The organism is Sphingobium sp. B12D2B (genome assembly GCF_025961775.1).
In the GTDB taxonomy this organism is placed as follows: Bacteria; Pseudomonadota; Alphaproteobacteria; order Sphingomonadales; family Sphingomonadaceae; genus Sphingobium.
In genome coordinates this window covers 1252217-1482902 of record NZ_JAOQOH010000001.1, presented here as the reverse complement: position 1 = coordinate 1482902, position 230686 = coordinate 1252217, and the positions used below count along the sequence as shown (strand labels likewise).

209 protein-coding genes, 3 tRNA genes, 2 other RNA genes, 2 pseudogenes and 1 riboswitch (1 of these 217 only partly in view) are annotated in these 230686 nt (G+C 64.4%); of the genes and pseudogenes, 97 read left to right on the top strand and 119 right to left on the bottom strand.

Annotated elements, in window-relative coordinates; all coding sequences use genetic code 11:
- The first annotated feature begins 176 nt into the window (after positions 1 to 176).
- The 9 genes from M2335_RS07040 to M2335_RS07000 all read left to right on the top strand — a co-directional run bounded on the left by M2335_RS07040 (position 177) and on the right by M2335_RS07000 (position 8600).
- On the top strand, positions 177 to 1412 hold the full coding sequence (locus M2335_RS07040) for an acyl-CoA dehydrogenase family protein (RefSeq protein ID WP_264594226.1): 1236 nt from the start codon (positions 177 to 179) through the stop codon (positions 1410 to 1412).
- A gap of 37 nt (positions 1413 to 1449) precedes the next feature.
- Positions 1450 to 1899 (top strand): hypothetical protein, encoded by a 450-nt coding sequence (locus tag M2335_RS07035; protein ID WP_264594225.1) that lies wholly within the window; start codon positions 1450 to 1452, stop codon positions 1897 to 1899.
- Positions 1900 to 1917: 18 nt separating this feature from the next.
- The gene (locus tag M2335_RS07030; RefSeq protein WP_181560124.1) at positions 1918 to 2121 is read left to right on the top strand and encodes a hypothetical protein; all 204 of its coding nucleotides are present in this window, start codon (positions 1918 to 1920) and stop codon (positions 2119 to 2121) included.
- Positions 2122 to 2151: 30 nt separating this feature from the next.
- Positions 2152 to 3558, top strand: a complete 1407-nt coding sequence (locus M2335_RS07025; protein ID WP_264594224.1) for an MFS transporter — start codon at positions 2152 to 2154, stop codon at positions 3556 to 3558.
- An 80-nt stretch (positions 3559 to 3638) separates the two neighbouring features.
- A complete protein-coding gene (locus tag M2335_RS07020; protein ID WP_264570793.1) occupies positions 3639 to 4445 on the top strand; it encodes an amidohydrolase family protein in 807 nt (268 codons plus the stop codon).
- A 55-nt stretch (positions 4446 to 4500) separates the two neighbouring features.
- Entirely contained in the window at positions 4501 to 5670 is a 1170-nt protein-coding gene (locus tag M2335_RS07015; protein WP_264570794.1) for a WD40/YVTN/BNR-like repeat-containing protein, read from the top strand.
- A 183-nt stretch (positions 5671 to 5853) separates the two neighbouring features.
- Positions 5854 to 6714: an amidohydrolase family protein gene (locus tag M2335_RS07010; RefSeq protein ID WP_264570795.1), complete on the top strand. Its 861-nt coding sequence runs from the start codon at positions 5854 to 5856 to the stop codon at positions 6712 to 6714.
- A 38-nt stretch (positions 6715 to 6752) separates the two neighbouring features.
- Positions 6753 to 7859 (top strand): zinc-dependent alcohol dehydrogenase, encoded by a 1107-nt coding sequence (locus tag M2335_RS07005; protein WP_264594223.1) that lies wholly within the window; start codon positions 6753 to 6755, stop codon positions 7857 to 7859.
- A gap of 96 nt (positions 7860 to 7955) precedes the next feature.
- The gene (locus M2335_RS07000) at positions 7956 to 8600 is read left to right on the top strand and encodes a GntR family transcriptional regulator (RefSeq protein WP_264594222.1); all 645 of its coding nucleotides are present in this window, start codon (positions 7956 to 7958) and stop codon (positions 8598 to 8600) included.
- Between the two features lie 15 nt (positions 8601 to 8615).
- On the opposite strand, the gene M2335_RS06995 is transcribed toward M2335_RS07000, so the two are convergent.
- The 3 genes from M2335_RS06995 to M2335_RS06985 are packed head-to-tail and all read right to left on the bottom strand — an operon-like array spanning position 8616 to position 10953.
- Positions 8616 to 9275: an RraA family protein gene (locus M2335_RS06995; RefSeq protein WP_264594221.1), complete on the bottom strand. Its 660-nt coding sequence runs from the start codon at positions 9273 to 9275 to the stop codon at positions 8616 to 8618.
- Positions 9272 to 9946 (bottom strand): RraA family protein, encoded by a 675-nt coding sequence (locus tag M2335_RS06990; RefSeq protein WP_264594220.1) that lies wholly within the window; start codon positions 9944 to 9946, stop codon positions 9272 to 9274. Before M2335_RS06990 ends, M2335_RS06995 begins: the two co-directional genes overlap by 4 nt.
- On the bottom strand, positions 9943 to 10953 hold the full coding sequence (locus tag M2335_RS06985) for an amidohydrolase family protein (RefSeq protein ID WP_264578541.1): 1011 nt from the start codon (positions 10951 to 10953) through the stop codon (positions 9943 to 9945). Before M2335_RS06985 ends, M2335_RS06990 begins: the two co-directional genes overlap by 4 nt.
- A gap of 234 nt (positions 10954 to 11187) precedes the next feature.
- Between M2335_RS06985 and M2335_RS06980 the strand changes: the two genes are divergently transcribed.
- Entirely contained in the window at positions 11188 to 11856 is a 669-nt protein-coding gene (locus M2335_RS06980; RefSeq protein ID WP_181560131.1) for a GntR family transcriptional regulator, read from the top strand.
- A gap of 39 nt (positions 11857 to 11895) precedes the next feature.
- Here the strand turns inward: M2335_RS06980 and M2335_RS06975 are convergent, their stop codons facing one another.
- From M2335_RS06975 to M2335_RS06965, 3 genes are read right to left on the bottom strand one after another with little or no spacing between them, the layout of a single operon-like run.
- Positions 11896 to 12795, bottom strand: a complete 900-nt coding sequence (locus tag M2335_RS06975; protein WP_181561456.1) for a formylglycine-generating enzyme family protein — start codon at positions 12793 to 12795, stop codon at positions 11896 to 11898.
- A gap of 50 nt (positions 12796 to 12845) precedes the next feature.
- The gene (locus M2335_RS06970) at positions 12846 to 14969 is read right to left on the bottom strand and encodes a PQQ-dependent dehydrogenase, methanol/ethanol family (RefSeq protein ID WP_264594219.1); all 2124 of its coding nucleotides are present in this window, start codon (positions 14967 to 14969) and stop codon (positions 12846 to 12848) included.
- Positions 14970 to 14996: 27 nt separating this feature from the next.
- Positions 14997 to 15698 (bottom strand): nuclear transport factor 2 family protein, encoded by a 702-nt coding sequence (locus tag M2335_RS06965; RefSeq protein ID WP_264594218.1) that lies wholly within the window; start codon positions 15696 to 15698, stop codon positions 14997 to 14999.
- Between the two features lie 142 nt (positions 15699 to 15840).
- Here M2335_RS06965 and M2335_RS06960 point away from each other — a divergent pair, with 142 nt between their 5' ends.
- Both M2335_RS06960 and M2335_RS06955 read left to right on the top strand, forming a co-directional pair.
- The gene (locus M2335_RS06960; RefSeq protein WP_264594217.1) at positions 15841 to 16743 is read left to right on the top strand and encodes a LysR family transcriptional regulator; all 903 of its coding nucleotides are present in this window, start codon (positions 15841 to 15843) and stop codon (positions 16741 to 16743) included.
- A gap of 105 nt (positions 16744 to 16848) precedes the next feature.
- Positions 16849 to 17034, top strand: coding sequence for a hypothetical protein (locus tag M2335_RS06955; RefSeq protein WP_181560134.1), 186 nt, complete (start codon positions 16849 to 16851; stop codon positions 17032 to 17034).
- Between the two features lie 105 nt (positions 17035 to 17139).
- Here M2335_RS06955 and M2335_RS06950 read toward each other — a convergent pair whose 3' ends face one another.
- The 5 genes from M2335_RS06950 to M2335_RS06930 form a co-directional block, all read right to left on the bottom strand.
- Complete coding sequence (locus M2335_RS06950; protein WP_264594216.1) at positions 17140 to 22638, bottom strand: autotransporter domain-containing protein; 5499 nt, start codon at positions 22636 to 22638, stop codon at positions 17140 to 17142.
- A gap of 258 nt (positions 22639 to 22896) precedes the next feature.
- Positions 22897 to 28953, bottom strand: a complete 6057-nt coding sequence (locus tag M2335_RS06945; RefSeq protein WP_264594215.1) for an autotransporter domain-containing protein — start codon at positions 28951 to 28953, stop codon at positions 22897 to 22899.
- Positions 28954 to 29144: 191 nt separating this feature from the next.
- A riboswitch (cyclic di-GMP riboswitch) is annotated at positions 29145 to 29219 on the bottom strand.
- A 279-nt stretch (positions 29220 to 29498) separates the two neighbouring features.
- Entirely contained in the window at positions 29499 to 30641 is a 1143-nt protein-coding gene (locus M2335_RS06940) for a pyridoxal phosphate-dependent aminotransferase (protein WP_264595376.1), read from the bottom strand.
- Between the two features lie 261 nt (positions 30642 to 30902).
- Complete coding sequence (locus M2335_RS06935) at positions 30903 to 32291, bottom strand: MFS transporter (protein WP_264594214.1); 1389 nt, start codon at positions 32289 to 32291, stop codon at positions 30903 to 30905.
- On the bottom strand, positions 32288 to 35107 hold the full coding sequence (locus M2335_RS06930; protein ID WP_264594213.1) for a TonB-dependent receptor plug domain-containing protein: 2820 nt from the start codon (positions 35105 to 35107) through the stop codon (positions 32288 to 32290). Before M2335_RS06930 ends, M2335_RS06935 begins: the two co-directional genes overlap by 4 nt.
- A 217-nt stretch (positions 35108 to 35324) precedes the next feature.
- Between M2335_RS06930 and M2335_RS06925 the strand changes: the two genes are divergently transcribed.
- Entirely contained in the window at positions 35325 to 35885 is a 561-nt protein-coding gene (locus M2335_RS06925) for a MarR family winged helix-turn-helix transcriptional regulator (protein ID WP_264594212.1), read from the top strand.
- A gap of 519 nt (positions 35886 to 36404) precedes the next feature.
- Here the strand turns inward: M2335_RS06925 and M2335_RS06920 are convergent.
- Genes M2335_RS06920 through M2335_RS06870 form a run of 11 tightly spaced genes read right to left on the bottom strand, consistent with a single transcriptional unit; the run spans position 36405 to position 51126 of the window.
- Positions 36405 to 37568 carry a CaiB/BaiF CoA transferase family protein gene (locus M2335_RS06920; protein ID WP_264594211.1) on the bottom strand — a complete coding sequence of 388 codons (1164 nt, stop codon included), beginning with the start codon at positions 37566 to 37568 and terminating at the stop codon, positions 36405 to 36407.
- Positions 37565 to 38488: an alpha/beta hydrolase family protein gene (locus M2335_RS06915; protein WP_264594210.1), complete on the bottom strand. Its 924-nt coding sequence runs from the start codon at positions 38486 to 38488 to the stop codon at positions 37565 to 37567. Before M2335_RS06915 ends, M2335_RS06920 begins: the two co-directional genes overlap by 4 nt.
- Positions 38485 to 39522, bottom strand: a complete 1038-nt coding sequence (gene dctP, locus M2335_RS06910; RefSeq protein ID WP_264594209.1) for a TRAP transporter substrate-binding protein DctP — start codon at positions 39520 to 39522, stop codon at positions 38485 to 38487. Before dctP ends, M2335_RS06915 begins: the two co-directional genes overlap by 4 nt.
- On the bottom strand, positions 39519 to 40820 hold the full coding sequence (locus M2335_RS06905) for a 2-hydroxyacyl-CoA dehydratase subunit D (RefSeq protein WP_264594208.1): 1302 nt from the start codon (positions 40818 to 40820) through the stop codon (positions 39519 to 39521). Before M2335_RS06905 ends, dctP begins: the two co-directional genes overlap by 4 nt.
- On the bottom strand, positions 40817 to 42901 hold the full coding sequence (locus tag M2335_RS06900) for a CaiB/BaiF CoA-transferase family protein (protein WP_264594207.1): 2085 nt from the start codon (positions 42899 to 42901) through the stop codon (positions 40817 to 40819). The genes M2335_RS06905 and M2335_RS06900 overlap by 4 nt, the downstream gene beginning before the upstream one ends.
- Positions 42898 to 43782 (bottom strand): hypothetical protein, encoded by an 885-nt coding sequence (locus M2335_RS06895; RefSeq protein ID WP_264594206.1) that lies wholly within the window; start codon positions 43780 to 43782, stop codon positions 42898 to 42900. The genes M2335_RS06900 and M2335_RS06895 overlap by 4 nt, the downstream gene beginning before the upstream one ends.
- 2 nt (positions 43783 to 43784) lie before the next feature.
- Positions 43785 to 45095, bottom strand: coding sequence for a TRAP transporter large permease (locus M2335_RS06890; RefSeq protein WP_264594205.1), 1311 nt, complete (start codon positions 45093 to 45095; stop codon positions 43785 to 43787).
- Positions 45092 to 45544, bottom strand: a complete 453-nt coding sequence (locus M2335_RS06885) for a TRAP transporter small permease subunit (RefSeq protein WP_181560754.1) — start codon at positions 45542 to 45544, stop codon at positions 45092 to 45094. The genes M2335_RS06890 and M2335_RS06885 overlap by 4 nt, the downstream gene beginning before the upstream one ends.
- Positions 45541 to 46656 carry a CapA family protein gene (locus tag M2335_RS06880; protein ID WP_264594204.1) on the bottom strand — a complete coding sequence of 372 codons (1116 nt, stop codon included), beginning with the start codon at positions 46654 to 46656 and terminating at the stop codon, positions 45541 to 45543. Before M2335_RS06880 ends, M2335_RS06885 begins: the two co-directional genes overlap by 4 nt.
- A 13-nt stretch (positions 46657 to 46669) precedes the next feature.
- Positions 46670 to 49354 (bottom strand): TonB-dependent receptor plug domain-containing protein, encoded by a 2685-nt coding sequence (locus M2335_RS06875; RefSeq protein ID WP_264594203.1) that lies wholly within the window; start codon positions 49352 to 49354, stop codon positions 46670 to 46672.
- A gap of 47 nt (positions 49355 to 49401) precedes the next feature.
- A complete protein-coding gene (locus M2335_RS06870) occupies positions 49402 to 51126 on the bottom strand; it encodes a CocE/NonD family hydrolase (RefSeq protein WP_264594202.1) in 1725 nt (574 codons plus the stop codon).
- 111 nt (positions 51127 to 51237) lie between these two features.
- Here M2335_RS06870 and M2335_RS06865 point away from each other — a divergent pair, with 111 nt between their 5' ends.
- A complete protein-coding gene (locus M2335_RS06865) occupies positions 51238 to 51903 on the top strand; it encodes a GntR family transcriptional regulator (protein WP_181560757.1) in 666 nt (221 codons plus the stop codon).
- Between the two features lie 94 nt (positions 51904 to 51997).
- Here M2335_RS06865 and M2335_RS06860 read toward each other — a convergent pair whose 3' ends face one another.
- The 7 genes from M2335_RS06860 to glmU all read right to left on the bottom strand — a co-directional run bounded on the left by M2335_RS06860 (position 51998) and on the right by glmU (position 58881).
- Positions 51998 to 53029: a tetratricopeptide repeat protein gene (locus tag M2335_RS06860; RefSeq protein WP_264594201.1), complete on the bottom strand. Its 1032-nt coding sequence runs from the start codon at positions 53027 to 53029 to the stop codon at positions 51998 to 52000.
- A complete protein-coding gene (locus M2335_RS06855; protein WP_264594200.1) occupies positions 53026 to 53919 on the bottom strand; it encodes a hypothetical protein in 894 nt (297 codons plus the stop codon). The genes M2335_RS06860 and M2335_RS06855 overlap by 4 nt, the downstream gene beginning before the upstream one ends.
- Positions 53920 to 53939: 20 nt before the next feature.
- A complete protein-coding gene (locus tag M2335_RS06850) occupies positions 53940 to 54281 on the bottom strand; it encodes a hypothetical protein (protein ID WP_264594199.1) in 342 nt (113 codons plus the stop codon).
- 470 nt (positions 54282 to 54751) lie between these two features.
- A complete protein-coding gene (gene glmS / locus M2335_RS06845; protein WP_264570816.1) occupies positions 54752 to 56575 on the bottom strand; it encodes a glutamine--fructose-6-phosphate transaminase (isomerizing) in 1824 nt (607 codons plus the stop codon).
- A gap of 20 nt (positions 56576 to 56595) precedes the next feature.
- Positions 56596 to 56964 (bottom strand): type II toxin-antitoxin system VapC family toxin, encoded by a 369-nt coding sequence (locus tag M2335_RS06840; protein WP_264594198.1) that lies wholly within the window; start codon positions 56962 to 56964, stop codon positions 56596 to 56598.
- Positions 56961 to 57221, bottom strand: a complete 261-nt coding sequence (locus M2335_RS06835; protein ID WP_181560140.1) for a ribbon-helix-helix protein, CopG family — start codon at positions 57219 to 57221, stop codon at positions 56961 to 56963. The genes M2335_RS06840 and M2335_RS06835 overlap by 4 nt, the downstream gene beginning before the upstream one ends.
- A 343-nt stretch (positions 57222 to 57564) precedes the next feature.
- Complete coding sequence (glmU, locus tag M2335_RS06830) at positions 57565 to 58881, bottom strand: bifunctional UDP-N-acetylglucosamine diphosphorylase/glucosamine-1-phosphate N-acetyltransferase GlmU (protein WP_264595375.1); 1317 nt, start codon at positions 58879 to 58881, stop codon at positions 57565 to 57567.
- Between the two features lie 167 nt (positions 58882 to 59048).
- Here glmU and M2335_RS06825 point away from each other — a divergent pair, with 167 nt between their 5' ends.
- The 8 genes from M2335_RS06825 to phoB all read left to right on the top strand — a co-directional run bounded on the left by M2335_RS06825 (position 59049) and on the right by phoB (position 67154).
- The gene (locus tag M2335_RS06825) at positions 59049 to 59723 is read left to right on the top strand and encodes an HAD-IA family hydrolase (RefSeq protein ID WP_264594197.1); all 675 of its coding nucleotides are present in this window, start codon (positions 59049 to 59051) and stop codon (positions 59721 to 59723) included.
- A gap of 72 nt (positions 59724 to 59795) precedes the next feature.
- On the top strand, positions 59796 to 61085 hold the full coding sequence (locus tag M2335_RS06820) for a sensor histidine kinase (RefSeq protein WP_264594196.1): 1290 nt from the start codon (positions 59796 to 59798) through the stop codon (positions 61083 to 61085).
- Between the two features lie 80 nt (positions 61086 to 61165).
- Positions 61166 to 62200, top strand: a complete 1035-nt coding sequence (locus M2335_RS06815; protein ID WP_264594195.1) for a substrate-binding domain-containing protein — start codon at positions 61166 to 61168, stop codon at positions 62198 to 62200.
- A 77-nt stretch (positions 62201 to 62277) separates the two neighbouring features.
- A complete protein-coding gene (gene pstC, locus M2335_RS06810; RefSeq protein WP_264594194.1) occupies positions 62278 to 63660 on the top strand; it encodes a phosphate ABC transporter permease subunit PstC in 1383 nt (460 codons plus the stop codon).
- Positions 63657 to 64949, top strand: coding sequence for a phosphate ABC transporter permease PstA (pstA, locus tag M2335_RS06805; protein ID WP_264594193.1), 1293 nt, complete (start codon positions 63657 to 63659; stop codon positions 64947 to 64949). Before pstC ends, pstA begins: the two co-directional genes overlap by 4 nt.
- Positions 64943 to 65725 carry a phosphate ABC transporter ATP-binding protein PstB gene (pstB, locus tag M2335_RS06800; RefSeq protein ID WP_264573226.1) on the top strand — a complete coding sequence of 261 codons (783 nt, stop codon included), beginning with the start codon at positions 64943 to 64945 and terminating at the stop codon, positions 65723 to 65725. Before pstA ends, pstB begins: the two co-directional genes overlap by 7 nt.
- Before the next feature lie 31 nt (positions 65726 to 65756).
- On the top strand, positions 65757 to 66455 hold the full coding sequence (gene phoU, locus M2335_RS06795; RefSeq protein ID WP_181560146.1) for a phosphate signaling complex protein PhoU: 699 nt from the start codon (positions 65757 to 65759) through the stop codon (positions 66453 to 66455).
- 3 nt (positions 66456 to 66458) lie between these two features.
- Positions 66459 to 67154, top strand: a complete 696-nt coding sequence (gene phoB, locus M2335_RS06790; protein ID WP_181560147.1) for a phosphate regulon transcriptional regulator PhoB — start codon at positions 66459 to 66461, stop codon at positions 67152 to 67154.
- Between the two features lie 36 nt (positions 67155 to 67190).
- Here the strand turns inward: phoB and M2335_RS06785 are convergent, their stop codons facing one another.
- The 3 genes from M2335_RS06785 to epsC form a co-directional block, all read right to left on the bottom strand.
- Positions 67191 to 68585, bottom strand: coding sequence for an OprO/OprP family phosphate-selective porin (locus tag M2335_RS06785; RefSeq protein ID WP_264594192.1), 1395 nt, complete (start codon positions 68583 to 68585; stop codon positions 67191 to 67193).
- A gap of 111 nt (positions 68586 to 68696) precedes the next feature.
- Positions 68697 to 69053: a DUF2794 domain-containing protein gene (locus tag M2335_RS06780; protein ID WP_264594191.1), complete on the bottom strand. Its 357-nt coding sequence runs from the start codon at positions 69051 to 69053 to the stop codon at positions 68697 to 68699.
- Entirely contained in the window at positions 69053 to 69754 is a 702-nt protein-coding gene (gene epsC, locus M2335_RS06775; RefSeq protein ID WP_181560150.1) for a serine O-acetyltransferase EpsC, read from the bottom strand. The genes M2335_RS06780 and epsC overlap by 1 nt, the downstream gene beginning before the upstream one ends.
- 172 nt (positions 69755 to 69926) lie before the next feature.
- On the opposite strand from epsC, the gene M2335_RS06770 reads away from it, so the two are divergent.
- Both M2335_RS06770 and M2335_RS06765 read left to right on the top strand, forming a co-directional pair.
- Positions 69927 to 70688 carry a sulfite exporter TauE/SafE family protein gene (locus M2335_RS06770; protein ID WP_181561460.1) on the top strand — a complete coding sequence of 254 codons (762 nt, stop codon included), beginning with the start codon at positions 69927 to 69929 and terminating at the stop codon, positions 70686 to 70688.
- Positions 70689 to 70727: 39 nt separating this feature from the next.
- Entirely contained in the window at positions 70728 to 71657 is a 930-nt protein-coding gene (locus M2335_RS06765) for a hydrogen peroxide-inducible genes activator (protein WP_264594190.1), read from the top strand.
- A gap of 14 nt (positions 71658 to 71671) precedes the next feature.
- Here M2335_RS06765 and M2335_RS06760 read toward each other — a convergent pair whose 3' ends face one another.
- The 3 genes from M2335_RS06760 to pgsA are packed head-to-tail and all read right to left on the bottom strand — an operon-like array spanning position 71672 to position 72973.
- Positions 71672 to 72151 (bottom strand): molybdenum cofactor biosynthesis protein MoaE, encoded by a 480-nt coding sequence (locus M2335_RS06760; RefSeq protein WP_264570828.1) that lies wholly within the window; start codon positions 72149 to 72151, stop codon positions 71672 to 71674.
- Entirely contained in the window at positions 72144 to 72404 is a 261-nt protein-coding gene (gene moaD, locus M2335_RS06755; RefSeq protein ID WP_264594189.1) for a molybdopterin converting factor subunit 1, read from the bottom strand. The genes M2335_RS06760 and moaD overlap by 8 nt, the downstream gene beginning before the upstream one ends.
- Before the next feature lie 2 nt (positions 72405 to 72406).
- Entirely contained in the window at positions 72407 to 72973 is a 567-nt protein-coding gene (gene pgsA / locus M2335_RS06750) for a CDP-diacylglycerol--glycerol-3-phosphate 3-phosphatidyltransferase (RefSeq protein WP_181560153.1), read from the bottom strand.
- A 140-nt stretch (positions 72974 to 73113) separates the two neighbouring features.
- Between pgsA and M2335_RS06745 the strand changes: the two genes are divergently transcribed.
- Entirely contained in the window at positions 73114 to 74436 is a 1323-nt protein-coding gene (locus M2335_RS06745; RefSeq protein WP_181560154.1) for an MFS transporter, read from the top strand.
- 4 nt (positions 74437 to 74440) lie between these two features.
- Here the strand turns inward: M2335_RS06745 and M2335_RS06740 are convergent, their stop codons facing one another.
- Entirely contained in the window at positions 74441 to 74635 is a 195-nt protein-coding gene (locus M2335_RS06740) for a hypothetical protein (RefSeq protein ID WP_181560155.1), read from the bottom strand.
- A gap of 235 nt (positions 74636 to 74870) precedes the next feature.
- Between M2335_RS06740 and M2335_RS06735 the strand changes: the two genes are divergently transcribed.
- The 6 genes from M2335_RS06735 to M2335_RS06710 all read left to right on the top strand — a co-directional run bounded on the left by M2335_RS06735 (position 74871) and on the right by M2335_RS06710 (position 82317).
- Positions 74871 to 76754, top strand: coding sequence for a transferrin-binding protein-like solute binding protein (locus M2335_RS06735; protein ID WP_264594188.1), 1884 nt, complete (start codon positions 74871 to 74873; stop codon positions 76752 to 76754).
- 31 nt (positions 76755 to 76785) lie between these two features.
- Positions 76786 to 78153 carry a surface lipoprotein assembly modifier gene (locus tag M2335_RS06730; protein WP_264594187.1) on the top strand — a complete coding sequence of 456 codons (1368 nt, stop codon included), beginning with the start codon at positions 76786 to 76788 and terminating at the stop codon, positions 78151 to 78153.
- 57 nt (positions 78154 to 78210) lie between these two features.
- Positions 78211 to 78933, top strand: a complete 723-nt coding sequence (locus M2335_RS06725; RefSeq protein ID WP_264594186.1) for a DUF2334 domain-containing protein — start codon at positions 78211 to 78213, stop codon at positions 78931 to 78933.
- Positions 78933 to 80057 (top strand): glycosyltransferase, encoded by a 1125-nt coding sequence (locus M2335_RS06720; RefSeq protein WP_264594185.1) that lies wholly within the window; start codon positions 78933 to 78935, stop codon positions 80055 to 80057. Before M2335_RS06725 ends, M2335_RS06720 begins: the two co-directional genes overlap by 1 nt.
- Before the next feature lie 73 nt (positions 80058 to 80130).
- On the top strand, positions 80131 to 81069 hold the full coding sequence (locus tag M2335_RS06715) for a hypothetical protein (RefSeq protein WP_264594184.1): 939 nt from the start codon (positions 80131 to 80133) through the stop codon (positions 81067 to 81069).
- A gap of 54 nt (positions 81070 to 81123) precedes the next feature.
- On the top strand, positions 81124 to 82317 hold the full coding sequence (locus M2335_RS06710) for a glycosyltransferase (RefSeq protein WP_181560161.1): 1194 nt from the start codon (positions 81124 to 81126) through the stop codon (positions 82315 to 82317).
- Positions 82318 to 82353: 36 nt separating this feature from the next.
- Here the strand turns inward: M2335_RS06710 and M2335_RS06705 are convergent, their stop codons facing one another.
- From M2335_RS06705 to M2335_RS06655, 11 genes are all read right to left on the bottom strand, one after another.
- Complete coding sequence (locus M2335_RS06705; protein ID WP_181560162.1) at positions 82354 to 82878, bottom strand: DUF2141 domain-containing protein; 525 nt, start codon at positions 82876 to 82878, stop codon at positions 82354 to 82356.
- A gap of 300 nt (positions 82879 to 83178) precedes the next feature.
- Positions 83179 to 85083 carry a TonB-dependent receptor gene (locus tag M2335_RS06700; protein WP_264594183.1) on the bottom strand — a complete coding sequence of 635 codons (1905 nt, stop codon included), beginning with the start codon at positions 85081 to 85083 and terminating at the stop codon, positions 83179 to 83181.
- Positions 85084 to 85418: 335 nt separating this feature from the next.
- Positions 85419 to 86210, bottom strand: coding sequence for a glutathione S-transferase family protein (locus M2335_RS06695; protein ID WP_264593194.1), 792 nt, complete (start codon positions 86208 to 86210; stop codon positions 85419 to 85421).
- 45 nt (positions 86211 to 86255) lie between these two features.
- On the bottom strand, positions 86256 to 87029 hold the full coding sequence (locus tag M2335_RS06690; protein ID WP_264573239.1) for a glutathione S-transferase family protein: 774 nt from the start codon (positions 87027 to 87029) through the stop codon (positions 86256 to 86258).
- 74 nt (positions 87030 to 87103) lie between these two features.
- Entirely contained in the window at positions 87104 to 88018 is a 915-nt protein-coding gene (locus M2335_RS06685; protein ID WP_264575394.1) for an SDR family NAD(P)-dependent oxidoreductase, read from the bottom strand.
- Between the two features lie 136 nt (positions 88019 to 88154).
- Entirely contained in the window at positions 88155 to 89954 is a 1800-nt protein-coding gene (gene glgX / locus M2335_RS06680; RefSeq protein ID WP_264594182.1) for a glycogen debranching protein GlgX, read from the bottom strand.
- A 38-nt stretch (positions 89955 to 89992) separates the two neighbouring features.
- Positions 89993 to 91624: an alpha-D-glucose phosphate-specific phosphoglucomutase gene (locus M2335_RS06675; protein WP_264594181.1), complete on the bottom strand. Its 1632-nt coding sequence runs from the start codon at positions 91622 to 91624 to the stop codon at positions 89993 to 89995.
- The gene (gene glgA / locus M2335_RS06670; protein WP_264594180.1) at positions 91621 to 93075 is read right to left on the bottom strand and encodes a glycogen synthase GlgA; all 1455 of its coding nucleotides are present in this window, start codon (positions 93073 to 93075) and stop codon (positions 91621 to 91623) included. Before glgA ends, M2335_RS06675 begins: the two co-directional genes overlap by 4 nt.
- A gap of 93 nt (positions 93076 to 93168) precedes the next feature.
- The gene (glgC, locus tag M2335_RS06665) at positions 93169 to 94434 is read right to left on the bottom strand and encodes a glucose-1-phosphate adenylyltransferase (RefSeq protein ID WP_264570843.1); all 1266 of its coding nucleotides are present in this window, start codon (positions 94432 to 94434) and stop codon (positions 93169 to 93171) included.
- A 46-nt stretch (positions 94435 to 94480) separates the two neighbouring features.
- Positions 94481 to 96634: a 1,4-alpha-glucan branching protein GlgB gene (gene glgB / locus M2335_RS06660; protein ID WP_264594179.1), complete on the bottom strand. Its 2154-nt coding sequence runs from the start codon at positions 96632 to 96634 to the stop codon at positions 94481 to 94483.
- The gene (locus M2335_RS06655) at positions 96631 to 99051 is read right to left on the bottom strand and encodes a glycogen/starch/alpha-glucan phosphorylase (protein WP_264594178.1); all 2421 of its coding nucleotides are present in this window, start codon (positions 99049 to 99051) and stop codon (positions 96631 to 96633) included. The genes glgB and M2335_RS06655 overlap by 4 nt, the downstream gene beginning before the upstream one ends.
- Positions 99052 to 99418: 367 nt before the next feature.
- Here M2335_RS06655 and M2335_RS06650 point away from each other — a divergent pair, with 367 nt between their 5' ends.
- Both M2335_RS06650 and M2335_RS06645 read left to right on the top strand, forming a co-directional pair.
- Positions 99419 to 102640 (top strand): TonB-dependent receptor domain-containing protein, encoded by a 3222-nt coding sequence (locus M2335_RS06650; RefSeq protein WP_264594177.1) that lies wholly within the window; start codon positions 99419 to 99421, stop codon positions 102638 to 102640.
- Between the two features lie 199 nt (positions 102641 to 102839).
- Positions 102840 to 103415, top strand: a complete 576-nt coding sequence (locus M2335_RS06645; RefSeq protein ID WP_264594176.1) for a MarR family winged helix-turn-helix transcriptional regulator — start codon at positions 102840 to 102842, stop codon at positions 103413 to 103415.
- Positions 103416 to 103536: 121 nt separating this feature from the next.
- Here M2335_RS06645 and M2335_RS06640 read toward each other — a convergent pair.
- Positions 103537 to 103622, bottom strand: a tRNA-Tyr gene (locus M2335_RS06640).
- Between the two features lie 103 nt (positions 103623 to 103725).
- On the opposite strand from M2335_RS06640, the gene M2335_RS06635 reads away from it, so the two are divergent.
- The 3 genes from M2335_RS06635 to M2335_RS06625 are packed head-to-tail and all read left to right on the top strand — an operon-like array spanning position 103726 to position 105700.
- The gene (locus tag M2335_RS06635) at positions 103726 to 104478 is read left to right on the top strand and encodes a TrmH family RNA methyltransferase (protein ID WP_181560175.1); all 753 of its coding nucleotides are present in this window, start codon (positions 103726 to 103728) and stop codon (positions 104476 to 104478) included.
- 38 nt (positions 104479 to 104516) lie between these two features.
- Positions 104517 to 105290, top strand: coding sequence for a hypothetical protein (locus M2335_RS06630; protein WP_319801190.1), 774 nt, complete (start codon positions 104517 to 104519; stop codon positions 105288 to 105290).
- Positions 105287 to 105700, top strand: coding sequence for a DUF2147 domain-containing protein (locus M2335_RS06625; protein WP_264594175.1), 414 nt, complete (start codon positions 105287 to 105289; stop codon positions 105698 to 105700). The genes M2335_RS06630 and M2335_RS06625 overlap by 4 nt, the downstream gene beginning before the upstream one ends.
- 40 nt (positions 105701 to 105740) lie before the next feature.
- Here M2335_RS06625 and M2335_RS06620 read toward each other — a convergent pair whose 3' ends face one another.
- Positions 105741 to 106058 carry a 2Fe-2S iron-sulfur cluster-binding protein gene (locus M2335_RS06620; protein ID WP_264594174.1) on the bottom strand — a complete coding sequence of 106 codons (318 nt, stop codon included), beginning with the start codon at positions 106056 to 106058 and terminating at the stop codon, positions 105741 to 105743.
- 94 nt (positions 106059 to 106152) lie between these two features.
- On the opposite strand from M2335_RS06620, the gene M2335_RS06615 reads away from it, so the two are divergent.
- Positions 106153 to 106767 carry a DNA-3-methyladenine glycosylase family protein gene (locus tag M2335_RS06615; RefSeq protein ID WP_181560178.1) on the top strand — a complete coding sequence of 205 codons (615 nt, stop codon included), beginning with the start codon at positions 106153 to 106155 and terminating at the stop codon, positions 106765 to 106767.
- A gap of 27 nt (positions 106768 to 106794) precedes the next feature.
- Here the strand turns inward: M2335_RS06615 and M2335_RS06610 are convergent, their stop codons facing one another.
- Entirely contained in the window at positions 106795 to 107088 is a 294-nt protein-coding gene (locus tag M2335_RS06610) for a 4a-hydroxytetrahydrobiopterin dehydratase (protein WP_264570852.1), read from the bottom strand.
- A gap of 57 nt (positions 107089 to 107145) precedes the next feature.
- Between M2335_RS06610 and ccmA the strand changes: the two genes are divergently transcribed.
- Complete coding sequence (gene ccmA, locus M2335_RS06605) at positions 107146 to 107760, top strand: heme ABC exporter ATP-binding protein CcmA (RefSeq protein WP_264595373.1); 615 nt, start codon at positions 107146 to 107148, stop codon at positions 107758 to 107760.
- Positions 107757 to 108398: a heme exporter protein CcmB gene (locus M2335_RS06600; protein WP_264570854.1), complete on the top strand. Its 642-nt coding sequence runs from the start codon at positions 107757 to 107759 to the stop codon at positions 108396 to 108398. The genes ccmA and M2335_RS06600 overlap by 4 nt, the downstream gene beginning before the upstream one ends.
- Before the next feature lie 192 nt (positions 108399 to 108590).
- Here the strand turns inward: M2335_RS06600 and M2335_RS06595 are convergent, their stop codons facing one another.
- The 10 genes from M2335_RS06595 to coxB form a co-directional block, all read right to left on the bottom strand.
- The gene (locus M2335_RS06595) at positions 108591 to 109487 is read right to left on the bottom strand and encodes a class I SAM-dependent methyltransferase (RefSeq protein WP_264594173.1); all 897 of its coding nucleotides are present in this window, start codon (positions 109485 to 109487) and stop codon (positions 108591 to 108593) included.
- Between the two features lie 154 nt (positions 109488 to 109641).
- Positions 109642 to 111045: a threonine synthase gene (thrC, locus tag M2335_RS06590; protein ID WP_264594172.1), complete on the bottom strand. Its 1404-nt coding sequence runs from the start codon at positions 111043 to 111045 to the stop codon at positions 109642 to 109644.
- Positions 111046 to 111089: 44 nt separating this feature from the next.
- Positions 111090 to 111728, bottom strand: coding sequence for an SURF1 family protein (locus tag M2335_RS06585; protein ID WP_264570857.1), 639 nt, complete (start codon positions 111726 to 111728; stop codon positions 111090 to 111092).
- Positions 111725 to 112153 carry a DUF983 domain-containing protein gene (locus M2335_RS06580; protein WP_264570858.1) on the bottom strand — a complete coding sequence of 143 codons (429 nt, stop codon included), beginning with the start codon at positions 112151 to 112153 and terminating at the stop codon, positions 111725 to 111727. Before M2335_RS06580 ends, M2335_RS06585 begins: the two co-directional genes overlap by 4 nt.
- A gap of 137 nt (positions 112154 to 112290) precedes the next feature.
- On the bottom strand, positions 112291 to 113121 hold the full coding sequence (locus M2335_RS06575; protein WP_181560186.1) for a cytochrome c oxidase subunit 3: 831 nt from the start codon (positions 113119 to 113121) through the stop codon (positions 112291 to 112293).
- 53 nt (positions 113122 to 113174) lie between these two features.
- Entirely contained in the window at positions 113175 to 113750 is a 576-nt protein-coding gene (locus tag M2335_RS06570; protein WP_264594171.1) for a cytochrome c oxidase assembly protein, read from the bottom strand.
- An 11-nt stretch (positions 113751 to 113761) separates the two neighbouring features.
- Positions 113762 to 113884 (bottom strand): hypothetical protein, encoded by a 123-nt coding sequence (locus M2335_RS06565; RefSeq protein WP_264570860.1) that lies wholly within the window; start codon positions 113882 to 113884, stop codon positions 113762 to 113764.
- Entirely contained in the window at positions 113881 to 114810 is a 930-nt protein-coding gene (locus M2335_RS06560) for a heme o synthase (protein WP_264577470.1), read from the bottom strand. The genes M2335_RS06565 and M2335_RS06560 overlap by 4 nt, the downstream gene beginning before the upstream one ends.
- 157 nt (positions 114811 to 114967) lie before the next feature.
- Positions 114968 to 116638 carry a cytochrome c oxidase subunit I gene (ctaD, locus tag M2335_RS06555; RefSeq protein WP_181560188.1) on the bottom strand — a complete coding sequence of 557 codons (1671 nt, stop codon included), beginning with the start codon at positions 116636 to 116638 and terminating at the stop codon, positions 114968 to 114970.
- 11 nt (positions 116639 to 116649) lie between these two features.
- Positions 116650 to 117669 carry a cytochrome c oxidase subunit II gene (gene coxB / locus M2335_RS06550; RefSeq protein ID WP_264594170.1) on the bottom strand — a complete coding sequence of 340 codons (1020 nt, stop codon included), beginning with the start codon at positions 117667 to 117669 and terminating at the stop codon, positions 116650 to 116652.
- Between the two features lie 189 nt (positions 117670 to 117858).
- Here coxB and pyrE point away from each other — a divergent pair, with 189 nt between their 5' ends.
- From pyrE to lepB, 4 genes are read left to right on the top strand one after another with little or no spacing between them, the layout of a single operon-like run.
- Entirely contained in the window at positions 117859 to 118437 is a 579-nt protein-coding gene (pyrE, locus tag M2335_RS06545) for an orotate phosphoribosyltransferase (RefSeq protein WP_264573260.1), read from the top strand.
- Positions 118434 to 119192: a pyridoxine 5'-phosphate synthase gene (locus tag M2335_RS06540; protein ID WP_413716106.1), complete on the top strand. Its 759-nt coding sequence runs from the start codon at positions 118434 to 118436 to the stop codon at positions 119190 to 119192. The genes pyrE and M2335_RS06540 overlap by 4 nt, the downstream gene beginning before the upstream one ends.
- Positions 119189 to 119590: a holo-ACP synthase gene (acpS, locus tag M2335_RS06535; protein WP_264594169.1), complete on the top strand. Its 402-nt coding sequence runs from the start codon at positions 119189 to 119191 to the stop codon at positions 119588 to 119590. The genes M2335_RS06540 and acpS overlap by 4 nt, the downstream gene beginning before the upstream one ends.
- A 14-nt stretch (positions 119591 to 119604) precedes the next feature.
- Positions 119605 to 120522, top strand: a complete 918-nt coding sequence (gene lepB, locus M2335_RS06530; RefSeq protein WP_264595371.1) for a signal peptidase I — start codon at positions 119605 to 119607, stop codon at positions 120520 to 120522.
- A 25-nt stretch (positions 120523 to 120547) separates the two neighbouring features.
- Here lepB and M2335_RS06525 read toward each other — a convergent pair whose 3' ends face one another.
- Positions 120548 to 121159: a TetR/AcrR family transcriptional regulator gene (locus tag M2335_RS06525; protein WP_264593202.1), complete on the bottom strand. Its 612-nt coding sequence runs from the start codon at positions 121157 to 121159 to the stop codon at positions 120548 to 120550.
- Between the two features lie 77 nt (positions 121160 to 121236).
- Between M2335_RS06525 and M2335_RS06520 the strand changes: the two genes are divergently transcribed.
- Positions 121237 to 121599, top strand: a complete 363-nt coding sequence (locus M2335_RS06520; RefSeq protein WP_264573264.1) for a darcynin family protein — start codon at positions 121237 to 121239, stop codon at positions 121597 to 121599.
- A gap of 82 nt (positions 121600 to 121681) precedes the next feature.
- On the opposite strand, the gene M2335_RS06515 is transcribed toward M2335_RS06520, so the two are convergent.
- From M2335_RS06515 to M2335_RS06505, 3 genes are all read right to left on the bottom strand, one after another.
- Positions 121682 to 122248, bottom strand: coding sequence for an FKBP-type peptidyl-prolyl cis-trans isomerase (locus tag M2335_RS06515; RefSeq protein WP_264594168.1), 567 nt, complete (start codon positions 122246 to 122248; stop codon positions 121682 to 121684).
- 67 nt (positions 122249 to 122315) lie between these two features.
- Positions 122316 to 122522 (bottom strand): 30S ribosomal protein S21, encoded by a 207-nt coding sequence (rpsU, locus tag M2335_RS06510; protein ID WP_181560196.1) that lies wholly within the window; start codon positions 122520 to 122522, stop codon positions 122316 to 122318.
- Positions 122523 to 122698: 176 nt separating this feature from the next.
- Positions 122699 to 124432 carry a bifunctional metallophosphatase/5'-nucleotidase gene (locus M2335_RS06505; RefSeq protein WP_264594167.1) on the bottom strand — a complete coding sequence of 578 codons (1734 nt, stop codon included), beginning with the start codon at positions 124430 to 124432 and terminating at the stop codon, positions 122699 to 122701.
- 174 nt (positions 124433 to 124606) lie between these two features.
- On the opposite strand from M2335_RS06505, the gene M2335_RS06500 reads away from it, so the two are divergent.
- The 8 genes from M2335_RS06500 to M2335_RS06465 all read left to right on the top strand — a co-directional run bounded on the left by M2335_RS06500 (position 124607) and on the right by M2335_RS06465 (position 133193).
- A complete protein-coding gene (locus M2335_RS06500; protein ID WP_264594166.1) occupies positions 124607 to 125365 on the top strand; it encodes a class II aldolase/adducin family protein in 759 nt (252 codons plus the stop codon).
- Between the two features lie 58 nt (positions 125366 to 125423).
- Entirely contained in the window at positions 125424 to 127526 is a 2103-nt protein-coding gene (locus tag M2335_RS06495; RefSeq protein ID WP_264594165.1) for a prolyl oligopeptidase family serine peptidase, read from the top strand.
- A gap of 10 nt (positions 127527 to 127536) precedes the next feature.
- Entirely contained in the window at positions 127537 to 128097 is a 561-nt protein-coding gene (locus tag M2335_RS06490) for a (2Fe-2S)-binding protein (protein ID WP_264594164.1), read from the top strand.
- Positions 128098 to 128218: 121 nt separating this feature from the next.
- Positions 128219 to 129160, top strand: coding sequence for an RcnB family protein (locus M2335_RS06485; protein ID WP_264594163.1), 942 nt, complete (start codon positions 128219 to 128221; stop codon positions 129158 to 129160).
- 148 nt (positions 129161 to 129308) lie between these two features.
- The gene (locus M2335_RS06480) at positions 129309 to 129998 is read left to right on the top strand and encodes a prolyl hydroxylase family protein (RefSeq protein ID WP_264594162.1); all 690 of its coding nucleotides are present in this window, start codon (positions 129309 to 129311) and stop codon (positions 129996 to 129998) included.
- A gap of 160 nt (positions 129999 to 130158) precedes the next feature.
- A complete protein-coding gene (locus M2335_RS06475) occupies positions 130159 to 130599 on the top strand; it encodes an RcnB family protein (RefSeq protein ID WP_264594161.1) in 441 nt (146 codons plus the stop codon).
- 185 nt (positions 130600 to 130784) lie between these two features.
- Positions 130785 to 132617 carry a DUF885 domain-containing protein gene (locus M2335_RS06470; RefSeq protein WP_264594160.1) on the top strand — a complete coding sequence of 611 codons (1833 nt, stop codon included), beginning with the start codon at positions 130785 to 130787 and terminating at the stop codon, positions 132615 to 132617.
- Between the two features lie 141 nt (positions 132618 to 132758).
- On the top strand, positions 132759 to 133193 hold the full coding sequence (locus M2335_RS06465) for a hypothetical protein (protein ID WP_264594159.1): 435 nt from the start codon (positions 132759 to 132761) through the stop codon (positions 133191 to 133193).
- A gap of 54 nt (positions 133194 to 133247) precedes the next feature.
- On the opposite strand, the gene M2335_RS06460 is transcribed toward M2335_RS06465, so the two are convergent.
- On the bottom strand, positions 133248 to 134849 hold the full coding sequence (locus M2335_RS06460) for a lysine--tRNA ligase (RefSeq protein ID WP_264594158.1): 1602 nt from the start codon (positions 134847 to 134849) through the stop codon (positions 133248 to 133250).
- A 179-nt stretch (positions 134850 to 135028) separates the two neighbouring features.
- Here M2335_RS06460 and M2335_RS06455 point away from each other — a divergent pair, with 179 nt between their 5' ends.
- Positions 135029 to 135388 (top strand): PilZ domain-containing protein, encoded by a 360-nt coding sequence (locus M2335_RS06455; protein ID WP_181560205.1) that lies wholly within the window; start codon positions 135029 to 135031, stop codon positions 135386 to 135388.
- A gap of 14 nt (positions 135389 to 135402) precedes the next feature.
- Here M2335_RS06455 and M2335_RS06450 read toward each other — a convergent pair whose 3' ends face one another.
- Positions 135403 to 135615 carry a hypothetical protein gene (locus M2335_RS06450; RefSeq protein ID WP_264594157.1) on the bottom strand — a complete coding sequence of 71 codons (213 nt, stop codon included), beginning with the start codon at positions 135613 to 135615 and terminating at the stop codon, positions 135403 to 135405.
- The gene (locus M2335_RS06445) at positions 135612 to 136061 is read right to left on the bottom strand and encodes a DUF983 domain-containing protein (protein ID WP_181560207.1); all 450 of its coding nucleotides are present in this window, start codon (positions 136059 to 136061) and stop codon (positions 135612 to 135614) included. Before M2335_RS06445 ends, M2335_RS06450 begins: the two co-directional genes overlap by 4 nt.
- 80 nt (positions 136062 to 136141) lie before the next feature.
- On the opposite strand from M2335_RS06445, the gene M2335_RS06440 reads away from it, so the two are divergent.
- The 3 genes from M2335_RS06440 to M2335_RS06430 all read left to right on the top strand — a co-directional run bounded on the left by M2335_RS06440 (position 136142) and on the right by M2335_RS06430 (position 140918).
- Positions 136142 to 137515, top strand: a complete 1374-nt coding sequence (locus M2335_RS06440; RefSeq protein WP_264594156.1) for a PLP-dependent aminotransferase family protein — start codon at positions 136142 to 136144, stop codon at positions 137513 to 137515.
- Positions 137516 to 137598: 83 nt separating this feature from the next.
- Positions 137599 to 140370, top strand: a complete 2772-nt coding sequence (locus M2335_RS06435) for an ATP-dependent DNA helicase (RefSeq protein WP_264594155.1) — start codon at positions 137599 to 137601, stop codon at positions 140368 to 140370.
- On the top strand, positions 140367 to 140918 hold the full coding sequence (locus M2335_RS06430) for a SixA phosphatase family protein (protein WP_264594154.1): 552 nt from the start codon (positions 140367 to 140369) through the stop codon (positions 140916 to 140918). The genes M2335_RS06435 and M2335_RS06430 overlap by 4 nt, the downstream gene beginning before the upstream one ends.
- Before the next feature lie 286 nt (positions 140919 to 141204).
- On the opposite strand, the pseudogene M2335_RS06425 reads toward M2335_RS06430, so the two are convergent.
- The 7 genes and pseudogenes from M2335_RS06425 to M2335_RS06395 form a co-directional block, all read right to left on the bottom strand.
- Positions 141205 to 141435, bottom strand: a pseudogene (locus M2335_RS06425) (MerR family transcriptional regulator); the annotation flags it as partial.
- An 85-nt stretch (positions 141436 to 141520) separates the two neighbouring features.
- The gene (locus M2335_RS06420) at positions 141521 to 141817 is read right to left on the bottom strand and encodes an integration host factor subunit alpha (protein ID WP_264570883.1); all 297 of its coding nucleotides are present in this window, start codon (positions 141815 to 141817) and stop codon (positions 141521 to 141523) included.
- A gap of 156 nt (positions 141818 to 141973) precedes the next feature.
- Positions 141974 to 142945 carry a beta-ketoacyl-ACP synthase III gene (locus M2335_RS06415; RefSeq protein ID WP_319801055.1) on the bottom strand — a complete coding sequence of 324 codons (972 nt, stop codon included), beginning with the start codon at positions 142943 to 142945 and terminating at the stop codon, positions 141974 to 141976.
- Positions 142942 to 143988, bottom strand: coding sequence for a phosphate acyltransferase PlsX (gene plsX, locus M2335_RS06410; RefSeq protein ID WP_264570884.1), 1047 nt, complete (start codon positions 143986 to 143988; stop codon positions 142942 to 142944). The genes M2335_RS06415 and plsX overlap by 4 nt, the downstream gene beginning before the upstream one ends.
- A 22-nt stretch (positions 143989 to 144010) precedes the next feature.
- Entirely contained in the window at positions 144011 to 144190 is a 180-nt protein-coding gene (rpmF, locus tag M2335_RS06405; RefSeq protein ID WP_181560213.1) for a 50S ribosomal protein L32, read from the bottom strand.
- 229 nt (positions 144191 to 144419) lie between these two features.
- Positions 144420 to 145097, bottom strand: a complete 678-nt coding sequence (locus tag M2335_RS06400; RefSeq protein WP_264594153.1) for an MBL fold metallo-hydrolase — start codon at positions 145095 to 145097, stop codon at positions 144420 to 144422.
- 58 nt (positions 145098 to 145155) lie between these two features.
- Entirely contained in the window at positions 145156 to 145857 is a 702-nt protein-coding gene (locus tag M2335_RS06395) for an NAD-dependent deacylase (RefSeq protein WP_264594152.1), read from the bottom strand.
- A gap of 41 nt (positions 145858 to 145898) precedes the next feature.
- On the opposite strand from M2335_RS06395, the gene dapB reads away from it, so the two are divergent.
- From dapB to M2335_RS06345, 11 genes are all read left to right on the top strand, one after another.
- Complete coding sequence (gene dapB / locus M2335_RS06390) at positions 145899 to 146666, top strand: 4-hydroxy-tetrahydrodipicolinate reductase (RefSeq protein WP_264594151.1); 768 nt, start codon at positions 145899 to 145901, stop codon at positions 146664 to 146666.
- Positions 146667 to 146669: 3 nt separating this feature from the next.
- Positions 146670 to 147326 (top strand): endonuclease III, encoded by a 657-nt coding sequence (gene nth, locus M2335_RS06385; RefSeq protein WP_264594150.1) that lies wholly within the window; start codon positions 146670 to 146672, stop codon positions 147324 to 147326.
- Between the two features lie 103 nt (positions 147327 to 147429).
- Complete coding sequence (locus M2335_RS06380; protein ID WP_264594149.1) at positions 147430 to 147696, top strand: spike base protein, RCAP_Rcc01079 family; 267 nt, start codon at positions 147430 to 147432, stop codon at positions 147694 to 147696.
- A 128-nt stretch (positions 147697 to 147824) separates the two neighbouring features.
- Positions 147825 to 150218: a sialate O-acetylesterase gene (locus M2335_RS06375; protein ID WP_264594148.1), complete on the top strand. Its 2394-nt coding sequence runs from the start codon at positions 147825 to 147827 to the stop codon at positions 150216 to 150218.
- A complete protein-coding gene (locus M2335_RS06370) occupies positions 150215 to 150478 on the top strand; it encodes a hypothetical protein (protein WP_264573287.1) in 264 nt (87 codons plus the stop codon). The genes M2335_RS06375 and M2335_RS06370 overlap by 4 nt, the downstream gene beginning before the upstream one ends.
- A complete protein-coding gene (locus M2335_RS06365; protein ID WP_264570891.1) occupies positions 150475 to 150957 on the top strand; it encodes a lysozyme in 483 nt (160 codons plus the stop codon). Before M2335_RS06370 ends, M2335_RS06365 begins: the two co-directional genes overlap by 4 nt.
- Positions 150954 to 151418: a hypothetical protein gene (locus tag M2335_RS06360; RefSeq protein WP_264594147.1), complete on the top strand. Its 465-nt coding sequence runs from the start codon at positions 150954 to 150956 to the stop codon at positions 151416 to 151418. Before M2335_RS06365 ends, M2335_RS06360 begins: the two co-directional genes overlap by 4 nt.
- 65 nt (positions 151419 to 151483) lie before the next feature.
- Positions 151484 to 151555 (top strand) — tRNA-Thr (locus M2335_RS06355).
- A gap of 96 nt (positions 151556 to 151651) precedes the next feature.
- A complete protein-coding gene (locus M2335_RS06350; RefSeq protein WP_264594146.1) occupies positions 151652 to 153253 on the top strand; it encodes a tyrosine-type recombinase/integrase in 1602 nt (533 codons plus the stop codon).
- Between the two features lie 64 nt (positions 153254 to 153317).
- Positions 153318 to 153842: an SH3 domain-containing protein gene (locus M2335_RS16550; protein ID WP_413716105.1), complete on the top strand. Its 525-nt coding sequence runs from the start codon at positions 153318 to 153320 to the stop codon at positions 153840 to 153842.
- Between the two features lie 194 nt (positions 153843 to 154036).
- On the top strand, positions 154037 to 154318 hold the full coding sequence (locus M2335_RS06345; RefSeq protein WP_264595370.1) for a thermonuclease family protein: 282 nt from the start codon (positions 154037 to 154039) through the stop codon (positions 154316 to 154318).
- A gap of 468 nt (positions 154319 to 154786) precedes the next feature.
- On the opposite strand, the gene M2335_RS06340 is transcribed toward M2335_RS06345, so the two are convergent.
- Together M2335_RS06340 and M2335_RS06335 are read right to left on the bottom strand one after the other, a co-directional pair.
- The gene (locus tag M2335_RS06340) at positions 154787 to 155221 is read right to left on the bottom strand and encodes a hypothetical protein (RefSeq protein ID WP_264594145.1); all 435 of its coding nucleotides are present in this window, start codon (positions 155219 to 155221) and stop codon (positions 154787 to 154789) included.
- A 132-nt stretch (positions 155222 to 155353) separates the two neighbouring features.
- A complete protein-coding gene (locus tag M2335_RS06335; RefSeq protein ID WP_264594144.1) occupies positions 155354 to 156235 on the bottom strand; it encodes a hypothetical protein in 882 nt (293 codons plus the stop codon).
- Positions 156236 to 156405: 170 nt separating this feature from the next.
- On the opposite strand from M2335_RS06335, the gene M2335_RS06330 reads away from it, so the two are divergent.
- From M2335_RS06330 to M2335_RS06320, 3 genes are all read left to right on the top strand, one after another.
- The gene (locus M2335_RS06330; RefSeq protein ID WP_264594143.1) at positions 156406 to 156999 is read left to right on the top strand and encodes an SOS response-associated peptidase; all 594 of its coding nucleotides are present in this window, start codon (positions 156406 to 156408) and stop codon (positions 156997 to 156999) included.
- A 64-nt stretch (positions 157000 to 157063) separates the two neighbouring features.
- Positions 157064 to 157378, top strand: a complete 315-nt coding sequence (locus tag M2335_RS06325; RefSeq protein ID WP_264594142.1) for a hypothetical protein — start codon at positions 157064 to 157066, stop codon at positions 157376 to 157378.
- Positions 157379 to 157449: 71 nt separating this feature from the next.
- Positions 157450 to 157677, top strand: coding sequence for a hypothetical protein (locus M2335_RS06320; protein ID WP_264594141.1), 228 nt, complete (start codon positions 157450 to 157452; stop codon positions 157675 to 157677).
- Here M2335_RS06320 and M2335_RS06315 read toward each other — a convergent pair.
- Complete coding sequence (locus M2335_RS06315; protein WP_264594140.1) at positions 157660 to 158328, bottom strand: hypothetical protein; 669 nt, start codon at positions 158326 to 158328, stop codon at positions 157660 to 157662. The two genes, M2335_RS06320 and M2335_RS06315, sit on opposite strands and share 18 nt — an antisense overlap.
- 55 nt (positions 158329 to 158383) lie before the next feature.
- On the opposite strand from M2335_RS06315, the gene M2335_RS06310 reads away from it, so the two are divergent.
- Positions 158384 to 158515 (top strand): hypothetical protein, encoded by a 132-nt coding sequence (locus tag M2335_RS06310; protein WP_264594139.1) that lies wholly within the window; start codon positions 158384 to 158386, stop codon positions 158513 to 158515.
- A gap of 882 nt (positions 158516 to 159397) precedes the next feature.
- Positions 159398 to 160627: a hypothetical protein gene (locus tag M2335_RS06305; protein WP_264594138.1), complete on the top strand. Its 1230-nt coding sequence runs from the start codon at positions 159398 to 159400 to the stop codon at positions 160625 to 160627.
- A gap of 647 nt (positions 160628 to 161274) precedes the next feature.
- Here M2335_RS06305 and M2335_RS06300 read toward each other — a convergent pair.
- On the bottom strand, positions 161275 to 161835 hold the full coding sequence (locus M2335_RS06300) for a recombinase family protein (RefSeq protein WP_264594137.1): 561 nt from the start codon (positions 161833 to 161835) through the stop codon (positions 161275 to 161277).
- 603 nt (positions 161836 to 162438) lie between these two features.
- On the opposite strand from M2335_RS06300, the gene M2335_RS06295 reads away from it, so the two are divergent.
- Positions 162439 to 163020: a hypothetical protein gene (locus tag M2335_RS06295; RefSeq protein WP_264594136.1), complete on the top strand. Its 582-nt coding sequence runs from the start codon at positions 162439 to 162441 to the stop codon at positions 163018 to 163020.
- The gene (locus M2335_RS06290) at positions 163017 to 165134 is read left to right on the top strand and encodes a hypothetical protein (protein WP_264594135.1); all 2118 of its coding nucleotides are present in this window, start codon (positions 163017 to 163019) and stop codon (positions 165132 to 165134) included. The genes M2335_RS06295 and M2335_RS06290 overlap by 4 nt, the downstream gene beginning before the upstream one ends.
- Before the next feature lie 241 nt (positions 165135 to 165375).
- On the opposite strand, the gene M2335_RS06285 is transcribed toward M2335_RS06290, so the two are convergent.
- Together M2335_RS06285 and M2335_RS06280 are read right to left on the bottom strand one after the other, a co-directional pair.
- Positions 165376 to 165786: a hypothetical protein gene (locus tag M2335_RS06285; protein ID WP_264594134.1), complete on the bottom strand. Its 411-nt coding sequence runs from the start codon at positions 165784 to 165786 to the stop codon at positions 165376 to 165378.
- A gap of 231 nt (positions 165787 to 166017) precedes the next feature.
- Positions 166018 to 166350 (bottom strand): hypothetical protein, encoded by a 333-nt coding sequence (locus tag M2335_RS06280; RefSeq protein ID WP_264594133.1) that lies wholly within the window; start codon positions 166348 to 166350, stop codon positions 166018 to 166020.
- Positions 166351 to 166816: 466 nt separating this feature from the next.
- Here M2335_RS06280 and M2335_RS06275 point away from each other — a divergent pair, with 466 nt between their 5' ends.
- Positions 166817 to 169435, top strand: a complete 2619-nt coding sequence (locus M2335_RS06275) for a glycosyl hydrolase 115 family protein (RefSeq protein WP_264594132.1) — start codon at positions 166817 to 166819, stop codon at positions 169433 to 169435.
- Between the two features lie 57 nt (positions 169436 to 169492).
- Here the strand turns inward: M2335_RS06275 and M2335_RS16545 are convergent.
- Positions 169493 to 169588, bottom strand: a pseudogene (locus M2335_RS16545) (PEPxxWA-CTERM sorting domain-containing protein); the annotation flags it as partial.
- Between the two features lie 692 nt (positions 169589 to 170280).
- Between M2335_RS16545 and M2335_RS06265 the strand changes: the two are divergent.
- Genes M2335_RS06265 through M2335_RS06250 form a run of 4 tightly spaced genes read left to right on the top strand, consistent with a single transcriptional unit; the run spans position 170281 to position 174995 of the window.
- Entirely contained in the window at positions 170281 to 171723 is a 1443-nt protein-coding gene (locus M2335_RS06265) for an efflux transporter outer membrane subunit (RefSeq protein ID WP_264594131.1), read from the top strand.
- Between the two features lie 14 nt (positions 171724 to 171737).
- The gene (locus tag M2335_RS06260) at positions 171738 to 173084 is read left to right on the top strand and encodes an efflux RND transporter periplasmic adaptor subunit (RefSeq protein WP_264594130.1); all 1347 of its coding nucleotides are present in this window, start codon (positions 171738 to 171740) and stop codon (positions 173082 to 173084) included.
- The gene (locus tag M2335_RS06255; RefSeq protein ID WP_264575342.1) at positions 173074 to 173787 is read left to right on the top strand and encodes an ABC transporter ATP-binding protein; all 714 of its coding nucleotides are present in this window, start codon (positions 173074 to 173076) and stop codon (positions 173785 to 173787) included. The genes M2335_RS06260 and M2335_RS06255 overlap by 11 nt, the downstream gene beginning before the upstream one ends.
- Complete coding sequence (locus M2335_RS06250; protein ID WP_181560226.1) at positions 173787 to 174995, top strand: ABC transporter permease; 1209 nt, start codon at positions 173787 to 173789, stop codon at positions 174993 to 174995. Before M2335_RS06255 ends, M2335_RS06250 begins: the two co-directional genes overlap by 1 nt.
- A 161-nt stretch (positions 174996 to 175156) precedes the next feature.
- Here the strand turns inward: M2335_RS06250 and ligD are convergent, their stop codons facing one another.
- The 16 genes from ligD to M2335_RS06170 form a co-directional block, all read right to left on the bottom strand.
- The gene (ligD, locus tag M2335_RS06245) at positions 175157 to 177682 is read right to left on the bottom strand and encodes a DNA ligase D (protein ID WP_264594129.1); all 2526 of its coding nucleotides are present in this window, start codon (positions 177680 to 177682) and stop codon (positions 175157 to 175159) included.
- On the bottom strand, positions 177682 to 178185 hold the full coding sequence (locus M2335_RS06240) for an MgtC/SapB family protein (RefSeq protein WP_264594128.1): 504 nt from the start codon (positions 178183 to 178185) through the stop codon (positions 177682 to 177684). Before M2335_RS06240 ends, ligD begins: the two co-directional genes overlap by 1 nt.
- A 1-nt stretch (position 178186) precedes the next feature.
- Positions 178187 to 179122: a Ku protein gene (locus tag M2335_RS06235; protein WP_264594127.1), complete on the bottom strand. Its 936-nt coding sequence runs from the start codon at positions 179120 to 179122 to the stop codon at positions 178187 to 178189.
- A gap of 315 nt (positions 179123 to 179437) precedes the next feature.
- Positions 179438 to 180196 carry a prepilin peptidase gene (locus M2335_RS06230; protein WP_264594126.1) on the bottom strand — a complete coding sequence of 253 codons (759 nt, stop codon included), beginning with the start codon at positions 180194 to 180196 and terminating at the stop codon, positions 179438 to 179440.
- 7 nt (positions 180197 to 180203) lie between these two features.
- Positions 180204 to 180926, bottom strand: a complete 723-nt coding sequence (gene gspN, locus M2335_RS06225; protein WP_264594125.1) for a type II secretion system protein N — start codon at positions 180924 to 180926, stop codon at positions 180204 to 180206.
- On the bottom strand, positions 180923 to 181402 hold the full coding sequence (locus tag M2335_RS06220; RefSeq protein WP_264594124.1) for a type II secretion system protein M: 480 nt from the start codon (positions 181400 to 181402) through the stop codon (positions 180923 to 180925). The genes gspN and M2335_RS06220 overlap by 4 nt, the downstream gene beginning before the upstream one ends.
- Positions 181402 to 182517, bottom strand: coding sequence for a type II secretion system protein GspL (gene gspL / locus M2335_RS06215; RefSeq protein WP_264570905.1), 1116 nt, complete (start codon positions 182515 to 182517; stop codon positions 181402 to 181404). Before gspL ends, M2335_RS06220 begins: the two co-directional genes overlap by 1 nt.
- Positions 182514 to 183554, bottom strand: a complete 1041-nt coding sequence (gene gspK, locus M2335_RS06210; RefSeq protein ID WP_264570906.1) for a type II secretion system minor pseudopilin GspK — start codon at positions 183552 to 183554, stop codon at positions 182514 to 182516. Before gspK ends, gspL begins: the two co-directional genes overlap by 4 nt.
- Positions 183544 to 184209 (bottom strand): type II secretion system minor pseudopilin GspJ, encoded by a 666-nt coding sequence (gspJ, locus tag M2335_RS06205; RefSeq protein WP_264594123.1) that lies wholly within the window; start codon positions 184207 to 184209, stop codon positions 183544 to 183546. The genes gspK and gspJ overlap by 11 nt, the downstream gene beginning before the upstream one ends.
- Entirely contained in the window at positions 184202 to 184648 is a 447-nt protein-coding gene (locus M2335_RS06200; RefSeq protein ID WP_264594122.1) for a GspH/FimT family pseudopilin, read from the bottom strand. The genes gspJ and M2335_RS06200 overlap by 8 nt, the downstream gene beginning before the upstream one ends.
- Positions 184649 to 184671: 23 nt before the next feature.
- Entirely contained in the window at positions 184672 to 185043 is a 372-nt protein-coding gene (gene gspI / locus M2335_RS06195; RefSeq protein WP_264594121.1) for a type II secretion system minor pseudopilin GspI, read from the bottom strand.
- Between the two features lie 79 nt (positions 185044 to 185122).
- Positions 185123 to 185632, bottom strand: coding sequence for a type II secretion system major pseudopilin GspG (gspG, locus tag M2335_RS06190; protein WP_264570909.1), 510 nt, complete (start codon positions 185630 to 185632; stop codon positions 185123 to 185125).
- A 3-nt stretch (positions 185633 to 185635) separates the two neighbouring features.
- Positions 185636 to 186883, bottom strand: coding sequence for a type II secretion system inner membrane protein GspF (gene gspF, locus M2335_RS06185; protein ID WP_264594120.1), 1248 nt, complete (start codon positions 186881 to 186883; stop codon positions 185636 to 185638).
- A gap of 23 nt (positions 186884 to 186906) precedes the next feature.
- Entirely contained in the window at positions 186907 to 188451 is a 1545-nt protein-coding gene (gene gspE, locus M2335_RS06180) for a type II secretion system ATPase GspE (RefSeq protein ID WP_264595369.1), read from the bottom strand.
- Positions 188452 to 188510: 59 nt separating this feature from the next.
- Positions 188511 to 190688, bottom strand: coding sequence for a type II secretion system secretin GspD (gspD, locus tag M2335_RS06175; RefSeq protein WP_264594119.1), 2178 nt, complete (start codon positions 190686 to 190688; stop codon positions 188511 to 188513).
- On the bottom strand, positions 190685 to 191551 hold the full coding sequence (locus M2335_RS06170) for a type II secretion system protein N (protein WP_264587593.1): 867 nt from the start codon (positions 191549 to 191551) through the stop codon (positions 190685 to 190687). Before M2335_RS06170 ends, gspD begins: the two co-directional genes overlap by 4 nt.
- A 201-nt stretch (positions 191552 to 191752) precedes the next feature.
- Between M2335_RS06170 and M2335_RS06165 the strand changes: the two genes are divergently transcribed.
- Complete coding sequence (locus tag M2335_RS06165; RefSeq protein ID WP_264594118.1) at positions 191753 to 192379, top strand: prolyl hydroxylase family protein; 627 nt, start codon at positions 191753 to 191755, stop codon at positions 192377 to 192379.
- A 103-nt stretch (positions 192380 to 192482) separates the two neighbouring features.
- Here the strand turns inward: M2335_RS06165 and M2335_RS06160 are convergent, their stop codons facing one another.
- From M2335_RS06160 to mscL, 6 genes are all read right to left on the bottom strand, one after another.
- A complete protein-coding gene (locus M2335_RS06160; RefSeq protein ID WP_264594117.1) occupies positions 192483 to 195173 on the bottom strand; it encodes a TonB-dependent receptor domain-containing protein in 2691 nt (896 codons plus the stop codon).
- 88 nt (positions 195174 to 195261) lie between these two features.
- A complete protein-coding gene (locus tag M2335_RS06155; protein ID WP_264594116.1) occupies positions 195262 to 196980 on the bottom strand; it encodes a hypothetical protein in 1719 nt (572 codons plus the stop codon).
- Positions 196981 to 197341: 361 nt separating this feature from the next.
- The gene (locus M2335_RS06150) at positions 197342 to 197698 is read right to left on the bottom strand and encodes a tetratricopeptide repeat protein (protein WP_181560245.1); all 357 of its coding nucleotides are present in this window, start codon (positions 197696 to 197698) and stop codon (positions 197342 to 197344) included.
- Positions 197699 to 197968: 270 nt separating this feature from the next.
- Positions 197969 to 198359, bottom strand: a transfer-messenger RNA (tmRNA) gene (gene ssrA, locus M2335_RS06145).
- 89 nt (positions 198360 to 198448) lie between these two features.
- Positions 198449 to 198709: a hypothetical protein gene (locus M2335_RS06140; RefSeq protein ID WP_264595368.1), complete on the bottom strand. Its 261-nt coding sequence runs from the start codon at positions 198707 to 198709 to the stop codon at positions 198449 to 198451.
- A 123-nt stretch (positions 198710 to 198832) separates the two neighbouring features.
- On the bottom strand, positions 198833 to 199261 hold the full coding sequence (mscL, locus tag M2335_RS06135) for a large conductance mechanosensitive channel protein MscL (protein ID WP_264573312.1): 429 nt from the start codon (positions 199259 to 199261) through the stop codon (positions 198833 to 198835).
- A 143-nt stretch (positions 199262 to 199404) separates the two neighbouring features.
- On the opposite strand from mscL, the gene M2335_RS06130 reads away from it, so the two are divergent.
- From M2335_RS06130 to M2335_RS06080, 11 genes are all read left to right on the top strand, one after another.
- A complete protein-coding gene (locus M2335_RS06130; protein ID WP_181560247.1) occupies positions 199405 to 200022 on the top strand; it encodes a LemA family protein in 618 nt (205 codons plus the stop codon).
- 44 nt (positions 200023 to 200066) lie between these two features.
- Positions 200067 to 200870, top strand: a complete 804-nt coding sequence (locus M2335_RS06125) for a TPM domain-containing protein (RefSeq protein ID WP_264574903.1) — start codon at positions 200067 to 200069, stop codon at positions 200868 to 200870.
- A 17-nt stretch (positions 200871 to 200887) separates the two neighbouring features.
- Positions 200888 to 201553, top strand: coding sequence for a TPM domain-containing protein (locus M2335_RS06120; protein ID WP_264594115.1), 666 nt, complete (start codon positions 200888 to 200890; stop codon positions 201551 to 201553).
- A 44-nt stretch (positions 201554 to 201597) separates the two neighbouring features.
- Positions 201598 to 202113: an NUDIX hydrolase gene (locus tag M2335_RS06115; RefSeq protein WP_264595367.1), complete on the top strand. Its 516-nt coding sequence runs from the start codon at positions 201598 to 201600 to the stop codon at positions 202111 to 202113.
- 5 nt (positions 202114 to 202118) lie between these two features.
- Entirely contained in the window at positions 202119 to 202853 is a 735-nt protein-coding gene (locus M2335_RS06110) for an NYN domain-containing protein (RefSeq protein WP_264594114.1), read from the top strand.
- 38 nt (positions 202854 to 202891) lie between these two features.
- Complete coding sequence (locus tag M2335_RS06105; protein ID WP_264594113.1) at positions 202892 to 203536, top strand: phosphoribosylanthranilate isomerase; 645 nt, start codon at positions 202892 to 202894, stop codon at positions 203534 to 203536.
- A gap of 68 nt (positions 203537 to 203604) precedes the next feature.
- Positions 203605 to 204216, top strand: a complete 612-nt coding sequence (locus M2335_RS06100) for a TIGR02281 family clan AA aspartic protease (RefSeq protein ID WP_264594112.1) — start codon at positions 203605 to 203607, stop codon at positions 204214 to 204216.
- Positions 204217 to 204432: 216 nt separating this feature from the next.
- Complete coding sequence (gene trpB, locus M2335_RS06095; RefSeq protein WP_264585490.1) at positions 204433 to 205689, top strand: tryptophan synthase subunit beta; 1257 nt, start codon at positions 204433 to 204435, stop codon at positions 205687 to 205689.
- Positions 205686 to 206495, top strand: coding sequence for a tryptophan synthase subunit alpha (trpA, locus tag M2335_RS06090; RefSeq protein WP_264594111.1), 810 nt, complete (start codon positions 205686 to 205688; stop codon positions 206493 to 206495). Before trpB ends, trpA begins: the two co-directional genes overlap by 4 nt.
- A complete protein-coding gene (gene accD, locus M2335_RS06085) occupies positions 206492 to 207346 on the top strand; it encodes an acetyl-CoA carboxylase, carboxyltransferase subunit beta (RefSeq protein WP_264585492.1) in 855 nt (284 codons plus the stop codon). Before trpA ends, accD begins: the two co-directional genes overlap by 4 nt.
- A 109-nt stretch (positions 207347 to 207455) precedes the next feature.
- Positions 207456 to 208793: a bifunctional folylpolyglutamate synthase/dihydrofolate synthase gene (locus M2335_RS06080; protein WP_264594110.1), complete on the top strand. Its 1338-nt coding sequence runs from the start codon at positions 207456 to 207458 to the stop codon at positions 208791 to 208793.
- Between the two features lie 9 nt (positions 208794 to 208802).
- Here the strand turns inward: M2335_RS06080 and M2335_RS06075 are convergent, their stop codons facing one another.
- Together M2335_RS06075 and M2335_RS06070 are read right to left on the bottom strand one after the other, a co-directional pair.
- Complete coding sequence (locus tag M2335_RS06075; RefSeq protein WP_264570926.1) at positions 208803 to 210161, bottom strand: AmpG family muropeptide MFS transporter; 1359 nt, start codon at positions 210159 to 210161, stop codon at positions 208803 to 208805.
- A gap of 94 nt (positions 210162 to 210255) precedes the next feature.
- On the bottom strand, positions 210256 to 210693 hold the full coding sequence (locus M2335_RS06070; protein ID WP_264594109.1) for a response regulator: 438 nt from the start codon (positions 210691 to 210693) through the stop codon (positions 210256 to 210258).
- A gap of 100 nt (positions 210694 to 210793) precedes the next feature.
- Between M2335_RS06070 and M2335_RS06065 the strand changes: the two genes are divergently transcribed.
- Positions 210794 to 211696: a pseudouridine synthase gene (locus tag M2335_RS06065; protein WP_264594108.1), complete on the top strand. Its 903-nt coding sequence runs from the start codon at positions 210794 to 210796 to the stop codon at positions 211694 to 211696.
- On the top strand, positions 211693 to 212235 hold the full coding sequence (rsmD, locus tag M2335_RS06060) for a 16S rRNA (guanine(966)-N(2))-methyltransferase RsmD (RefSeq protein WP_264594107.1): 543 nt from the start codon (positions 211693 to 211695) through the stop codon (positions 212233 to 212235). The genes M2335_RS06065 and rsmD overlap by 4 nt, the downstream gene beginning before the upstream one ends.
- 32 nt (positions 212236 to 212267) lie before the next feature.
- Here rsmD and M2335_RS06055 read toward each other — a convergent pair whose 3' ends face one another.
- A complete protein-coding gene (locus M2335_RS06055) occupies positions 212268 to 212684 on the bottom strand; it encodes a hypothetical protein (protein WP_264594106.1) in 417 nt (138 codons plus the stop codon).
- 106 nt (positions 212685 to 212790) lie between these two features.
- On the opposite strand from M2335_RS06055, the gene M2335_RS06050 reads away from it, so the two are divergent.
- The 4 genes from M2335_RS06050 to M2335_RS06035 all read left to right on the top strand — a co-directional run bounded on the left by M2335_RS06050 (position 212791) and on the right by M2335_RS06035 (position 219353).
- Positions 212791 to 215133 carry an ATP-dependent helicase gene (locus M2335_RS06050; protein ID WP_264594105.1) on the top strand — a complete coding sequence of 781 codons (2343 nt, stop codon included), beginning with the start codon at positions 212791 to 212793 and terminating at the stop codon, positions 215131 to 215133.
- 289 nt (positions 215134 to 215422) lie between these two features.
- Positions 215423 to 216772 (top strand): MFS transporter, encoded by a 1350-nt coding sequence (locus tag M2335_RS06045; RefSeq protein WP_264594104.1) that lies wholly within the window; start codon positions 215423 to 215425, stop codon positions 216770 to 216772.
- Positions 216773 to 216839: 67 nt separating this feature from the next.
- Positions 216840 to 217763 (top strand): cysteine synthase A, encoded by a 924-nt coding sequence (gene cysK / locus M2335_RS06040; RefSeq protein ID WP_181560261.1) that lies wholly within the window; start codon positions 216840 to 216842, stop codon positions 217761 to 217763.
- 177 nt (positions 217764 to 217940) lie between these two features.
- Positions 217941 to 219353 carry a cell wall hydrolase gene (locus M2335_RS06035; RefSeq protein WP_264594103.1) on the top strand — a complete coding sequence of 471 codons (1413 nt, stop codon included), beginning with the start codon at positions 217941 to 217943 and terminating at the stop codon, positions 219351 to 219353.
- A 76-nt stretch (positions 219354 to 219429) separates the two neighbouring features.
- On the opposite strand, the gene M2335_RS06030 is transcribed toward M2335_RS06035, so the two are convergent.
- The 13 genes from M2335_RS06030 to M2335_RS05970 form a co-directional block, all read right to left on the bottom strand.
- Positions 219430 to 221235 carry an acyl-CoA dehydrogenase C-terminal domain-containing protein gene (locus M2335_RS06030; RefSeq protein ID WP_264594102.1) on the bottom strand — a complete coding sequence of 602 codons (1806 nt, stop codon included), beginning with the start codon at positions 221233 to 221235 and terminating at the stop codon, positions 219430 to 219432.
- Positions 221236 to 221258: 23 nt separating this feature from the next.
- A complete protein-coding gene (locus M2335_RS06025) occupies positions 221259 to 221693 on the bottom strand; it encodes a MerR family transcriptional regulator (RefSeq protein WP_181560264.1) in 435 nt (144 codons plus the stop codon).
- Between the two features lie 111 nt (positions 221694 to 221804).
- Positions 221805 to 222194, bottom strand: coding sequence for a phosphoribosyl-AMP cyclohydrolase (gene hisI / locus M2335_RS06020; protein ID WP_264594101.1), 390 nt, complete (start codon positions 222192 to 222194; stop codon positions 221805 to 221807).
- A gap of 84 nt (positions 222195 to 222278) precedes the next feature.
- A tRNA-His gene (locus tag M2335_RS06015) sits at positions 222279 to 222355 on the bottom strand.
- 257 nt (positions 222356 to 222612) lie between these two features.
- Positions 222613 to 222885, bottom strand: a complete 273-nt coding sequence (locus M2335_RS06010; protein ID WP_181560266.1) for an HU family DNA-binding protein — start codon at positions 222883 to 222885, stop codon at positions 222613 to 222615.
- Between the two features lie 253 nt (positions 222886 to 223138).
- Complete coding sequence (gene lon / locus M2335_RS06005; RefSeq protein WP_264570936.1) at positions 223139 to 225535, bottom strand: endopeptidase La; 2397 nt, start codon at positions 225533 to 225535, stop codon at positions 223139 to 223141.
- Between the two features lie 216 nt (positions 225536 to 225751).
- Positions 225752 to 226075, bottom strand: coding sequence for a YbaB/EbfC family nucleoid-associated protein (locus tag M2335_RS06000; RefSeq protein ID WP_264570937.1), 324 nt, complete (start codon positions 226073 to 226075; stop codon positions 225752 to 225754).
- Positions 226075 to 227838: a DNA polymerase III subunit gamma/tau gene (locus tag M2335_RS05995; protein WP_264594100.1), complete on the bottom strand. Its 1764-nt coding sequence runs from the start codon at positions 227836 to 227838 to the stop codon at positions 226075 to 226077. Before M2335_RS05995 ends, M2335_RS06000 begins: the two co-directional genes overlap by 1 nt.
- Positions 227839 to 227870: 32 nt before the next feature.
- Positions 227871 to 228779 carry a DMT family transporter gene (locus M2335_RS05990; protein WP_264594099.1) on the bottom strand — a complete coding sequence of 303 codons (909 nt, stop codon included), beginning with the start codon at positions 228777 to 228779 and terminating at the stop codon, positions 227871 to 227873.
- 150 nt (positions 228780 to 228929) lie between these two features.
- An RNA gene (gene ffs / locus M2335_RS05985) (signal recognition particle sRNA small type) lies at positions 228930 to 229027 on the bottom strand.
- Between the two features lie 177 nt (positions 229028 to 229204).
- A complete protein-coding gene (locus tag M2335_RS05980) occupies positions 229205 to 229540 on the bottom strand; it encodes a 2Fe-2S iron-sulfur cluster-binding protein (RefSeq protein ID WP_264594098.1) in 336 nt (111 codons plus the stop codon).
- Positions 229537 to 230643: a cysteine desulfurase family protein gene (locus M2335_RS05975; RefSeq protein WP_264594097.1), complete on the bottom strand. Its 1107-nt coding sequence runs from the start codon at positions 230641 to 230643 to the stop codon at positions 229537 to 229539. The genes M2335_RS05980 and M2335_RS05975 overlap by 4 nt, the downstream gene beginning before the upstream one ends.
- A protein-coding gene (locus M2335_RS05970; RefSeq protein ID WP_264594096.1) for a cysteine desulfurase family protein crosses the window boundary here: on the bottom strand, positions 230640 to 230686 show its end. It continues 1006 nt past the right edge of the window; only the last 47 of its 1053 coding nucleotides appear in the window; its start codon lies beyond the right edge, outside the window — the gene reads right to left on this strand; the stop codon is at positions 230640 to 230642. Before M2335_RS05970 ends, M2335_RS05975 begins: the two co-directional genes overlap by 4 nt.

The window sequence follows — 230686 nt, the reverse complement described above, 5'->3', positions numbered from 1 at the left end:
CTTTTGTGGTCGTTACACGGACGGGCAACGTGAGGTGTTGATGTCCGCTTCATTATCGGATACCTGTTTGTATAACAATCCTGCATCGCGGGTCAATCGCGGGCAGAAGGGGCTGCGGCGCTCAATGAGCCGACGGACGCCCCGAAGATGAACGCAATGGAGGAAGGATGACGAACATGGCGAGCCAAGCAAGCGCGGACGTTGCGACGTTGGATATTGCGGGCCGTTACCCGGTCCTCGAATCCAGTGCGGATGCGATTGCGCGCATTCGGGCGCTGCTCCCGCAGATCGCGGCGGCGGATGCCGAGTCGGAGAGCGCCCGACGCCTCTCCCCGCATGTGGTCGATGCCATCCGCCAGACGGGCCTGTTCGGCATCGTCATGCCGCGCAACCTTGGCGGATCGGAGCTGGGCTTTGCCGATCTCGTGCGTGTCACGGCAGAGATCGGCACTATGTCTGGCTCGGCGGCCTGGATTTTCGGCGTACTGGCCGGGCATAGCTGGCTCATCAACCTCTTCCCCGAGCAGGCGCAGCGCGAGGTGATGGACGATCCCACCACACTCATCGGCACCGTCTTCCGCCTCGGTGGCGAGGTCGTGGAGGAAAATGGCGGCTACCGGCTGACAGGCGGCGCCGGGCGCTTCTGCTCCGGCATCGATTATGCGAGCTGGGTGATCATCGGCAATGCCGTGAAGAAGGCGGATGGCCGCATGGAGCCGCGCTTCTTCGTCCTGCCCAAGTCCGAGATCGAAATCGTCGACGACTGGTTCACCATGGGTATGCGCGCGACGGGCAGCCGCTCGATCAAGATCGACAGCGCCTTCATCCCCGCCCATCGCAGTTGCAGCCTGGCCGACATGCTGGCCGGTTCCACCCCAGGTGCGCGCGTGCATGAGGGTGCGGTCTACCGCATGCCCTTCTCCAACATCGCGCCCTTCTCCATCGTGGGCGCGCCGCTCGGCATGGCGCGGGGCATGGTGCAGCGCTTTGCGGCAGATATCGGCAAGCGCCTGGACGGTGCCGATCCGCTGGAAGTCGCCGAGCAATCCGCCACCTTCGCCCGCATCGCGGAGATTGGCGCCGAGGTCGACGCTGCCCTGGCGCTGATCCTGGAGGATGCCCGCATGGTGGATGAGGCCCGCGACCCCGCGGAAATCACGCCGCTTCTGGGCGCGCAAATCTCGCGCAACTGGGCGTGGGGCGTGCAGCGCGCGCGCCATGCCGCGAACCGGATCTTCGAGGCATCGGGCGGCAGCGCCATCTATGATGGCAGCGCCATGCAACGGCTGTTCCGCGACATGAACTCCGGCGCGCAGCACTTCGCCTTCACTTGGGACCGGGCCATGACCGGCTATGGCCGCGCCGCCGCCGGACTCAAGGCGGGGGCCTTCGCCATTCCCAAGGGGAAGTGAGACACGAGGGGCGGACGGAAGTCAGGGGAGGACGCGCATGAGGAGCGTGATCGAAAAATACGGTGTCGTCTTCTGCCGCTATTATCTCGGCGGCTTCAACCTCGTTTCCGGCCTCAACTACTTCATCCTCTTCTGGCCCCAGCCCAAGATGGGCGCGGCGGCCGGCAATGAGTTCGTGCTCGCCGCCACCGATCTCAACCTGTTCACCTATGCCAAGATCATCGAGCTGACCGCCGGCGCCTGCCTGCTGCTCAATCGCTTCGTGCCGCTTGCGCTGACGCTTCTGATGCCGGTGACGCTGATGATCTTCCTGACCAATGTGCCGTGGGTGCCCCTGCCCCACGTCCAGCTCTCGGTGACGCGCAATCTGGTCATGCACCTCATTCTGCTCGCGGCTTATGCCAACTACTTCCTGCCGCTGCTCAAGGCGAAGACTGCGCCGCAGCCGATTTGGAAGCGGCCGTCCCGGCTGATGCGGGCACTTTAAGCAGGGATCGACAGACGAATGGCGAACTTCAGCTTCAAACTCGACGGCCAGGTCGACATGATGAGTCTCAATCCGCTCGAAATGACGAATTTTGAGATGGTCGGCGCGCTCTTCGGCATTATGGGCATATTGATCACCCTGTTCCTCAGCCGAAAGGCCGCCGCACGGCAACGCCCCCATGAGTTCATTCCGCAAGAAACAGACGAAGACGCCATCGGCTAGCCGGCCACTGCGCGAGCGGACAGACCTGGCTTGAAGCGGTTTCTGTCCCTGAAGAGTGGCGGCGCGATCCTCATTGCGTCGACCGCCATGTTCATGGTCCAGCTCGATGCGTCCGTGCTGGCGGTGGCGATCCCGCAGATTTCAACCGACTTTGGCCTGCCCGCCATCGAGCTCAGCCTCGCCATCACCATCTACCTCACCATGCAGATCGCGCTGCTGCCGATCAGCGGATGGGCGGCCGAGCGCTTTGGCCCGAAGACCGTGTTCATGATCGCGACGGCAGGCTTTGCCTTCTTCTCGATCTGCTGTGCCGCCGCGCCCTCCTTCTGGCCGTTCATTGCCGCGCGCGCCCTCCAAGGAGCCACGGCCTCGCTGATGACCCCGGTGGCCCGGCTGCTGCTGTTACGGCAGACCAGCAAGGAGGAACTGGTCGATGCGATGGCGATCGTGGCGATGCCCATGCTCATCGCGCCGACGCTCGGTCCCTCGATTGGCGGATTCATCGTGCAATATGCGCGCTGGGAATTCATCTTCCTGCTGAACATCCCCGTCACCATTGCTCTGCTGCTCGCAGCATGGCGCACCATTCCGGCCAGCCCGCCCGATGCCTCTAGACGACTGGACATGGTCGGCGCCGCGCTGCTGGGCGGATCGCTCGTCTGCCTGCTCACCGGCTTCGACCGGCTGGCCAGCGGCGTCGGTCGCCCCTTGCCCTGGATGTTGCTCGCGGTCGGCACGGTCCTGTGCCTTGCCGGACTGAAGCATATTCGCACCCATCCGGACCCGGTGCTGAAGCTCGATGCCCTCAAGGATCCGAGCTTCCGGACGACGGTGATCGGCGCGGGCGCCATCGTCCGCATCCCGGCGCGCGCGATGCTCTTCGGCCTGCCGCTCATGTTCCAGATGGCCTATGGCTTCACGCCCATTCTGGCCGGCGTCATGCTCATGGCGCTCAATGGCGGCGATCTGCTTGCCAAGCTGTTCATTCGCCCCCTGTTCGACCGCTTCGGCTTCTCGGGACCGGTGATGCTTTCGAGCTTCGCAGGGCTGGCCGCGATCGCCGTGGTCGCCCTGGCCGATCAAGGCCCCTGGCTCGCTGCCCTGATCTTCGTGGCGCTGCTCGTCGCCGGACTGGCCCGCTCCGTGCTGTTTACCGGCATGACCTCGCTGACCTATGTCAGTCTGGACAAGGACACGATGACGCAGGGCAATGTGCTCGCCAGCATTTCCATGCAATTGTTCGCAGCGCTGGCGGTCTCGCTCACGGCGCTGCTGCTTGGCCTCCTGACGCAATTTACCGGCCATGCGGAGCCGGGGCTGATGGAGTATCGCGGCGCCATGCTGGCCGTCGCGCTGATCGGGTTCGTCGCGACCCTCCTCATGCGTCGGCGCATCCCGCGCCATTTGAGCCAGCTCGCCGTGCGCGACGAGGACTAAGCCGACGGCTAGAATCGCCTAACATTTTACGCTAACGATATCGGCCCACCCCCGGCGATGACAGCCTGTGAGGATATGCCGTGCTCCTGATCGATGCCCATTGCCACGTCTCGCCCCTGTGGTTCGAGCCGGTCGAAACCCTGCTCTTCCAGATGGACCGCCACAATGTCGCGCAGGCGGTGCTGACGCAGATCCTTGGGCAGTTTGACAATCGCTATCAGCGCGATTGCGTTGCGCGCTATCCGGATCGCTTCGTCAGCGTCGGCGCCATCGATCCCGCGGCGCCCGATGCGGTGCACCAACTTGGGATGCTGGCGGATGACGGTGCGGCCGGCCTACGCCTGCGGCCCGATGCCCGCAGCCCCGGTGACGACCCGCTCGCCATCTGGCGGGCTGCGGAGCGGCACGGCCTTGTCATCAGTTGCGGCGGGCCGAGCGCGCAGTTTGTATCGCCCGCGTTCGCCGATCTCATCGGCAGCGTCCCGAATTTGCCGATCATGCTGGAGCATCTGGCCGGCTGGGTCAGACCCGATTGCGACCGAAAGCCCGAAACCTGGACGGCACTGCTCGCGCTCGCGCGCTTCCCCAATATCACGGTCAAGATTCCCGCGCTGGGGCAGTTGATTGCCCGACCCGTCGGTCAGCCTCTGCCTGCATCCGGGCCTGTGCTCGACCCGGCGGGCGGCGCACCGCTGATCGAGCTGCTGGACGCCTTCGGGCCAGACCGGCTGATGTGGGGCAGCGACTTCCCCGTCGTCTCCTCGCGCGAGGGCTATGCCAATGCGCTCGGCTGGACGCGCGATGTGTTCGAGCAGCACCGCCCCGCCAGTGTCGCGGCAATCTTCGGTGGCAATGCCGGTAGAATATTCTTCCAGCGCAAGGCTTGAAGACTGGAATAGATTGTTATACAAAACGATATATTCTATTGCTGGAGCACATCCCATGGCAGAGGCTGCCAAATCCACGATCATCTGCATTTCCGCGAACGGAAAGACGAGCTCCGCCAGCCAAAGCGCCGCAAACCGGATGCTGATCGCCACCGCGGACGGCGTGGTGGATTTTCGCCGGGACAATCTTGATGCGCCTTGGACCCGGCAGCCCGATATGCTGCTCCCCGGCCATCATGTCAGCGCGCTCGTCTATGACGAGGTGACGGACATGCTGTTCGCCGGCCTGCATTATGAGGGCGGCCTGATGGTCAGTTCTGACCATGGCAAGAGCTGGGAAGCGCGCAATAACGGCCTGCAATCCGGCCATGTCTACAGCCTGCTCGTGCAGCATGATGGCGACCGGACGATCCTCAATGTCGGCACCGAGCCGGTGATGTTCTACCGCAGCTTCGATCTGGGGCAGAGCTGGACGGCTTATCCCGGCTGCACGCAGGTCGAGGGCACCGAGCACTGGTTTTTCCCTCGCTCCCAGCCCCATGTGAAGCATATCGCTGCGCATCCGTCCGAGCCGGAGACGATCTACATCTGCGTGGAGCAGGGCGACCTGCTGCGCACCGAAGATGGCGGGGAAAGCTGGACGTCGCTCAACTCCATGGAGCGCCCGGACGACAAGTTCCGCCGCGACCAGCACCGGGTGACCTTCTATCGCGACAACGCCGCCGAGATTTTCCTCACCACCGGCATCGGCCTGTATCATACGGCGGACCGTGGCGAGACCTGGGAGCGCCTGACCGACACCAGCCACCCCTGCGCCTATCCGGACCCGCTGTTCGTGCATCCCCGCAAGGAGCTGATGTTCATGGTCGGCGCCGGCATGAACCCCAATCCCAATTGGGGCGCGGAAGGCACGGCTTATCCCAAGTTCATGATCAGCACGGACCATGGCAAGACCTGGCGGACTAGCATGGTCGGCATGGCCGATCCGATCGCCGGCAATCTGGAAGTCGCGGCGATGCACGATTCTGCCGAGGGCGGCGTGGAGCTCTTCGCCGGCTCCGCCTGCGGGGAACTCTACGCAAGCCGGGACGAGGCGCAGAGCTGGCAGCGCATTGCCGACGGGCTTCCGGCGATGTCCAAGGGGCCGCACTTCCGCCACTTCCTGCCGCCGGATGAACGCGCGGCTTATGAAGAAAAGCTGCGCGCGCTCAACGCGTTCGCCTGAGCAAGAACGGTCGATCGTCAGCGGGCGACAGACCCGCTGGCGGCTTTCAAGGGGGGAATGGTCTTGGACAGGCTTCAATCGTCGGCTTCGCGCATTGAATGCGCTCGGATGTGGCGGCCTGATCAAGATGCGGCGGCGCGCAGCGCCGGTCCCTCGTCTCACTGACGGGTGCAATTTTCGCTCATGATCGACTGCCACGCCCATCTTGTCTCCGACGACAAGGTCACCTACCCGCCGGCACCGCCGGGCGGTCTGCTGCCCCCGATGGCGTTCGACAATCTCATGACGGCCGAGACGCTGCTGGAGGAGATGGACAAGTCCGGCGTCGAGCGGGCCGTGCTCGTGCAGCGCGGATCAATCTACGGGTTCGACAGTCGCTATGTTTGCGACAGCGCCGCGCGCTATCCGCAACGCTTCGCCGCCGTCTGCTCCATTGATGCCACGCAGGCGGATTGTGGGGAGGCCGTGCGATATTGGGTCGGCGAGCATGGCGCCGTCGGCATTCGGCTGATGGAACTCATCAAGGGCTCGGACATCGGTTGGCTCGACTCCCCGGTGGCACGCAATGCCTGGCAAGCCGCCGCCACGCTCGACGTGCCGGTCTGCGTCCATTTCTTCCCGTGGAACCGCGACATCGGGCTGGCGCATCTGGAGCGGATATTGCGCGAAGTGCCGGGCCTGACGGTGGTCATCGACCATCTCAGCTCCATTCAGAGCGATGCCGGCGGCCCGGACCATGGCATCGATGATCGGCTGCGGTCGATCGCGCAGTTCGGCAATGTCGTCGTCAAGTTCACGACCATTCCGCTGGGGCGGCTGGACAAGGCGGGGATCGACCCCTGCCCCGTCATCGAGCGCGTGTGCGATCTGTTCAGCGCGGAGCGGATGATCTGGGGATCGGACATCACCCAATCGCCCGGCAGCTATGATTATATGGCCGCACTTGGTCGCGCAGCGGTACGCAATCTCACAGCCGCGCAACAGGAGATGATCCTGGGCGGGACGGCGATGCGTGTTTACGGCAAGAGCTGGGGCCGGGCCTGAGCGCAACGGGCCTTCGCGACGAGAATTGGAGGGGAATGATGGAGTCCGTGTCTCGTGCTGCCGTGAAGGTCGATATCGAACGATCTGAAATCAGAGAATTTCCGTTCCCGCCCCTCGGCGACAATGATGGCCTGCTGAAAGTCGAGGCCTCGGGCGTCGGCGGCAGTGACCCCGAAATGTATCGGCGGGAAAACACGGCGCCCTGCATCATGGGCCATGAGAATGTCGGCACCGTCGCCCGCATCGGCGGCGCTGCGGCACAGCGCTGGGGCCTGCGCGCCGGCGACCGCATCGCCCTGCACGAGTATCTCCCCTGCTGGCATTGCCACTGGTGTCGCCAGGGCGATTTCCGCCTGTGCATGGAGGCCGACTTCTTCAACGTGAAGGATCGGTTCAACACCCTGCGCTACGGCACGTGCAATGCGGACATTCCGCCGCATCTGTGGGGTGGTTTCTCGGAATATATGTATCTTGCGCCCAATGCCGTCATCCACAAGATTCCGGCGGACATGGACGCCCGGCTGGCGACCCTCGCGGTGCCGCTCGGCAATGGCGTGCAATGGGCGGTGCTGGATGGCGGCGCGGGACTGGGCAAGACCGTGCTGGTCTTCGGCCCCGGCCAGCAGGGCCTGAGTTGCGCATTGGCCGCCAAGCAGGCGGGCGCGCTCACCGTCATCATCGCCGGCATGACGCGCGACCGCGCCCGGCTGGATCTCTCGCTCAGCCTCGGTGCCGACATCGCCGTGGACGTGCAGCAGGAGGATCTTGCAGCCGTGGTCATGCGGGCGACCGGCGGCATGGGCGTGGATGTGGTGGTGGATACCACCGGCGATCCCGATGGCAAGATCGCCGAGCAGGCGGTAGCGCTGTCGGCGAAGGGCGCCTGGCTCAGCCTCAATGGCCTTAGCGCTTCGGTGCCGCTGGGCGAGATCAAGAAGCGCTATCTCACCGTGCGCGCACCACGGGGCCACAGCTATCGCGCGGTACAGATGGCCCTCGATATCCTCGCCAGCGGCAAGTGGCCGGCCGAAAAGCTGTGCAGCCACGATTTCCCGCTGGAGCAGGTGCATGAAGCGATCCTCGCCACCGCCGGGCGCGGGATCGAGGGCGCCATTCACGTCACCGTCTCCCCGCACAAGAGTTGATCGCAGCCACCTCCCCGCCTCCCGCCCCTGCCTATTGCCTCGCCCGCCAAAATCCTCTTCCATGGCGCACTGCCACCAGCCGCAAGGAGCACATATTTGGCCACGCAGATCGACATGGGGGACTCCCTGCCCAATGTGGTGGCAGATGAACTGCGGGCGCTGATCGTGCGGGGCACGTTGCTGCCGGGCGAACATCTCGGGCAGACCCAGCTTGCCGACCGGTTCGGGCGCAGCAAGGTGCCCATTCGCGAGGCGCTCAAGCTGCTGGCGGCAGAAGGCTTCCTGCGCCATGACCATAACAGGGGCTATTTCGTGGCGCCGCTGGAACTGGAGGAAGCCCGCCAGCTCTACAAGCTGCGCCGCTGGCTGGAAGCGGAACTGCTCGCCACGGCGGTCTGGCCGACCGACGCGCAAATCGGCGAATTCCGCCGCCAGTTCGATGCGCTGGATGCCATGGATCAGGTGAGCGATTTCACCAATTGGGCTCTGGCGCTGGAAAATCTGCGCCTCGCCCTCTTCGCTTTATCGCCCGAGCGCATCCTGCTACGCGAAGCGACCCGGCTCTGGCGGCTGACCGACCGCTATCGCTCGCTCATGCCGCGCACGATGGGCGAGAGCCCAGAGCGCAAGCTGATCGACGCCCTGGCCGCGCGGGACCGTGACGCGCTGCTCGCCGATTATATGCAGGCCCGCGCCAAGATCGAAGGTGCGCTGGAGCAGGTCTTCCAGCACGGTCGCTAGGCGGAGCGATCCTGTTCAGCCCTGCACGCGTGTTTGAAGGCTGTGATATTTGAACTGGGCGCGGGCCTCATCGAGGCGCATGCCGGTGCGGCAGGCGGCGCGGATGCTTTCCTCGGCGGCGTGGATCTCCTCGGCGGCGGCGAGGACGGCGGCTTCATGCGCCTGCGGGATAACGATCACGCCATCCGGGTCGCCGCGCAAGATATCGCCGGGGGCGACGCGGGCGCCGCCGATGTTAACCGGGCAATTGGTGACCTCGACCTGCACCCGATCCTTGCCGGTGCGCATCCAGTGACCCTTGCTGAAGACAGGATAACCGAGCGCGCGGCAGAGCGAGACATCGCGGCTGATGCCGTCGATGACGGTGCCGGCAAGACCGCGGCGGTGGGCGATCTCGGTGAGGATATCGCCCCAGATGGTGGCATCCTCGCGGCCGCCATTGTCGATGACCACGACATGGCCCGGCGGGACATCGTCGATGTAATCACCCACCGTGCCGGGCGGATTGGAGGCCGGGCCGCAGAGCATGGTGTAGGCGCGGCCGGCCATGCGGAAATCAGGATCGCGGCCGGCGATCTTATAGCACTGGCCGACGATGCCGAGCCGGTCGAGCGCATCGCTGAGGGTTGCGGTATCGAGCGCGGCGGCGCGGGTGACGTTGCTGTCGTCGGTCATTGGGGATCGCCCTTGAGCATATATTCGTAATTGGCGCCAAGCACGGCGCTGGCGCTCTCGCCGGTGGCGAGGCGGCGGGTCATCTCGCCCTCGCGGCGGACGATGTCCTCGGCGGCATCGAGCACGCGGGCGATGTCGGCTGGCGCGATGAACACCGCCGCGCTGGAATCGCAGATGACATAGAAACCGGGTTCGATGGTGAAATCGCCGACCGTGACGGGGACGTCCGTCGCATCCTCATAGACGCGGTTGCGGGCCGTGCGGGCCGTGTAGCCTCGGCAGAAGACCGGGAAGCCGATCTCGCGGGCTTCATCGACATCGCGGGCCAGACCCTCGCAGATCACGCCGGCCACGCCCTTATGCTGCGCGCCGCGCGACAGGATGCCGCCCCAGCAGCCGGCGTCGATGCCGGTGCGCTGCTCGACCACGATCACATCGTCCGGTCCGCTGGCGTCGATGGCGGCGGCACCCAGATGCACCGGCGGGCGATCAGCGGGCGCGTTGCCGGCCTTGAGCTTCACGGTGTGGACGCGCCCGGCGATGCGGCGGCCCGGCGAGGCCGAGCGCAGCCCGGTCACGCAGCCGGCGAGGCCCAGCTTGTCCAGCGTGTCCGATACCGCGCAGGCATCCAGCTGGCGCAGCCGCGCGACATAAGGATCGCCCGCGCTCATGCTGGCGGCAGGTCCAGCTTGAAGAGGCGCGCGGCGTTGCCGAACATGATCTGGTCCTTCTCCGCCTGGCTCAGCCAGTCGAAGCCGGTGATGAACGGGGCAATGTCATCCAGCGTCTTGCCAGTCGCGGGGTCGACGGCAGAGCCGACGCCGGGGCATTCCGCGCCGAACAGGCAATTGTCGGCGCCGACGGTCTTGATCAACAGCCGCAGCGCTTCCTCGGAATAGAGCACGGTATCATAATAGATGTGCCGCATCTTATCGAGGAACTCCTCGCCCTTGCGCAGGCCGGACGCCCGGAAGCGACCGACATGATAGGGGATCGCGCCGCCGCCATGGCTGCACACGATCTTGAGGCTGGGGAAGTCCTTGAAGACGTCGCTCTCCAACAGGCCATAGACGGCCATCGTCTCTTCCAGCAGGAAGTTGAGCGTGTACGGCGCGCGGCGGCTGCGCGATCCGGCGGAGTGGATGTGCGCCGGCACGTCCAGCTCGCACAGCTTCTCGTACAGCGGGTACCAATAGCGGTCGCCCATCGCCGGCGGCTCGGTGCCGCTGTTCTCATAGGGATCGGGATTGAGCAGGCAGCCCTTGAAGCCCAGCGTTTTCACACAGCGCTCAAGTTCAGGCAGGACATTCTCGATCGGCTCGCCAGCGACTTGCGGCAGACCGCAGATGGGCGCGAAGCGGTCCGGCAGAAGCTGGCACTGCCGCGCGATGATGTTGTTGGTGGCTTCGGTAAACCAATGGACCAGAAAACCCGGCTTTTCCGAATGCATCATCTGGAACGGGCGGGGGCTGAGCAGCTGATAATTGGTGCCGACCCGGTCAAGCATGTCGAGATGGCCACAGGGCGCCATCTCCTTCTTGTTGGTATAGGCGAGAATTTCCTCATCCGTGAGGTCCGGGAACTTCTTGCCGTGCTCGCCGCGATGCGAGAGCAGCATCGACTTGTAAATCCACAGTTCCGCTGGCGCACTCACATGGCCATGACAATCGACAATCATCGCAAAATCCCCACCCGCAGCTGGTTATCAGATCATAGGTATACATTTTTGTATACCTATCCTGAATTTGCGGTCAAGCGGGTGGAGGGTGTTTGTCTGCCAAAACCCCCGCGCGACCGGCCCGGGATTCCTAGCGCGTGAAAATGTCTACATTTTTGTGAGACACCACGCTAGGGATGCCCGGAACGACCATAATCTCAAGGCCGCTGGCTCTTCGGCCAACCAGGAATGCCCATGATGCAGGAAACAGTGAAATCCGAACGCGGAGTTCCCGCCAAGATCGCCAATGAGCTGCGGCTGCTCATCGCCCGCGGCACGTTGGCGCCCGGGATGCGGCTGGGGCAGACCGAGCTGGCCGAGCAATTCAATGCCAGCCGCGTGCCGGTGCGCGAGGCGCTCAAGCTGCTGAGCTCGGAAGGCATCATCGAGCACGACCCCAACCGGGGCTTCTTCGTCACCCGGCTTTCCCGCGATGAGGCCGAGCAACTGTTTGCCCTGCGCCATCTGGTCGAGGACGAATTGCTCAAATCCGTCGACTGGCCGGACGCCGAAGAGCTTGCCGAACTCGAACGTCGCGAACAGCGCCTCGAAGAGCTGCTCGACGAAGGCGACCGCACGAGTTGGTGGAACGAGCATCGCGAATTCCACACGATGATCTTCAACCTCTCCCCCAAGAAGACCATCGTGCGCGAGGCCATCCGCCTGTGGGCATTGACCGATCGCTACCGCGCCCTCCTGCCGCTGCCGCGCCGGAACAGTGAGGAGCGCAAGGTGGTGGACAAGCGCGAGTTGCTGAACGCTATCCGCCAGCAGGACAGCAAGAAGCTGCTCGCCGCCCGCCGCACCCGCCGCGAATCCTTTGAGCGGATGTTGCTGGAAACGCTGGAAGCACGCGGGCTCTAAAGCCAGCCACCTGCCACGCTCAGCTCTAGCGGGCGATCCTCACGCGTCGCGAGCGCAGCGAAACCCGATATGCGATGTGGAGGTATCCACCGTCTGCGGATAGCGCGCGGCGGGGCGATAGCGCTGGCAATAATTGGGCGCGCACAGATGCGATCCGCCCTTGAGCACGCGGCGGGGAAAGCCGCTATAGGGATCACGGCTGGCATCCTCGCTGGCGCCGCGCGGGTTATGCGGCGCGCAACAGGGCTTGGTCGGCGCGTCGTGTCGATCGACATACCAGTCGCTTGTCCACTCCCACACATTGCCGATCATGTCCCAAAGGCCATAGCCATTGGCCGCATAGCTGCGCACCGGCGAGGTGCGCAGATAGCCGTCCGAGAGATCATTCTGGTGCGGGAAATCGCCCTGCCAGGTGTTGGCCAGCATGGCACCGCCGGGATGCAGTTCGTCCCCCCAGGCGAAGGCCTTACGATCCAGCCCGCCGCGCGCGGCGAATTCCCATTCCGCTTCCGTCGGCAGGCGCTTCCCCGCCCAAGCCGCATAGGCCTCCGCATCGGCACAGGCGATGTGGACGACGGGATGATCCGCCAGCCCGTCGATGGAACTCTCCGGCCCCCAGGGGTGGCGCCAGTCGGTCCCGAAGGAGAATGTCCACCACCCCATTGGATCGTGCAGCGGCACGGGGGTCGGCGGCGGCGTAAACAGGGAGGAGCCGGCCTTCAGCATCGCGGGATCGGCACCCGGATAGTCGGCAGCGTCAGGCACCGTTTCGGCCACCGTCACATGGCCCGTCGCTTCCACAAACCGCGCGAACTGCGCATTGGTGACCGGCGTTTCATCGATCCAGAAAGCATCGACCGAGGCCGGATGCGCGGGGCCCTCATCGGGATAATGGTCGTCCGACCCCATCCAGAACGTCCCGCCCGCCACACGGATCATGCCGTCTTTCATCTCTGGCGTACTCATCATGCCACCCTGCGCCTGATCGGTCATTGCGTTTGCTTGCGTCCTTCCTGAGTCTCGATCCGCCGGTCCTCAAGACTGCGGCGGACGAGATAAGCATCAATGGCATCGACCTGTGCCGGCGTCAGCTGGCCTGCGAAGCTGGGCATGCCCATCTCCGCCAGCGCGCCGCCCAGAACGACCTGCGAAAAACCCTTCGTGCCGAGCAATCCCGTCCGGCGCAAGTCCGGATAGGCGCCGGCGCTCACCGCCCCGCTGCCATGACAGCGCAGGCAGAAGCGGCCGAACAGCCCGTCGCCCTGCGCGATTTGGGCCGGCGTCCCCTTGTCCACCACATCGGGGAACGGCAGCGGCTCGGCCGGTGTGAAGGCAGGCAGCTTCGCCGCCCCATCCAGTTTGAACACCAGCAGCCGGTTGGGGCCGATGGTCTTGCCGGCCTTGAGCGCCATCACCCCGCCGGTGAGTGGCCAGCCGCCGCCCCAGCCGGCCATGACCGCGATATATTGCACCCCGTCCAGCCGATAGCTGATCGGCGGGGCGACGATGCCGGTCTGCGCCTCGAACGACCAGAGCCGCTTGCCGCTCTCGTCATCATAGGCGACCAGCCGCCCCTGCGCGTTGCCGGCAAAGACGAGGCCGCCCGCCGTGGCGAGCACGCCGCCATTGAAGGGTGCCGCTTCCTCGCTTGTCCAGCGCGGTTTGCGGGCAATCGGGTCCCAGGCGATCAGCCGCGCCTTCATGCTGTCGTACAGCGCCTTGCGGTCCGCCGCGCTCATGGCGCCGCCGCCGCTCATCGCCACGCCGGACGTGTAGGCGCCGATCACCTGCGCCTCCTGCGGATTGGGGCCGAACGGCATGCCCACATCCTGCGCCGGAATGTAGACAAGCCCCGTGCGGGGACTGAAGGCCATGGGCGGCCAGTTATGCCCACCCCCTGAGCTTGGAAACTGGAAGTGCGGCTTGCCGGTGCGGTAATAGCGTGCTTCCGGCACGATGTCCGGACGGCCGGTCTTGGGATCGATGCTCTTCGCCCAATTCTGCGGCACATAAGCGGTGGCATTCAGGAACTCGCCGGTCGCGCGGTCGAGAATGTAGAAGAAGCCGTTCTTGGGCGCCTGCATCAGCACCTTGCGCGGCTTGCCGTCGATCTCCATGTCCGCCAGCACGATGTTCTGGGTTGCGGTATAATCCCAGGCATCGCCCGGAACCTGCTGGAAATGCCAGACATAGTCGCCCGTCGAGGCGCGCAGCGCGACGATGGAGGACAAGAAGAGATTATCCCCCTTCCCGTCCGAGCGCATCTGATGATTCCACGGCGAGCCATTGCCGGTGCCGATGTAGATGAGGTCCAGCGCGGGATCATATTCGATCGCATCCCACACCGTGCCGCCACCGCCATAGCGCCACCATTGCCCTGCCCAGCTTCCCTGCGCCTTGGCCAGCACCGCGTCGGACGCGGCGTTGTCCTTCGTACCGGGTTTGCCGGGGACGGTGTAGAAGCGCCAGGCCAGCTTGCCGGTCGCGGCATCATAGGCACTCACATAGCCGCGCACGCCAAACTCGGCGCCGCCATTGCCGATGACGACATTGCCCTTGATGAAGCGCGGCGCCCCGGTGATCGTGTAATTCACGGCGAAGGGACCGGACTGGTCGATCGTCTGCGTTTCCCAGACCGGCTTGCCGCTTTTGGCATCCAGGGCGATCAGGCGCCCGTCAAGCGCGCCGACATAAACCCGGCCCTGCGCCACCGCGACACCGCGCGAGACCGGCCCGCAGCAGGAGCGCGCAGATGCCGCGCGGACTTCTGGATCGTAGGTCCACAGGCCCTTGCCGGTGCGGGCATCGATGGCGGAGACGACATCATAAGCGCTGACCACATAGAGCACGCCATCAACCATGATCGGCGTCGCTTCCTGCCCGCGATCCGTCTCCAGATCGAAGGACCAGGCCAGGTCAAGCCGTGACACGGTCTCGCGGTCGATCTGGTCCAGATCGGCAAAGCGCTGCGCCGTCTCGGTGTGGCCATGCAGCGGCCACTCGACATCGGCGGCGGCCTGACCACCGTCTGCGGCATCGCGGCAGGCGGAAGGGAGGACAAGCAGCAGCGCGGTCAGCGCCATCATGCGCCTGAACATCAAACCCACGATCACATGCCCTCTCCCTCGACCCACTGCCCGCTATGCGGTCCGTTCCGCGTCCGCCAGCGCCCGGCCGAGCACCGGATGCGCGAAGTGCATCGCCAGTTCCTGCCGATAAGGCCATGTCTGCCGCTGATTGTCGACCAGTTCATCCGGGCCGAGCGGGTCTTCCGGGAAGGTCTTCGTCAGCGGCTGGAGATGCGCGATGGTCTTGTACCAGCCGGCATCATAATCCGCCTGCCATTGCACGACATAATCGAGCCGCTTGATCTTCCAGACCCCGTCCTCGCGCACATAATCATTCTCGTACATGCCGGCTTCGTAGAACTGGTCGGGCAGGCCTTCCGGGCGGTAGTCGCGGCTCTCATGATTGCCGCCGAGCAGCAGTGCGCGAAACCGGCCCTTGGCGGTGCGGCGATCCGGCGCGACGGTGATGATGTCCTGCATCTGGAAATGATCGAGCAGGAAGCCATAGACCGGGCCGGGGCGCCCTTGCGTGAAGAACTGGCGAAACCAGTCGCCATAGAGCCGCCGCGCGCCCACCTTGCCGCGATAGATGCCGGAGAGAAAGATGATCTCGGCATCTTCGGAGAACAGCTCGGCCAGTTCGTCCGAACGGTTATAATCGGTATAATAGCCATAGGCATTATGAAGCCGGCGGATTGCATTGAGATCTTCCAGCATCCCGATCCGCTCGGTCAGGGCCTTTACATCGCTGCGCAGCGCTTCGATCTCGCTCATAATCCTGCTCCTGATTGCTCTTTTGCTCTGTGCGGGCCGCCCAGATCATCGCTGGACGCCTCATTCGCCAAGGCATCGGTTGCTCCCGATTGCAAAGCAACGGCCCGGTCCGCTATCAGTTATAAGGGAGGGGCTATCGCTTATGGCATTCACGATCCGGCAATTGGAGATTTTCGTCGAAGCAGCGAAAGACGAGAATTTCCGTATCACGGCCGATCGGCTCGGGATCAGCCAGCCCTCAATCAGCAATCATATCAAGGCGCTGGAGCAGAAAGCCGGCGCTCGCCTGTTCGATCGTCAGCGCGGATCGACCGCGCGCCTCTCCGCTTTGGGCCGCGATTTGCTGGATCAGGCACGATTGCTGCTGCGTGAGGCGAACAAGGTTCAGTTGGGCGCCACGGCCGGCAGTGCGCAGAGCTATGTGCTGCGGGTCGCCGCCGGCCCTTATCTTATCGATCAATGGATCAGGCCGTGCCTGCCGGATTATTATGCGCGCGGCCAGGTGCCGAATGTGGAGCTGATCCTCTCCGCGCCGGGCGAAGAAATGCTCTCCATGCTCCGCAGCGGCAAGGTGGACGTCGCCTTCTTCACCGGCCGGCCACCGGTCGCCCCGGATCTCACCATCGAGACACTCCGGCGCGTGACCAGCAGCCTCTTCGGAACGTCCGCGCTGGTCGAGGCGGTGGGGAGCGATCCTGTCAGGATCAGCGCCGCCCCGATGATCATGATGCCGGACAACACACCGCATAACGACTGGCTGATCAACGCGCTGGCCGATGCGTGCATCTACCCTTCCAATGTCGTCGCGCGACCGCAATTCACCGATGTCGCGATGGGGCTGGCGCTCAATGGGACGGGCCTTGCCATGCTGTTCGATGAGGAAGCCGCACCTGCCACCACGCGCGGGCAACTCCATCGCGTCCCGGTCGATTTCGAGCCGGGCTATCGCCTGATGCTCTCGCGCAAGGGGTTCGACGATGCCCGCGGGCGTCTGGCCATCGATCATCTCCGGCGCACGCTGCAGGCCGGACGCGCCGCCAACTGAGGGTCCCGGCAGACGCCTGTCCTCTTCACTCCGGCGCATCTCAATGGCGCGGCACGGAACGCTCCGCGCTCTTGCTCATTGTGCTAGCGATCAAGGAGACCGCACATGATGAAAACTTTGCTCGCCGGCGCGGCGATTGGTTATTTCGGCAAGAAGCTCTACGATGAAGGCAAGCTCGATCCCTATATCGCGCGCGCCAAAAGCACGCTCGCCGAGCTTTCCCCAGAACAGGCGGACACGCGCGCCCCGCGCGGCGTGGGTCAGGACGAACAGCCCAATATGGCATTCTGAACGGGGTCGCGGGCGCGAGCTGGCTACCACCTTCGAATGAGAGGCACGAAAAAAGGGGCGCGGTCATTCCGCGCCCCTTTCCGTTCTCGCTCGCAGCGTCTGAGATCAGAAGCTGTAGCTAAAGCCGATCTTGACGCCGTGGTCCTTCCACTGGTCGCCGATGTTGCCCACGTAGGTAGCGCCGATGGAGCCGCCGGGCATGATGTTGGCCTGAACGCCGCCCTCAAGGCGCAGGGTATCGCGCGTCGTGGGCAGGCCCGCGACCGAGAAGGCCTCGCCGGTCGAGAGGATGTTGCGGCTGGTCGCATCGACATCGCCGAAGCTGCGCAGCCAGGCTGCCGAGACGCGCGGGCTGAGCACCGTGGTGGCGCTGACCGGCACTGCCCCGCCCAGACGCAGACCCAAGGTGGTGTAGGTCACGTCGCGGGTATTGCCGGTGACGCCCAGCGCGGTCAGGGCGCTGCCCGTCTCGGTGAAGGCATCGCTCTTGAGATGGACATAGGTCACGCCGGCAAAGGGCTCGGCGGTCACCGCGCCCAGCGGGAGAGCATAGCTCACCTCACCGAAGGCAGAGGCGCTCTTGGCATCATAACCGCCTGCCAGCGCATCATTGACGCCCAGGAACGCCACCTTGCGCGTCCCGTTCACGTCGAGCCAGCTATAGGAGGCACCGATCCGGGCGCGCAGGGCGCCCCAGCCACCGCCGGCATAGACCAGCGCGCTGTTGCCGTTGACGGTCGCCTCACTGCTGCGCCCGTCGACCCGCACCTTGTTCTGCTCATGCGCGAAGGCCACGCCCAGACGCCAGCCACCCAGGCCCGTATCGATACCGGTGATGAAGCCGAAGGTGCTCTGCGTCGCCTTGATCGCATTGCCATTGCTCTTGAGCGTGCTCCACGCACCAATGCCCTGGCCCCAGACCGCCGTGCTGCCATCACGCAGCGTGCGGGCCGAGGAGCCGGCACCGGCCAGCGTGCGGCTGACGACATCGGCCTGCTCCATGCGGCCGATCACCATGTCGCCGAGACGGCGAGTGCCGTCCACCATCAGCGTGCCCGCGGTCGCCCACAGCTCGCCCGAGAGCGCATCGAACGCGCGGACGGCGCCGGCTTCCTCGAGCTGCCCCGCCACCGCGCGGGACAGGCTGGCATTGTCATCGCTGGCATCCAGCGCGAGCGCCACGGCCAACTGGTTGGGCGTCACCGCCACGCTCTCGAAGCTGCGATTGTTGCGCGTCAGCACCAGCCTGACATTATTGGCGTCATAGCTCAGCTCCGGCGTCAGGAACGGCAGATCGACATCGGTGGCCGCAAACTGGCCGGTCACCCCGCCCGCGGCCGTGATGATCGTGTACTCATTGCTGAAGCGATAATTGCCTGCAGCCGCCAGCACCGAGACCGTGCCGCCCTGGATGGTCGCCGTCCCGCCGACAATCAGCTTGTCGCTCTCGCCCTCGGCATTGACCTCCACCTCATAGGTCGAGCCTGCCTGGAACACGACATTGCCCGCTGCGGTGAGCGTGCCGATCGAGTTGCCCGGCAGCAGCGTGCCGCCATTGCCGACCACGATATTGTTCACCTGCCCGCGACCGCCCAGGGCCGCATCGCTGCCGACCGTGATCGTGCCGCCCATCGAGCCGTTCACCCGCGTCACGATGCCCTCAAGGTTGAGCGCACCGGTGAACGAGCCAAAGCTCTCCCCGGTCAGGTTGATGCTGACGGGCGCGCTGGACGGACCATTGAGAGCAATCGTTCCGCTGCCGCTGAAGCTGCCGCCGAACAGCGTGTTGCTGCTCTGGTTGACGGTCAGCGTGCTCGTGCCCAGGCTCACCGTCCCGCCCGCGCCACTCAGGCCCGCAACGGTCTGGTCGGTGCCGCTCAGGTCAAACTCGCCATCATCCACGACCAGATCGGTCGCGCTGTCGAGCTGCGCCAACAGCCGCACCCGGCCCGCCTGCACCACCGTCGACCCGGTATAACCATAGTCGCCCGAGAGCAGCAGCGTGCCCTCGCCCTGCTTGATCAGGCCACCATTGCCCGACAGCGCGCCGGTATAGTCATAGTCGCCAATCTGGTTGAAGATCAGCGTGCCATTGTTGGTGGCATCGGCAAGCAGATCGCCATTCTTCAAGCCATTGCCCACCTGCAGCGTGCCTGCGGTGTCGATCAGCAAAGTGCCGCCCAGCTTGCCCGTCAGCAGCACCGTCCCGCCATCAATGGTCGCATCGCCTGCAAAACCACTGCTGTCGCCCGAGAAGGTGATGGTGCCCGTGCCCGTTTTCAGCACTGTGCCCGTGCCGCTCAGCCTGCCCTTGTAGCTCGTGGTCGCGGGGTTGGCGAACACCAGCTCGCCCTGTTCGGCAACATTGACATTGTTGCTGATCGTCCCAACAAACAAGGCCGTACCCTGCTGCACGTCAAGCTGGACGCCGCTCATCGAGCCGCCGAAGGTCACTATATTATCGCCGGTCTTGATCACCGTGCCCTGACCGGAAATCTGGCCGAGATAGCTCACATCGTCCGCACGATCGAACAGCAGCGTGCCGTAATTGGTGACATTGGCAGTGATCGAGCCGGTCGTGCCGCCGTTGCCGAGGTTGACCGTGGCGCCGTTGCTGATCCCCAGACCGCCTTCGAAATCGCTGGCGTTGGTCAGGGTGAGCGTGCCGGCAGACACGTTCAAACCGCCCGTTCCAGTGATCCGTCCGGAAAAGACCTGCGAGGCATTGGCCAGCATCAACCCCGCATCACCGACAATCACCGTTCCGCTACCGCCAAGATCGTTGATCTGTGCGCTGGCTGCACTGGTCAGGTCGAAGGTACCATTGACCGTTACGGAACTCGATTGGTTCACCCGGCCCTGATTGGAGAGGGCCAGTGTGGCACCGGCATCAATCGTCGTGGCGCCCGTGAAGGTATTCATCCCGCTCAAGGTGATCACCCCGCCCGCCACGGTCAGATCGCCCGTGCCGGAAATAACCCGGTTGTGATGAAGCGCATCGGAGCGATCGAACACCAGCAGACCGTTGTTCACAAGGTCGCCGTCGAAGGAGCCACTGGTGCCGCCATTGCCGATCTGCAGCGTGCCGTCCTGCCCTATGATCGTGCTTGCGGCACTCGTCGTGTTGGCCAGCACCAGCAGGCCGCTGTCCACATTTAACGAGCCAGAATAATTGCTGCTGTCACCAGACAGGATCGTCGTACCGGCAAGCACATCGACCACGCCGCTGCCCGACAGGCCTGCAGCCAGCACATAATCCGTGCCGGTGTGGTTCAGAACCAGCTTGCCCGCCCCGGCACCGAACTGAATGCCGTTGGCGGCATCGATCACGCCGGCCGCCTGGGCCGCACTGCCTGCCGCCGCGCCAATGTTCAGCGTGCCCGTCGAACCGGCCTCATAAGCCAGCGTGATGCCGCGATTGCCGTCAGACTTGAGGGTCGCGCCATCGGAGACGGTGACGACGCCGCTGCTCCCGGCATATGTGCCCACCATGACGTAAGACGTGCCTCGCGCGAGCGTGCCTTCACCGCTGATGTTCAAAGTGCCCTGGCTGCCATCCACGAAGCCGACAATCAGCTTGTCACCGCCCAGCAGCGCCTCGTCCGTCACGGTGGCCGTGCCTGATCCATAGCTGCCGATGGTCATGTTCCGGTCGGTCGTTACGCTGGACCCGCTGCCTGAGACTGTCATCTGACCGTTGCCGTTGGCGCTTGCGCCAAGTCTCACATCCGCGTCACTGCCGGAGGCGGCAATCGTCGCGCCATCCGTCACGGTGAGAATGCCTTCGCCGCTGGTGCCGATCCCCAAGCCGCTTGCGCCGATGTCCCAGCGCGTTCCCGCGCCGCTGAGGGTGCCGGTGCCGAGCGATCCGGCATTTACGCCGAAACTCCCGCTGGTGGATTGCAGCGTCGCGCCGCCGGACAGGATGAGCGTGCCCTGGCCGCTCCCGCCGAACTGCAGGGACCCGCTCTGGAGATGGCTATTTTCGCCCGAAACGGTGATGGAGCCGACACTGCCCTCGACCGCACCGACGGACGTGGAGGTGTTGACCACGACGGTACCGCCATTCTCGATCGCCACGCTGCCGTCGCCATAATAGCCGACCGTCAGGAATTCGGTCGTGACCGTCGACCCCGTTCCCGTGACGAGCAGCGAACCGCTCTCATCTTCCATGCCCGGCATTGCCGAATTCGTGCTGTTGCTGACGATGATGTTGGGGGCGTTGAAGGTGCCGCCATTCACCACGGTCAGCGACGCCCCGTCGAGCCCGCCCAGGAAGACGATGTTCCCGCTCGTCGTACTGCCATCGATGACCGTCGCGCCGCCGGTGAGCATCATGTTGCCAGCAAAAGCGCTATTGTCGCCCGTGAGGGTCAACGCTCCGCTGCCGGTCTTGATCACAGAGCCCGAGCCTGAAATCGCACTGGAGAGCGTGTAATTCTCAGACTGGGCGAATTCGAGTTTCGTGGCACTGGTCGCAACGACGATACCACCGTTCAGCGTGGCGCCGCTGGCGAGTGTCAGCCTGTTGGTACCGCCCGTGAAATTCAGGGCCGCGGCCCGCTCGCCATTGCCACCAAGGCCGCCGGATACGGAACCGCCAGTCCCGATGGAAAGAGCAAGGTTCTCGCCTTGAATGCCTGCGCCGCCCGCACCGTTGGTGAACATCCCGGCCCCACCGGCGCCGCCTGTCACCGCTGTGTCGATCGTGAGGGTGGTAAGGCCGCTCATGTTCTCGATCAGGATGCCAAAGCCCCCGGCCCCGCCGAAGTTGCCGCCTTGGGCATCACCGCCCGTGATGCTACCCCCGGAGATCGAAACAGTGCTGCTCCCGGTACCGCCGGTGAGCACAAGGGCAGAGCCGCCATTACCGCCAAAGGACTGACCTTCGCGGCTCCCGCCGCCCGCGCCGCCGGTCAATATGCTGTCTGTAATGCTGATGGCCGTATTGCCGGCCGGCTGATCGATAACCAGACCGCTGCCACCATTGCCGCCGACGCCAGCCCAGCCATAGGCGCCGCCTGCGCCGCCGGTGGCACTGACGGTGATTGCGTCGTAAGAGTCGTTAAGACCGGTGACGACCGCGCCGAAGCCGCCGCCCCCACCGCCGCCACCATATCCAGCAAAACCTGCGAGGCCGCCATTACCCCCGTTGCCGCCCGTGAGCGTACCCGAGCTGGGCAGATCGGTAATAAGCCCGACATAGCCATGCGCGCCGCCACCGCCGCCGCCACCCGAACTGTTGTCGCCACCGTTGGAGCCGTCCGTGCCCGCCTCACCGGCGAGAGTTCCACCCGCACCGCCAACGCCTGCATTCTCGCCCGAGCCAGCCCCGCCATCGCCGCCCGTCAGGCCGCTACCGCCACCGGCACCGCCGGAGAGATAGCTCGATTCAGAACCGACCCCGTCCGTCCCGCTGTTCCCCGTTGACGTAGTGCTTGCGCTCCCGCCTGCGCTCGTGAAAGTACTATCCCCCGCCATACCACCCGCGCCGTCCGACGCATGTGCAGGCAGGCTGCCCACCGCGACCAAGAACGTCGTCGCCACCGAGCAGCGCAGAATGGATTTGAAGGACGTCCGGCGATTCCCGACGGGATGAAACATGCAATAACCCCACGTTCAAATTAACAACTATAAATATTCAATATATCTCAACGAGATAATCATACCAACGGATGGGCATTAATTATAAATAATTAGTTAAAATAATTTATTTATTTCGATATATTTGGCTGAAATATTGAATTACGACGACACGTCATTTCGGAAAAGGAGAGGTGCAACTTAGGCCGCACCTCTCAATTCATCTCGATTCAAAGGACGCAACTGCTCGCGCCCTTCGTTTTAACGGTCGGAATGGCCTCAGAAGCTGTAGCTAAAGCCGATCTTGACGCCGTGGTCCTTCCACTGGTCGCCGATGTTGCCCACGTAGGTGGCGCCGATGGAGCCGCCGGGCATGATGTTGGCCTGCACGCCGCCCTCGAGCCGCAGGGTATCGCGCGTCGTGGGCAGGCCCGCGACCGAGAAGGCCTCGCCGGTCGAGAGGATGTTGCGGCTGGTCGCCTCGACATCGCCGAAGCTGCGCAGCCACGCGGCCGAGACGCGCGGGCTGAGCACCGTGGTGGCGCTGACCGGCACTGCCCCGCCCAGACGCAGACCCAGGGTGGTGTAGGTCACATCGCGGGTGCTGTCCGTGACGCCCAGCGCGGTCAGGGCGCTGCCCGTCTCGGTGAAGGCATCGCTCTTGAGATGGACATGGGTCACGCCCGCAAAGGGCTCGGCGGTCACCGCGCCCAGCGGGAGAGCATAGCTCACCTCACCGAAGGCAGAAGCGCTCTTGGCATCATAATTGCCCGCCAGCGCATCGTTGACGCCCAGGAACGCCACCTTGCGCGTCCCGTTCACGTCGAGCCAGCTATAGGAGGCGCCGATCCGGGCGCGCAGGGCGCCCCAGCCACCGCCGGCATAGACCAGCGCGCTGTTGCCGTTGACGGTCGCCTCACTGCTGCGCCCGTCGACCCGCACCTTGTTCTGCTCATGCGCGAAGGCCACGCCCAGACGCCAGCCACCCAGGCCCGTATCGATACCGGTGATGAAGCCGAAGGTGCTCTGCGTCGCCTTGATCGCATTGCCATTGCTCTTGAGCGTGCTCCACGCACCAATGCCCTGGCCCCAGACCGCCGTGCTGCCATCACGCAGCGTGCGGGCCGAGGAGCCGGCACCGGCCAGCGTGCGGCTGACGACATCGGCCTGCTCCATGCGGCCGATCACCATGTCGCCGAGACGGCGAGTGCCGTCCACCATCAGCGTGCCCGCGGTCGCCCACAGCTCGCCCGAGAGCGCATCGAACGCGCGGACGGCGCCGGCTTCCTCGAGCTGCCCCGCCACCGCGCGGGACAGGCTGGCATTGTCATCGCTGGCATCCAGCGCGAGCGCCACGGCCAACTGGTTGGGCGTCACCGCCACGCTCTCGAAGCTGCGATTGTTGCGCGTCAGCACCAGCCTGACATTATTGGCGTCATAGCTCAGCTCCGGCGTCAGGAACGGCAGATCGACATCGGTGGCCGCAAACTGGCCGGTCACCCCGCCCGCGGCCGTGATGATCGTGTACTCATTGCTGAAGCGATAATTGCCTGCAGCCGCCAGCACCGAGACCGTGCCGCCCTGGATGGTCGCCGTCCCGCCGACAATCAGCTTGTCGCTCTCGCCCTCGGCATTGACCTCCACCTCATAGGTCGAGCCTGCCTGGAACACGACATTGCCCGCTGCGGTGAGCGTGCCGATCGAGTTGCCCGGCAGCAGCGTGCCGCCATTGCCGACCACGATATTGTTCACCTGCCCGCGACCGCCCAGGGCCGCATCGCTGCCGACCGTGATCGTGCCGCCCATCGAGCCGTTCACCCGCGTCACGATGCCCTCAAGGTTGAGCGCACCGGTGAACGAGCCAAAGCTCTCCCCGGTCAGGTTGATGCTGACGGGCGCGCTGGACGGACCATTGAGAGCAATCGTTCCGCTGCCGCTGAAGCTGCCGCCGAACAGCGTGTTGCTGCTCTGGTTGACGGTCAGCGTGCTCGTGCCCAGGCTCACCGTCCCGCCCGCGCCACTCAGGCCCGCAACGGTCTGGTCGGTGCCGCTCAGGTCAAACTCGCCATCATCCACGACCAGATCGGTCGCGCTGTCGAGCTGCGCCAACAGCCGCACCCGGCCCGCCTGCACCACCGTCGACCCGGTATAACCATAGTCGCCCGAGAGCAGCAGCGTGCCTTCACCCTGCTTGATCAGGCTGCCGTTGCCCGAAAGAGCGCCCGTGTAATCATAGTCTGCGACCTGATTGAAGATCAGCGTGCCGTCGTTGGTCGTGCTGGCGGTCAGCTCGCCATTGTGGATGCCATCGCCAACCTGCAATGTGCCATTGGCGTTGACGGTCACGGCACCATTGAGCTTGCCCGTGATCAGCAGCGTCCCGGCATCAACCTTGGTCTGACCAGCGAACGTGCTGCTATCGCCGGCCAGCACCAACCGGCCCGACCCGGCGTTCACGATCGTGCCGTGCCCAGTGATGCTGCCGCCATAGCTGGAGACATCGCTGCGGTTGAACACCAGCGTGCCGTTGGCGTGGACGTCGCCAACCAGCGTACCGGCCGTTCCGCCGTTACCGATCTGCAGGGTGCCATCCGCCGCGATCGCGGTCGAGTTGGCATTCATCACGTTGGCCAGCACCAGCTTGCCGCTGTTCACGTTCAACGCGCCAGTATAGGCGCTGCCATCGCCGGTCAGCACCGTCTTGCCCGCAAGAACATCGACCACGCCATTGCCCGACAGACTGGCGGCAAGTGCATAATCGATCCCGCTGTGGTTCAGGACCAGCTTGCCAGCCCCGGCACCGAACTGAATGCCCTGCACGGCGTTGATCACACCAGCCGCCTGGGCCGCACTGCCTGCCGCCGCGCCGATGCTCAGCGTGCCGGTGGAGCCGGCGCGATTGCCGATCTTGATCACCTGGGCGCTGAGTTCTGCGCCATCGGCCAGTGTCAGGACACCGGCCCCCTCGGCACCGATATAGAGGCCTTCCTCCGTCCGGATCGCCGAAGACGCGCCGCTCACCGTCACGCTGCCGCTCGAGGCGACATCATTGCCGATGTAGACGCGCACCGCCTCCACCTTGCCGCCGTCCGAGACCTCCAGCGTGCCGCTGCCAAACAGGCCGACATTGATGTAACCCGCCCAGTTCGTCAGGCCATCATTATAGGCGCTCCAAGTCGAGCCAGCGCCGGTCACGATCATGCTCGCCTGCGATCCCGTGAGATTGCCGAGCGTGCCCTGCACCGCGCGCAATGTGCCGCCATTGGAGATCGAAATCGTCGACTGTGCGCCCGCCTCGTTGCCGGCAATGAATAGCCCGCTCATGTCCCAGACCGAGTTGGCACCGCTGATGTTCACAGCGCCTCTCGAGCCGCTGACCGTGCCCACATAGCCATCCGTGCTGGTGACCCGGCCGCCCTGCGCGACGTTGAGCGTTCCTTCGCCGACATTGCCGACGTAGAGAATACCGTCATTGGTCCAGGTGCTGCCCGCGCCATTCACCGTTGCCGTGCCTTTGCCGGTAGCCTCCCAGCCAAGGATGGCGCCCTGCGAACTCGCCGAGGCGCCATTGCTGACCGTCAGCATGCCCTCGCCAGAGATGCCGACACCGATGCGACCGCTGCCGATTTCGAGCGTGGAGCCTGCTCCATCGACGCTGACGCTGCCGACAGCGGACTGAGCCCCACCGATTCGCAGGGATTCGCCGGTGGCGCGGCCGCCCGCCTCGATGGTCAGCGTACCGCTGCTGCCCTCCTGGCTCGCCACATCGATCAGCGCCGCTGCCGACAGCAGGGCGCCGTTGGAAACCGTGGCGGTGCCCGTGCCGCTGTAGCCGACCCGCATGTTCCCGGCGTAGCCGTTACGGGCGAGAACACTGTAGGTCGTGCCTTCGCCGGTAAGGGTCAGCGTTCCGCTCGAGCCAGTGTCCACGCCAAGTGCGCTGGTGTAGGACGTGACTTCTGCGCCGCCAGACACCGTCACATTGCCCTGCCCGATGGTGTCGTTGCCGGTGCCGCCGATGTACAGGCTGAGGCCGTTGCGCCAGACCGTGTTGGCACCGTCGACGGTCATCGTCGCCGTGCCTGAGCCGCTTCCACCGATATAGCTGCCGTCAGCCTCCAGCAAACCACCGTCGGTCACCGAGATGCTGCCCTCATCCGCACTGAACCAGCCATCGGCCGAAACCCAGTCGGCCGGCAGTTCGGAATGCAGCGTACCGACACGGAGCGCCGACCCTTCACCGCTGACGCTGATCGAGCCGCCCGCGCCCATGTAGATGCTGCCATTCACCGTCTCGACCGAGCCGCCATTCATGATGGTCAGCGAACCGGAGGAGTTGGGGTCACGGCTGATCTGTATGGAGCTGGAACTGCTCCAGCTCCCCTCGCCAGAGACAGTGACGGCCCCGGTCGTTCCTCCCATGCCGATCAAGCCCTCGGTGGAATTGAGCGTACCGCCGCTCACGATGTTGAGCGAAGCAATTTCGGCGCCGCCCACGGAGACCGAAGTCGTGACGAGGCTGCCAGTCAGGTTAAATGAACCGCCGGTAACATCCAGCGCGCCATTGAAGGGCGAGCCGTTACCGGTGAACGCGAGCACGCCTTCGCCCGCCTTGACGAACGTCCCTCCGCCGATCAACTCGCCAGCGAACACGGTGTCGCTGCTCTGATCGAGCACGAGCACGCCCCCGTCGGTGCCGACGAGGCCTGCTTGCGCGACAGTGAGCGAGCCCAAGGTCACCTCATTCTGCGAACCACCCACGCCCAGCACGCCACCTTCGACGACATAGTCCTGGCCAACGCCGAATGCGCCATTGCTGCCTGCGTTCAGCGTCCCTTCCTTGACTGTCCAGCCGGTCGTTCCTGTCCCCGTGAGCGTCCAGGTGCCGTCCCCTACCTTCACGAATTCATCGAAATCATTATACTGCACGCCAATCAGGCCGGCATCGAATGACGAGTCGACGATGCCGCCCAGGGCCAGGGTGTTGGTGCCGCTCGCGATATCCGCATCCGCGACGAGACCGGTGATGCTGGAGCCGGCACGCAGTTCCAGTGTCACGTCGCCGGCGCCCATCAGAATGGCGTGGCCGGAGGAAGGCGAGACCTCGATGGTGCCCGAGTTGATGATGGTGGTCGCCGCGCTGTTGGTGACAATGCCGGTTTCACCCAGGATCGACCCGGAATTGATGATCTGGACCGTACCGCTGAGCGTGTCTGCATCGACAGCCGCGATCCCGCTCAGCGATTGCAGCGTGCCGGTGTTGCTGATGACCACATCGCCAAGCGGCGTGCGCGCCTGAACCGCGCTTCCGGTTCTGCCGGTGACAGTGCCGCTGTTGGTGATGGTGATCTTGCCTGAGCCTGCTTCATCCGGATCGAAACCGGCGATGGCGAGAATGCCGGACTCGCCTTCCGCGATCCCCGCATTGGTGATGGTGATGTCACCCACCTGCGAAGCGCCCTGAATCGCTGGTCCGGCGTCCGATGTCGCGGTGCCCTGCGCCTGATTGTCGATCACCACTTGGCCATTCGGCGTCCAGCCGACCAGCGCCTGATTGTTCACCGACGAGACCGACGCATTGTTCGTGATCTTTGCGAGACCGTTGTAATTGACGACACGGATGCCGGCTGCCTGTGCCTCCACCTGGCCAGTGTTCGTCACGGTCACCTCGACCGGCTCGGCATCGTTGAAACCGCCGTCGGCGTAAATTCCCCGCTGGGTGAAGTCTGCGGCCCCGTTGGTTTGCTGGACCGTGATGGCCCCGCTATTGGTGATGTTCACCGATCCTGCGTTGGTGGTGGCAGAGATGCCATTGGTTTCCACGCCTGAGACCGTCAGCGCGGCGCCATTCTCGATCGCGATGTCGCCCGCGATCTGGTTGCGAACCCAAATGCCACCGCTGCCCCCCACGCTGTTGACCGTGACGTCCGGGCCCACGGTGACCGAAATGTCGTTCCGACCCTGGATATTGGAACTGACGTTTACGCCGCCATTATCAGTGGTGCTGATCGTGGAATTGGTGATGAGGAGGGTCGACGTAATATCGCCAGGGCTTGTGTTATCCCACGTATAATAGCTGACGCCATCGGCCGTAATACTCCACTCGTCCTGTGCGCCGTTCACGGTGAGGCTGGTATCACCTCCTTCAATACGAGCCTTCACCGACGAAGGTTCGCAGAAAAAGAGCGTTACATTACCCTCAGCTTGGCAAATGCCAGGCTCGGCATGCGCGACCGAGGCGCCTGCCAGCAGCCCCGCGATACCGACACTGCTGAACAGACCTGCCTTGAGAGCCTGCCGAACGGCGCTGCGCGTTTTGATTGCCTTACCCTGCATTACGAAATCCCCTCGTGTGGGCCCACCGCCCAGATGATGTGAAGGGCAAACCGCCATGCAGGTGCGGTTCAACGGGATTTGAGACAGGGATCGAAGCGCGACGACAGGGAGCGCAGCCTGAGGTTCAAACGAACCCCATGACCTTCTCACAGCAGGCTACACACGATATCCGAAAATGCTCTGTTTCATCCCCCGGTAGCCCCGCTACCCCATTGGGGCCGGAGGCTTTGCGTCCCGCCGTTACCGACAGTTTGCCCTTGTCGAAGGCAACGAACGCCCATCGGGCGGAGCCGTCATCTTCAGGAGGAATATTAACGTTAGCTGAGCGGCAGCGCAACAAAAAAGCCCGGCCTTGTCGAGATGGCGCGCATGCAGATCGGAGCCATGCAGCTGATTTGTCGTGTGAAAATTATCGCCCTCGGTCTGGAGCGGGGTCATAACCGGCCGTGTTAAGCCGATAACTATAGTTAACTTCAACGCAAGCACGACGTCGATTGCGCTGCATCCGTCGCTCTAAAATATGGTTGCCCCCCGCGACGTGATCGTTACAGCCGTCGCTGGTCGGGCAACCACGCCGAAAGGCGCCGCACTGCCTCTTGCACTTCGGCTTCCGTGATCGCAAAGCTCAGCCGGATGAACCGATGGCCATTGACCGGATCGTGGTCGACCCCCGGTCCCGTGGCGAGCCCGGTCTCAAGGAGCAGCTTCTTGCAGAACGCAGGGCTATCATCCGTCAATTCGCTGACATCCGCATAGATGTAGAAGGCGCCATCCGGCGGCGCGATGCGTCGCAGACCAAGGGCTGGCAAGGCGTCCAGCAGAATCTCCCGGTTACGGGCATAAGTGGCCCGATGCGCTTCCAGCTCTGACGTGCAGTCCAGCGCCGCCAAAGCGGCATGCTGGCTGATCGATGGCGCGGTCAGGAACAGGCTGCCCATATAGGCGCGTGCCCGCTCGACCATGGCGCGCGGCACGTAGAGCCAGCCGAGCCGCCAGCCGGGCATGCAGTAATATTTGGAAAAGCTGCTGACGATCATCGCGTCGGCTGCGAATTCTCCCATCGAGCGGCAAGGCGCGCCATAGCTCAGGCCATGGTAGATTTCGTCCGAGATGATCGCGATGCCGCGCTCTGCGCACAGCCGCGCAATCGCCTCCAGTTCGGCAGGCGCGATGATCGTTCCGGTGGGGTTGGCCGGGCTGGCGACGATCACGCCCTGCGGCGCTGGATCGAGCGCTGCCAACGCGTATGCGGTCAACTGGAAGCGATCCTGCTCGCCGCATTCGATCTCGACCGGCGTCATGTTGAGCGCGCGCACGGTGTTGCGGTAGGCCACATAGCCCGGTCGCGCCATGGCAATACGGTCGCCCGCCTTAAACCGGGCGCTCAGCGCAAGGACCAATGCCGGCGAGGCCCCGCAGGTAAGCAGGAATTGATCAGGCTCGGCTGCCATGCGGTACCGCTCCCGATACAGCTGGACGAGCCGCGCCTGCAGCGCAGGACTCTCCCAATAGCCCATCGGATCGATGCCAAGCGCGTCGCGCGCAGCGTCCAATGCGGCCTGCGGTGCCCCCGTCGAGGGCTGACCAAACTCCATATGGAGAACCGAGCGCCCCTCCGCGCCCAGGCGATAGGCCAACTTGCTCAATTCTATGGCCTGAAACGGCTCGACTTCCATCAGATGATCCATCGCTCGGTACAGCGCCGATAGCCGGCGGCGGCGCAGATGCCAACGATGCAACCCCACCCCGGCCGTCGTTCGTCCTCGCGGCGCATCTGCCGTGAAATCAAAAAATTGCGCCAGCGTCGTCGGGCGCTTCGAAGACTGCTTTCGGCAGAAAGAAAACGGCAGGTCGTATTTTCGGCCTGCGCGTGACGCGCATTTTCAGGCAGTCTGTCAAGTGGCAGCTCGCAGAAACCTGCATCACGGAAGTAGGGCCTCCGACCCCCTTCAGCGGCAAGCCTCCCCGAAACCAGACCTCCTTACAGCCTGAGCATAAGGTTTGATCGCCAGATACATGAGCGCCGCGCCGCCGGGGGCCATTACGGCGGCGAAGAACGCCATCGAATAGCGCAGCATGCTCTCGTCCTTCAGCAGGAAATCGGTCACGAGCGCGATGAGCAGCGGCCCGAGGCCATTGCCGATGACACTGATGGTGAAGAGATACACCGCGCTGATCTGAGCCCGCATCTCGCTTGGCGTCACCATCTGGATCGCGGCATTCTGCGCAGGCGCGCTGGCGAGGCCGATGATCGAGGAGATCATGCCGCAGAAGAAGGCGAGCCAGGGGCTGGGCATGAGCGAGGTGGCGATCGCGAAGGGAGCGGACAGTGCTTGCGAATAGAAGCAGACCCGCGCCATCGCATCGGGATTGCCGCGCTTGCCCATATATTCCGCAAACCAGGTGCCCAGCGTCAACGCAATCGGCGTGGAGATGAGGAGCGACAGCGCCAGCAGCGGCCCGATCTGCGCCGGTCCCCAGCCATAGGTGCGCTCATAAAAGGCCGCGCGCCACGTCATGAGGCCCGTCGTCTCGATCGCGCCGATGCCGATGCTGAGGAACAGGGGAAGGAACAATATGCGGTTTGACAAGAGATACGCCCCGACCTCGCGCAGCGGTACGCTGCCCTTGCCGCGGCGATTGCGGCGCACCGGCTCCCGCACGGTGAAGAGAAAGAGCAAGGCGGTTGCCAGCCCTGGCAGAGCGCAGACGAGGAAGACGAGCTGCCACTCGCGCATCTCGCCCAGAACCGGGATGTGGACCGGTCCCATCCCGGCAAAGAACGCCACCAGCAGGCCACCAGCCAACAACGCCGTGGCCTGACCGGCGCTGATGCCGAGCTGATAGACCGCGAAGGCACGCGGCAGCTTTGACCTTGGCACCATGTCCGAGATCATCGACATGGACGAGGGGCCGGCGACGGACTCCGCGCCCCCGACGACGCCGCGCGCGAAAAACAGTCCGCCAAAGCTCCTGGCCATGCCACAGAGCGCAGTGGCCAGGCTCCACACCGTCAGGCCGGCCGTCAGGATCATCTTGCGGCTGCGCTGATCCGCGACGCGAGCCATCGGCAAGCCGACGACCATATAGGCCGACGAAAAGGCGAAGCCGATGATGAGGCTGATCTGGGTGTCGCTCAGCGCCAGGTCGCGCTTGATCGGCTGGACCAGCAGATTGATGATGTTCCGGTCGACATTGGAGAGCATGGTCACGAAGGCGATCAGCCAGATCGTGTACCAAGCGCGGGCCGGCGACGGCCAATCGTCGCCGGCTCCAGACGCGCCGGCCGATGCCGGCTGCGTCTGACCCGTGGCTTGCGTGCCGACCGGCTCGCTCATCGCTTGAGACGCACCCCGACGCGGAACGCGCGCCCGACCTGATCGAATAGCACCTGATTGGTGATACCCACCGCGCTGGGCGCAATCGGCGGATCCTTGTCGAACAGGTTACGGATCGCGATGAAATATTCGAAATCGCTGCGGCCGGCCTTCACGTTCCAGCCCAGCGTGAGGTCCGCATAGAAGCGGGCGGCGACGCGATTGGTGCTGATGCTGTTCGCGAGACCGACACTGTAGCCTGCATCCTCGGGGCCGACGAACTCGACGAGGAACTTGCCCTCGGGAATGTAGCGGCCATGCGCACTCACGCTGAAAGGCCCGGCCTTGAGGGTCGCCATGCCGTCCAGCACATAGTCCGGCACGCCGGGGGTGTTGCTGGCGCGGAAGCCGGTCTGGCCGGCGCGGTCGACCGAACCGGCGCTGTCGATGATCATGAGATCGAACGTCTTGGTCGCCAGCAGCCGCAGGTCGAGCGATGCGGCGGCACCGATGCGGGTGCGATAGCTCGCCTCGATGTCCAAGCCCCGGGTCTTGAAGCCATTCACATTCTGCAGACGGTCGTTGATCAGGGTGACTTCGCCTGCCCCGTTCCGCGTGATCAGCGGGCAGAACTCGGTCGCGTTGTTCACCAGACAGCGCGTCGCGATGGTCGATGAGCCGATCTGCGCGATAGCGTCGTTCACGCGGATATTGTAATAATCGACCGAGAGATTGAAGCCCCGCAGAAACGACAGGTTGCTCAGCACCACGCCGGCCGTGAAGGTATCGGCCTTTTCCGGGCGCAGCGTATTATTCGAGCCCGAGACGATTTCGATCAGGCCCTGCTTGCTCGTCACCGGATCGGTGAAGGACGAGAAGCTGCGCGTGACCGAGCCGAACAGCTCGTTCACATTGGGCGCCCGGATATCGCGCGAGAGCGTGCCACGCAGGCGCAGGAAATCGACCGGCTCATAGACGCCGCCGAGCTTCCAGGTGGTGACCGCGCCGCTCGTGCTGTAGTCGGTGCGGCGCGCGGCGCCGTTCAGCTCCAGGCTCTTGCCCAGCGCACTGTCCTTGAGCAACGGCAGGACCGCCTCAACGAATGCTTCCTTGACCTCGACCTTGCCGTTGGAAGCAGCGAAGTTGGAGACGTAGAAGGCGCCGGTGGGCGAGAGCGGGTCGGTCGAGCCATTCACCTCGTCGCGGCGATATTCGGCGCCGGCCGCCAGCGAGAGCGGGCCGGCCCACAAGTCGATGAGATCGCCCTGCACGTCTAGCGCGGCAACCTGTTGGGTGATCTTCAGGTCGAGCATCGATGTGCCGGTGACATAGGCGAGCGCCTCCTGGCTGAAGCGGCCCGCGCCGATCAGGTTGAGCGGCTGGCAGCCATTGGTCGGGTTGGTGAGCGTCGAGCGGCAGATTGGCGTGCCGCCGGGGCCGGAGGTAACATCGGCCGCGAGCAGCAGGCGCGAGCGGATGAGGTTGTTGGTCGCTTCCTGATGATAGGTGCTGCGGCCATATTGATAGTAGGCGTTCCACGTCCAGCGATCGGTGATGGCGCCGGAGAGGCCACCGATGATGCGGAAGGCAGTGCTCTTGGTCGCGCCGCGGGCATTGCCGAGGTCGAGCCCGGCGCGGCCCATGTTGAACTGGGTGATGCCGTTGGCATCCATGACGTCCGTGACCGACCGGGGGAGATACGGATTGTCGCGGCGGACCGGACCGATCAGCGAGCCTGTGCTGTCGCGCAGCTGCGCACTCACCGAGAACGCGCGGACTTCGCCATAGGATGCTTCCAGCGTGGCCTTGAGCGCGTCGCTGAATTCATATTCGGCATGGCCATAGGTGCTGAAGCGCTCGACCGGCACCTTGAGAAGCAGGCCAGCGAGGAAGGCGTTCTGGCCCTTCCCACTGCCGCCCTGCTGAAACAGCGAACCCGCGAGCCTGCCGACCTCATAGGGCGCTGTCGTCCCATCCGGCAGGAACTGCAGGCCCTTGAGGGGGCCATTGCTGAGGATAAGGCCGCCCGGGGCTATGGTGGCGGTGTGGACGTTGTTGAGAATGCTCAGCGCCGGGGCGCCCGCACCGGCCGCGCCAGCCGGGCGGCCGACGAGCGTCCACTCCTGCGCGCACAGCGAGCGGGCCTGATAGCAGTCCGCCAGGCCATCATTGTCTTCATACTCCCCGCCGAACACGACGTGGCCCCGGCCACCGGCGAAGGATGTGCCGCCGGCCGCCGAGAGGAAGATCGTGCGGTCGTCGCCGCGCTGCGAGATGCCCGACTGGGCCTCGGCGCGAAGGCCATCGAGCTTGTTGTTGAGGATGAAGTTCACGACGCCCGCAACCGCGTCCGAACCATAGGCCGCCGATGCACCGCCGGTCACGACGTCGACGCGATCGATGAGGATGCCGGGAATATAGTTGGTGTCGACCGTCCCGCGCGCTGTCGTCGGCACGAACCGACGGCCATTGACCAGCACCAGGGTGCGCTCGCTGCCAAGGCTGCGCAGTTCCAGCACGCGGGAGCCGACGGCATTGCCGGGCGTCGTCTGTGTGGCGGAAGGGCTGGAGGTGGCCCGAAAGCTGGGCAACTGGCTCAGCACGTCGCCAATATTCGTCGCGGCAGTCGTCTCCAGTCGGTCGCGACCGATCGCGGTGACGGGGGTCGGCGCGGTGAAGCCGCCGCGCGTAATGCGCGAGCCGGTCACGACGATCTCCTGCGAACCGGATGCGGCCTGATCCTCGGCCTGCGGTGCTGGACCGCCTTGATCCTGCGCGTGCGCAGCAGAGGCCACGCCGATCGCAGCCATCGCCAGAATGGCCGCAGAATTTCTCAAAACCCGAACTCGTTGACGAAGCGCCAGCATTGCAATCCTCTCCCCAGTCTCTGCCCATATCGTTCGCTCGACCGCTTCCGTGTGGCACGGCGTAGAGCACGTATGGACATGAATTTACCGCCCTAATGTTTAGGGCGACTAGTAATTCATATCCTATCTTTTAAAGTGAAGGCAATGGGTGTTGAAGCATCAAGACTAACAAGGCAGGAGGGCGATGATGGGAAGGTCGAAAGACGCAAAGGATTTGCCGAAAATCACGCCCTTTTCCGCGAAGGATGCGAAGGCGCGGTTCGTGCCAGGACCGCCGCCCGCCCGTGGTCAGGAATCCGGCTCGGATGCCGATTTGCGGGTGCAGATGTCGTGGTGGCTGGTCGGCACCGGCCGCGCGTGGCGCAATCTGCTGGATGAACATCTACGCTTCGCGGGCCAGACACAGCCCCGCTGGCGCGTGCTCGCCTGGGCGCGACTGCAGCCGGGGATTACCCAGACCGAACTGGCGGAACATATGTCCGTCACCAGCGCCACTTTGGTGGCCATCGTGGACGAGCTCGTCCGTCAGGGGCTGCTTGAGCGGCGCGAGAGCAGCACGGATCGCCGGGTCAAGAACCTGCACCTTACGCCAGCGGCGCATCCGATCATCGAGGCGATCTCGCAGGAGGTCAGCGACATAAGGGACGCACTGCTCAGCGACGTCTCCCGCTCTGAGCTTGAGACCTGTCTCTCCGTCCTCCAGCGGGTTAGCCAGGCGATCGAGAATTATGGGCGGGGCAAGGGATAGAGCTCACATCGCTCCGTCGAAGACGGTCCCGGCATAGCGCCTCTGGCGAACGTCCCAACCTCTCCCCTGAACCGCAACCGCGATGCGATCAACCGCTGCCTGCTACCCATCCGCGAGGTGCGACACGACTTTGCCGTCCGATATCCATCTCGTGCGCCGATCCCCGCAGCGCCAGAACGAGATATGCACGGCTGGAACCAGCGCAGCGAGCCCGATCAGAAATGATGTGTCTAAAGCAATTTAAGCGACACTTTTCTTGCCTTTGGCCCGGCGCATTGCGAACTTCATCCTCACGTGCCGCACGGTCACGCATCTGCACACGCAACCGGACATCTTCTCTATCAATCGCTTCGTCTTCGGTCTGCAATGGCGCTCTTCTTGCGATCGGACAATCGAGCGCGTCGAGACACCGAGCGATATTGTTCTGCAAGTGCTCCATCCGCCAAGCGACCTTTGCGGCGGTGTCGCTCTTGTCGCGGTTGCTGACAGCCTTCGTGACAAGCGTGTGTCCATGGCAGCCTAGTGGCCTGGCTCCGTCCGGTGGAGCCAATCAAGAATCTCGGCCCGATTTTCATCGAGGCGAGGCGGGACTTCGCCGACTTGAAGACCGGGTGTAAGGCGGAAGCCGGCACCGGGGTAGCGCACTGGTCCCGTAAGAGGTCCCTCGGGGATATCGAAGGATACAAGCGCATCCGGACGCGCCAGTTCGGCCGCTTCATCGACCCGGCGCACCATCCCGCAAGGGATGCCAGCTTCGCTCAATCCTGCTTCCCAGGCGGCCGCATCCCTTGTGGCGAACACCCTCTCCAGTTCCGCCTTCATGGCGTCGAAATTGGCCCGCCGTGCTTCTGGCGTGGCGAACAGCGGATCAGTCAGCCAGTCCTCTCGTCCGGTGAACCGGGCAAGCGCGGCAAACTGGTTGGGCTGCACGACGCCGAGCGAAATCTGCCGCCCGTCCCTGGCTGTGAACAACGAAGCGGTGGGCAGGCCGCTATAGCCGGTATTGCCCATGCGGGACATCGCTTGCCCGGTCAGCAGATAGGGCGTCACGGCCGACGTCATGAAGGCCAGGCTGGCATCGAACATCGACACATCGATATAACTGCCGCCGCCACCCTGCAGTCGCCGCACCAGTGCGGACAGGATGGCAAGTGCCGCGGTCTGGCCGGTCAGCGTATCGACAATGGGAAAACCGACGCGCACCGGCGGGTCACCCTCTTCGCCGCTCAGCATCATCATCCCGCTGGTCGCCTGCACGATATTGTCGATGGCCGGCCAGTCGCGTTGAGGACTGTCCTGCCCATAGCCGGACACCGAGCAGAAGATGATATCCGGCCGCAGTTCTCGAACTGCCTCGTAGCCAAGGCCGAGACGTGTGATGACGCCGGGCCGGAAGTTCTCCAGCATCACGTCACACCGCGCCACGATCGCGTGGGCGATGTCGAGGTCGGCGGGATCCTTGAGATCCAGCATGATCGACTTCTTCCCTGCATTGGCCGCAATGAATGCAGGTGAGAGACCTTCAAAGCGCGGATCCGATCCGTAACTGCGGAAATTGTCGCCCTTGGGCGACTCGATCTTGATGACGTCGGCCCCCATCAGCCGCAACAGGTGCGACGCATAAGGCCCGGCCATCACATGGCTGAAATCGGCGATGCGGATGCCCGCAAGCGGTTGGGTCATGGTTTTTCCGGAAATTGTTTGCGAACGATCGTCCATGCGGGGTCTTTGCAAAGGCCGCAGGACGCCCCCGTGAAGAGTTGACCCGCCTTCGCGTCACGCTTGAGTTGCCAATCGAGCCACGCCACCGCGATCCGGCCATAGTCCCCGCCGTTCACCGCGCCGAACGTTCCGCCATGGCCCGTGTTCTTGTTGGCGTAGAAAACGGGCACATGAGCAATGCGGCCCACATCGTCATTCCCGTTGGGATAGGCGATGTCGGTCGGCCCGCCCAAGATGTATGCGACCGGTGTATGCAGCTTGCGCAGATCGTCCTTGGCGATCGAGACGCGGCTAAGGCCATTGCCTGGCCGGTTGTACACACCGCTGTTGAAGATGACGGCCGTGCGAATGCGCGGATCGGCAGCGGCGGCAAGCGCCTGCAGGCCACCGCAACTATGTCCCATCACGGCAACCTGCTTGGTATCGACGTCGCGTTCGTAGGGGCTACCCTTCACCCAGTCGATTGCAGCGAGGAGCTGGTCCACTGAGGTTTCGTCCGCGGTTGTGGGTGGCGGCATGGGCGGCTCGGGTCCCCGCTGGTTTCCAGCAGCCGGTTCCGTCGAGGGCCTCTCCCCTTTCGGAGCCCCATTGGCGATGACGATGTAGCCATGGCTGGCGATCTCGCGCAGGAAGCCACTGGCCGACAGCCCGTCATTGCGGCAGCCACCATTACCCCACAGCACCAACGGCAGGCGTCTTTGTGGCAGCTTCGCCGGGCGATAGATGGTGTAGCCGGGCGCGTCCGCTCGCCCTTCCGCAATCGCGGGCAGATCGCCTGTTCCGCCGGGCGCTCCGATGATGCCAGAAGGTATCTGGGCCGATGCGGACGGGGCCTGCAGGATGGCAGTCAAAGCACAGAGCAGCGGCGCGACGTGCTTCATTGATTTCCTCCACACTGGATTTTGTCGCGACCCTGCACGGAAGCGCGTGCGGTGCGGAACGCCCTGAGACCATCAATGCCGAAGCGGGACAGCTCGCGGGCATTGCCCTCCGAGTCGCGCAGATAGAGCGCATCAAACCGCGCCTGCTCCTGACGCGACACGCCATTGATCGTCACATGCTGGGCGCGCGCTTCTTCCAGTCCCTTTTCAAGCGCAGCATAGATCTCGCGCGCGAGCGCTGCTTCCCAGACCGCTTGCGACTCCTCGAGGATAGCCCGATCCTGCGCACTCAGCCGATTCCAGCGCTCCATCCCCATCGCCCGAGCAGGATAGGCGCCGCGTGGAATAGCGAGGTTGTTATAGTGGCGGGCGACCTCGGCGAAATGTAGCGACTTGAACGTGTCGCCAGGTGCGATGACGCCATCGATCACACCCTTCGCCATGGCCGAATAGACGTCAGCCATCGGCATGTTCACCGGATCGGCGCCGAGGGACTCGAGCACGCTCAGCAGCTCCGTCGGCGCGCGCAGACGCAGGCCGCGCAGATCGGCCAAGGAGTTCACCTGCCTGCTGGTGGTGACGACGCCGGCGAGCGATCCGCCCTGCACCGCCAGCACCTTGAGCCCTTCCAGCTCGTGGCCGATCTCGGGGTTCGCCGCCGCGATGCAACGATAGAGCGCAAGTTGGGATTCAATACTGTCCGCACCGCTGTAGAAACCCGTCTGGATGCGGATGAGATGGGCGCCGCCGCGCGCGTAGATGGGCGTGATGAGCCCCACATCCGCGACACCGTGGCGCAGTTCCTCCATCGACATGTCGGACGAAAGCAGCGCCCCGGACCAGCTCGGCCGGATGCGGATGCGGCCGTGCGAGCGCTGCTCGACAAACGCCATCCACGCCTGATCCGCTTTGCTGAACGGATGATTGGGGCTGTAGGGCGTTGCATAAGTGAGTTCCGTCACATCCTGCGCCACGGGCTGGGCGCAGGACGCCAGCAGCAGTAGTAGCGAAGGCAGGAACACCCGCAGCCTCATGCAAGCCCCCGCTCGGCAAGGAAGTTGGCCACCGTCGCCACCATCCTGTCATGGTCCCAGTTCTTGGCGTCCACCATGTCGGCATCAATGGTCAGCACCGGCACGCCTGCCGCCTCCAGAGACAGCGCGGTCAGCTTTGTACCCGATTGCGAGAGGCGGTTGTCCGGCGGGAGCAACACAACGCAGGCGTCGATGCCGCAGCGCTCCGCCTCGCTGGTCATCCAGCCGTTCATCCACGGCGGCAGGTGCAGCACTTCGTTCATGGAGCAGATACGGCTGGCCAGCGCATCCATCGGCTCGCCCTGCAGCTCACGGATATATTGCGGCCCGGCGAACGGCATATACATCGACCAGACGAAGACCGCGCCGAGCCGTTCCTCCAGGGCCTGATAGAAGCCGGGGTCGTGCCACACACCCGCGCCGATCCACATGAGGCGGACCTTCTCGTTGCTGGCAGAGCCGGTGCCATTTGCGATGCGCTCCATCACCTCATCGCGGAAACGTTTGGCATGGGCGACCGCCCAATCCGATCCGCGATGCCATTGCGGGATCATCGTGTTGGGCATCTGCTCGGCGATCGACACGGGGCAAGGCCGCGCCCGGCCGATGGCCTGCGCCGCCTCCCAGATATAGCCCTCCTGCTCGTTGATCCGTTCCATCAGATAGTGGAGCTTCGCCTCGTCGAACTTTCGCCCGGTGCGGTTCTCCAGCAGGGCGATAAGATCACGCATCTCCGCGACCATCAGCGCGATACGATCGGCATCGTAGACTTGGCGCCAATCGCCCCGGCTGTGCTCGAACCAGCGCGGGTCCTTGTGCTCCCATGCCGGCGCCTCCATCGCAAAAAATTCGCTGCCCAGCGCCTGCGCCCATTGGCCGAAGACATGCTGGATGCAGTCGCAGGTCAGCCGCGCCACCAGCACAGTCGGCGTGGGCAGGCCTCCCCAAGGGGCGGTCTTAGGATCGTTCGCGAGCGTGCAGGCGAGGCCCAGCGAGCAATATTTGCAGCTATTCTCGGGATAGCCATGCCGGGCCATTACCTCAAAATACTGGTTCGAGAGCTGCTTTGCCGAAATATAGGCCGACCACCACTGGTTGGTGATGATCGGAATATCCATCACGTGGAAGATTTCGTGCGGCGTGTCGGCCTGCACGATAGCAAAAGGCTCGCCCTCATCCACGACCCGTCGCCGCAGATCCGCACCGAACTGCTTCTGATAGGCGCTGGCTGCTGCCGTGCAGGCCAGATCCTTGCGGCTGCGCTGCCCTGTTGCCCGCGTCGTGACATCCTGGCTCATTCAAAAACTCCTGCAGCGTCGAGCTCTGCGATGCGGGCCTCCGAGAGGCCGCAGGTGTCGCGGGCGATGGTGTGAGCATGCTCGCCCATGCGCGGCGCGCGGAACGGCTCCAAGCGATCATGCGAAAACTTGATGGGGGTTGCGATGTGGCCGAACGGCCCGAGCAGCGGATGGTCAAGCGTCACCAACGCGCCGCGCCCGGCAAGTTGCGGATCGTGATCGATCATGTCTTCACAATCCTGCACCACACCGCAGGCGATGCCGGCGGCCTGAAGCTCGGCCATAATGGCATGGTCAGCGCGTTGCGCGACCCACGCCGCGACGTCGCCGCCGGCAATGGCGTGGAGTCTGGCAAGCTCTGCTTCGTCCCTCAGGCTGATCGCCACCCATCGATCCTCGCCCTGCGCCTGGAAGACATCCTGAAAGAAGACAGCGGGATCCGCATTGCCCGAGCGCTGCGGGCGCTCGCCGCGCCGCGCCGCCGCCAGATAGTCCCGCATCTGTTGCACGCAGATCTCGTACATCGAGGCATCGATATGACAACCAAGCCCGGTTTCGCGGCGATGCTGCAGCGCCGCCGCCACTGATCCTGCCATGACGAAAGGCACGATGACGTCGCCATAGGGCACCGCGCCGGGGATGACGGGATCGCGGTCCGGATAGCCGGTGAGGAAGGTCCGTCCCGAGAGTGCGCCACCGGTCCCGTCGACACCCCATTCCTGCGCCAGCGGACCGGTCTGGCCGAACACGCTGCCCGACACCATGACGATGCCCGGGTTGCGCGCTGCCAGTGCATCATAATCGAGGCCAAGCTTCTTCATCGTGCCGGGGGAGAAATTCTCGACCACCACATCGGCCCAGTCGATCAGCGGATCGATGAGTTCACGCGCCTCCGGTTTCTTCATGTTCAGCGAGAGGCTGCGTTTGGAGCTGTTGAGATGCGCGAACCAGGGCTTGTCGTCCCAATTGCCTGGGCTGGACGCGGAAACCTGCACGTCGAGACGGGCAAGATCAGGCCGCGTGCGGCTCTCGATCTTCACGATCTCCGCGCCAAGATCGCCGAGCGTCTTGGTCGTGATCGATCCGACCAGAGCCCAGGCGAAATCCAGCACCCGAACGCCCGCCAGCGGCCCCGGCCGCTCGCCGGTGTGGATTGCGGGCGCGGCAATGGCAGCGCCCTTGCGGATCGTCGCGAAGCGCTCCGGCAGGCCCGAAGGCGTATCGAAGAAGTGGCGCGCCGCCAGATGCGGATCGGCCAGCACATCGCCCGGCTCGTTCGCCACGCAGGCATTGATGCCGCGCCTCAGCCCTTCGGTCGCGATCTCATGCTTGGTGCGCGAGAGGAAGAAGGCGGCGATCGCTGCCTCCCACAGCGCCCGCGTGTCGGCCGGCAGCGTAGAGCGATTGTAGCTCAGCCAGTCCGTGCCGTGCAGCGGATTGGGGACACCGACTTCATCCATCCAGTCCGAGAGGGCCTGATTGGCGGGCGCGCCGAGCCGCCCGGTCATCAGCGAGTGGAAGCACCAGCCGTCCGCCAGCCGCCAGATGGCCCGCACGGTCGCTTTGCCATAAGCGAGCGCACCGCCCACACGCGTGAGCTTGCGCCGGTCGAACTGCCAGCACAGCACGCCGTTGAAATTGCGACTAAAGGCCACCTGCTGGATCGAGACATCGACATGTTGCCCCTTTCCGTGCGTGCCGCGCGAATAATGAGCGGCCATTGCCCCGGCCCCAGCCACCATATCCGCGTGGAAGGTGCAGGCATCCCCCGCTTCCTTCACCGGTGCCAGATCCGGCTCGCCGGTCACGCGGAGGGCACCTCCCATGGCAGAGGCCACCAGCTCGCCGCCTTTCCATTGCGACCGTGGACCACCCGAGCCGAAGCTGGTGACTGACACGTGCACGGCAGTTTCCGGGATGGCAATGCCCCCCAACCCCTCCAGCCCAATATCGTCGATGACGAACGATGCGCCCTCCACCGGACCGCCCAGCTCCGCCCCAATCGAAGCCAGGAAGCGGGCCAGTGGCCGATCCGCCATGCCGCCCAGAATGGCGACGCGATGACCGGATAACGGCATCATGCAGAAAGCTCCTTCAGAAATTGCGTAATCTCGCCGGCCGCGCGGTCAGTTCCGCGCCAGTCGCGCCGCGTCATGATGAGGTGGGGAATGCCGGCCTGTGACAAGGCCTCACGCTGCACGGGCAGATGCCAGATGCGCGCCTCATCCTCCTCCGCAAACCAGAGCACGACCGCCGAGGCGCCGAGTGTCCGCGCCCTGTCGACCAGATCCGATGCGCGATCGAAAAAGGCGCGGCCGCTCTGCGAGGCGGCATGGAGCTGGCGCGCGATAGCAGTTATCGGATCGCCGCTCGCCTCCTCAATCGCCACGCCCGGATCTTGCCAGGCGTCCGCCAGCGTCGGTCCGCATGCGGACCAGCGGGCCGCCTCGATGACGGCATGGAGACGGCGATCAGGCGGCGGCGTGCCAGCCAGCAGGCAACAAGGCGCAGCCATGCCCGCCATCCCGCTGGCCGATGCGCGACGCCGGTTCGTTTCGGCGATGCCACGCTCCAGTGCGGGGGCATCCAGTCCCAGCCGATCGGCAAGCTGGCGGACAGCGGCCACCATATGCGCCGCGCTGCTCGAGCGGGCGATCCGCGCCACGTCGAAGATCAGCGGCTCGGGGCCCCTGACCTCTCCCTGTCTGCGTAGCTCGCAGATATAGTAATAGAGCCGCTGCGCAGCGTCGTCCGCCCGGGAGAAGATGACGGCGTCGAGACTGTCCAGAGCCCCGTCCGCCCAGTCCTGCACGATAGATCGCGCCCAGAGCGGGAATTTGCTTTCCAGCCAGCGGTCGGCAGTCGGCATGGCGCGATCGACATTCCAGGCCACCGGGCCGGAACAGGCGCCCGTCGCGGCGAGCAAATCTTGCGGCAGATCGGGGCCGACATAAGCGATCATGGTCATTGTCCAAATACGGTGGGCAGCCACAGCACCATGGCCGGGAAGAGAATGATGAGCAGCAGGTGGATCAGATCGCTGGCAAGGAAGGGCATCACGCCCCGGAAGATGCGGCCGAGCGGCACATCCTTCGCCACGCCTTGAATCACGTAGAGGTTCATGCCGAGCGGTGGGTGGACGAAGCCGATCTCCATCGCGCGGGTGATGAAGATGCCGAACCAGATGGGCGACATGCCCACGCTCTCGACGATCGGGAGCAGGATCGGCGTGGTGAGCAGCATCAGCGCAAGGCCATCCAGCACCGATCCGAGCAGCAGCAGCAGAACCGCCACGACGAGGAGCGTGGGGATGGTGCCGAGGCCCATCTGCGTCACGCTGCTGCCCACTGCCTCGGTGAGACCGGTGACGCTGATGAAGACCGAGAAGGTGATCGCCCCGATGATGACGAGGAAGATAAGCCCCGCCGTGCGCAACGTTTCCGAGAAGGCGCGGAACAGCACGTCACGGTTCAGGCGGCCACGCCAGGCCGTGATGACCAGCGCGCCAGCCGTGCCGATGGATGAGGCCTCCGAGGGACTGAACCAGCCCAGCACGATGCCGCCCAGCACCACGGCGACCAGCAGCAGCATGTCTGCGATCTTGAGCATCGCCCGTCCACGCTCGGGCCAGCTCGCGCGAGCGCTGGCTGGGGCGATCGAGGGCTTCCAGCGGCAAAGCAGCCAGATGACCAGGCAGTAAAAGAGCATCTGCGAGATGCCCGGGATCAGCGTCGCAGTGAACAGCTTGCCGATCGATTGCTCGGCGATGATGCCATAAACGATCAACGCACCGGACGGCGGCAGCATCTGGCCCAGCGTGCCGCCCGCCGCGACCGTGCCGGTCGCTAGGGCGTCGGAATAGCCGCGCTGGCGCATTTCCGGCAGGGCGACGAGGCCGATGGTCGCCGCCGTCGCCAGGCTCGATCCGTTGATCGATCCGAAGCCGGCGCACCCGCCCACCGACGCATAAGCGAGGCCGCCGCGCCGGTGACCGATCATCTTGGCCGCGGCATCGAACAGGTCGCCGCTGGCATTGGCGGAAAAGAAGAGATGCGCCATCAGCATGAAGAGCGGCAGCGTGCCCAGTTCGTAGCGGGTCAGCGTCTCGACCACGACGACGCCCGCCTTGATGAGCGCCGCTTCCGGCCCCAGCACGATCATCAAGCCGCCTACGCCGACAAGGCCGAGCGACACGCCTATCGGCAAGCCGGCCATGAGAATGGTCAACAGGATCAGCAGGCCGATAAAACCTGTCTCGGGTGTAGCGAACATCATGAGCGGGGCCGCTCGGCGAGCTGGCGGACCAGCAGGACAATGACGACGACAAGCGAGGCATTGAGGAAGGCGCGCATCCAGCGCCATGGCACGCCGACCAGTTCGCTCACTTCTTGGCTGTTCCAGAGATCGGACGCGAGCCAGCAGGAGCCGGCGAGCAACCCTGCATAGAAGACGATCGAGAGCGCCGTGCAGGTGCGCTCGGCAATGTCGCGCCGAACGCCCGTCAGCCGATCGAGGATCAGATGCACGCGGGCATGGTTCCGGGCGATCGTCGCCGCCACGAGCGCCAGCGCTCCGGCGACCAGAACCGCGACCTGAACCAGCTCGATCGCGCCCTTGAGCGGCAGGCCGGTGTGCCGCCCGATCACGGCGAGCAGGTTCAACAGCGCGGCCGCGATCAGGGCGCCCCCCCCGATCCAGACCATGGCAACCCTGGCAGAATTCATGCGCCAACCTCTTCGACGTGACCATCGGCCGCTATTGTGATGGCAGGCAGCCCCGCCTTTTGCGTGATCCGCTCGACATAGGACCGGATGTCCGCCGCGCGGGCTGGCGAAGCAAGCACGGGCCGCCCCGGCGCCTCGACATCGACGGGGATAATGCCCACGTCCATCGCGCCGCCACCATGGAGACGGATGGTGCCGAGAAAGGCGTTCACCGCTTCAGGATGAAAGGGCGCGAGCGTGTAGGCCGGGTCCGGCTCGAAACCGAAAAGCTTGCGCCGCCGATCCGCCCATTCCGCGCGTGCCGGATTATCCTGCGCCGGACTGAGCGCACTGGTGACGACGCAGCCATTGCCAAGTCCATGGAAGATCGGTTTCCCGCGATAAAATTCGATGCCGCGCACGATATGCGCATGATGACCAATCACGACGTCCGCCCCCGCATCGATCGCGGCATGAGCAACCGCGCGTTCGTAAGGCGCGAGTTGCGCGGGTGTGTGGACGATACCCTTGTGGAGCGCCACGAGCACGATGTCCGCTTGCTGGCGCGCGACCGCGATATCCTCCCGCAAGGTCGCGACGGCCTCTTCGGTTAGCGCGGTGAGCGCAGCCGCCGGCGCAATCGGCGCGCCGTCTGCCGTATCGACCCGCAGAAAGGCGCAGCCGGCAGTATCCTCACCGGCCCAACTGTTTTCCGGGCCAACACAATTATAGCTCAGCAGCGCGATCCGATGGCCACCGCGCGTCACGATCGCTGGCGCGCGAGCGGCTGCAAGCGTCAGCGCAGCGCCGGTGTGATGCACGCCGTGCGCATCGAGACCGGCCAGTGTGTCGGCAATGCCCTGCGGGCCGCAATCGGCGATGTGATTGCCGGCAAGACTGAGCATCCCGAACCCTGCCTGCGCGATGGCGGCAAGATTTTCGGGCGGCGCACCGGGCGCCGGCACATCTCCCTTCAGTTCGACGACACTCGCCGTGTGGGGCACTTCCAGATGCCCCACTGCGAGGTCGGCAGCGCGCAGGGCGGGGGCGATCCCAGCCAGCCAATAGGCGCCATCCGGCTCATCCAGAACCAGATCGCCTGCCAGCACAATCGAGATCGCCTCCTTCCCCACGCACTCCGCTCCCTTAGAAGGACTTGCGCACGCTGACGGCGAAGAGCCTCCCAATGGGATCGCTCGCCGTCGCGTCGTAGCCACCGCCGCCGTTGCCGTTGGGCGCCAGATTGACATAGGGGGGCGCAATATCGAAGACGTTGCGCACTTCCATCGCGAGCGTGAGCCCCTTCTCGAAGAAGCCGGTAGCCTGCGGATCCCCGATCCGCCACGTCAGCGTCAAATCGACAGGGGTGTAGCTCTTCACGGACTGCACCGGGTTGGAAAGGTTGTTGGTGTATCCACCAACATGCGTGGCCAGAACACGCGCGCTCAGCGGCCCGTGATCCCAGGTGATGCTGGCCCGCGCCTTGAACTTGAGCGGATTGAAGATGACGTTGCGCCGGTCGACCAGCGGCGCGGCGGGCGTCACGGCGATGTTATATTTGGTGAGGTAGGTACCCGACACGTTGAAGAGCAGATGGTCGTCCGCACCGATGTCGGCTTTCCAGGTTCCGCTAAAGTCGATCCCGCGCGTGATCGACACGCCCAGATTCTGGCTGCGTCCGTCCACGAACAGTGTCACATTGGCCGGATCGCCGCCGGGGAAGGAACCTCCGGCCAGCGCGACGCCCTGGCTCAGCAACTGCTGCACCCGCGCCGCCGCCGCCGATCCGCGCAGGATGATGCCCGTGCCGGCATACTGCGCCTCGTTGCCCAGGATGGTGAGGTTGGAGAGGTTGGCCAGCACCTGATTCTGATATTTGACATCCCAATAGGTGACGCCGAAACTCAGATTGGATGTCGGCTCGAAGTCCAAGCCGACCGACCAGGTGGTCGCCGTCTCCGGCTTCAGGTCCAGATTGGGACCGGAAAGCGCATAGCCCTGCAGCGGCGCACCGCCCGCCGGGTTCTGGTAGCTCTGGCCGAATATGTTGTTCGAGTTGCCGTAAATCTCCGGGATAGTCGGCGCACGGAACGACGTGCCGTAGCTGCCGCGCAGCTTGACGCCGCGCACCGGCTGCCAGTTCAGGCCGAACTTGGGGTTGGTGGTGCTGCCCACGTCATTATACTTGTCGTGGCGCACGGCGGCGTTGAGTTCCAGCCGCTCGAAACCGGGAGCCGCGTTGTTCGCCCCGAAGATCGGGATGTAGAGTTCGCCATAGAAGGAGTCCACCTCGCGGCCGAAATGGCGGTAGGTAATCGGCGTCGTCGGCCCGCCGCGCGCGGAGCCGAGCGCGACGTTGAAATCCTGCCGCTCATAACCCGCCGCCAGCTTCACGTCGCCGCCGGGCAGCGCGAAGAGCGAGCCGTTGAGGCGACCTTCATAGGTCTTCAGGTGGCCATTGGTTGGAGCCAGGAAGATCTGGTCGGAAATCCCGGCCAGCACTGCGGCGCTTGTGCGACCACGGCTGTACGGGTCAAACGCCGTCGCGGGGTTGCTACTGGCGAGCGCAGCGTTCAGCGCGGCGTTATTGATGCCGTGATAAGAGCCTGAGAAATCATTGGTCTTGCCATAGCCGAACAGCACTTCGGCTTCCCAGTCATGGGGCAGCTTGGCACGAAGGCCGGGCGTGATTTGCCAGCTTTCCGCAGAACCGAACGAGTCATTGATCGGCACGCTGCTGCCGAAGTTATAGTCGAGTGTATAGCTGGTCCCGCTAAAGCCAGCGGGCCGCACGAAGAAGGCGTTCGTCTGCGGCACCGTCAGGCGCGCGTTGGAATAGGCGGAATTCCGGTAAAAATTACGCTTTGAATAGAAGCCGTCATAGAAGACGCTCAGCCAGTCGGTCAGGTCGAAGCGACCCGTGCTATTGAATGAGTCGTAGCGCTGCTCCGGAATGAGATCCTGATTGTCCAGCTCGTCGCACCTGTTGAGCGTGCCTGCCGCCAGCGATCCTGCCGTCGCTTGGGTCACGCCCCCCGCCGGGATGGCGTAGGTCGTACCGTTCGCATTGATGTTACCCGGGGCGCACCGCACGATCCGGTAATCCCCGCCGCCGAAGCCAGTCTGGTTACTGGTAAAGAAGCCGCGATCATCGCCACTCAGGTTCGAGCGCTCGACATGCTCGTAGGCGACCATGATCTGCCCGCGTTCAAACACCTTGCCGAGGGCGGCGCCCAGCGTCGTCTCATGGAAGTCGCCCCGCGACGATATGCCCGAGCGCGCGAACACCTCGCCGCCGTCGAGTGACCGACGGGGAATAAGATTCACCACGCCCGCGACCGCATCCGAACCGTAGATGGCGGATGCGCCGTCGGCGACCACCTCGACCCGCTCGACACCCAGCGACGGCAGGACCGACGGATCAATCGAACGGCTGTTGTTGGTCACGCGGTGCCCGTCGATCATCACCAGCGTCGCATAAGGCCCGATGCCGCGCAGGTTCACCGAGTTGCCATAGGTGATGTTGCCGCTTCCGCCCGACTGGCCACGCGAATTTTCCGAGACGCCGAGGTCGAAGACCTGCGGGATTTCCTTAATCATGCGATCGACGGTGACCGCGCTCGAAGCCTCCATCTCGGCCCGGCCAAGTGTTGTGACCGTCGACCCGACCGGCGCTTCCCCGCGCACGCGGCTGCCGGTGATGACGATGTCCGGCGCTGCCGCCTCTTCGTTCTGCGCCACCGCCATCGCGGGCAGAGCCAGTGCCATCAGGCTGCTGCCCAGCTTCAGTGCCGTTCCTAGAGTGATCCCGCCTTTATAATCCTTGCTCATCCCAACCTCCCTCGCCGCCCCTGCGGCTTTTATGTTTAATCGACGTCTCAGTTCGCGACCGGCAATTTGACCCAGGAGCCGCCCGCGCTGCCCCGCTCGACCGTGAAAACCGGGGCGGGAGTCTGTTGTATTTCCTTGAGATTGCGCTGGCGGGGGTCCGCACCGGCGATGGTGACGCGCAAACGCGCGCCAGCCGGCACGATCCGCGACACCGGCGTCAGATCGATCGCCAGATTGGCCTGCTGGCCGATCGGGAGAGGTGCTACATCCGCCTTGCGCCCTGAGTGCCAGGGCAGACCCATGACGTCATAGGGTGCCTTGCCATTCTTGCGATGCGCTAGTGCCAGCCGGCCGAAGGCCACGACCTCCGCCTGTCCGTCGGCCGCCACTTGATCCAGATAGACGAAGACATCGGCATCGGGCTTGTCCGCCGAGACGCGCAGGTTCACGACCGGATAGCCGATCAGCTTGAGCGGCTTGTCCAGCGGGGCGCTGGTATAGCTCAGCCCCTTGTCGTCCATGGGCTTGGCCCAGAAGGCAAAATAGTCTGCGCCCGGCAAGTCGTAGCGCACCGTGAACTTGTCCGCGCCCGCGCGATCCGGCTTTGCACCGAGCGTTCCGTCATTCACCGATCGCGCGGTGCCACTGCGACCGCCGTTCAGGAACCACTGCATTGGCGTGACCTTGGCACCCGGCAACGCGTCGGAGCGGGCATAGCCACCTTTCCCGTCCAATCCCTCGACCCAATAAGTCGCACGCGGCTCTTTCTCGATGCCGTTGTCCGCGCCTTTGAGATAATGATCGAAATAGCGCACGACTTCGCCAGTGAAGTCGAATCCAGGCGGCGGCACGCAGTGGCTGCCAGGCCCCGCGAGAAACTTCGATCCCTTGAGGTTCGCCGCGCTTAAGATGGACTGGGCCGTTGGCTCGTCATGCCAGTTGCTCCAGAAATAAGTGGCGATGCCCGCCCGCTGGATCGCGTCGAGATAATTATAGACGCCGACTTCCTCCCAGAAGCGATTTCCAGTCAAGGAGGAAACGCTGTCGCGATAGGGCATTCCATACCAGAGCGCGGCCATCGGCGTGTTCTGGGCATGCTGGGCAACGGCTGATTTAAGCTGCTGCCCGTCCGCGTCGCCATCGACAGGGACGCTCGCCAGATCGTCGCTCAACGGCTCGTCCGGTCGAGTGTTGAACTGTGCGGTGATACCGCCGCGCCGTACGAAAGCATATTTGTCGAGGTCCGACGCGCCGATGAAAACCGCCTTGAGCGCCGGGGGCGCAGTGGTCGCGGTGTGAAATGTTGTGCCGCCCAGATAGGAGCATCCGATCATGCCGACTTTGCCGCTGGCAAAGGGCTGGCGCGCCAGCCACTCGACCAGATCATGGCCGTCTTTCGCCTCGGTGCGGTCCTGAAAACCCCGGCGCGCGCCAAAGGACGCGCCCTTGCCGCGAATATCGGCGACTGCGACCACGTAACCGGCCGAAATCAGCGAGCGGAGCGCCAGGCCGTCCTCCAGCGCGACTTCCCTGATCGCGCCGTCCTTATCCTTGAAACGAGCGCGATAGGGCGTGAACACGAAGATGACCGGAAGGCGCTTTTCTTCCACCTTGCCGTCACTAGCCGGTCGATAGATGTTGACGGCCAGCTTCGTCCCGTCCCGCACAGGCACGTAGAGCGAGCTACGCTGCACGTCTGCATAGTCTCTAGCCGGACCCGGCACGGCTGCCGTAACAGCAGCCAGCGCGCCGATCCATCCAACCGCCCGCATCCTTGCTCTCCTATTGTTGACAATTTCATCAGCGATCAACCCGCCGGATGCAATCAAAAAACAGATGACAATATTGTTGACAATATTGTCAGGAGATTAGACGCTGTTCACATGAACGAGCAGTTGGACAAGCGGGCACCCTCGGCCGTCGAGGTCGCCGACTGGGTGCGTGACCGCATTCGCACGGGCCGTTTTGTGCCCGGCCAGCGGTTGGTCGAAGTGGACATCATCCGACAAACGGGGGCCAGTCGGTCGAAGGTGCGCGAAGCGTTGCAGCGGCTGGAAGGCGAAGGCCTGGTGCTGATCGAAGAATTCCGCGGGGCATCCGTCCGAAGCACTAGCCTTGAGGAAGCTGCGCAAATTTATCGGGCGCGTCTCGCCCTAGAAGGTATCTGCGCCGCCGACTTCACACGAAACGCCTCGGAGGAACAGAAGCATCAGTTGTGCATCGTCCAGGAGCAACTCGACAAATGCGTGAACGATCGGGCGCCGGATAAGTTTGGGCGGCTGAATATCGAGTGGCATCGACTCATCGTGGAAGGCTCCGGCAACACGGTTATTGCCGAGTTGCTCAAACGCCTGAATGTTCCCATTCACCGGATGTTGTTCGAGAGTTTCTACGACGAGGAGCGCCTGCGTACCGCGAACGCGGACCACCAGAACATGCTGCGCCTCATTTTGGCCGGAGAGGCCGATGCGGCCGAAACGGCCATGCGCAGCCACATCGGTGACGGGTTCAAAACACTGTCAAAAATCGAGAGTGAATTTTATCGGTGAGGTTCGTGAGAGCGGTGCTCATCGATTGTCAGGAACGGTGGCCACTGACGGAATCGGCCTAACCCGCGATAAATCCGGGGCGCGAACCTCAGCGCTATTCCTCTCCGCCATCCTCGGCCGCGCTTGAAGCGCTCGCGGCAGCGCGTGCGTCGGCAAGCGCCTTCCGCGCCTTGCCGGCAAAGGAGGCCTTCGGGTCCAGCTTTAGGGATCGTTCCAGCAAGGCAATCGCTCGCGCATGATTGCGATCTCGACCTTGCTTGCTCTCCATATTGGCTTTCCCAAGCATGAAGCAGCTTTCCGCCTCCCCGAGCCCGCACGCCTTGTCGAACATGTCGAAAGCGCCGCTACGGTCTTTACGGACACCCTGCCCCCGGTGGATCATCATTGCGAGATTGCCGCAGGCGCTCGCGTCGCCAGCCTGACACGTCTTCTCGAACAATGCTTCGGCTCGCGCGTAGTCACGAGACACGCCCTGGCCGTCCCGATAGAGAACGCCGAGATTATAGCATGATTTGTCATCGCCCGCGTCGCAGCCCTGCCCGAAAAGGCGCGCGGCTTCTGCATGATTCCGGCGCAATCCCTTGCCCAGCGAATAGGCAGCGCCGAGGTTCATGCATCCGTCGGACGATCCCTTGTCGCAGGCTTCCCTGAAGAGAGCAGCGGCGCGGACGTCGTCCTTCGCAACGCCATCCCCGCGAATATAAGCGAGACCCAGATTCGAGCATCCGGTGGCATCGCCGCCCCGGCAGGCATAGCCGTAATAAGCAGCGGCTCGGTCCATCGACAAGGCGATGCCCTGCCCCTGCCCATAAGCGTAGCCGGCCATGGAGCAGCTTGCCATGTCACCAAGATTGCACGCCTTGCCGGCAAAATAGGTCGCCCGCACCAGATCGCGGCCGACACCCCGGCCTTCACGGTAACGCTCGCCCAGTTCGGCGCAACTGTCCGCATCCTCTCCGTCGCAGCGCGTGACAAGGTCCGGCACGGAGGTCGGCGCGTCCTCCTGCGACGGCTCCATTTCCGGTGGCGTTTGCGTCGCTGTCGCCGCCTCCTGCGCCTGCGCAGGAGGCACTGCGGAGGCGATTGCCAGCGCGAGGACGACCATGGGCCGCAAGGTCGGCGTCATCCGCCTTGTCCCTCGGCGCCCTCCCGGACGAGCTGTGCGCGAAAGCGCAGCGATCGCGGCGTAGCTTCAAGCACGTCGATCATGAAATCGCCGATGTGAACCGTCTTTTGCGTTTGCGGAACGCGCATGGGTTGGCCGGAACCGGCATGCGCGAGGTCGTCAATGCTGTAGCCGCGCTTCTCGAACACCAAATCGCCATTCTGCACGCCCAGATAGGCAATGTCGTAAATCTGCCCGACCACATCTGTGTCATAATCACTGGCGATGGGGATCTGCACACCCTTGGCATAATCCCGTGGTGGAACGACGGCATGTCCCGCCCGCGTGGTCTGCGGCGTGCCGAAGGTTTCAACGCCGGGCGCCTTCGAGCGAATGACCGGCACCTTGGGATCAAGGCGCATGCGTTCGTGGATTGCCGCCGGGCTTTCCGACGCCTGGGTGTCAGCGATCAGGGCCTCGGCAAAAGCGACTTCGTCGATCTGCAGGGGGAAGCCGTCACTCTGCGCGCGATCCGCGGCGCAGACGAACTGCAATTGCGCATCGCCGATCGTGTCGGGCAGGACGGCTTCGGTGGGAAAGCGCACCGCGGTCTCGTCGAGCCGTTGATCCTCAGCGTCATAGCGCATCGCCATATCCCAGCTTTCGGTGCGTTTCTTGCAGTCGGTCACCATATAGGCGCGGATGAGGGCCGCTGGATCATTGGGATCGCGGATCACCTGGCTGGCCTGATACCGGACGATATCGCCCTCACGCTTGATGGAGCCCACATCAACGAAAAGAACCCGGTCTGCACCCTGTGCCACGAACCACCATTGCGAAGAGCGCGCCTGTGCCGCCATCGGCGCCAGCGCGAGCAGGCCGCATAGCAACGTAGCAATTTTGCCGTTCAACAGCTGTCCTTTCCTCATGGTCATTTGCCGGGCGATTCCGCCTCTGGCGCGCCTAGCGGCTCAATGGATTTCCCATCCCTGGTACAGGTGAACCGCGACGCACGCAGTGGCGGTCGCACGCTCACCGCATTTGCCCGCCAGATTTGCCCTTGCCCCGGGCTGGACGTCATCGCACTGCGGTCGATACGCATGCCCGCCTCCGGCGCCAGCTCTTCTTCGAAAAACCGAACGCACTTCTGAACGGCGCTATCCGTGATCCCGGCAATCGCGACCTCATCTTCGCCGATACCGGCGGGCAGCATGCCGGCGACAGGATCTGCCCTCACCACATCTTGCGGTGGGGCCGCGGCAGCGACGAGCATTGTTATCATGAGCATAGGATGAGACCTCTACAAGCGGAAACAGGCTCTTGTGGCCACCTATGCGCAGGATATGAAACTGTTTTTCCCAATCGATCGTCCAGCCGTGCGACGCTGCCGTTGGCACGACGGTCGACGGAAACACGCACACCCTACTTCGGCCGCCAGTAAGATGCCGTGGTTGCGTGGGCACGCATGAGCAGCAGCCACCCTGCGCAACTAGCGGATCGGCGTTAAGACCGGAGGTCCGGTGCATGGCCGATCTGTACTATCATTCTTGCTCAGATGCTGACCACCCGGCCACTGGCATGCCCTTTCGCCAAGATGCACTATTGAAGGTACCGATGACTAAATACGTATTTTATTTAGGAATAATCTGACAATTTTAATTGTCGCAAATTCAAAATCGGCGAATTTTAATCGCCATCTGAGAAACTATATGCGCCGCAAGGGGCCACACACAGAGGTCGAACCTACTCCACCGTCACGCTCTTCGCCAAATTCCGGGGTTGATCGACATCCGTGCCCTTGAGCACCGCGACGTGGTAGGCGAGCAGTTGCACGGGCACGGCATAGACCATCGGCGCGATGAGGGGGTGGACCTTGGGGAGCGCGAGTGTGGCAAGGCAGCCTTCACCGGCGGCGGCGATGCCCTCCTCGTCCGAGATCAGCACGACCTTGCCGCCGCGGGCCTGCACTTCCTGCATGTTGGAGACGGTCTTCTCGAACAGCGGGCCTGAGGGCGCGATGACGATGACCGGCACTGCCTCGTCGATCAGCGCGATGGGGCCATGCTTCATTTCACCCGCCGCATAACCTTCGGCATGGATGTAGCTGATTTCCTTGAGCTTCAGCGCACCTTCGAGGGCGAGCGGATAATCGGTGCCGCGCCCCAGATAGAGCACGTCCCGCGCGGGCGCGATGTGCGGCGCGAGGGCCTGGATCGCCTCGTCCTGCATCAGCGCCTGATTGATCGCGGCGGGGGCCTCGGCGAGGTGGCCGACGATCCGCTGCTCTTCCGCGCGCGTCAGCCGCCCTTTCGCGCGGGCGAGATTGGCCGCGAGCGCCGCGAGCACGGCGAGCTGGCAAGTGAAGGCCTTGGTCGAGGCGACGCCGATCTCCGGCCCGGCATGGGTCGGCAGCAGCAAATCCGCCTCGCGCGCCATCGAGCTGGTCGGCACGTTGACGACGACGGCGATCTTCTGCCCTTCCGCCTTGGCATGGCGCAACGCCGCGAGCGTATCGGCCGTCTCGCCGGATTGGGAGATGAAGAGGGCAAGGCCGCCCGCCTCCATCACCGGCTCGCGATAGCGAAACTCCGATGCGAAATCGAGATCGACCGGCACGCGGGCGAACTGCTCGAACCAGTATTTGGCGACCATGCCGGCATAGAAACTGGTGCCGCACGCCACAATGGTGACCCGGCCGATGGCGGACAGGTCGAAGTCCGGGATGGGCAGCGAGAGCGTGTCGTCGATCCGCCTCAGATAGCTGCGCAGCGTCTGCGCCACCACCACGGGCTGCTCGTAAATCTCCTTGAGCATGAAGTGGCGGTGATTGCCCTTGTCGATCATCGCGCCGGACACGCCGGAAATGGTGACCGCTCGCTCGACCGGATTGTTGGCACGGTCGAACACCTGCGCGCCCTCGCGCGTCACCACAACCCAGTCACCCTCGTCCAGATAGGCGATGCGCTGGGTGAGCGGGGCCAGCGCCAGCGCGTCCGACCCTAGGTAGGTCTCTCCATCGCCATGGCCGACCACCAGCGGCGATCCGAGGCGCGCGCCGATCAACAGATCGGGATGGCGACGGAATAGGATGGCGAGCGCAAAGGCGCCATGCAGGCGGGGCAGCACCTGCTTCACGGCGTCCTGTGGCGAAGCGCCCTGCTCGACCAGCTCGCTCACCAGATGCGCGACCACCTCGGTATCGGTCTCGCTGGCGAACACCCGCCCGCGCCCGATCAGCTCATCACGCAGCGCCTTGAAATTTTCGATGATGCCATTGTGGACCACCGCGACTTCGTCCGTCGCATGGGGATGCGCGTTGCTCGTGGTCGGCGCGCCATGGGTGGCCCAGCGGGTGTGGGCGATGCCGGTCGCGCCCGCCAGCGGCTCGGCGGCCAGCACGCGGGCAAGATTGACGAGCTTGCCCTCGGCCCGCCGCCGCTCGATCCGGCCATCCACGATTGTAGCGACGCCGGCGGAATCATAGCCGCGATATTCGAGCCGCCGCAGCCCGTCGAGCAGTCGCTCCGCGACATCCTGCGTGCCGACGATGCCGATGATTCCGCACATGGGGTGAGCCTTCCTTGAATTCAGATCGTGTAGGGGATGCGGATGCCCGGCATATTGGCCGGGAAATCCCTGCTGTTGCGCGTCACCAATATGCGCCCGCTCAACTGGGCCGACGCCAGAATGATGGCATCAGGCAATTTCAGCGAGCGGCGCTGCTGCCGAAGCGATGCGGCCCGCCGCCCCACTTCCTCGCTCACTTCCGCGATCGCGAAAAGGTCCAGAAAGCGCTCGGTCTCGGAATGGAGCCCGTCCGGGGCGCTGGCCATGATCTCGATCCAGCTGATCCGGCTGATCCACGGCCGACGGGCGCGCTGCAGCTCCGCCCAGGCCTGCGGGCGTTCATGAAGCGCATCGATGAGAATATTGGTGTCGAAGTAGAACTCGCTCACGGCTGAGGTGCGCCCTCGGCGCTCTCCCAGTCCCGATCCCACTCGCCACGGGCGTGACGTTCATAGGCTAGCCCATCCACTGACGAGCCATGCTGCGCCCAGAGGCCGAAAAAACGCTCCACTCCCTGCATTGACTGGGCGGCACGATAGCTGCTGACGGCCTCGCGGAGGATGGCCGCGCGGGATGTCCCCTGCTGCGCGGCCTGCTCCTCAAGCCACTTCACATCGTCGTCGGAAAGGTCAGCCAGGAAGCGCATGATATATTGATATCATATCGTGATATCATGTCAATGCGCGCCTCGGCCACGCAAGAAAAGAGGGCGAACCACATAGCTGGCCGCCCTCTTTCCTATCCCAACTGCCCAAATGCACCGGGCGGCGCATTTCCCACGGACAGGTTCGGCTCGCACCGATAAGGATCGATGATCAGCGCTGCACTCCCCACAACCGGGCAAAGCCGATTGTGTCCCACGAAGGATCGCTGCTCATCTGCTGGGCTCGACCCTCTCAAAAATGCTGCCAGGGCGATTGGACATTTTCGACAATCCCGCAGAAATTTTCCTCGGTTCGTCGATAAAATGCCACCGGATGGCAAGTGCCTCAGCTGTCTTTCTTGTGCGCCGCACTTTTCTTTTTGCGCATCGCGTCATGGAAGCGATCGGCCCAGCCCGGCTTCACGAACTGTTCCGCGCGGACCAAGCGTAGCTCTCCGTCCCCGACATCGCGCGAGACGGCGCTGCCTGCCGCGACGATGGCATCCCGGCCGATCCGCACCGGCGCGATCAGCGCGCTGTTGGAGCCGATAAAGGCGCGGTCGCCGATCACTGTTTCGTGCTTGAAATAGCCGTCATAGTTGCAAGTGATCGTGCCGGCACCGATGTTCACCGCCTCGCCCACCTGCGCGTCGCCGACATAGGAGAGATGGTTCACCTTGCTCCCCGCGCCCAGCACGGCCTTCTTGATCTCGACGAAATTGCCGACCTTGGTCTTTTCGCCCAGCCGCGCGCCGGGCCGCAGACGCGCGAACGGCCCGACCGAGGCATCGCGGCCCACATGCGCGCCCTCCAAATGGCTGAAGGCATGGATCGTCGCGCCCTCCTCCACCACCACGCCGGGGGCGAAGATCACATTCGGCTCGACGGTCACGTCGCGGCCCAGAACCGTATCGTAGGCGAAAAACACCGTCTCCGGCGCAACCAGCGTCACACCGTCGCGCATCGCTTCCGCGCGCCGCGCCTGCTGCCAGCTCGCCTCGACCGCCGCCAGTTCGGCCCGGCTGTTCACGCCGGCGACCTCATCCGCGCTCGTCTCGATGACCGCGCTCGCCCGCCCGTCGACGGCGGCGAGCATCACGATATCCGGCAGATAATATTCGCCCGCCGCATTGTCATTGCTGACCCGGTCGAGCAGCGCGAACAGATCCTCGGCGCGCACGGCCATCAGGCCGGAATTGCACAGATCCTCGGCGCGCTCGGCCTCGGTCGCGTCCTTATACTCGACCATCTTGCCGATGCGGCCATCGGCGGTGGCGATGATGCGGCCATAGGCGGCGGGATCGCGCGGGCGGAAGCCGAGCACGACGCAGGCCGGCGCATCATCCTCATGCAGGCGCGCGATCATCGCCCGCATGGTCTCGGCGCGGACCAGCGGCACATCGCCGTAGAGAATGAGCACATCGCCCGCAAAGCCCTGTAACGCCGCCGCGCTCTGCGCCACGGCGTGGCCCGTGCCGAGCTGTTTGGTCTGCACCGCGATGTCGATCCCGCGACCGGCCACGGCGGCCTCCACCTGCTCACGCCCGGCGCCGACCACGACGATCTGCCGCGCCGGATCGAGCGCGCCGGCGCTTGCCAGCAGATGCAGCAGCATCGGGCGACCAGCGAGCGGATGCAGCACCTTGTGCCTGGCCGACTTCATGCGCGTCCCCTGGCCGGCAGCAAGAATGATAACGGCAAGCGGGCGGTTGATCGGATCGGGCACGGGCACTCTCTTGTTGGCGAGATCGAGGGGCGATCAGGACAGGGCAGGCAAGCCTTGCCATGTTTGACTTGATCGCGCCACTGCCCAGAAGGCATGGGGCAGCGATGACCAACTTTGCTTTCGACCTCGTCGGCTTCGATCTTGACGGCACGCTGCTGGATACCGGCGCGGACCTGACCGCCGCCGTCAATCATGCGCTCGCCACGCGCGGTTACGGCCCCTTTCCGGTCGAGACCATCCGCCCGTTCATCGGCAAGGGCGCGCGGCGCATGCTGGCGCGGGCACTACAGGAATCGGGTGAGCAGGACGAGGCGATGGTCGATGCGCTGCTGCCGATCCTGCTGGACCATTATGCCGCCAACATCGCGGTACATACCCAGCCCTATCCGGGCCTGATCGATGCCATGGACGCACTTTCCGCGCGCGGGGTGCGACTGGCCGTCTGCACCAACAAGCGCGAGGCGCTGGCGCGCAGCCTTCTCGATCAGCTCGGCCTTACGCCCCGTTTCGCGGCTATCGTCGGCGGCGACACGCTCGGCCCCAACCGGATGAAGCCGCTGCCCGATCTGCTGCTCGACATGGTCGAGAAGGCGGGCGGCGGGCGCACCATCTTCCTGGGCGATACCGACAATGACACGCTGGCCGCCCGTGCTGCTGCCATCCCCTCGATTGCGGTCAGCTTCGGCTTCGTGCCCTGCACGGCGGAAGAGATTGGCGCGGATGCCGGTATCGACCATTATGACGAGCTGATACCGCTGCTGGAGCGCTGGACGGTCTGAGCCCCTCCTCGCTTTCCGAGCGCCGCGATCTTTGGAATCGCGCTGGCAGTGCGAATCATCTACGGGGTGGCCATGGCCCGCGTCGATCGCTCGATCTGGATTTTGCTGCTGACGGGGGCGCTCGCGACCGTCATCGTCTACGCCCTGACCGGCAGCGCGGAAGCCACGTTGACCTCGGCGGTGGCCTGCCTGTTCGGCGTCGCGCTGCTCTTCGATGCGCTGGAGCGCCGCGCAACGCCGTCCCTGATCTCGGCACCTGCGCCTGACGCAAATGGCGCGAGCCTCAGCCAGATCGACACCCTGCTCCAGGCCCTGCCGCATCCGAGCCTGATCGTGGAGCGCGGGCGGATCGAGCGCTGCAATGACGCCGCGCTGGCGCTGCTCGGCCGCCACATCATCGGGCAGGACGTGCGGCTGGCGCTGCGCCACCCGGCCGCGATCGATCTGCTCACCGGCCCCAATCAGGCGCAGGCCCCCGCCCGCGTTGACATCATCGGCCTGGGCGCCGCCGGCCAAAGCTGGGCGCTCGACATTCAACCGATTGCCAATGGCCGCCTGCTCGCCTTGCTTTTCGACCAGAGCGACAAGCAGGCCGCCGAGCGGATGCGCGTGGATTTCGTCGCCAATGCCAGCCACGAGCTGCGCACGCCGCTGGCCGGCATCCTCGGCTTCATCGAAACCCTGCGCGACCCCGTCGCGGGCGCCGATGCGGCCACCCGCGAGCGCTTCCTCACCATCATGGATGGCGAGGCGCGGCGGATGCAGCGGCTGGTGGACGATCTCATGTCCCTCTCCCGCATCGAGGCGGACAAATATCGCTCGCCCGACCAGCCGGTGGCCTTCGCCCCGCTGGTGGAGGAAGTGGTGCAGGTCTTCCGCCAGGGGCAGAACAAGCGCGGGCAGGATATCGTGACGCAGGTCGATCCGGACTTGCCCCCGGTGCGCGGCGACCGTGCGCAGTTGAGCCAGCTGCTTCACAACCTCATCAGCAATGCGCTCAAATATGGCGCGGCCGGCACGGCGGTGACGGTTCGGGCCGAGCCGCATGAGCGCAACATGGTGCTCCTGGCGGTGAGCGATCAGGGCGAGGGCATACCGCCCGAACACCTCCCCCGCCTCACCGAGCGCTTCTACCGAATCGACTCAAGCCGCAGCCGCGCGATGGGCGGAACCGGCCTTGGTCTCGCCATCGTGAAGCACATCGTGCAGCGCCATGGCGGAATTCTTCAGTTCGACAGCAAGGTCGGGGTCGGCACCACCGTGCGGGTGGAACTGCCGGTCTTCCGCGCTCTTGCGGGCGAGGACGCCGCTGCCGGCACCGCGCGGGCGGCGTCTGCCGGGGTGACCGAGTCACAAAAGTGAAACAGAAACGTCACAGAGGCGCGAGGAACCCGGTTCTAAGGCGACGCCGGGCAACACAAGCGCCTCCCGGAGACCAGTCCATGCGTCACGCATTTTTCGCCGCGTCCCTGCTCATGCTCGCGGCCTGCCAGAACCAGCCCGGTGGCGGCGCGCGCGATCAGATCCGCGCTGTCGGCTCGTCCACAGTCTATCCCTTCGCGCAGGAGGCGGTGCGCCTCTTCCAGAATGACAATCCCGGCATGAAGGCGCCGATCATCGAATCCACCGGCACCGGTGCCGGCATCAGCCTGTTCTGCAAGGGCGTCGGCGCCCAGAACCCGGATATTGCCAACGCCTCTCGCCGGATGAAGAAATCCGAGTTCGAGGCGTGCAAGGCGAACGGCGTCAACGAGATCATCGAAATCCAGATCGGCCTCGATGGCCTGGCGCTGGCGGAATCCGTGAAGGGTCCCAAGATCGCGCTGACCACCAAGCAGGTCTATGAAGCGCTGGCCGCCAATCCCTATGGCAAGGGCCCGAACAAGGCCAAGACCTGGCAGGATATCGACCCCTCGCTGCCTGCCATTGCCATCTCCGTCTTCGGCCCGCCCTCGACCTCCGGCACGCGCGATTCGCTGGCTGAGCTGATCCTGACCCCGGGCTGCGACACCGACCCGGCCATGAAGGAACTCAAGGCCAAGGATGAAGACAAGCACAAGCAGCTCTGCACGCAGATCCGCGAGGACGGCGCCTATGTCGATGCCGGCGAGAATGACAATCTGATCGTGCAGAAGCTCAATGCCAATCCCGATGCGGTCGGCATCTTCGGCTTCTCCTTCCTCGAGGCCAATCGCGACACGGTGCGCGATATCGCCATCAATGGGCAGGAAGCGACTTATGAAACCGTCGCCAGCGGCACCTATCCCGGCGCGCGTCCGCTCTACATCTATGTGAAGAAGGCCCATCTCGCGGCCATTCCGGGCCTCAAAGCCTATATGGAAGCCTTCGCCAAGAACTGGGCACCCGATGGCGCGCTGGCCCGCCGTGGCATGGTCGCCGCGCCCGAGGATGTGCGCACGGCCAATGCCGAGCGCATCGCAAACCTCACCGTGCTGAACGGCGACGAACTGCACTGATCGGACAATCCAACCGGTGACGGCGCGCTGCCGCCACCGGTTCCTGCCAGGTTGAATGGCCAAGGGGGTATGAGCGAATGACCGGCGTAATGATCGTCCTGATCATAGGCGCGCTTGGGGTGATCGGCTGGATCATCGCCCGGGCACGCGCCACCCGGCTGCAGGCGGAAGTCGGTCGTCTCGCGACCAACAGCCGCCCCACCCAGCATGGCTGGTATGTGGCGCTGTGGACCATGCTGCCCGCCTTCGCCTTCCTCGCGGTCTGGGCGAATGTGATGCCGGCGCTGATCGCGGACTCGGTGCTGGCCACGCCCGCAGCGCAGACCCTGCCCACCGATGATTTTTCGCGCAACGCGATCCTTGCCGAAGCACAATCCATTGCCAGCGGGTCGCAGGCCGCAGCCTTCAATCCCCAGGCCACGGATCTGGTCGAGCCTTACCGCATCGCGACGATGCGCTATTCGACCATGGGCGCGATCCTCGCCGCGATCCTGGCCTTCGCCTGCGGCGCCTATGCCCTCTCGCGCGTGCGCCCCGCCTTCACCGCCCGCCACCGCGTCGAGAAGGTGGTGATGTGGTCGCTGCTCGGCGCCTCGTTGATCGCCATCGTCACCACCGCCGGCATCGTCGCCTCGCTGGTGTTTGAATCGATGCGCTTCTTCTCGATGGTCAACCCGCTCAACTTCCTGTTCGGCCTCAACTGGAGCCCGCAATCGGCCGCGATGGGCTATGGCAATGAGGACGCCTTCGGCGCTGTGCCGCTGTTCTGGGGCACGATCTTCATCGGCGCCATCATTGCCATGATCGTCGCCATTCCGCTCGGGCTGATGAGCGCCATCTACCTCACCCAATATGCCCGCCCGACGACCCGCAAGTGGATGAAGCCGATCCTTGAGGTGCTCGCAGGCGTGCCCACGGTGGTCTACGGCTATTTCGCCGCGCTGACCGTCGCGCCGGCACTGCGCAGCCTCGCGGTTTCGCTCGGCATTTCCAACGCCTCCTCCGAGAGCGCGTTGGCCGCGGGTCTCGTCATGGGCATCATGATCATCCCCTTCGTCTCCTCCATGGCGGACGACAGCATTGCCGCCGTGCCGCAATCGATGCGCGATGGCAGTCTGGCCATGGGCGCAACGACCAGCGAGACGATCCGCAAGGTGCTGATCCCCGCCGCGCTGCCCGGCGTCGTTGGCGGCGTGCTGCTCGCCGTGAGCCGCGCCATCGGCGAGACGATGATCGTGGTGATGGCGGCCGGCCTTGCCGCCAACCTCACCCTCAATCCTTTCTCCAGCGTGACGACCGTGACCACGCAGATGGTCCAGCTCCTGACCGGTGACCAGGAATTCGACAGTGCCAAGACGCTCGCCGCCTTCGCGCTCGGGCTGGTGCTGTTCGTGGTCACATTGCTGCTCAACATCGTCGCCCTGCGGGTCGTGAAGAAATATCGGGAGGCTTACGAATGAGCGGCGAGACTGTTCTCGACCGGGCTGCGGCCAGCGACCGCGCCGAACGGGCGCCGACCGACTGGCGCGGCGACGCGATGAAGCGCCGCATTGCGCGCCGCTACGCCGCTGAGCGCCGGTTCCGCCTGTGGGGCATGGCCGCCGTGCTGGTTTCGGCAGGCTTCCTCGCCTTCCTGCTCATCTCGATGATGGGCAATGGCCTGCGCGGCTTTACGCAGACGGAAGTCGCCGTGCCCATCGATTTCCCGCGCTCACCCGCGCTGATCGATCCGGCGGTGCTTGCGACCAATCCCGAGCAGGCACTGGCCAATGCCAATCTGCCGGCGGTGCTGGAGCAGGCCACGAGGGAGGCGTTCGGCCTCCCCGAAACCCAGATCCTCTCGCCCAACGCCGTGCTCACCCTGCGCAAGGCGATCATCAGCGATCCGACGATTCTCCAGCGCAAGGCCACGGTGAGCCTGCCCGCCTCGACCGGCCTGGACGTCGCGATGAAGAGCGACGGCACGCCTGCCGATGAGGCATTGGTCGCCAAGCTCGGCGATGCCGGCGCGCTCTCGACCGCCTTCAACATCGGCTTCCTCACCGGCAGCGATGGCACGGACCCGACCATGGTCGGCATCTGGGGCGCGCTCAAGGGCTCGCTGATCACGATGGTGATCACGCTCGCGCTGAGCTTCCCCATCGGCGTGTTCGCCGCGCTCTATCTGGAGGAATATGCGCCGCGCAATCGCTGGACCGACCTCATCGAGGTGTCGATCAACAATCTGGCGGCGGTGCCCTCGATCATCTTCGGCCTGCTCGGCCTCGCCATCTTCCTCAACGTCATGCACCTGCCCCGCTCTGCGCCTCTCGTCGGCGGCATGACGCTGGCGCTGATGACCATGCCGGTCATCGTCATCGCCGGGCGCAATGCGATCAAGGCTGTGCCACCCTCCATCCGCGATGCGGCGCTGGGCATCGGCGCATCGCCAGTGCAGGTGGTGTTCCACCATGTGCTGCCGCTGGCCCTGCCCGGCATTCTCACCGGCACCATCATCGGCATGGCCCGCGCCTTGGGCGAGACCGCGCCGCTGCTGATGATCGGCATGCGTGCCTTCGTCTCGCAGCCGCCGGGCGGCTTCATCGATCCCGCCACCGTGCTGCCAGTCCAGATCTTCCTGTGGTCGGACGAAGTGGGCCGTGGCTTTATTGAAAAGACCTCCGCCGCGATCATCGTGCTGCTGGCGTTCCTGCTCACGATGAACAGCATCGCGATCTTCCTGCGCAACAAATTCGAGAAGAAATGGTAATGGCCGATATTCAGACCAGCGCACCCAAGATGTCCGCTCGCGGCGTCAAGGTCTTCTATGGCGAGAAGCAGGCGATCGACAATGTCTCGATCGACGTGGACCTGGATCATGTGACCGCCTTCATCGGCCCCTCGGGTTGCGGTAAGTCCACCTTTCTGCGCACGCTCAACCGCATGAACGACACGGTGGCGAGCGCACGGGTAGAAGGCGAGATCACACTCGATGGCGAGGATATCTACGCCTCTGGCATGGACGTCGTGCAGCTGCGCGCGCGGGTGGGCATGGTGTTCCAGAAACCCAATCCCTTCCCCAAGTCGATCTATGAGAACATCGCCTATGGACCGCGCATCCACGGCCTTGCCGCCAGCAAGAGCGACCTCGATCAGGTCGTGGAGAAGTCGCTGCGCCGTGCGGGCCTTTGGGAGGAAGTGAAGGACCGCCTCAACGAGAGCGGCACCGCCCTTTCCGGCGGCCAGCAGCAGCGCCTGTGCATTGCGCGCGCGATTGCCGTAGACCCCGAAGTGATCCTGATGGACGAACCCTGCTCGGCGCTCGACCCGATCGCCACCGCCAAGATCGAGGAGCTGATCCTGGAGCTGCGCGGCAACTATGCCATCGTGATCGTGACCCACAATATGCAGCAGGCGGCGCGCGTCTCGCAGCGGACGGCCTTCTTCCACCTGGGCAAGCTTGTCGAACAGGGGCCGACGACCGAGATCTTCACCAACCCGCGAGAAGAGCGCACCAAGGATTACATCACCGGACGCTACGGCTGACATCGGCCGATTGGATGGACAGGAACGAGCTATGACGGAACACACGCTCAAGGCCTTCGACGACGACATCAACGCCCTGCGGGCGCTGATCGCCGAGATGGGCGGCCTCACCGAGGATGCCATCGACAATGCCATCAAGGCGCTGACGACGCGCGATGTGGCGCTCGCCAAGAGCGTCGTTGCCGGCGACGCGCGGATCGACGAGTTGGACGCGCATATCGAGCGGCTGGTGGTGCAGACCATCGCCCTGCGCGCGCCGATGGCGGACGACCTGCGCGAGATCATCGCGGTGCTCAAGATCGCCGGCATCGTCGAGCGCATGGCCGACTATGCCAAGAACATCGCCAAGCGCGTGGAGACGGTGACGGCCTCCAGCCGCATGGAACCGCTCTCGCTACTGCCCTCCATGGCGCAGATCGCCCGCGAGATGGTTAAGTCCGCGCTCGATGCCTTCGCCGCGCGCGATGCGCAGCAGGCGCTGGCCGTGATCGAGCGGGACCGGGCGGTGGACGATTTCTACAATTCCATCTTCCGCACCATGGTGACGTTCATGATGGAGAACCAGAAGATGATCTCCGAGAGCGCGCATGTGCTCTTCATCGCCAAGAATCTGGAGCGCATCGGCGACCATGCCACCAACATCGCCGAGATGGTCCATTATGTCGCGACCGGCGCCAAGCCGCCGGAGCGGGAGAAGGGAACGTCAGTCGACCTGCTGGCGGAGGACTGAGTGGTGGTCCGCGCGAAGATGTTGCTCGTCGAGGACGATGCGGCGCTGGCGGAACTGCTCATCTGGCACTTCCAGCGCGAAGACTTTGACGTCACGCAGACGCCCGACGGCGAGGAAGCGCTCATTCTGGCGCAGGAGAGCACGCCGGACATCGTGCTGCTCGACTGGATGGTGGAGAATCTCTCCGGCATCGAGGTCTGCCGGCGACTGCGGCGGATGCCGGAGACCGCCAATGTGCCGATCATCATGCTCACTGCGCGCGGGGAGGAGGAAGACCGCGTGCGGGGCCTCGAAACCGGCGCTGACGATTATGTCACCAAGCCGTTCAGCCCGCGGGAGTTGATCGCCCGCGTCAACGCTGTGCTGCGCCGCGTCCGCCCTGCCCTCGCCGGCGAGGTTCTGACCTTTGCCGATCTGGAAATGGATACGGTGGCCCACAAGGTGCGGCGCGCGGGGCAACTCGTGGCCCTCGGCCCCACCGAGTTCCGCCTGCTGCGCCATCTGCTCGAACATCCCGGCTGGGTGTTCTCCCGCGAGCGCCTGCTCGACAGCGTGTGGGGGCAGGACAGCGAGATCGAGCTGCGTACGGTCGATGTGCATATTCGCCGGCTGCGCAAGGCAGTGAATGCCGGCGGCCTGCCGGACATCATCCGCACCGTCCGCTCGGCCGGCTACTCGCTGGATGCCGACGCCGCCTGACCGCGCGCCTTTAGAAACGCGCGGTCGCGCCGCTCGTCAGAACTCGTACTGCGCGCGCAGACCGAAGACGTCACTACCATAATCGTCGCGCGATCCGGCGAGCACCGGCGTGTCACTGACCTCGACGCGCAGATAATTGGCCAGGAACTTCACCCGCTCGATGGGCACCCAGATGAGCGACACGCCATAGGTCTGCTCGCGGCCGCCATTAATCAGGCCATCGTCGAGATCCAGCCAGTCATAGCGCAGGTTGAGCTGCCAGGCGCCCGAGCCCCCCTTGTCCAGCCCGCGTGTGGGCTTGATCGAGCCGAAGGTGCCATTGCGATAGCCCCGGCTGGAGGCGCCAGCGAGAATGTAGCCGACTTCCCCATATCCGCCGAAGAAAGTCGGATCGGCAAGGCCCGGCCGGGCCACCTGCTGCCAGAAGCCTTCCGCCGCCACATGCCACCGCCCCCGCAAGGCCGCGAATTCCAGGCCATAGCCCGTCTCCGCGCTGGCGCTGAACAGACCGGTGTCGACAAAGCGGACATCGGTCGTCCGCGCGCCTGGCCGGGCGCGATATTGGAGGACGTCGGTCAGATCGTTCAGCTCCCGGTGATGCAGCGAGCCGCCGAGATGAAGCTGCGTGTCGCCAAGCTTGGGCATGAACACCAGCCGGCCATCCAGCGCATAGCTGTTGCTGGTGACGCCGGACGTGCCCAGCGCCGCGAGATCATCCGCAAAGGCGCCGGCGGAAAGCAGCACGTCGCCGATGCGGTAGGTGGCCGAAAGCCCCAGCCGCCGCTCCAGACCGAAGGCCTGCGTATAGGCCGCGCGCTCGAGGAAGCTGGTTTCCAGATCGCTGGTCAGATCTTCCAGCGTGGTGATGCGGTGATGCCCGACCGTCAGCGTAAGCGGCCCTCGCTCATAAGTGAGCCAGGCGTCGGTGAACTGCGCGCTGCCGGACGCGAAATCCAGCTCCAGCCGATAGCCAAAGCCACCACCCAGCGTGCCGTCCGCACCCAGATAGGCGCGGCGCACGTCGGCGGACCACCCCAAAGTGGGCGCATTGATGCCATCCGGGCGGGAGACGACGTTGGTATCGAGTTGCAGCCGACCACGTGGCTTGAAGGAAAGGCCCCCCTCGCCGGTGAATTGCGGCGCGCCACGCCAGCTCAGCTGCGCATCCGGCTTGGCGCTCGCTGCGGGCGCGGGAGTGGCAGTCTGCGCGGACGCAACCGCCGTCTGGGGGACCGCGGAAGGCGCCGAGGACGCCCCTTGCGTGCCCTCGACCTTGTCGAGGCGGGCCTCCATGCTCTCAAGCTGCGCTCTTAGCCGCGTAATTTCTGCCCGCAGCGCGGCGACGTCATCCGGGGCGGAGGCTTGCGAGGACGCCTGGGCCAGCACGGGCGCGGGTATCGTCAGCGCGCTCGCAGCGAGAAGCGCCGCCATCAGGGGAAATCGCAAAATCCATGCTCCGTTCAAATGTCGGACGCCGGTATGACAGTTTGATGACAGTTTTGCGACAGTCGGGTGAGAGACCTCGCGGCGACGCGCCTGCCCCTAATCCTCGATCAGCTTCATCAGCCGGCGTTCGACAGGCGCCAGAATTCCGGCCAGTTCCTGCCCCCGGCGCAGGATCACGCCATTCTCGCCGATCAGCGCCCACATGCCCTGACGGTTGCGCAGAGACGGGCGCTTCTCGATGCGCACCTCCGGGCGTTCCGCCGTGCGGCGGAAGGCGGAAAAGATCGCGACGTCCCGATTGAGATCAATGGCGTAATCGCGCCACTGCCCGGCCGCGACCATGCGTCCGTACAGATCCATGATGCGCGAGAGTTCCAGTCGGTCGAAACTCGTCTGCGTGGGCGGGCTGTTGGCCGGTGCGGGCCGGGGAGGAAATGGTGTGACGTTGCTCATCAAGCCGAGGTGCGGGACTGGCCGTCAGCGCCGTCCGCGCGCCGGGCTTCCTGCTCGGCGACCAAATCCGCCAACCGCTTGCGCAGCACTTCGACTTCGCACTGGAGGATTTCCAGCTTCTGCGTCGCCGGATCGTAGGTCTCGCTGCAGGGCGTACCATAAGGCGTGAACGGCTTTTGATATTCCTTGGCATCGACCAGCGTCGCGCGGGCTGGAATGCCGATCATCACCGCGCCCGCCGGCACGTCCTTGGTCACCACAGCATTGGCCCCCACCCGCGCGCGCTCACCCACGGTGATCGGGCCGAGCACCTGCGAGCCCGATCCGATGATCGCGCCGTCGCAGATCGTCGGGTGGCGCTTGCCGGCGATTCCATTCGCCGGATCGGTGCCGCCCAGCGTCACGCACTGGTAGATGGTCACATTGTCGCCAATCAGCGCAGTCTCGCCGATGACCGTGAAGCCGTGATCGATAAAGAAATTCTTTCCGATCGTCGCACCCGGGTGAATGTCGATGGCGGTCAGGAAACGGGAAAAATGATTGACCAGACGCGCAAGGAAGAAGAGCCGCCAGCGAAACAGCTGATGCGCGACCCGATGCAGGCCGAGGGCCCAGACTCCTGGATAAATAAGGATTTCCAGCCGCGAACGCGGCGCGGGATCGCGCTCTTTCACGGAATCGAGGTAGGACAAAAGCCCCATGGCAAAGCGTCCCTTGCTGGCCGACAAGAGCAGCTATCTAGTCGCGATGCGTTGAAATTTCTAGAGCGTTGCCAGGATTAGGCCCAAGGACAATTTCCTTGCCAAGCCAGAAACGGCGGGCCTATTGTCCAGTGAGTTAATTGAGAAAGGCTTGCCCTTGCCCGACGCCTGGATGGATTTTGCGCTGATGCTGTTGCCCTTCGTGGCCGTCGGCTTCGGTGCGCAGATAATCGATGGCGCGCTCGGCATGGCCTATGGCGTCATTTCCAGCAGCCTCCTGCTCGCGCTCGGTGTTCCGCCCAAGGCAGCCTCCGCCAGCGTTCATGCCGCAGAGACCTGCACCACCGCCGTCTCCGCGATCAGCCATGTGCTGCATGGCAATGTCGACTGGAAGCTGTTCTGGAAGCTGGTGGTTCCCGGCATGATCGGCGGCGTTGCGGGCGCCTATTTCCTTTCGAATATCGATGGCGAGCTGATCCGGCCCTATATCCTCTCCTACCTTGCCTTTATCGGCCTCTGGCTGCTTTGGCGCGGCCTGCGCCATACCGAGGCGCATGTGCGCGATCCCCGGTTCGTGTCGCCGCTCGGTCTCCTTGGCGGCTTCCTCGATGCATCCGGCGGCGGCGGATGGGGTCCGGTCGTGACCTCGAACCTGCTGATCCAGGGCACGAGCCCGCGCCACACCATCGGTACCGTCAACACGGTTGAGTTCTTCCTGACACTGTCGATCAGCATCACCTTCCTTGTCCATCTCGGCTGGGAGACGTTCACCACCGCCACGACCGGGCTGTTGATTGGCGGCGTGCTGGCCGCGCCGCTCGGCGCCTGGATCGCCAAGCATGTTCCGGCCCGGCCTTTGCTCATCATGGTCGGTTGCGTGCTGACCCTGACGACCGGTTACGGCATCCTGCGCTCGCTTGAACTGATCGGCTAGATCGATTAAATTGCCACTTTCCAGCGGAAAGGGCGATCAATGTCGATCTACATGCCGACCCTCAAGCAGCTCCAATATCTGGTTGCGCTGAAGGAACATGGTCATTTCGGGCGTGCGGCGGATGCGTGCTTCGTCACCCAGTCGACGCTCTCCGCCGGCATTCGCGAACTTGAATCGCTGATCGGCGTGACATTGGTGGAGCGGACCCGCCGTATCGTGCGCTTCACGGCGCTGGGCGACCGCATCGTCACCAAGGCCCACCGCGTGCTGCGCGAGGCCGAAGAACTTGCCGCCATTGCGCAGGCCTCCGGCACGCCGCTGGTCGGCGAATTGCGGATGAGCGTCATCCCCACCATCGCGCCCTTCCTCCTCCCCCGGTTGCTGCCCAGGCTGCGTGAGGAGCGCCCGGCGCTGCAGCTCTATCTCCGCGAGGAAACCAGCCACGCGGCGCTCGACTCGTTGCGCCACGGCCATGCCGATTGCGTGCTGCTCGCCCTGCCCTTTCCCTGCGGCGATGCGGAAATCGAGGTGCTGTTCGATGATGCACTGTTCGTCGCCTTCCCCAAGGACGATCCACGCGATCCGCCGGCCCTGATCACGCCCGAGATGATCGACGGCAACCGCCTGCTGCTGCTGGAGGATGGCCACTGCCTGAAGGAACATGCGCTGGCCGCCTGTAACCGCGCGGAATTGCGTACCGAGGCGACCATCACCGGCACGTCGCTGCATACGCTGGTGCAGATGGTGGATAATGGCCTGGGCCTGACCTTGCTGCCGGACATGGCGATAAGGGGCGGCATTCTTGCCAACACCAAGATCACGGCGCGGCCGATCCAGTCGCCGAGCGCCCATCGCGAGATTGCCCTGGTCTGGCGGCGCAACTCACCACGGGAAGCCGACTTCCGATTGATGGCGGACATTTTGCGCAACGCCGCGACCAGCCAGCAGGAGGCAGCCGAGGCCGCCTGAGCGCCGGCTGGCCGTCAGATCGGGTCCAGCCGCCCCTGCCGCCAGATCGCGGCGCGCGCGTCGTCGGCGCCTTTCGCTTCGACCCAGCCCGCCGAGCCGTCATGCCGGATTTCCTGCTTCCAGAAAGGCGCTGAGACTTTCAGCCAGTCGATGAGAAACGCACAGGATTCGAGCGCGGCGACGCGGTGGGCCGAGGCGGTGCCGACGAAGACGATCCGCGCGCAGACCGGCAGTTCACCGAACCGGTGGATGACCGTCACGCCGAGCAACGGCCAGCGGGCGCAGGCTTCTTCGACCACCGCAGCGATCTGCGCCTGTGTCATCGCGGGATAATGCTCCAGCCGGAGCGCGCGCAGCCCGCCATCATCGCGCACCAGCCCCGTAAAGCTCGCGATCCCGCCGCCATCCAGCCCTTCCAGCCGGGCCAGCTCGCGGCCGGGATCGAAATCCTCCGCCGTGACGCGCAGCGAAATCGAGGGCGTGGCGTCAGCCACCGGTCACGGGGGGAAAGATCGCCAGCTCGCGCGCCTGGCCGACGGCAGTGTCCAAGGGCACAAACTTCTGGTCCAGCGCCGCGCGCAGACGCGCCCTGTCCGCAAAGGCCGCCGCATGGCCGGCGCTGCCGGCTGACAGGGCATCGAGAAGCTGCGCCACGGTCGTATCGGGCGAGGGCACGGGCTGCTGCTCTTCGTCCAGACCGATCCGCTCGCGCACCCAGGCGAAATAGAGAATCGTGATGTCGGCCATGATCAGACCGTCATGTGCTTGAGGCCGGCGCGCAGATAATCCCAGCCGGTAAGCAGGGTGAGCAGAGCGGCCGCCCACAAGGTGACGAGGCCGGCAAGCTGGATGAACGCGATATGCGGCAATCCGCCCGCCAGAATGAGCGCGCCCAGCGAGACAAGCTGAAACGCCGTCTTCCACTTGGCGAGCCGCGAGACCGGCACGGAAATCCGCAGGCCCGCGAGAAACTCCCGCAGGCCGGAGACCGCAATCTCCCGCAGCAGGATCACCAGCGCCGCGATGATATGGACGCCGTTGATGTTCTGGTTGGCACACAGGATGAGAATCACCGCGCCGATCATGATCTTGTCCGCGATCGGATCGAGAAACACGCCCAGCTTGGAGACCGTGCCCTGCGCGCGGGCGAGATAGCCGTCGAAATAATCGGTGATGCCCATCAGGCAGTAGAGCCCGAACGCCGCGAGATAGCCGAGGCGCCAGGCGTGGACAGACTCGGCCGGCCACAAAAGGGCGACGAGCAGGGGCACCGCGAGAATCCGCGAGAGGGTCAGAATGTTTGGCAAGAACTTCACGACAATGCGGGTGCCACAGCCGTTCAGCGCAGACAAGGGGCTGCACGATGCGGCATCCAATGTCTTTTCACCTGCCCATTTCGTCGCTAGAAGCCCGGCGACGGCGCGAGTCCGGCCGGATCACAAGAGTTCACGCACTTATGCAGGCATCCCTGCGGCTGCTCGGCCACCGGAAGTTTCTGCCCCTGTTCGTCACTCAGTTCCTCGGGGCCTTCAACGATAATCTCTTCAAGACTGCGATGATCCTGTTCGCGACCTATGGCGTGTTTCAGGACCCGCAGCAGGAATCGGCGTTCAATGCGGTCGCGACCGGGCTTTTCGTGCTGCCCTTCTTCCTGCTCTCGGCGCTCTCCGGCCAGCTTGCGGACAATATCGACAAGTCCAGGATCATCCGCACGGTCAAGCTCGCGGAAATCCTGATCATGACGGTCGGTGCGGCCGGCCTGCTGGTGAGCGCGCGACACCCGATGACCGGCGTTGGCCTCATGCTGACCGCATTGCTGGCGATGGGCGTTCACTCGACCTTCTTCGGGCCGATCAAATATGCGATTCTCCCTCAGCATCTGGAGCAGGATCAGGTGCTCGGCGGGACGGGGCTCGTCGAAGCCGGCACCTATATCGCCATTCTCACCGGGACGATCGTCGCGGGCTGGATCAGCCCGACCGCCGCGGCGTGCGGCGTCCTCATCATCGCGATGATCGGCTACCTCTCGGGCCGCATGGTGCCGCCCGCCCCGCGCGTCGGGCCGCCGATCGACATGGATTACAATATCTTCCGGGCCTCCTGGCGCCTGATCTCGGCAACCATGCACATCCGCCGCCTGTTCCTGGCGATCATGTCGATCAGCTTCTTCTGGATGATCGCCACGGTGCTGGTCATCATCTTCCCGCCGCTGGTGAAAAATGAGTTCACCGCGACCAAGGAAGTCGCGAGCATGTTCCTCGCGATCTTCTCGATCGGCGTGGCGGTAGGATCGGTGGCGGTCAACCGCCTGCTCGGTGGCGTCGTCTCCGCCCGTTACTCCCCCATCTCGGTGCTGATGATGGCCGGCTTCATCTGGTTCTTCTCCTATGCCTCCGGCGACTGGGTCCGCGCGCCCGCCGATACGCTCTATACGGTCCGCGATTTTCTCGCCGCACCACATAGCTGGCGCATCGTGATCGCTTTGTTCGGCATCGCGACGTTCGGCGGCATGTTCGTTGTGCCGCTCTACGCCTTCCTCACCACCACGGTGAGCAAGGACCAGACCGCGCGGACAGTCGCCGCCAACAATGTCGTCAACTCAGGCGCGATGGTCTTCGGTGCGCTCGTCATCATGGCCGCGACCAGCGCGGGCCTGAGCAACCGGGAAGCACTGCTTATTATGTGCGGCATGTGCGGCATCTGCGCCCTGCTGGCGCTGAAGCTTCACCGGGCGTGTGAAGCGGACCTGGCAGCCGCGCGGGAAGCCGGCAGCCGCTAAGTCCTCACACGATGAACGTGTAGGCGACCGTAAAGAACGCCGCGAAGCTCAGCACAAACAACTTCCAGTCCTTGTCTTCGTCCGGCGCGGGGCGGGCTTGCGACGTCGCGTCCGGCGCAGGCCGGAACACATGGCGGGGAAGCGACTGGCGAAACGGATGTCTCGCCTCTTCGTGAGTCAGAACGGGGGCGCGTCTCATAGTTAAGAACTGTTAACCATTCTGACCCGACAGGGAAGCCCGGAAGATGGTTAACGCGCCATGCGGCACCCGCAAGTGCAGTTTTGCGGCGAAATTTTACCGACTTCACCTCCAACCGTCTCAAAAACGGACCCAGTTCCAAGATGATAAACTTTTCGTCAATTATATTTGGCCAACGTCCGGACACGAACCCTCGAACCGTCTCGCGCTCATTAATCCGGAGTTTCGCCCCGTCATGGTCAAGCAGAGCAAGTGGGCCACGCCCCTCCTCCTCACTCTTCTGACCACCGCCTGCGGAGGCGGTGGAGCGGGTGGCGTCAATTCCACGCCGACGCCGACCCCGACACCGACGCCGACTCCCACGGCCACCCCGACACCAACGCCGGCCCCGACGCCGCCCCCCACACCTACGCCGACGCCGACGCCCACGCCGACCCCCACCCCGACGCCGGCGCCCGCCCCCAGCCCGAACCCGATTGCCGGGCCGAATACGAGCCTGATGGGGCCGCTGCAGAGCCAGACCTTCACCAGCAATGGCGGCAATCTCTCCGGGCGCTTCTATGCCGATGAGCGACCGGTCGAGAACGGTCAGTCGGCCCGGGGCACGCTCTCGATCTCCTATAACGCCAGCACGCAGAGCTATTCCATCGCCACGGCCAACCGCAGCGCCACCTTCGCCCCAGCCGATCTGGTCGCGTCCGGATCCCCGGCGTTTATCAGCTTCCAGAAGCTCGGCACGACCAGCGAGGCGCTGACGCTGACACGGCCCGGCACATCGGGAGAACTGACCTATCGCTATGTCGGCGGCGGCGCATGGGAGCGCGCCACGGTCTCCGGTAACACCCTCGACTTCACCTATGATCCGTTCACTTATGGCATCCAGACGCCTGCCGGCCAGCTCCAGCCATCCGGCACCGGGCGTTATGCCGTGAGCCTCGTCGGTGCGCGGGCGATCGATTCTCCCTTTGCGGTCGCGGGGAGCGGCGCCCTGCAGATCGACTTCCAGAGCGGCGCCCTGACCAGCAGCGGCGTGCTGACCACGATCGACGTGGACACCGGCCTCATCAAGGGCATCGGCGCCTATTTCGGTGAGGCAGCGCTGACCAGTGGCACCACCGCCTTTTCCGGCAACTTCTTCATGGATGACGGCAAGCGCTTCAACGGCGGTTGGGACGGTCGCTTCTACGGGCCCAATGGCGAGGAAGTCGGCGCGACCTGGTATCTCTATAGCGCCGACGGCGAGGTGACCGCCGGCTATATGCTGGGCCGGCAGGACAGCACAGTGGCCGGGCTGAACATGTCGCTCACCGCCCTGCAGTTCGACGACAGCTTCGAGCACCGGTTCAGCCAGCTCAGCCTGACCGATACGGGCAGCGGAAACAGCGCGAACAATGCAGCACTGCTCCGCTCCAACGGGCTGTTCACCTACGACGCCGCGCAGGGCAGCTACCGCTATCAGGATAGCGACCGGGGCATCGACACGACATTCGGCTCTGCCAGCCTGGACTCGGCGGCCTCCTCGAATGCGCTCGCGGTCTACAAGATCACCGGCGGGGATGGCCTGTCCTATACGCTCTCGCTCAACAAGGCCGGCGCGGGCAACACCGCCATTGCGCTCAGCTATGCGAGTTTCGGGCGCTGGGAGCGCGCGCAGGCGCCGGGCAGCGACCGGCTCGACCGCTGGTTCGCTTGGGGAATCCGCACCAACGGCTTCCAGATCCCGACCGGATCGGGCAGCTTCACCGGCATCATTCGCGGCACGGCGGCGCAGTTCGGCGGCGGCGCGACCTATGCGCTGAGCGGAACGAGCAACTTCGCCGTCAATTTCAGCGCCGGCACATTTACCGGCTCGCTCAACCCGATCGGCAAGAGCAATTTCGACGGCAGCACCCGCAATTTCGGCACGTTTACCTTCGACCGCGGGGTCATGGACATCGACGCCGGCCTGACGGCGGACGTCGTGAACGGCAGCAATGCCTATCTCGGCTTCTTCGAGGGGGCTCTCTACGGCCCGACGGCGACGGAGATCGGCGGCACCTTCGGCTTCCAGACCGCGCCGGGCGACAATAGCAGCACCTATTATCTGAGCGGCGCGACGGTGGGCAAACGCACCAATTGATTTGTCCATAGCGCAACGGCAAGGGCCTGCCATGACATTGCGACGACTGAGCTGGCTGGGGCTAATTCCAGGCCTGTGCCTGCATGCCCCACTGGAAGCGCAGGCTCAGGCCCAACCGCCCGCTGGCAGCACGCCGACCGTTTCCGAAGACGCCCGGTCCATCTCCGGCCTCAATGCCGCGCAGCTGTTCGACCTCGCCGATCAGGCGCGCGTCGCGGGGCGGCTGGAGGATGCCGAGACCATCTATCGTGCGCTTGCCCGCGATCCCGATCTCAAGGTCCGCTCCGAAGCGCGCTTTCGCCTCGGCATGATGCTCGATGAGCAGGGCCGGCAGACCGATGCCGCCATCGCCTTCCGAGCCATCTTGGATGAGGAGCCGGGCGCAACCCGCGTGCGGCTGGAACTCGCGCGCGTGCTGGCGGCCATGGGCGATGAAAGCCGCGCCCGCCAGCAATTGCGACAGGCACAGGCCAATGGCTTGCCGCCGGACGTGCAGCAAGTGGTGGATCGCTTCGCCGCCGCGTTGCGCTCCAACCGGCGCTTCGGCGGCAATTTCGAGCTGGCCATGGCGCCGGACAGCAATATCAACCGCGCCACCGACGCCAAGGAACTGGATACGGTGATCGCCCCGCTCACGCTGGACGAGGATGCGCGCGAGCAATCAGGCATTGGCCTGCGCCTCTCCGGTCAGGTCTATGCCCGTGTCGGGTTGGGCAAAGGATTGACGCTGGTGCCGCGCCTCTCGGGCGATGGCACCTTCTATCGCGCCAGCCAGTTCAACGACCTCTCCGGCAGCGCGCTGCTGGGGCTGGAGTGGCAGCACGGCCGCAGCCGCCTCATGCCCTCTGCCGGCGTCACCTGGCGCACTTATGGCGGCAAGGCCTATGCCCGCACTGAGACGGCCGATCTGCGCTGGACGCAGCGGATAGGGCGGCGGGCGCAAAGCGATGTCGGCTTTTCCTACGGCCAGTCGCATTACTACCGCAACGCTCTGCAAGATGGCGCGCTCTACAATCTGAGCGCCGGCATCGAGCGCGCGCTGTCTGCCCGCAGCGGCGTCGGCATTCAGCTGAGCGGCACGCGCCAGACCGCGCGCGATCCCGGCTATGCGACCGCCTCGGGCGGGGCGACCCTGCTCGGCTGGCGGGACATGGGCCGCACGACCCTGTTCGCCAATGCCACGGTGCGGCGGCTCGAAGCCGATGCCCGGCTGGCCCTGTTCCCGGAGCGCCGCAAGGAGTGGTTCCTGCGCGGATCGGTCGGCGCGACCTTCCGCCAGATCGAGGTGGCAGGCTTCTCGCCGGTCGTGCGGCTGGCCTATGAGCGCAATATCTCGACGGTCGGCATCTACGATTACCGGCGCACGACCGTGGATCTGGGCATCACCCGCGCCTTCTGACCCTGCCCCTTGCGGTGGGGCGTGACGGCGCGCGGGAAAGGGTGTAACGGCTCGCCCATGCCTCGTTTGCTCGCCTCGATCCATGATGTGACGCCGCATTTTGAAAGCGAAGTCGACGCGCTGTTCGACCGTCTGAGCGGCCTGCTCGGTGGTCCGCGCCTCGCCATGCTGGTGGTGCCCGATTTCGAAGACAAGGCGCCCCTCTCCGGTAATGCCGCCTTTGCCGGCAAACTGCGTCGCTGGGCCGATGCCGGGGTGGAAATGTTCCTCCACGGCTGGTGCCACCGCGACGATGCCCGCGAAAAGGGCTTCATGCAGAAGCACATGACGGCCGGCGCCGGTGAGTTCGCGCAGCTCTCGCGGGAGGAAGCGCGTCGCCGGCTGGAGCGTGGTCGCCCGATCGTCGAGGACGCCATCGGCCGGCCCGTCACCGGGTTCATCGCCCCGGCCTGGCTCTACTCGCAGGATAGCCTGCAGGCGCTCGCCGATTGCGGCTTTCCGCTCGCCGAGGATCATCTCAAGGTCTGGCAGCCGGAAACGGGCCGAGTTGTGGCCAAGGGGCCGGTCATCACCTGGGCCAGCCGCACGAAGGGACGGATCGCCAGTTCGCTGATGGTCGCCGCCGCCGCCCGCGCCACGCCCTGGGCACTGCCCAATGCTCGCATCGCGGTGCATCCGCCGGACACGACCGTACCCGCTTTGCTCGACAGCATCGACGCGACGTACAGCAAGTTCATGCGCACCCACACGCCCGCGCGCTATGCGGATCTTGCCGCCTGATGACTGACGAGAGGCCGTTGTTCGTCCTGAGCGTGCTCCACAGCCTCGAACCGGGCGGGGTCGAGCGCGATCTGCTGCGCTTTACCAAGGCCTGGCGAGAGGCTGGGCTCGATGCCCGCATCGCGCTTGGCCGCTGGGAAGGCCGGCTGCAGGAAGAGGCGCCGGACGTCCCCTATATCATCCCGCCCCCGGGCCGGCTCGCGCGGATCGAGACCGAGAGCCTGTGGATGATGATCAAGCTGCCGGGCATTGTGCGGCGGTTGAAGCCCGATGTGCTGTTCTTCCCCAGCAACGGGCTGATGGCAGTGGCTGCGGTCACCCGGCTTGTCCTCGGCAAGAGCTGCCCGCCAATTGTGCTGCGTCCGAGCAACAGCCTCGATGAGCGCCACAGCAGCCCACTGCGGCGGCGGCTGAGCAGGTTCATCATGCACAGCCACAGCCATATCTATGCGGCTGTCGTCGCAATGGCGCCGCCGGTCCGCGACGAAATCGAAACCGAGATGGGCGTCCCGCCCGAGCGGATCGCCATCATTCACAATGCCTCGATGACGGCGGCGGTGGCGCAGCGTCTGGCCAGTCTGCGCGACAGCACGCCGCGCAATAACCCGGGCCGGCATTTCCTGGGCGTGGGGCGGCTGTTTCCGCAAAAGAACTTCGAGCTGCTGCTGGATGCGTTCGCGCGGATCGCGCGACCGGACGACCGGCTGACGATTGTGGGCGAAGGCCCGCTCCGCGCCGCGCTGGAAGCCAAGGCGCAAGCGCTCGGCGTCGCCACGCAGCTTAGCCTTCCCGGCCATCACAACCCTGTCGCCCCCTGGTTTGCGCAAGCCGATGCCTTCATCCTCTCCTCGGACTTCGAAGGCGTGCCCGCAGTGGTCGCGGAAGCGCTGGCCGCCGCGATCCCCATCGTCGCGACGGATTGCACCATCGCCATGCCGATGATGATGGAGGATGTGGGCACGCTGGTTCCGATCAAGGATGTCTCGGCTCTCGCCGCCGCCATGGATCGCGTGTGCGACCAGAAGCCGCAGATATCCGCCATGCGCGCGCGTGCATCGCTGTTCACGATGGAGGCGACGCTAGAGAAGTGGATCGCCCTCTTCCGCCGTGTCGCGGGGAAATAGACTTTGACCCCGGCCAGATTGTTGCTATCCGCAGCGCGGACGCGATCGGGCCTTATCAAGTAAGCAAACACACATGCAGACACCAGCCCCTGCTCCGTCGAGCGACGATCCTTCCAAAGACCCGATCCCGCTTCCTGTCCGCCAGACCTCGTGGTGGGTGTGGATCACCCCGGCGCTGTCCATTGCCATTCTTGCGGTTGTCATCTGGCAGTTCCGCTCGTTCCGCCTTGACGATCTGTTGCAGACCATCCCGGCCAATCCTTTGTTCTGGGTCGCCTTTTTCGGCTATTATTTCACGGGCCTGGCCTTTGATTTCATCATCTTCCGCTGGCTTTGGCATATTCCGGGCGAAGGCCTCATCGCCCTTGCGCGCAAGAACGTCACCAACGAGCTGATCGTCGATTATCTCGGCGAGGCCTATTTCTACAGTTGGGCACGCAAGAAGATCAAAATGGAGGGTTCGCCCTTCGGCGCCGTCAAGGACGTCGCGATCCTCTCCGCCGTGGTGTCCAACATCTTCACGCTCGCGATGATGGCCTTGGTCTATCCTTATGCGAAGAGCCTGAACCTCGGCATCACCAGTTCCGCCCTGGCCGCATCGGTCGGCGTCATCATGGTCGTCTCCCTGCTGGTTTTCGTGTTCAGCAAGCGCATTTTCAGCCTCACCCGCACGCAACTCTGGGCCATTTCCGGCCTGCATTTCGCGCGACTGCTGGTCGGCAACGTCCTGCTCGCGGTGGTGTGGAGCTTGGCCCTGCCGGACGTGGCGCTGGGCTGGTGGCTGGTGCTGGCGACGGTGCGAATGCTGCTCTCGCGCCTGCCGCTCATCAGCAACAAGGATATCATCTTCGCGGCGGTCGCCGTGTTCGCGGTGGGTCAGGATAGCGAAATCCACATTCTCATCGCGCTCATCACCACCCTTATCCTGCTGACCCATCTCGTCATCGGTGCGGTGCTGGCCATCGGCGATCTCGCCACGATCAGGGTTGGCAGAAAAGAAAAGCCGGCCTGATGGCAGGATCGCGCGACAAGGTGGACGCCATGTGCGCCCGCGCCGGGTGACAGCATGCGCATTGTGGATGTCGCCGCCTTTTACACGCCCTATGGCGGCGGCGTAAAAACCTACATCGATCGCAAGCTTCTCGCCGGACCTGCGGCGGGGCATGAAGTGGTGGTGATCGCCCCAGGGCCGGGTTTCCGCGTTGAGGATTATGGCCCCAATGCGCGGATCATCTACCTGGAGAACCCTCAATTTCCACTGGACCGGCGTTACCATTATTTCCGCGACGTCGACACGTTGCACGATACGTTAAGCCAACTCGAGCCCGACGTCGTCGAATGCTCCTCGCCCTGGCGCAGCGCCCGCTTTGTTGGCGAGTGGCCAGGCAAAGCACCGCGGGCGCTGGTGATGCATGCCGATCCCATGTCGGCTTATGCCTATCGCTGGTTCGATCCTTTCCTGCCTCGTCCGGCCATTGACCGCGCTTTCGGCATGTTCTGGCGTCACCTCAAGCGGATGGACCAGCTGTTCGACGGCTCGATCACGACTGGCGAAGACCAGACCAATCGCCTGCTGGCGGGTGGGATGAAACGGGTCGTGACCAATCCCATGGGCGTCCAGCCAGGCATTTTCTCTCCGGACTTTCGAGATGAAGAGTTGCGCGCGCGCCTCCTTGCGCGCTGCGACCTGCCGCCCGAAGCAACGCTGCTGCTGGGGGCTGGGCGGCACGGCCCGGAGAAGCGCTGGCCTATGGTGATCCAGGCCGTGACCATGGCGGGGAACAAGGCGCCGGTCGGCCTCGTGATTGCCGGCGATGGGCGCGATCGCGCGCGTGTGGCCCGCGCCGCCGCGCAAATCCCGCACGTCCATCTGCTCTCACCAATCTCGGACAGGCAGGCAGTCGCGCGTCTTTTCGCCAGCTGCGATGCTCTGATCCATGGCTGCGAGGCGGAGGTGTTCTGCACCGTCGGCGGTGAGGCGCGTGCGGCCGGCCTGCCACTCATCATGCCGGATCGTGGCGGCGCTGCGGATCACGCCCGCTTGTGCGAAGGGTGGCTGTACAAATCAGCCGATCCCACAGCCGCAGCCAAGGCGATCCTGGACTTCATTGCCACGCCCAAGGAAGAGGTGCGCGCCAAAGCCCTCCATTATGCGCAACATGTGCGCACCATCGACGAGCATTTCGCCGATCTATTCGCTTATTATCAGCAGCTCGTCGACAATCCCGTCGTGCGACGCACAGGCACGCTGGCAGCCTGACACGCGAGGGCGGCTAGGCCAGCCCTCCCCTTTCCGCTACTTCTTGAGCGGGCCAAAGCAGACCAGACTGCGGCGATACTGCATAGTGACGTTGATCGTGGTCGGGCCATTGCCCACGGTCGCCCGTGCATCGCGGCCCTTGGGCTGGCCCCAGCACAGTTTGGGATCACCCGGAAAAGCGACGCCATCCACCGACAGGCCGAGCTTGCGGTTGGAATCGCGGTCATGCAGCAGGCTCAGCGTGTAGGTGCCCGCGCTCGGCGCGCGGATGCAGAGCACGACCGGGCCGCTGGCCGGCACCTTCATCTCGGCGCGACGAAAGGGTTTGCCCGCCATGAGCAGGACATTATCGTCGGCGAGGAAATCCTCGTCGCTATTGGGATAGAGCTCGACGCGAACCAGACCCTGACGGTCCTTCAACCCGTTGATGTTGATCATATAGGCCGGGCCGCTTTCATTCGCGCGGCAGCGCCCTTCGGCCATCCCCAGCGTGGGGCTGGACGGGATATATTGCGGCGATCCTGCGGCCGCCGCCGCGGCAAGCAACACACTCAGTGTCATCAGCACTCATTCTCCTGCACCGGGCAGACCCCGCACCGCATGGCGCGCGATCCGCACTGGTCAAACTACCATAAGCCCGGCTCAAAGCCGGCACCGACAAGGGCGCGAAGGCCCGTTGCGACAAGCTGAAAGCCTATCTGCATGACATCATCCGGCTCGGCAATGCCTGACTGGCACGGACAGTTACAGCGTCAGCGCGTCCGTGAACCGTTACAATGCCGCGCCGACCTGAAAGATCCATGGCATGATGCGCCTGAACACAGGATGGATCGGCCGTTGCGTGCCCCTTGAGGGGAGCGGCTACCGGATGCTGCGCTTGATGGTCAGATATGCGACCAGGTGGCTCTCGCGATGACGCAGTTCGCGCTCATAGGGCATCAGCGAGCGCCGGTCCGGATCGTAGAAGTCGCGCACGCGCCGCTTGCCGCCATCCAGCAGGTTTTCGCTGCCGAGCGTCACCGTCCAACGGGAATTCGGGCGATATTCGACAAAGGCGGCGACATTGGGCGCGATTCCTCGGTTGAAGTCCACCTCGTCGATCCGATAGCTGTCCGACCCGCTATTGCCGGTCATGCTCGTGCCCCAGGCGAAGCGGCCCAGATCCTGCCGGAAGCGCGCCTCGTAGTAGAAGGGCGCATAGCCGGAAAAGGGGCGATAGCGCAGCGTGTACGGATCCCGCACGGACGTATCGATGTAGGAGCCATAAAGGGTGAGCCGCCCGCCTTTGACGCCCAGCCGGGAGAGCGGCAGATCGATATTGGCCGCCGCGCTGAACTGGGTGCCGTCCCCCAGATTGCCCGGCGCATCGAACCCCTCCGGCGTCGGCACGCGGTCCTGAACCTTTGCGATGAAATCATAGCCCAGATCGAGCGTGATGCGCCCGTCACCCGGCAAGGCGCGATCAACGCTCAGCTTGAACTCCCAGGCCCGTTGCGGGAGGAGATCGGGATTGCCACCGTTCACCCGGTCCGCCGAAAGCTCCGCGGCGCTGACGAAATCCTCGAAATCGAGCTGCGCCACGGTCCGTTCGGCGCTGATCTGGCTGTGCCAGGCGCCGTCACGCCAATCCAGCGCGACCTTGGGCTTGACGAAGTCGAGGGTCCGACGGGCGCTGACATCGCCCCTTACGCTGAGGCGCGAGCGTTCATAGGCAAGGCCCAAATCGATCCGCAGCCGGGATGACAGCGGCCGGCCCGCATTGGCGAAGGCCTCGCCGCGATCCTCGGTCACCACCGCGTTGCTGACAGGCAGATCATAAACCGTGACCGCTCCATCGGGATCGACGGAAAACAGATCCACTTGGCCATCCAGCCGGGTGCGGACGCCCTCCACGCCTGTCTCGACCGTCCAGCCGGAGAATGCCGTGCCGCTCCAGCTCACGCGCGCCAGCGTCTCGTCCCGCCAGTCATGCTGGTTCTGAAAGAGGCCGCCCAGATCGTCTCCTGCCAGACTGGCCTCGGTCGCCTGATCGCGCAGGCTGCGATATCGCCGGGAGGCCAGACCGAGCAGCTTGATGCCACCAGAACCGAGAGGCCGGGTGATGTCGCCGCTCACTTCCATGGTGCGGGTAAACCAACGCTGCACAAGGGCGTCGTTGCGCTCGGATCCGTCAGCAGATTGCACAAAGCTGCTTTGCGTCAGGTCATCATAATTGAGGTTGAGACTGGCGCTGAGATTGACCGTGCGATGCTCCCCCTCGTTCAGCGTCCACCGCACAGAGCCGGAGGGCTGGGGATTGCGGAAGCGGCTGAACTTCTCGCGATATTCCTGCTCGGTGCCGCCGGGCAGCGTGACCAGCTGGTCGAACCCCTCCTCCGATGTCGCAGCATTTTTTACGGCGAGTGCGACGTTGAAGGTCGATGCGCCCCGATTCCACAGCGCGGAGATGCTTCCTTCCGGAAGGATCGCGCCGCGATATTCCCGGCGCAAGGTCGTCTCGACAGTCGCCGCAAGCCCGCCCTCCTGCGACAGCACAACATTGGCTACCAGCGCGCGGCCGGCATAGTCCGTCCCGAACCGATCGCCCGAGGCAAGTTCGATGCGGACGACGCGGGCAGCGGGAATGCGCGAGAGCAGCGTGCCGAGCGTCTCGCTCTTGGCATTGGGCCGTCGGCCATTGATCACGACATTGCCTGCCGCCTGCCGAAAACCGCGAATCTCGGCATCGCCCTCGTCCAGCGTGAAGCCGGGCACCAGGGAGATCATCTCCAGCGCATTGCTGGGTGCGGAGGGGCTAAAAAAAGCGGCCTCGTAAACGGAGCCGCGCGATTGGTCTGCAGGCTGCCCCTGTGCCGGCGCTGGCAAGGCTGCACCGGCCAGACACGCATATCCAAAGATCAGCCACTTGCGGCGTGACAAACCAGATCCCCCAAGGCGATACCCACACCGGCTCTCGGGAAGCCGACCGGCCTGCTCGCTCCCACAGGCCAAGTCCCTCATTATGGTTAACAATTCCTCATGTCATGGCCCGAAGATGCATCTTGCCAAGAAAGCATGAAGGATGTGGCAATCAGATCATAGCATGCTAAGCAATTTGCGGGTTAAGCGGCAAGGCCCAGTTCTTTATCGGTCGCGGGGCGGCCCCATTTGTCTCGGGGAGGCATGGGGCGGTTGCGCCAGTCGAAATCCGGGGAGAAGCTGGAAATGGCGCGCCCTTCGGGTATGCGACCGTTGCCGCCGCCCTGGCTATAATCATAATAGAGCTTGATCAGCTCTTCATGACTGCGGTGCTGGGCGGCCGGATGCGCGACGCAGGCCGCGCGCCAGCGCAACACCCGGTCGAACTGGGCGGGCACCTCATAATCTTCGTAATATTCGAGGAACCACAGCCGTTTGAACATCGGCGTGAAGGCGACCTCCGCCCAGCCGAAGCGATCCTCGAACAGAAAGTCGACGCCCGTGGCGTAGCGGCGCAGGAACGCATCCACCTTGCCAAACTCCGCGTCCACAGCCGCGCGCATTTCCTCACGCTTGTCGGCATCGCGGTTGAGGATCATGCGGTAACCCGCGCCCGAGAACGGGCCGGACAGCTCCGCCAGCATTCCCTCGACGGCGTGGTGGAACGGATCGGGATGCGCGACGGCAGGCTGCGGGTATCGCTGCTCAAGATAGCGCAAGATGACCATGCTCTCCTTGAGGCTCTCGCCATTCTCTACATCGAGCAGCGGCAGCGCCGTGGTGCCGCCGCTCTTGGCCAGCAGCCAGTCCGGGCGCGGCTTGGAGATGTCGATCTCGACATCCTTCAGCGCCACGCCCTTGAGCGCCATCATGATCTCGATGCGCTCCGAGAAGGGGCAACCGGGAATGTGGTAGATGGTGAGATCCTGCGTCATTGCCCAGTCCGCCTTCTTATCCTTGATGTATGACCGCCGCCCGGTTCAGGCGGCGGGCTGCGGCTTGGCCTTGAGCAGATCCTCGCTCTTGGCCTTCTCGAACATCGCCTTGATCGCCGGACGCTCGTTGATGCGCGCTAGCCAGGCGCACAGGCCGGGCGTCTTCTGCTCGTTCACATAGTCGCCGAAGAAGCCACCGGGACGCTGGAGGCCATTGGCAATGGCGAAGTTGCAGATGTCTGCGAGGCTAAAGCCGCTGTCGACCAGATAGTCCTGCTTGGAGAGCGTCTCCTCCAGCCGCTGGACCGACACGCCGACCTTGCGGAACTCCTCGTCCAGCATCTCCTGCGGGAAGCCGTTCCGGGCGCGGCGCCACTTCACCTGCTGCTCGGGAATGGTCACCTTGTTGGTGACGTGGTCCTCGAACTCTTCGTCAGTCATCTTCTGAGCGATCGCCTTGATGCCGAATGCCCAGCCGATGGTGGAAACGCACCAGCAGAAATACTCGTCCACCCACTTGGTCCACACGCGCATTTCCGCGCGCTTGAACGGATCGGCGGGGCGCAATGACGTGCCGGCATCCGGAAACACGTCTTCGAGATATTCGCAGATCACGGTGGATTCGGTGACGACCTGGCCATCATGCCAGAGCGCCGGCACCTGGCCGCGCGGATTGATCTTCTTGAACCAGTCCGAATGCTGCTCGAACTTGGCCGGGTCCACGAAGACCGGCTCGAATTCGAGGCCCTTCTCATAGAGCGTCGCGAGCGGCTTGAGCGAATTGGCGCCGGGGCCAAAGCTGTACAATTTGAGGGTCATGTCTCTCTCCGATAGTTCTTAGCGCGACCATGGCTCCGCATGGCGCCCCAGCGCAATTCGATCGCGCAATGCGATTATTCGCCCTTCTTGCCGTCGGCGAAGACGCGCGTGCGGTCGCGACCCCAGTTGATCAACGCCTCGGTGCGCAGACGCGCGCCCTCCGGGTCGCTCTCGATCGGCGCGACGGACTCGATGATCGCCTGGAAATGCTTCTCCAGCCCTTCGCGCACTTCCGGATAGGGGATGATGTAGAGCGCGTTTTCCTGAATGCCCTTCATGATCGCCTCACCCAGCTTCTCGGGATCAAGCCCGTGCTGGTGGATCGAGTGCAGGGAGGCGATGGAATCGTCATTCTCGACATAGCCGCTCGACCCGAACTTCTCAGGACGGAGGCGGCTCGCCTCGGCGATGTTGGAGCGGATATTGGCCGGCGTGCAGACCGAGACGCCAATATCATACTGCGCCAGACCCTGCCGGTAGCCTTCCATCAGGTTGATGCTGGCCGCCTTCGCCGCCGAATATGGGCCGGCCAGCGCGCTGCCCATGAACCCGCCGAGCGAGGACACTGTCACGATATGCCCCGGCACACCCGCCGCGATCATGCGCGGGACGAAGGTGACCATGCCATTGATGACGCCGCCCAGGTTGACGCCGACAATCCAGTCAAAGTCATCATAGGTCGTCTTCTCGATCGGCCCGAAGCTGTTGACGCCAGCGGTGTTCGACAGGATCGTCGGCGCGCGGCCGAAAACGGATTCGACCTCGTCCGCAGCCTTCGCATAGGCGTCGCGGTCCATGATATCGAGCTTGATGCCGTGGGCGCGGACGCCCTCTGCCCGCAGCTTCTCAAGGGCGGCGTCGATGGCTTCCGCGCGCACATCCGCAATGACAATCTCAGCGCCCGCCCGTCCGAACACGGTTGCCTGACCGAAGCCGGCACCCGAAGCGCCACCGGTGATGAAAGCCAGTTGGCCCTTTAAATCCTTCATGCAATCCACTCCTCGCTCCGGTCATCCGACGGGAGACTGACCTGTTATGCCCCTCAGGGTGTTCCGTGCTGCTGCGCCAGGCCGCTGGCCCTTCGCTTTGCGCGGAATGATTCCCCATTCCCCGCCCGGTTTTCACTCAATGCCGGACAATGTCAACAATGAGTCGGCGCTGCGCGCGGTCGACGAGGAGCGTGAAGCGGCGACCGTTCGGCAAGTCCGCCTCGTAGCGGACAAAGCCGGTCTCGGCCGATTCCCAGCCGGAAACGCTCATATCCGCCCCATCCGCCCGGAACCAGCGGCCGGGCTCAGGAAATGTCGCGAACGCATCGAGATCCGCCGCGCGCGCGGCGGAGAGCGCACAGGCAAAGGCCTCCAGTGAGGTATCGCGATCATGCCAGGCAACCCAGGAGAGCGGATTATCCTGCGCATAAGCGTTGTTGTTGCCCTGCTGGGTGCGGCCAAATTCATCGCCGGCCGTCAGCATGATCGTCCCGGACGAGGCAAAGAGCGTCGCGAGCAAGGCCCGCAGATCGTCCCCGCGCGCCGCGATCACGTCCGGGTCGTCGCTCGGTCCCTCGACACCGTGGTTCCAGCTGAAATTCTCGCCATGTCCGTCGCGATTATGCTCACCATTGGCGAGATTGTGACGATGGACATAGGCCACGGTATCGGCGAGCGTGAAGCCGTCATGAGACGCCAAAAAATTGACGCTCCGGCTCGGCTTGCCGAAGATGTCCGCCGATCCGGCGAGACGCGTGACGAAGGCGCCGATCCCGCCATCGCCGCGCCAGAAGCGGCGCACATCGTCGCGATAGCGGTCGTTCCATTCCAGCCAACTCTCAGGAAAGCGGCCGAGTTGATAACCGTCCGCGCCAATATCCCATGGCTCTGCGATCAGGACCCGATCCGCCAGCCAGGGATCGCGCGCGATCTCATCGAAGATTGGCGCCTGCGGATCGAACGCCGGGCCGCGCGCCAGAATCGGCGCGAGATCGAAGCGGAAGCCATCCACGCCCGCCTCACGCACGAAGCGTCGGAGCGTCTCCAGCGTGAGCGCCCGCACGGCAGGCTGGGTAAAATCAAGCGTGTTACCGGTGCCGGCGACATTGACGAGGTCGCCATCGGCCTCCAGCGCATAATAGCTCCGCTCGCCCAGCCCGCGCATCGACAGGGTCGGCCCGATCCGGTCGCTCTCGCCGGTGTGGTTGAACACAAGGTCGAGAATGACGCCGATGCCGGCCTCGTGCAGGCACGCCACCGTTTCGCGCAGTTCCGCCATGCCACCGGGGCACAGTCGGGGATCGAGGGCCATGGGCGCGATCGGGTTGTAACCCCAGGCATTGGCCAACCCACGTGCGACCAGATGCCTCTCATCGATCCAGGCGACGATCGGCATCAGTTCGACCGCCCCGACATGCAGCTTCTGGAGATGTGCGATGACCGCCGGGTGTGCGAGCGCCGCCACCGTGCCCCGCAGCGCCGGCGGTACGTCCGGATGCAGCATGGTGAAACCGCGTACGTTCAACTCGTAGATCAGGGCGCCCTGGCGGATGTGCGGCGGCGCCGGCGGGAGATCGGCCAGCGGCGCAGTGACGATGCTGCGCGGTACGAGTGGCGCCGTCTCTACGCCGCGCTCGGCAAGCTGGGGATCAAAGACAAAAGGCCGATCGATCGCGCTCGCCCAGGGATCGACCAACAGCTTGGCGGGATCGAAGCACAGCCCCTGCTCCGGCGCCCATGGGCCGTCGGCGCGAAAGCCATAACGCTGGCCGGCAGCAACCCCGGCAATCTGCGCCTGCCAGACATCGCCCTGTTGGGCCATGGCATGGCGATGCTCGCACTCGTCATCGCCGAACAGGCACAGGGTTACAGCGGTGGCGTCGGGCGCCCAGACGGAGAATGTCGCGCCCTCGCGGGTGAGGTGAACGCCGTACATTCAGGCCCTGGACGCCTGCAAAGCAAAGGCGCGCCGCCTCATGTCACGACATCCGGGGCTGTGCGGCCCGTGTGGCGCGCGATACCGGCGATCGCTTCCGCCGCTGCGATCAGCTCCGCCAGCATCGCAGGCGTCTCTTCATCCAGCGCGCCGCCCACGGGTTCGTAACGCTCCAGATAGACGCGCAGCGTCGCGCCTTCCGTGCCTGTGCCGGAGAGACGGAACACCACGCGCGAACCGCCCTCGAACAGCACGCGCAGGCCCTGATTGGCACTGACAGAGCCATCGACCGGGTCGGCGTAAGAGAAGCTGTCCGCCGCTGCGACGGTGAGCGCGCCGAAGCGCGCACCGGGCAGCGCGGGGAGCGCCGCCGTAAGCGCTTCGATGAGCGCATTGGCCTTCTCCGTCTCGATGCCCTCATAATCGTGCCGCGCATAATAATTGCGGCCAAAGCGCGCCCAATGATCGTGGGCCAGAGCATCGACGCTGATCTTGCGCTCGGCAAGGATGTTGAGCCAGAGCAGCACGGCCCACACCCCGTCCTTCTCGCGAACATGGTCGCTGCCCGTGCCGGCGCTTTCCTCGCCGCAGATCGTCGCCATGCCGGCATCCAGCAGATTGCCGAAGAATTTCCAGCCGGTCGGCGTCTCGAAGCTCGGGATGCCGAGCGCTTCCGCCACGCGATCCGCCGCCGCGCTGGTCGGCATGGAGCGGGCAATGCCCTTGAGGCCGCCGCGATAGCCCTTGGCGAGATGGGCGTTAGCCGCCAGCATCGCCAGCGAATCCGACGGCGTGACGAAGCGCCCCTTGCCGATGATCAGGTTACGGTCGCCATCGCCGTCAGACGCCGCGCCGAAATCGGGGGCGTCCGCGCTCATCATCAGATCGTACAGCACCTTGGCGTGGACGAGATTGGGGTCCGGGTGATGATGGCCAAAGTCCTCGAGCGGCGTCCCATTGCGGACGGTGCCGGGCGCAAAGCCCAGGCGTCGCTCGAAAATCTCGGTCGCATAAGGGCCAGTGACCGCGCTCATCGCATCGAAGGCGAGCGTGAAGCCGCCAGCGGCCATGGCGCGGATGGCGGCGAAGTCGAACAGCTCCTCCATGAGATCAGCATAATCGGCCACAGGATCGACCACCTCGACCGCCATGCCGCCGACCGTGACGGTGCCCAGCGCATCGAGATCGATGTCGCCGGCTTCCACCATCTGCCACTGGGTGATGGTCTGCGTACGCGCGTAGATTGCCTCGGTCACTTTCTCCGGCGCCGGCCCGCCGTTGGAGACGTTATACTTGATCCCGAAATCCTCGTCCGGCCCGCCGGGATTATGACTGGCGGAGAGGATGAGCCCGCCCAGCGCGCCGTATTTGCGGATGAGGTGGCTGGCGGCGGGCGTCGAGAGGATGCCGCCCTGCCCCACCATCACCTTCGCAAAGCCATTGGCGGCGGCCATGCGGATCGTCTGCTGGATGACCGTGCGGTTATGATAGCGCCCGTCCCCACCAACGACGAGCAGCGCGCCATCCTTGCCATCAATCGCATCGAAGACCGACTGGACGAAATTCTCGGCATAATTGGCCTGCTGGAACACCCGCACCTTCTTGCGCAGGCCGGATGTGCCGGGCTTCTGGCCTTCGAACGGCGTAGTGGGGACGCGCATGATCGTCATCTCTGCTCCTTGAGTTGCCGGTAGAGCGCAGCATAAGCAGCGCCGCTCCGTCCCCAGCTATTGTCCGTTTTCATCCCCGCCTGCTGGATCTGTTGCCAGCGCGCTCCCGCCCCATAAAGGCGGATCGTGCGGCTGATCGCGGTTGCGAGGCCCTGATAATCGACCGGCGAGAACAGCACGCCGGTGGCCGCGCCCGCGTTCATCGCGGCCTCATTGGCGTCGATCACCGTATCGCCAAGCCCGCCCGTCCGCGCGACGACCGGCACGCAGCCATAAGCCAAGCCGTAAAGCTGCGTGAGACCGCAGGGCTCGAACCGGGAGGGAATGAGAATGGCATCGCCCCCGCCCTGCATCAGATGAGCGAGCGGCTCGTCATAGCCAATGCGAATGCCGACGCGACCGGGGTGGCGGCCGGCGGCGGCATGGAGTCCGGCCTCGATCGCCGCGTCGCCGCTGCCCAGCACCGCGAGCCTGCCGCCCAGGCCGACAAGATGATCAATCACCTCGAGCAGCACGTCCATGCCCTTCTGCCAGGTGAGCCGCGTGATGACGACGAACAGCGGCCCATCGCCGCTCTCCAAGCCGAAGGCGGCCTCGACCGCCCGCTTGTTGGCCACGCGAGCGGAGAGGTCGTCCGCCGTGAATGGCGCGGCCAGCGCTGCATCCTTGGCCGGATTCCACTCGGCGGCATCGATGCCGTTGACGATGCCATGCATGCGGTCCTGCCGGCCGACGACCAGTCCCTCCAGCCCCATGCCGAATTCGGGCCGCCGGATTTCCTCGGCATAGCCGGGACTCACGGTGGTGATCGCATCGGCGAGGACCAGCCCCGCCTTCAGCATCCCCACGCCTCCATGATATTCCACGCCCTCGATCGACCATGCGACAGGCGGCAGGTCCAGCCGGGCAAAGAAAGCTGCGTCGAACCAGCCCTGGAATGCCATGTTGTGGATGGTCATCACGCTGGCGGGTCTTGTTGCCTGATCTCCGGAATAGACCAGATAGGCCGGCGCGAGCCCGGCCTGCCAATCATGCGCGTGGAGCACATCGAACGGCTTGAACCCTGCGCGCCCGGCGGCGAGATCGGCTGCGGCCTTGGCGAAGGCGGCGAAACGCAGGCCGTTGTCCAGCCAGTCCCGCCCCATGGCATCGGCATAAGGTCCGCCGTCGCGCTCGAAAAAGCCGGGCGCATCGAGCACCAGCAGCGGGCGCCCCTCATGCTTGGCAGCGAGAATGCGCGCCGGCGTGCCGAGCAGCGAGTCATAGCGGAAGACGGTGCGCTTGCGCGGCAGGGCCTTCAGGACCGAGGGGTAGCCGGGCAGAAAGCGCGTCATCGCCACGCCATGGGGCGCCACCGCCGCCGGCAGGGCCCCGGCCACATCGGCAAGGCCGCCGGTCTTGATGAGCGGCCAGCATTCGGACGCGGCGGAGAGGACGGAAAGCTCTGTCATGTTCGTAACAACCCGATGGACGGCGACGTGCCTTAAGGCAAAGGATGAAAAATCCGGTTCGACACGCGCAAGTGCTGCGCGCGGCCCTAGACGCTAGTCCAGCCGGTCGATCATCGCCTTGGTGATCAGACAGATGCCGCTTTCCGTGCGGCGAAACCGCTGCCCGTCCAGGCCCGGATCTTCGCCGACGACCAGACCTTCCGGAATGCGGACGCCGCTATCGATGATGCACCGCTTGAGCCGCGCACCGCGACCGATGTTGCAATAAGGCAGGATCACCGCCTCCTTGACGCTGGCGAAGCTGCCCATCTTCACGCCGGTGAACAGCAGACTGCGATGGGCCTCGGCGCCCGAGACGATACAATCCTGCGAGATGAGCGAACTCACCGCCATGCCCCGGCGGCCTTCCTCATCATGCACGAACTTGGCGGGCGCGGCGATGATCTGGTCGGTCCAGATCGGCCAGTCGCGATCGTACATGTTGAGCTTGGGCACCACGTCGGTCAGGTCGATATTGGCTTCCCAATACGCATCGAGCGTACCGACATCCCGCCAATATTCCTCGATCTGCTCGGCAGCGCGGATCGCGCTGGATGAAAACAGATGGGCGACGGCTTTGCCGTGCTTGACGATATAGGGGATGATGTCCCCGCCGAAATCGCGCTTGCTCTCCGGATCGTCGGCATCGCGGCGGAGTTGCTCGAAGAGAAATTCGGTCGTGAAGACATAGATGCCCATCGAGGCGAGCGCGACATCGGGCTTGCCGGGCATAGCTGGCGGGTCAGCCGGCTTTTCGAGAAAGCTGGTGATCTGGCCCTTGTCATCGACATGCATGACGCCGAAGGCCGTCGCCTGCATCCGCGGCACTTCCAGGCATCCGACGGTCACATCGGCATTTTCCTGCACATGCTGCTGCAGCATGAGCTCATAATCCATCTTGTAGATGTGATCGCCCGCCAGGATGACGATATATTTGGGCGCGTGGCTGGCGATGATGTCGATGTTCTGGAACACCGCGTCGGCCGTGCCCTCATACCAGTGAAACTCGTCGATGCGCTGCGAGGCGGGCAGGATGTCGAAGCTTTCGTTGCGCTCGGGACGCAGGAAGTTCCAGGCGCGCTGCATGTGGCGGATGAGCGAGTGGGCTTTGTACTGCGTCGCCACGCCGATGCGCCGGATGCCGCTGTTGATCGCATTGGAGAGCGCGAAATCGATGATGCGGGACATGCCGCCGAAATAGACCGCAGGCTTCGCGCGATTGTCGGTCAGTTCCATCAGGCGGCTGCCGCGCCCGCCGGCCAAGACATAAGCCATCGCGTCGCGTGCCAGAGGTTGTTTGCGGCCTTCTCTTTGTGTCACCTGTTCCCACTCCTTCCTCTGGCGCGCCATTATGACGGCGGACGCCTCAATCCTCTCCGTGCAGCATGATTGTGGCGAGCGGCGGCAAGGTCATCCTCGCCACGCCTTTCTCGGCCTTCACCGCACCCAAATTCCCGACACCGCTGCCCCCATAGATCGCGGCATCGGTGTTCATCACCTCCTGCCAGATGCCATCATGCGGCAGCGGCACGCGATAATCATAATGCACCACCGGCGTCATGTTCGCGATCACCGCGACAGGCGCCGCGCCGGGTGCCTTGCGGACCCAGGCGAACACCGAATTCTCGCGATCGTCCACGATCAGCCATTCAAAGCCCTCGCCTTCGCAATCGCGCTGATACAGGGCGGGAAGAGACCGGTACAAACCATTGAGATCACGAATGAGCGTCCGGATGCCGGAATGGGCAGGCGCGTCCAGTAGCTCCCAGTCGAGCGCGCGCGCTTCGCTCCACTCCCGGCGCTGCGCGAACTCCTGCCCCATGAACAGCAGCTTCTTGCCGGGGTAGCCCCACATGAAGGCATAATAAGCGCGCAGATTGGCGAATTTCTGCCAATCATCGCCGGCCATCTTGTTGAGCAGCGAGCCCTTGCCGTGGACCACCTCGTCGTGGCTGAGCGGCAGCACGAAATTCTCGGTATAGGCGTAGGTCAGCCCGAAGGTGATTTCTTCATGATGGTAGCGCCGGTGGATCGGGTCGCGCGCCATGTAACTGAGCGTATCGTTCATGAAGCCCATGTTCCACTTGAACCCGAAACCCAGCCCATTGTCATGCACGGGATGCGTGACGCCCGGCCATGTGGTGGATTCCTCGGCAATGGTCATGATGCCGGGATGGGCGCCGTAGATCGCCTTGTTCATGGTCTGGAGGAAGGCTGCGGCCTCCCAGTTCTCGCGCCCGCCCTCCGCGTTGGGCACCCATGCACCCGGCTCGCGGCTATAGTCGCGGTGGAGCATCGAGGCGACGGCATCGACCCTTAATCCGTCGACATGATAGCGCTCGGCCCAGAACAGCGCATTGTTGACGAGGAAGCTCGCCACCTCGCGCCGCCCGAAATTGTAGATCGCCGTATTCCAGTCCGGGTGGAAACCCTGGCGCGGATCTTCATGCTCATAGAGCGCCGTGCCATCGAAGCGGGCCAGCCCGTGCGCATCGGTGGGGAAGTGCGCGGGCACCCAGTCGAGCAGCACGCCAAGGCCGGCGCGGTGGGCGCCATCGACAAAGCGGGCAAAGCCGGCCGGATCACCGAAGCGGGCCGACGGCGCATAAAGGCCGGTGGTCTGGTAGCCCCAACTTGGATCATAGGGATGTTCGGAGACCGGCAGGAACTCGATGTGCGTGAAGCCCATGTCCGCGACATAGGGGATCAGCTCCTCGGCCATCCGGTCCCATGACAAGAACCAGCCGTCCTCATCCCGCCGCCAAGACCCGGGGTGAACCTCATAAATGCTCACCGGTACGCGGCGCGGATCGACCGAGGCCCAATGCGCGCGGTGGGCGGCATCCCCCCAGTCCGGCTTGGCAGGAGAGAAGGTCATCGACGCGGTTTTCGGCCGAAGTTCGGAGGCGAAGGCAAACGGATCGGCCTTGAGCGGTTGGACCGTGCCGTCCGGCCCGACGATCAAATATTTATACGCCTCCCACGCCCCCAGGCCGGGCATGAAGATTTCCCACACGCCATTGTCACTGCGACGGCGCATCACATGGCATTGGCCGTTCCAATCGTTGAAGTCGCCGACCAGCGCCACGCGCTGTGCGTTGGGCGCCCAGACTGCAAAGTGAACGCCACTGGCGCCTTCATGTTCAATGAGATGCGCGCCGAGCTTGTCGAACAATCGGAAGTGCGTGCCTTCCCCGATCAGCAGATCATCGAGCGGCCCCAGGACCGGCCCGAAGCTGTACGGGTCCGTGATTGTCCACTCGGCCCCCTGCCCCTTCGCACGATAGCGCAAGGGCTGACGCGGTCCCGACACGGCGCCTTCGAACAGACCGCGCGCATCAACGCGATCCAGCGTGCCCAGCCGCGTGCCCGCCAGATCATAGGCGTCCACCTGCTCGGCACCCGGAATGACCGCGCGCACGAATATGCCCGTCGGCCCTTCGTGCGGCCCGAGCAGCGAAAAGGGGTCGGCATGCGTGCCAGCCAGCAAGGCTTCAAGGGCCGCTTTGGGCGGCTTCACATAACTCCCCAGATGTCTTTGGCATATTCCGCGATGGTGCGGTCTGAGGAGAACCAACCAACGTTCGCAATGTTCCGCAGCGCTGCGCTTTGCCAACCGGCGGGGTTTGACCAGCGCGCATCGACGGCGCGCTGGGCCTGACTGTAGCTCTCGAAATCGGCGGCGACCATGAACCAGTCATGGTCATACAGGCCCCCGATCAGCTCGACATAGCGGTTGGGGTCGTCCGGCGAAAACACGCCCGAGGCAATCGCTGACACCGCCTGCTGCAACTCGCGCGACTCCTCGATGATCTGGCGCGGATTATAGCCATTGGCCCGCTGGTGCGCGACTTCATCCGCCGTCAGACCGAAAATGACGATATTGTCGTCGCCGACCCGGTCCTTGATCTCGATATTGGCGCCATCGAGCGTGCCGATGGTCAGCGCGCCATTGAGCGCGAACTTCATGTTGCCGGTGCCCGATGCCTCCATGCCGGCGGTGGAAATCTGCTCGGAGAGGTCGGCCGCTGGGATGATCTTCTCGGCCAGGCTCACATTGTAGTTCGGCACGAAAACGACCTTGAGCAGCCCACCCACCGAGGGATCGCTGTTGATCCGCCGGGCAATGTCATTGGCCAGTTTGATGATGAGCTTGGCATTATGGTAGCTGGGCGCCGCCTTGCCGCCGAAAATCTTGACGCGCGGCACCCAGTCGATCTCCGGGTGGCTGCGGATCTGGTCGTACAGCGCCACCGTCTCGATGAGATTGAGGAGCTGGCGCTTATATTCGTGGATGCGCTTGATCTGCACGTCGAACAGCGCGGAGGGGTCGAGGCGGATGCCCATATGCTCGCGCAGATGCTGCGTAAGCGCCTCCTTGTTGGCGCGCTTGATGGCGCCCAGCCGCTCGCCGAGCGTCGCGTCATCAGCGAACCGGTTCAGCTCGTGGAGCTTCTCGGCATCGTCCATGAACCCGTCGCCGATCGTCTCGCGAATGAGCGCTGTGAGGCCGGGATTGCACTCCAGCAGCCAGCGCCGCGGGGTCACGCCATTGGTCTTGTTATTGATCCGGTCCGGGTAGAGCCGATGCAGATCGGCGAAGACGGTCTGCTTCATCAGTTCGGTATGCAGCGCCGCGACGCCATTGACGCTATGCGCGCCGGCAAAGGCGAGATTGGCCATGCGCACGCGGCGCTCGCCATTTTCGTCGATCACGGAAATGGCGGAGATGGCAGCATTGTCGAGCTGCTTACTGGCCCGCGCCTCACGCAGCACCAGCGCATTGATGGCATAGACGATCTGCATATGCCGGGGCAGCATCCGCTCGAACAGCGGCAGCGGCCAGCTCTCCAGCGCCTCGGGCAGCAGGGTGTGGTTGGTATAGCCGAAGGTGGCGCGCGTGATGGTCCATGCCTCAGCCAGTTCCAGCCCGTGATCGTCCATCAGCAGGCGCATCAGTTCCGCGACGGACACCGCAGGATGGGTATCGTTGAGCTGGATGGCGACCTTTTCCGGCAAGGTGCGGATATCGCCATGATATTGCATGTGCCGCCGCACGATGTCCTGAATGGAGGCCGACGAGAAGAAATACTCCTGCCGCAGCCGCAACTCCTGCCCCGCCTGCGTCGAATCCGCGGGATAGAGCACGCGCACAAGGCTCTCGGCGCGCACCTGTTCGGCTAGCGCGCCGGCATGATCGCCGGCATTGAAGGCATCGAGCCGCAGAGGATCGACGGGGAAGGCGTTCCAAAGCCGCAGCGTGTTGACGCGACGTCCGCGCCAGCCGACCACGGGCGTGTCGACCGCCATGGCGATGACCTTCTCGGCCGGATGCCATTCGACGCGACCGTCGACATCACCGACGACCTCGCCGCCGAAGCCGACGCGATAGGCGCTCTCCCGCCGCTCGAACTCCCAAGGATTGCCATGGGCCAGCCAGTTTTCCGGTAGCTCGACCTGCCAGCCATCATCGATGCGCTGGCGGAACATGCCGTTCACATAGCGGATGCCATAGCCATAAGCGGGGATGTCCAGCGTGGCGAGGCTCTCCATGAAGCAGGCGGCGAGACGGCCGAGACCGCCATTGCCGAGCGCAGCATCCGGTTCGATCTCCACGATCTCGTCCAGATCCACCCCATGTTCGGCCAGCGCAGCACGCACCTCCTCGACCACGCCGAGATTGCTCAGCGCGTCGCGCAGCAGCCGACCGATCAGGAACTCGAGGCTGAGATAGTAGACTCTCTTCGCACCTGCAGCATGAGCCGCCTTGGACGATTCCATCCACCGCTCGATGATCTCGTCGCGCAGGGTATAGATCGTCGCGGCGAGCCAGTCGTGCGGCAGTGCGGCTTGACTATCCTTGCCAATCCGGTGGACCAGCGCGTCGACAATCCGCAGCTGAAGCGCCTTGTCCGACCTGCTGTCTCTGCTCGCCATTAGCCCTGCCCCTTTTCGATTCATGCCGCGTCGCGGAATCACCCATCGATAACACAGACGCACGCATGCGCCAGCCTTGCTTTCAATGCTTTTCGCGGAACGGCCGGACAGGTTGAGGCGCAAATTTCGATTGAATCTTAGTAGTTGCCGTCTGCATTTATTTGAATAGCATTCATTTGAAGCTGACCTTTCGAGTCGGCGACGCAGACGGGGAGGATATGGCTGCGCGGTACAGGTCCGCGCAGGCAGATGGCGTTCGCTCATTCGATGTTCCTGCGCACGATGACGCGTGTCCACGCCGTTCACTCTTCCTCGAGAGACGACCACGCTGCGCGAATGGCTCGCGCGACGCAGGGGAGGAAGACTGATGAACCCACGAACTGACAGATGGACGGCGCGTGCCCTGGTGAGTTGTACGGCGCTCGCCTTTGCCTTCAACGCGCCAAGCCCGGCAAAGGCCCAGTCCACCGAGGCGGACGCGCAGGAGACGCAGGCGATCGTCATCACCGGATCGCGGATCGTGCGCCGCGATTATACCTCAGCGACGCCGCTGACCACCGTGACAAGCGACACCTTGCAGTCTTCCTCGGATCTCAGCATCGACCAGGGCCTGAAGGAAATGCCGCAGTTCACCGGCGGCGTCGGCGCGACCGGTCGCGGCGGCGCCGGCCTGACCGGCCTGGCCGGATCTGACGTGCAGGCCACACCGACCAACAGCCCCGGTATCGCGACGCTCGACCTGCGCGGCATCGGCGCCAATCGAACGCTGGTCCTCCTGGATGGACGGCGCACCCAGCCGGCCAATGCGACACTGGTGGTCGATATCAACACCATTCCCAAGGCAGCGCTCGACAGCGTGGAGGTCATCACCGGCGGCGCGGGCGCAACCTATGGCGCGGATGCCGTTGCCGGCGTCGTCAATTTCAAGCTCAAGCGCGACTATTCCGGCGTCACGATCGATACCAGCATGGGAATCAGCGAACGTGGCGATGGACGGCAGTTCGAGATATCCGCCCTTGTTGGTGGCAATTTCGCCGATGGACGCGGCAACGCCATGCTGGGCGTGACCTATCAGGACCGCGACATCATCTATCAGGCGGATCGCCCCTTCTATCAGGCTGGTTATACCGATCCCGCCAGCAGCGGCGGAGCGGTCTTCTTCGGCAGCAGCTTCGGCGTTACGCCGCGCACGAATACGACCGGCGTACCGGGCGTGGTGGCCGGCTTCGACTTCGGTGCACCAGCCGGCAACCCGTCCCAGGCGGCCGTCAATCAGGTGTTTGCGCGCTACGGCTTCGCGCCAGGGGAAGTCGCGATTGCCGGGCCGGGCCTGTCGACCAGCTTCTTCTTCAACAAGGCGGCAAATCCGCTCGATGCCACGATCTTCTCGGGCGTCGTCGGCCGCGTGACTGGTGCGCCCGCACCCAATTACAACGGCACCGATCCCAATGTGAAAATCCTGGAGAACGGCAATGCCTCCTTCGTCAGCAAGGAAGGTTATCTCCAGTTACCGCTGCGGCGAATCTCCTTCTTTGGCAGCGCGCATTACGACATCGCGGATGACATTACGGCCTATGTTCAGGCCAAGTTCGACCAGAACAATGTCCAGACCCAATCCACCTATGCCACGGCCTTCAGTCAACTGAATGCCGGTATCACTTTCGACGCCGCGACATGCGGCGCGGCGGTGGGCCACCCTGTGCCGCAGGACCTCTGCGACATCCTACGCAGCCGCGCTCGCCCGAATGCGCCATGGTCGCTCAATCAATCGATGACGTTCATGGGCCCCTCGCGCACCGAAACGAACACCTACAATTATGAGGTGATTGGCGGCTTCCGCGGCAATGTCGGCATTCGCGACTGGACGTTCGATGTCTTCGGCGGTCACGGCAGGAGTTCGCAAGTTACGCGCTATGAGAACTTCATCGATCTGGATGCCTACCAGACGCTCATCGGCCTCCCCAATTACGGCGCCGGAACAACCTTCCTGCACCCCAGTCTCGGCATGTCTGCAAGCTGCACGAGCGGTCTCAATCCGTTCACCACCGCCCCGGTCTCGCAGGACTGCCAAGATCTGATCCAAGCAAACATCAAGGCTGAGACGGTCGTCGGGCAGACCCAGGCGGAAGTGAATTTCCAGGGTGGACTGTTCGACCTGCCAGCCGGTGAAGTGCGCTTTGCGGCCGGCGCGTCCTATCGCGAAAACAACTTCTTCTATGAGCCCAGCGGCCCACTCAACGCGCAGACGATCAACAGCGGCGTCATCAGCCTGCCCGGCGTCTCGCGAACGGAAGGCAAGATCTTCGTCAAGGATTTCTACGGCGAGGTCCTGATCCCGCTTCTGTCCGATCTGCCCTTCGTTCAGGCACTGAACCTCAATGCGGGCTATCGTCACTCGAGCTACAACACGGCAGGCTCGGTCGGCACATGGAAAGTCATTGGCGACTGGGATGTGAATGACTGGCTGAAGTTCCGCGGCGGCTACCAGGTCGCCAACCGCGCACCGAACATCGCCGAAATCTTCCAGCCGGGCATCTACACCGTGGTCAATTGGCCCGGCGGCGATCCGTGCGCGACCCATGCCAACAATTCCGCCTATCCCGGCTATGGCAATCGCGCCGACAATCCGGATCGCGCGCAGGTTCTGGCACTCTGCTCCGCGATCTCAGGCGGCTTTCCGATCGGTCCGGATTTCGTGGGCAATCAGCCGCAGCTGTTCCCTCTGGGGCGGGATGTCACATTGGGCAACCCAAATCTCAAGTCCGAGGAAGCCCGCACCTTCACGGCCGGCATGGTCATCCGCTCACCATGGCGGGATTCCCCGTGGCTCAGCCGCCTGACCCTCTCGGTCGACTATTATAATATCAAGATCGCAGGTGCCGTCTCGACCCTGTCGACCGATTATGTCTACCGCCAGTGCTTCAACTTCGATGGCACAAGCAATCCCACTTACGATCCCGGCAACGAGTTCTGCACCCGGATCATCCGTGAGCCGCAAAGTGGCTTCTGGTCGGCGACACGCGCCTTCTTCGAGAATCTGGGTAAAATCCACACCGCAGGCATCGATGCCAATCTCAACTGGACCGTCCCGGCGCCTGGGCTGTTCGGGGATGAGGGATCGTTCACCACCAATATCGCGTTCAACTATCTCGACAAGTTCGACGTTCAGAGCTTGCCGGGCGGGCCGACGGCCGACTATCGCGATACCATCGGCAGCAACCAGTATAGTGCGCAGTTCAAATGGAAGCTGTCGACCAACGTCGCCTATAATTTCGGCCCGGGGGCGATCAGCCTGACATGGCGTCATCTGCCCAAGGTTCGCTACTTCACCTTCGCGACCAGCACGACCGCGACCGAACTCCCAATCCCCGCCTATGACATCTTCGACCTCTCCGGGCGGGTCGCGGCGACATCCACCGTCGAGTTGCGGTTCGGCGTGGACAATCTGTTCGACAAGCAGCCCCCGCGCCTCGGCGTGCGGGCGGGCACGCTCGCGCAGGGAGGCTCTTCGCAATCCGGTGTCACGGACCCGAGTACCTACGATGTGCTTGGCCGGCGCTTCTTCCTCGGCGCCCGGTTGCGCTTTTGACGAGGGCGTGGCGGGCGCACTGGGCGTCCGCCACGCCTACTTGCCTCCCGGCGCACCCCTGAACGGTTGCAGACAAGGCAGTTCGCGCGGGCGGTTGCACATTGCTCACGCGCAAACTAATTTTGCGGACCGCAGAGATTTTTGCGACTTTTTTGGGCGATCGCGCCCTTCTGGCAAGGTTACGAAGGAACGGCATCGCATGAAAAGCGCTCCCAAGACGGCAGGCAGCGAAGCTGAAATCTTCGGGAAGGTCCTGCCACCGAAATCGGGCTATCCTTCCCCGGACATGGCGCTGACCATCACCATTGTGATGCTGGCCCGCCGCTGGCGCGCGCTGGTCGATGAGAAGCTGCGGGATATCGGCCAGAGCGCATCGCGCATGGAGGCGATGTCCTCCATCGCCTATGCACCGCCCGGCACGACCCAGATCCAGATCGCCAAGCGCGTCGGAATCGAAGGCCCTACCCTCACCCGCACGCTGGACCTGCTGGAAGCCGAAGGGCTGGTGGAACGCCTGCCCGACCCCAGCGACCGGCGCAACAAGCTTATGCGCCTGACCGCAGAGGGCTATCAGACTCTGGCCCATATGCTCGAAATCGCCGCTAGCCTGCGCGCGCATTTGCTTGAGGACGTCTCCGAGGACAAGGTGCGGGAAGGCTATGACTTCTTCTCGATGCTGCTCCAACGCATCGAATCCGGGCTCGATCTGCCCGCCGACCAGATCGGCAAGCTGCCGGGATTCGCAAATAACGGACTGCCACCCGCCACCCGCTGAGGATTTATTGCGCTCGGATGGTCTGCGCCGGATAAGCGGGCCCACGGACAATGCAATCGATCGATTGCCGATGCGGGCTCCCGTCCCGAAGGACGTGGTTTCAAATGATCATCATGGGAGATGGTGGAAGGGGCTGGATTCGAACCAGCGTACGCTCACGCGGGCAGATTTACAGTCTGCTGCCTTTAACCACTCGGCCACCCTTCCAGAGGCGCCTGACCCGGACGGCGGGGCCGTCAAACGGATTGGAGGCGGCTCAATGGCGAATGGGGCCTTGCCTGTCAATGCCATGGTGTGGAAAAGCGCACGCATGAAACGGGGACACAGAACAGGAAAGCCGAAAGGCGGGTATCCGAGGCTCTATGGGCGCCACGCCATCACGGCCGCGCTCGCCAATCCGGAGCGGGTGATTCGCAAGATCTGGGGCACGCGCGAGGCATTGGCCGCGCTCGATCTGCCGCCGGTGCTGCCGATCGTCTATTCGGACGTGGCGGATCTGGGCCGCATGGTGCCAGGCGACGCGCCACATCAAGGCCTTGTGGCCGAGGTGGAAGCGCTGGAGGATATCTGGCTCGGCGATCTGCTGGAACAGGGTGTGCCGGATGAACAGGCACGCCGGCCGATCCTGGTGCTCGATCAGGTGACCGATCCGCACAATGTCGGCGCAATCCTGCGCTCGGCCGCCGCCTTCAACGCGCTCGGCATCGTGACGCAGGACCGCCATGCACCGCCCGAATCGGGCGTGATTGCGCGCGCGGCAGCCGGCGCGCTGGAAATCGTGCCCTGGGTACGGGTGGTGAACCTCGCTCGCGCGCTCGATGAAATCGCCGAAGCCGGCTATTGGCGCATCGCGCTCGATGGCGACGCACGCGATACGATCGCCGGCGCGCTGGACAATACCACTCGCGTCGCGCTTGTGCTGGGTGCGGAGGGTGAAGGGCTCCGCCTGAACAGCGTCAATCATTGCGACATGGTCGCCCGCCTGCCGATCAGCCCGCGCATGGAGAGCCTCAACGTTTCCAACGCCGCGGCAATCGCGCTATACGCCTGCATGACGCGCTAGGCGCTAGCCTGGCGCCGTGCCTCGCGGGGGATGAGCGATTGACGAACCGGGCGATGATGACGCGCTGGCTGCTGGTGCTGATCGCGCCCCTGCTGCTTTCGAGCTGCCTGCTCGTACCGACACGATTCGCGGCGACGCTCGATATCAAGGCCGACCGCAGCTTCACCTTCGCTTATGTGGGGGAGGTGCAGCTTCTCAAGAGCAGTCCGTCCGACATGACCGACGGACTGCTGGATGAAGACAATGCAGCGGAAGACGACGCCACGGACGGGGCGACGGACGATGCGCAGATGTTCAAGATCGCCAGCCAGCCGCAAAGCAAGAGCGGGACTGCGGACGACGTCGATGCCGACGATGAGGCGCAGCTCCGGCGTCTCGCCGAGGCGCTGAGCAAGGAATATGGCTACCGCTCCGCCCGCTACATCGGCGACCACAAGCTGGCCATCGATTACCGGATCAGCGGCCGGCTCGACCATGGCTTCGTCTTTCCGTTCAACCCGGACGGCGAAGTCGTGCTGCCCTTCCTCGCCATAGAACTGCGCGGCAAGGATCGCGTGCGCGTGAAGGCTCCCGGCTTTGCCAATGATAGCGACGCCGCCACCTTGCCGATGGGCACGGCGAGCGGCCGGGAGAGCCCCGGCGGGCTTCTGGACGGGACATTCACGCTGACCACATCGGCAGAGATCGTGAGCCAGAATCAGGAAGAAGGCGCCGAAACCATGACGGATGGACAAAGACGGATCGTCTGGAAGGTCACCCCGGCCACCAGGGATGCACCGATGGCCGTGCTGCGCGTGGCGCCGTTGCCATGAGGGGACGCGCAGGCCTTGGGCTGCTGATCGCTAGCGCCGCTCTAAGCGCTAGCGCAGGCCGCGCGGCGGAAAGCGAATCGCTTGGCATCTGGACCAATCCGCAACGCAGCGTGCAGGTGCGGGCACATCGCTGCGGTACGGCTATGTGCGGGACGGTGATTCAGGCCAGCGAAAAAGCCCGCGCAGACGCGCGCAAGGGCGGGATGGACAGTCTGATCGGCGCGCGCCTGTTCAGCGGCTTCGTGCCCGAGAAGGAGAATGTCTGGCGGGGCAAGGTGTTCATACCGGATATCGGCAAGACCTTTTCCGGCACCATCACCCTGGTCAACGAGCGGACGCTGAGCGCGCAAGGCTGCCTGATCGGCCGCATCGGCTGCCGATCACAGGTCTGGACGCGGGTGGATAACTAGACCCGGCGGGCGCCCCCTGGCGCGCACCGGGCCAAAGCGCTCAGTCTTCCGGCGCGATCGTGACGATCATGCCCTCGAGCTCCGGGCTGACCGGGATCTGGCAGGAGAGACGGCTGGAGGCATTGCGATGCTCGGAGCTGTCGAGCAGATCGTCCTCGTCGCCCTTGAGCGGCGGGAGCTTGTCCGCATAAGCCTCGTCCACATAGACATGGCAGGTTGCGCAGGAACAGCAGCCGCCACAAATGGCCAGCAGTTCGTCGATTCCGTTGTCGCGGATCACTTCCATGACCGTGTGGCCATTCTGGGCCTCGATCTCGTGGCGCGCGCCGTCCCGTGTCACAACCGTCAATTGCGGCATTTTTATCTCCAAACCATGGTTTGGCTCGCTATGAGGGGCTGCTGGACAGAAATCAACCCGGCGACGCGCGCCGCTCTTTATCCTGGGACGAACCATGCTCGATGATGCCGCATTGCGGACTTCGCTGGATGCGCTGGCGGCAGATCAGCCCGCGATCGCCGCGTTGATCGAGCGGCTCGGTTACCCCCCGTCCCGCCAGCGCGAGCCGGGTTACGAAACGCTGCTGCGCACCATCGTCGGCCAGCAGGTGAGCGTTGCTGCGGCAGCCTCCGTATGGAGCAAGCTGGAGGCCGCACTCGGCGCCGGCTGCGCGCCGGATGCCCTGCTGGCGCAGGATTTCGAGACGCTGCGCGCCTGCGGCCTCTCCCGCCAGAAACAGGGCTATGCCCGCAGCCTCGCGGAAATGGTGGTGAGCGGCGGGCTGGACCTGCACGCCCTGCCGCAGGATGATGAGGAGGCCATCGCCGCGCTCGTGCGGATCAAGGGCATCGGCCGCTGGTCGGCGGAAATCTATCTGCTGTTCGCGGAAGGCCGCAGGGACATCTGGCCGGCGGGCGACCTCGCCGTGCAGATCGCGGTGGGGCAGATCATGGGCCTCGATGCGCGCCCGGCCGAACGCGAAACCCGCGCGCTGGCCGAAGCCTGGCGCCCGCATCGCAGTGCCATGGCGCTGATGGCCTGGCATCATTATAACACCCCGGTCTTCTGATGCGCCGCGCCCCCCGCCCCCTTCCCGTCAGAGCAGCGCGTCGATCGCCTTGGCGAGGGCGATATCGCGCGCGCTCAGGCCCCCGGCATCATGGGTGGTCAGGCGAATATCCACGCGATTGTAGACGTTTGACCATTCCGGGTGATGATCGGCGCGTTCGGCCAGCAGGGCAACCTTGCTCATGAACCCGAAGGCGGCGACGAAATCATCGAACCGCAGGCTGCGCGAAATGCCGCTGGCATCATCCGACAGGCGCCAGGCCGGGACGGTGCTGAGCGCTTGCGCGCGCTCCTCGTCGGAGAGACGGGCGATCCTTGGCATGGCGGTCTCCTTTTCGCGCGCCCCCTTCTCGGCCACGCGCCCATGGACCGTCAAGCCATGAGCGGCGCGGCGCTCCGGCTGGAGGATGTCGCCTGCCTGCGCGGGGGACGGCTGCTGTTCGCCGGCGTCAATCTCAGCCTGACCGCCGGCGGCAGCGCCCAGATCGCCGGGCCGAACGGCATCGGCAAATCGAGCCTGCTGCGCATCATTGCCGGGCTCCTGCGGCCCTTTGCGGGGACGGTGACCTGCGAGGGCGCGGTGGCGCTGACCGATGAGCTTGATGCGCTGGACCGGGACCGCACGGTGCACGACGCCCTCGCCTTCTGGGCCAAAGTGGATGAGGCGCCGTCCGCGCGCATCGACGCCGCGCTCGATGACCTCGCCATTGCACATCTGCGCGATATTCCGGTGCGGATGCTCTCCACCGGCCAGCGCAAGCGCGCCGCGCTGGCCCGCACGCTGATTACCGCGGCGCCGATCTGGCTGCTGGATGAGCCCGCCAATGGCCTCGACGTCGCCTCGGCCGCGCAACTCGGCACCCTGGTCGACGAGCACCGTGCGCGCGGCGGCCTCGTGCTCGCGGCCTCGCACATGCCGCTCGCGTGGACGCAGGATGCGGTGATCGACCTTCATGCGCCGGCCCCGGATGCGGGCGAGGAGCGCGACGCATGATCGGCCCGATCATTCTGCGCGATCTTGGTCGGGCGTGGCGGAGCGGTGGCATCTGGCTGCCCCTGGCCTTTCTGCTGCTGATTGCGGCGCTGTTTCCCTTCGCCGTCGGCCCTAATGCCACGCTGCTCAGCCAGACCGGCGGCGGCCTGCTGTGGGTCGCGGCACTGCTGGCCAGCCTGCTGCCCATCGACCGGCTGATCGAGCCGGACCGCGACAGCGGCGTGATCGACCAGCTCGTACTGCGCGGCGTGGGGGAAGGCACGATCCTGTTCGCCAAGGGCGTCGCGCATTGGCTGAGCTTTGGTCCGCCGCTTCTGATCGCGGCGCTGCCGGCCGGGGCCCTGCTCAAGCTGGAGCCGGAGATGCTGCGGCTGGTGATGATCGGCCTTGCACTCGGCACGCCCGGCCTTGCCGCGCTGGCGCTGCTGGTGGCAGCACTCACCGCCGGCCTGCGAGGAAGCGGCGCGCTGACCGGCCTGCTGGTGCTGCCGCTGGCGGTGCCGATCCTGATCTTCGGTGCCGGCGCCCTGCAATTTGGCGGCGACAGCGCGCTGAAACTGGTCGCGGCCTGCTCGCTGTTACTGTGCGTGGTGGCGCCCGTCGCGGGCGGTGCGGCGCTAAGGGCGGGACGGGATTAGGTAGGGCTGGATTGAGGGGCGCCGCATACCAGGCCTTCCCTCTTCCCCGTTCGTGTCGAGCGAAGTCGAGACACCAAGCACAGCGCTAGACGTGTCTCGACTTCGCTCGACACGAATGGAAAGGTGGGCAGGTTTACGCAGGCGCTTGCGGTGCGCTGACTCTACGAGCGAACCCCTCCCCCCGAAAGCCCCTCAGTCCCGCGTCCAGCGCGCCCAGATTGCGGTGGGGAGCAGCAGCCCCCGCGCCTCTTCCCGCACGGCCAGCTCGCCGCATTCGATACGTCCTGGCAGATCGCCCAGATGCGCGCGGAGCAGTTCGCCGATCGCCAGGGCGGACATGCGCACAGCATAGACCGTGAGAAACAGGAAACGGCTGTCACCATCCAGCAAGCCGCGGCAACCGGCGATCAGGCCGGCCAGGTCTTCCTCGAGCCGCCAGATCTCGCCATCCGGTCCCCGGCCATATTTCGGCGGATCGAGCAGGATGCCATGATAGCGCCGCTCGCGCCGCACCTCGCGTGCCACGAATTTGGCGGCATCGTCGATGATCCAGCGGACGGGATTGCTCTCCATGCCGGAGAGCGCCGCATTGGCACGCGCCTGCGCGACCGATTTCTTGGAGGCATCGACATGCACGCACTGCGCCCCGGTCGCGGAGAGGGCCAGCGTGCCAACGCCGGTATAGCCGAACAGGTTGAGGAAATGCGGCGCGTCGACGCCGTGCAGCCGCTCGCGCGCCCATTGCCAGACTGGCGCCATGTCCGGGAAGAAGCCGAGATGCCGGAAGGGCGTGCAGCTCGCCTGAAAGCGCGCCTCCTCCCAGCGCAGCGGCCAGCCATCGCGGGGCACGGGCTTGTCGAAATGCCAGCGCCCGCCGCCATCCTCGTCCGATGCCGGAATGAAGCTGCCATGCGCATCCCAGTCGGCCTGCGCCGGCTGCCACATCGCCTGCGGCTCCGGGCGGATGAAACGATAGGGGCCGTAGCGCTCCAGCTTGCGGCCGGCGCCGCTATCGATGAGGCCGTAATCGCCCCAGGGCTCGCCGACCATTGTGGTGAGTGGGAGGGCGGGTGGCAGGGTTATAGACATTTATCCCCTCCCCTTCAGGGGAGGGGTCGGGGGGTAGGGGCGACGCAGAGCATCGCTCGCGCAGCGCTCTGTAGCCGACGTAGCCGACGTAGCCGACGTAGCCGACACCACCCCAACCCCTCCTCTAAAAAGGAGGGGCTTCAGAAAGGACGTCCTACCCACGGCGCGGCGTGGCGCGTTCCGCGATATATTCGGTCACTGCCTCGAACGTACCGGGCAGCGTCACATAGCGCTCCTCGCGCCCAAACAGATCGCCCACGCGTGACGGCAGCGAGGGACGCACGCCGGTGGCGCGTTCCACGGCATCGCGGAACTTGGCGGGATGCGCCGTCGCCAGCGTCACCACCGGCACGGACGGATCGAGCGGCACGGCATGGGCCGCCGCGAGGCCGACCGCGCTGTGCGGATCGATGACCTGAGAGGCCGCATCATAAGCCCAACGCATCGCTCGCGACATGTCGTCGCCATCGACGCGCGCGGACGAGAAGAGCTTGGACGCCCCGTCGCGCTGCGCATTCGTCAGGCGCATGGCCTTTGTCGCCTCGAATCCCTTCATCTGCTCGGCCAGCGCCAGACCATCGCGCCCGCCAAGATCGAACAGCAGCCGCTCGAAATTGGAGGAGACCTGAATGTCCATGCTGGGCGTGGCCGTCGGCACGACGCCTTCCTGGCTGTAGTCGCCCTGCGAGAGCGCCCGGTGCAGAATGTCGTTCACATTGGTGGCGACGATCAGCCGCTCGATGGGGAGACCCATGCGCGCTGCGACATAGCCGGCGAACACGTCGCCGAAATTGCCGGTCGGCACCGAGAAGGCGACCTGCCGATGCGGCGCGCCGAGGCGCACGCCGACATAGATATAATAGATCACCTGCGCCACGAGTCGCGCCCAGTTGATGCTGTTCACCGCCGACAGATCGAAGCGGCCGGCGAAATCGGCATCGTTGAACATGCGCTTCACCAGCGCCTGCGCATCGTCGAAGCTGCCCTCGATGGCGATGTTGTGGACGTTCGGCGCCAGCACCGTCGTCATCTGCCGGCGCTGCACATCCGACACGCGATCTGCGGGATGGAGCATGAAGATATCGATCTTCGCTCGGCCCGCAACGGCATCGATGGCCGCCGAGCCGGTGTCTCCCGACGTCGCGCCGACGATGGTCAGATGGGTATCGCGGCGGCTGAGGAACTTCTCGAACAGCAGGCCGAGCATCTGCAGCGCAACGTCCTTGAACGCCAGCGTCGGCCCGTGGAACAGCTCAAGCAGCCAGTGCTGATGATCGAGCTGCACCAGCGGCGTCACCGCGGCGTGGGAGAAGCGGCCATAAGCCTGCGTACACAGCTCGCGCAGCTCGTCTTCGCTCAGACAATTGCCCACGAAGGGGCGAATGACACGAACGGCGGTCTCGACGTAAGAGAGGCCGCGCATCGCCTCCAGCTCGTCGGCGGAAAAGCTCGGCCAATGCTCAGGCAGATACAGCCCGCCGTCGCTCGCCAGCCCTGCCAGCGTTGCGCCTTCGAAATCCAGCGCAGCCGCGCGCCCCCTGGTGCTCACATATTGCATGACCGGCCCTTAGCCTTGTGGCTGCCGTAGCGCAACGGAGTGGATTAACCCTCGCGCGGTTCGCCCCGCCAGCGCTTGCGCAGGGCGAGCGCATAAATCACCAGCGCGATCGTGGCGAACAGGAACCACTGCACCGCGTAGGAGCGGTGATTATTGGGCACCGACGATGGATCGGGCCGCGCGGAGGCGAGCAGGCCGGGCGCGGGCCCGTCCGCGACGATCATCAGCCGCAAGGGCGGTGCCTTGCCCTGCACACGGGCCAGCAGTGAGGAATTGTCCGGCTCATGGGTGGCTGTGCCAGTCACCGGGCCGCCCTGCCAGTCAGTCTTGCCATCCGGTCGCACGCTCACGCCCATGTCCACCACAAGTCCCGGCCCTTCGGCACCGGTCGCGCAATAAGCGATGTGCCGCCATCCGGTCTCGCCGCTGCGCGCCCGACCGCCGATCACCTGCCAATCGACCACGCGCAGGCACTGGGCCGCGAGACGGCGGAACATGTAGCTTTGATCGGTGGGGTTTTGCCGGGGATAGGCCGTGAGCGGCAGATGCAGATTCGCGCGCCAGGCATCCAGCGCGGCCTCCTTCTGCTGGGCGCGACCGATCTGCCAGATGCCCAGCGCGATCATCACGGCAACGGCGAGGCCGACCAGAACGGTCGGCACCAGCGGCACGCGGCGGCTCATGGCGCGCCCTCGCCCGGCTGACGCGGATCGGCAATGCGCCCCTCGCGCGCCTTGTTGCGATATTCGATGATCAGCAGTGCTGCCTTGGACAGCCGCAAACAGCCGATGACCAGCGCGGTGGTGAGCGGCACCCAGAGCAGGATATGCACCCAGAATGGCGGATCGGCGGCCAGCTGGACCATCAGCGCCAGCGCCGTGACCAGCCCGCCGACGATCAGGATGAGGAAGGCCGCCGGGCCATCGCCGACATTGAACGCGGCCAGATCCAGCCCGCAGGCCCGGCAGCGCGGCGCGAATCGTACCCAGCCATCGAACAGCGGCCCGGCGCCACAGCGCGGGCAGCGGGCCTTGACGCTCGCCTTGACTAGATAAGCCGGTGTGACAGCGGCAGCCTTTAGCGCCTCTGCGGGCTTAGTCTCGCTCATCCATCCTGTCCTTCGCAAATGCCGCATGCCGAAAACGAAGCGACGCGCGGAAGGGCTTTCCGCGCGTCGCCTTTGCTATCGATAGATGAGGAGCAAGCATGGGCCTTGGCGCCGCACATGCCGTGCTCCCCGGCCGATCAGCCCGCGTGCATCGGAGCTCCCCAGCCGCCCCACACATAGATGGAGACGAACAGGAACAGCCACACCACGTCAACGAAGTGCCAGTACCAGGCCGCCGCCTCGAACCCGAAGTGCTGGCGCGGGGTGAAGTGGCCCTTATAGGCCCGCACCTGGCAGACGATCAGGAAGATCGTGCCGACCAGAACGTGGAAGCCGTGGAAGCCGGTCGCCATGTAGAAGGCCGAGCCATAAGGCGTCGTGCCGAAGGCGAAGGGCGCGTGAGCATATTCGTAGGCCTGCACGCAGGTGAAGACGATGCCGAGGATGATCGTAAGCCACAGGCCCTTCTTCAAGCCGTCCCGGTCGCCATGGATGATCGCATGGTGCGCCCAGGTGATGGTGGTGCCGGAGCAAAGCAGAATCAGCGTGTTGAGGAGCGGCAGCTCGAAGGGATTGAGAACTTCGATGCCCTCGGACGGGAACAGGCCGTCAATCGGCGGCAGGGCCGTCGGGAAGAGGCTGAAATCGAAGAACGCCCAGAACCAGCCCACGAAGAACATGACTTCCGAGGCGATGAACAGGATCATGCCGTAGCGCAGGTGAAGCTGCACGACTGGCGTGTGATCGCCGGCATGCGCCTCGCGAATAACGTCCGCCCACCAGAAGAACATGGTGGCGAGCACGCCGGCCAGACCGAGGAAGAAGCCCGCGCCGCCCCAGCTGCCCATTTCAGAGGGGTGCATCCAGGCAACGGCGCCCAGCGCCATCACCAGGGCCGACATCGAGCCCATCAACGGCCAGAAACTGGCGGGGAGAATGTGATAATCGTGATTCTTGGCGCCGGCCATATCGTATTCCCTGTATCTAAGCGCTTTATCCGAGCGCTCGTTTGCGCGCTTCTTTAGCTCTGGTCGTCCGGCTTCTCAACCGGATAGAATGTGTAACTCAGCGTGATTTCCTGGACGTCCTTGCCGTCAGAATCATCAAGGAACGCCTTGTCGACATAGAACAGCACGGGCATCCGCACCTGCTGCCCCGGCTGCAAGGTCTGCTCCGTAAAGCAGAAGCACTGCACCTTGCTGAAATATTTGCCGACATATTCGGGCGTGACGTTGAACACGGCGCGCCCGGTCACCGGCTTATTCGAGGTGTTCTTCGCGATGAAGATCGCCATCGACTTGCCGCCGACGCCCACGGTCAGGCGGCGCTTCTCGGGATAGAATTCCCACGGGATGCCGCCGCCGATATTCGAGTCGAACCGAATCGACAGCTGCCGGCCCTGCGTCTGCAGCGAGACCGCCTTGGCGGCCTGTGCGGCGTCGACGCGCTGGGTGGTGCCGCCGAAGCCGGTAACCTGACAGAATAGGCGGTAGAGCGGGACCGCCGCGAAGCCGAGGCCGAGCATCGCCACCGCGACCAGCGCTGCCAGCAGGGCTGTCTTGCGGTTACTCACGCGCTTTCCGGCAATCGTCGTCATCGCACCGCTCCTCAGGCCATTTTCGCGATGGTGATCGCAAAGAACAGTACGACCAGCGCGGCGAGGATCCACGCCATGATGCGCGCCCGCGCCCGCTGGCGCTCCTGAATGAGTTTCTGGTCTTCAGGGGTCATGCCGCATACACCCAATGGTCGACGACAACCGCGCCGAAGAGCAGGAAAAGATAGAGAACCGAATATTTGAACAGCCGCCGCTCCGGCTTCATTTGGGCGGGATCGCTCTCCCGGCGCAGCGAGACCTGCAGGGCCATGGCCGCGAACACCGCTGTCGCCAACAACGCAGTCAGTCCATAGATCGGGCCGGTCAGCCGCAACACCACCGGCGCCAGCGCGGCGACGCCCATGATGCTGGTATAGCCCAGGATCTGGCGGCGGGTGGTCACCTCCCCGGCCACCACCGGCAGCATCGGGATGCCGGCATTGGCGTAATCCATCCGCACGAACAGCGCGAGCGACCAGAAGTGCGGCGGGGTCCAGAAGAAGATCAGCATGAACAGAGCGATGGGCAGCAGCGCCACATCGCCCGTCACCGCCGCCCAGCCGATCAACGGCGGAAAGGCACCGGCCGCACCACCGATCACGATATTCTGCGCCGTGCGTGGCTTGAGCCAGATGGTGTAGATGAACACATAGAAGAGGATCGACGTCGCCAGGATGCCGGCGGCGAGCCAGTTGGTCGCAAAGCCCATCAGAAGCACGGAAAAGGCAGCGAGGCCGACGCCGAAATGCAGCGCCGTTTCCCGGCTCATCCGGCCGGCCGGCAGCGGACGACCCGCGGTACGCTTCATCTTCGCGTCGCGGTCGACTTCATACCATTGGTTGAGCGCGCCCGCCGCACCAGCGCCGAGCGCGATGCAGAGAATGGCGGTAAAGGCGAGCACCGGAGACAGGCTGCCGGGTGCGACCAGCAATCCGCACAGGCCGGTGAAGACGACGAGCGTCAGCACGCGCGGCTTAGTCAGCGCGAGCAGATCGCGCCAGTCCGCCGGGAGCGGAACCGTCGACCCGCCAAGCGGAGACTGTTGTGGCGCGGTGCCCATGATCGATGCCTTGCTCGCCAAAACCTCTGACCTTGCGTTCAGTTCAACTCGTCAGTTCATATCGCAAGCGGGAGCGCTTGCGCGCCCCCGATCACTATCTTGTCTGTTCAAGCCGCCACCCTGAGGACGGCGGCTCGCGGGTGAAACCCGTTGCCGATCAATCGATGACCGGCAAGGTCTCGAACTGGTGGTACGGCGGCGGGCTGGACAGCGTCCATTCCAGCGTCGTGGCACCCTCACCCCACGGATTGGCAGCGGCCTTCTTGCCGGCCAGCAGAGAGATGAAGACGTTTACGAAGAAGATCAGAACGCCCACGCCCATGATCGCATAACCAAACGAGGCGATGCCGTTCCAGTAGGCCAGCGCATCGGTGTAATCCGGCACGCGGCGCTGCATACCGCTCATGCCCAGGAAGTGCATCGGGAAGAACATGATGTTCACGCCGATGAAAAACACCCAGAAGTGGAGCTGACCCAGGAACTCGTTGTACATCTTCCCGAACATCTTCGGGAACCAGTAGTAGAAGCCTGCGAACAGCGAGAACACGGCACCGAGCGAGAGCACATAGTGGAAGTGCGCGACCACATAATAGGTGTCGTGCAGGTTATCGTCGATGCCGCCATTGGCGAGCACCACGCCGGTCACGCCACCCACGGTGAACATGAAGATGAAGCCGAGCGACCAGACCATGGGGGTCTTGAAGCTCATCGAGCCGCCCCACATCGTGGCGATCCACGAAAAGATCTTCACGCCGGTCGGCACCGCGATGACCATGGTGGCGGCCGTGAAGTACATCTTCATGTTCACGGTCATGCCGGTGGTGAACATGTGGTGCGCCCACACGATGAAGCCAACGACGCCGATGGCGACCATGGCATAGGCCATGCCGAGATAACCGAAGACGGGCTTGCGGCTGAAGGTGGAGACGATCTGGCTGACGATGCCGAAGCCCGGCAGAATCATGATGTACACTTCGGGGTGGCCGAAGAACCAGAACAGGTGCTGATAGAGAACCGGATCACCGCCGCCGGCCGCGTCATAGAAGACGGTGCCGAAGTTACGATCGGTCAGGAGCATGGTGATGGCCGCAGCCAGCACGGGCAGTGCGAGCAGCAGAAGGAAGGCGGTAACCAGCACCGACCACACGAACAGCGGCATCTTGTGGATGGTCATCCCCGGTGCGCGCATGTTGAAGATGGTGGTGATGAAGTTGATCGCGCCCAGGATCGAGCTGGCGCCTGCGATGTGCAGCGAGAGAATCGCCATGTCGACCGCCGGACCGGGGCTGCCGCTGGTGGACAGCGGGGCATAGACGGTCCAGCCGGTGCCCGCGCCATTGCCGGTGCCGCCGGGCACGAAGGCCGAGCCAAGCAGGAGCAGGAATGCAGGGATGAGCAGCCAGAAGCTGATATTGTTCATCCGCGGGAAGGCCATGTCCGGCGCGCCGATCATGATCGGGACGAACCAGTTGCCGAAGCCGCCGATGATCGCCGGCATCACCATGAAGAACACCATGATGAGGCCGTGGGCCGTGATCAGCACGTTCCAGAGGTGATAGGCCTGATCGATCGTCGCATCGGGACCGTCCGCGAAGGTGGCCCAATGCTGGAGATACTGAATACCCGGCTCAGCCAGCTCGAGACGCATGAGGCCCGAGATGGCGCCGCCGATGACGCCGGCCATGATCGCGAAGATCAGGTAAAGCGTGCCGATGTCCTTGTGGTTCGTCGACATGAACCAGCGGACGAAGAAGCCCGGCTTGTGATCGGCATCATGATCGCCATGGGCGTGCGCCCCGTGGAAATCGTCTGCGGTTGTGGTGCTCATCTTGGAAGTCCTCAGGATGCAGTCGCGGGCGCCGCAGCGGGCGTCTCGGCGTTGGCGGGAGCAGGAGCGGCGGCGGGTGCTTCGGCGGCAGCGGCAGGCGCGGCTGCGTCACCCGGCATCTGGCCACCCTGTGAGCGGACCCACTGTGCGAACCGCTCGGGGCTCACCGCTTCGATCGAGATCGGCATGAAGCCATGGCGTGCACCGCACAGCTCCGAGCAGACGCCATAATAGACGCCTTCCTTCTCGATGGTGAAGGTCTTCTCGTTGAGGCGACCCGGCACAGCATCTTCCTTCACCCAGAAGGCGGGAATCGAGAAGGAGTGGATCACGTCAGCCGCAGTGATGATCGCCTTGATGGGCACGCCGACCGGGAGGACGACGCGATTGTCGACGCCGAGCAGGCGGGGCTCGCCACGCTTGAGCGCTTCTTCGGGCGGCAGCATGTTGGAGACATATTCGCCGATGCCGAGATCGGGATATTCATAACCCCAGTACCACTGATAGCCGGTCACCTTGAGGGTGATGGCGTTGGCCGGGGCCGGCTTGAACTGCTTGGCCAGCAGGTCGATCGACGGAATGGCGATACCGATGAGGATCAGCACCGGCGCCAGCGTCCAGACGATCTCGATCGCCGTGTTGTGCGAGGTGCGCGAGGGCACCGGATTGGCGGCGCGACGGTAGCGCACCACGACCCAGAGCAGCAGCCCGAGCACGAACAGCGAGATAACCGTGATGACCGGCAGCAGAATCACATTGTGCATCCACAGCGCATAATTGCCCGTGGAGGTCACCTGCTTCTGGAAGGTCGTCTCGCCCACGGCGGGCTGGCCGACACCTTCGACCGGCGCAGCATGATCGAACGCCGGCGCGGCGGGAGCTGCGGGCGCAGCGGCGGCGGCCGGTGCGGCTTCCGCAGTCGACGCCGCGGGCGCAGCAGCCTGTTCTGCCTGCCCGAAAGCGGAAGATGGCGCGAGCGTGCTCAGTCCGAGCGCGATCGCCACCATGAAGCCATTGATTCTTCTAGTCATGCGGTCGACCTGCCTTCAATTTCAGGCCGCTAGCGAAAGACATCGACTGCGGCCCCCCTCATTGATCTTGCGGCCCCTATACGCAGCCAGCCTCCCAGCCTCAAGCGCAGAAATTGCCCGAATGCCAGCCGTTGATTGTCAGCCCGTCCGCCGCTATCTGCGCCGCTCTATATAAGAGGTCGGGGAAACATGACAGAATCGGAAGTGCTCGCTGAATTTCGCGCCTGTGACGCGCTGCTCCAGGGGCATTTTCTGCTGTCCTCGGGCAAGCACAGCGCCAACTATCTGCAGTGCGCGCGCGTGCTGATGAATCCCGAGCGCGCCGGCCGCATCGCCGTTGCGATCGCCCAGTCTATCCCGCGCGATATTCGCGCTGCCATCGACGTCGTGGTCTCCCCGGCGATGGGCGGCATCATCATCGGCCACGAGATGGGCCGGGCGCTGGGCTGCGATGCGCTGTTTCTCGAGCGGCCGCAGGGCACCTTCCTGTTCCGTCGCGGTTTTTCGCTGACGCCCGGCCAGAAGGTGCTGATGGTCGAGGACGTCGTGACGACCGGCCTCTCCTCCCGCCAGGCGATGGAAGCGGTGCGCGCGGAAGGCGGCGAGGTCATCGCCGAAGCCGCCGTGGTCGATCGCTCGGCCGGCGAGGCCAATCTCGGCGTGCCCTTCTTCCCACTCGTGAGCCTCAACTTCCCCGTGTACGACGCTGACGATCTGCCGCCCGAGCTGGCCGCGATCCCAGCCACCAAACCGGGCAGCCGGGCATGACAGCAATGGCGGACCAGAGCGGCCGCCACCTGCGCCTGGGCGTCAACATCGATCATGTGGCGACCATCCGCAATGCGCGGGGCGCCTCCTACCCCGATCCGGTCCGCGCCGCCCTGCTCGCGCAGGAAGCCGGCGCCGACGGCATCACCGCACATTTGCGCGAAGATCGCCGGCACATCACGGACAAGGACATCGCGCGCCTGTCAGCCGAGCTGGAGATCCCGTTCAATTTCGAGATGGCCGCCACGCAGGAGATGCTGGAGATCGCACTGCGCCATAAGCCGCACGCCGTCTGCCTCGTGCCGGAGCGCCGCGAGGAGCGCACGACCGAGGGCGGGCTGGACGCGGCCGGGTTGCACAATCACCTCGCGCCCATGGTGGATCGGCTTGGCGAAGCGGGCTGCCGTGTTTCGCTGTTCATCGAGGCCGATCCGCGCCAGATCGACGCAGCGGTGCGCCTCAAGGTGCCGGTGGTGGAATTGCACACGGGCAAATATTGCGAGGTCGAAGGCCCCGAACAGGCTGCGGAACTTCGCCGCATCACCGACATGGCAGCACTGGCCGCCAAGAACGGCATCGAGCCCCATGCCGGCCATGGCCTGACTTACGAGAATGTCGCGCCCATCGCAGCGATTCCGCAGGTCGCGGAACTCAACATCGGCCATTTCCTTATCGGCGAGGCGATCTTCTTGGGCCTGCGCGACAGCGTGGCGCAGATGCGCAAGCTGATGGACGAGGCGCGCGGCCAGGCATGATCGTCGGCCTGGGCTCTGATCTTTGCAATATCGAGCGAATCCAGGCTTCTCTGGACCGGTTCGGAGAGCGATTCGAGCAGCGGGTGTTCACCGACCATGAGATCGCCCGAGCCAATCGGCGCCCGTTTACGAAGGCCGGCACACTCGCCAAGCGCTTCGCGGCCAAGGAGGCCTTCAGCAAGGCAGTCGGCACCGGATTCAAGGCCGGCGTCTTCATGAAGGACATTGGCGTCGTCAATCTGCCCTCCGGCGCACCGACGCTTGCCCTCAGGGGCGGCGCCAAAGCGCGACTGGATGCCTTGACCCCGCCCGGCACCAGCCTATTTGTTCACCTGACATTGACCGACGATCATCCCTGGGCGCAGGCGTTCGTCATTCTGGAGGCGCGCTTTCCGTGACGGATGAGGCATCGATCAAGGCGCAGGAAACGCGCCGGAAACGCGCTGACAAGAAGACCGATTGGATCGGCGAGATCAAGAGCATTGTGTTGCTGCTGGCGGCAGTGCTCGCCTTCCACAGCTTCGTGGCCAAGCCTTTCTACATACCCTCCGAATCGATGATGCCGACCATGCTGGTGGGCGATAGGCTCATTGTTTCCAAATATGCCTATGGCTGGTCCTACGTCTCCCCGACGATTCCCAATCCGGCCGCGATCCTGCGCACCACATTGCTGGGCGGACCGCCCGAGCCCTGGGGCGTCACGCTACCTTTCATGAACGGGCGCGTTTGGGGCAAGATGCCCGAGCGCGGCGACATCGCGATCGTGACCCCGCAGAACAGCAACGAGGATTATATCAAGCGGGTCATCGGCCTGCCCGGCGATCTGCTGGAAGTGCGCGACGGCGTAGTGATCCTCAACGGCAAGCCGGTTAAGCAGGAGGCTCTGCCCGCCATGCGGATGCCGGTGGATGCCAACAGCCGGTGCGATCCGCGCCAGTTCCCCGGCGCGCTCGAAACGCAGCCCGATGGCACGCAGGTATGCGTGCTCCCGGTGCTGCGTGAGACGCTGCCCAATGGACGCAGCTACACGATCATCGACATGGGCGCACGCGAGACCGACTGGTACGGCCCAGTGCGCATCCCTGCCAGCCATGTGTTCCTGATGGGCGATAACCGCGACAATAGCGCGGACAGCCGCGTCTCCGCCGCAATGCAGGGCCTTGGCGGCCCGGTGCCTTGGGAATCGCTGGGTGGCCGCGCCGAATTTATCACCTTCTCGCTGGATGGATCGACACGGCTCAATCCGGCCACCTGGATCAGCAGCTTCCGCAGCGGCCGGGCAGGGATGTCGCTGCATCCTGAAGAGACAGCAGGTTCGGCGCAGCGCTGAGCGCTTTTGCGGTAAGAGCGGCTCCTCACCGATAGCCGAGATAGCCGCGCACGGCCCGACCGACGCGTTCTTCCAGACCGGGCCGGTCCTGTTCTCCATGCGCGCCAGCCGTGTCGACCATGCCCTTGATGATCGCGAGCATGTCCTGCGCGGCGAACGCCGTGTCGGCTTGGGTTGGAAGATCCGGGCGCTGTAACACGCTGGTAACGATCTCGCGGAGCCGCACGCTCACCGCGTGAATTGCCGGATCGAGCGGCAGCCGGGCCTCCTCGATATCAAGAAGGCGCGCCAAAACGGGGCGCCGGAGTTGATGCGCGACCGCTGCTGCGATCAGCAGAGCCAGCGCCGCCTGCCCCGTCTCGGCCGTTGTCGCCGCCTCCCAATCGGCGATCAGCAGCGCGGTTTCCCGCAAGATCAGCGCGCCGATCAGGGCGTCCTTGCCCGGAAAGTACTGATACAGCGACCCGATGCTGACGCCAGCACGTTCAGCAACGGCATTGGTGGTCAGTCCGCCGAGTCCCTTTTCCTCCAGAATGCGAGCCGTCGCTTCGACGATGGCCTTTACCGTCTCCAAAGAGCGGCTCTGCCGCGGCGATTTTCTGGGGATGGAGCGCTGCTGGGAAGGGATGTTGGTCATGACGTCAATACGAGTAGCCAATCTTGAGCATTTGCTCGCATTTAGTCCGCGCAGACACAGACTGACAAGGACCTATCATGACCAATGCAAGCCTTTCGTTCGAACCCGCCCTCACCGTCTTCATGCTGGTCAAGACGTCGCCAGAGTGGCTCGGCTTTCCCGTCGATCAGCGTTTCGCGCTGCTGAACGAGCAATTCGCGCCCATTCTGCGCAAGCACGCCGGCAAGGTTGCGCTGCGCTTCTTCGACGTGGAGTTCTACGCGACGCGCGTAACCGACATCTGGATGTGGGATGCGATCGACCACCACGCCTATCAGTTGCTGGTCGAGGACCTGCGGGAAACAGCCTTCTGGGACCGTTATTTCGATATCGTCGAAATTCTGACCGGTGTCGAAAATGCCTATGCCAAGAATTATGGCCGGCCGGTCATTAGCGGATGAGGCGTCTAACAGGATGACGGCCCAGATGCCGGGCCGGGAATGAGATGTGTGAAGCGGGCGCCGGATCGGCGCCCCTTCCCCATCAGGGCTGCGGCATCTCCGGCGCGCCCGGCGGCATCGCGCCCGGGCCACCCGGACCTCCGCCCTGCTGCTGCATCATCTGCTGCATCTGCATCATCTGCTGGGCCTGCATGACCTCGGCACGGGATTTGAACTCAAGCAGCTTGATCTCGAACTGCAAGGGCGTGTTCCGCAGGATGACGCCGCCCGGAGGGGGGCTGTCGCCATAAGCCAGCTCGGCGGGGATCCATGCGCGAATGCTGCCGCCGCGCTTGAGCAGGGTCACCGCCTCGGCAAAGCCGGGGACCAGCGACTGCAGGTCCATCGGCGCGCTCTCATTCTCGTCGAACACCGTGCCATCGGGCAGCGTGCCCTTATAGGCGACGAGCGCAAAATCATCGCGGGTGGGGCTTTCGCCCGACCCTTGCGTTATCATCTGGTAGCGCAGGCCGCTGGAGGTATGACCGAACTGGCGGCTGCCAGCCCAGGCCAGCACCGCCGCAACGGCCAGCACCAGCACGACCGCAAGCCAAAAACGACGAACCGAACCGCGCCGGATAGGCTGCAAGGGAACCGCCGTGACGGACATGGGCCGTGCCTCTTCTTATTGAAACCGGGAGAATCAACAGGGCCGCAAGCGCGGCCCTGAAAGTAACTTAACGGGCGCCGTCGCGCTCGGCGCGCTTGCGCTCCAGCTTGCGGGCACGACGGATGGCCGCAGCCTTCTCGCGCGCACGCTTCTCGGAGGGCTTCTCATAGTGACGACGGAGCTTCATCTCGCGATAAACGCCCTCACGCTGCAGCTTCTTCTTGAGCGCCCGCAGCGCCTGGTCGACGTTGTTGTCGCGCACGATGATTTGCATAAGCTCGTCAGTCTCCAGTTCTATCGCTTGTCCGCAGGGACCGGAGCATACTCCGGACGCGGTATCAATCTGCCTAAAATAACATACGCCGCGACAATCTGCCACGGCGGAACGGGCTGCCCTTATCAGGGTGACCTTACCGGATCAAGACCGGAAAGGCTTGGAAAAGGCCACAATCATTGCGGTGTGACATTGCGGATGCGGTCCAGGGCAGGTGGGCCGCGATGCGAGTCGCTGGCGATATACACCTCCAGCGCGTCCACATCCACCGGCCCTTCGGCCAGCACCGGCGCCGGCGCGAACAGCCGCAGCCCATCACCGCCCTGCGCGATGAAATTGTTCATGGCGACCCGATAAGTCCCCTCATCTCGCAGCGCCGCGCCATTCAGGCGGATGTTGAAGACGCGTGCGCCGGCGGGACGGCTGGCGTCGAACTCATAGCTGAATCCCCTGGAAACGCTGAGAATCGACGGGCGATCGCCACGGGTGAACTGCTGCTCCAGCGCGGCACGGATGTCTGCGCCCGAGAGCTGCTTGACGAGCACCACATTGCCGAAGGGCTGCGCGGAATAGAGATCGCCAAAGCGGACGCTGCCATCGGCCAGGGGCGCGATGGGCGCGCGCAGCCCGCCGGGATTCATAAGGGCTAGCTGCGCCCCGCCCCGCTCCGGTGCCTGCACGGAGGCCAGTTGCGCATCGGCGATGAAGTTGCCGAGCGTGCTCTGGCCGCTCGCATCGGCGATCTGGGTCAGGCTGCCGGCCAGCTTGCCGACGACTCGGTCGCTCACGCTAGATGCTGCCGTGCGATAGCGCGCCACGAGTTTGGTCAGTTCGGGTTGTGCGGCCGCTGCTTCCTCGCGCTGCTCCACCAGGACATTCTCAGCCCGCTTGTCGACCAGCCGATGCGCGGCGACATCATAATCGAGCGTGATGCGGGTGAGCAGCGTGCCATATTGACCCGCGCTGGTGGCGAGCAAGGGCCGGCTGGGATCAACCGTGCCATAGCGGCAGACATAGGCCTGATGGGTATGGCCGGAAATCACGAGATCGAAAGCAGGATCGAGCCGCGCCATGATCTGCGGCAGCGGTCCGGAGAGCGAGCCGCAATCGCCGGGATCGCCCTCCCCACCCGGATAGCCGCCTTCGTGGATCAGCAGCACCAATATCTCTGCCCCGGCCTGTTTGAGCGCAGCGACATAGCTGTTCGCCGCCTCCGCCTCATCAAGAAAGCGCAGATTGGCAACACCGCTCGGCGCCACGATCTCCGGCGTGCCCTTGAGCGTGACGCCGACAAAGCCGACGGTCACCGTCTTGCCGCCAGCGAGAGCAAAGCGCTTGAGGCCATAAGCCGGGAACAAGGTCTGCCCATCGGCCTGCTGCACGTTCGCCGCAAGAAAGCCAAAGCGCGCGCCGGGGAAATCGCTCATCACCTGGCAGGGCTGCAATCGTGTAAACTGCGTGCAGCCGCCGGTCTGCATCCGGCGCAGCTCGTCCGGCCCGCGATCGAACTCATGATTGCCCACCGAGTTGAAATCGACGCCGACCGTGTTCATCACGCGGATCGTCGGCTCATCGAGAAAATGGCCGGAGATGAGTGGCGAGGCGCTGATCATGTCGCCGGCGGAGACCACGGCGCTGTTGGGATTCTCGGCCCGCAGGCGGGAGACGGCCTGCGCAAAGTGGATCGCCCCGCCCGCAGCGGTTCGTGGCGCATCGGCTGCGGCGCCCGGTGGAAGCACAGTCTGCCCCACCGTATCGATATGGCCGTGAAAATCATTGAAGGCGATGATCTGCAGCCGCGCAATACTGTCGCCCGCCGGGGATGCGGGCCGCTGCGCCGTCTGTGCGCAGGCGCCGAGCAGAAGAAGGCCAAGCGGCAGGCTGGCGCGGATCATCGAGGAAAATTGCATCGTCACTCGTCCATAGCTGGCGAAAAGCGGGTCTCTGTTAGCAGATGCTCCGGGTCATCGCAGTGACAGCGGCACAGGCCGCCGCCTTTCACTCGACAACCCGCCCTCTCCCGCGCATCATCCAAGCCATCGCCCCACGAGACCCAGGAGGGTCCGGCGCAAGGAGAGAGGATCATGGCCGCAGCCGCCCAAACACACCCAATGAGCGATGCCGAATGGCAGGCCCGCCAGCAACTGGCCGCCTGCTACCGCATCTTTGCGCATATGGGCTGGGACGAACTGATCTATAATCACATCTCGCTGCGCGTGCCGGGCGAAGAGCAGGCGTTTCTCATCAACCCTTTCGGCCTCCATTATTCGGAGGTCAAGGCATCCAATCTCGTCAAGATCGACATTGACGGCAACACGCTGGATGGCAGCCCGCACCCGGTCAACCGCGCGGGCTTCGTGCAGCACAGCGTCTTCCACCGCCATGTGCCGGATGCGCATTGCATCATCCACACCCATACCACGGCGGGCATGGCCGTCTCATCCACGCAGGAAGGGCTACTGGCGACGAACTTCTATGCCGGCTTCCTGATCGGCAACATCGCCTATCATGATTTCGAGGGCGTGACGGTGCGGCCGGAGGAAGGCGCGCGCCTCGTCGCCAATCTGGGTGACAAGCGCTTCATGATCCTGCGCAACCATGGCTTGCTGGTGATGGGCCAGACGTTGCCGGAGGCATTCCTGCGCTATTTCGTATTCGAGCGGGCCTGCGAGATCCAGCTGGCAACGCGGCAGGCCGGCACGCCGCTGATCATCCCGGACGAGGTGCTGGCGGTGCACAAGCGCGACATGTTTTCGGCCATCCCGGCCGAGCGGTTCGGGATGCTCGACTTTGCCGCGATGGTCCGCGTGATCGACCGGATCGACCCTAGCTGGCGCGACTGAGCATTGCTCCGGCACGCCGCTGGTGGCAATCAGGGGCGTGTTTCCGGGAAGATTCTCCATGAAGGTATTGGCAATGGCGGCTGCGATCACCCTCGCAAGCGGAACGACGGCGGCTACGGCAGACACTGTGGCGCAGGACGACCCCTTCCTCTGGCTCGAGGACTGGCATGGCGAGAAGTCCATGGCCTGGGTGGAGGCGGAGAATGCGCGCACCGTGAACGTGCTGCAGAACGACCCGAACTACCCCGGCATGGTGAAGGACGCGATCGCCATCGCCACCGCGACCGACCGCATCCCGATGCCGAGCCTGATCGGCGGGCGCATCTATAATTTCTGGCGGGATGCCGCGCATCCGCAGGGCATCTGGCGGCACACCAGCGCCAGCGAGTATGCGCAGGCCAGCCCGCGCTGGACGACCGCGCTCGATCTCGACGCGCTGAGCAAGGCCGAGGCGAAGAAATGGGTGTGGAAAGGCGCGACCTGCCTAGAGCCGGATGAGCGGCGTTGCCTGATTTCGCTCTCTGACGGTGGCGAGGATGCCACCGACATTCGCGAGTTCGATCTCACCACCGGCACCTTCGTCAAGGGCGGTTTTGCGCTCTCCACATCGAAGCAGGGTGTCGACTGGGTGGATGCCGACACGCTCATCGCCTCGCGCGACTGGGGCGAAGGCACGCTGACGGCATCGGGCTATCCGTTCGTCGTCAAGACGCTGAATCGCGGCGCGCCGCTGAGCGATGCCACAGAGGTGTTCCGCGGTGCGAAGGAGGATGTCGGCGTTTGGCCGGCGGTGCTGAACGATGGCGCGGGTAATCGAGCAGTGATTCTCGTGCGCTCGCGGACCTTCTTCGAGAATGATTACATCCTCGTCACCACTCAGGGCGTGCGCAAGCTGCCGCTGCCGGCGAAGTCCACACTCTCGGGCATGATCGCCGGCCGGGTGATCCTCAAGACCAGCGAGCCTTGGCGCAGCGGCGGCGTGGACGTGCCGACCGGCAGCGCGGTGGCGATCTCGCTCGATGATCTGCGCGCCGAGCGGACGCTGGTGCTCCAAATATTGTTCGCACCGGGCGCCCGGCAATCGGTCGAGCAGGTCGCCACGACCCGCGACCATGTCATCCTCGCCACCACGGACAATGTGCGTGGCCGCGCTGCCGTATTGACGCCGACCGCGACGGGCTGGACATCGACCGCGCTGACCCTGCCCGACAATGCCTCCATCGGCATCGCGGCGGCCAGCGACCGGGACAATGCGGCCTATCTGTCTGTCACCGGTTTTCTTCAGCCGACAACGCTCTGGCAGATCGATGCCGCCAAGCCGGCACCGGTGCAGGTGAAGGCCCCGCCCGCCCGCTTCGATGCGACCGGGCTCGTGGTCGAGCAGTTCGAGGCCAGTTCCACGGACGGAACGAAAATCCCCTATTTCATCGTCCACCGCGAAGGCATGGCGCGCGATGGCAGCACGCCGACGATCATGACGGCTTATGGCGGTTTCGAGGTATCCTACACGCCGTCCTACTCCGCGCTGATCGGCAAGCTCTGGCTGGAACGGGGCGGCAGCTTCGTTATCGCAAACATTCGGGGCGGCGGGGAGTTCGGACCAGCCTGGCATCAGGCGGGGCTCAAGACCAAACGCCAGATCATCTATGATGACTTTGCTGCCGTCGGCCGGGATATCTTCGCGCGCAAGCTCTCCAGCCCCAAGAAGTTCGGCATCTTCGGCGGCTCCAATGGCGGGCTGCTGATGGGCGTGGAGTTCAATCAGCATCCCGAGCTTTGGAATGCCGTGGTCATTCAGGTGCCGCTGCTGGACATCCTGCGCTTCGAGCAGATCGCCGCCGGGCCGAGCTGGGTCGATGAATATGGCAGCGTTTCGGTGCCGGAGGAAAAGGCGTTCCTCGAGACGATCTCGCCTTACCATAATGTGGTGAAGGGCAAGGCCTATCCCGAGCCCTATATCTGGACGACGACCAAGGACGACCGCGTCGGCCCCCAGCACGCCCGCAAGTTCGCGGCGCGGCTCAAGGATTATGGCATCCCCTATCTCTTCTACGAGGATACAGCAGGCGGCCATTCGGGCGATGCGGACATCGAGCAGAGCGCCCGGCTGAAGGCGATGGAAATGGTCTACTTCACCCGCAAGCTCGTCGACGGCAAGTGACGCGGGGCCGATGACCAAGTTCACCGTCAACGACCGCCCGGTCGAATATAAGATGGACCCGCAGACGCCCTTGCTGTGGGCATTGCGGGACGCCTCCAATCTCACCGGCACCAAATATGGCTGTGGCACGGGCGACTGTGGCGCCTGCACAGTCGACATTGACGGTCTCGCGATCCGCTCCTGCCAGGTCACGATCGCCGCGATGGAAGGCCGGTTCGTCACGACCATCGAGGCGCTGTCGCCCGATCGCAGCCATCCTGTGCAGCAGGCCTGGGCAGCGCAGATGGTGCCGCAATGCGGTTACTGCCAATCCGGCATGATCATGGCGGCCTCCGTGCTGCTGCGCCGGAACAGCAACCCGACCGACGCGCAGATCGACGGGGCGATGACCAATATCTGCCGCTGCGGCACCTATCCGCGCATTCGCGAGGCGATCAAGCAGGCGGGGCGCATCATGCGTGGTGAAGAGCGCGTGGCGGCTGCGCCTGCACCGGGCATCGCGCCAGCAGACGCCGCGCGCCATGTGCCTGCCATGACCCCGCCCAGTGACGAGCGCTCGACGGCCGATTGAGCGTCCCGCTGCGAGACAAGCTTTCGCATCGCTGTCAGCAATGTTCAGCATGACGACAGCGGCCTTGTCGTAAACACATCCTTAATGGCGAAGAACCGCCTGCTTTGAGGATGTAACCACGATGAGCCGTCTTTTGACCTTCGGCCTGCTGGCTTCCACCATGCTGGCCACAGCGCCGGTTGCTGCGCAGGAGCGCAGCGCCAACCGGGGCGACTGGATCCGTAACCAGAACCAGCAGCAGCAATCCGCCCCGCGGCAGGATGGCGGCGATCGCCGGCGTGACTGGTCCGGACAGCGCGGTGGACCGTCGCGCGGGGACGGCATGCGCCCGCAGCCGGCTCCACAGCCGCGCGCGCCCTCTACGGTGACCACGACCCGCGTCGCGCCGTCCGATGCGCCCCGCCCCAATTGGCAGGACCGTCGCGCACCCGACCAGGCCGGCCGGCCCGACAGGCCCGAGCAGCGCGAGCGTCCCCGCGATCAGCCGCGCAGCTGGAATGACACCAGCCGGAACAATGCCAACTGGCGTGACGATAACCGCCAGCAGGCGGAGAACCGCGCCGAATGGGAACGTCGCCGCGAGCAGGCCAATCGCGATGGCAACCGCACCGACTGGCGGGACCGCGACGATGCGCGCCGCTGGGATGGTCGCCGCGACAATGACTGGCGACGCAATGACAGCACCAGCCGGGACCGCGCCGACTGGGAACGGCAGCGCCTGAACGAGCGCCAACGCTGGGCCGACCAGCGCCGCTGGGACAATCGCTGGCGCAACGACCGGCGCTATGACTGGCAACGCTACCGTACGCAGTATCGCTCGGTCTACCGCATGCCGACCTATTACGCGCCCTATGGCTGGAACTACGGCTACCGCCGCTTTTCGATCGGCATCTACCTGAACGACATGCTGTTCGGGCGGAATTACTGGATCAGCGATCCCTATGAGTACCGCCTGCCGCCCGTCTACGGCTCGCTGCGCTGGGTGCGCTATTATGACGATGCGCTGCTGGTCGACACCCGCGACGGCTATGTCGTCGATGTGATCCACGACTTCTTCTGGTGAGCGGGTCGGCGCCCGCACCAAGCCCTTCCTGAGCGGCCTTCAGGAAAGACTGGGCCGGTTCCCGCTTCGGCAGGGGCCGGTCCTTTTTTGGGTGCGAGCGCACCGCCTCCCCTTGCTAAGCCCGGGATCGGGATGGCAGGAGACAGGCATGAAGCAAGATTGGCCAGATGACGCGGAACTTCCCTCGCAAGCCCGCGCGGAGATCGGGGTCCGCGTGCGCCAGCGCCTCTCCCGCAACCCGATGATCAGCCGGGTGCAGACAGAGCGGGCCGAGATGTTCCTGCGCCACGGACTGGTGACGCCCAAGGAATGCACCGAGCTGATCGGCAAGATCGATGCCGGGTGCAAACCCTCCAAGCTGTTTTCCGGCACCGAGTCGGGGTACCGCACCAGCAGCAGCTGCAATCTCGATATGTACGATCCGCTCGTGGTCGCGGTGACGAAGCGCATCGACGCGCTGATGGGCATCGAAGGCGACTATGGCGAGCTGCTGCAGGGCCAGCGTTATTACGAGTCCCAGCAATACCAGCTCCATTGCGATTATTTCCCCGCGAAGGTGCACTATTGGCCGGCGATGCGGGCGACCGGCGGACAGCGCTGCTGGACGGCGATGGCCTATCTGTGCGACGTCGAAGCGGGCGGCGAGACGCAATTTCCGCGCCTCGGCGTGACCATTCCGCCCCGCACCGGCACGCTGCTGATCTGGAACAATATGACCGCGGACGGCAGCCCCAATTACGATACGCTGCATGCTGCCCTGCCCGTTACCAAAGGCGCCAAATATGTCGTGACCCGCTGGTATCGCGAGCGCCCGTGGGAACCGCGCAATAAACCGTGACTCCGGGTTCAGCCACGCGGGGCACCTCAGACAAATTGCGACACTTATGAGCGAAAGCTGACACAGGCGTTCGCGCGCCATTCAGCCCGTCGAGCCGATAAGGATCAGGCGACCAAGGCCGCAGAACGAGGCGCCTGGCCGGCACTGAAAGGAGTGTCACATGATGAAAAAGTTTCTGCTCGGCGGGCTTGCAGCCCTCACCCTCATCCCCACCACCGCGATGGCCCAGCCCTATCATGCCCAGGACCGGCAGGATGTGCGGGAAGCTCGTCGCGATGTGAACGACGCCCGGCGCGATGTTCGCGATGCCAAGCGTGACCTGCGCGACGCCCGCTGGGACTATCAGCGCGAGGTGCGCGACTATAATCGCGAGCGCCCGTGGCGCGCGGCCCCGTTCAAATATAAGAACTTCAAGGCAGGCGTTACCATCCGGCCCGTCTATTACGGCCGCAGCTATGTCGTGAATGACTGGCGCCGCTTCCACTGGGATGCCCCCCGTGCGAACCAGGTCTGGGTGCGCCATTATGACGACGCGCTGCTCGTGAATACGCGCACCGGCAGGGTCGTGAAGGTGATCCACAACGCCTTCCGTTACCGCTGATCACGCGTCCCTTTTCGGGATAAGAATGAAGAGGGCCGCGCCGACATTCGGCGCGGCCCTTTTTGTGCGGCTGAGCATGCTTCCGCGCGACGAAACGAGCCGGTCGAGCGTTGTGATGAACGGCGCGCGGCGCTACGCATCGATGCATGCGATCCCCCGATCGACCTTCCCGGAAAGGACTTCCCATGTTCCGCGCCCCGCGCCTTACCCGCAGCCTCTCGTTGCTGCTTGCCGCCACCGCTTTTGCTACGCCCCTGCTGGCCCAGACGCCTCCGGCGCAACCCGCCGGCCAGACTGCCTCGAGCGAGGATCAACGCCTGACCGCGCTGTTCGCCCGCGCCAATGAGGCCACGCTCGCAAACAACCCGCTCGACGCGCTGTTTCGGGGTGATATGCGCCATGCCGAACGCATGGGCGATTATATCAGCGACGCCTATTTCGCGACCGAGCGCAAAATCGCGCAGGACAATCTCGCCGCTCTCCACGCCATCAACCGCGACCGGCTGAACGCCCAGAACAAGATCGCCTATGACGTGTTCGAGTGGGAAGTGCAGGACAAGCTGACGAAGCTCAGCCCGCCGCTGGTCAACATTAGCGCGGTCATCCCGATCAATCATTTCACGGGGCTGCACACCTTCTACCCGACCCTGTCGTCCGGCAAGGGCGCGGCGCCGTTCAAGACGCTCGCCGACTATGAGAACAACCTCAAGCGCCACAAGGACTATGTCCGCTACCTCGACCGCGCGATCGGCCGCTTCCGCGAGGGCATGGCGAGGGGCGTTGTCGAGACGAAGCTGACCATCGGCAATACGATCTCGCAGCTCGACGCCTTGTTGGCCCAGCCAGTGGACGAATCGCCTTTCTACCAGCCGGTGAAGGATTTTCCCGAGGACATCGCGCCGGCTGACCGGCAGCGGTTGACCAAGGCTTATCGGGATGCGCTGATCAACGAGATCAACCCCGCCCAGAAGCGGCTGCGCGACTTCCTGAAAGCGGACTATCTGCCGGTGGCACGCGAGGGCGTTGGCCTCAGCGCCATGAAAGGTGGCGCTGAGCTTTATGCCGCGCTGGTCAAGAGCATGACGACGCTGCCGCTCACCCCGGATTATATCCACAATCTCGGCCTTTCGGAAGTCGCGCGCATCCGCAGCGAGATGGAGCAGGTGCGGGACGAAGTGGGATTCAAGGGCACGCTCGGCGCCTTCTTCACCCATTTGCGCGAGGCCCCGGAATTTCACCCCAAGTCCCGCGAGTGGATGACGGAGGAATTCTACCGCATCGGCAAGATCGTCGATGAGAAGGTGCCGAGCCAGTTCTCAACTCTGCCCAAGGCCAAGCTGGAAATCCGGCCCTATCCCGAATTCCGCGAGAAGTTCGAGGCTGGCGGTTCCTACGAGAATGGCACGCCCGATGGCACGCGCCCCGGCGTCTTCTACTTCAACGCCTATGACCTGCCGTCCCGCAGCATTCCGGGCATGACGACGCTCTATCTGCACGAAGGCGCGCCGGGCCATCACTTCCAGATCAGCCTCGCGCAGGAAAATGCCAGCCTGCCCGACTTCATCCGCTTCGGCGGCAACACGGCTTATGTTGAAGGCTGGGCGCTCTATGCCGAAACGCTGGGCTATGATTTCGGCCTGTTCAAAGACCCCTACCAGCGCATGGGCCATCTCGACGATGAGATGCTGCGCGCGATGCGGCTGGTGGTGGATACCGGCATCCACGCCAAGGGCTGGACCCGCGATCAGGCCATTGCGTACATGCTCGACAACAGCTCGATGGGGAAGACGGACGCCACCGCCGAGGTCGAGCGGTACATCGCCATGCCGGCCCAGGCCCTCTCCTACAAGATCGGCGCGCTGACCATCCAGCGGCTGAAGAAGAAGGCGCAGGCGGCGCTTGGCGACCGGTTCGACGTCAAGGCCTTCCACGATCAGGTGCTGATGACCGGCGCGCTGCCGATGAGCGTGCTGGAGCGCAAGATCGACGATTGGATTGCTGACACCAAGGCTCGGTAATCGGCTGCGCCCTGTGTGCGCCCAGTGGCCCCGCCCAAGCGAGAGCCACCGGGATCGCACTCGACATCGGCCCCAATCACTATTGCAATTCGTTCGCAATAGCATATCCTGCCAGCCTTCATTCTGCTGGAAGGGGTCGCCATGACCAGGGATTTATCCGCTCTTTTCGCCTTTCGGGACCTGCGGTCCTTTCCGTTGACGGCCATGCACCTCATCATGGCCGCGCGGCTGTGCATTATCTACAGCCAGTCAGGCCGTGATCCTGTGCCGGACCTCGCCGTCCGCTTGCGGTCCATGGATGCCGCCCGGCGCGTCATTCTGCTCGTGCGGGGATTGCAGGAGGGCTGGCCCGAGCATTTCCTTGTGCATCGCCCCTGCGCGATGACGCTCAGCCCTGACGAGGCGCTGCTTGGCGATCTGGCGGTGACGGCAATACAGGGCGACGAGGCGGAAGCCACGCGCCTGCTGCGCGAGACGCTGCCCTGCGATGTCACGCATTTCCTCTTTCACCAGACCGTCGCAGCCGTGGCGGCGATCCGGTCCGCACAGTTGCAGCCGCATCGTCCCGCGAATTGATGCGGCTGCTGAACGCGGGGAACGTTGGAGGGTAGCTCACCCCCGTTCTACCGATTATGCGGCTGCCAGATCCAGCGCCTGGGCAATCAGCTTGCGGCTGTTTGCAATGCCATAAAGTGCGATGAAGCTGCCCATGCGCGGCCCCTGCTGGGCGCCGAGCAAGGTCTCATAAAGCGCCTTGAACCAGTCGCGCAGCTGCTCGAAGCCGTAATGCGGGCCCTTGCCGATTTCGTAGACGATATTCTGGATGTCTTCGGCCGAGGCGTCGTCCGGCAAAGCGGCTAGCTGGGCATCTAGTTCGCGCAGGGCCAGCGCTTCGTTGGGCTCCGGCGCGCGGCGCTTGAGCGTGGGCGCGACGAAATCGCGATTATAGGCCAGCGCATTGCGCACGAGGCCGGCGACGCGCGGATAGCGCTCCACCGAGGCATCGGGCGCGTAGTTGCGCAGATAGGCCCAGACCTGATGCTCGGTCGCATCGGCGCCCATGACGCCGACCAGATTGAGCAGCAGGCCATAGGTCACCGGCAGCGGATCGTCCGCCACCTGCCCGCCATGGACGTGGTGGACGGGATTGCCCAGGCGCTTGTCCACGGCCTGCGTGGCATAGGCGGAGCGGAACTGCTCATAATCATCGACCGCGCGAGGGATGACGCCGATGTGCAGCGACTTGGCTGCCTTGGGCTCGCGATAGATATAGAAGGCAAGGCTTTCTTCCGAGCCATAGGTCAGCCACTGCTCGATGCTGAGGCCATTGCCCTTGGACTTGGAGATCTTCTCGCCCTTCTCGTCCAGGAACATCTCGTAGTTGAAGCCCTCGGGCGGACGTCCGCCGAGCGCACGGGCGATCTTTGAGCTTTGCGTGACGCTGTCTATCAGATCCTTGCCGGCCATCTCATAATCGACGCCCAGCGCCACCCAGCGCATCGCCCAGTCGACCTTCCATTGCAGCTTGGCGCCGCCGGAGAGGATGCTCTGTTCGATCGTCTCGCCTTCGTCCTCGAAGCGGACGATCCCGGCATCGGCATCGACCACCTCGACCGGCACCTGCAGCACGATGCCGCTCTTCGCGCTGATCGGCAGCACCGGCGAATAGGTTGCCTGCCGCTCCTTGCGCAGCGTGGGCAGCATGATGTCCATGATCGCCTGATAGTTGCGCAGCACATTGCGCAGGGCGTCATCGAACTGGCCCCCGCGATACATGTCGGTCGAGGAGACGAATTCGTAATCGAACCCGTAGCGATCGAGGAATGCGCGCAGCATCGTATTATTGTGATGCGCGAAGCTCTCATATTTCTCGAACGGATCGGGCACTTGCGTCAGCGGGCGGCCGAGATGCTCGGTCAGCATCGCCTGATTGGGGACATTATCCGGCACCTTCCGCAGCCCGTCCATATCATCGCTGAAGGCAATGAGCCGCGTGGGCGCGCCGGTGATTTCCTCATAGGCATGGCGGACCATGGTGGTGCGCTGCACCTCATTGAACGTGCCGATATGCGGCAGCCCCGACGGGCCATAGCCGGTCTCGAAGAGCATCGGCGCACCGCCCGCTTTGCCCTGCGGATAGCGCTTGAGCAGCTTGCGCGCTTCTTCATAGGGCCAGGCCTTGGAGACCTTCGCGGCCTCCCGCAGTTGAGCGGCATAATCAGCATCAGTCATGCGGCGAGCCTCTAGCGCCAAGAGCGCGCGCGCAACAACCAAAAAGGCCGGAGAGCAAAAAACTGAAATGCGACGAAACGAAAATTTTACCAATTGGTGTAAGACATCGTGAACGTCCGCCGGAGACGCAAAACCCCTGGGGAGGGGAGAATCGGGTGGGCTTGTGTGGGAGTCTCACCGTGGACCATAAGATCGACCGGCCGCAGCGCGTCTGCGTCCAAGTTCCTGTTATCATAACGACCGTGCTCGACGTGCAGGAGGCCACATTGGTGGACCTGACCGAGGATGGCGGCCTGATTTCCGGGTGCAGCCTGAGCGAGGGTACACGGTTCCAGATCGACTATATGAGCGAGACGATCTATGCCCAGTCCATCTGGCATGAGGTTGACCGCACCGGCTGCCGATTCATTTTCCCGCTAAGGGATGGCGCGCTCTATCAGCATCTCGAACTGGCCCGATCAGCCCTTTTCGCGGAAAGTGCGGCCTTCGCGGATGCGAGCGCTGGCCCAATCCGCGGTTTTGGGCGCCGCCTCGCCTGAGTCCCGTCTTTACCTCAACATTCCTCGCCGACGAGCCGCCGGCCGTTGCGCCGGACCGGGGGGCCGGATTCTGGCTGGAGAATCTTGAGCAGAGCAAGCGCGAGCCGCACTTCCACGAAATCATCGCCCTCGCCCGTCGCTACCTGCTGAGCCTCTTCGGCAAAGCCGCTGTCGCGCAGATGCTGCGCTGCGGCCTTGCGGGCCAGATCGATGGGCGCAGCCGTCACGGCCGGTCGCCCGAAGGCGCCACCAGCGGACCATCCGCGCCATAAGGGCGCCAAGGTTGCGACACCCGCCCTTCCCGCGCCTTGAAGAAATACTGGCTGCAGATCAGCCAGCCCTTGAGCGGCCGCAACGGCAGGATGCAGGTTGCGAGCACCAGCGGCAGGGTGGTGACCAGATGCAGCCACAGCGGCGGATCGGCCTTTACCTGCAGCACAAGCGCGAAAACGACCGCAGGCACGCAGGCGAAGCAGATTACGAAGAAAGCGGGGCCATCGGCCGGCTCGGCATAATCATAAGAGAGACCGCAGACCTCACAGGAGTCGCGGATGGTCAGGAATCCCTTAAATAGCCGGCCCTGCGCGCAGCGTGGGCAGCGGCCGCGCAAACCTGTGCGCACGGGGTCATGCCGAGGCCCGTTTTCTTGCTCTTGCGTAGTCAGGTTCGACATGGCGATTGCTCCATTTTCTTTGGCAATCAGATAGTCGATATGTAGGCTTCATCCTACCATACATAAAGCGGGCGCTTGCCATGCAGAACTGGGTTGCCCTGATCCGCGCCGAGAATCTCCGCGCCGACCACGGGCCAAAATATGCGGCCATTGCCGATGCCCTCCGCGGCGCGATCCACTCCGGCGAGTTGCGACCGGGCGAACGCCTCCCCGCGCAGCGCGATCTGGCCGCGCAGCTCGGCGTGGACCTGACGACGGTGACCCGCGCCTACACGCTGGTACGCGAGGCCGGGCTGATCGAAGGCGCCGGGAAGCTCGGCAGCTTCGTGCGCAACGACATCGCCTTGCCCCGCTTTGGCGAAACCGCGAGCGACCGGGGCATGAATGTGCCACCGCAGCCGGGTTTCAACCTGCTGCCACAGGCGATCCACAATGGCATGGCCAGCCTGCTGCGCGCCGGCCGCCATTCCCCGATCCTCCAATATCAGCCAAGCCTCGGCAACATCGCGGACCGCGCGCAAGGGGCCGAGCGGCTGGCGGCGCTCGGCTTGCCGAGCGAGGCGGACCAGATCGCCATCACGGCGGGCGCCCAACATGCCTTGCATGGGCTGGTCCACAGCATTCTGGAGCCGGGCGACCGCCTGTGCTGCGCGCCGTTCATCTATCCCGGCATGCTCGCGCTGGCGCGGCGACGGGGTCTGGTGCTGACGCCCGTCAATGTCGATGATGAGGGGCTGATACCGGATGCGCTGGACGCAGCCCTGCGCGGGGGCGCGCGCGCCGTCTATCTCACGCCGACCAATGACAATCCCACCTGCATCACCATGGGATTGCGGCGGCGGGAGGAGATTGCCGCCATCATTGCCGCGCATGGCGCGACGCTGATCGAGGACGATGCCTATGGGCAGCTCTGCCGCGCTGCCCATCCGCCCTGCGCAGCGCTGATCCCGGCGCAAAGCTGGTATATTGCCGGCACGTCCAAGCTCATCTCGCCGGTCTTGCGCGTCGCGCATGTTCGCGCGCCCTCCGCAGAGCAGAATCTGCAACTGGGCGCGGCGCTCGGTGACAGCGCCGTGATGGCGCCACCGCTGAACGTCGCGCTGGTCAGCCACTGGTTGCGCGAAGGGCTGTTCAGTGCGCTGATCGATGGCGTCCGGGCCGAAGCGGTAGTGCGGCACCGGCTTGTTACGCGCCATCTGGGCGGCCTGCCCTACCGGATGCAGCCCGAGGGCTACCATCTCTGGCTGGACCTGCGCGATGCCAGCGGACGGGGGCCGGATATAGACGTGCTGATCGATGTGCTGGGCGGCATGGGGCTCTCCGCCGTGGCCAGCAGTGCCTTCGCCATCGAGGGTTGTCCGTCCACGCATATCCGCCTGTCCGTCGGCGGCGCGCTCGACCATGGGGCGATCGAACGTGCGCTGCGGCACCTCCGGGACCGACTGGGGCGCTGAGCCCGACCACCGGCCGCCGGTTATGCGGTAAAATAACCGAACGGCGCGTTCCCCTTATGGACCAAGCACGCTATGGCTGCCTGGTGTCCCCATCCCATCCGATCCTGCCGGGCCTGCCACCGGCGCTCCATGCCAGCCATGCGGGCATTTGGCTGACCGATGGCAGCGGCGAACAGACCATCGGGCTTGGTCGCGGACAAGCCCTTGCGCGCGCCGCGGATACGCCGCTCCTGCTGGTCAATGCGCCGTTGCTGGGATCGCGATTGGGCTATGCGGATCTCTCTGGCCTCGACCTGCTGGAGCTATTTGCCTTCCTCTTCCCCGCTCAGTTCGTGATTCCCACAGTTGCGGGGCTCGCCCGGGCCATGGGCCTCGCGCCGCCGGCCAGCGACGCCGAGGCGGCGCGGCTCATCCCGCAGATTGCCAGCTCCATGCTCGGCTGGACTGAGCGAGCCGACTGGGCGGAGCGCGAAGGCGCCTGGACCAGCCTCAATCAGCTCGAGCGGTTGCGCTGGAGCTGGGCGTCGCTGCTGCGTCCGCGCATTCGCCAACCGGCTGAGGCCGAGCGATGGCTGTTTACACGCCTGCCGCAATGGGAGGAGCAGGCGCCCCGCCCTGCCCCGCGCCCCGTGACCCTCGACGAGGCGGATGTGCTGGCGCGCCTGCGCAGCCTGACCGGCAGCGGCGCCGAAACGCGGCAGGGCCAGCGGGATTTCGCCGCCGCCGCCTCCGGCAGCTTCGCGCCCCGACCGCGTGAGGACACGCCCAATGTCGTGCTGGCGCAGGCGGGCACAGGCATTGGCAAGACGCTCGGCTATCTCGCGCCCGCAACGCTGTGGGCCGAGCAATCCGGCGGGACGGTGTGGATCGCCACCTACACCAAGGCCCTACAGCGCCAGCTCGACCGCGAAACCCGGCGCCATTATCCCGACGATGCCGCCTTCCGCCGCCATGTCGTCATTCGCAAGGGGCGTGAGAATTATCTCTGCCTGCTCAACCTGGAAGATGCCCTGCAGGGCGGCTTCGCCGGGCGCGCGGCGGTGCTGGCGCAGTTCGTGGCGCGCTGGGCGGGCTATACGCGCGACGGGGATATGGTCGGGGGCGATCTGCCGGGCTGGCTGATGGCCCTGTTCCGCCGCGCGGGCGCGACAGCGCTCACCGATCGGCGCGGCGAGTGCATCTATGCAGGCTGCCCGCATTTCCGCACCTGCTTCATCGAGCGGGCGACCCGCGCCAGCCAGAATGCGGACATTGTGATCGCCAATCATGCGCTTGTGATGATCAACGCAGCTCGCGGGCGGGAAGCGCAGGGCGCGCCGACCCGGATCGTCTTCGACGAGGGGCACCATCTGTTCGACGCGGCGGACTCGACCTTCGGCGCGGCACTCACCGGGCGCGAGGCGATCGAACTGCGGCGCTGGATCATGGGGCCGGAAAGCGAGCGCAAGGGGCGCCGGCGCGGCCTCGCCGCCCGTCTCTCCGATGTCGCAAGCTATGACGAGGAAGGTGCCGAGGCCATCGACGCCGCCCGCGAAGCCGCTCGCGCGCTGCCGGGCGAGGACTGGCTGCGCCGCGTCGTCGAGCATGGCGCCGAGGGAGCGATCGAGGCGGTGCTCGCCGCCGTGCGCGACACCGTCTACGCCCGCGCCGAACGGGACGGACGCGACACCGATCCGGGCTATGGGCTGGAAGTGGACCTGAGCGAAGCGGACGGGGCACTGATCGATGCTGCCACGGATGCCGCGCGCGCGTTGGAGGCGCTGCTCGGGCCGCTCCAGCGGCTGGGCAAGCGCCTCGTCGCCGTCATTGAACTGGCGCCGGACTGGCTGGATGGCCCGGCACGCGCGCGCATCGATGGCGCGATCTCCGCCCTTGGCTGGCGGTGCGATCTGCTGCGCGCCTGGATTGCGCTCCTGCTACGCGTCGGCGGGCCGCCCGAGCCGGCCTTTGTCGACTGGCTGGCGGTGGATCGCGTCGAGGGCAAGGAATATGACATCGGCCTGCACCGCCACTGGCTGGACCCGACCAAGCCGCTGGCCGAGACGGTGATGCGGCCGGCCCATGGCGTGCTCGTCACGTCGGCAACGCTGCGGGCCGGCGGAGATACCCAGACGGCCGTCGAGCGATCGGGCGCGGTGCATCTGGGGCGCGCGCCGCAATGGTTCGAGGCGGCCAGCCCCTTCGACTATGCGCGGCAGAGCGAAGTGCTGATCGTCACCGACATCAAGCGCGGCGATCTGCCCGCGCTGGCCGGCGCCTATGCCCGGCTGATCGAGGCGGCGGGCGGCGGCACGCTGGGACTGTTCACCGCCATTCGCCGGCTGCGCTCCGTGCAGAAGCGCATTGCCGATCGGCTCGCCCGTGCTGGCCTGCCGCTCTATGCGCAGCATGTCGACCCGTTCGACCCCGCAACCCTGATCGACATGTTCCGGGACGATCCGCGCGCCTCCCTGCTCGGCACGGATGCGCTGCGTGACGGGATCGACGTGCCTGGCGATTCGCTGCGGCTGGTGGTGATGGAAGGCGTGCCCTGGGCCAAACCCTCGGTCCTCCACGCAACGCGGCGACAAGCCAGTGGTGAGCCGACCGCCTATGATGATCGGCTGGTCCGCGCCCGCCTCGCCCAGGCCTTCGGGCGGCTGATCCGCCGGGGTGACGACAGCGGCCAGTTTGTGATGCTCTCCTCGGCTATGCCCAGCCGATTGTTGAGTGCTTTTCCACCCGATGTCCCCATCCTGCGCATTCCGCTCGATGAAGCCATCGCGCGCGTGCGCTCACGCCTTGGTTCCTCGGCCGATATCGGGCAGAGACCGCTGGACGGATCTTATGAGACTAGGGTGTCCACCAAGGAATGAAGACGGTTATCGTTCTGCGCCATGCCAAGTCTGACTGGAGCGATGCCGCGCTGCGCGACTTCGACCGCGGACTGAACGGCCGCGGCGAACGCGCGGCGGCCGTCATGGGCCAATGGGCCGCCGGTCACGGCGTGACCTTCGAGACGATCATCGCATCGCCCGCCGTCCGCGTGACGCAGACATTGGCGCGTTTTCGCGACGCTTATGGCCCCTGCCCCGAACCCATGCGGGACATGCGGCTCTATCTGGCTTCTGCCGGAACCATAGCAGAGGTGCTGAGCGAAATCGCGCCGGACCGGGCCTCGGTTCTGTTGGCCGCCCACAGTCCCGGCCTTGAGGATTTCATCCTGACGGCCAGCGGCCAAGAGCGGCTGGCCGGAATGCGCGCATCCGTCGAAACGAAATTCCCGACCGCCGCCATGGCCGTGCTGACCTTCGATGTGGCGGGCTGGGCGGACCTGGCCAGCGGATTCGCTGATGCGGCGACGCTCGAAGCCTTTGTGCGGCCACGCGATCTGGATCCGAGTCTGGGACCGGATCAGCGCTGAGTCGGAAGCGCAGACAGGCCGCTCAACCCGGGTTGAGCGCCTCTTCGAGATTGTTGCGGATGACCCTCAGCCTTGCGATCACCGTGGAGATGTCCGGCGAGGCCGGCGAGCGCGGGCGGACCGGCTGATCGACGGCCGTCCCTGAAAACAGGTCGTCCATTGCCGTCCGTGTCGGACTGGAGCGCTCGTCGCTCGCTGCCTGTGCAAGCGCTTGCACGACCCGCTCAGCGGGTTGCGCTGCGCCTGCCTCAGCGGAGGAAGGCGCCGAGGTCGTCTTGCGCGCGCCGGCCAAGGCCCGCTGCGCACCCGGCACAGTAAAGCCTTCCTCGTTCAACAGTCGATGAATCCGACGCGCAAGTTCCACGTCAGCGGGCCGATAATAGCGGCGATTACCAGATCGCTGGAGCGGACGAAGCTGCGGGAACCGGGTCTCCCAGTAGCGCAAGATATGCTGCGCCACGCCCAGTTCACGAGCAAGCTCTCCAATCGTCAGAAACGCGCCGTCATCTTTGGCCATGCCTTATTCTGCAACGAGATAGGCGAGCGGGTCAATCCGCGACCGACCGCACGAGCCCATCACGCGACAGTCGGCCGTGAGATATTCAGGCGCCGGCGACGCGTTCGCGCAGCGTCTGGCTCGGCCGGAAGGTGAGAACCCGCCGCGGCGTGATCGGCACCTCGACGCCGGTTTTCGGATTGCGCCCGACGCGCTCGTTCTTGTCGCGCAGCACGAACGTCCCAAAACCGGAAATTTTGACATTCTCGCCTTGCTCAAGTGCCTCACTCACAAGGTCGAGCACCTGCTCGACAATCTGCGCGGATTCAGACCGCGAGAGGCCGATCTGGCGGTTGAGCCGATCAGCGATCTCAGCGCGGGTCAACGTGTCTTCTGAACTCATTTCGCCCCCAAATAACGAAACCAAGCGCGCCCTGTCCCCCAACAGGCCACATCGCCGTCTCTGCGGCAGAAACTCTTACAATGCAATCGGCAAGAATCGAAACAAGCCGCAGTTATTTCGCGATATTATTGAAAAATAAGATTATCAGAACACGGGCTAAAACCGCAGGGCGCTGGCGCCCCAGGTAAAGCCGCCGCCCATCGCTTCCAGCACGAGGAGATCGCCCCGCTTGATGCGCCCATCCCGCACGGCGGTATCGAGCGCCAACGGGACCGACGCGGCCGAGGTATTGGCATGCTGATCGACGGTGACGATCACCCGCTCCGCTTCCAGGCCCAGCTTGCGCGCCGTGGCATCGAGAATGCGGGCATTGGCCTGATGTGGGACCACCCAGTCGATATCCTCGACTGCGATATCGGCCGCCTCGAGCACTTCGCGGAGAACCTGCGCAAGGTTGACGACCGCGTGGCGGAAGACGTCCTGCCCCTTCATCCGCAGCTTGCCGACAGTTCCGGTGGTCGAGACGCCGCCGTCGGTATGGAGCAGGCAGTTATGCCGGCCATCTGCGTGGAGGCGACTGGCGAGAATGCCCCGCCCAGTCTCCTCATCGGTATCCTGCCCGCGCAGCAGCACCGCGCCTGCACCATCGCCGAACAGCACGCAGGTGCCGCGATCTTCCCAGTCGAGCAGCCGGCTCATCGTCTCCGAGCCGATCACCAGCGCGGTCTTTGCCGCGCCACCACGGATCATGTTGTCCGCGACAGTCAGCGCGTACAGAAAGCCCGAGCATACCGCTGCCACGTCGAATGCGACGCAATCATTGATGCCAAGACCGGTCTGAACGCGCGTGGCAGTCGCCGGGAAGGTCTGATCGGGCGTCGTGGTCGCCAGAATGATGAGATCGACCTCGGTGGCCGGGACATTAGCGGCCTGCAGCGCCTTGCGCGCCGCCTCGACCGCAAGCGTGGAGGTCGTTTCGCCCTCCCCGGCCAAATGGCGAGCATGAATGCCGGTCCGCTCGACGATCCACTCGTCGCTCGTGTCCACTGTCTGCGCCAACTCATGATTGTCGACACGGCGCCGGGGCAGGGCGGACCCGGTCCCTTCGATCACGGACCGCAAGGTCATTTGGCGACCAGTTCCTCTTTTCCAATAGGCCCAACGCGGGCGATGTCCTGCGCGATGCGGGCACTCAAATCTTCCTCCACCAGCCGCGCGGCGACGTGGACGGCATTGGCGATGCCCTTCTCGTCGGCACTGCCGTGGCTCTTCACCACCATGCCGTTAAGGCCAAGGAAGACGGCGCCATTATGATTGTTGGGATCAAGATGCACCTTGAGCAGGTGCAGCGCCGGCTTGGAGAGCAGGAAACCGGCCTTGGAGCGCAACGAGCTGGTAAAGGCACGGCGCAGCACGTCGGTTACGAACCGGGCGGTGCCTTCGGCCGTCTTGAGCGCAATATTGCCCGCGAAGCCCTCGGCGACGATGACATCCGCATCGCCCGAGCCGATCTTGTCGCCTTCGATAAAGCCATCGAAGCGGAGCGGCAGGCCGATGCCCTTGCGAAGGACCGCAGCGGCATCGCGAATTTCGTCAGTGCCCTTCAAATCTTCGGTGCCGATGTTGAGCAGGCGCACACGCGGCATCTCGAGATCGAGCACGACACGGGCATAAGCGGCGCCCATGACCGCGAATTCGACGAGATTGCGCGCATCGCACTCGGTGTTGGCACCAAGATCGAGCATGACGACATCATTGTCGCCGAGCGTCGGCAGGAATGCAGCCAAGGCTGGCCGGTCGATCCCCGGCAGCGTGCGCAGGGCGAGCTTGGCGATTGCCATCAGAGCGCCGGTATTCCCGGCGGAGACGGCAGCCTGCGCGTCGCCGTTCTTCACAGCCTGAATCGCCAAGCCCATGGAGCTCTGGCGGGACTGGCGGATCGCCTGACTGGGCTTGTCGCCCGCGTTCACCACCTTGTCGGTGTGAACGATTTCAGCGGCCTGCGAGAGATTGGGGTGGTTGGCGAGCGCGGCACGAATCCGCGTCTCATCACCAAAGAGCAGGAATTGCAGCCCTTCATGCCGACGACGCGCCAAGGCGACGCCCGCGATCATCACGCGGACGCCCTCGTCACCGCCCATCGCATCAATCGCGATCCGCGGCGTCTTCACAGCATGATTCCCCGGTCGGGCCTCAGGCGCCGATCGCGACGATTTCGCGGCCGTTATAGTGCCCGCAAGCGGTGCACAGATTGTGGGGGCGCTTCAGCTCACCACAATTGGGGCATTCCTGATAGGATTCCACGCGCAGCGAGTCATGGCTGCGACGCATGCCGCGCTTGGACGGCGAAGTTTTTCTCTTTGGGACAGCCATGAGGGCACCTGTCTAAAAAACGCAAAACATCAATAACGGGTTCGCTTGCCTGGCCGCCTGCAAAGGCGTCTTGGCGGCCACAGAGGACCGCGGCCAACCGAGAGCCGGGCGTTCGCGAGAGTGAGCGCCTATAGCGCTTTTTCCTGATGGTGCAACCGATTCATTGGACAAACTGGGCGCTTGCGGGGCCGAGCCGGACATTGCGTGGCGGGAAGGCCGCATCGCGCCATCAGTCGCGCACGCCCGTGACGCTGTCGCCCACAAAGGGGTTGCTGGCCCGCTCATGCGCAAAGCTGCTGGGCTGGCCATGGCCCGGCACGAAGATCGTCTCACCACCCAGCGGCCAGAGCTTGCGCGTGATCGACGCGATCAGATCCTCATGATTGCCGAGCGGAAAATCGGTGCGGCCGATGGAGCCTTGAAACAGGACATCGCCGACAATGGCGAGCTTTGACGGGCCATGATGAAAGACGACATGACCCGGCGTGTGGCCGGGGCAATGGATGACATCCAGCACCAGCTCGCCGACGGTGACCTTGTCCCCATCGACCAGCCAGCGCGTCGGCTCGAACGGCTCGCCGGGTACGCCCCAGCGCTTGCCATCATCATCCAGCCGCGCGATCCAGAAGCGATCATCCTCATGGGGCCCTTCGATAGGCAGGCCCAATTCCTTGGCGAGCACGCCGGCCTGTCCGCAATGATCGATATGACCGTGCGTCACGAGCAGCTTCTCCAGCGTCACGCCGGCATCCGCCACCGCCTTTTTGAGTCGCGCCAGATCGCCGCCGGGATCGACCAGTGCGCCACGCATGGATTTGGTGCACCAGATGAGCGAGCAATTCTGCTGGAGCGGCGTCACCGGGATCATCGCGGCGCGCATCGGGGGACTTTGTGGATCGGCAGTCATGGGGCCTGATCTGGCAGTCGAACCCGCCCGGCGCAAGGGTGGCGCGGGGCAGCGGCGTTCAGGACGCCAGCATCTCCTCGACCCATGCCGGCACGAGCTGGCTCGCTGGGCCGAGGCGGGATTCATCGAACCAGGCACTGCTTTCTGACGGTTCGAGATTCAGCTCCAGCGTCCGCGCGCCATAGGCCTGCGCCATGCGGACGAACCCGGCGGCCGGATAGACAGCGCCCGACGTGCCGATCGACACGAACAGATCGGCACGGGCCAGCGCCGCTTCGATCCGCGCCCTCTGATAAGGCATCTCTCCGAAAAACACGATGTCGGGCCGCAGGTCGGGCGCGCCGCAGGTGGGGCACGTCGCTGCAGGCGGGAGAGGACCCGTCCACGGCAGACGGTAATCGCAGGTGGCGCACAGTGCGCTGTTTAACGCGCCATGCATATGGAGGAGGTTGCGCGAGCCGCCGCGCTCGTGGAGATCATCGACATTCTGCGTGACCAGCAGGAGCTCGCCCGGCCACGCAATTTCCAACCGAGCGAGCGCCGCATGTGCGGGATTGGGCTCAACGCGCTCCAATGCGGCGCGACGCATATCATAGAAGCGATGGACCAATGCAGGATCGCGCGCCAGCGCTTCGGGCGTGCAGACATCCTCGATCCGATGCTGTGCCCACAGGCCATCTTCCGAGCGGAAGGTCTCCAGGCCGCTTTCTGCCGAGATGCCGGCGCCGGTGAGGATGACAAGTGCGTTCGAGTCTGGCATCGGCGCGATGAGACAGATTTGGGGCGAAGGACGCAAGCATCATGACGGCGATCGGCATCTTTGGCGCGCGGGGGCGCATGGGTCAGGCGATCGCGGGGGTTGCGGCGGATGCCGGGATTGCGGTGGCGGGCGGAACGGACAGTCAGCCGGGCGGGACCATCGGCGCAGAAGGCGCGGCGATCACCAGCGATGCGATGGGCCTTGCGGGCAGCGCGGACGTGCTGATCGACTTCTCGGTGCCCGGCGCGCTGCAGGCGCATCTCGATGCCTGCGTCGCGGCGGGGAAGCCGCTGCTGATCGGCACGACCGGCCTGGAAGCGGCGCATCACTCCGCCATCGACCGCGCGTCGGCGCAGATCGCGGTGCTGCAGACGGGCAATACCTCGCTCGGCGTCAATCTGCTGGCTGCGCTCGTTCAGGAAGCGGCCGCGCGACTGGGCGACGATTGGGACATCGAAATTCTGGAGATGCATCACCGCCACAAGGTGGACGCTCCTTCCGGCACAGCGCTACTGCTCGGCGAAGCGGCGGCGGCCGGGCGCGGGATCAGCCTTGCCGAGCATAGCGCGCGGGGGCGCGACGGGGTCACTGGCGCGCGCAAGGCCGGCGACATCGGTTTTGCGGCGCTGCGGGGCGGATCGGTCGCAGGCGATCATCTTGTGGTGCTGGCAGCCGATCAGGAACGGATCGAGCTGGGTCACCGGGCCGAAAGTCGCATCATCTTCGCCCGTGGTGCGGTGAAGGCCGCGCAATGGCTGATCGGCAAGGCGCCGGGGCGATATGCCATGGCGGACGTGCTGGGGCTGTAGGTCTTGAGCCGCCAGCGCATTCTCAACCGCGACCAGATTTTTACGCTGTTCTCGCGGCTGGCGGAGCATAATCCCGAGCCTCGCACCGAGCTGGACTATGGCAATGATTTCCAACTGCTGGTGGCCGTCGTCCTCTCCGCGCAGGCGACCGATGCAGGCGTCAACAAGGCGACGCGGCGGCTGTTCGAAACGGTGAAAACGCCGGCGGACATGGTGGCGCTCGGCGAGGAGGCGCTCAAGGAACACATCAAGACCATCGGCCTGTTCAACACCAAGGCCAAGAATGTCATCGCGCTCTCGCAGACCTTGGTGGAGACCTACGGCGGCGAAGTGCCGCGCGACCGGGACGTGCTGACCACCCTGCCGGGCGTGGGGCGCAAGACAGCCAATGTGGTGATGAACACGGCATTCGGCGAGGAAACCTTTGCGGTCGATACCCATATCTTCCGGGTCGGCAACCGGACAGGACTGGCGCCGGGGAAGACCGTACTCGCCGTCGAGAACGGCTTGGAAAAGCGCGTCCCCCAGCCCTTCCGGCGCGATGCCCACCACTGGCTGATCCTGCATGGCCGCTATGTCTGCAAAGCCCGCAAGCCCGAATGCTGGCGCTGCATCATCAACGATGTGTGCCTGTTCAAGGACAAGACGCCGGAACCGTGATTTTACCATACAGGTAAATTTAATCTGTCCTACAGCACGTCTCCGGTGGCTTAAGGGGGTTGCGGCGATTCGGCCCAGCACTCGCCACAGGAAGGGCACGGACATGGCCGACCGCTTCGAAACCCAGATCGACTCCCTCACCCAGCCGGCGCGCGAGGCCTTTGCCATCACGCCCCACGCCACCAATGAAATCGACCCTCTGCCCAAGGCCATCTATGTCGGGACAGGCGGCGCCATCACGCTGCGCGCGGCGGGCTCCAGCACGGACGTGGTGCTCAAGAATGTCGCGTCAGGGCAGATCCTCGACATCCGCGCTCGCTACATCCGCGCCAGCGGCACGACCGCGGCCGACATTGTGGGCCTTGCCTGATGGTCGGTCCCGGATTTGGATTCGGCGCTGCAGGGTCTGCGCGCCGCCATCGGCCCCTTGGCGTCTCCCCGACGCCGACGCCTACACCAACCCCGACGCCCGCCCCCAGTTGGACGAGCAGACCCGCTATGACCGGCGCCGCCAGCCCTCCGCGCGTCGGCGATATGCTCACCGCTCTGGGCGGCATCATCGTGAACGGCGCGGCGACGGGCTGGCAATGGCTGCGCGATGGCGTACCGATCGCAGGCGCCACCGCCAACAGCTATGTGCTGTCCGCAGCCGATACGGGATCGATGATCGGCCCGCGCGAGCTGGCGAACGGGGCCGGCGGCAGTGGGTCGGCCGATGCGGACCCCGTCGGGCCGGTCGCTGCGGCGCTCGTCGCAGCCAGTTACAGCGCAGGCTTCACGCTGGCGCAGTTTCCGAGCTACGAAGAGAAGCGGATTTACCAGCGCACGACCAACAGCGGTGGTGGCCAAGGCAAGGGCACCGGCACGATCCGCGTGCCGCTGTCTGGCACCGTCACCGCCGGCACGGTCGGCGTGCGTATCCGCTCGGCCGACGATGGCACGACCATTCTCCAGGCGCCATGGACCGCCGGCACGATCACAAACGGCGCCACCTATGTCGACGTAACCGGCGTGGACGCGCGGCTTGGCTGGTTCTTCATCGATCTGAAGGGCGCGGATGGCGCCTGGCAGCTCGGCACCGTCAAGGTCGGCATGGGCATGCTGACCGGCTTTGCGGGTCAGTCGCTCACCGTGCGGATGCTGGGGCGACAGGCCACCGATTCGACGGCGACCTTCGCTTCGCTTGGGATCGCGCCGGATGCCAACAGCGCGGTGCTGGCGCGATATGTGGATGGCAACACCTACAATCCCGCCGCCGCCACCATGCCCTGGCAGACGCCGGCTGATTTGAGCAATAGCACCGGCCCCAATTCCGTCGGCGTCGGTGAATATCTCAACCGCATGATTGCGCTGACCGGCGTCAACTGTGGTGTTGTCGGCCATGCGGTCGGCGGCACCACCATCGCCAGCTTCTATAGCGGGCAGAGCAACTGGACGGCGCTCACCGAGGTGATGAACCGGGCCGGCAATGGCTTCGAGGCCTTTGTCTGGGGCCAGGGCCATACCGAGGCCCTCTATGGCATCCCGCCCAAGGCTTATGGCCAGGCCCTGAGCACCCTCTTCAGCCAACTGACCGCGCTCAACAGCCTGCCGTCCTTTTCTAAGCTCGTCTGGACCATCCCCTCCATGGGGCTGCTGCGGAGCTGGGGCACGCCGTGGCAGGTGAGCCGCATCCGCAACGGCGCGCAGGATTGGTGCGCGGCCAATGACGGCACCTATGTCCATATGGACGATGCGCTGATGAGCGGCGACGGCATCCACCAGACGCAGGCCGGATCGCTGACCATGGCCCGGCATCTCTATCGCGCGCTGCGCAGTTCTTATGGCGCCAGCGCCGGTCTTGGCCCGGTGCCGCTCTCCGCCACCCGAGCCGGCACCACGATCACGCTTACGTTGAGCAATGTCGGCCAGGGCGCGCTGGTGCTGAGCGGCACGCCGGGCAACCGCTTGTGGGTATTCCCGCGCGGGCGGGTGAACCCGATGGCCAACAACGCGACCGACAACCGCTTCCCCGTCGCCTCGGTCACCGCAGTGAACGCCACCACGCTCGCAATCACGCTCGCCAACGATCCCGGCCCCGGGCATGAGCTCGACCTCTGGGTCTACTTCCCGAGCGGCCCGGCCAATGCGGCGGCAGACACGATCCGCGATGACCGGACCGATGGAGACGGCATCACCACCGGCCGCATCGTGCAGGGCAGCACCCTCCCCATCGCCATCGCGGCGCCGACGCCGGGTGGCGCGATCAATGCCCCGCCGAGCGGCTTCATCGCGCCGATCAGCCCGCTCAGCATGGCCGAGACGAGCACGACCTACGCCGCCAGCACCGGCGGTGCAGCGTTCGGCCAGCAGATGACCGGCGGCTCCGCGCGAGGCAGTTACAGCCCGGTCTTCGCGCCGATTACCGTGGAGGGCTTCTTCACCTGCCCGGACCCGCTCCCGGGCGCGATCCAGGTGCTGTTCGGCGGGTTCGGAAGCAACGGCTCCCGCTTTGTCGCCATCGATGGCGCCGGCAAGCTGCGGGTCTGGAGCGGTCTCACCGGCACCACCGTGCTGGCGCCCGGCAAGCGCTACCATGTCGCCTGCCAGGCCGGGCCGGGAGGGCTGGCGCTCTATGTGACCAACGTCACCGATGGCCTTCCCGGCACGCGCGAGAATTATGCCGCGTTCGGCGAGACGATCGTGCCGGCCACCTCGGGCTATTCGCTCCGCAACCACAATGGCGAATACGGGCTCACCGGCGGCGCGCTGGATGAATGGGCGGTGTTCAACAGCGAGCGCTACAGCGGCACGAGCTACACCTGCCCGAGCGCGCCGCTCACCGGCGATGAAGCGGATATCGTCGCGCTCTATCGCTGCGATGGCGACGCAAAGGATGCGGTGACACGATGACCGGCCCGCAACTCGCGCGGAAGCTGGATCAACTGATCGGCAAGGTGGAAAGCCTTGCCGAGACGGTCGACCGGCAGGCGCAGGAAATCGGCCGCGCATCCGAACGGCTTGCGCTGGTCGAGCAGGACACGAAGCGGACCATGGAAGTGATCGAAGCCTGGCGCGCGGCGAAGCTCTGGCTGCGCTGGAGCCGATGGGTGGCGGGTTTCATCGCCTCGATGATCGCCGCGTTCGCGGCCTTCAAGGGTTTGAGCAAATGAACGCGCGGGATACGCTGCTGGGCGGCGCAGTCGGCAGCGCTTTCATCGGCCTCGCCATCATGATCGCGGCACCCTTCATCGCGCGATGGGAAGGGACGCGGACCGACCCTTATCGCGACATCGCGGGCATTTGGACGGTCTGCACCGGCGAGACCCGCGTGCCGATGCGGCGTTACACGCCCGCCGAATGCGCGGCGATGCTGGACCGAACGCTGGCCGCCGACTGGGCGCCCGCGGTGCTGCGCGCCGTGCCAGCGCTCAAGGATCGGCCCTATCAGTTCGCGGCAGCCATCTCGCTCACCTACAATATTGGGGAGGCGGCCTTTGCGCGCTCGACAGTCGCGCGGCGGTTCAATGCGGGCGATTGGCCGGGCGGCTGCGACGCGTTCCGGCTCTGGGTGATGGTCGATGGGCGGCGCGTGCAGGGACTGGTCAACCGGCGAGAGGCAGAGCGCCGGCTCTGCCTGACCAACCTGTGACGCTGCGGGGATGGCCCGGCGCCACTGGCGCGCTCGCCCTCGCTCTTATTCTCGCGCTGGCATGGGGGATGCGGGTCGACCATCTGCGCGCACGCCATGCGGCCGCACTCGCACAGGCCCGTCAGGATTATCGCGCCGCCCAGGCGAAGGCGCAGGCGGATTTCGACGCGCAGGTCGCCGCGCTGCGCGTCCGCAACAGGAGGCTCAACGATGCTGCCGACCAAAAGAGCGAGGCTCTCACCCTTGTCTATCGCGATCGCGTTGTGCGCCTGCCAGCCGCGCCCGCTGCCTGTACTCCCGATCGCCCCGGCCTGCCCGCGCCCGGCGATGCCCAGCCTGTTGACCGATCCGGTCGCGATCCCATCCTTCTTGACCGCGCCGACGCGCTGATCTGCGCGACGAATACTGCCCGGCTGGAGGCGGCGCGCGCCTGGGCGCTGGAGATGCAGACCGGGCCGTGACCTTGCGGCCGAGCCGCATTGCGGATTGACCCCCGCGCGGCGAAATCATAGGGAGTTGCGACCTTGCCGGATTAGCACAGTGGTAGTGCAGCGGTTTTGTAAACCGAAGGTCGCGGGTTCAAATCCTGCATCCGGCACCGGTTCCTTTTAAAGGCTCGGTTTTCTGCGGGAATCAGAGATTTCTGCGCTTTTCAGCTCCGCCAGGGTACATGGCAAGGGTCAGAAAAGCAGCTATGGCGATGCTCGTGAAGTACATTCTTGATCACGCCGGAGGCAGAAAAAGCTACCGGCGTCAATTTCCTTCTCATCTCCGTCCCTACCTATCTGGGACCCAACGGAAGGTCTCGCTGGGCTTCCCTGACGAACCCGGCTTCCTTTCGCGGTACGAGGCCGCTGCGAAACAATGGGAGGCCGACGTCGCGCTAGCCGAGCGTAAATACGCTGGCGCCTTCGACGAGCTGGACCCGCCACTTCTCGCGTATCTCGGTAAACGTTTCGAGGCTCAATGGCTCCAAGCTGAGGAAGCAAATCGAAGCCAAGGCATAGAGGGGTGGGCCGGGAAGGTCGAAGGCGGTTGGGATTGGCTGCTCGACGATTTCCGCCGCTGGTATGCTGAAGCTGATGGCGAAGCCGTTGAAGAGCACTGGGGCAAGGCAGCAAACGAACTGCTGCAGTCTGAAGGGCGCATCTTGGACCCGGCAGCCCCCCACCAGTTCACAAAGCTCTGCATGGAGCTAAACGCGGCAGCGCTTCGGGTCAGCGAAGTCTCGTTGGCTCGGTTAGAAGGAAAGGTGGTGCCCAGCCCTCCCCTGCCAGATGTTCCCGCTGCCGCAACCAAACGATCACGCGACACCGTACCGCTGCTCTCAACTTTCGACGCTTATGCAACAGCCCAAGGGATATCGGAGTCGATCAGGAAAGAGTGGCGCAACAACCTGTCCGCTTTGGTCAAATTCCTCGGCCACGGCTCTTTGTCAAAGCTCACCAGAGACGACGTAGCCAGATGGAGGGACCATCTCATCAGCGAACCGACAAAGAACGGCAAGCTTAGGGCCCGCTCCACTGTCAAAAACAACTATCTGTCGCCCTTGAAATCGACGTTGAAGTTCGCTTGCGAAGAACACCTGCTGAGAGAAAATGTCGCGGCTACTGTTCAAGTCCGGGTACCTAAGAATCCCAAGGTCCGAGCAGCGACATTCACCGCAGACGAAACTCGCACGATCCTCGCAGCGACATTCGGGCCAGCCCCGGCCAGGATGGCCGCTGGGCACAAAAGGGCTCGGCGTTGGGTCCCTTGGCTCTGCGCCTACTCTGGGGCGCGTGTCGGCGAAATCGCACAGCTACGGGTGGAGGACGTATTTTGCCAGGATGGCTGCTGGGCCATTCGAATCACACCCGAGGCTGGCAGGGTGAAGACAAAGGAGTTCCGCGAGGTTCCCCTTCATGAGCACGTGGTGGCGCAGGGCTTCCTTGAGATGCTGAAGGAAGTTGGCTCTGGCCCCATTTTCTATGATCCCGAACTTCGTCGGAAGGGTGGGATCGACAGCAGGCACATCAAGAAAGTCGGCGAGCGGCTGGCCGACTGGGTGCGGAAGGAGTTGGGGTTAGCGGACAAAGGCATCATGCCCAATCATGCGTGGCGGGCAACCTTCAAGACCCTTGCGATGAGGCATGGGGTCCTCCCGAGGCTTTCGGATGCAATCACGGGGCACGCTTTGCCGATCAACGAAGTTGGGCGGATTTACGAGGCACCGACATTGCAAGATAAGGCAACGGCCATTGCGCGGCTGCCTCGTTATGAAGTTCCTTTGCCCGTATCTGATTATGGCAATTAAATCGGTCGGTTGTCGCTGTCGCTAGCTCCGTGTATCCCCCCAAGGGGGACCGGGGGGAGACATCATGAAATCGCCGCTATTATCCGCAGTCCGAACCGCCGTTGGGCTGGCGTCGCTCTGCCTGACGCTTCCAGCGGGGGCAGCCTACATCAACGGGACGACAGTGAACTGCCGGGCCCGCCCGGATGCTAAGGCCCCAGTGGTCGCCAAGTTACATCAAGGCCAGGAAGTGTCCGTGGTCGAAGCTGGAGCAGGCTGGTCTCGGCTCGCGAAGCCGTCTTGCTGGGTAAGCTCGCGCTTCATCTCGACTGCCTACGTTTCGGCGGGGAGTTCCTCCGTGCAAAGGACGGGGAGCAGCGCCGCAAGGTCGTCCAGCCGACGATCCGCTGGAAGCTACTCCTTATTCAATCAGCCTGCGAAGCTGTCGCGGCCAAAGAAGAAGCGTAAGGCGTCCTCTGCTCGGCAGTCGAGCGGAAGCGGCGTCTACGGCGGATCGAGCTGCCCGTGTAGTGGCGGCACGGTCTGCATAGGGCCTCGTGGGGGCCGATACTGCATCACAAGCGGCGGCAATAAGCGCTACGGCGTCTGATCGGGCCTCAGGTGAAAGCGTATGCGATCTTAGGCGCCGCAGCGTTCATAGGAGCCGTTGTGGGCGTGGGGAGCCTCTATGTGCCCTCACGGCCTCCAGCAGTGCCCCATGCGCCCCTCGCCGCCCCTGTGACCTTCTCACTGTGCCATGAAGGCGGTGGGCGGAACTGCGTGGTAGACGGTGACACGCTGTGGATGAACGGCGAGAAGATCAGGGTGGCCGACATCGACGCGCCGGAGACCCATCCACCCCGCTGTGCCGCTGAGGCGGACCTTGGGAAACGGGCGACGCGGCGGCTGGCTGATCTGGTCAACGCGGGTCCCTTTGAGGCCCGGCTGGCGAGCGATGGGCGCGATGTTGACCGCTACGGCAGGAAGCTGCGGGTCCTTGTGAGGGACGGCCAATCGCTGGGGGGCGTAATGGTCGGTGAAGGGCTTGCGAGGAGTTGGACGGGCCGGAGAGAGCCTTGGTGTTAAGAATGTGGCGTAGAGGTCCTGCATCGGGAGGCAGACATTGACGTTAGAGCAAATAGCGGTTCGCAGCGCTGTTATCTGGCTGGTTGGCATCGTCGCTTACGCTGCGCTCAACGCGGCAGGCGCCACGGCAGACCGGCGGTTATCTGGCGTGCCCCGCGTCGCTATGGTGTTGGCGTCAGTCGCGTCAATAGGGGCCATTTTTATTGGCTGTTATGGCGCAGGGTTGCTCGTAAGGAACCATTTCCCCGAAAGAGGCACGGACGGGGCAGTGGCGGTCGGACTGACCGTGGTTGTCGGTGTCTGGGCAAGCTCTATCGTCGCTCAGGTCGCTAGGAACTACGCCTTCCGTCTGGTCGGATTAAAGCCCGAGCCTGTGCAGTGGTATCGCGGCCAGAAGCGCAAGGGCTCACGTAAGAAAAAGTCCCGCAAGTCTTGACCTATCCGACGGCGGTTCAGAGAAATGGGAGCCTACGCTGAGGCGCGAGACGGACTGGTCGCCTTGTCTTCTTTGCGCCGCTTTGGGGGCACCTTGGGCAGCGTCGCCGCATAGAGGCTAAACAGCATAGCGAGTGTAGAAGCCGGGCGGGCGAGTTGGCCATCCCCCGCCGCTACCGAGGGCAATTCAAGAGCAAGCGAAAACCAGAAGACCGCGCGGGCGAGACCGCTTTGGCCGTAGGGCGCGTCTTTGCGCAGGCCGACCGATACAGTCTCACCGATGGCAATCAGTGCAATGAAGATGCTCCAGAACCACGTCCATTCTTCCGTGGTGAGGATCACGCCGCAAATCCAGATAAACGCGCAGAGGCGCCCAAAGGCCCATTTGGAGCAGCCGGTCTCCTGGCAAATCTTGATGATGATGGGCCAGAAGATGGTCTTAGCCAGCCAAGCGTCCAGGCGGTTCACGTCGCAATCTCCGAGGGAGGGGGGCAGGGCACGGAATGACAGGTAGCGGTTAGGATCAGAGTTGGGCAGCGGGAAGACAAGCTTGGGAACAAGCTCGAAGCCCCTTAGAACGGCGGATAGGTCGAATAAGTTTTAGTCGCCTGCCTGCGGCTCGCTTCCTGCCCGGCAGTCGAGTTTTGTGTTGAATACCGAAGCAGTCTTAGAGAGAAGGGCAAATTCGCGATAAACCTCTCGCACCATAATGAACAGAGAGTAGAAGTCGCTATGTGAAATTGGCGCATGTCGGAAAATACCGTATCGGTTGTCGGGGTGCATTGTCATGACCCTGTCTTCGTAGAAATCTTCAAAGAATCGCATCCCCGAATGATCTTCCTCGAAAAGATCGTGAACGAAGTTCTGCGCGTCATGTGATGTTGGATTAGAATTTCCCATTTTAATAAGTTGCCGCCGAATAAGCGAAAATAGCGCATCCAATGCCACGTAAAGAGGGTAGTTTGCCTCTTCTGCGAGCTCGACGTGTATTGCAACCATGCGAGATTTTATTAGAGCATGGAGCCCGCGTAGCATGAGATCGTCGTCCGCGCTGACCGCTGAGAATACCTCTTCCAATCGTACGGGGTTCAGCGGTCGATGATGGTACGCAAACGCGGCTCCCTTGACCGCCAGAATCGGAGGAGAGGTACGAAGGCGCTGCATCCCGGCGATTTCCGTTCGCAAGGCCTCCCCCACCGCCTTAAGGAAGTCTAGGTCATTGAGTGGGCCACCGTACTCGATGGCGAAGGAGGTCGACGCAGGGTAGGGCGCTACGGTACCTTCGTCGAAGCCCACAGCTAAAACCATTGAGGCGAGTAGCCGAACTTCGACGTCTGCGAAGTCATCGAACTCGGTATAGTATTCCCGATCCTTAGTGTTTGGAACGTGCCGACACGCAGTGAACATTACGCCCTCGGTTTCGAAGGCGGCAGCGTCCTTAAGCTGGATGGGGTCTGCCCAATACCGGCCGAAAGTCGACATCGGTCTTACCACAACGTGGGTCCGATCTTCCCAGTGGGCCGTGTGGCGGGAGGTGAGATTTACAATCACAGTTTCACCTATTTTGGGCTGAATGAAGGCACGCGAAAGGACCGGAACGCACCGATTTTGACGGCCTTGCTTTTTAGTTGGTCCCTCATCACGATAAATGCGTGTGCAATCTCTACAATCTCCGAGCCTCCCGAGAGGAGGTCAATCGGTACTTCAGCGCTCCGAATGACCCTCGCTCTGTTGTCCAGATGGACAAGGACTATGTCGCCCCTGGCAAGCCCGGCCTAGTGGTTCGAGAGCAGGAGGGCGCACGGATCACCTCCACGATGCTTTGGGGGTTCCCCTTCAACGGAAAGCCAGTCACGAACGTCCGCAACTATACCAGCCTCTTTTGGAAGTCCGCGCTTCTCAATCCCGAGCGGCGCTGTCTGGTCCCGGTGACCGAGTTTCAGGAGTGGTCGGTCGCTCCGATCCCTCAGACGGGCAGAAAGCGGCCCTATTGGTTCCGCGTTCCTTCCGAACCAATCTTTGCGTTCGCCGGTATCTGGCGGCCCACCGAAGGCGACCCGGTGTTTTCCTTCCTCACTTGTGGATACGACGGAGACCCTTCCGCTCACATTGTCGGAGCAGTCCACCCCAAAGCCTGCCCGGTCGTTCTTCACCCGGAGGACTATGATCGGTGGCTCAAAGCCGACTTGGACGACGCGCTCTCGCTGGCCGTCACGTTCCCCAGCCAGCTAATGGCGATGAGCTGAGCGCGACATGGCGTGACGATGTTCCTTATTTGTTCTATTCTCCTCCGACTCAGGAGGAGCCCCCATGTCTCTCACTATCGCACTCTCGCCCGCTTCCGACGCCCTTACATTCGCAGGGGACGTAAGCCGCTCCGTCAAGGTGCCTCAATGGCCCGCTGCCGTTGCCCTCAGTGACGGAACGCTGCTGGAGGTCTCGCCCGGGCCACCTTCCTCCGATCAGTTCAAGGTGGCGACGGCGGGTGCCGGACTCGTGGTCCCCCAAGGCAAAGGCGTCGAAGTTCAGTGGCCCGTTGAATGGTTTACGGTCTCCGGGATCGATCAGGCCGTGACAGTCCCCCGCGTCCCTGAGCCCCTGCCGTTGTTCCCCGAGACGCCGTGAGCCCCTCCAAGCGCCGGAAGTGCGAACAACCGATTGTTCATCTGCCGCTTGTTTGGTCAGAAAGCTGCACCGTGGCCCGCATGATCCGCACGGGCTCCGGCTGGCTTGATGCTTGGATGATGCAGCAGTGCGTTTCGATGGAGACGCTGAGCAAGAAGTCCGGGGTGTCGATGGAGAGGCTGGGGGAGTTGGTCCGGGGTACTGAGGTGGCTGAGGGAGAGCTTGATAGAATGGCAGGGGTTCTGAGGACTGATCCGGTGAGCTTGAGGGCGTCCTACGCGCTATTCTACAGCGTCTGACGGGATGGCTGCGCTTTGTTTGTTAGGCTCGGATAGCAGCTCCTTGACGTTGATTCCGCGCTTTTTCAACTCGTCTGCTAGCGCCGCTTGGCCGCCAATTACTCCCAAAATGAGGAACACGAGAGATAGCCCCACCATTCCCACGATATACCAAGGAAAGGGAACTTCACTCCTGATGTCCTCCGAGTTGGTAACGACCAGCCCCGTCGAATCTGCTGAAAATTCCTTTAGAAACGTGGAGTCCGATGAGGCAAACCAGAATTCAGTTTTTTCGCCTTTCGGCAGAATTTTGAATGAAACAGACAGAACATTATCATCATGGCTAATCGTGGCGTTGTTGGGATTTTCATTTGGAGGGTTACTCATTTCATAAGATATAACGCTTCTGTTGGGTATGCTCAGTGACTTATTTTCAATATCAGCCTCGCCCGTATTGCTGATACTGTAATTTGTAATGTGAATGACGCCATATCCAGGGAAATTTTCTACAAGTTTATTCAGTTCTTCCTTGGAGAAAGTTAGCTCCCCCCGCTTGTCAACGAGCACCCGAGACTGCTGGCTGTTTTGCTGCTTTGTCCAGTACTGTTGGGCAAAGAAAAGGATGAGCCCCGCGATCACCGCGCCGACAACACCGCCGATGAAGCTCTTCATTTCCCTGCCCCCAAAAACATATTGATCGTTCCTTTAGACGCAGAGGATATCCACTGTGACGGCGGGGGCAAGCAATCGCGAAAAGGAAAAACCAGGGCATCAGGCGAGCGCGAGCGAACAGGGCACCTTTATCCTCTGGGAAGTGCGCAATACCGCCTTCACCGTCGCCAGACTCGGCCCGAAGTGATCCGCAGTCCCTTAATGAACGCCCCGCGCTCTTGTCGCCACCTTCGGATCTCCGCTGCATCCTTCGCGAACGGCCTTCCAAGGCTCTCTTTGCCCTCCCCTTCTCTGGCAGGCTTTTTCCGGCCAATCTGCATTTGATGCCGACATTAGGAGAACGGCGTCCCCCCGCATAGGACGCTTAGGCCTTCTGGCCAGCAGTTGTCACATAGGACGCCCCAAGCCTGCCGGTCCTCCATTAGTGCTGACATTAGAAAGGACGGAGGCCTCCCGCCTTTCGTGACCACATGAGCATAGGCGGGGGACCGAGTCGATCCAGCAAGCCCACTCGCGAACCTCCAGCGCAAACTTGTTCGTCGTCTTGCTCATCGTAGACCCCCATTCTCAGGAGTTGGGGGCTTCGACGATCACGGGGCGGTTCAAGGCAGCCCCCATAGGCGCCGTGGAGGTTAGAAAAGAACCCCTTCTAGATTGCCCGCAGAGGCCCGTGACAGGCCAGTGCGGAGACAGGTGCCTCGCTGAGGCGTCGAAGCGCCCTTCAGCTCTTCGACCGCCAAATTGATTAAGGGCCACCATATGCACAGCCGTCTCTACCTTCTTCTCGGGATGGAAAAGGCGTGGCGAACCGGCCCATCTTCGCAACATCGGGGCCATAGGCCCGAGGCGGCGACCTCAGATTTCATACTACTATGGACTGTGGGTGTTCCGAGAGAGGGTCGGCACAGAGCTGCTAGGCCGTCATCCATTCATTCAATAAAGGTTATTTCCTATGCATCTCTCCACTCCCTTGAGTGGCATGGAGCTTGCTGACCGACGAGATGCCCGAGCCCATAGCCGCTCCATGCTGCTCACCGGGCAACCTGCATCCACAGAAGCAGTCTCCCTCGTGACAACCATCATCAACAGCGTCATCGCCCCTTTCAGAGCAAGCAAGGGCCAGCTTCGTCCTTCCATGCTCCCAAAGTACCGCGAGGCTCTCAACGCTTTCCTTACCGACCTCTTCGCCGCCGCAAGGCATGGAAGATGGAGTAGGCTGGAGACGAACACAGACGCCCTGCATGGTTACCCTGGAGGCGCTACAGCCTTCAAGACCATGAGGGAGGCAGTTCGGGCAGCGGGTCTGGTAGAAGAGATGAAGGGCTTCATCAGGCCCTTTGAGAGATGGGGGTTACCCGAGACGGAATGCATCAGAACAAGCTTCCGTCCGACAGCTCAGCTTCTCGGTCTCGCTGCAGACTATGGCGTCCGACTGGAAGACTTCACGGCACATTTCGAGGCCAGCAAGGCAAAGGCGCCGGTCCCCGCAAACGTCCTTGAGGCGAGAGCCGCGAAGCTGACAAAAAAGGATCGACCGAAGCGCCTCCTGGTCAACCCGCAAGACGCAAAGGCCTCAGCGATCCTCGCTAACCTTGAGTGCCTCAACGGCTTCCTGATGGCCGAGGGACGCATCGACGGGGTCGTCTTCGCTGGCCTGCGCAGGATATTCAGCAATGCCGACCATCCAGACTTCGCCTGGCAGTGGCACGGTCGGTTCTACTCCATGCCCAATGCGGACACTTATGAGAACATGGAGGGTGGACAGCAGGCCAGGTCTAAGGCCATTCGGATTGACGGAGAGGCAGTTGTCGAAGTCGACATTTGCGCCTCGCACCTGACAATCCTGCATGGGCTACTGGGGTTGCCGTTCGATCCCTCGCAGGACCCCTATGCGCTGAACGGCCTCCCACGAGAGGAAGTCAAGACGTGGATCAATCTGGCGTTCGGGTCGGGTAATTCCAGCACAGGAGGCAACAAGTTCAATAAGGCCCGTCAAGCTGGCTTGGCTCGATACCCGTTCCTTGCCGACCTCCAGACTTTGGGCATCTCGCCGTTAGACCTGCAGTTCCACGAGGCAGAGGTTCTGCGCTTGGCGATGGAGGACCTGATGGCGCAGGGCGTGGGGTTCTTGCCGGTCCATGACGCCCTTATGGTGCCCTACTCCCAACAGGACCGTGCGGCAGACGCGATAAGAAGCGGAATGCAAAATTACTTCACGAGGAACCTAGGCAAGGTGTCGTCGCCACGTGCTAGGATTTCGGGAGGCCGAGATAGCCGTGGAGACCATACGCCCAGTTAATGCACTTCTCACGCATTGATAACTCGTAGTCCAGTGAGGGACGTGGTTTGATCCACTTGACCTTCCCCGAGATGGGCAAATCTAGGCCATAACGCAATTGAGTCCAGCGTCTGAGCCTTGGGGTTCGAAGTGGAAGCCAAGCTTCGTCCGAGATGAACCATGAAGTGGAGGCAAGCGGTCCGAGTGTTTGGAGCTGGGGACTGTGGTCCTCTGTGTCTACAGCGTAATCGAGCATCACCAATCCCAGCGGTGTCCAAAGCAACCACGCAGGGCCATGTAACCGAAACGTTACTGGCAGATCGGATCGGTTAGTGAGCATAAAGCGGTGCCAGTCGCCTTCTTGATCGCGCTCGGTGCTGTAGTCGAAGATCAATCGAGGCCGACGACGCCACTGATTCGCACAGAAGGTGTAGATGCCCGCCACACCTCCGACGAGCGCTATCCACGCTCCAAGACTGGTCGGTATCGCAGTTGTCCAATCAACAACCGATGGCCAGTTCATGATTGGTCCCCCTCTGCTGCTATTCTGATATTATGTGAACGCGCACCTCAACACAACGAATGTAACATCATATCATGAAGGGCGGAGCGCAAGCTATTGAGAGATAAAAGCGATCAGAACTGAGCCCGGTGATTCAGCCACCCGACTATTTCTTCTCCTCGCTAGCCTCCAACGCCCGATACACGCTGGCTCGACCGATGCCCAGCCGCTTGGAAATGGCTGTAGCTCCCAGCCCCTCTTGCCGCAGCTCTAGGACCCTTGCAGCATCTACGGTTGGCTTGCGGCCCGTGTACACTCCTGCAGCCTTGGCCTTCGCGATACCCTCCAGTTGGCGCTCCCTGCGCAACGCAGTCTCGAACTCGGCGAAGACCCCGAGCATCTGGAGGAATGCCTTGCCCGCTGGGGTGGATGTATCGACGGGCTGCTCAGTGGCACGAAGGAATGCTCCTCGTTCCTTGATGGTGTCCACGAGAGCCTCCAGGTCCCTGACTGAGCGGGCGAGCCGGTCGATGCGCGTGACCATAAGGGTGTCGCCTGGGCGCAGGAACGACAGGATGGTTTCCAGCTCCTCCCTTCCTTCCCGGCTGGTCCCACTGCGCTTTTCCGAGCGAATGATAGTGCAGCCCGCTGCTCGCAACGCTTCTTCCTGGATAGTGCAGCTTTGATCTTCGCTGGAGGCTCTCGCGTACCCGATGATGGTCGACATGACTTAAAGTGTCCCAGTAGGCTCTAGATGTATTCCGCCTACTGTCTCAAATATCTTCAGTCAACCCTTATGAGACATTCGTAGTGTATCATGCCGATGCCCCGCAGGAGTAAACCCTAACGAGACATGGAGCCCTAATGTCGGCGCCGCCTCCCGCGTCTCGGCAAACGCCCGAATGGGAACGCGCTGCCGTCCTAACCGCTCAGCCGGGAGCCGAAGGGACCGCAGGGGCGGACTGCCATGGACCGGCCTAACCCAAAGCACGGGTCCCCTCCGGGCCTTTGGGTCCCTTTTAGGTACCATACGGGCGGCAGCGGGTTCCCCCCTAGGCGCCAAACCTAAATGCAATTCGAAATCGGCGGCTTCGCTGGTCGAATAAAACAAAAGTCGGACCCTCGCAGTCGACACGTGCTCCCTGAGATTTCAGCCGAGCATCGCATGGCATGGGTCCCACCGCCGCTTCGTGGTTCCATCCTGCGGACCTCAACGAACGCTCACGAGCTTGTGGGCGTCAGCAAATCCCTGCCGGTCCCTTGAGGACCCAGGGGACCTCCCCGGCTCCCCCGCAACGGGCAGCCCACCCCCAACCTACATAGGAAACACATGGACAATCCCTCGGCGCTCATCGAGCACGACCTTTTCCTCACCTTCAATAACTGTCCCATCCGCGTCATTATGTTTGACGGCGTCCCCTGGTTCGTCGTTCCAGACCTCTGCGCTGCGATGGGCGTCTATCCCAAATTTGCAGCCAAAGTGAACAACCCGGCCTTTCCGCCCTCGGCGAAGCGGACGTGCTCCGAAGTTACCGAAGAGGGCTTGCAGGACATCGTCCTTGTCTCCCCGGTGGGCGCGTGGTGGCTTACGGCCCTCGTGGACCCTGCAAGAGGTCAGGGCCTCGCTGCTTGGACACGCCGCGAAGCGCAGCGCTTGTGCCCCGAGCCACGTCCAGGCGATCCAGCCATGTTCCTAACGGTAGGCGCCGACGGCTCCCTCCCGCCGCGCCCCTTCAGGTACTCCGGCCGCAAGGCCGAGTGGGAAGACCTCCGGCACTCGCAGGAATACTTCAACAGCCAGATGGCTCGCGCGACCGAACGGAAAGACCTCCAGGCCCGTCTCCTCACGGAAGCCGAGGCAGCGCGGCTCGCGGCCCTAAAGGCTCCTGAGGGTAGCGAGGTGGCCGCATGATTAAGGTCACCCTAGCCGATGGCAGGCATATCGAGGTGGACACCGACGACCCCAAGGCAGCCGCCAAGATCGCCCATGAGTGGAGCGTGAAGAACCCGCCCGCCACCCTGAAGAACCGCGCCGCTGGCGTGGCCGGACAGGTCCTGGAAGGTGTTCTGCCGGGCCTCTCAGGCTTCGTTCGGGGTGCCCGCGAGACCGTCGTTAACGCGGTCCAGGCGCCCTTTAGCGACAAGGTCGATTTCGACCCCGTCAAGGCCTACAACGAGGGCAAGCGGTTCCAAGAGGGCCGCAACCGCCTCGCCGCCGCGCGTAACAGCACCGCATCCAATATCGCGACCGGCGCAGGGCTGGCGGCAGGCTTGGTCCTACCGGCCAAGAAGATCGCCGCCGGCGCCAACCTGTTCCAGAAGGCCAAGGCCGCCGCCACTACCTCAGGGCTCTACGGGCTCCTGTCGGGGGCCATGTCGTCCGATAGGGATACCGTGGCGGGGAAGGCGGAAGACGGTGTATCTTCTGGACTGCTGTCCGCCGCTGTAGGCGGTGCCGTTCCCGCCGCTACCAGGATGTTCCAGACCGCATCCGCCCCGCTGCGCCCGGTGGTTCAGCCGCTCATACAGGGGGCTGGCCGAGCCGCGATGGCAGTCGGTCGTCACCTCCCCGTTCCCCCGCCCATGGCGAGGCTTCTCGTCGCAGAAGGGCAGCAGCTCGCCCGAGACCCTGCAAGGGCTGCAGCCAATCGGGCGCTGGACCAAGCGTTGCGAGACGCCCCCAATCCCTCCACAGGCAGAAACTTCACGCCCCGTGAGGTCCTTTCTGAGGTTAACCGTCGGCAAGGCCTCGGAGTCCCCGCAGTAGCCGCAGATGTCCATGAGGGCGCCCGCAGGTCCTACGCAGCCGCAGCACGATCCCCCGGCCCGGCGTTGGCATCGGTTCGCCGGAGGCTTGATGCCCGCCAGGAGGAGGCCTCCTCCCGCATGGCGAGCCACGTCGCGGAGAGTCTTGGCCCAACCGCCAACGTCGAGGCCCAAGCGGCGGCGCTCGGGCGAGAGGCAAGGGAGGCGGCAAGGCCGCTTTACGACACCAGCAACGCCACCCCGGTTCCGTTTACACCGGAGCTGCAAGAGCTGATGCAGAGGCCCTCGGCTCGGGATGCGGTGCAGGTAGCTGGCAGGCAAATCCAGGACCAAGGCGAGCAGCCCCATCGGTTTGGATTGGCAGTTGGCGATGACGGCTCAATAATTGGCACCCCTGAGCCCACCATGGCCCTCTATGACCGCATGAAGACGGTCCTGGATCAGACCATCTATGATGGCAGCAAGCCTCTTGCCGCTCCTGAAGTAACCAGGGCATCCCAAGGTGCCATGGCGATCCGCTCCCGGCTTCTCCAGATCATGGACGGGGTCGACGACACTGCGGGCCTAAATCCCGCCTGGAAGCCTGCCCGCGATGCCTATGCGGGTCCCATCCAGAACCGCCAGGCTATGGAGCTGGGGGAGGAGATGGCCAAGGAGGGCGGCGAGGACATCCAGAACCGCCTTGTAGACCTCACCCCGTCCCAGGACGAGTTCTTCCGGCTGGGGCACCGCTCAGGCCTCGCCACAGACGCTAAGCAGGCAGGAGACTGGACCAACGCGGCGGCCCGCATCCAAGGGAGCCTGACAAAGCGCGAGGGCATTGAAGCGGCGCACGGGTCTCGCGCTTCCGCCCTCTTCGACCGCGCCGACGCTGAGCACGAGGCCCACCAGACCTGGAAGGCGGTACGTGGCAACTCCCAGACGGCTGACCGCCTCGCTGAGATGGCGGAGCAGGACCAACGGCTTGCAGATGCCTCCACCGGGTTCATTCAGGCCCTAGCGGGGCATCCCGGCCCTGGGCTCTTGAACGTCTCCCGCGCTCTTCTGAAAGGCGGCGGGAACAGCAGCGAAGTCAAAGGGCATGTCGCCTCTGTGCTCGCTGAGACCGACGCCAGTGCCCTCAGGGCGGCCATGAGAGAGGTGGGAAGGGAGAAGGCCCGCCGCGTCCTGGTTGACCGCAACGCGGGCATCCTGAGCCAGCACAGCGGGCGCATAGCCGGTAGCCTCCTCGGAACAAACATGATCGAGCCACTCGACTGACTGCTTACCCCCTGGTCCCTCAAGGAACCGGGGGGTAATTTTTCAGTATCTGTCGTTCCAGTTCAGAAGCATGATGCCGATGAGCGGCGAGGCGAGGACCGCCCCACCTAAGAACGGCAGGTGTACCAGCCAGGACCATGCGTCGGCCAAGGACCATGTTAGGAACATCGGCGTACTTCCTCAGGAACCAGTCCCGGACGACCGGCAATTACGCATTGCTGGCGGCTCAACAGAGGCACCCCTATGCCAGCCGCGTTTCGACGGTCGCGGCGTATCGTTCCAAAACCGCGTGTAGGCTCACTGCGGCGTCTCGCACCGCCTGAGGCTGTCCGCTAGTCTTCCACATGACCACCAGATCGCTACGGGACAGAACAACGCTGGCGGGCTTCCCGCTAAGCTCATCGGTCCGGTACACCACCCAAAGGTCATCGCCCGCATATTCTGCCCGCCCATCGACCAGGGGGACCGTTAGGGCCGTTGAACCCATCAGGGCCTCAATGTCGTGTGTTTCCAGAACCACTTTTCTGAACGCTTTTCGGGAATCATCATCCCGCTGGCGCACAACGAAAATCCCGCCGCCCATATGTTCAGCAAAACCGTCCTCTAGGATCACCGTGAGAGACGAAAACTTGGCTGCCTGTCTACTTGTCATTGAACCCTCTGCCTCAAGCCGCCGCGAACCCTTTGTTCGGCGACGCGCCTAAGACTCTCACGCTGTTGCGGAAGGTACAATATGGGGGTACAGGACAGTCAGTCGGCGTTGCCCGAAAAGCACAGACTTCTGCGGATAATCCGCATCTGCGGACTACTTCAGTACGGCTCCTGCATCCGGCACCATTTCCTCACGGATGTGAGGGTGGTTGTGACCTCGCCCTATTTCGCCTCAAAGCGCGCCGATGGATGTCCGGCGATCGTCGAGAGAATTCAGGTCGGCGCTCAGGTGCATTGCATCCGAGCGCTCGTCGGGATGAAAACTGCGCGACAGTCCGGCGAAGACGCGCCGCTGCTGCACTTGATTGAGATGCGCGTCTGCAGCTGTGTTGGGGACCTCGAGCATTGTCTCGCCAGCCCACTTATAGCCGGCAATTCCGTCCATCAATCGAACGACGGAGTCCCTCAGCGAACCCGACGCCTGGAGCGCATCGCCCAAAGGGTTGGCATAGGAGACGGGGCTCACGGAACGGCGACGCCAACCAACAATCACATCTTTGATCACGTAAAGTCCCCCGTCGACGCCCAGAAGCATTTACAGGCCGGTGCAACCTTCTGCTGTCTTGAGCGTTTACACCCTTTTTTGGGCGGAGCAATTGCCATCAGCGTGGGAAAAATCGCGCGCCGAGCGGCGCTGCAGGCACTCGATTTGACGAAAAATATGGATCGTTTGGGGCCGCGGTGGAGAGTTCCCTGCGCGACCGAAGTTGAGCCCAGCAGCCCAAACTCCGCCAGAATGGTTGAAATCCTGGCATATGGCATGCTCCGACCGCGCGAGCGTCCGCGCATCATGCCCAATTGATGCCCGCAGAAGCACTGCCGCCGGCGCGCCTCTGCTCGACCGAAAACGTATTAAAACGGCACGGTGCATTTGACAGCGGGCTCAACTATTTGCACTTTATTTGTCGGAGTAAAACGCGTGATGGTGCGCTGAGGCGTCGCAGACAGGCGAAGAGTGAAGGGAGCGGATCATGCGCGAGCACGCGGCCAGCGGAGTCACGCGACGACGGCTGATGAGAGGCGCGGCTGCCGGGACGCTCGCTTTGCTCGCTTTGCTCGGTTCACCGCTCGCCGCGCGCGCCGGGACGCTGAGATTGGGAGTGCAAGCCCCCTTCCCGCTGATCCGCAGCGGCGTGCCGGCTGTGGTGATGATCGATAGCGAGGCCGACAGTGCGGTGGGGCATGTCGCCACGCGATTCGCGGAAGATCTTGGGCGGGTGTGCGGCACGGCTGCGCGCGTATCGAAGGGCCATGGGAGCACGCCTTCCCCCGTGGCTGTCATCATCGGCGTGCTGGGCCAAAGCCGATTGATCGACGGTCTGATCGCTGCCGGAAAGATCGACGTGGGCGATCTCGAGGGGGCTTGGGAAGCCTTTCGGCGAATCGTCGTGGATCATCCGGCCAAGGGGATCGAGCGCGCGCTGGTGATCGTGGGATCAGATCGGCGCGGCGCCGTGTTCGGCACCTATGATGTCTCCGAGCAGATCGGCGTCTCGCCATGGCATTGGTTTGCCGATGTGCCGGTCACGCGGCGGCAGGATGTGTCGATCTCCGCCATGCCGGTACGGGATCAGCCCAAGGTGCGCTACCGAGGGTTCTTCATCAACGACGAGGCACCCTGCCTGAGCAGTTGGGCGGAAAAGACGTTCGGCGGCTTCAACGCCACGATGTACGCCCATGTCTTCGAGCTGCTGCTGCGCTTGAAGGGCAATTATCTCTGGCCGGCGATGTGGGCGCCGCGTGCTTTCGCCGCCGACGACCCGCAGAACATGATTCTCGCCGATGAAATGGGCGTGGTGATGGGCAATTCCCACCACGAGCCGATGCTCCGCGCGCAGGACGAGTGGCACCGCAATCCTGAAGGCGGCGTGACCGGCGGACGCTGGGATTACACGACCAACGCCGACAATCTGCGGGAATTCTGGCGCGGCGGCATCACGCGCATGATGTCGAAAGGGAAAGGCGGGCGGTATGAGTCCGTCGTCACGATCGGGATGCGCGGCGATGGCGATGAGGCCATGGCGGAAGGCACCGCGATCCCGCTGCTCGAACAGATCGTGACGGACCAGCGCGCCATCATTGCCCAGGTGACCGGCCAGAGCGCGGACAAGACCCCGCAGGTCTGGGCGCTCTACAAGGAAGTGCAGGATTATTATGACCACGGCATGCAGGTGCCCGACGATGTCATCCTGCTCTTCGCTGACGATAATTGGGGCCAAATCCGCCGCCTGCCCGATCCGGCCGCGAAACCCCGCAGCGGCGGCTATGGCGTCTATTATCACTTCGATTATGTGGGCGTGCCGCGTAACTACAAATGGCTGAACACCAACCAGATCGAGAAGGTCTGGCAGCAGATGGACCTGGCTTATCAGCGCGATGCCCGGGCGATGTGGATCGTCAATGTCGGCGACATCAAGCCCATGGAATATCCGCTAAGCTTCTTCCTGGCGATGGCCTGGAATCCCGAGGCCATGACGCCGCAGGCGCTGGCCGCTTATCCGGCGCGCTGGGCGGCGGCGATCTTCGGCCCCGAACAGGCCGAGGCGATCGGTACGATGATAACGGCCTACAGCCAATATGCCGCGCGGCGGAAACCCGAACTGATCGATCAGGACAGCTTCCCGCTGGGCGACATCACACCGCGAGCGCTGGACGGGCGCGTGTTCGGGGCGATGGTCGCTGAGTGGGATGCGCTCGAACGCCGGATGCTCGCCACGCGGACGCGGCTACGCCCCGAGCAGCACGATGCTTATGATCAGCTCCTCGCCTATCCGATCAGCGCGATGGCCAATCTGTACCGGCTCTATTATGGCGCGGCGTGGAACAAGCGGCTGGCGCAGGACAATGACCCGCGCGCCAACTATTTCGCGGACATGGTGGAAACGAGCTACCAGCGCGATGCCGATCTGACCGCGCACTATCATACACTCAATGGTGGCAAGTGGGATGGCATGATGGCGCAGGTGCACATCGGCTATGTCATCTGGCAGCAACCGACCCAACAGAGCATGCCCAGCATATCGCGGGTCGGCGATGGAACCACGAAAGGCACCCCCGTCTTCGTCGCGCCTCGCCCGGCAGACCCCCGCGTCATCACGATCGCGGCGAGCGACTTCGGCCGCGCGCGCCATGCCAAGGGCCTGCGCTGGACCCCCATCGCCCATCTCGGTCAGGGCGGCAGTGCTATGGTGGCCCTGCCGCAAGGTCGTCCCGCGACCACCCCGGCCGACGGGGTCGCGCTCGATTATGAGGTGGACGTCCCCCAGGCCGGGACCGGTCAGATCACCGCCCACCTGGTCCCCACGCTGGGTACGATGGGACAGGCCGGAGTCGCGCTCGGCGTGTCTCTGGACGATGGCCCAGTCACGGTCTTGCGAGCCGTGCTGGAGCCGACGGGCGGCGCGCAGGACACGCCCGCCAAGCGGCGCTGGGCCGAGGCGGTCATCGACAACAGCCTACGCCTGACCGCCGATCTCGGCCCGGTTGAGGCCGGGCGGCACCGGATCAGCATCTGGCGCATCGACGACAATGTCGTGCTGGAAAAGCTGGTGCTGACCATCGCTGGCGGAGAGGGCCGCGCGCCAGCATGACCCATGAAAAAGGGCCGGAAGTCCGGCCCTCTCTTCCTTTGCTGCGGACGAAGCCGGTCAGCCGAAGCTGACCGACACCTTGCGGCGGCGCATCATAAGACCCACCAGTGCCAGGCCGCCGAGCATGAGCGCCCAGGTCGCAGGCTCAGGAATGGGATTGGAGGCCGGCGGCGTCACAGGCGGATTATAGGCCGCCTCGCTTACCTGCACATAGCCGCCGAACCAGTCGCCCCAGCAATCGGGGCAGGTGTAGTTCGCCTTGAACTGCAGGGTTACCGACCCGGCATCGGCAAAGCCGGAACCGATCAGCGCGTTGGACCAGCCCGGCGTCAGATTGCTGGCGATGCTCGTGCCGTTGAGCAAAATGTCCGTGAACTGGAATTTCGGCGAACCGCTCAGAAACAGATCCACCTTGCTATAGGTCGGCAGATTGAACGTGAATGTCTGGTCCACCGTCGAGAATTGGGAGACCTGGACGCCCCAATAATCGATGCCGGCCCACTGGCCTGCTGGGTTGTTGATCCCGTCGGTAATGGTCGAGGTCGCCAAAGCGGGGACCGATACCAAAGACAATGCGAGCGCCGCAGCGCCAAGCCTCACGTTCATCATGCTGTTCTCTCGAAGAAGATCGGGCTCCGTCCTGGTGCGTCGCTATCGACGATCCGGCCCTGTTGCAGCCATGATAATCGACGCGCATTCACCGAACAACTTCCTTAACCATCAATATCTTAAGGAATGGATAAGGCCTCTCCGCGCAGCGTTCCGTAGCGGCAATCCACCCGTTCGGTATAATTTGTGACAATTTGCGGCTGGACGAAAATTGCGCGCTCACCCATTCATCGGGCATGAACCGCGCATTCCTGCTGCTATCGGGCATCGTCCTGCTGCCATCCTGCACCATGGCTCCCGCTTATGAGCCAAAAAGCGCATCCGCTCTGGGGGTGCCCGATCAGTGGTCCGTGCCGGCAACGCCGGACCGGGCGGACCTGACCCGCTGGTGGCAGAGCTTCGATGATCCGGTTCTGGGCCAGTTGGTGGAGCAGGCCGCGCAATCCAATCTCGACCTCGCACAGGCGACGGCGCGGCTGCGGCAGGCGCGCGAGGCGCTGGTGGTCAGCCGCTCGAGCCTCCTGCCCTCGGCCAGTGGCTCGGCCGGTTACCGCCGGACCGAGCCGCTGCGGGGCGGCGACAGGACGACGACGCTGCCGGACGGCTCGGTCGTAACCGTTGGCGACGGCGGCACCGACAGCTTCTCGCTGGGGCTAGACGCCAGCTACCAGCTCGATCTCTTCGGCGGCGTGCGCAGCTCCGTGGCCGCCAGCCGGGCGCAATATGAAGGCGCGGGCTTCGATTATGCGACCGTGCTGCTCTCGGTGCAAAGCGAGGTCGCGCGCAATTATGTGCTGGCGCGCGCCTATCAGGCGCAGATCGAGAACGCGCGGTCGAGCCTGGCGATTCAGGACGATAATCTGGAGATCGCCGGCTTCCGCGTGCAGGCCGGGCTGGTTTCTTCGCTGGATGCCGAGCAAGCACGCGCGAGCCGGGCACAGACTGCCGCCAGCGTGCCACAGATTGAGCAGCAGTATAATGCCGCTGTCTCCCGCATCGGCGTGTTGACCGGACAGGCGCCCGGCGCGCTCAAGGAGATGCTGGCAGCGCCCAAGCCGATCCCCCATGGACCGGAGGAGATCGCTGCCGGCATCCCCGCCGACGTGCTGCGCCAGCGCCCCGACGTGCGTGCCGCCGAGCGAAACCTCGCCGCCACTACCGCGCAGATCGGCGTCTCGCGCGCGCAGCTTTTCCCGGCACTCAGCATCGGCGGTAGCCTCAGCGCGGGCGCCACCAGCATCGGCAGCGTGCTCGATACGATCACCGGCAGCCTGTTTGCGAGCCTCAGCCAGCTCATTTTCGATGGCGGCCGCACCAGCGCCCAGATCCGCTCCGCGCAGGCGGGTGCGGAAGGCGCCTTCGCCAGCTATCGGTCGACCGTGCTGACCGCGCTGGAAGATGTCGAGAACGCGCTGGTTGCGCTGCGCACCGCCGGTGAGCGGGAACGACAGTTCGCCATCGCCTTCGATGCGGCCAACACCTCCGCTTTGCTCGCGCGGGACCAGTATCGCACCGGCCTCACTGACTTCACCACGCTCAACACGCAGGAAGCCTCGCTCATCTCGGCCCGCAACGGCCTGGTGCAAGCCCGCGCCGACAAGGCAACCGCCCTGATCGCTCTTTACACCGCACTGGGTGGCGGGTGGGATGCCACCGTCACGCCGACCGCGCCTCAATGACCGGAAGCACAAGCATGGCAGATCAGCAACTCGATGATTTTCTCGGCGTGAAGCCGCAGCCGGCCTGGCGTCGCCATTTCAAATGGGTCGCCATCGTCGCCGGCGCGCTGCTGCTCATTCTGCTCGCCTGGCGCTTCTTCGGCAGCGCAGAGGCGCCCGGCTATGTGACCGCGCCGGTGCAGCGCAGCCACCTCGTCACCACTGTCTCGGCGACCGGCAAGCTGGCGCCGACCAATCAGGTGACGGTCGGTTCGCAGCTCTCCGGTCTGGTGGTGCGCGTGCTGGTGGACGTGAACGACCGCGTGACGCAGGGCCAGCCGCTGGCCGAGATCGACCCCGAGCAGATCGAGGACCAGATTCGCCAGGGCCGCGCCCAGCTTGCCGCCAATCAGGCGCAGGTGGCGCAGGCCAAGGCCACACTCTCCGAATCGCAGGCGCAGCTTGCCCGGCTGGAGGAGGTCGCCCGACTTTCCGGCGGACGTGTCCCTTCCAAAACCGAGCTGCAGACCGGACGCGCCAATGTGCAGCGCGCGCAGGCCGCGCTACGCGTGGCCGAGGCCAATGTCGTCGCCAGCCAGGCCGCGCTTTCCCAGAACCAGACGCAGCGCGCCCGCGCGATCATCCGCTCGCCCGTGGCGGGCGTCGTGCTCGCTCGTCAGGTCGACCCCGGCCAGACGGTCGCGGCCTCGTTCAACACGCCGACCCTGTTCGTGATCGCCGAGGATCTCTCCAAGATGAAGCTGGAGGTGGCCATTGACGAAGCCGATGTCGGCACGGTCAAGGAAGGCCAGAAGGCGACGTTCATCGTGGATGCCTTCCCTGAGCGGACCTTCCCGGCCGTCATCACCCGCGTCGACATCGGCTCCAATCTCTCGGCCAGCGCGGCCAGCGCATCCTCGACGTCGAGCACGTCCACGAGCGGCACCACGGGTCAGGTCGTCTCCTATGCCGCCGACCTCAGCGTTGATAACGAGAAGCTCGACCTGCGCCCCGGCATGACCGCGACGGCGGATATCGTCACGTCCGACAAGAAGGATGTGCTGCTGGTGCCCAACGCGGCGCTGCGCTTCTCCCCGCAGGCGCAGGGCGGCAGCCAGGCCGGCGGCGGGCAGTCCGGCATCACCGGCGCGCTCTCGATGGGGCCGCGCCGCAGGGGCGGCGGCAATGACCGCAGCGTCACCGTGGGTCGCGGCGCGCAGCAGCAGGTCTATGTGGTGGGCGACGACGGCAAGCCGAAAGCGGTGCAGATCACTACCGGCGACACCGACGGCTTCCATACCGAAGTGCTCTCCGGCGACCTCAAGCCCGGCATGAACGTCATCACCAGCCAGCTCAGCGGGGCCGCCAGCAGTGGCCGATAACGCCTTCATTTCCCTGCGCGGCATCACCAAGGTCTATGGCGAGGGCGCGACCGCGTTCCAGGCGCTCAAGGGCGTCGACCTCGACGTGGCGCAGGGCGATTTCGTGGCGGTCATGGGCCCGTCCGGCTCCGGCAAGTCGACGGCGATGAACATCCTCGGCTGCCTCGATGTGCCGACCTCGGGCGCCTTCATGTTCAAGGGCGTGCATGTCGAGACGCTGGACCGGGATCAGCGGGCACTGCTGCGCCGCAAATATCTCGGCTTCGTCTTCCAGGGCTTCAACCTGCTGGCCCGCACGACCGCGCTCGAAAATGTCGAGCTCCCCCTGCTCTACCGCGGCGATGCCAAGGATGCGCGACGGGAGGCGGCAATGAGCGCGCTCGAGAAGGTCGGGCTGGATAAATGGTGGGACCATACGCCCGCCGAACTCTCCGGCGGCCAGCAACAGCGTGTCGCCATCGCGCGCGCCATCGTCACCAATCCCGATGTGCTGCTCGCCGACGAGCCCACCGGCAATCTCGATAGCGAGCGCTCGGTGGAGATCATGGAACTGCTGAGCGGCCTCAATCGCGATGCGGGCATCACCGTGCTCATGGTGACGCACGAGCCGGACATGGCCGAGTTCGCCCGCACCATCGTGCATTTCAAGGACGGGCTGGTCGATCGCATCGAACAGGGCGCCGGCAAAAAGGCGATGCACTGATGCTGGGCACCACCTTCCTCCTCGCGCTGCGCTCGATCCTGCGGCACAAGCTGCGCTCTTTCCTGACGACGCTGGGCATCATCATCGGCGTTGCGGCGGTCGTGACCATGGTGACGCTGGGCAAGGCAACGACAGCCGCCGTGCAACAGCAGATCGCGGCGCTCGGCACCAACATCCTGCAGGTGCGGCCCGGCCAGGGCTTCGGCCGGGGTGGCGGCGGGCCGCGTCCGCCCGAGTTCGAACCCTCGGACGTAACGGCCATTCAGCAGCAGGTGGCGGGCGTTACCGCGGTCGCCCCGCAGGCACAGGCCAGCGCGACGGCGATCTATGAGGGCGCCAACTGGTCGACGACGATCAACGGCACGACCATGGATTATTTCAAGGTGCAGCCCTGGCCACTAAGTGCCGGGCGCATGTTCACCCCTGCGGAGGAAACCGCCGGCAAGGCCGTGTGCATCATCGGCTCGACCGTGCAGCGCAACCTCTTCCGGGGCGACGATGCCATCGGCAAGCGCTTCCGCATTGGCGACGTCAGCTGCGACATCGTCGGCACGCTGAGCACGCGCGGACAAGCCGGCTTCGGCGGCGATCAGGACGATGTCGTCATCATGCCGATCAAGACCGTGCAGCGGCGCTTTACCGGGACGACGGATATCCGGCTGTTGATGGTGGGCGTCGATCAGGCCTATTCGACCCAGCAGGTACAGGCCTCCCTCACCGATCTGCTGCGGGACCGGCGGAAGATCACCGGCGGTAAGGAAGATGACTTCAACATTTTCGACACCCGCCAGATTTCCGACACGCTGACCGGCACAACCACGCTGCTGACGCGAATCGTCGCAGCAGTGGCGGGCATCAGCCTTGTGGTCGGCGGCATCGGCATCATGAACATCATGCTCGTCTCCGTGACGGAACGGACCCGCGAGATCGGCATCCGCCTCGCCATTGGCGCGGTGCAGCGCGAGGTGCTGCTGCAGTTCCTCGTTGAGGCAGTGGTGCTCTCCTGCCTCGGCGGCGCGATCGGCCTGCTGTTGGCGCAGATCGCCATCGCCGTGGCGACGCCCTTGATGCAGGTGCCGTGGACGTTCGACGCGCAGATCAACGTCTTTGCCTTCTGCATTTCAGCGCTGATCGGGGTGGTGTTCGGCTTCTTCCCGGCTCGCAGGGCGGCGGCCCTGAACCCTATCGACGCGCTCCGGCACGAATAGGGGTTCTAATCCTCCCCCGTTCGTGTCGAGCGTAGTCGAGACACGATAGATCAGCGCTGGCGTGTCTCGACTTCAGCTTGCAGCTGAAGTTTATCCTGACCGCCCGCCTGCGGGCAGTCGAAGGGCTCGACACGAACGGAGCGGCGGTGCGATGCCGAGCATCACAACTCCGGCAAGCTCTGCGCCATCAACCCCCAGCCCCGCAGCGATTTATCCCGTGAGCGCTCAATGAGGACCTCAGCATCCGCGATGCTGAACGGATGCGCATCCTTCGCATCATCCAGCTCCTCCCAGCTGATCGGCACCGCAACCGGCGCGCCAGCGCGGGCGCGGGCCGAATAGGGCACCACCGCCGTGCCACCCCGCTGGTTGCGCAGATAATCGATGAAGATGCGCCCCTTGCGCTTGGCCTTGCTCATCGTGGCGACGAAGCGCTCCGGCTCGGCCATGCTCATCGCCTCTGCGAAGCGATGCGAGAAATCCTTGTGCGTGTCCCAATCATGCCCCGGCGTGAGCGGCACGATCACATGCACGCCCTTGCCGCCGGACAGCATGGCGAAGCTGACCAGCCCAATATCCTCCAGCCGCCTGCGGATATCTCGGGCCGCGCGGATGATCTCGGAGAAATCCAGCGCCTCATCGGGATCGAGATCGAAGATCATCTTGTCAGGATGCTCGACATCGCTGGCCCGCGCGGCCCATCCGTGGAACTCGATGGTCCCCATCTGCACGCAGGCGAGCAGGCCCTCGCTGTCCTGCACGTAGAGATAATCCTCCGTGCCGCCATCCTTCTCGCGAATGGGCACATGATGCACATGGGCGCCGAACGAGCCGCTATCATGCTTCTGGAAAAAGCACTGCTTCGCCCGGCCCTGCGGGCAGCGCACAAGGCTGATCGGCCGGTCCGAGACGAAAGGCAGCATGAGCGGCGCGATCGCCGCATAATAATCGGCCAGATCGCCCTTGGTCTGCCCGCTCTCGGGGAAAATCACACGCTCCCGGTTGGAGATCGGCACTTCGCTTTTCGCCTTGGGTGCGGGGGCTTTCTTTTCGGGCGTCACGGCGGTCGCATCCTTGTCGCTGCGCAGCCCCAGGAAGCTGCCATGCCGAACCCGGCCGTCGCCGGTAAATTCCGCAAAGGCCACCTCGGCAACCAGATCCGGCTTGATCCACTGCGCGCCGCGTGCCTCGGCCCGAGGCACCTCGGCCGCCGGGGTCTTGCGCGCGCGGGTGGCGAAGCGAGCCGCGAGATCGTCCATCGTCGCCGCATCGAAGCCAGTGCCGACCTTGCCCTTGTAGACCAGCGCCTGCCCCTCTCGCTGGCCCAGCAGAAGCGAGGCAAACGGACGCCCCTTGGCGCTGCTGCGGCTCCAGCCGATCAGCACGAACTCCTGCCGCAGCGTACATTTGACCTTGAGCCAGTTGCGGGTCCGCGCGCTGCGATAGGGCGCGTCGATGCGCTTGGAGATGATCCCTTCGCCACCCGCCTTGCACATGGCGGCAAACAGCTTTTCGCCCGCGCCAATGACATGATCGGCAACGTGCAGCGGGGGCTGCGCCGCGTGGAGCAGCGATTCCAGCCGCTCCTTGCGCTCGATGTTCGAGCTGGTGCTCAGTTCCGTGCCATCGAGGCTCAGCAGATCGAAGGCGAAAAGGCTCAGCGCCGCCTTGCCCTCACCCTTCAACGCGGCCTGCAACGTCGAGAAATCGGGATTGCCGCCCTTACCCAGCGCCACGATCTCGCCGTCAATCAGCGCGGGCGGCAGATCCAGCGCGGCAAGGGCATCGGCAATGGGCTGAAACTTGTCCGTCCAGTCGAGGCCGCTGCGCGTAAAGAGCCGTACATCCGCCCCGTTGACGGCTGCGAGTGCACGATAGCCATCGAACTTGATCTCGTGCATCCACTCATTGCCCGTTGGCACCGCATCAACCAGGGTCGCCAGCTGCACGGACTGGAAATCCGGCCGCTTGGCTTTCGACTGAGCTTTCGACGCCCGGCGCGCTGGCGCCGCCGCCTTCTTGGCAGCCTTGTCATTATGCGCGGCGGCGGCCTCCATCGCTTGGGTGAAGGCCTTGCCTTTCTTGCCGGCCAGCGACTGCGCGCCTGCCGTATCCGCCGCGATCTCCGCCATGGTGCGATCGGTGAGCACGGATGTCAGTGATTGCTCCACCAGCACGTCGCCGTTGCCGGCGAATGCGTCGTCGATCTTGCGCAGCAGCCAGTTCTCGCGCTTTTCGCCGGGGCGCGGCTTCATCCGCACCAGCAGCCATTCGCCCTTCATGCGCTCGCCTTCCAGCCGGAAATGGAGGTGGCCCTTCTCGATATCCTTGGCGCTCTTGCCTTCCACCGGCGCCCAGCTGCCCTTGTCCCACAGCATCACCGTGCCGCCGCCATATTCACCCTTGGGGATGATCCCCTCGAACGTCGCGTAGGAGAGCGGATGGTCCTCCGTGCGCACGGCGAGGCGCTTGTCGTCCGGGTCCACGCTCGGCCCCTTGGTCACCGCCCAGCTCTTGAGCACGCCGTCCACTTCCAGCCGGAAGTCCCAGTGCAGACGGGTCGCGTCATGCTTTTGCACGATGAACAGATTGCCGCCGGGGCTGCGCTCCTGCTTGCCAGCCGGCTCGGGCGTCCGCGTGAAATCGCGCTTGGCGTCATAATCGGCAAGGGGGCTCTTTCTGGGCATCAGCTCTTCTCCTTTTCCTTGTCGGACGCCCTCTCTGCGAGGCGAGGCTCGATCCAGCGCCGCTCCACCAGCCGCAGAAAGGTCAGCATCACCACCGATACGATGCTCGCCACCGAAACCAGCGGCCACTGCGCCGCACCGCACGCAATGCCCACCACGGTCGCCAGCCAGATGTGCGCCGCGGTGGTGAGATTATGGACCTCGCCCTTGCTGAAGACGATGAGGCCTGCCGCGATGATACCGACGAACGTCCCCGTCGCTTCGAAGATACGCAGCGGGTCCATGCCCGACTGGCCGGTCGCCAGCTGGCGATAGAGCGAGATTGAGCTCACCGTCATTACCGCCGCGCTGAAGCAGATGAGGCCATGGGTACGAAGCCCGGCAGCGTGTCCTCGCAATTCCCGGTCCAGCCCCAGAGCCAATCCCAGCAGGGCCGCGATGCCCAGCCGCAGCATCACCTCCCCATCGACCCAATGCAGCGGCGTTCCGGGGTTGAGATCCATGTCAGGCGCTCTTGCGGCGGCTCGACCGTGATGCGGTTGCCCGGCTTCCCGCCGCCTTCGAGGCCGGAGCCTTGGCGCTCTTGCTGGCGGTTGCCCGGCTCTTGGCGGGCGCGCTCTTGGTTGTGCCGCCCTTTTTGGCGCCGCCGCCATCGCCAACCGACTTCTTGAGCGCAGCCATCAGATCGATGACATTGCTGCCGCCGGGCCGGCTCGCCTCCTCGGCATCCTCGAGGATGCGCTTGCCGCCCTTGGCCTTGCGCTTTTTCTCGATCAGCCCCTCGAGCGCCTCGATGTAGCGATCCTGAAATTCGGCCGGGTGGAACGGCGCGCTTTTCTTGTCGATCAGCGCGGTGGCGAGATCGAGCAGATCGGCCTCCGGCTTGGTGTCGCCGATATCGCGGAAGAAGCCCTGGGCCTTCACCACCTCGTCGGCATAGCGCAGCACCTCCATCACCAGCCCGCGCCCGCACGGCTTGATGGAGACCAGCTGCTCCCGCCCGCGCACGGAAAGCTGTCCCAGGCCGACCTTCTTCGCCTGCCGCAGCGCATCGCGCAGCACCACATAGGCTTCCTCGGCCAGATCGTCCGCCGGCACGACATAATAAGGCTTGTCGTAATAGAGCACGTCGATCTCGCTCGCGTCGACGAACTGGACGAGGTCCAGCGTCTTGCGGCTCTCGATCTTCACCGCCTCGATTTCCTCATCGTCGAGCAGCACATACTGCCCCTTGGAAATCTCGAAGCCCTTCATGATCTCGTCGCGATCCACCGGCCCCACGCCGGGCGCGACCTTCTCATAGCGGATGCGCTTTCCGCTAGGCTCATGGACCTGATGAAAGGCGATCTTGGCGCCCGAACGCGTGGCGGAAAAGACTTCCACGGGGATCGAAACGAGCGCCAGCTTGATCTGCCCACGCCAATATGCACGCGCTGCCATGAGATACCTCCGGGAATGAACCCCGCGGCGCAGCACTTGGTTCCCTGCGGGGGTCTCAAGAGGCTTGGACAAATTCCGGGATTCGGCGGAAGGCGGATGGTGCGCTCTATTTTCAAAAGCTGCCTTTCCGGACACGACGCCATTGCGGACCTCCCCTCCGTTCGTGCTGAGTAGCTGCTGAGCCTGTCGAAGCGGCGTATCGAAGGACAAGCCCGTGCGCTGCGATGCTTCGATACGGCTCTTCGATACGCGCCTGCGGCGCACCTCAGACCCTACTCAGCGTGAACGGTGAAGTTTGACCCTAACGCATCACCGTCACGGGGCGATGGTCCACGCAAGTCGAGCCGCTAGCGGTGCGGCGAGGCAGAGGAAAGTGCCAAACGGCAAGCGCACGTTCCCGGAGAGCGCGTGCCCCTTCAGACGCAGGATGACAGCCCAGATCAGCCCTCCCATGCTGGCCAGCAGCAGCACGACCGGCAGCAGCTGCCAGCCGAGCCACGCCCCGATGGCGCCGAGTAGCTTGGCATCCCCCAAGCCCAGCCCATCGCGTCCGCGCAGGCGCCGGTAGCTCATGGCCAGCAGGAACAGGCCGATATAGCCGATGGCGGCGCCGATCATGCGATCCGCAAAAGGCGCGGGCACCAGCCAGTCGCCCAGCGTGAGGCCGAGCACGGCGAGCGGCAACGTCAAGGCATCGGGCAACCAGAAATGGCGTGCATCCAGCACCGCCAGCGCCAGCAAGATCCACAACGCCACCGCGACCAGCGCGGCAGCGGGCAGCGGTAGCAGCCAGGCGCAGACGCCGCCGATCATGGCTGCGCTCAGTTCCATGATAACATGCGCCGGATCGATCCGGGCCCCGCAGGTCCGGCATCGCCCGCGCGTCCGCAAGGCGCTGAGCAGTGGAATGAGGTCGATCGCGCCCAATGTCCGCCCACAGGCATCGCAGGCGGAGCGCCCGCGCATCACCGATTCGCTACGCGGCCAGCGGGTCACGACGGCGCCGAGAAAACTGCCGGCGATCAGGCCAAGGCCGCAGCCCAGCGCCACGCGCAACAGATCGGCCCCCAGCATCGCTTGGTCAGAACCGGCCGACGGTTCGCAGCACCTGCTCGCCATTGACTGCCTGAAAGCCGTTGGCGCCCAGCGCCGCACCGATCAGCGGATCGGTTGTGCGCATGCGCATCGTTGCCTCATAGCTGCCGTCCTGCTTGATCCGCACGAACAGTTGCTCCTGACCGGACTGGCTGACCAGCGGCAGTTCCACCGCATCGCCTGCGCAGCGCACCGCGCCGGCAAGGCCATTGGCGAGGCCCAGCCCGCTCATGATCGCCGGCACGCGCGCGCGCACCCGCCCTTCCGCCTTGGTGCACATGCCGCCGGAGAAGTGGACGGTCATATCCTCGAACTCGACCCGGCTCACCGGCAGCGGCGCCAGCGGTGCGCCGAGCGCGACCGATCCGGTCACATCGTCCACACCGCGCCGGTTGAGCCCCAGCGTGAAGGCCCCGCTGATATCATCGCGGTCGCCCATCCGCCGCACGATGTCGATGCGCACGCGGCCCACGAACAACTGGATCGGGCTCAGGAACACATCCACGGTGCCCAGCTGGACCCCACGGATTTGCAGCTCCTCGGCGCCTCCCCACCAGATGGGCCCGCGCAGGGATCGGGCGGCGACGCCCATATCCTTGAGGCCGAACAGCGCGAAGGCGGCATAAAGCGGCCATGTCACCAGCAGCGTGATCAGGAAGATCACGCCGAGCATGATGCGCGCCCGCGTCGTCTGGACCATCGCCATCATGGCTGCGTCTCCTGGAACACGGCCTGTACGGAGACGGTGCCTTCTGCCGCGCCGGGGACGATGCTGATCGTCTGGACCGCAACCCCGTCTGCCTCCAGCCGCGCGATCCATTGCAGCAACGGCCCGACGCGTGCCGAGGCGATGTTCACGGACATACGGCCTTGCCCCTGCTGGTCGGCGCGATCGAGCGTGAAGCCCGCTTCCGCTGCTGTCTGGCCGATGCGTTGATCGACTGCGAGGCGCTCGCCCTGGACACGCTTTTGCGGCTTCTGGCGCAATTCCGCGACCATGGCCCGCACCGACGCATAGCGATCCAGTGCGGCGCCCTGCCGCTCCCAGCCGGCTGCCAGGCCATCATTGACCGGGCGCCAGACGCCCAGCCACAGGAAGATCAGCAACGCCACGATGCCCAGCCCCGCCATGAAGCGACGCTCGGCCAGGCTGTGATTGGCCCACCAGGTCCGCAGCCCCTGCATCAGCGCACCACCGTGATATCGGCGACGATCCGCGCGCCGCGCTGCTGCACGGCGTTGGCGCTGATCCGCCAGCCGGCCTCCTGAATGGCGATCAGCACCTCATTGATCTCCTCGGCCTGATTGGCGGACAGTTGCACCCGCAGCGCGCCATCGCTGCCCTGATTGATGCTGGTGAGCGTGACATTGGCATTCACCTGCATGGCGCTCATCAGCCCGGCGACAGTGCCGGTGAACCCGCCGCGCCCGCCCCGCGCGCCGAGCAAGGCGGTCACGCGCGCCTCTGCACCGGCCGCATCGGACACCGCCGGATCGACACTTTGCGCGATGGCCACAGTCTGCGCGTCCAGTCGGGAGGCCTCCGCATTCAGCCGAACGATGGTGATGAGCGAGACGATGAGGCTGGCCAGCAGAATGAGCCCGAGCATGATAGCCATGCGCCGCCAGCGATCCTTGCCGAACAAGGCCGGCGCGCGGCGAGCAAAGGCGCCCTGCCGCAGGTCGAGCGGTGGCGTCGCCAGCGCCAGCAACAGCGCCTCATCGACATTGTCGGGCGGCAAACGAGTTAGCGAGGCCTCGCCGATGATGAGCGGCGCATGCGGCTCGCTGCCATCGAACGCGCTGTCACGCCCGCGCACCACATCCGCGCCGCCAATGGGCGCATGGACGAAGCCGTCCTCGGGCGCCGGCAGCAGCAATGCGGAAGGGACGAGACTTGCCTGCGCGATGCCATGCTCTGCTGCCCAGTCCACCCAATGCGTCATGGCGCTGCGGCTGGTGACGGCGACCACATGCGGCGCATCGGGATCGTCATTGGCGGCAACGGCAGCGTGAAGCTGGTCGCCATCGCCAATGCTCGCCTCCAGCGCCATCAGCCGCGCGGCGGCGGCGCCTTGCTTTGGCGTCATGCCGGGGCAGGCGATGAAGTGGAGCGTCGTCACATGCGGCGGGAGCACCAGCATGGCGTGGCCGACGGCGGGCTCGGTCTCGTTCGCCTGTTCGGGCGGAAACCATTCGGTGCCGCGTCCGCGCCGCACGATCTGCTCGTCCGCCACCCGATACCAGACCGGGGGCGTGTCGCTCTCGCGCGGCAGAACAATGACATAATCGTGCTTCAACTCTCGTCACCCCATTGGCGGCGCATCAGCCGGGCCGGCTGCGTCTCCGCATCGATCAGCACAATCTCACTCACCTGGTCTCCCCCGAGATCCGCCCGCAACGTCGCTTCGAACCAGCGCGTCTTGGCCACGGTCTGGTTCTTCACATCCTCGGGCAACGCAAGCCTGACAAGCTGCGGGAGAGACCAGAAGGCGTTCACGCTGCCATACCCATCCGCAGGGCGCTGCGCCAGCACCTGCCGCGCCTGTTCGAGCCCGAGACCGTCCGGCGCGAGCATGGCCAGCAGCACGGCCTGCCCCGGCAGCAGCGTATTGATGTTGATCGGCGAGAGCCGCGTCGTCGGCAAGGCGCAGACCCACGGGCGGATGCGCTGATAGACCTGCGGCGTCATGGCATTGACCATCAGCAGCTCGCTCGGATCGGCCATCAATGTGTTGGCCGCGCGATAGGGCGGATCGAACCCCGCATAATAATTGTCCTCCGCGCCGCCATTGCCCGGCTCTGAATCGCTGTCGATCCAGTCGGCGGCGGAAATCGCGATTTGCGTGGCGGCATTCTGATCCACGCCGAGCAAACGCATCAGTGCCGCGAACTGAGCGATGCCGACCGGCCGGGCAGCGAGTTGCATGGTGGAGGTATCCCCCTCTACCCCACCTGCCGGTTCCGGCCCCACGACCAGGCTGTTGAGATTGAAGCAGTTGCCGCGATCGACCAGTTGCACGGTCACCGCGCCGCCGGGCACGGAGATGGTCTGGTCGCGGCCCAGCCAGCCGCCCTGCAGGGTCGTGCGATCCGCATTCACCGCCACAAGGTCGCTCACCAGATTGGCCACCATCTGCTCGCCGGTCAGCAGATAGGCGCGGCCCTGATCGGCCGAGACGATGTTGCGGGTCATCCGGCTCGCCAATGTGAGCCGATCCAGCGCGACCGCCGTCACGACCGAAAGAATGGCCACGAGCAGCAGCACCGTGAGCAGCGCAGCGCCCCGCTCACGCGCGGGTATTGCCGCGCTGGCATGAAGGGGGTCAGGGCGCACTGGCAGCCTCCGCCCCTTCAGCCGGCGGCTGATACATGGCCGTGCCGACCGGGAAACGCAGCGTCACCGGCGCGGCGCCCCGGCGCTCCACGGTTATTTCGACGACGGTCGGCAGTTCGGTCGGCCGGGCGGGCGCCCAGCGGTCCTGCCAGGCGCCGTTGCGGGCCCGGTAACGCAGGCTGAGCGCGGTCACATTCTCGAACAGCACGGATGGGGCCGGCGGCTGCGCGCCATCGAGCGCCGGGTAGCCGATGCGTTCCAGCCGCCCGTCCCGCCACCAATATTCGATCTTCTGCAAGGTCGGTCGGCGCAATGTGGCAGGATTGCTCCAGCCCGCGCGCACGAACTGGATCAGCGGCTCCTCGCTCTGCACGGCGCGGCCGAAAAAAGCCGGCGCGAACGTTCCGGCCTCCGTCCGGCTGATCCGCGTCACAGCCTGCGAGAGATCGGCATCCAGCAGGGACACGCCACGCTGCACATCGGCCAGCGCATCGAGATTGCGGCTGATTGCAGCCTGTCCGTCCACGCTGGTGCGCAACAGCACGACACCGGCCGTCGCGAGCATGGCGAAGATCATCACCGCCACCAGCAGCTCGATGAGGGTAAAGCCATCCTCGCCCGCATGGGCATGGCCAATAGCGCGCGCGTCAGTCACCGCTGGTCACCTTGCCATCCAGCGTCATGCGCACCGGCAGTTTCTGCCCGTCACGCTCCAGCGCAAAATCAAGCGGCTGATCGGCCTGCCCGACGCTGTCGAACATCACCCGCAGGCGCGTCTGCTGGCCGAGCGCGGCGCGGGTCTCGCCGGACCAGTCATGCGCGGCCAGCGGTCCTTCCGTGATCGGCTCCCACTGCCCCTGCGCCCGCCGCTCGAAACCATAAGCGGTGGTGGAGACCCACAGGGCGACCGGGCTTCCGGCAATGATGGCGCTGTCCCGCGCGGCATGCACACGGCCGGCAAAGCGGTCGACATCGCCCGAAACCCGCCCGCGCGGATCGGCCATGGTCAGGACGACCGCGCCCGAGATCAGCCCGATGATCGCGATGACGACCATCAGCTCGACCAGCGTAAAGCCAGCCGTGCCGCGCCTCACAGGAGATGCTGGTGCCCGCCGCATCATTGCGCCGGTCGCCCGAAGGTGAGCACGGCGGGCGACTGGCCCGGCCCGGCATCCACGCGCACCGTCACAATGAGCAAGCGCCCGTCTTCGCCCTTGGCGACCCGCTGGATCCACGGCCATTTGCGGCCGCCATTCTCGGCCACGCCGTTGCTGGCGCCCAGCGCTGGCGGCTGCGGATCGGTCATTCGTTCGATCATGAGGTTGCGCGCGACGATCTGCGCCATGGTCCGGCTGTTGAGATCGACCGAGGTCCGCGCCGAGACGCCCTGCAGACGCACCAGCGCCAGAGCGGCGAGGCTGAAGATAGCGAGGGCGACCAGCATTTCCAGCAAGGTGAAGCCGGCGGATGCGCACGCGCGGCGCGACATGGGCAAGCCCTGCCGATGACCGGGCGTGCCCCGCCTCATGCCTCAATATCCCTGACGGACCGGCGCCGGTGCGCTGCCCTTAAAGATCGCTCGAATAGATGTCGGCATTCTCGCCCTCGCCTCCTGTCTGGCCATCAGCGCCCAGCGAATAGACGTCGAAGGCGCCATGGCGGCCGGGCGCGGCATATTGATAAGGCTTGCCCCACGGGTCGTTCGGCAGCTTCTTGACATATCCGCCGACGCGATAGCGCTCCGGCTGGGCAAGGCCCGGCGGCGGCGCGGTCAGCGCGTTCAGGCCATCGCTGGTGCTGGGATAAGTGAGATTATCCAGCCGATATTGCTCCAGGGCGGATTCAATGACGGAAATATCCGCTTTCGCCTTGGCGACGTTGCTGGTGCCGAGCGCACCGAATACGTTGATCGCCACGATGGTGCCGAGCAGGCCGATGATGACGATCACCACCAGCAGCTCAATGAGCGTGAAGCCCTGCTCGCTCGGCCGCTGCGGCCCCCGCAGGGCAGGCCCGAAGGATCGCGACCGCCGTGCCTTGCGGCGAAGGGAGGAGGCAAGAAAACGCGCGAACTTCATGAGTCAGACTCCGGCACCGGTGAGATTCTGCAATTGCATGATGGGCAGCAGAATCGAGAGGATGATGATCGCCACGATACCACCCATCAGGATGATGATCAGCGGCTCCAGCATGGAGAGCGCCGCAGCGGTGAAGCTGTCGAACTCGCGCTCCAGATATTCGGCGGCGCGCTCCAGCATCAGGTCGAGCTGGCCGGCGCTTTCGCCGCTGGCCGCGAGATAGACGAGCAGCGGCGGGAACACATCGGCGCGACGCATCGCAGCGGAAAGACTGCCGCCGCCGCGCACCGACTCCACGATCTCGCTCGTCGCAGCCCGCAACACGCGGTTGTGGATGGTCGGCACGGTGAGCGAGAGGCCTTCCATCACCGGCAGGCGGCTCTGCACCATCGTTGCCAGCGTGCGGGCCATGCGCGCGGCGTGCAGATCGCGCAGCAGCCGGCCGACGAACGGCACGCCAAGCAGCATCGCGTCGGCACGCAGGCGCACATCCTCATTCTTGAGCGCCCGCCAGCCGATCAGACCGAGCGCGACCAACAGGATGAGGATCGCCCACCACCAGCTCGCCAGCATGTTCGAGATGCCCATCACGACGCGGGTGAGCAGCGGCAGTTGCTGGCCCAGCGTATCGAACTGCTCGACCACCAGCGGCACCACGAAGATCATCAGCGAGATGATGACGATCACCGCGAACGCCGCGAGAACGGTGGGATAAGCCAGCGCCGTCAACAGCTTGGAACGCATCACGGCTTGCCGTTCCAGCAAGACCGCCAGCCGCTCGGTGAGCATGGGCAGGCTGCCGGACCGCTCGCCCGCCGCGATCATCGCGCGATAGAGGCCGGGGAAGCTGCGCGGGTCCATCCCCATCGCCTCTCCCAGCGTGCGCCCCTCGACCACGCCCTGATGGACTCGCGAGACGATCTCCCGGACATGCGGCTTCTCGCTCTGCCGGGTGATCGTACGCAGCGCTTCTTCCAGCGGCGAGACCTGCGCCAGCGTGGAGAGTTGGCGCGTGAACAAGGTGAGATCCTTATTGGAGAGCCGATTGCGCTCGAAGCTGAGCAGGCTGCGCGCCGGCCGGGCCTTGCCTTCGGCCTTGGTACCCGAGGAACCCCGCCCCTCGCCGATGCGCACCACGAACAGCTTCTTCGCCGCCAGCGCGCTGCGTGCATCGGTGGCGGTTTCCGCGCGGATCAGCCCGCGCTTTTCCCGCCCGGCGCCGTCGATGACGACATAGTCGAACTCAGGCATGGCCGTTCTCAGGCATCACGACTTCAGGCATCGACCGCTTCGTGCCGCGAGATGCGGATCGCCTCTTCCGCGCTCGTCTCGCCGCTCAGCACCAGCGCCCGCGCGGCGGAAATCAGATTGGGGGCATTGAGATAGGCGTGGCGGGCAATGCGCGATTCATCGCCGCCCTCGTTGATCATCCGGCGGATCGTCTCATCCACGCGAATGGCCTCGAACACGCCGATCCGGCCCTTATAGCCGCTATTGCCGCACTGGTCGCAGCCGCGTGGGCGATAGATCAGCGTGCCCTCATCGATGCCGAGCAGCGCGCTGACGGACTTGTCCGCTGGCACCTGCTCGCGACAATGCGGGCACAGCCGCCGCACCAGCCGCTGGGCAATGACCGCGCGCAGCGTTGAGGCGAGCAGGAATGGCTCCACCTTCATGTCGCGCATCCGGGTGATGGCGCCGACGGCATCATTGGTGTGGACGGTCGAGAGCACGAGGTGACCGGTGAGCGAGGCCTGCACGGCGATTTCCGCCGTCTCCCGGTCGCGAATTTCGCCGACCATCACCACATCGGGGTCCTGGCGCAGAATGGCGCGCAGACCGGCGGCGAAGGTGAGACCGACCTTGGCATTGACCTGAGTCTGGCCGACACCCTCGATGGCATATTCCACCGGGTCTTCCACCGTCAGGATATTGCGGCTGCCATCGTTCAACTGACGCAGGCCGGCATAGAGCGTGGTCGTCTTGCCGCTGCCGGTCGGGCCGGTGACGAGAATGATGCCGTTCGGCTCCTCCAGCGCGCGACGGAAGACGCCATCGGCCGTGCCGGTCAGCCCGAGCACATCGAGCGAAATGCCGGCGTTCTCCTTGTCGAGGATACGCATGACCACCCGCTCGCCCGCCCGGCTGGGCAGCGTCGAAACGCGCACGTCCAGCAGCTTGCCGCCCAGCGTGAGGCCGATGCGGCCATCCTGCGGCACGCGGCGCTCGGCAATGTCCAGCCGCGCCATCACCTTGATGCGGCTGACGACGACCGGCGCGACATGCGGCGGCATCCGCAGCGTCTCGGTCAGCACGCCATCCATGCGCATCCGCACGACGAGGCCGGTCTCGTAAGGCTCGATATGGATATCGCTGACGCCCTGCCGGGCCGCTTCGGCGAGAATGCCGTTGATGAGGCGGATCGCCGGGGCATCGTCGCCGCTGTCGAGCAGATCCTCGGCGGTCGGCAGGTCGCCGGCGATGAAATCGAGATCGTCCCCGCCCATGGCGAGCGAGCCGGCCATCGCCGCCGCCGAGCCTTCCATCGCGTAATGGTTGGAGAGATGCTTGTCGAAATCCTGCTGGCTGACGATCGAGACATCGAAGCTGCGGGCAAGATGCCGGCGCACCTCCACCAGCACGCGCGGATCGGCGCCCTCCCGTATCGCGACGGCAAGGCGGGGCTGCGCGGCATCCGCCTCGGCCTTGTCCGCCACCAGCACCACGCCATGCTTGCGTGCGAAGGCATAGGGAATATCGACCGGCAATGTCTCGTGAACCAGCGGCGCGGGTTCGTCAGATGCCTGCACCGGCGGCATCAGTTCAGCCGGCACCGGCAGGGGCGCGCCTTCGGCCTGAGCGGGGCGCTCGGGCTCGCTCATGGCACGTCCGTCGTCTTGACCGCGCCCGGCCGCACGACCTGCTGGGAGCGCACCTCCTGCCCGGTCGCGATCCGCCCGTCGACCACCTGATCGCCAGGCTTCGGCTCGGCGACCGGCGGCGTCGTCCCCAGATATTCGCGCACCAGCTGATCGATGGACGGCTCGACATCCGGGTTGGCGAGCATCTGCTGGCCGCGAATATAGCCATAGCGCTGGGCGGTCATCTTGCGCGCATCGGCGCGGCTGCCGAGAATCGTCGGGCGGATGAAGACCATCAGGTTGGTCTTGGCCTTCGCCCGGCTGCGCGACTTAAACAGCTCACCGATCAGGGGAATGTCCCCCAACAGCGGGATCTTCTCGATCGTCCGGCGCTCATTCTCGTCGAGCAGGCCGCCAATGGCGAGGATGTCGCCATTATCGACCAGCACCGTCGTTTCGAACTCACGCTTGTTGATGATGAGATCGCTGCTGTTATTGGAGACCGGCCCGGCGACGCTGCTGACCTCCTGCTTGATGAACAGCTTGATCGTCCCTTCCGAGCTGATCTGCGGCGTCACGTCGAGCATGATGCCGACATTCTGCCGCTGCACGGTGCGGAACTTGTTATCGAAATTGGGGCTGAGCGCCTCGCCCGTCGCAACCGGCACTTCCTGCCCGACGAGCATCTTGGCCTGCTGGTTGTCGAGCGTGGTGATGTGCGGCGTCGAGAGGATGTTGCTCTCGGTATCCGACTGGACGGCGTTGATGATCGCGCCGAACACGCCGTTGCTGCCCAGTTCCGTCGCGATGCCGCCAAAGCCGCCGCGCGCCGCTGCCAGCGAATCGACGGCCGCGCTCTGCAGCTGATTGGCAAGGCCGCTATTCTCGGTCGTCGTGGTCGTGGTGCGCGTGCCGTCGGGCGCCACCACCACCGTCTCCGTCTGGCTCAGATTTCGGGCGGCAAGCGCGCCGGCCAGCGTCAGGATGTTCGGGCTGGCATTGGAATAGTTCGTCGCGGCAAAGCCGGTCGACGTGCTGCCGACAAGGAACTGCACGCCGAGCTGCCGCGCGGCATTGTCGCCGATTTCGACGATGATCGCCTCGACCAGCACCTGATCGCGACGGGTATCTAGCTGGCGGATCACTTCTCCGAGCATCCGCTGCGTGTCGCCATTGGCGGCGACGATCACGGCATTGGCGCCCTCATAGCGCGTCACGACGGCGGGGCCGCGCCCGATGCCGCCCCCGCTCGAACTGCTCGCCGGTGTGGCGGCGGGGGCCACCGGTGCGCTGCCTGCGCCGGCGGGCGCGCCGGGCGCATTCGTGGCAGCCGGCGTCTCCGACACCACCCCGGCCTGACCCAGCAGTTGCTGCAGCACCGGCAGCATCTTGTCCGCATCGGCATGCTGGAGCCAATAGACGCGAATTTCCGTGCCCGACGCGGCGCGCGAATCGATATCCCGCACCATCGCGGCGAGGCGCTGCACGGTCGTCGCGTCACCGCGCAAGCCGATGCTGTTGGAACTGTCGATCGCGACGATGCTGGCGCGGGAGGGCGCGCCCTCCTCTCCGGCAAGCAGACCTTGCAGCGAGGTGGCGATCTCTCGCGCGCCGGCATTTTTCAGCGTGATGAGCTGCGTGGTCGATCCATCCGTATCCACCTGCGCGAGCACCTGGCGGATGCGCCGGATATTATCGGCATAATCCGCGACCACAATGGAACGACCGGAGCGGTTGGCGGTGATCGACCCATCGCGGCTCACTAGCGGGCGGAGCGTTTCCAGCGCCGATTGCGCGTCGATGGAGCGCAGGCGGATGACTTCCGTCACGAACTGGTTGCTGTTGGCAGCCCGGCCCACCTGCCCCGGCTGGCCCGCCGCGCCCTCGACCGGCTGGATGCGGAAGGCGCCGCCCGCCGCTGGCACGGCGACCAGCCCGTTGGCGCGCAGCGTCGAGAGGAAGATCTCGAAATATTCCGAGCGCGACAGCGGCCGATCCGTCACGACCGAAACCTTGCCCTGCACCCGATTGTCGATGATGAAGGTGCGCCCGGTCACCCGCGCCGCATCCTGAATGAAGGCGCGCACATCGGCATCCCGCACATTCAGCGTCAACTGGCCGACCGCCGGCACGGCGAGCAGCAGCGCGATCATGGCGCTGCCGGCGAAACGGCGGAATTTGGGAAGCAGGGTCATTGGCGTTCCGGGAGATTGAGTGAGATGGGCACGGTGGAGGCACCGCGCTCGACCATGAGGGACAGGCGCGCGCCGGGCCGGAGCGCCGCCTGCAACTGGGCGATGTCGCCCATGGACGTCACGGGCCGCCCGTTGATCTGCACGATGATGTCGCCGGGCCGGAAGCCGACCTGTGACAGTGCGCCGCTATCGCTGCCGGCGTTGAGGACGATGCCGGTAACTTTCCCGTCCTGATTGCGCGGCGCCATGTTGACCGCCTTCATCACCGAATCGGGCGTCAACGCCGCGGCAGGCGCCTGTGGGCCGGCGCCGGTCGTCATCTCCGGCGGCATGGCAGGGCCGCCCTCGGCCGGCGGCGCGGGCACCACGGGCGCGTCGCCACCGGACTGATCGATGTAAAGCGTCTCGCCGACACCGCCGCGCTCGATGACGACATGATCGAACTGCACGGCCTTGAGGATGATGCCCGGGGCGATCTGATCGCCCACCGCATAGCTGGCCTGCTCGCCCGCTTCATTGGCGATGATCGCCGAACCCTGGCCCGACGCCTCGTTGAGACGGATGCCGAACAGGCGGAACGGCAGGGACGTGACTTGCTGCACGCCACCGCCCGCGCTCGCGCCGTTACGGAAGAACGGATCGAAGCCGGCGAACAGGGCGCTCCGCGCATCGGCGGAGACGAGCACGGGCTCGCGCGCGCGCCAGTCGCCGAACAGGCCAACCGGCGTGCCGAGCGCCCAGAGCAGCCGGGCGATCTGAATGATGAGGACGACGAGCAGCACCGCCTCGATCCATTGACCGAGGCTGGAAGAACCGGCGGGCCGGCCCTGTCGCGCGCGCCGAATGAGATCGGTCCACCGCATCCTAGATTTGATGCCCTCCAGCAAAGCAAGCGCTGCCTATGCGTGGTGTATGACTGATCCGTTTCACCATGGTTACCAAAAAATGACAACCGGCGCTAAGATGCGCCGAATGGCCGGTCGGACGCCGTCTACCCCGCAAAAATAATCGCCGTGGAGCGGTTGATCCGGCTCCGCTCCCGTTGCTAGACGCACCGCTAAGCCATGTCGATGCTCGACGCACCTCTTCTTGCCGGTCAGCCGGGCATTCAGCGCCTCCCCCGGCGCGACCTCACGCTGTTCGTGAAGAAGGGTTTTCTCGATTCGGACGAATGCGCCGGGCTGATCGATCGCATAGAAGCCAACCGCCGGCCCTCCACCATCGCCGATGATCTCGGCTATGAAGCCTTCCGCACCAGCGAGACCTGCGATCTGGAGGATAGCGACCCCTTCGTCGCCGCGATCAACGCCAAGCTCGCGGCCTATAGCGGCATCGATCCCGCGCAGGGCGAGCAGCTGCAGGGGCAGCGCTACGCCGTGGGTCAGGAATTCAAGGCGCATACCGATTATTTCGAGCCGGGCGGCTTGGATTTTGAGCGCTATTGCGGTCGCTCGGGCAACCGCACCTGGACGTTGATGGTCTACCTCAACCAGCCCGCCGCCGGCGGCGCCACGCGCTTCACCCAGGTCGACAAGATGATCCAGCCGGAAACCGGCAAGCTGGTCGCCTGGAACAATCGCCTGCCGGACGGGACGATGAACCCGGCCACCATCCATCACGGCATGAAGGTGCGCTCGGGCGTGAAGTACATCATCACGAAATGGTATCGCGAGCGCATCTGGGCGGGGTAAGCCAAGAAGTCGCGATGGCCAGAATGTTCGACACAATGAAAGCGCCCGACCTACCCTTGGCCGGGCGCTTTTCTGACTCTTGAGTGCGGCTTCTCGCAGTCGATCAGAACTTCAATGATGCTGAGAGACTGAAGGTCGTGCCAATATTGTAGAAATTATAGTAGACGCGCCGGTCGCCCAATTCCTGATATTCGCGATACTTGTTGTACAGGATGTTGCGGACCTCTGCCTTGAGGTCAACCTCGCGGCTTCCGATCAACACGCCCTCTCTCCAGACGAAGTCCAAATTAAAGCCAGGATGCTCAAACACATCCGGCTGATCGCCAGACACGCCCCGGCTGGTCACCCGCTGGCTGGCGTAGGAGAGGATGAATGTCTGTTGCGACAACCGGTCCGTATTCTCCATGCCGAGCTGGAAATTGACGATGTGATCGGACTGTCCGGTCAGCGAGGAACCGTCCTTGAAATAGGCAGTTGCAGCAGTCACGACGCCGTTGGCCCCAATGGTGGTATCGCCGCTCGCAACCTTCAGCTTGGACTTGGTGTAAGTGTAGTTCGCAATCGTCACCAGACGGCGGGCCGCGAACATATCGCCAGCAAACCAGTCGGACATGTTGAAATATTTCTGCACGTCAACTTCAACACCGTACAGACTTGCCTTCGGCGCATTGGCGAAGAAAGTCGACGCGCTGTTTCCGGATGAGTCGAGCGATAGATACGCCTCGATCGGCCGATCGATCGTCTTGTAGAACCCGGCGACGGACAGCCGCTGGTCGCGATCGAAATACCATTCGTACCGGCCCTCGAAATTGGTCAGTTTACTGTCCGTGAGGAATGGATTGCCCGTATAGGTCCGGTTGGTTTCGGGGTCGAAATAAGGCTGAAGCACCAGCTCGCGGAACTGGGGCCGTGCGATGGTCTTGGAGGCATTGAAGCGCAGCTGCATGGCCGGCTGGAACTCCCAGGTCACCGTTCCGGCGGGCAGCCAGTAGTCATTCTTCAGGGCAGTGCGGAACACCGAAGCGTCCGAGAGGAAGACCTGAATACGCTGGGTGCGCTGGAACGCCCTTTCATAGCGGACGCCAGCATCGACGGTAAGGCCCGGTATCAACTGCCAGTTGATCTTGCCGTAACCGGCGTGATTCTTGAGGCGAGCGCTCCAAGCCGGGTTCGGCTCGACCTCGTTCGCTTCGATGCCATAGGGATTGATCGCACCACCCGGTCCGACGGCATTGATGACGCCCGGCGAAAACAGGATATCGGGCCGCAATAGCAGAACACCCGTCGGCGTTGAATTGTCAGCGTTCAACTGGAATTCGCGGCGGACGGTAGTACGGCGCGTCACCTGATAATAATAGCCAGCGCCCAGACTGATGTCCGGGGTAAGCTTGTAGGTGACGTCACCCCCTGCTGCCCACAAATCCTCATTGAGATCCGAGAAGGCAATACGTGGGCGATTACCCACATTGCCGGTCAGGCTGATCTGATAGAGGTTGCCGTAGGGATCCTCACTGTTACCCGTCCGAAAATACTCGAAACTCGTCTCGGCCGGCGCTTCGCGCTGAGAATTGGCGTAACTGGCACGCAGATCAACGCTGAGCCCATCGAACGGCTTGAACTCTCCGACCAACTGCGTGTCGATGAGCTGACGCTCGTACCAGGCGGTGTCCTGCACCTGGAATGTGGCCCCCTGGGACCGGGTGCCGATTCCGATGCGCGTGCTTTTCAGCGTATCGCGAATGTAGAGTGCGGTCGTCCGGATCTTGTTGTCGCCAAATTCCAGGCCAACGCCCAAAAGGCCGTTTGCGACGCTGCGATCCGTCGTCGTCACCCGCTCAAAATTCGAGTTCAGGAACCCAAGATCGTCCTGGCTCGAGAACTGCTGGATGGCGTCGCGGGTCTGCCACTTGTTGCTGAACCCGGCAGTGGCGATCAAGCCGAGCGCTGCGTCGCTGCCCAGCTCGAAGGACGTGCCGGCGGACAGGCTGCCCGAGAAGTTGGGCGGAATTGTGCCGTCGCGCTGTGCGATCGACAGGCTTGGCGTCACCAGCGACCCAGCGAGGGTTCTGTTCTGTTCATTGGTGATCTGACTAGTCGTGAGACCGGTCGCATAATAAGCCGCAAGGCCCGCCGGCGTGTTGCGCGTGCCATTGTCGAAGCCCGTCCAGTCGGTCTTCGACCCATAATAGGTGTAACCATTGATGCCGGTCGTTTCCGAATGAAAGCTGCCGCCGATCGTCGCGGTGAGGAAACTCTCCTGCGGCACCACGCTGGTGGTAAGATTGACCACACCGCCGCCAAACTCGCCGGGGAAGTTCACCGAATAGCTCTTCTGGACGAGCGAGGACGAGACGATGTTGGTGGGGAATAGATCGAGGGGAATTGAGCGCTTGAGAGGCTCGGGGCTGGGTAGCGGCAGGCCGTTGAGCAAAGCGAGCGAATAGCGGTCGCCAAGCCCGCGCACATACACAAAGCCATTGCCCACAACGCTCAGGCCCGTGACACGGCCCAACGCGCCGGCGATGTTGCCTTCGCCGGTCCGGGCGATGTCCGCTGTCGAAAGAACCAAGACAACGGCCGGCGCAGCCTGCTGAACATTCGCATTGCGACGGCCCGTGACAACAATATCCCCGCCTGGGATGGAAATGTCCGGAGCAGCCTGCTCCTGGCCGTCAGCAGCAGGAGCCGTATTGTCGCTTTCCTGAACCGCCTTGGCTTCCTGAGCGATCGCTGCAGGGGCAACGAACGCCGTGGATAGAAGCAGCAAGACCCCGAACTTGAGCGGCGTCGCCATGAAATATCCCCTAAATATAGTCGGTGTCACGGCGGGGTGCGACGATCAGCGCCGCACCCCGCTCAACGGTGAGGCTTCGGGCAACCGATCAGGTGGTCGGAAGCGAGCTGCAGTTCCGGTTCGTATTGCTCGTATCGTCGAACTGCGCGTAGCTGGAGTTGCAGGTCCAGCCCTTGTACCACGTGTCGTTCGCGTCCTTGACGGCGCCGACATAAGTCGTGCTGTCAAAGAAGTCGCGGAAGTCCGTGCTCAGGCCGGCGATCGTCTTAGGATCGGTTCCCGCGACTGCGTTTTCTGTGGTACCGTTGATGAACAGGCTAGTCAGCGACGATGTATAAGCGTCGTTATTGCCGTTGGACCCAGCACCAAAAGCCAGCGCCACGTCCGCAGCCGTATAGCGGGCGGCGTTCGAGTCAGAGCTCTTGTTGCCCAGGAATTTGGCGCTGTTGCACTGAAGCAGGACCGAATAGGCCTTGAGAGTGGCGCGATCCGCCGTCGAGCCTGACCCGTTCAGACGGATACATTCGTTATTCGGCGTCACCATGACGCCGTTGACCAGCGTCGTATCCGAGTTGCCGCGGAACAGCGACGAAGCCAGATCGTTGGCTTCGTTGTTGGTGCTGGATTGCGACTGAAGGGCTGTGAAGTTCGCAACGTACAGCTTCGAGCGCGGTGCGTCGGTCTCTTTGCCATCACTGTCGATCTCGAACAGTGCATCACCCTGGCCCGGACGCTGGATCAGCATGACATGCTGGAAAGCGCCTTGCGCACCCGTGTCCAGATCGAGGCTGTCGTCGTCGGCGCCGGTTGCGATATAGTGCTTGAACTTCACGACACCGCCGAAGAACTCAGCGCCATCGTCCGAACTGTTGTGCGATTGGATGTAATCTAGCTTGGTCCCGCTACCGATGCCTTCGGTCGTGAGCGCCTGCAGTTCGGTGTTTCCGCTGAGGATAAAGCCAGAGAAGCGAATCTGGACATATTTCATGGACCCCGCATTGTAGGTCGGGTCATTGCCGCCAAACCGCGCGGGGTTCACCGAACCCTCGGTGTTGCGCTCGCAATCGACGCCCACGGTGCCGAAGTTGCAGTCGGTGACCGGCGCGCGACCCATCAAGATCACGCCACCCCAGTGACCGATCGATGTGTCAGTTTCCTGACCGAGCACGTTGTCGCGGCTGGTGAAAATGATCGGTGACGTCTGCGTGCCCTCAGCGACCAACTTGTTACCCCGGTTGACCGCAAGGAAAGCCGCGCCCTGGCCCATGACGATCACGCCCGGCTGAATGGTCAGAGTAACGTTGGTATCTGCGATCAGTTGGCCCGACCCGTTAGCGACTGAGCTCTGCAGGCCCAGACCCGCAATCTCACTTGCGCGACAGCCGACCGTGGTACTTTCGCGGGGCGAGCCAGAACTTGGCGCGGAGAAACCGCCGTCGCAGCCGACATCCACGCGGCCGTTGTTGATGGCCGGGTTAAGATAATAAACGAGACCGGGAATCTTCTCCAACGTCAGGTTGCGGCTGATGACGCCGGGCAGCGAGCAGACGCGCCACGTTCCGGTCGGTCCGGAGATCGTACCCGAGTCAGTCAGCTGAGTGGGATTGTTGATCGTCGGACAGCCGAGCGCCGCGGTGACCGAGTTGGTCGGCGTCGGTGTAGGAGTCGGCGTGGGGGTGGGCGTTGGATTGTTGATCACGATACCGCCCGTACCCGGGGATGCGATCTCGCTCGCACCGCAACCGGCGAGCAGCGGCAGGGCCACGCCTGCCAGCATGAAGTTGATAGTCCGATTGATCAGTTTCATCGTCGTCTCCGCTGCCGGATGTTCCGGATTTCGATTGCAGGACGGCCAACGGGAGTAGCGACTCTGTGAAGTCCCCCTTGCGCCCTCGGCGCGGCAGCTAGGCGATGAGTGTGACAGCGGGATGCAATCCCCGCGTCATCCGCGTGACGGATTCATGTCAGTTTTATTGCAGGGGCTTGGGGCAGCGGCCCACCACATGGACGAGGCCGCGAACATCCGCCCAGCTTTCGGAAGCGGGAGGATGTACGGCATTGGAGCTGCCGGTGGCGGGCTCGCCGTACCCCTCAATAGAAAAAAGGTGCGCAAGACCTGCGTCCGCGCACCTTTTCGGGATGATGTCCGGCCGGAAGCCGGATCGGCCTCAATGCTGATCGAGGCGCGCCAGCAGGGTGCGGGCGACGGCGTGGCTCGAATAGCTGGCGCCATCGGCCAGATCGAGCTGCTCGGCGGGCAGCGACTGAACGCGCATCAGCGCCTCGCGCGCCTCGGCCTTGCGCTGCGTGCGCGCATAGACCGTCGCGATGTTGATGAGCCGCGCGGGATCCGCAGCATCGGTCATGCTGGCCGGCTGCAACAAGCGCTCGGCTTCGTCCAGATTTCCGGCAGAAATGGCGGTGGCGGCATAGCTGCCCGTGGCGCCGCCGGTCTGAGCGATCGCGCCTGTGCAGCCCAGTGCCGCGAGCGCGGCGCCTCCTGCAATCAAAATCTTGAAATTCATGACAATTCCTCTCGTATCTTTTGAAATCTGACCGAGAGTATTTCAGTTTTATGACTCGCTATCAATATTCTAACAAAAATTTTTAAATACACAAAATCATAAGGATAGTCATCATTTTTCGTATGTACGTACGAGAGGAGCATTTTGTCATAATTCTGTAATATTCATGGTTCTGGGCTTTGCAGCGACGCTTGGGCGCGAAACGCCAGAACCGCGCGAAGCAGCGCCCCAAAGAAGTCGGGTCTTCAAAAGCTGTGCGAGAAGGGCTGAGGTGGGGAGCTTCTGTTGCCCGGCGCTCCCCGTGCCGCTGGAATCCGATTCTGTTGCCCGGTTCGGTCCAACCGCGTTCTGTTAGGGTAATGTCAGGCCGTGAGGCCCTCAATTACGCTGCAAGAGCAAGTGCTTCGTTATCGTTGGCACTTATGGGTTTTGAGCCTTGAACGGGTTACTCAGCCCGGGCAAAAACAGCGTTTTTCAACACACGTCGATCCTAGTTCGGCCCCGTCAGGAACAGTTCTTCCTGAAAGGAAGAGCCACTTCTGGTGGAGCCGCCGGGTACCGCCCCCGGGTCCGCTGCGCCTATTACACGCCGCAGTTTATCGCCATAGCCGGACAAGCCGGCAGATCCTCATATAGGGATCAATTCGCGGTTGAGAAGCCCGCAGACGCAAACAGCCCGGCATAATCCCTCTGGACTATGCCGGGCCGGTGGAACCAAACGCTCAGCGAGCGCTCAGATCAATTGGCAACTCACTTGGCCGCGTCGACCGCGTCAGCCTTCTCGTCGCCCACGTTCCGCACGGCATCCGCACGATTTTCAAGACGATCCACGGCGTTTTCCGCGCGGTCTTCAGCAGCGCCGTTCATGTGGTCGCTCGCCTGCTCAAGCTGGTCAGCCTGGTTGTCAATCGCGTCCGCCCGGTTGTCATAGGCATCTTCGACGTTCTGCGCTTCCTTGGAATCGCATGCGGCCAGCGTCAGGGCTACGCCTGCAGCGGCAAGGATCATCATGGGTTTCACGCGTCTGTCTCCTGTTAGGTCCCGCCATCTGTCACGAGACTGCAAACAAAACCCCCGCAGCGACAAAGGTTCCCGGCTCGGCAACCTTTCGTTCACCCCAATGCGACGGACCGATCAGGGCTTCGCCTTCAGAACGTCGCGGATTTCCTTGAGAAGATCGACCTCGGAGGGGCCAGCGGGCGCTGCAACTTCCTCCGCTTTTTTCTTAACGAAGAAGCGGTTGGCCTGCCGCACGATCAGGAAAATGACGAACGCCAGAATGAAGAACTTGATCACCGCCGTGATGAACGAGCCATAAGCGAACACCGGCACCGCCGCAGCCTTCATGGCCTCCAGCGTGGGCTCCGTCCCGTCGGGGACGGCGGCCAGCGGAACGAAGTAGTTGGAGAAATCCAGGCCGCCGAGCAACGCGCCGATGATCGGCATGATGAGATCGTCCGTCACCGAACTGACGATGGCGCCGAAGGCTGCGCCGATGATGACGCCCACGGCGAGATCGAGGACATTGCCCCGTGCGATGAAGGCTTTGAATTCGGTCAGCATCGTGTTTCTCCCCTGCCGTCTGCGGGCTGCTGATGATGGATTTGGATGATGCGGGGCAGCTAAGCCCGTTGCGGGCGGGCAATCAACACCCTATTTAGCGTATCACTCAAGCGATACACCGCCTTATGAGGGGACAGACCGCCATGGCCACGCTTTCATCGCCATTCAAAGCACTGCGCATGTTTCTGCTGCTTGCCTTGCCGCTGGCGCTGGCGGCCTGCGGCATCAATTCGGTGCCCACCGCCGAGGAAAATGCCAAGGCCAAATGGGCTGACGTGCAGGCGGCTTATCAGCGCCGGGCCGATCTTATTCCCAATCTCGTCGCCGTCGCGCGCAATTCCGCGCAGATCGAGCGGGAGACGCTGGAAGGCGTGATCAGTGCCCGCGCCTCCGCGACGCAGGTGCAGGTCACCGCGGATCAACTGAGCGACCCGGCCAAGGTCCAAGCGTTTCAGGCCGCGCAGAACAATGTGAGCGGCGCCCTCTCCCGCCTGCTCGTCACCGTCGAGCGCTATCCCGACCTCAAGAGCCAGGAGCGCTTCGCGGACCTGATGACCCAGCTCGAGGGCACGGAAAACCGCATCAACATCTCGATCCGCGACTATAATCTCGCGGTGCAGGATTATAACACGCGCATCCGCACCTTCCCGGAGATGATCGGCGCCAAGCTGATCCATGGCGCCAAGCCGCTGACGCCCTTCGAGGCCAAGGCCGGTGCTGACACCACGCCGGATGTCGGCGCGATGTTCAACGGCAATTGACCCGGCCCCACCGCCCTGTCGCGCCGGCCATCGGGCCGGCGCTGATGCGCTTTATGCTGGTGCTGGTCGCGCTGCTCATGCTGCGGCCGGATGCTGCGCTTGCCCAGAGCTTTCCCGCGCTGACCGGGCGAGTGGTGGACGGCGCCGACATTCTCGACCCCGCCACAGAGGCAGCTCTCACCCAGCAATCCGAGACGTTGGAAAAAACCACCGGGCGCCAGCTGGTCGTGGCGACCGTGCCGGACCTCAATGGCTATGAGATCAGCGATTATGGCTATCGGCTTGGCCGCGCGTGGGGCATCGGCGAGAAGGATACCAACAGCGGAGTACTGCTGCTGGTCGCGCCGAACGAGCGTCGGCTGACCATTCAGGTCGGTTATGGTCTGGAGCCGATCCTGACCGATGCGCTATCCGGCCGCATCATCCGCGATGTCATCACGCCGCGCTTTCGCGACGGGGATTTTCCGGGCGGCATCAGCGCGGGCGTCGCCGAGATCGTGCGCATTCTCGAACTGCCGCCCGAAGAACAGCGCAAGCTTGCCTCGGCCGCGGCCGAGCAGGACAAGCGCCAGGCGGGGAAGGGCTTCGGGCCGGCGATTTTCCTCGCAATCTTCATATTGTTCTTCGTCGTGCTGCCCATTTTCGGGCGGTTGCGCGGCGGCCGGCGCTATCGCGGCGGCATCCACCCCATCATCATCTGGGGAGCAGAAGCGGCCATTCGCAGCGCGCTCAACAGTCGCGACAATGATGGCGGCGGCTGGGGTGGCGGCGGTGGCTGGGGCGGCGGTGGCGGCTTTTCCGGCGGTGGTGGCAGCTTCGGTGGCGGCGGCGCGAGCGGAGGCTGGTGATGGGCAGGCGGATTTCCATGAGCGAGGCCGATCACCGCATCGTCACCGATGCCGTGGCGAAGGCGGAACTGAAGACCGACGCGGAAATCGTGACCATCGTCGCGCGCCGGTCGGATGCCTATCATGATGTCGGGCTGCACTGGTCCTTGCTGTTCATGCTGCTGGTGCCGCTGATTGCTGCCGCCTTCCCCGCAGCTTATGAGCGTGCCTTGATCGGCCTGACCGGCGGCTGGCATCATGAGTTGCCGCGACACCTGCTCTACCTGCTGATGTTCGGGCAGATGTGCCTGCACTTCCTCGTGATGCGCTATCTGCTGGCGATCCCAGCGCTGCGGATGCTGGCGACGCCCGGCGCGACCAAATCGCGGCGGGTGCGGCGGCGCGCTCTGCTGCTGTTCCGTACTTCGGCCGAGGCGCGGACCCGCCGCCTTACGGGCATGTTGCTCTACCTCTCGCTGGATGAGCATCGCGCGGAAATCGTGGCAGACGAAGCCATCGCCTCGCGCGTGTCGCCGGAAGTCTGGGGCGAAGCAATGGCCGCGATGATCGACGAAGTGCGCGCCGGGCGCATCGCGCAAGGCATGGCGCTCGCCATCGAGAAGGCCGGCCTCATCCTCGCCGAACATTGCCCCAAAAGCGCCGACAATCCCAATGAGTTGCCGGATCGGCTGATCGAACTGTGAGCGACGCCACCCCTGAAGACGAGTTCCGCTTCCCCGAGGAAGCCATGTGGGAGGGCCGGTTCATTACCGCCAAGAGGCGCGGGCGGTGGGAATATGTCTCGCGCGCTCGCGGCATCCGCGCCGCCGTCATCATCGCCATGGATGAGGGCACGGACGGGCGCCATATTCTGCTGGTCGACCAGTTTCGCGTCCCCCTCGGGCGCCGATGTATCGAGCTGCCCGCCGGGCTGGTGGGCGACGAATCGGCTGGCGAAGAGCCGGGCCTCGCGGCCGCGCGGGAACTGGAGGAAGAAACCGGCTATCGCGCAGGCCGCATGGAGAATCTGGGCGAATATTGGAGCTCGCCCGGCATGGTCTCGGAAAGTTTCACCCTGTTCCGCGCCTTCGACCTTGAGAAAGTGGGCGATGGCGGCGGCGTGCCCGGCGAGGACATCCGCGTTCACCGCGTTTCGCTCGCCGGCTTCGCCGACTGGATCGCAGGCCGCCGCGCGGAAGGCTATGCAGTGGACGTAAAGCTGCTCACGCTGCTCGGCGGCGCGTTTCTTATGGCGGGAGAGTGATAGCAATGGGCGATCGGAAGATGGCGCCGAGCGGGGACAATCCAGAGGCCCGCAACATTGCGCTGCTGATCGATGCAGACAATTCTCGCCCTGACGACCTCGATGCCGTGCTGACCATCCTGGGCGACCTTGGAACGGTCAATGTTCGCCGCGCCTATGGAAACTGGTCGAAGCCCGCCCTCAAAGGCTGGGCGGGGCTCGTGCTTCAGCAGGCCATCGAGCCGCACCAGCAATTCGATCTCACCAAGGGCAAGAATGCCACGGACATGAAAATGACGATCGACGCCATGGACCTGCTCTATGGCGGCCGCGTCGATGGCTTCGGCATCATGTCCAGCGACAGCGATTTCATGCCCATCACCGTCCGAATCCGCCAGAACGGGTTGCCGGTTTATGGCTTTGGCAATGCCAAGGCTCCCGTCGGCTTTCAGAGGGCCTGCACCCGGTTTATCGACCTCGGCGCACTCGCCGCCAGTGAAGCCGACGAAGTGACGGTCGAGGCCAAGCCACCCATTGACGAGGAACTGGTGAAGCTGCTCGGAGATGCGTGGAAAGCATCCAAGCGCGATGAGCGCGGCTTTGCCCGCCTTTCTGAACTTGGGCAGCGGGCTGCCAATCGCTCGTCCTTCGATGCGCGCAGCTACGGCTTTTCCCGCCTTTCCGAGCTGATCGCCTCCTTGCCCAATTTCGTCACCGAGCAGCGCGAGGATGGCGCTGTTTTCGTGCGGCGCGTGCGCTGAATTTCCAACAGGCCAGAAGCTCGCTACACCCCGCCGCAATGTCACGAGTCGCCATCAAGATTTGCGGGGTCAAGACCGCCGAGGCTATCGATGCGGCCGTGCGTGGCGGCGCGAGCCATGTCGGCCTCAATTATTTCCCGCCCAGTCCGCGCTATCTCGCGCCTGATCGGGTGAGCCTCATCGCCGCGCGGGTGCCGGCCCATGTGAAGCGGGTGGGTGTTCTCGTCGATCCGAGCGATGATCTGATCGATACGCTCGTCGCTGCCGGCGGCATGGAGATTGCCCAGTTGCATGGACGAGAGACGCCGGAACGGGCTGCGGCCATCCGCCAGCGCACCGGGCTGGAGGTCTGGAAAGTCATCTCCGTGAAGACCGCCGGCGATCTCGCCACTGGTGCGGCTTATGCGGGCGCGGCCGACTTCCTGCTCTACGATGCCAAGACGCCGGACGGCGCGGCTCTGCCCGGCGGCATGGGCCTGCGCTTTGATTGGCGGCTGCTCGCCGGCCATCGCCCGCCGCTGCCTTGGGGCCTCTCGGGCGGGCTGGATGCGGAGAATGTCGCCGATGCCGTTCGCCTGACTGGCGCACCGCTGGTGGATGTCTCTTCCGGCATCGAGAGCGCGCCGGGCGTCAAGGATGTGGCCAAGATCGCTGACTTTTGCCGTGCGGCGCAGGCTGGCTGATTGGATCCCCCTGGGCGGTTCGCGGACGCTGTGCGGGATCGAATGCACGTGATTGCGGTTGAACTTTCATGCCGATGACGACCAACCCCGAATGGCTTCACCTTGCGCTCTACGCGGGCGGTGCGGCGCTGATCCTCATTCTGATCTTCAAAATCCCCTATGTGGGACGGGCTCTGCGCGCCCTGTTTTCGTTCGCCTTGCTGGCTTTTGCCTTGTTCGTGCTGTTCCAGCAGGCGCCATTCGACCCGTCCCTGTCGCGCTTCAGCAGCCGGCTCGGCGTCGACTCTCAGCAAGTCGTGGGCGACGAGGTGCGCATCCGGATGTCGCCCGACGGCCATTTCTGGGCGACGGCGCAAATCAACGGCATCGACCGGCGGATGCTCATCGATAGCGGCGCCACCGTCACAGCGCTGTCCACGGGGACGGCAGACCTGGCAGGCGTGCCCCGCGGGGCCAGCCTGCTGCCGGTCGTGCTCCAGACAGCGAACGGAACAGTGCAGGCGGAAACGGGCACCGTCGAGCGCCTCGCGATCGGCCCGCTGACGGCCCAAAATCTCAAGGTCGTGATCTCGCCCGCGCTGGGTGACATGGACGTGCTGGGGATGAACTTTCTCTCCCAACTGGCCTCCTGGCGCGTGGAGGAGCGAACCCTGATCCTCGTGCCCGCCCCGCCCGCCTGATGGATCAGGACCGAGGGCAAAACGGGCGCCGCTCGCGCGACTGCCCCAAAGGTCAGCCGCCGAATACGTCAATGCGGTGGACAACGCCGCGACCTTCTGCAAAGCGGTTGGGAATGATGACACTGCCTGCCATAGCCAGATGCATCGGGACACGATGGCGCTGATCGCTCGACCCTTTCGACGCGACCCGACCCCAGTGACCAAGAGAGACGCACAGTGACTGCTGCAACCACCCTCCCCAATTCCCGCCCCAATTCCTTGCGCGCCCTGCCCGACGAGCGCGGCCATTTCGGCCAGTTCGGCGGCCGTTACGTCGCCGAGACGCTGATGCCGCTTATCCTTGACCTGGAGCGCGAGTATCGCGCCGCCAAGGAAGACCCGGCTTTCGAAGCCGAGTTCAATGGCCTGATGACGCATTATGTCGGCCGCCCCTCGCCGCTCTACTTCGCGGAACGGCTGACCGCTTATTATCGCGAGCGCGCCAAGCCCGGTTTCGGCGCCAAGATCTATTTCAAGCGCGAAGAGCTCAATCACACTGGCGCGCACAAGATCAACAATTGCATCGGCCAGATCCTGCTCGCCATCCGCATGGGCAAGACGCGGATCATTGCCGAGACCGGCGCCGGCCAGCATGGCGTGGCGACGGCGACCGTTTGTGCCCGCTTTGGCCTGCCGTGCACCATCTTCATGGGCGCTAAGGACATCGAGCGGCAGCAGCCCAACGTCTTCCGCATGAAGCTGCTCGGCGCCGAAGTGCGCCCCGTCACCAGCGGATCGCAAAGCCTCAAGGATGCGATGAACGAAGCGCTGCGTGACTGGGTCGCGACGGTCGAGAACACCTTTTACATTATCGGCACTGCCGCAGGTCCGCATCCCTATCCCGAGCTGGTGCGCGACTTCCAGAGCGTGATCGGCAAGGAAACCCGCGAGCAGATGCTGGCTGCCGAAGGGCGCCTGCCCGACCTGCTGATCGCGGCCGTCGGTGGCGGTTCCAATGCAATCGGGATGTTCCACCCGTTCCTCGACGATCCCGATGTGGCGATGGTCGGCACCGAAGCGGCGGGTCACGGGATCGATACGGACAAGCACGCAGCCAGCCTCACCGGCGGCAAGCCCGGCATCCTCCATGGCAACAAGACCTATTTGCTGCAGGACGAGGACGGCCAGATCACCGAGGCGCATTCGATCTCGGCGGGCCTCGATTATCCAGGCATCGGCCCCGAGCATAGCTGGCTGCACGAGAGCGGCCGCGTGCGCTATGTGCCGGTGACCGATGTGCAGGCTCTGGACGCGTTCCAGCTCTGCTCGCAGCAGGAAGGCATCATCCCCGCCCTCGAAAGCGCTCACGCCCTCGCGGCGCTGGAGGCGGAGGCTACGGCGATGCCGCAGGACAAGCTGATCGTCGTCAACGTCTCCGGCCGCGGCGACAAGGACATCTTCACCGTCGCCCAGGCGCTGGGAGCGAAGATATGAACCGCCTCACCTCCACCTTCGCCCGCACCCGCTCGGAAGGGCGCGCCGCACTCGTGACCTTCGTCACGGGCGGCGATCCGACGCCTGCTGACACGGCCTCCGTGCTCGATGCGCTGGTCGCGGGCGGCGCGGATGTGATCGAGCTGGGGATGCCGTTCACTGATCCCATGGCGGACGGGCAGGCCATTCAGTCCGCCAATCTGCGCGCGCTGGCGGCGGGGATCAGCACGGCGAAGATCTTTGAGATCGCCGCCGCCTTCCGCGCTCGCCATCCTGACACGCCGCTCGTGCTGATGGGCTATGCCAACCCGATGACCGTGCGCGGCGCCGACTGGTTCGCCGCCGAATGCGCCAAGGCGGGCGTCGATGGCGTGATCTGTGTCGATATTCCGCCCGAGGAAGATGCCGAGCTTGGCCCGGCGCTGCGCGGCGCTGGCGTCTCGCTGATCCGCCTTGCGACGCCGACCACGGATGCCGCGCGTCTGCCGGCCGTGTTGGAGGGCGCCTCGGGCTTTCTCTATTATGTGTCTGTCGCCGGGATCACCGGCTTGCAGCAGGCCGCGCAAACCAGCATCGAGTCCGCTGTGGCCAAGCTCAAGGCCGCCACCGACCTGCCCGTCGCCGTGGGCTTCGGCGTGCGCACGCCCGAGCAGGCGGCCGCCATCGGCGCGGTGGCTGAAGGGGTGGTCGTCGGCTCGGCCATCGTCGAGCTGGTCGGAAAGCATGGCGCCCAGGCTGCCGGCCCGGTTCGAGACTTCGTGGCGACCCTGCGCGCCGCGCTCAATCAGAAGGAGAAAGCCGCATGAGCTGGCTGAACCGCGTTCGCAATGCCCTGCCCTTCATCGCCAAGAAGGCCGAGACACCGGACAATCTCTGGCACAAATGCACGAGCTGCGGCCAGATGATCTTCCAGAAGGAATGGGACGAGAATCTCTCGGTGTGCCCGCGTTGTGACCATCATGGCCGGATCGGCCCGCACACCCGCTTCGCGCATATTTTCGATGAGGGCACGATGCACATCCTGCCCGCACCGGTGGTCAAGGAAGACCCGCTCAAGTTCCGCGATTCCAAGCGCTACACCGATCGCTTGAAGGCCGCTCGCGCGCAGACCGGCGACCAGGATGCGCTGATCAATGCCTCCGGCCGGATCGAGGGCCAGCCGGCTGTTGTCGGCGTGCAGAACTTCGCCTTCATGGGCGGCTCGATGGGCACGGCGGTTGGCGCGGCCTTCGTCGCGGGCGTGCAGGAAGCCGTGCGCCAGTCCTGCCCTTATGTGATCTTTACCGCCGCTGGTGGCGCGCGGATGCAGGAGGGCATCCTCTCGCTGATGCAGATGCCCCGTGCCACCGTCGCCGTGCAGCAATTGCGCGCGGCTGGCCTGCCCTACATCGTGGTGCTGACCGACCCGACCACCGGGGGCGTCACCGCCAGCTATGCGATGCTGGGCGACGTGCAGATTGCCGAGCCCAATGCGCTGATCGCCTTCGCCGGTGCCCGCGTGATCGAGAACACCATCCGCGAGAAGCTGCCCGAGGGCTTTCAGCGGGCCGAATATCTGCTCGCGCACGGCATGATTGACATGGTGACGCATCGCAAGGAAATGAAGGCGACGCTGGCCAAGACGATCGGCTATCTGACGACGAAGCAAGCGGCATAAAACCACCGATTTCTGTCCCGTCCCCGCCTGTCTGAGGACTCGCCGACCTGCGCAGCAGGGCGAGTCTCCCGGCAAGCAGGCCGGCGGCACCTGACCCAGAGGCCTTGCGATGGCTGACCACGCCGTTTCCGATCACCCTGCCGTGCAGGCGCAACTCGATCGCCTGATGGCGCTTTCGCCCGGCCGTGACGTGCTGGGGCTGGAACGCATCAGCGAACTCGTCCGCCGGCTGGGTAACCCGCATCTGGAGATGCCGCCGGTCTTCCATGTCGCCGGCACCAACGGCAAGGGATCGACCTGCGCCTATCTGCGCGCGGCGCTGGAAGCCGACGGCAAGAGCGTCCATGTCTTCACTTCTCCCCATCTCGTGCGGTTCAACGAGCGCATTCGCCTTGCCGGCACGTTGATCGACGATGACACGCTGGCCCGCGCGCTGGAGCAGGTTCTCGACATCGGTGGCGATCTGAACGCCAGCTTCTTCGAGATTACCACCGCCGCAGCTTTCATGCTGTTCGCCACCGTGCCGGCGGATGCCTGCGTGATCGAGGTGGGCCTGGGCGGACGGCTGGACGCAACGAACGTCATTCAGGCGCCGGTCGCCTGCGGCATCGCCTCGCTGGCGATCGACCATGAGAGCTTCCTCCTCGCGCCGGACCATGACGTGCCGGAAGACCCGCTGAGCCGCATCGCCTTTGAGAAGGCCGGCATTGCCAAGGCCGGGGCGCCATTGGTCACCCAGCATTATCGCCCGGCGATGAACGCCACGATCGCGCGCGTGGCCGACAAGGCCGGTGCCGCGCATCTGCCGCGCGGGCGGAGCTGGGACATCGCCGAATATCAGGGCCAATTGCACTATCGCGACGAAGCCGGACGCATCGAATTGCCGATGCCTCGCCTCCACGGCGCTCATCAAATATCCAACATGGGCCTCGCCATTGCGATGCTCCGCCACCAGCAGGCCGTGCCATTGCCCGAGGCTGCGCTGCGCGCCGCGCCGCTCTGGGCGCACTGGCCCGCGCGCATGCAGCGTCTGGAAGGGGGCCCGCTCAATGCGATGCTGCCCGGGCGGACGCTGATGCTCGATGGCGGGCATAATCCCGATGCCGGCAAGGCGCTGGCCGACGCGCTGACGGAAAGCCATCTGGCCGATGAGGGCATCGACCTGATCATCGGCATGCTCTCGAACAAGGATGTCGCCGGCTTCCTCAAGCCGCTCCGCCCCTTGATCCGCTCGATCCGCTCGCTGCCGGTGCCCGGCCATGAGCATCACGGCCCGGAGGTCTTCGCGCAGGTCGCCCGCGCATGGGAAGTACCGCACCGCAGCTTCACCACGATCCAGGAGGCGCTGACGGATGTCGCCGCTGGGCCGCGACGCACCGTGCTGATGGCGGGCACGCTCTATCTGGCCGGGCAGGTGCTGGTCGCGAACAACCAGCCGCCGGTCTGAGGCGCGTCGCTAATCGTCCTGCGTGCTGGGCTGTCGCACGGACTCCACCACGAAGCCTTTCGTCCACATGATCCAGAGTAGGATCATGCCGGGGATCGCAGCCACGACGGTGAACGCCCAAAAACCGACCCAGCCCAACCCCTCGGCGAGATAGCCCGAAGGCGTCGAGAGCCATGTCCGGCCGACTGCCGCAAAGGATGAGAGCAAGGCAAACTGCGTCGCGGTATAGGCGAGGCTCGACAGGCCGGACAGGTAGGTGACGAACACCGTCAGGCCGATGCCGCTGGTGAAATTCTCCGTCCCCACCGCCAGCGCGAGCATCGGCGTCGAATGCCCGGCCACGGCCAGCGCGCAGAACAGCAGGTTGGAGAGCATCATCATCGCGCCGGAGACGAACAAAGCACGCCCCATGCCCAGCCGAGCGATGAACGGTGCGCCCAGCGCCGACCCGGCAATCAGGGCGGCAAAGCCGACGAACTTGTTGACGGTGACATATTCGGTGTCGGTAAAGCCCAGCTCCACGATCATCGGCGCCAGCATCACCTGCCCCATGGCATCGCCAATCTTGTAGATCAGCACGAAACCCAGGACGAGGAAGGCGCCGTGGCGGGAGAGGAACTCGCGGAATGGATTGACGATGGTCTCCTTGAGCCAGTCGCCCATCGCCAGCCCTTCGCGGACCGCGCGGTGCTCCACATAGCGCCCCGGCCCCGCCAGCAGCGCGCCAATCGCTGCCGGGAGCACGCAAAATGCAGTGATGCCATAGGCGACGGCCCAACCCAGCCCGGCGCCTTCAGTGGAGGCGAGGAAGATCGTCCCAGCGCCGGCCAGCAGATTGCCGGTGCGATAGCCGAACTGGTTCATCGCCGTACCGTGCGGCAGTTCCTGCTCGCTCAGGATTTCGATGCGATAGGCATCGATCACGATATCCTGCGTGGCGGAGAGGAAGGCGACGGCGATGGCCCAGAGCGCAAAGCGCGCCAGATCGGTCGCCGGATCGCTGGCGCCCAGTTGCCAGATCGCGCCAAACAGCAGCGCCTGGATGAAGAACAGCCACGCGCGCCGCTGCCCGAATAGGCGGGTGAGCACAGGCAGTGGCACCTTGTCGACCAGCGGCGCCCACAGGAATTTGAGCGTGTAGGGCGTCGTCAGGCCAATGGCGAAGCCGATCGTGGACTTGTCGATGCCAACCTTGGAGAGCCAGAAGGTCATGGTCGCCAGCAGCAGCGTCAGCGGAAAGCCGCTCGATATGCCGAGCAGGAACGCGACGAACGGCATGGGCCGCAAATAAGGACGGAAGCTTGGAACGAAGAAGCCGCTCGCCACGACTGCACCGACAATCACGGCGAATATGAGGGTCTGCGACATGCACACTCCGACTGCTTGGGCCTGAACGCGCAGTCTTAGAGCGCTATGCCGGAATTCAAAGCATCGTTTTTGCCGGCGCGCCTCAGCGCAGCCCTCAGTTGCGCTTGAAGAGCTTCAGCCCCGCCGGCAGCCGGCCCGGCGAACGCGCGCCTATCACCCGCTCGCACACGCCAATGGCACGGATAAGATCGCGCGGCAGAAACGGCTTGGAGAGGCATCCCAGCGCAATGTCCTGATCGCGCGCTTCCTCCGGGCAGGTGGCCGTCGCGAACAGCACGGCGATGCCGAGTTCGCGGGCATGGCGGGCCAACTCGACGCCCGAGCGGACACCGGCAAGCCGCACATCGGTCACCACCAGATCGACCGCGCCCTGTTCGAGGATGATCGCCGTCGCTTCCCGGAAGCGATCGACCGTCGCGACCACCTCATAGCCGGCCGTCTGGAGTGTGTGTTCTTCATCGAACGCGAGCAGCGGCTCATCCTCGACAATCAGGATGCGGCGTATTCGCTGCGTCTCCTTCGAGAAAAACATTGCCGCCTCATTCCCGTTGCGCCAAACCGCAGACCGAAAACGGATCGATCCCGGCGCACAAAAACGCTAGGTCGCGCGGCTGCGATTCGCCAGTGCAGCGATGACACAGCCGCCCCAAAAACGGACACAGATTTTGTCGAACACTCGTGGACCTTCCGGACCTCGCCGTCCCCAGCGCCCTGTAGCCGGTGCTACCGATCGTCGAGCCCAGCCGCCCAGAGCGCGCCGGGGCGCAGGCCGCGTCGCGCCGCAGGTGCGCCAGGCCGCCGATGATGGCACCGCGCGAGAGGGCGAGCGCATTGCCAAGCTGATGGCCCGCGCGGGCGTCGCCTCCCGCCGGGATGTCGAGCGGATGATCGCCGAAGGGCGCGTGGCGCTGAACGGCACGCTGGTGGAAACGCCCGCAACGCTGCTCAAGTCGCTGCGCGGCGTGACGGTGGATGGTGTGGCGGTGAAAGAACCCGCACCGGCCCGCATGTTCCTGTTCCACAAACCCGCAGGTCTCCTCACCACCGCCAAAGACCCCGCCGGGCGTCCGACCATTTATGATCGCCTGCCCGCCGACCTGCCGCGCGTGATGCCGGTCGGCCGGCTCGATCTCAACACGGAAGGTCTGCTGCTGCTCACCACCGATGGCGAGCTGAAGCGGCAGCTGGAATTGCCCTCGACCGGTGTCGAGCGCACCTATCGCGCGCGTGCCTTCGGGGAGATCAGCCAGGCCCAGCTTGAAGAACTGATCGAGGGCGTCGAGATTGAGGGGATGCGCTATGGCCGCATCGACGCCAATCTGGAGCGGCGGACCGGGCGCAATCAGTGGATTGAAATGACGCTGACCGAAGGCAAGAACCGCGAAGTGCGGCGCGTGCTCGAACATCTCGGCCTCAAGGTCAGCCGGCTGATCCGGACCCGCTACGGTCCCTTCGTGCTGGGAGATTCCGCGCCTGCTGAAGTGGCCGAGGTGCGGCAGGCCGATCTCATCAAATTCCGCAAGACGCTCAAATGAGGATCATCTCAGGACAATGGCGGGGCCGCCCGCTGGTGGCGCCAGTCGGCGAGGAGACGCGCCCGACAGCGGATCGCACACGCGAGACACTGTTTTCCATGCTCACCAGCCGGCTGGGCTCATTCGAAGGGCTTGCGGTGGGCGATTTCTTTGCCGGCTCCGGCGCGCTTGGCTTTGAGGCGCTCTCTCGGGGGGCAGCGACATGCCTGTTCGTCGAGCGCGACCGGGCTGCGATCGCTGCCCTGCGTAAAAATGCCGAAAAGCTGGGACTCGCGCGTCCCGACATCCGCCAGAACGATGTTCTCGCGCTTGGCGCCACGTCGGCCCCGCTGGATGTGATTTTCATGGACCCGCCTTATGGCACCGGCGCGGGTGCCGTCGCCCTGGACAAGCTCGCCCGGCTCGGCTGGGTCGGCCCCAGCACCTGGGTGAGCATCGAGACCGAAAAGCGGGAAGAGATCGCGGTCAAAGGCTTCGAATGCGATGCCGAGCGCGCCGTCGGCAAGGCCAAATTGGTCCTGCTGAGGCCAGCAACCTAGACGGACGCCGACCTCAGCAGAAGCTCAGTTAATTATTGCCCGCCGGGGTTCTTGCACCCGTCCTTCACGGTGCGCGAGCAGACCGGATATTCTGCCGGGGGCTGCGGAGCGGTCTGCTCCACGGGCCGCTGCGGCATCATCTCAACCTGACCACCACCGGGGGGCGGAGGCGGCGGAGGCGGCGGCGGCGTCATCGTGCCGCCGGGTGCAGGGGGCGGCGGGGGAGCTGGCGGCGGCGGCGGGTTCATGCCATCGCCAGGCATGGGGTTGCCGGTCGGCGGGGGCATGTCCGTCCCGCCCGGCATCGGCCCGGGTGTGTCGCCCGGCATCGGCGCGGTCGCGGACGGCGGGCCGGCTGGCGCGCCACCCGGAGGCGGCATGTCTTGTGCGTGGGCGGCAAGGGCCAGTGCCGAAGCGGCACCGCAGGCGAGAATGGTTGAGAAGCGCATGATCGCATCCTCCTATGAGTGATCGTTCTTGTGGGATGGAAATCCCGCAACGGGACAGCCGTTCCGTGCGAACCATCCACCGCAGACCGCCGGGGGTGTAATCGGGATGAAGCGGTCGGAACGCACGCCAAGGCCCTTGCCCCCGCCCCACCCGTTCCCTAGTTGTTCGCCTGTGACCGATCCTTTGCCAGCCCCCTCTCCTGCCGACCCGCCTTATATCCAGGGCCTCAATGCGCCGCAGCGCGAGGCTGTGCTGACCACGGAAGGGCCGGTTCTGGTTCTGGCCGGCGCCGGCACGGGCAAGACGGCAGCGCTGACCGCGCGCCTCGCCCATCTGGTAGCGACCCGCCGCGCCTGGCCCTCCGAGATCCTGTGCGTCACCTTCACCAACAAGGCCGCCCGCGAGATGCGCGAGCGCGTGGGGCGAATGATCGGCGAAGCGGTCGAGGGCATGCCCTGGCTCGGCACCTTCCACTCCGTCTGCGCCAAGATGCTGCGCCGCCATGCCGAACTGGTCGGGCTGCAGAGCAACTTCACCATTCTCGATACAGACGACCAGTTGCGCCTAATGAAGCAGATCATCGTCGCCGAGGGGATCGATGAGAAGCGCTTCACCGCCCGCGCGCTGGCCGGGCTGATCGACAAATGGAAGAACAAGGGCCTCACCCCCGGCGAAATCGACGCGGGCGAGAGCGAGGCCTTCGCCAATGGCAAGGGCGCGGCGATCTATGCGCTGTATCAGGCCCGCCTGCGCGCGCTCAACGCCTGCGATTTCGGCGATCTGCTGCTGCACATGCTGACGATCTTCAAGACTGATCGCGAGGTGCTCGAGCAATATCAGCAGCGCTTCCGCTACATCATGGTGGACGAGTATCAGGACACCAACACCAGCCAGTATCTCTGGCTGCGGCTGCTCGCCCAGCAGCGCAAGAACATCTGCTGCGTTGGCGATGATGACCAGAGCATCTATAGCTGGCGCGGCGCGGAAGTGGCGAACATCCTGCGCTTCGAGCGCGATTTTCCTGGCGCCGCGATCATCCGGCTGGAGCAGAATTATCGCTCGACGCCGCATATCCTCGCCGCGGCCTCCGGCGTCATCGCGCAGAATGGCGGGCGGCTCGGCAAGACCTTGTGGACGCAGGAGGCCGATGGCGAGAAGCTGCGCGTCATCGGCGTGTGGGACGGGCCGGAAGAGGCCCGCCGCGTCGGTGAGGAAATCGAGTCGCTGGAGCGGCAGGGCGTCGGCGCCGAGAAGATCGCCATCCTCGTGCGCGCCTCCTTCCAGACTCGCGAGTTCGAGGACCGCTTCATCCAGATCGGCCTGCCCTACCGCATCGTCGGCGGCTTCCGCTTTTATGAGCGTGCCGAAATCCGCGATGCGCTGGCATATCTGCGCCTCGTCAACCAGCCGGCGGACGATCTCGCCTTCGAGCGGATCGTCAACGTGCCCAAGCGCGGGCTGGGCGACAAGGCAGTCGAGAAGGTCCACCGCCTCGCGCGCGCCATGCGTGAACCGCTGACCAGCGCGGCCGCACGCATTCTGGACACGGACGAGCTGACACCGCAGGCACGGCGCTCGCTGGGGCGGTTCATCGGCGATCTCGCCCGCTGGCGCGATCTCGCCAATGCGATGAACCACGCCGATCTCGCGCGCCAGATTCTCGACGAGAGCGGTTACACCGCTGCGCTGCAGGCCGAGCGCACCACGGAAGCCAGCGGGCGGCTGGAGAACCTGCAGGAACTCACCCGCGCCATGGAGGAATATGAGACGCTCGGGGCCTTCCTCGAGCATGTCAGCCTCGTCATGGACAATGAGGCGCAGGCCGATGAAGCCAAAGTCACGCTGATGACCATCCATGCCGCCAAGGGACTGGAGTTCGACACCGTGTTCCTGGCGGGCTGGGAGGATGGCCTGTTCCCCTCGCAACGCGCGCTCGATGAGGGCGGCCTTGCCAGCCTGGAGGAAGAGCGTCGGCTGGCTTATGTGGCGATCACCCGTGCCCGCCAGCGCTGCCTGATCCTGCACGCCGCCAACCGGCGGGTCTATGGCCAGTGGACCAGTTCCATCCCCTCGCGCTTCATTGGCGAATTGCCCAAGGAGACGGTGGACGAGGAAAACACCATGTCCGGCGGCGCCAGCCTGTGGCGCGCCAACTGGTCCGAGCGGGACGATCCCTTCGCCAATGTCGCGCGCGGTTCAGGGCGCGGACCAGGCTGGCAACGGGCGCAAAGCCAGTTCTCGCGTGAGCCGACGCGCCTCGTCGAAGCGCGGCAGAGCGCTGTGAGCCTCGGAAACAAGGGTCGCAGCGACGTCAGCCTCGGTACCCGCGTCTTCCACCAGAAGTTCGGCTATGGGACGGTGACCGGCATCGAGGGCAACAAGCTGGAGATCGATTTCGAGCAAGCCGGCGCCAAGCGGGTTCTGGACAGCTTCATCAGCCTCGCCTGAGGTGCGGCATCTCAGGCGGCGCGATTGTGTTCAGGACGCCGCAGGTGCGCCAGGAAAAATGACAAGCTGCTTTATTTCCTGATGACTCATTAACCATGTTTTCTTAGGGCGGAGCTGCGACCCGAAGGGCGCTGGCAGCCCCAGTGCTCAAACTCGGCCCGGCGGAGCGTGGGTTCCTGCCGGGCCTTTTTCGTTCCGCCCAAGCGAAGGCGCGCGGCAATCGAAAATCTTTGCCCTGCGCGCGTTTTGGTCCGTTGCGCCGTCGCCAGCCTTGCGCCAAGGAACATGCATGGTCAGCCCATCTTCTCGCGAGCCTGACGGCACCGCCGGGCGCAAGCCACCGACCCATCCCTTTCAGATTGGCGCCTTCCGCGCCTATCTGATGGTCCGCCTGTCCACGATTCTCGCATCGAACGGCATGGCGCTCATCATCGCATGGGAAGCCTACAACATCGCGCGCCAGACCATGTCTCCCGGGCAGTCGGCGGCGCAATTGGGGCTGATCGGCCTCATCCAGTTTGTCATGGTCTTCGTGCTGACCCCCTTTGCGGGACTCGTCGCGGACAATTACTCGCGCACCCGCATCGCAATGGGCACGCTCTCGCTGCTGCTCTTCTCGGCAGGGATTTTGGCACTTTCCAGCTACGAAGGATGGATCAGCCTGCCGCTGATCTTCGCCCTCGCCGCGCTGATCGGCTTTGCCCGCGCTTTCCAAGGGCCAGCGCTCGGCTCTTTGGGCCCGAACATCGTCCCCAAGGACCTGCTGCCCCGCGCCATCGCGTTCAGCAGCATGTTCTGGCAGGCCGGCAGCATCGTCGGGCCGGCCGTCGCCGGCTACGCCTATGCCTTCAAGCCCTATTTTGCCTATATGTTCAGCAGCGCGCTGTTCGGCATGGCGGTCATCGGCATGATCTTCGTCGGCAAAGTCCCGCAAGCGGCCCGCCAGCGCGACCGTCATCCGATCGGCCAGATCATCGACGGCCTCACCTACGTGCGCACCAACCGGCTGGTGTTCGGCGCCATCACGCTGGATCTGTTTGCAGTGCTGCTCGCCGGCACCACGGCGCTTCTGCCGGTCTATGCGCGCGACGTGCTCCATATCGGCTCGCAGGGCTTGGGGCATCTTGCCGCAGCGCCGGGCATCGGCGCGGGGCTGACGGCGCTGTTCTTCTCGTTCCGGCCGCTGCGCCACAATGTCGGGCTGAAGATGATGCTCTCGGTCGGCATCTTCGGGTTGGCGACGATCGTCTTCGGGCTCACCGCCTTCATGCCGCAACAGACCGCAATCATCGTCGCCCTGTTCGCCATGGCGACGTGGGGCAGTGCGGACATGTTCTCGGTGTTCGTTCGCCAGTCGCTGATCCAGCTCCACACGCCCGACGACATGCGCGGCCGCGTGACCAGCGTATCGATGATGACGATTTCCGCCTCGAACGAGCTGGGCGATGCCGAGTCGGGGTTTCTCGCCGCGCTCATCGGGCCGATCGCTGCTGTGATTGCCGGCGGCGTGGGTGCAATCGCCATTACCTTGTGGTGGTCGCGCCTTTTCCCTGAATTGCGGAACGCCCGGACGTTCGATCCGCCCGAGGTTCATTTACGACCTTCCCACGCGGGCGCCACTCCCGCAAAAGAAGGATAGAGTCCGCCCCTTGCAAATCTCTATCAATTAGGTTTTAATTGATCGATCGCCTTATGGAGGATTGTCCATGAAAGTCTCGTCCATTCTCGAAACGATCGGCGGCACGCCGCACATCCGCTTCAACCGCCTGTTTGGCGATGCGAATGTCTGGATCAAGTCCGAGCGCTCGAACCCCGGCGGATCGATCAAGGACCGCATCGCGCTGGCCATGATCGAGGCTGCGGAAAAGGACGGCAGCCTCAAGCCCGGCGGCGTCATCGTCGAGCCAACCTCAGGCAACACCGGCATTGGTCTTGCCATGGTCGCCGCCGTGAAGGGCTATAAGCTCGTCCTCGTCATGCCCGAGAGCATGAGCCTTGAGCGCCGCCGCCTGATGCTGGCCTATGGTGCCAGCTTCGACCTGACCCCGCGTGAAAAGGGCATGAAGGGCGCCATCGAGCGCGCGCTGGAAATCGTGGCCGCCACACCCGGTGCGTGGATGCCGCAGCAATTCGAGAATCCGGCCAATATCGATGTCCACGTCCGCACGACGGCGCAGGAAATCTTCAACGACTTCGCCGATGAGCCGCTGGATGCACTAATCACTGGTGTCGGCACCGGCGGCCACATCACCGGCTGCGCGCAGGTACTCAAGGCGATGTGGCCGGGCCTCAAGGTCTTTGCCGTGGAGCCGACGCTCTCCCCGGTCATCAGCGGCGGCGCGCCCGGCCCGCACCCCATCCAGGGCATCGGCGCCGGTTTCATCCCGGCCAATCTGCATACCGATCTGCTGGACGGCGTGATCCAGGTCGATCCCGCCGATGCCAAGGATTATGCCCGCCGCGCTGCCAGCGAGGAAGGCGTGCTGGTCGGCATCTCCTCCGGCGCGACGCTCGCCGCCATTGCCCAGAAGCTGCCGGAACTGCCCGCCGGCGCCAAGGTGCTGGGCTTCAATTACGATACTGGCGAGCGCTATCTTTCGGTGCCGGACTTCCTGCCCGAAGCCGGCTGATCCGGGTCGACCATCCCGTGCAGGCGAGCCGTTAAGACTTGCCGGCCGGAATTTCCCGTTATGGCACGGCTGTCCCTGTGGCCGGGCGGCTGGCCGTGCCGCTCTTGCCTAACGCGACCTAAAGGCACACATACCGCCCCTCTCCGGCCGCGCATGGCGGCTGTGGCGGAAGGACGTATGGCAACCAACGGTCTGATTGCGCGAAAATCGGCATTCCCGGCGCTCTCTTCGCGCCAGGGCCGACTCGTGCTGGCTGGCCTGCTGGGGCTGATCCTGACCGGCGCTCTGGCGCTGCTCGCCATCGGCAATCGCACCAGCGTTACCGCGCTGTCCGGCAGCGAGGCCGTGAGCACAGCTCTGCCCAAGGCACCGGATAACAGCCCCGTGCCCGTCGTCGAGCCGCTGGTGCTCGACGCCTCCCATCCCGATCAGGCGCGCCAACTGAACGCGCAGATCCCCTTCTCGACCGCGCCCAATCCTGCCGCGCGCCCCTTCACGTTCAAGGGCGACGCGATGGCACTGGGTCGGGCAACCGACTGTCTTGCCGCCGCGATGATCTATGAAGCCGGCGACGACGCCAAGGGCCAGCGCGCCGTGGGACAGGTGGTGCTCAACCGCCTGCGCCACCCCGCCTTCCCCAAGACGGTGTGCGGCGTGGTGTTTCAGGGGCAGGAGCGGGCCACCGGCTGCCAGTTCACCTTCACTTGCGATGGCGCCATGGCGCGCCGCCCGTCCACGGCAGCCTGGGATCGCGCCCGGGGCAATGCCGCGCGGATGCTCGCTGGCAATGTCTACGCGCCTGTCGGCTACAGCACCCATTATCACACCGACTGGGTGATGCCCTACTGGAGCAAGTCGCTCGACAAGGTCGCGGCGGTCGATACGCACCTGTTCTTCCGCTGGGAGGGCTGGTGGGGCACACCGCCGGCCTTTGCGCGGAGCCTCAACATCGCTGCCGAGCCCGCCATCGCCAAGCTCGCCGCTTTGTCGCCTGTCCATGCCGATGATGGCGCGCTGGCCGGCACCCTGCCCGGCTCGCTGATCGACGACGCCACCGCGCCGGCCTTGCTTGGCGCTGCGGATATCGGCAAGCGCATCGGCCCCGGTCGGCTGGCCGCCATCGAGCCCGGCGGCACGGGCTTTGTGATGACACTCGATCCGGGCGGCGACCCGGCCCGCTATGCTGACGCCGCCGCGCGCCTGTGCGCCGGTCGCGCCCAATGTCGCCTGCTGGCGTGGACGAGCGACAAAGCGACGCCACGCAGCTTCCCGGTCGCCGAAACCAGCCTCGCCTCCATGTCTTTCTCCTATATCCGCATGAAGGACGGCGGCATCGAGCGCACGCTCTACAATTGCGACGAGTTCCGCGACGTGCCGCGCGTCAACTGCATGGTCCGCCGCACGCCAAGCGCACCCGCGCCCAAGCTGCTGGCCGACGAACGCGGTGAAGCCTCGCAGATCAAGCTGCCTGCCGGCGCGCGTCCGGTCGCCGACATGCAGCGTGGCGAGCTGGTGCCGCTCAAGCCCGGCGATGCCGCGCTGTTCAAGGCGCCGCTGCGGGCTGATGCACAGGCATCTGCAAAGCCCTGAGCCTCAGCCATCGCATGAAAACGGCCCCCTCTCCGGAGAGAGGAAGCCGCTTCTTGGTCCCGCAGGATAAGCCCGATCAGGCTGCCGTCAGGAAAGCCTCTGGCGGCAGTTCCATCAGCACCTCGGCGCCGCCCTCGATCTTGCGACGCAGTGCGCCGGCTTCCGGCATGATGCGCTCGGCGAAGTAACGCGCCGTCACCAGCTTGGCCTTCATATAGTCGGGATTGCCTGTGCCGGCATTGAGCTGCGCCTGCGCGGCCATCGCCATACGCAGCCACATCATGCCCGTCGCGACGATGCCGGTGATGTGCATATAGGCATAAGCCGCCGCGCCGGCATTGTTCGGGTTCTGCATGGCATTCTGCATCAGCCACATCGTCGCGGCCTGCAGTTGCTGATTGGCCTTCTCCAGCGCCTCAGCAATAGCAGCCGTCTCCGGCACGGCCTTGCCGGCGGCGACATCCTCGGCGACCATCTTGAACAGCGCCTGCACCGCGCGACCGCCATTGGCGGGCAGCTTACGGCCGACCAGATCCATGGCCTGAACGCCATTGGTGCCTTCGTAGATCATGGTGATGCGCGCATCCCGCACCGCCTGCTCCACGCCCCATTCGCGGATGTAGCCATGGCCGCCGAACACCTGTTGCGCCAGCACCGCGACATCGAAGCCCTTGTCCGTGCCATAGCCCTTGATGACCGGGGTGAGCAGCGAGATGATGTCATCCGCGGCCTGACGCTCTTCCTCGGTCGGCGCATATTTGATGAGATCGACCTGCAGCGCGCCCCACAGAACCAGTGCGCGCAGGCCTTCGGTGAGCGCCTTGCACTCCATCAGCATCCGGCGAACATCGGGGTGCACGAACAGCGTATCGGCAGGCTTGTCCGGCTCGGCGGCGCCGGTCAGCGCGCGGCCCTGCCGCCGGTCCATCGCATAATGGACCGCCTGCTGATAGGCCAGCTCACCTTGCGCGAGGCCCTGAAGGCCCACGCCGAGCCGCGCCTGGTTCATCATGATGAACATCGCAGCGAGGCCCTTATTCTCCTCGCCGATCATCCAGCCTGTCGCATCGTCATAGTTCATGACGCAGGTCGCGTTGCCGTGAATGCCCATCTTGTGCTCGATGGAGCCGCATGTAACGGCGTTGTGCGCGCCCAGCGAGCCATCGTCATTGACCATCATCTTGGGCACGAGGAAGAGCGAGATACCCTTGCTGCCCGCTGGCGCGCCCGGCGTCTTGGCCAGCACGAGGTGGATGATGTTCTCGGCCATGCTGTGCTCACCGGCCGAGATGAAGATCTTGGTGCCGGTGATCTTGTAGCTGCCATCATCCTGCGGCTGCGCGCGCGTCTTGATGAGGCCGAGGTCGGTGCCGCAGTGCGGCTCGGTCAGGTTCATGGTGCCGCACCACTGGCCGGAGACCATGTTGGGTACATATTTCTGCTTGAGGGTATCGTCGCCCTTGGCGAGGATCGCGCTGACCGCGGCGCCGGTCAGGCCGTGATACATGTTGAAGCCGTGGTTCGATGCCGTGAAATATTCCTCGGCGGCGATCGCCAGCACGATGGGCAGACCCTGCCCGCCATATTCCTCCGGCGCATGCAGCGTGGTCCAGCCACCCGCGACGAACTGGTCGAAGGCCTCCTGAAAGCCCGGCGGCGTCGTCACCGTGCCATCGTCATTGCGCTTGCAGCCAATCTGGTCGCCGACGGCATTGAGCGGGCTGAGCACCTCGCTGGCGAACTTGCCGCCCTCTTCGAGAATGGCCTTAACGATATCGCTGGTCGCCGAAGCAAAGCCGGGATTGTTCGTCAGACGTTCCAGCCCGACGATCTCGTTGAGGATGAACATGGTGTCGGCGACGGGCGCCTTATAGCTGGGCATGGGCCTCTCCGTGGTAGGAAGTCTTAGTTGAGTTCGCCTGACAGGCGCTGGTTTTCCTCGACGAGCGCGACGAAATTCTTCAGCTCTTCAATCGCTTCGTCGATATCCTGCCGCTGCCGCTGGAGCAATCCGATCCGCTCCTCGCATTTGGCGACGGTAAATTCGCGCTGGGTGCGCCGGCCGTCGCCGGCATCGTACAGGTCGATCATGTCGCGGATTTCGGCCAGGCTGAATCCCACCCGCTTGCCGCGCAAGATCCAGGCGAGCCGCGCGCGATCGCGATGGCTGTAAACCCGCGTCAGGCCCTGCCGGCGCGGCGAGATGAGTTCCTCATCCTCGTAAAAGCGCAGAGCGCGCGGCGTCACTTCGAATTCATCGCACAGGTCGGAGATCGAAAACTCTTCCCGCCCGTCCCGTTCCGGCTGGGGAATCCCGGCAATCATCTGGAGCTTCGTCATTGCATCCATCCTTCCATGAAGGTCAGACGCGCAGTTTACGTTTACGTCAACGGAAAATCAACCCCTCCGTGCCGGTGCTCCGGCGAGACCGAGCGACAGGTCCGTTACCGCTCAATGGGCGTGCGGCTCGCGGTCGATCCATTCAAGCCCGTCATCCGTCACGCGGCGATAGAAGCAACTGACACGGCCCGTGTGGCAGGCCGGCCCTACGGGCTTGACGAGCAGCCAGATGGCGTCCTGATCGCAATCCATCCGTATGTCGACGACGTGGAGTTCGTTGCCGGACTCCTCGCCCTTGCGCCAGAGCTTGCCCCGGCTGCGGGACCAGAAATGGGCGACGCGCGTTTCGATCGTCGCGGCCAGAGCCTGCGCGTTCATATGCGCCAGCATCAACAATTCGCCGGTATCGACATTGCTCGCCACGGCTGTGATCAGCCCGTCGCGGTCATAGCGAGGATTGAGCCGCAGCCCTTCCTCCCGATCATCGTCTGTTTTTGCCATGCTGTCCTATAGGCGGCGCGCGACGGGCTGTCAGCCCCGCGCAGGCAGCGCGGCGGCCAGTCATCCAAATCTCGGAGAAGAAAATGGGGCGATCGACGGGATCCGAACCCGCGACCTCTGGTACCACAAACCAGCGCTCTAACCAACTGAGCTACGATCGCCACAGCGTCCATCGACGCTATCGAGAGGCGGCCCATAATGCCCGGGGAGGACCGCCGTCAAGCACAGAGCGCGCCCCTTTCGGGATTAGCACGCTTTTCCCGGCAGACCGGGCATCGTCGGCCTTCACCCCGGCTGAAAATCAAAAAGGCCAGGCAGAGCCCGGCCTTTGCCGACATGGGACGTCGCGTTCCCTGTCGGCGATCCAATCAAGCGGTGCCCCGGCCGGAAAGCGTGGGGCAACGATCGATCGAGTTGATTAGTTGACGGCGTCCTTGAGACCCTTGCCGGCCTTGAACTTCGGCTGGCTGGAAGCCTTGATCGCCATGGTTTCGCCCGTGCGCGGGTTGCGACCGGTCGAGGCCTTGCGCTGCGAAACGGAGAACGTGCCGAAGCCAACGAGGCGAACTTCATCGCCCTTCTTGAGAGCGGCGGTGATCGCGTCGAACACTGCCTCAACAGCCTTGTTCGCATCGGCCTTGGTGAGGCCGCTCTGATCCGCGACCGAACTGATGAGATCCTGCTTGTTCATGCCTTGGGAACCCCCTTCTTGAGAAAACTTGTGGTGGGAATCATGCGACGAAGGCGCGCATAAAGGCTTGCTTCGTCGCAAGTGTCAAAGAGATTTGCGCCTCAAACCCGTTAAAAACCCTGATTTACGCTGTTTTTCACGATGATCGGTCCGGTCCGGGCGACGGACCGGCCCATTTACGACGATCCTTAACCGCCCTTAACTTCAAATCGGGCTGTTTTGGGCATCGGTGTCATGACGATCATCGCGAGACTCAGTGCCGCATCCGCTGCTCATGCTCGGCTGCCGAGCCGATCGGAGGCTGGGCGGCGAGATCATCTTCCTCGGACCAGTCGATCGGTGTCAGCGCCCCCGTGAGAGCGCGAGCAAGCACCTCGTCCACATGGCTCACCGGCACGATTTCAAGGCCTTCCTTGATGTTCGCCGGAATCTCCACCAGGTCCTTCTCATTCTCCTGCGGAATGAGCACGGTCTTGATCCCCCCGCGCAGCGCCGCGAGCAGCTTTTCCTTCAGCCCGCCAATGGGCAAAACCCGGCCGCGCAGCGTCACTTCGCCGGTCATCGCGACATCCTTGTGGACCGGGATGCCGGTCAACGTGGAGACGATGGAGGTCACCATGCCGATGCCAGCGCTCGGCCCATCCTTGGGTACCGCGCCTTCGGGAAGGTGGATGTGAATATCCTTGCGGTTGAAGATGCTCGGCTTGATGCCATAGGCTGGGGCGCGCGCCTTCACATAGGAGAAGGCCGCCTGCACCGACTCGGTCATCACGTCGCCAAGCTTGCCGGTCGTCTTGATCTGACCCTTGCCGGGCACCGTCACCGATTCGATGGTGAGCAGTTCGCCGCCCACTTCCGTCCAGGCAAGGCCGGTGACGGCACCGATCTGGTGCTCTTCCTCGGAAATGCCGTGACGGAATTTCCGCACGCCCGCATAATCGCCCAGATTCTCCGGCGTAATGGTGACGCTGGTTTCCTTGCCCTCGAGGATACGGCGGAGCGCCTTGCGCGCCAGACGCGCAATCTCGCGCTCGAGCGTCCGCACGCCCGCTTCCCGCGTATAATAGCGAATGAGGTCGCGCAGCGCGGCTTCCTCGATGGCAAATTCGCCTTCTTTCAGCCCATGGGCCTCGATCTGCTTTTCGATCAGATGCCGCTGCGCGATCTCCAGCTTTTCGTCCTCGGTGTAACCCTCCAGCCGGATGATCTCCATGCGGTCGAGCAGCGCCTGTGGAAGATTGAGGCTGTTGGCGGTCGTGACGAACATCACATCCGACAGATCGAGGTCGATCTCCAAATAATGGTCCTGGAACTTGCTGTTCTGCTCCGGGTCCAGCACCTCGAGCAGCGCGGAAGCCGGATCACCGCGGAAATCCTGGCCGAGCTTGTCGATCTCGTCGAGCAGCACCAGCGGGTTCATCGCCCCGGCCTTTTTGAGGTTGGACGCGATCTTGCCCGGCATGGAGCCGATATAAGTGCGGCGATGGCCCCGAATCTCGGCCTCGTCCCGCACGCCGCCCAGCGACTGGCGCACGAACTCGCGGCCCGTCGCCTTGGCGATGCTGCGGCCCAGCGAGGTCTTGCCGACACCCGGCGGGCCGACGAGGCACAGGATCGGGCCTTTAAGCTTGTCGGAGCGCGCCTGCACGGCGAGATATTCGATAATCCGGTCCTTGACCTTGTCGAGCGCGAAGTGATCGGCATCCAGCACGTCCTGCGCTTTCACCAGATCCTTCTTGAGCTTGCTCTTCTTGCCCCAGGGCACGCCGAGCAGCGCGTCGAGATAATTGCGGACCACCGTCGCTTCGGCCGACATGGGCTGCATGGAGCGCAGCTTCTTGAGCTCGGCTTCCGCCTTGCTGCGCGCTTCCTTGCTCAGGCGTGTCTTCTTGATCTTCTCGGTCAGCTCGGAAAGCTCATCGCCCTCCTCGCCTTCGCCGCCGCCCAGCTCGCGCTGGATCGCCTTGAGCTGCTCGTTGAGATAATATTCGCGCTGGGTCTTCTCCATCTGGCGCTTCACGCGGCCACGGATTTTCTTCTCGACCTGCAGCACGCCGAGTTCGCCTTCCATGAAGGCAAAGACCATTTCCAGGCGCTTGAGCGGATCACCCTCGACCAGCAGCGACTGCTTGTCGGCGACCTTAACGGCAAGGTTCGCCGCAATGAAATCGGACAGGCGGCCAGCCTCGGTGATCTCGCGCAATTGCGCGGCGGCTTCGGCCGGCAACTTCTTGTTGAGCTTGGCGTAATTCTCGAACTGGTCGGTGACCGAGCGCATCATCGCCTCGACCTCGGCGCCGCCCACGACGATATCGTCCAGCGGCGCAACGGTGGCGACGATATGATCCTCGGCATCCGTCAACGCGGTCAGGGAGGCGCGCTGCTTGCCTTCCACCAGCACGCGGACGTTGCCATCGGGCAGCTTGAGCATCTGCACGATGCTGGCGATGACGCCCATGTCATAAAGCGCTTCCCGGTCCGGATCGTCCTCGCTCGGGTCGAGCTGCGCGACGAGGAAGATGTCCTTGTCGCCCGCCATCGCCTTTTCAAGCGCCGTCACGCTCTTGTCGCGTCCCACGAACAGGGGCACGATCATCTGCGGGAAAACGACGATATCCCGCAGCGGCAAGAGAGGCAGATCAAGATCCATTGTCACTCCAATCCAGCCAGGGGGCCTTACCCCTGAGCCTGCGAACCGCCTTCGTGCAGAAGGGGCCGCTTCACAACCCGGTCGCTTTTCCCGCGCATCGCGAAAAACGATCAATGCATCATATCGTTCAGCCGCGCGCGCATTTCAACGGCGCGAAAAGCTACTGACGGCTGAACTGGTTAAGCGCGGGTAAAAACTATCGCCTTTTTACGCCGATCAGAACGGCATCTTGAAGCCCGGCGGCAGCGGCAGACCAGCCGTCATCTTGCTCATCTGCTCGTTGGCGGCTTCATCCGCCTTGGCGCGCGCATCGTTGAAGGCGGCGACAATCAGGTCTTCCAGCATCGTTTTGTCGGCCGGCACGATCAGGCTCTCATCGACCGAAAGGCCGAGGATACGGCCCTTGGCGCTCGCCCGCACCTTGACCAGTCCGCCGCCGGACGCACCCTCGACCTCGATGTTATCGAGTTCAGCCTGCGCCTTCTGCATTTCCTCCTGCACCCGGCTGGCCATGCCGAGAATGTCGTTGAGGTCCTTCATCAGCCTTCACTCCTATATTGTTCATCTTCCGGGTCCACGAGCCGTGCTCCGGGGAATGCTTCCAGCGCGGCAGCCACGATAGGCGCAGCGCTGATCTGGGCAAGCCGCGCTTCCTTGGCGGCCTGCTCCTGCTCGCGCAGGCTTGGCTGGCCGTGGGCATCCGTCGAGCGGACATCCCAGACCTCGCCTGTCACCTCACGCAACGCCGCCGCTACTTGCCGGGGGAAATCGGCGTCGAGCGGCTGGAGGATGCGGAAGGCCAGCTCCGGCGGAGCATAATGCACAAGGCTCACATAATCATGCAGTTCCGCGCTGAGCCGGGCATGGCGTGCCTTGAGCGCCTCGACCATCGCAGCAAAATCCTTCGGCAGCGCTGGCGTTGCCGCTTCCGGCTCAGACGCGGCTGGCGGCGCGGGCGGCGGCGGAGCGCTTGGGACCGCCTGGGCCGCTTCGCTCAACGTCCCACTGGGCGCAGGGGCCGGCATCGTCGGGCTCGCCTGCCCGCCACCGGCACCGTCGCGGATGAGCCGCGCCAGTTCGGCCGGGTCCGGCATGGCCGAGGCGTGGATCAGCCGCAGCAGCGCCATTTCGCAGGCCGCGTGGGGCCGCGCTGCAGCAGCAACCTCGGCATGGCCCTTGAGCAGCAATTGCCACAGCCGATGCAGCACCGGGAAAGACAATTGCTCTGCCCAGCCGGCAATCGCGCCGCGCTCGGCCTCCGGCATGCGGTCGAGCCCGGCGCCGCGCCCGGCCTTGGCCGTCGTCGCCGCATGGATGAGATCGAGTAAGGCATTCACCGTGGCGAGCGGCTCGACGCCGAGCGCTTCCTGCTCGCCCAATGTCGCCAGCACCGCCGGTGCATCGCCATCGAGAATCTGGTCGAACAGCCGCCGCGTCGCGCCGCGATCAGACAGGCCGAGCATTTCGCGAACCTGATCGGCCTGCACGAAGGGCCGGCCATCCTCGCCGACCCCGGCATGCGCAATCGCCTGATCGAGGATCGACTGGCCATCGCGCGCCGAGCCTTCCGCGGCGGTGGCAATGAGGCGCAGGGCATCGTCCTCGGCGACGACGCCTTCCTTGCCGCAAATCATGCGGAAATTATCGACCAGCAACTCCACCGGGATGCGCCTCAGGTCGAAGCGCTGGCAGCGTGAGAGCACCGTGATCGGCACCTTGTTCACCTCGGTGGTGGCGAACAGGAACTTCACATGTTCGGGCGGCTCCTCAAGAGTCTTGAGCAAGGCATTGAAGGCATTGCGCGAGAGCATGTGCACTTCGTCGATGATGTAGATCTTGAACCGCGCCGAGACGGCTGCATAGCGCACCGCCTCGATGATCTCGCGCACATCGTCGACGCCGGTGTGGCTGGCCGCGTCCATCTCGATCACGTCGATATGGCGCCCCTCGGCAATCGCCTTGCACGGTTCGCAGACGCCGCAGGGATCGATCGTCGGCCCGCCCTGCCCGTCCGGACCGACGCAATTGAGTGCCTTGGCGATCAGCCGCGCGGTGGATGTCTTGCCCACCCCGCGCACGCCGGTCATCAGAAAGGCGTGGGGCAAACGCTCGCGCTTGATCGCATTGGCGAGCGTGCGCACCATCGCTTCCTGGCCGATCAGCTCGGCAAAGGTCTGCGGGCGATAGGCGCGGGCCAGCACGCGATAGGCGGGCGCGTCAGGCGAAGTGATGGGCGCCACAGCCGCTTGCGGCCGGGGCGGTTCGCCAAGGTCGAAGCCCGGATCGTCTGAGGAATCGGTCATTGCGTTCGTTCTAGCTGCACTTGCGCAGGAAGTTAATGCGCCATCGGGGCGCGGACGGATCGCCGCAGGAAGGGCAGCGCGATGCCGATGAAGATCAGGCCCATGCCGGCAAGATGGTAGCCATGCAGCGGTTCGTCCAGCAGCAGCGCGGCGAGCAGCGCGCCGAACACCGGCTGCAGGTTGATCACCTGCCCTGCATCGCCCGCGCCGATCTGCTCCACCGCCAGGTTGAACAGGAAGTAGGCGACCAGCGAGGGCAGCAGGATGACATAGGCGACGCCCGCCGCGACCCCCGGCGTCATGATCACCCGCGCGTGCGTCAGTTCATAAGCCGACAGCGGCGCCATGCACAGCACGCCGATGAACGCGGTGATCGCCAGAAAGCTCAGCCCGTGAATCTTGGGCCGCAGGCGCAGAAACACGGTGTAGAGCGACCAGAGACTGACCGCGCACAGCACCAGCAGATCGCCCCGGTTGAACACCATCGAGAACAGGGCCGAAGGATTGCCCTGCAGGATGATCGTAAGCACCCCGGCGGCCGCCATGATCACCCCCACCACCTGCATGGCGCGCGGGCGATTGCGGAAGAACAAGAAATCGAAGAGCAGCACCAGCGCCGGAATCGCCGCCTGGATGAGCAGGCTGTTCGCCGCCGTCGTATATTGCAGGCCGGAATACATGAAGGCGTTGAAGCAGCCGACGCCGATCACGCCGAGGAACAGAATGATCTTCCAATTGGCTTTCGCCACGGGCCAGTCCTGCCGCAAATAGCGCCAGGCCACCGGCAGCGCGATCAGGGTCGCGCCGCTCCAGCGCCAGAAGGCTAGCGTGAAAGGGGGCATTTCGGTGTGGATGGCCCGCGCAACCACGGAGTTGCCGGACCAAAGCAGCATCACCAGCACCAGCATGAGATAGACGATGGTTCGGGATCTGCCGGCCATGAACTCAGTCCTTTCGCGCGCGCCGCTCAGCCACGAAAGCGCGGCCTGCCTATGACGCCATGCCCATGACGCCCTATCCTGCCCCCCGCAAGTCCGCGCGCAGGCCCGCAAGCAGAAGAGCGCTGCAGAACAAGGCGATGACAATGAAGAGGAGGTGGAAGCCGGAACGACCCGCAGCGAATTCGTTGTGGCTGCTTCCGTCAGGACCTGACCAGGTTGGCGAAGACTACGTCCGCCCGACTTCCGCGGCGCATATGGCGGTATGAGGCGGGAAATGCAAGCGGCGCGAGGCCGGTCGTAAGGTCACTTTCCCGTCAATCCCGCCAACGCGGGAATCTAGGAGCGGAAGAGCGGTTCAGCTGAGTTCTGGATTTCCGTGTTCACGAAGATGACGGAGAACGACGGAGTGGTTAGCCTGCCCTGCCTCAAGCCCCCTGCATGTTCCGGCTCTCGGCGGGAATGTGCACGGTCAGCGTCTCCAGCGCGTCACTCAGCACGATTTGGCAGGAGAGCCGGCTTGTCCGAGTGGTGGCGGCAGCCAGATCGAGCATGTCCTCCTCATCCTCGCTGGCGCGGGGGAGCTTGCTGAAGTGCTCCGCGTCCACGATCACATGGCAGGTGGAGCAGGCCATCTGCCCCTCGCAGGTGCCTTCCAGCGGCTGGCCGGCAGCTTGCGCTACGTCGAGCAGAATGTCGCCCGCGCTGGCCTCCACTTCCTGCACATGTTCGCCATTGGCGCTGATGAAGCGGACTAAGGTCATGCGGGCACTCCCTGTGCGTCGGCGGCCTGATTGAGCAGGCTCGCGGCTTCTTCCAGATCGGCCATGCTGGTGTAGCGCCCCATGCCGATCCGCACCGAACTGCGCGCCTCTGCATCGCTCAGACCCATGGCCTTGAGCACATGGCTCGGCCGGCCGGACCCGCTTGCGCAAGCAGACCCGAGGGAAACGGCGACCGTCCGCACGTCCGAGATCAGCCGCGCCGCGTCCAGCCCCGCCCAGCGGAGATTGAGATTGCCATGATAGCGCGCCTCGCCGGTACCATTGAGGTGCCAATCCGCAAACAGCTCCAGCGCGCGCGTCCAGAGCGCTTCGACATGGGCGAGGTCGGCATAGCGGCGCTGCGCCGCCAGTTGCGCGGCCACACCGAAGCCCGCGCATAGCATGGGCGAGAGCGTCCCCGGCCTCACCCCCTGTTCCTGCCCGCCACCATGCATGAGCGGCGGCAGGTCAAGCCCTTCGCGTAGCCACAGCGCGCCCACGCCCTTGGGGCCGTGGATCTTGTGAGCACTGATCGCGATCAGGTCCGCCTGAGGGGTCGTCAGTCGGCCAAAACCCTGCACGGCGTCGCACAATGTCGGCACGCCAGCCGCGCGCGCGATCACGAACAGCCGGTCGAGTGGCTGCACCACGCCGATCTCATTGTTCACCTGCATTACCGCAAGCAGGGCGGCTCGCTCGTCGATCGCCGCCTCGGCAATCTCCAGATCGACCAGCCCGTCGGCATTCACCGGCACGATCACCGGTTCGAAACCCTCGCGACGCAAAGCCATCACCGTATCGAGCACGGCGGCATGTTCGGTCGCCACCGTCACCACCCGTCGCCGGCTCTGCGGAGCAGCCCGCGCGGCGCCGATAATGGCCATGTTCAGCGCCTCGGTCGCGCCGCTGGTGAAGATCAGGCGGCCATCCGCGCGGCCCAGCGCATCTAGAATGCGGCCCCGCGCCAGCTCGACATCCGCCGCCGCGATGCGGCCGACGCGATGCGCGCTGTTCGGATTGCCATAATGATCCATCGCGGCCACCATGGCATCCGCAACCTCCGGCGCCAGCGGCGTGGTGGCCTGGTAATCGAGGTAGATCATCGTCTTGCGTTCCCGTGCGCGATGGCCTGCCACTCAGTGAGAA

Excerpts from the sequence above, each read along its gene's own strand:
- M2335_RS06965 (WP_264594218.1), bottom strand. The coding sequence starts at position 15,698 with ATGAGCGAGATCGAAGCGCTGCGCAGCGATGTAAAGGCCCTGACCGAG.
- M2335_RS06165 (WP_264594118.1), top strand. The coding sequence starts at position 191,753 with ATGTCGATGCTCGACGCACCTCTTCTTGCCGGTCAGCCGGGCATTCAG.
- M2335_RS06655 (WP_264594178.1), bottom strand. The coding sequence starts at position 99,051 with ATGGCGAGCAGAGACAGCAGGTCGGACAAGGCGCTTCAGCTGCGGATT.
- M2335_RS06715 (WP_264594184.1), top strand. The coding sequence starts at position 80,131 with ATGCAGACACCAGCCCCTGCTCCGTCGAGCGACGATCCTTCCAAAGAC.
- M2335_RS06265 (WP_264594131.1), top strand. The coding sequence starts at position 170,281 with ATGAACCGCGCATTCCTGCTGCTATCGGGCATCGTCCTGCTGCCATCC.
- M2335_RS06570 (WP_264594171.1), bottom strand. The coding sequence starts at position 113,750 with ATGACGACGATTGCCGGAAAGCGCGTGAGTAACCGCAAGACAGCCCTG.
- M2335_RS06260 (WP_264594130.1), top strand. The coding sequence starts at position 171,738 with ATGGCAGATCAGCAACTCGATGATTTTCTCGGCGTGAAGCCGCAGCCG.
- M2335_RS06430 (WP_264594154.1), top strand. The coding sequence starts at position 140,367 with ATGAAGACGGTTATCGTTCTGCGCCATGCCAAGTCTGACTGGAGCGAT.
- epsC (WP_181560150.1), bottom strand. The coding sequence starts at position 69,754 with ATGGGGCTTTTGTCCTACCTCGATTCCGTGAAAGAGCGCGATCCCGCG.
- M2335_RS06565 (WP_264570860.1), bottom strand. The coding sequence starts at position 113,884 with ATGACCCCTGAAGACCAGAAACTCATTCAGGAGCGCCAGCGGGCGCGG.
- phoU (WP_181560146.1), top strand. The coding sequence starts at position 65,757 with ATGACGGAACACACGCTCAAGGCCTTCGACGACGACATCAACGCCCTG.
- gspE (WP_264595369.1), bottom strand. The coding sequence starts at position 188,451 with ATGCCGCCGGTGCAGGCATCTGACGAACCCGCGCCGCTGGTTCACGAG.
- M2335_RS06075 (WP_264570926.1), bottom strand. The coding sequence starts at position 210,161 with ATGTCGCAGACCCTCATATTCGCCGTGATTGTCGGTGCAGTCGTGGCG.
- M2335_RS06160 (WP_264594117.1), bottom strand. The coding sequence starts at position 195,173 with ATGGCGACGCCGCTCAAGTTCGGGGTCTTGCTGCTTCTATCCACGGCG.
- M2335_RS06960 (WP_264594217.1), top strand. The coding sequence starts at position 15,841 with ATGGCATTCACGATCCGGCAATTGGAGATTTTCGTCGAAGCAGCGAAA.
- M2335_RS06325 (WP_264594142.1), top strand. The coding sequence starts at position 157,064 with ATGTCTCTCACTATCGCACTCTCGCCCGCTTCCGACGCCCTTACATTC.
- M2335_RS06905 (WP_264594208.1), bottom strand. The coding sequence starts at position 40,820 with ATGAGCCAGGATGTCACGACGCGGGCAACAGGGCAGCGCAGCCGCAAG.
- M2335_RS06140 (WP_264595368.1), bottom strand. The coding sequence starts at position 198,709 with ATGATGATCCTTGCCGCTGCAGGCGTAGCCCTGACGCTGGCCGCATGC.
- gspI (WP_264594121.1), bottom strand. The coding sequence starts at position 185,043 with ATGTCGCGCCGCGCGTGCGCATCCGCCGGCTTCACCTTGCTGGAAATG.
- M2335_RS06490 (WP_264594164.1), top strand. The coding sequence starts at position 127,537 with ATGACCAAGTTCACCGTCAACGACCGCCCGGTCGAATATAAGATGGAC.
- M2335_RS06350 (WP_264594146.1), top strand. The coding sequence starts at position 151,652 with ATGGCGATGCTCGTGAAGTACATTCTTGATCACGCCGGAGGCAGAAAA.
- M2335_RS06120 (WP_264594115.1), top strand. The coding sequence starts at position 200,888 with ATGAGCGAGGCCGATCACCGCATCGTCACCGATGCCGTGGCGAAGGCG.
- M2335_RS06975 (WP_181561456.1), bottom strand. The coding sequence starts at position 12,795 with ATGATCCGTGTGGCGGGCGGGACGTTCTGGATGGGGTCGGACGACCAT.
- M2335_RS06890 (WP_264594205.1), bottom strand. The coding sequence starts at position 45,095 with ATGATGTTCGCTACACCCGAGACAGGTTTTATCGGCCTGCTGATCCTG.
- M2335_RS06675 (WP_264594181.1), bottom strand. The coding sequence starts at position 91,624 with ATGACGATCATGCGCGTCCCCACTACGCCGTTCGAAGGCCAGAAGCCC.
- gspF (WP_264594120.1), bottom strand. The coding sequence starts at position 186,883 with ATGCCTGAGTTCGACTATGTCGTCATCGACGGCGCCGGGCGGGAAAAG.
- M2335_RS06580 (WP_264570858.1), bottom strand. The coding sequence starts at position 112,153 with ATGAGCGAGACTAAGCCCGCAGAGGCGCTAAAGGCTGCCGCTGTCACA.
- M2335_RS06620 (WP_264594174.1), bottom strand. The coding sequence starts at position 106,058 with ATGCCGCAATTGACGGTTGTGACACGGGACGGCGCGCGCCACGAGATC.
- M2335_RS06500 (WP_264594166.1), top strand. The coding sequence starts at position 124,607 with ATGGCCGCAGCCGCCCAAACACACCCAATGAGCGATGCCGAATGGCAG.
- M2335_RS06945 (WP_264594215.1), bottom strand. The coding sequence starts at position 28,953 with ATGCAGGGTAAGGCAATCAAAACGCGCAGCGCCGTTCGGCAGGCTCTC.
- M2335_RS16550 (WP_413716105.1), top strand. The coding sequence starts at position 153,318 with ATGAAATCGCCGCTATTATCCGCAGTCCGAACCGCCGTTGGGCTGGCG.
- M2335_RS07035 (WP_264594225.1), top strand. The coding sequence starts at position 1,450 with ATGAGGAGCGTGATCGAAAAATACGGTGTCGTCTTCTGCCGCTATTAT.
- M2335_RS06785 (WP_264594192.1), bottom strand. The coding sequence starts at position 68,585 with ATGGCGGCGCTTCTCGCTGCGAGCGCGCTGACGATACCCGCGCCCGTG.
- M2335_RS06250 (WP_181560226.1), top strand. The coding sequence starts at position 173,787 with ATGCTGGGCACCACCTTCCTCCTCGCGCTGCGCTCGATCCTGCGGCAC.
- M2335_RS06850 (WP_264594199.1), bottom strand. The coding sequence starts at position 54,281 with ATGCTCGTCGCTGCCGCGGCCCCACCGCAAGATGTGGTGAGGGCAGAT.
- M2335_RS06290 (WP_264594135.1), top strand. The coding sequence starts at position 163,017 with ATGATTAAGGTCACCCTAGCCGATGGCAGGCATATCGAGGTGGACACC.
- gspD (WP_264594119.1), bottom strand. The coding sequence starts at position 190,688 with ATGACCCTGCTTCCCAAATTCCGCCGTTTCGCCGGCAGCGCCATGATC.
- hisI (WP_264594101.1), bottom strand. The coding sequence starts at position 222,194 with ATGGCAAAAACAGACGATGATCGGGAGGAAGGGCTGCGGCTCAATCCT.
- M2335_RS06275 (WP_264594132.1), top strand. The coding sequence starts at position 166,817 with ATGCGCGAGCACGCGGCCAGCGGAGTCACGCGACGACGGCTGATGAGA.
- ccmA (WP_264595373.1), top strand. The coding sequence starts at position 107,146 with ATGAGCGGCGCGGCGCTCCGGCTGGAGGATGTCGCCTGCCTGCGCGGG.
- dctP (WP_264594209.1), bottom strand. The coding sequence starts at position 39,522 with ATGAGGCTGCGGGTGTTCCTGCCTTCGCTACTACTGCTGCTGGCGTCC.
- M2335_RS06230 (WP_264594126.1), bottom strand. The coding sequence starts at position 180,196 with ATGCTGGGGGCCGATCTGTTGCGCGTGGCGCTGGGCTGCGGCCTTGGC.
- cysK (WP_181560261.1), top strand. The coding sequence starts at position 216,840 with ATGAAAGTCTCGTCCATTCTCGAAACGATCGGCGGCACGCCGCACATC.
- M2335_RS06335 (WP_264594144.1), bottom strand. The coding sequence starts at position 156,235 with ATGTCGACTTTCGGCCGGTATTGGGCAGACCCCATCCAGCTTAAGGAC.
- M2335_RS06295 (WP_264594136.1), top strand. The coding sequence starts at position 162,439 with ATGGACAATCCCTCGGCGCTCATCGAGCACGACCTTTTCCTCACCTTC.
- M2335_RS06815 (WP_264594195.1), top strand. The coding sequence starts at position 61,166 with ATGCGTCACGCATTTTTCGCCGCGTCCCTGCTCATGCTCGCGGCCTGC.
- pstB (WP_264573226.1), top strand. The coding sequence starts at position 64,943 with ATGGTAATGGCCGATATTCAGACCAGCGCACCCAAGATGTCCGCTCGC.
- M2335_RS07030 (WP_181560124.1), top strand. The coding sequence starts at position 1,918 with ATGGCGAACTTCAGCTTCAAACTCGACGGCCAGGTCGACATGATGAGT.
- M2335_RS06460 (WP_264594158.1), bottom strand. The coding sequence starts at position 134,849 with ATGACTGATGCTGATTATGCCGCTCAACTGCGGGAGGCCGCGAAGGTC.
- M2335_RS05980 (WP_264594098.1), bottom strand. The coding sequence starts at position 229,540 with ATGACCTTAGTCCGCTTCATCAGCGCCAATGGCGAACATGTGCAGGAA.
- M2335_RS06635 (WP_181560175.1), top strand. The coding sequence starts at position 103,726 with ATGAAACGGGGACACAGAACAGGAAAGCCGAAAGGCGGGTATCCGAGG.
- M2335_RS06770 (WP_181561460.1), top strand. The coding sequence starts at position 69,927 with ATGGATTTTGCGCTGATGCTGTTGCCCTTCGTGGCCGTCGGCTTCGGT.
- M2335_RS06600 (WP_264570854.1), top strand. The coding sequence starts at position 107,757 with ATGATCGGCCCGATCATTCTGCGCGATCTTGGTCGGGCGTGGCGGAGC.
- glgX (WP_264594182.1), bottom strand. The coding sequence starts at position 89,954 with ATGTACGGCGTTCACCTCACCCGCGAGGGCGCGACATTCTCCGTCTGG.
- M2335_RS06025 (WP_181560264.1), bottom strand. The coding sequence starts at position 221,693 with ATGACGAAGCTCCAGATGATTGCCGGGATTCCCCAGCCGGAACGGGAC.
- M2335_RS06595 (WP_264594173.1), bottom strand. The coding sequence starts at position 109,487 with ATGTCTATAACCCTGCCACCCGCCCTCCCACTCACCACAATGGTCGGC.
- M2335_RS06745 (WP_181560154.1), top strand. The coding sequence starts at position 73,114 with ATGCAGGCATCCCTGCGGCTGCTCGGCCACCGGAAGTTTCTGCCCCTG.
- M2335_RS06710 (WP_181560161.1), top strand. The coding sequence starts at position 81,124 with ATGCGCATTGTGGATGTCGCCGCCTTTTACACGCCCTATGGCGGCGGC.
- M2335_RS06645 (WP_264594176.1), top strand. The coding sequence starts at position 102,840 with ATGAAAAGCGCTCCCAAGACGGCAGGCAGCGAAGCTGAAATCTTCGGG.
- M2335_RS05975 (WP_264594097.1), bottom strand. The coding sequence starts at position 230,643 with ATGATCTACCTCGATTACCAGGCCACCACGCCGCTGGCGCCGGAGGTT.
- M2335_RS06705 (WP_181560162.1), bottom strand. The coding sequence starts at position 82,878 with ATGACACTGAGTGTGTTGCTTGCCGCGGCGGCGGCCGCAGGATCGCCG.
- glmS (WP_264570816.1), bottom strand. The coding sequence starts at position 56,575 with ATGTGCGGAATCATCGGCATCGTCGGCACGCAGGATGTCGCGGAGCGA.
- M2335_RS06870 (WP_264594202.1), bottom strand. The coding sequence starts at position 51,126 with ATGCGGGCGGTTGGATGGATCGGCGCGCTGGCTGCTGTTACGGCAGCC.
- M2335_RS07005 (WP_264594223.1), top strand. The coding sequence starts at position 6,753 with ATGGAGTCCGTGTCTCGTGCTGCCGTGAAGGTCGATATCGAACGATCT.
- M2335_RS06445 (WP_181560207.1), bottom strand. The coding sequence starts at position 136,061 with ATGTCGAACCTGACTACGCAAGAGCAAGAAAACGGGCCTCGGCATGAC.
- M2335_RS06115 (WP_264595367.1), top strand. The coding sequence starts at position 201,598 with ATGTGGGAGGGCCGGTTCATTACCGCCAAGAGGCGCGGGCGGTGGGAA.
- M2335_RS06495 (WP_264594165.1), top strand. The coding sequence starts at position 125,424 with ATGAAGGTATTGGCAATGGCGGCTGCGATCACCCTCGCAAGCGGAACG.
- rpsU (WP_181560196.1), bottom strand. The coding sequence starts at position 122,522 with ATGCAAATCATCGTGCGCGACAACAACGTCGACCAGGCGCTGCGGGCG.
- M2335_RS06415 (WP_319801055.1), bottom strand. The coding sequence starts at position 142,945 with ATGACCTTGCGGTCCGTGATCGAAGGGACCGGGTCCGCCCTGCCCCGG.
- M2335_RS06035 (WP_264594103.1), top strand. The coding sequence starts at position 217,941 with ATGGCAACCAACGGTCTGATTGCGCGAAAATCGGCATTCCCGGCGCTC.
- M2335_RS06030 (WP_264594102.1), bottom strand. The coding sequence starts at position 221,235 with ATGCCCAGCTATAAGGCGCCCGTCGCCGACACCATGTTCATCCTCAAC.
- M2335_RS06300 (WP_264594137.1), bottom strand. The coding sequence starts at position 161,835 with ATGTCGACCATCATCGGGTACGCGAGAGCCTCCAGCGAAGATCAAAGC.
- M2335_RS05990 (WP_264594099.1), bottom strand. The coding sequence starts at position 228,779 with ATGGCCGGCAGATCCCGAACCATCGTCTATCTCATGCTGGTGCTGGTG.
- M2335_RS06720 (WP_264594185.1), top strand. The coding sequence starts at position 78,933 with ATGACTGACGAGAGGCCGTTGTTCGTCCTGAGCGTGCTCCACAGCCTC.
- M2335_RS05995 (WP_264594100.1), bottom strand. The coding sequence starts at position 227,838 with ATGACCGATTCCTCAGACGATCCGGGCTTCGACCTTGGCGAACCGCCC.
- gspG (WP_264570909.1), bottom strand. The coding sequence starts at position 185,632 with ATGAAGTTCGCGCGTTTTCTTGCCTCCTCCCTTCGCCGCAAGGCACGG.
- coxB (WP_264594170.1), bottom strand. The coding sequence starts at position 117,669 with ATGACTAGAAGAATCAATGGCTTCATGGTGGCGATCGCGCTCGGACTG.
- M2335_RS06065 (WP_264594108.1), top strand. The coding sequence starts at position 210,794 with ATGACACAGCCGCCCCAAAAACGGACACAGATTTTGTCGAACACTCGT.
- M2335_RS06315 (WP_264594140.1), bottom strand. The coding sequence starts at position 158,328 with ATGAAGAGCTTCATCGGCGGTGTTGTCGGCGCGGTGATCGCGGGGCTC.
- M2335_RS06100 (WP_264594112.1), top strand. The coding sequence starts at position 203,605 with ATGCCGATGACGACCAACCCCGAATGGCTTCACCTTGCGCTCTACGCG.
- M2335_RS06695 (WP_264593194.1), bottom strand. The coding sequence starts at position 86,210 with ATGACGCAGGATCTCACCATCTACCACATTCCCGGTTGCCCCTTCTCG.
- ctaD (WP_181560188.1), bottom strand. The coding sequence starts at position 116,638 with ATGAGCACCACAACCGCAGACGATTTCCACGGGGCGCACGCCCATGGC.
- M2335_RS06515 (WP_264594168.1), bottom strand. The coding sequence starts at position 122,248 with ATGTCCGTCACGGCGGTTCCCTTGCAGCCTATCCGGCGCGGTTCGGTT.
- M2335_RS06285 (WP_264594134.1), bottom strand. The coding sequence starts at position 165,786 with ATGACAAGTAGACAGGCAGCCAAGTTTTCGTCTCTCACGGTGATCCTA.
- M2335_RS06440 (WP_264594156.1), top strand. The coding sequence starts at position 136,142 with ATGCAGAACTGGGTTGCCCTGATCCGCGCCGAGAATCTCCGCGCCGAC.
- M2335_RS06865 (WP_181560757.1), top strand. The coding sequence starts at position 51,238 with ATGAACGAGCAGTTGGACAAGCGGGCACCCTCGGCCGTCGAGGTCGCC.
- M2335_RS06475 (WP_264594161.1), top strand. The coding sequence starts at position 130,159 with ATGATGAAAAAGTTTCTGCTCGGCGGGCTTGCAGCCCTCACCCTCATC.
- M2335_RS07010 (WP_264570795.1), top strand. The coding sequence starts at position 5,854 with ATGATCGACTGCCACGCCCATCTTGTCTCCGACGACAAGGTCACCTAC.
- M2335_RS06130 (WP_181560247.1), top strand. The coding sequence starts at position 199,405 with ATGGCCACGCTTTCATCGCCATTCAAAGCACTGCGCATGTTTCTGCTG.
- M2335_RS06925 (WP_264594212.1), top strand. The coding sequence starts at position 35,325 with ATGGGAAGGTCGAAAGACGCAAAGGATTTGCCGAAAATCACGCCCTTT.
- thrC (WP_264594172.1), bottom strand. The coding sequence starts at position 111,045 with ATGCAATATGTGAGCACCAGGGGGCGCGCGGCTGCGCTGGATTTCGAA.
- M2335_RS06765 (WP_264594190.1), top strand. The coding sequence starts at position 70,728 with ATGTCGATCTACATGCCGACCCTCAAGCAGCTCCAATATCTGGTTGCG.
- gspN (WP_264594125.1), bottom strand. The coding sequence starts at position 180,926 with ATGATGGCGATGGTCCAGACGACGCGGGCGCGCATCATGCTCGGCGTG.
- pstA (WP_264594193.1), top strand. The coding sequence starts at position 63,657 with ATGAGCGGCGAGACTGTTCTCGACCGGGCTGCGGCCAGCGACCGCGCC.
- M2335_RS06915 (WP_264594210.1), bottom strand. The coding sequence starts at position 38,488 with ATGAAGCACGTCGCGCCGCTGCTCTGTGCTTTGACTGCCATCCTGCAG.
- M2335_RS06470 (WP_264594160.1), top strand. The coding sequence starts at position 130,785 with ATGTTCCGCGCCCCGCGCCTTACCCGCAGCCTCTCGTTGCTGCTTGCC.
- M2335_RS06345 (WP_264595370.1), top strand. The coding sequence starts at position 154,037 with ATGAACGGCGAGAAGATCAGGGTGGCCGACATCGACGCGCCGGAGACC.
- M2335_RS06170 (WP_264587593.1), bottom strand. The coding sequence starts at position 191,551 with ATGCGGTGGACCGATCTCATTCGGCGCGCGCGACAGGGCCGGCCCGCC.
- M2335_RS06625 (WP_264594175.1), top strand. The coding sequence starts at position 105,287 with ATGAGGGGACGCGCAGGCCTTGGGCTGCTGATCGCTAGCGCCGCTCTA.
- M2335_RS07040 (WP_264594226.1), top strand. The coding sequence starts at position 177 with ATGGCGAGCCAAGCAAGCGCGGACGTTGCGACGTTGGATATTGCGGGC.
- M2335_RS06990 (WP_264594220.1), bottom strand. The coding sequence starts at position 9,946 with ATGAGCGCGGGCGATCCTTATGTCGCGCGGCTGCGCCAGCTGGATGCC.
- M2335_RS06125 (WP_264574903.1), top strand. The coding sequence starts at position 200,067 with ATGCGCTTTATGCTGGTGCTGGTCGCGCTGCTCATGCTGCGGCCGGAT.
- M2335_RS06000 (WP_264570937.1), bottom strand. The coding sequence starts at position 226,075 with ATGAAGGACCTCAACGACATTCTCGGCATGGCCAGCCGGGTGCAGGAG.
- M2335_RS06050 (WP_264594105.1), top strand. The coding sequence starts at position 212,791 with ATGAAGCGGTCGGAACGCACGCCAAGGCCCTTGCCCCCGCCCCACCCG.
- M2335_RS06700 (WP_264594183.1), bottom strand. The coding sequence starts at position 85,083 with ATGATCTCCCTGGTGCCCGGCTTCACGCTGGACGAGGGCGATGCCGAG.
- M2335_RS06560 (WP_264577470.1), bottom strand. The coding sequence starts at position 114,810 with ATGGGCACCGCGCCACAACAGTCTCCGCTTGGCGGGTCGACGGTTCCG.
- M2335_RS06070 (WP_264594109.1), bottom strand. The coding sequence starts at position 210,693 with ATGTTTTTCTCGAAGGAGACGCAGCGAATACGCCGCATCCTGATTGTC.
- M2335_RS06370 (WP_264573287.1), top strand. The coding sequence starts at position 150,215 with ATGACCGGCCCGCAACTCGCGCGGAAGCTGGATCAACTGATCGGCAAG.
- mscL (WP_264573312.1), bottom strand. The coding sequence starts at position 199,261 with ATGCTGACCGAATTCAAAGCCTTCATCGCACGGGGCAATGTCCTCGAT.
- trpA (WP_264594111.1), top strand. The coding sequence starts at position 205,686 with ATGAACCGCCTCACCTCCACCTTCGCCCGCACCCGCTCGGAAGGGCGC.
- M2335_RS06420 (WP_264570883.1), bottom strand. The coding sequence starts at position 141,817 with ATGAGTTCAGAAGACACGTTGACCCGCGCTGAGATCGCTGATCGGCTC.
- M2335_RS06110 (WP_264594114.1), top strand. The coding sequence starts at position 202,119 with ATGGGCGATCGGAAGATGGCGCCGAGCGGGGACAATCCAGAGGCCCGC.
- glgA (WP_264594180.1), bottom strand. The coding sequence starts at position 93,075 with ATGACAGAGCTTTCCGTCCTCTCCGCCGCGTCCGAATGCTGGCCGCTC.
- M2335_RS06650 (WP_264594177.1), top strand. The coding sequence starts at position 99,419 with ATGAACCCACGAACTGACAGATGGACGGCGCGTGCCCTGGTGAGTTGT.
- glmU (WP_264595375.1), bottom strand. The coding sequence starts at position 58,881 with ATGAAGTCGGCCAGGCACAAGGTGCTGCATCCGCTCGCTGGTCGCCCG.
- M2335_RS06835 (WP_181560140.1), bottom strand. The coding sequence starts at position 57,221 with ATGCGCTTCCTGGCTGACCTTTCCGACGACGATGTGAAGTGGCTTGAG.
- M2335_RS06690 (WP_264573239.1), bottom strand. The coding sequence starts at position 87,029 with ATGACCCTCAAATTGTACAGCTTTGGCCCCGGCGCCAATTCGCTCAAG.
- lon (WP_264570936.1), bottom strand. The coding sequence starts at position 225,535 with ATGGATCTTGATCTGCCTCTCTTGCCGCTGCGGGATATCGTCGTTTTC.
- M2335_RS06935 (WP_264594214.1), bottom strand. The coding sequence starts at position 32,291 with ATGAGCGAGCCGGTCGGCACGCAAGCCACGGGTCAGACGCAGCCGGCA.
- M2335_RS06725 (WP_264594186.1), top strand. The coding sequence starts at position 78,211 with ATGCCTCGTTTGCTCGCCTCGATCCATGATGTGACGCCGCATTTTGAA.
- rsmD (WP_264594107.1), top strand. The coding sequence starts at position 211,693 with ATGAGGATCATCTCAGGACAATGGCGGGGCCGCCCGCTGGTGGCGCCA.
- M2335_RS06010 (WP_181560266.1), bottom strand. The coding sequence starts at position 222,885 with ATGAACAAGCAGGATCTCATCAGTTCGGTCGCGGATCAGAGCGGCCTC.
- pyrE (WP_264573260.1), top strand. The coding sequence starts at position 117,859 with ATGACAGAATCGGAAGTGCTCGCTGAATTTCGCGCCTGTGACGCGCTG.
- M2335_RS06780 (WP_264594191.1), bottom strand. The coding sequence starts at position 69,053 with ATGAGCAACGTCACACCATTTCCTCCCCGGCCCGCACCGGCCAACAGC.
- M2335_RS06395 (WP_264594152.1), bottom strand. The coding sequence starts at position 145,857 with ATGCCAGACTCGAACGCACTTGTCATCCTCACCGGCGCCGGCATCTCG.
- M2335_RS06900 (WP_264594207.1), bottom strand. The coding sequence starts at position 42,901 with ATGATGCCGTTATCCGGTCATCGCGTCGCCATTCTGGGCGGCATGGCG.
- M2335_RS06955 (WP_181560134.1), top strand. The coding sequence starts at position 16,849 with ATGATGAAAACTTTGCTCGCCGGCGCGGCGATTGGTTATTTCGGCAAG.
- M2335_RS06045 (WP_264594104.1), top strand. The coding sequence starts at position 215,423 with ATGGTCAGCCCATCTTCTCGCGAGCCTGACGGCACCGCCGGGCGCAAG.
- M2335_RS06240 (WP_264594128.1), bottom strand. The coding sequence starts at position 178,185 with ATGGATCTCAACCCCGGAACGCCGCTGCATTGGGTCGATGGGGAGGTG.
- M2335_RS07015 (WP_264570794.1), top strand. The coding sequence starts at position 4,501 with ATGGCAGAGGCTGCCAAATCCACGATCATCTGCATTTCCGCGAACGGA.
- acpS (WP_264594169.1), top strand. The coding sequence starts at position 119,189 with ATGATCGTCGGCCTGGGCTCTGATCTTTGCAATATCGAGCGAATCCAG.
- M2335_RS06235 (WP_264594127.1), bottom strand. The coding sequence starts at position 179,122 with ATGGCAGCGCGTGCATATTGGCGTGGGCAGATCAAGCTGGCGCTCGTT.
- M2335_RS06820 (WP_264594196.1), top strand. The coding sequence starts at position 59,796 with ATGGCCCGCGTCGATCGCTCGATCTGGATTTTGCTGCTGACGGGGGCG.
- M2335_RS06875 (WP_264594203.1), bottom strand. The coding sequence starts at position 49,354 with ATGAGCAAGGATTATAAAGGCGGGATCACTCTAGGAACGGCACTGAAG.
- M2335_RS06995 (WP_264594221.1), bottom strand. The coding sequence starts at position 9,275 with ATGACCGACGACAGCAACGTCACCCGCGCCGCCGCGCTCGATACCGCA.
- M2335_RS06380 (WP_264594149.1), top strand. The coding sequence starts at position 147,430 with ATGGCCGACCGCTTCGAAACCCAGATCGACTCCCTCACCCAGCCGGCG.
- pstC (WP_264594194.1), top strand. The coding sequence starts at position 62,278 with ATGACCGGCGTAATGATCGTCCTGATCATAGGCGCGCTTGGGGTGATC.
- M2335_RS06575 (WP_181560186.1), bottom strand. The coding sequence starts at position 113,121 with ATGGCCGGCGCCAAGAATCACGATTATCACATTCTCCCCGCCAGTTTC.
- M2335_RS06485 (WP_264594163.1), top strand. The coding sequence starts at position 128,219 with ATGAGCCGTCTTTTGACCTTCGGCCTGCTGGCTTCCACCATGCTGGCC.
- moaD (WP_264594189.1), bottom strand. The coding sequence starts at position 72,404 with ATGGCCGACATCACGATTCTCTATTTCGCCTGGGTGCGCGAGCGGATC.
- M2335_RS06480 (WP_264594162.1), top strand. The coding sequence starts at position 129,309 with ATGAAGCAAGATTGGCCAGATGACGCGGAACTTCCCTCGCAAGCCCGC.
- M2335_RS06155 (WP_264594116.1), bottom strand. The coding sequence starts at position 196,980 with ATGAAACTGATCAATCGGACTATCAACTTCATGCTGGCAGGCGTGGCC.
- M2335_RS06980 (WP_181560131.1), top strand. The coding sequence starts at position 11,188 with ATGATGCAGGAAACAGTGAAATCCGAACGCGGAGTTCCCGCCAAGATC.
- M2335_RS06985 (WP_264578541.1), bottom strand. The coding sequence starts at position 10,953 with ATGATTGTCGATTGTCATGGCCATGTGAGTGCGCCAGCGGAACTGTGG.
- M2335_RS06505 (WP_264594167.1), bottom strand. The coding sequence starts at position 124,432 with ATGCAATTTTCCTCGATGATCCGCGCCAGCCTGCCGCTTGGCCTTCTT.
- M2335_RS06525 (WP_264593202.1), bottom strand. The coding sequence starts at position 121,159 with ATGACCAACATCCCTTCCCAGCAGCGCTCCATCCCCAGAAAATCGCCG.
- M2335_RS06730 (WP_264594187.1), top strand. The coding sequence starts at position 76,786 with ATGACATTGCGACGACTGAGCTGGCTGGGGCTAATTCCAGGCCTGTGC.
- M2335_RS06615 (WP_181560178.1), top strand. The coding sequence starts at position 106,153 with ATGCTCGATGATGCCGCATTGCGGACTTCGCTGGATGCGCTGGCGGCA.
- M2335_RS06105 (WP_264594113.1), top strand. The coding sequence starts at position 202,892 with ATGTCACGAGTCGCCATCAAGATTTGCGGGGTCAAGACCGCCGAGGCT.
- dapB (WP_264594151.1), top strand. The coding sequence starts at position 145,899 with ATGACGGCGATCGGCATCTTTGGCGCGCGGGGGCGCATGGGTCAGGCG.
- M2335_RS06220 (WP_264594124.1), bottom strand. The coding sequence starts at position 181,402 with ATGCAGGGGCTGCGGACCTGGTGGGCCAATCACAGCCTGGCCGAGCGT.
- M2335_RS06080 (WP_264594110.1), top strand. The coding sequence starts at position 207,456 with ATGGCTGACCACGCCGTTTCCGATCACCCTGCCGTGCAGGCGCAACTC.
- M2335_RS06825 (WP_264594197.1), top strand. The coding sequence starts at position 59,049 with ATGACCAACTTTGCTTTCGACCTCGTCGGCTTCGATCTTGACGGCACG.
- M2335_RS06735 (WP_264594188.1), top strand. The coding sequence starts at position 74,871 with ATGGTCAAGCAGAGCAAGTGGGCCACGCCCCTCCTCCTCACTCTTCTG.
- M2335_RS06150 (WP_181560245.1), bottom strand. The coding sequence starts at position 197,698 with ATGAATTTCAAGATTTTGATTGCAGGAGGCGCCGCGCTCGCGGCACTG.
- M2335_RS06520 (WP_264573264.1), top strand. The coding sequence starts at position 121,237 with ATGACCAATGCAAGCCTTTCGTTCGAACCCGCCCTCACCGTCTTCATG.
- M2335_RS06685 (WP_264575394.1), bottom strand. The coding sequence starts at position 88,018 with ATGAAGGATTTAAAGGGCCAACTGGCTTTCATCACCGGTGGCGCTTCG.
- M2335_RS06540 (WP_413716106.1), top strand. The coding sequence starts at position 118,434 with ATGACAGCAATGGCGGACCAGAGCGGCCGCCACCTGCGCCTGGGCGTC.
- M2335_RS06920 (WP_264594211.1), bottom strand. The coding sequence starts at position 37,568 with ATGACCCAACCGCTTGCGGGCATCCGCATCGCCGATTTCAGCCATGTG.
- M2335_RS06055 (WP_264594106.1), bottom strand. The coding sequence starts at position 212,684 with ATGCGCTTCTCAACCATTCTCGCCTGCGGTGCCGCTTCGGCACTGGCC.
- M2335_RS06610 (WP_264570852.1), bottom strand. The coding sequence starts at position 107,088 with ATGCCAAGGATCGCCCGTCTCTCCGACGAGGAGCGCGCGCAAGCGCTC.
- accD (WP_264585492.1), top strand. The coding sequence starts at position 206,492 with ATGAGCTGGCTGAACCGCGTTCGCAATGCCCTGCCCTTCATCGCCAAG.
- M2335_RS06895 (WP_264594206.1), bottom strand. The coding sequence starts at position 43,782 with ATGATCGCTTATGTCGGCCCCGATCTGCCGCAAGATTTGCTCGCCGCG.
- M2335_RS06940 (WP_264595376.1), bottom strand. The coding sequence starts at position 30,641 with ATGGATCATCTGATGGAAGTCGAGCCGTTTCAGGCCATAGAATTGAGC.
- M2335_RS06950 (WP_264594216.1), bottom strand. The coding sequence starts at position 22,638 with ATGTTTCATCCCGTCGGGAATCGCCGGACGTCCTTCAAATCCATTCTG.
- ligD (WP_264594129.1), bottom strand. The coding sequence starts at position 177,682 with ATGCCCAGAAAGAGCCCCCTTGCCGATTATGACGCCAAGCGCGATTTC.
- M2335_RS06365 (WP_264570891.1), top strand. The coding sequence starts at position 150,475 with ATGAACGCGCGGGATACGCTGCTGGGCGGCGCAGTCGGCAGCGCTTTC.
- M2335_RS06375 (WP_264594148.1), top strand. The coding sequence starts at position 147,825 with ATGACCGGCGCCGCCAGCCCTCCGCGCGTCGGCGATATGCTCACCGCT.
- M2335_RS06740 (WP_181560155.1), bottom strand. The coding sequence starts at position 74,635 with ATGAGACGCGCCCCCGTTCTGACTCACGAAGAGGCGAGACATCCGTTT.
- M2335_RS06585 (WP_264570857.1), bottom strand. The coding sequence starts at position 111,728 with ATGAGCCGCCGCGTGCCGCTGGTGCCGACCGTTCTGGTCGGCCTCGCC.
- M2335_RS06885 (WP_181560754.1), bottom strand. The coding sequence starts at position 45,544 with ATGAATTCTGCCAGGGTTGCCATGGTCTGGATCGGGGGGGGCGCCCTG.
- rpmF (WP_181560213.1), bottom strand. The coding sequence starts at position 144,190 with ATGGCTGTCCCAAAGAGAAAAACTTCGCCGTCCAAGCGCGGCATGCGT.
- M2335_RS06465 (WP_264594159.1), top strand. The coding sequence starts at position 132,759 with ATGACCAGGGATTTATCCGCTCTTTTCGCCTTTCGGGACCTGCGGTCC.
- M2335_RS06860 (WP_264594201.1), bottom strand. The coding sequence starts at position 53,029 with ATGACGCCGACCTTGCGGCCCATGGTCGTCCTCGCGCTGGCAATCGCC.
- M2335_RS06400 (WP_264594153.1), bottom strand. The coding sequence starts at position 145,097 with ATGACTGCCGATCCACAAAGTCCCCCGATGCGCGCCGCGATGATCCCG.